Annotated in this window: 217 protein-coding genes, 1 tRNA gene and 2 riboswitches (1 of these 220 only partly in view); of the genes, 126 read left to right on the forward strand and 92 right to left on the reverse strand. The window is 70.2% G+C overall.

Annotated features, from left to right (window positions below; translation table 11 throughout):
• Positions 1-458: 458 nt before the first annotated feature.
• Positions 459-1,121, reverse strand: a complete 663-nt coding sequence (gene nucS / locus ACIBI5_RS35680) for an endonuclease NucS (protein ID WP_184965905.1) — start codon at positions 1,119-1,121, stop codon at positions 459-461.
• Positions 1,122-1,158: 37 nt separating this feature from the next.
• Between nucS and ACIBI5_RS35685 the strand changes: the two genes are divergently transcribed.
• From ACIBI5_RS35685 to ACIBI5_RS35705, 5 genes are read left to right on the forward strand one after another with little or no spacing between them, the layout of a single operon-like run.
• Positions 1,159-2,607, forward strand: coding sequence for a 3-hydroxyacyl-CoA dehydrogenase (locus tag ACIBI5_RS35685; protein ID WP_397253271.1), 1,449 nt, complete (start codon positions 1,159-1,161; stop codon positions 2,605-2,607).
• Positions 2,604-2,894: an ATP/GTP-binding protein gene (locus ACIBI5_RS35690; protein WP_397253273.1), complete on the forward strand. Its 291-nt coding sequence runs from the start codon at positions 2,604-2,606 to the stop codon at positions 2,892-2,894. Before ACIBI5_RS35685 ends, ACIBI5_RS35690 begins: the two co-directional genes overlap by 4 nt.
• Before the next feature lie 10 nt (positions 2,895-2,904).
• Complete coding sequence (locus ACIBI5_RS35695) at positions 2,905-3,618, forward strand: alpha/beta hydrolase (RefSeq protein WP_379609129.1); 714 nt, start codon at positions 2,905-2,907, stop codon at positions 3,616-3,618.
• A 43-nt stretch (positions 3,619-3,661) separates the two neighbouring features.
• Positions 3,662-4,420 (forward strand): SDR family NAD(P)-dependent oxidoreductase, encoded by a 759-nt coding sequence (locus ACIBI5_RS35700; RefSeq protein WP_397253275.1) that lies wholly within the window; start codon positions 3,662-3,664, stop codon positions 4,418-4,420.
• A 23-nt stretch (positions 4,421-4,443) separates the two neighbouring features.
• On the forward strand, positions 4,444-5,238 hold the full coding sequence (locus ACIBI5_RS35705; RefSeq protein WP_397253277.1) for an alpha/beta fold hydrolase: 795 nt from the start codon (positions 4,444-4,446) through the stop codon (positions 5,236-5,238).
• Here the strand turns inward: ACIBI5_RS35705 and ACIBI5_RS35710 are convergent.
• The 3 genes from ACIBI5_RS35710 to mce form a co-directional block, all read right to left on the reverse strand.
• Positions 5,198-6,280 carry an AI-2E family transporter gene (locus tag ACIBI5_RS35710; protein ID WP_397253279.1) on the reverse strand — a complete coding sequence of 361 codons (1,083 nt, stop codon included), beginning with the start codon at positions 6,278-6,280 and terminating at the stop codon, positions 5,198-5,200. The two genes, ACIBI5_RS35705 and ACIBI5_RS35710, sit on opposite strands and share 41 nt — an antisense overlap.
• Positions 6,281-6,387: 107 nt before the next feature.
• Positions 6,388-7,683 carry a DivIVA domain-containing protein gene (locus tag ACIBI5_RS35715; RefSeq protein ID WP_397094994.1) on the reverse strand — a complete coding sequence of 432 codons (1,296 nt, stop codon included), beginning with the start codon at positions 7,681-7,683 and terminating at the stop codon, positions 6,388-6,390.
• Between the two features lie 192 nt (positions 7,684-7,875).
• Positions 7,876-8,298: a methylmalonyl-CoA epimerase gene (gene mce / locus ACIBI5_RS35720; protein ID WP_397253281.1), complete on the reverse strand. Its 423-nt coding sequence runs from the start codon at positions 8,296-8,298 to the stop codon at positions 7,876-7,878.
• A gap of 84 nt (positions 8,299-8,382) precedes the next feature.
• Between mce and ACIBI5_RS35725 the strand changes: the two genes are divergently transcribed.
• On the forward strand, positions 8,383-9,564 hold the full coding sequence (locus ACIBI5_RS35725; protein ID WP_397253283.1) for an acetyl-CoA C-acetyltransferase: 1,182 nt from the start codon (positions 8,383-8,385) through the stop codon (positions 9,562-9,564).
• A gap of 165 nt (positions 9,565-9,729) precedes the next feature.
• Here ACIBI5_RS35725 and ACIBI5_RS35730 read toward each other — a convergent pair whose 3' ends face one another.
• From ACIBI5_RS35730 to ACIBI5_RS35745, 4 genes are all read right to left on the reverse strand, one after another.
• The gene (locus ACIBI5_RS35730; protein ID WP_184965887.1) at positions 9,730-9,867 is read right to left on the reverse strand and encodes a hypothetical protein; all 138 of its coding nucleotides are present in this window, start codon (positions 9,865-9,867) and stop codon (positions 9,730-9,732) included.
• A gap of 32 nt (positions 9,868-9,899) precedes the next feature.
• Positions 9,900-10,043: a hypothetical protein gene (locus ACIBI5_RS35735; RefSeq protein ID WP_397253285.1), complete on the reverse strand. Its 144-nt coding sequence runs from the start codon at positions 10,041-10,043 to the stop codon at positions 9,900-9,902.
• 145 nt (positions 10,044-10,188) lie between these two features.
• Positions 10,189-10,839, reverse strand: coding sequence for a DUF4230 domain-containing protein (locus ACIBI5_RS35740; RefSeq protein ID WP_397253286.1), 651 nt, complete (start codon positions 10,837-10,839; stop codon positions 10,189-10,191).
• Positions 10,840-10,867: 28 nt separating this feature from the next.
• Entirely contained in the window at positions 10,868-12,178 is a 1,311-nt protein-coding gene (locus ACIBI5_RS35745; RefSeq protein WP_397253288.1) for a hypothetical protein, read from the reverse strand.
• Positions 12,179-12,400: 222 nt separating this feature from the next.
• Between ACIBI5_RS35745 and ACIBI5_RS35750 the strand changes: the two genes are divergently transcribed.
• The 3 genes from ACIBI5_RS35750 to ACIBI5_RS35760 are packed head-to-tail and all read left to right on the forward strand — an operon-like array spanning position 12,401 to position 14,526.
• Positions 12,401-12,952: a MarR family winged helix-turn-helix transcriptional regulator gene (locus tag ACIBI5_RS35750; RefSeq protein ID WP_397253289.1), complete on the forward strand. Its 552-nt coding sequence runs from the start codon at positions 12,401-12,403 to the stop codon at positions 12,950-12,952.
• Positions 12,936-13,880: a tetratricopeptide repeat protein gene (locus ACIBI5_RS35755; RefSeq protein ID WP_397253291.1), complete on the forward strand. Its 945-nt coding sequence runs from the start codon at positions 12,936-12,938 to the stop codon at positions 13,878-13,880. The genes ACIBI5_RS35750 and ACIBI5_RS35755 overlap by 17 nt, the downstream gene beginning before the upstream one ends.
• Positions 13,881-13,896: 16 nt before the next feature.
• Entirely contained in the window at positions 13,897-14,526 is a 630-nt protein-coding gene (locus tag ACIBI5_RS35760) for an AAA family ATPase (RefSeq protein WP_397253293.1), read from the forward strand.
• On the opposite strand, the gene ACIBI5_RS35765 is transcribed toward ACIBI5_RS35760, so the two are convergent.
• The gene (locus ACIBI5_RS35765; protein WP_397253294.1) at positions 14,501-15,643 is read right to left on the reverse strand and encodes a phosphatidylinositol-specific phospholipase C1-like protein; all 1,143 of its coding nucleotides are present in this window, start codon (positions 15,641-15,643) and stop codon (positions 14,501-14,503) included. The genes ACIBI5_RS35760 and ACIBI5_RS35765 overlap by 26 nt on opposite strands.
• Positions 15,644-15,818: 175 nt before the next feature.
• Here ACIBI5_RS35765 and ACIBI5_RS35770 point away from each other — a divergent pair, with 175 nt between their 5' ends.
• On the forward strand, positions 15,819-17,228 hold the full coding sequence (locus ACIBI5_RS35770) for an NAD-dependent malic enzyme (RefSeq protein ID WP_397189053.1): 1,410 nt from the start codon (positions 15,819-15,821) through the stop codon (positions 17,226-17,228).
• A gap of 58 nt (positions 17,229-17,286) precedes the next feature.
• On the opposite strand, the gene ACIBI5_RS35775 is transcribed toward ACIBI5_RS35770, so the two are convergent.
• Together ACIBI5_RS35775 and ACIBI5_RS35780 are read right to left on the reverse strand one after the other, a co-directional pair.
• Complete coding sequence (locus tag ACIBI5_RS35775) at positions 17,287-17,703, reverse strand: hypothetical protein (RefSeq protein ID WP_397253296.1); 417 nt, start codon at positions 17,701-17,703, stop codon at positions 17,287-17,289.
• Positions 17,704-17,791: 88 nt separating this feature from the next.
• Positions 17,792-19,165, reverse strand: coding sequence for an MFS transporter (locus ACIBI5_RS35780; protein ID WP_397253298.1), 1,374 nt, complete (start codon positions 19,163-19,165; stop codon positions 17,792-17,794).
• Between the two features lie 67 nt (positions 19,166-19,232).
• Here ACIBI5_RS35780 and ACIBI5_RS35785 point away from each other — a divergent pair, with 67 nt between their 5' ends.
• Entirely contained in the window at positions 19,233-19,841 is a 609-nt protein-coding gene (locus tag ACIBI5_RS35785; RefSeq protein ID WP_397253300.1) for a TetR/AcrR family transcriptional regulator, read from the forward strand.
• A 57-nt stretch (positions 19,842-19,898) separates the two neighbouring features.
• Here ACIBI5_RS35785 and ACIBI5_RS35790 read toward each other — a convergent pair whose 3' ends face one another.
• Positions 19,899-20,606, reverse strand: a complete 708-nt coding sequence (locus tag ACIBI5_RS35790) for a hypothetical protein (RefSeq protein ID WP_397253302.1) — start codon at positions 20,604-20,606, stop codon at positions 19,899-19,901.
• A gap of 112 nt (positions 20,607-20,718) precedes the next feature.
• Here ACIBI5_RS35790 and ACIBI5_RS35795 point away from each other — a divergent pair, with 112 nt between their 5' ends.
• Positions 20,719-21,297: a YqgE/AlgH family protein gene (locus ACIBI5_RS35795; RefSeq protein WP_397253304.1), complete on the forward strand. Its 579-nt coding sequence runs from the start codon at positions 20,719-20,721 to the stop codon at positions 21,295-21,297.
• On the opposite strand, the gene ACIBI5_RS35800 is transcribed toward ACIBI5_RS35795, so the two are convergent.
• A complete protein-coding gene (locus tag ACIBI5_RS35800; RefSeq protein WP_397253305.1) occupies positions 21,294-21,908 on the reverse strand; it encodes a TetR family transcriptional regulator in 615 nt (204 codons plus the stop codon). The genes ACIBI5_RS35795 and ACIBI5_RS35800 overlap by 4 nt on opposite strands.
• A 147-nt stretch (positions 21,909-22,055) precedes the next feature.
• Between ACIBI5_RS35800 and ACIBI5_RS35805 the strand changes: the two genes are divergently transcribed.
• Entirely contained in the window at positions 22,056-23,651 is a 1,596-nt protein-coding gene (locus ACIBI5_RS35805; RefSeq protein WP_397253307.1) for an MFS transporter, read from the forward strand.
• A gap of 52 nt (positions 23,652-23,703) precedes the next feature.
• On the opposite strand, the gene ACIBI5_RS35810 is transcribed toward ACIBI5_RS35805, so the two are convergent.
• Positions 23,704-25,131 (reverse strand): cellulase family glycosylhydrolase, encoded by a 1,428-nt coding sequence (locus ACIBI5_RS35810; RefSeq protein WP_397253309.1) that lies wholly within the window; start codon positions 25,129-25,131, stop codon positions 23,704-23,706.
• 63 nt (positions 25,132-25,194) lie between these two features.
• On the opposite strand from ACIBI5_RS35810, the gene ACIBI5_RS35815 reads away from it, so the two are divergent.
• From ACIBI5_RS35815 to ACIBI5_RS35825, 3 genes are all read left to right on the forward strand, one after another.
• Positions 25,195-25,692, forward strand: coding sequence for a hypothetical protein (locus ACIBI5_RS35815; RefSeq protein ID WP_397253311.1), 498 nt, complete (start codon positions 25,195-25,197; stop codon positions 25,690-25,692).
• On the forward strand, positions 25,689-25,946 hold the full coding sequence (locus tag ACIBI5_RS35820; protein WP_379609153.1) for a DUF3039 domain-containing protein: 258 nt from the start codon (positions 25,689-25,691) through the stop codon (positions 25,944-25,946). Before ACIBI5_RS35815 ends, ACIBI5_RS35820 begins: the two co-directional genes overlap by 4 nt.
• 79 nt (positions 25,947-26,025) lie before the next feature.
• Complete coding sequence (locus ACIBI5_RS35825; RefSeq protein ID WP_397253313.1) at positions 26,026-26,925, forward strand: zinc metalloprotease; 900 nt, start codon at positions 26,026-26,028, stop codon at positions 26,923-26,925.
• A gap of 5 nt (positions 26,926-26,930) precedes the next feature.
• Here ACIBI5_RS35825 and ACIBI5_RS35830 read toward each other — a convergent pair whose 3' ends face one another.
• On the reverse strand, positions 26,931-27,227 hold the full coding sequence (locus ACIBI5_RS35830; RefSeq protein WP_397253314.1) for a hypothetical protein: 297 nt from the start codon (positions 27,225-27,227) through the stop codon (positions 26,931-26,933).
• A 79-nt stretch (positions 27,228-27,306) separates the two neighbouring features.
• On the opposite strand from ACIBI5_RS35830, the gene ACIBI5_RS35835 reads away from it, so the two are divergent.
• The 3 genes from ACIBI5_RS35835 (at position 27,307) to ACIBI5_RS35845 (ending at position 31,476) form a co-directional block, all read left to right on the forward strand.
• The gene (locus tag ACIBI5_RS35835) at positions 27,307-28,692 is read left to right on the forward strand and encodes an MFS transporter (protein WP_397253316.1); all 1,386 of its coding nucleotides are present in this window, start codon (positions 27,307-27,309) and stop codon (positions 28,690-28,692) included.
• A 172-nt stretch (positions 28,693-28,864) separates the two neighbouring features.
• A complete protein-coding gene (locus tag ACIBI5_RS35840) occupies positions 28,865-29,593 on the forward strand; it encodes a hypothetical protein (protein ID WP_397253318.1) in 729 nt (242 codons plus the stop codon).
• Positions 29,594-29,727: 134 nt separating this feature from the next.
• Positions 29,728-31,476, forward strand: a complete 1,749-nt coding sequence (locus ACIBI5_RS35845; protein ID WP_397253320.1) for a DEAD/DEAH box helicase — start codon at positions 29,728-29,730, stop codon at positions 31,474-31,476.
• A gap of 15 nt (positions 31,477-31,491) precedes the next feature.
• Here ACIBI5_RS35845 and ACIBI5_RS35850 read toward each other — a convergent pair whose 3' ends face one another.
• From ACIBI5_RS35850 to ACIBI5_RS35860, 3 genes are all read right to left on the reverse strand, one after another.
• A complete protein-coding gene (locus tag ACIBI5_RS35850; protein ID WP_397253322.1) occupies positions 31,492-31,986 on the reverse strand; it encodes a hypothetical protein in 495 nt (164 codons plus the stop codon).
• Positions 31,987-32,092: 106 nt separating this feature from the next.
• On the reverse strand, positions 32,093-32,665 hold the full coding sequence (locus tag ACIBI5_RS35855; RefSeq protein ID WP_379609160.1) for an isochorismatase family protein: 573 nt from the start codon (positions 32,663-32,665) through the stop codon (positions 32,093-32,095).
• Positions 32,666-32,680: 15 nt separating this feature from the next.
• On the reverse strand, positions 32,681-33,973 hold the full coding sequence (locus tag ACIBI5_RS35860; RefSeq protein ID WP_397253324.1) for a nicotinate phosphoribosyltransferase: 1,293 nt from the start codon (positions 33,971-33,973) through the stop codon (positions 32,681-32,683).
• A gap of 46 nt (positions 33,974-34,019) precedes the next feature.
• Here ACIBI5_RS35860 and clpS point away from each other — a divergent pair, with 46 nt between their 5' ends.
• The 5 genes from clpS to ACIBI5_RS35885 all read left to right on the forward strand — a co-directional run bounded on the left by clpS (position 34,020) and on the right by ACIBI5_RS35885 (position 36,683).
• On the forward strand, positions 34,020-34,313 hold the full coding sequence (clpS, locus tag ACIBI5_RS35865; RefSeq protein ID WP_184965848.1) for an ATP-dependent Clp protease adapter ClpS: 294 nt from the start codon (positions 34,020-34,022) through the stop codon (positions 34,311-34,313).
• A gap of 10 nt (positions 34,314-34,323) precedes the next feature.
• On the forward strand, positions 34,324-34,845 hold the full coding sequence (locus tag ACIBI5_RS35870; protein ID WP_379609162.1) for a DUF2017 domain-containing protein: 522 nt from the start codon (positions 34,324-34,326) through the stop codon (positions 34,843-34,845).
• A 10-nt stretch (positions 34,846-34,855) separates the two neighbouring features.
• Complete coding sequence (locus ACIBI5_RS35875) at positions 34,856-35,257, forward strand: Mov34/MPN/PAD-1 family protein (RefSeq protein WP_184965844.1); 402 nt, start codon at positions 34,856-34,858, stop codon at positions 35,255-35,257.
• Between the two features lie 144 nt (positions 35,258-35,401).
• Entirely contained in the window at positions 35,402-35,680 is a 279-nt protein-coding gene (locus ACIBI5_RS35880; RefSeq protein WP_157249969.1) for a MoaD/ThiS family protein, read from the forward strand.
• Positions 35,681-35,735: 55 nt separating this feature from the next.
• A complete protein-coding gene (locus tag ACIBI5_RS35885) occupies positions 35,736-36,683 on the forward strand; it encodes a PLP-dependent cysteine synthase family protein (RefSeq protein WP_397253327.1) in 948 nt (315 codons plus the stop codon).
• Positions 36,684-37,143: 460 nt separating this feature from the next.
• On the opposite strand, the gene ACIBI5_RS35890 is transcribed toward ACIBI5_RS35885, so the two are convergent.
• Entirely contained in the window at positions 37,144-38,988 is a 1,845-nt protein-coding gene (locus ACIBI5_RS35890) for a DUF3352 domain-containing protein (protein ID WP_397253329.1), read from the reverse strand.
• An 83-nt stretch (positions 38,989-39,071) separates the two neighbouring features.
• Positions 39,072-39,395, reverse strand: a complete 324-nt coding sequence (locus ACIBI5_RS35895) for a hypothetical protein (protein WP_397095041.1) — start codon at positions 39,393-39,395, stop codon at positions 39,072-39,074.
• A gap of 113 nt (positions 39,396-39,508) precedes the next feature.
• Between ACIBI5_RS35895 and ACIBI5_RS35900 the strand changes: the two genes are divergently transcribed.
• Genes ACIBI5_RS35900 through ACIBI5_RS35910 form a run of 3 tightly spaced genes read left to right on the forward strand, consistent with a single transcriptional unit; the run spans position 39,509 to position 41,926 of the window.
• A complete protein-coding gene (locus ACIBI5_RS35900) occupies positions 39,509-40,297 on the forward strand; it encodes a thioesterase family protein (RefSeq protein WP_397253331.1) in 789 nt (262 codons plus the stop codon).
• 55 nt (positions 40,298-40,352) lie between these two features.
• Positions 40,353-41,177, forward strand: a complete 825-nt coding sequence (murI, locus tag ACIBI5_RS35905; RefSeq protein ID WP_397253333.1) for a glutamate racemase — start codon at positions 40,353-40,355, stop codon at positions 41,175-41,177.
• A complete protein-coding gene (locus ACIBI5_RS35910; protein ID WP_397253335.1) occupies positions 41,174-41,926 on the forward strand; it encodes an MBL fold metallo-hydrolase in 753 nt (250 codons plus the stop codon). Before murI ends, ACIBI5_RS35910 begins: the two co-directional genes overlap by 4 nt.
• On the opposite strand, the gene ACIBI5_RS35915 is transcribed toward ACIBI5_RS35910, so the two are convergent.
• Positions 41,911-43,107, reverse strand: a complete 1,197-nt coding sequence (locus ACIBI5_RS35915) for an MFS transporter (protein WP_397253337.1) — start codon at positions 43,105-43,107, stop codon at positions 41,911-41,913. The genes ACIBI5_RS35910 and ACIBI5_RS35915 overlap by 16 nt on opposite strands.
• 110 nt (positions 43,108-43,217) lie before the next feature.
• Between ACIBI5_RS35915 and rph the strand changes: the two genes are divergently transcribed.
• Genes rph through ACIBI5_RS35950 form a run of 7 tightly spaced genes read left to right on the forward strand, consistent with a single transcriptional unit; the run spans position 43,218 to position 49,664 of the window.
• Complete coding sequence (rph, locus tag ACIBI5_RS35920; RefSeq protein WP_379609173.1) at positions 43,218-43,937, forward strand: ribonuclease PH; 720 nt, start codon at positions 43,218-43,220, stop codon at positions 43,935-43,937.
• Positions 43,934-44,530 carry an RdgB/HAM1 family non-canonical purine NTP pyrophosphatase gene (rdgB, locus tag ACIBI5_RS35925; RefSeq protein ID WP_397253339.1) on the forward strand — a complete coding sequence of 199 codons (597 nt, stop codon included), beginning with the start codon at positions 43,934-43,936 and terminating at the stop codon, positions 44,528-44,530. The genes rph and rdgB overlap by 4 nt, the downstream gene beginning before the upstream one ends.
• Before the next feature lie 35 nt (positions 44,531-44,565).
• On the forward strand, positions 44,566-46,164 hold the full coding sequence (locus tag ACIBI5_RS35930) for a molybdopterin-dependent oxidoreductase (protein ID WP_397253341.1): 1,599 nt from the start codon (positions 44,566-44,568) through the stop codon (positions 46,162-46,164).
• 53 nt (positions 46,165-46,217) lie between these two features.
• Positions 46,218-47,195: a LacI family DNA-binding transcriptional regulator gene (locus ACIBI5_RS35935; RefSeq protein WP_397253343.1), complete on the forward strand. Its 978-nt coding sequence runs from the start codon at positions 46,218-46,220 to the stop codon at positions 47,193-47,195.
• Positions 47,182-48,600, forward strand: a complete 1,419-nt coding sequence (locus ACIBI5_RS35940; protein ID WP_397253345.1) for an arylsulfatase — start codon at positions 47,182-47,184, stop codon at positions 48,598-48,600. Before ACIBI5_RS35935 ends, ACIBI5_RS35940 begins: the two co-directional genes overlap by 14 nt.
• A gap of 33 nt (positions 48,601-48,633) precedes the next feature.
• Positions 48,634-49,398, forward strand: a complete 765-nt coding sequence (locus ACIBI5_RS35945; RefSeq protein ID WP_397253347.1) for a toxin glutamine deamidase domain-containing protein — start codon at positions 48,634-48,636, stop codon at positions 49,396-49,398.
• Entirely contained in the window at positions 49,395-49,664 is a 270-nt protein-coding gene (locus tag ACIBI5_RS35950) for a hypothetical protein (protein ID WP_397253349.1), read from the forward strand. Before ACIBI5_RS35945 ends, ACIBI5_RS35950 begins: the two co-directional genes overlap by 4 nt.
• 1 nt (position 49,665) lies before the next feature.
• On the opposite strand, the gene ACIBI5_RS35955 is transcribed toward ACIBI5_RS35950, so the two are convergent.
• From ACIBI5_RS35955 to bcp, 6 genes are all read right to left on the reverse strand, one after another.
• Positions 49,666-52,137, reverse strand: coding sequence for an ABC transporter permease (locus tag ACIBI5_RS35955; protein ID WP_397253351.1), 2,472 nt, complete (start codon positions 52,135-52,137; stop codon positions 49,666-49,668).
• Positions 52,138-52,142: 5 nt separating this feature from the next.
• Positions 52,143-52,895 carry an ABC transporter ATP-binding protein gene (locus ACIBI5_RS35960; RefSeq protein ID WP_379609182.1) on the reverse strand — a complete coding sequence of 251 codons (753 nt, stop codon included), beginning with the start codon at positions 52,893-52,895 and terminating at the stop codon, positions 52,143-52,145.
• Positions 52,896-53,004: 109 nt separating this feature from the next.
• Positions 53,005-53,655 (reverse strand): response regulator, encoded by a 651-nt coding sequence (locus ACIBI5_RS35965; RefSeq protein ID WP_397253354.1) that lies wholly within the window; start codon positions 53,653-53,655, stop codon positions 53,005-53,007.
• Positions 53,656-53,658: 3 nt separating this feature from the next.
• Positions 53,659-54,837 carry a sensor histidine kinase gene (locus ACIBI5_RS35970; RefSeq protein ID WP_397253356.1) on the reverse strand — a complete coding sequence of 393 codons (1,179 nt, stop codon included), beginning with the start codon at positions 54,835-54,837 and terminating at the stop codon, positions 53,659-53,661.
• 244 nt (positions 54,838-55,081) lie between these two features.
• Positions 55,082-55,165 (reverse strand) — tRNA-Leu (locus ACIBI5_RS35975).
• 75 nt (positions 55,166-55,240) lie between these two features.
• On the reverse strand, positions 55,241-55,714 hold the full coding sequence (gene bcp, locus ACIBI5_RS35980) for a thioredoxin-dependent thiol peroxidase (RefSeq protein WP_397095071.1): 474 nt from the start codon (positions 55,712-55,714) through the stop codon (positions 55,241-55,243).
• Between the two features lie 79 nt (positions 55,715-55,793).
• On the opposite strand from bcp, the gene ACIBI5_RS35985 reads away from it, so the two are divergent.
• Together ACIBI5_RS35985 and ACIBI5_RS35990 are read left to right on the forward strand one after the other, a co-directional pair.
• Positions 55,794-56,120 carry a DUF3618 domain-containing protein gene (locus ACIBI5_RS35985; protein ID WP_184965813.1) on the forward strand — a complete coding sequence of 109 codons (327 nt, stop codon included), beginning with the start codon at positions 55,794-55,796 and terminating at the stop codon, positions 56,118-56,120.
• Positions 56,121-56,728: 608 nt separating this feature from the next.
• Entirely contained in the window at positions 56,729-57,505 is a 777-nt protein-coding gene (locus ACIBI5_RS35990; protein WP_397253358.1) for a MerR family transcriptional regulator, read from the forward strand.
• A 381-nt stretch (positions 57,506-57,886) separates the two neighbouring features.
• Here ACIBI5_RS35990 and ACIBI5_RS35995 read toward each other — a convergent pair whose 3' ends face one another.
• Entirely contained in the window at positions 57,887-58,846 is a 960-nt protein-coding gene (locus ACIBI5_RS35995; protein WP_397253360.1) for a GlxA family transcriptional regulator, read from the reverse strand.
• Positions 58,847-59,029: 183 nt separating this feature from the next.
• Between ACIBI5_RS35995 and ACIBI5_RS36000 the strand changes: the two genes are divergently transcribed.
• Positions 59,030-60,265 carry an MFS transporter gene (locus tag ACIBI5_RS36000; protein ID WP_397253362.1) on the forward strand — a complete coding sequence of 412 codons (1,236 nt, stop codon included), beginning with the start codon at positions 59,030-59,032 and terminating at the stop codon, positions 60,263-60,265.
• Here the strand turns inward: ACIBI5_RS36000 and ACIBI5_RS36005 are convergent.
• The gene (locus tag ACIBI5_RS36005; RefSeq protein WP_397253364.1) at positions 60,225-61,397 is read right to left on the reverse strand and encodes an erythromycin esterase family protein; all 1,173 of its coding nucleotides are present in this window, start codon (positions 61,395-61,397) and stop codon (positions 60,225-60,227) included. The genes ACIBI5_RS36000 and ACIBI5_RS36005 overlap by 41 nt on opposite strands.
• Before the next feature lie 95 nt (positions 61,398-61,492).
• Between ACIBI5_RS36005 and ACIBI5_RS36010 the strand changes: the two genes are divergently transcribed.
• Together ACIBI5_RS36010 and ACIBI5_RS36015 are read left to right on the forward strand one after the other, a co-directional pair.
• A complete protein-coding gene (locus ACIBI5_RS36010) occupies positions 61,493-61,720 on the forward strand; it encodes a hypothetical protein (RefSeq protein WP_397253366.1) in 228 nt (75 codons plus the stop codon).
• Positions 61,721-61,770: 50 nt separating this feature from the next.
• The gene (locus tag ACIBI5_RS36015) at positions 61,771-62,991 is read left to right on the forward strand and encodes a GNAT family N-acetyltransferase (RefSeq protein ID WP_397253368.1); all 1,221 of its coding nucleotides are present in this window, start codon (positions 61,771-61,773) and stop codon (positions 62,989-62,991) included.
• Here ACIBI5_RS36015 and ACIBI5_RS36020 read toward each other — a convergent pair.
• Positions 62,988-64,181 (reverse strand): amino acid deaminase/aldolase, encoded by a 1,194-nt coding sequence (locus ACIBI5_RS36020; RefSeq protein WP_397253370.1) that lies wholly within the window; start codon positions 64,179-64,181, stop codon positions 62,988-62,990. The genes ACIBI5_RS36015 and ACIBI5_RS36020 overlap by 4 nt on opposite strands.
• Before the next feature lie 121 nt (positions 64,182-64,302).
• Here ACIBI5_RS36020 and ACIBI5_RS36025 point away from each other — a divergent pair, with 121 nt between their 5' ends.
• Positions 64,303-64,905, forward strand: a complete 603-nt coding sequence (locus ACIBI5_RS36025; protein ID WP_397253372.1) for a DUF6286 domain-containing protein — start codon at positions 64,303-64,305, stop codon at positions 64,903-64,905.
• A complete protein-coding gene (locus tag ACIBI5_RS36030) occupies positions 64,905-65,405 on the forward strand; it encodes a hypothetical protein (RefSeq protein ID WP_397253374.1) in 501 nt (166 codons plus the stop codon). The genes ACIBI5_RS36025 and ACIBI5_RS36030 overlap by 1 nt, the downstream gene beginning before the upstream one ends.
• On the opposite strand, the gene ACIBI5_RS36035 is transcribed toward ACIBI5_RS36030, so the two are convergent.
• Positions 65,402-66,010 (reverse strand): TetR/AcrR family transcriptional regulator, encoded by a 609-nt coding sequence (locus ACIBI5_RS36035; protein ID WP_397253376.1) that lies wholly within the window; start codon positions 66,008-66,010, stop codon positions 65,402-65,404. The genes ACIBI5_RS36030 and ACIBI5_RS36035 overlap by 4 nt on opposite strands.
• A 66-nt stretch (positions 66,011-66,076) precedes the next feature.
• Here ACIBI5_RS36035 and ACIBI5_RS36040 point away from each other — a divergent pair, with 66 nt between their 5' ends.
• Positions 66,077-66,484, forward strand: a complete 408-nt coding sequence (locus ACIBI5_RS36040) for a VOC family protein (protein WP_397253378.1) — start codon at positions 66,077-66,079, stop codon at positions 66,482-66,484.
• A 225-nt stretch (positions 66,485-66,709) separates the two neighbouring features.
• Here ACIBI5_RS36040 and ACIBI5_RS36045 read toward each other — a convergent pair whose 3' ends face one another.
• On the reverse strand, positions 66,710-69,136 hold the full coding sequence (locus ACIBI5_RS36045; protein WP_397253380.1) for a PKD domain-containing protein: 2,427 nt from the start codon (positions 69,134-69,136) through the stop codon (positions 66,710-66,712).
• A gap of 51 nt (positions 69,137-69,187) precedes the next feature.
• Positions 69,188-69,592 carry a winged helix-turn-helix transcriptional regulator gene (locus tag ACIBI5_RS36050; protein WP_397253382.1) on the reverse strand — a complete coding sequence of 135 codons (405 nt, stop codon included), beginning with the start codon at positions 69,590-69,592 and terminating at the stop codon, positions 69,188-69,190.
• Between the two features lie 80 nt (positions 69,593-69,672).
• On the opposite strand from ACIBI5_RS36050, the gene ACIBI5_RS36055 reads away from it, so the two are divergent.
• From ACIBI5_RS36055 to ACIBI5_RS36070, 4 genes are all read left to right on the forward strand, one after another.
• Positions 69,673-70,488 carry an SDR family NAD(P)-dependent oxidoreductase gene (locus ACIBI5_RS36055; RefSeq protein ID WP_397253384.1) on the forward strand — a complete coding sequence of 272 codons (816 nt, stop codon included), beginning with the start codon at positions 69,673-69,675 and terminating at the stop codon, positions 70,486-70,488.
• A 35-nt stretch (positions 70,489-70,523) separates the two neighbouring features.
• A complete protein-coding gene (locus ACIBI5_RS36060; protein ID WP_397253386.1) occupies positions 70,524-71,606 on the forward strand; it encodes a serine hydrolase domain-containing protein in 1,083 nt (360 codons plus the stop codon).
• Positions 71,607-71,608: 2 nt separating this feature from the next.
• Positions 71,609-72,367 carry a MerR family transcriptional regulator gene (locus ACIBI5_RS36065; protein WP_397253388.1) on the forward strand — a complete coding sequence of 253 codons (759 nt, stop codon included), beginning with the start codon at positions 71,609-71,611 and terminating at the stop codon, positions 72,365-72,367.
• Positions 72,368-72,458: 91 nt separating this feature from the next.
• Positions 72,459-72,668 carry a hypothetical protein gene (locus ACIBI5_RS36070; protein ID WP_397253390.1) on the forward strand — a complete coding sequence of 70 codons (210 nt, stop codon included), beginning with the start codon at positions 72,459-72,461 and terminating at the stop codon, positions 72,666-72,668.
• Positions 72,669-73,501: 833 nt separating this feature from the next.
• Here the strand turns inward: ACIBI5_RS36070 and ACIBI5_RS36075 are convergent.
• The 11 genes from ACIBI5_RS36075 to ACIBI5_RS36125 form a co-directional block, all read right to left on the reverse strand.
• Positions 73,502-74,878, reverse strand: coding sequence for an L-serine ammonia-lyase (locus ACIBI5_RS36075; protein WP_397253392.1), 1,377 nt, complete (start codon positions 74,876-74,878; stop codon positions 73,502-73,504).
• A gap of 65 nt (positions 74,879-74,943) precedes the next feature.
• The gene (gcvH, locus tag ACIBI5_RS36080) at positions 74,944-75,333 is read right to left on the reverse strand and encodes a glycine cleavage system protein GcvH (RefSeq protein ID WP_397253394.1); all 390 of its coding nucleotides are present in this window, start codon (positions 75,331-75,333) and stop codon (positions 74,944-74,946) included.
• 32 nt (positions 75,334-75,365) lie between these two features.
• Positions 75,366-76,457, reverse strand: a complete 1,092-nt coding sequence (gene gcvT, locus ACIBI5_RS36085; protein WP_397253396.1) for a glycine cleavage system aminomethyltransferase GcvT — start codon at positions 76,455-76,457, stop codon at positions 75,366-75,368.
• A gap of 132 nt (positions 76,458-76,589) precedes the next feature.
• Positions 76,590-76,688, reverse strand: a riboswitch (glycine riboswitch).
• Positions 76,689-76,715: 27 nt separating this feature from the next.
• Positions 76,716-78,149, reverse strand: a complete 1,434-nt coding sequence (locus ACIBI5_RS36090; protein WP_397253398.1) for a cation:proton antiporter — start codon at positions 78,147-78,149, stop codon at positions 76,716-76,718.
• Between the two features lie 324 nt (positions 78,150-78,473).
• Positions 78,474-80,144, reverse strand: coding sequence for a M28 family peptidase (locus ACIBI5_RS36095; RefSeq protein ID WP_397253400.1), 1,671 nt, complete (start codon positions 80,142-80,144; stop codon positions 78,474-78,476).
• Positions 80,141-82,414, reverse strand: a complete 2,274-nt coding sequence (locus ACIBI5_RS36100; protein WP_397253402.1) for a M4 family metallopeptidase — start codon at positions 82,412-82,414, stop codon at positions 80,141-80,143. The genes ACIBI5_RS36095 and ACIBI5_RS36100 overlap by 4 nt, the downstream gene beginning before the upstream one ends.
• 87 nt (positions 82,415-82,501) lie before the next feature.
• Positions 82,502-83,458 carry a LysR family transcriptional regulator gene (locus ACIBI5_RS36105; protein ID WP_379609224.1) on the reverse strand — a complete coding sequence of 319 codons (957 nt, stop codon included), beginning with the start codon at positions 83,456-83,458 and terminating at the stop codon, positions 82,502-82,504.
• A 566-nt stretch (positions 83,459-84,024) separates the two neighbouring features.
• The gene (locus ACIBI5_RS36110; RefSeq protein ID WP_397253404.1) at positions 84,025-84,732 is read right to left on the reverse strand and encodes a gamma-glutamyl-gamma-aminobutyrate hydrolase family protein; all 708 of its coding nucleotides are present in this window, start codon (positions 84,730-84,732) and stop codon (positions 84,025-84,027) included.
• A gap of 339 nt (positions 84,733-85,071) precedes the next feature.
• Entirely contained in the window at positions 85,072-85,836 is a 765-nt protein-coding gene (locus ACIBI5_RS36115; RefSeq protein ID WP_397253406.1) for a 3-oxoacyl-ACP reductase, read from the reverse strand.
• A gap of 2 nt (positions 85,837-85,838) precedes the next feature.
• On the reverse strand, positions 85,839-87,182 hold the full coding sequence (locus ACIBI5_RS36120) for an aldehyde dehydrogenase family protein (RefSeq protein WP_397253408.1): 1,344 nt from the start codon (positions 87,180-87,182) through the stop codon (positions 85,839-85,841).
• A gap of 9 nt (positions 87,183-87,191) precedes the next feature.
• A complete protein-coding gene (locus tag ACIBI5_RS36125) occupies positions 87,192-88,550 on the reverse strand; it encodes a glutamine synthetase family protein (protein WP_397253410.1) in 1,359 nt (452 codons plus the stop codon).
• A gap of 125 nt (positions 88,551-88,675) precedes the next feature.
• On the opposite strand from ACIBI5_RS36125, the gene ACIBI5_RS36130 reads away from it, so the two are divergent.
• Complete coding sequence (locus tag ACIBI5_RS36130) at positions 88,676-89,380, forward strand: FadR/GntR family transcriptional regulator (protein WP_397253737.1); 705 nt, start codon at positions 88,676-88,678, stop codon at positions 89,378-89,380.
• A 14-nt stretch (positions 89,381-89,394) separates the two neighbouring features.
• Positions 89,395-89,478: riboswitch (ZMP/ZTP riboswitch) on the forward strand.
• A gap of 14 nt (positions 89,479-89,492) precedes the next feature.
• Positions 89,493-90,356 carry a bifunctional 5,10-methylenetetrahydrofolate dehydrogenase/5,10-methenyltetrahydrofolate cyclohydrolase gene (locus ACIBI5_RS36135; protein WP_397253412.1) on the forward strand — a complete coding sequence of 288 codons (864 nt, stop codon included), beginning with the start codon at positions 89,493-89,495 and terminating at the stop codon, positions 90,354-90,356.
• A 69-nt stretch (positions 90,357-90,425) separates the two neighbouring features.
• Here ACIBI5_RS36135 and ACIBI5_RS36140 read toward each other — a convergent pair whose 3' ends face one another.
• A complete protein-coding gene (locus tag ACIBI5_RS36140) occupies positions 90,426-92,513 on the reverse strand; it encodes a DUF2264 domain-containing protein (RefSeq protein ID WP_397253414.1) in 2,088 nt (695 codons plus the stop codon).
• A 95-nt stretch (positions 92,514-92,608) separates the two neighbouring features.
• Here ACIBI5_RS36140 and ACIBI5_RS36145 point away from each other — a divergent pair, with 95 nt between their 5' ends.
• The 8 genes from ACIBI5_RS36145 (at position 92,609) to ACIBI5_RS36180 (ending at position 102,503) form a co-directional block, all read left to right on the forward strand.
• A complete protein-coding gene (locus ACIBI5_RS36145; RefSeq protein ID WP_397253416.1) occupies positions 92,609-93,682 on the forward strand; it encodes a substrate-binding domain-containing protein in 1,074 nt (357 codons plus the stop codon).
• 689 nt (positions 93,683-94,371) lie between these two features.
• Entirely contained in the window at positions 94,372-95,739 is a 1,368-nt protein-coding gene (locus tag ACIBI5_RS36150) for an ABC transporter substrate-binding protein (RefSeq protein WP_397253418.1), read from the forward strand.
• Between the two features lie 362 nt (positions 95,740-96,101).
• Positions 96,102-96,974 (forward strand): carbohydrate ABC transporter permease, encoded by an 873-nt coding sequence (locus tag ACIBI5_RS36155; protein ID WP_397253420.1) that lies wholly within the window; start codon positions 96,102-96,104, stop codon positions 96,972-96,974.
• Positions 96,971-97,804 (forward strand): carbohydrate ABC transporter permease, encoded by an 834-nt coding sequence (locus tag ACIBI5_RS36160; protein WP_397253422.1) that lies wholly within the window; start codon positions 96,971-96,973, stop codon positions 97,802-97,804. The genes ACIBI5_RS36155 and ACIBI5_RS36160 overlap by 4 nt, the downstream gene beginning before the upstream one ends.
• Before the next feature lie 20 nt (positions 97,805-97,824).
• Entirely contained in the window at positions 97,825-98,808 is a 984-nt protein-coding gene (locus ACIBI5_RS36165; RefSeq protein WP_397253424.1) for a hydroxyacid dehydrogenase, read from the forward strand.
• Between the two features lie 61 nt (positions 98,809-98,869).
• On the forward strand, positions 98,870-100,948 hold the full coding sequence (locus tag ACIBI5_RS36170; protein WP_397253426.1) for a right-handed parallel beta-helix repeat-containing protein: 2,079 nt from the start codon (positions 98,870-98,872) through the stop codon (positions 100,946-100,948).
• 226 nt (positions 100,949-101,174) lie between these two features.
• On the forward strand, positions 101,175-101,720 hold the full coding sequence (locus ACIBI5_RS36175; protein WP_397253428.1) for a hypothetical protein: 546 nt from the start codon (positions 101,175-101,177) through the stop codon (positions 101,718-101,720).
• A gap of 27 nt (positions 101,721-101,747) precedes the next feature.
• Positions 101,748-102,503 (forward strand): hypothetical protein, encoded by a 756-nt coding sequence (locus ACIBI5_RS36180; protein WP_397253430.1) that lies wholly within the window; start codon positions 101,748-101,750, stop codon positions 102,501-102,503.
• 6 nt (positions 102,504-102,509) lie between these two features.
• Here the strand turns inward: ACIBI5_RS36180 and ACIBI5_RS36185 are convergent, their stop codons facing one another.
• From ACIBI5_RS36185 to ACIBI5_RS36215, 7 genes are read right to left on the reverse strand one after another with little or no spacing between them, the layout of a single operon-like run.
• Positions 102,510-104,123, reverse strand: a complete 1,614-nt coding sequence (locus tag ACIBI5_RS36185) for an FAD-dependent oxidoreductase (RefSeq protein WP_397253432.1) — start codon at positions 104,121-104,123, stop codon at positions 102,510-102,512.
• A 32-nt stretch (positions 104,124-104,155) separates the two neighbouring features.
• Entirely contained in the window at positions 104,156-105,181 is a 1,026-nt protein-coding gene (locus ACIBI5_RS36190) for a LacI family DNA-binding transcriptional regulator (RefSeq protein ID WP_397253434.1), read from the reverse strand.
• A 25-nt stretch (positions 105,182-105,206) separates the two neighbouring features.
• The gene (locus ACIBI5_RS36195) at positions 105,207-106,463 is read right to left on the reverse strand and encodes an enolase C-terminal domain-like protein (protein ID WP_397253436.1); all 1,257 of its coding nucleotides are present in this window, start codon (positions 106,461-106,463) and stop codon (positions 105,207-105,209) included.
• On the reverse strand, positions 106,460-107,287 hold the full coding sequence (locus tag ACIBI5_RS36200) for an NAD-dependent epimerase/dehydratase family protein (protein ID WP_397253438.1): 828 nt from the start codon (positions 107,285-107,287) through the stop codon (positions 106,460-106,462). The genes ACIBI5_RS36195 and ACIBI5_RS36200 overlap by 4 nt, the downstream gene beginning before the upstream one ends.
• Positions 107,284-108,123 carry a carbohydrate ABC transporter permease gene (locus ACIBI5_RS36205; RefSeq protein WP_397253440.1) on the reverse strand — a complete coding sequence of 280 codons (840 nt, stop codon included), beginning with the start codon at positions 108,121-108,123 and terminating at the stop codon, positions 107,284-107,286. The genes ACIBI5_RS36200 and ACIBI5_RS36205 overlap by 4 nt, the downstream gene beginning before the upstream one ends.
• Positions 108,120-108,986 (reverse strand): carbohydrate ABC transporter permease, encoded by an 867-nt coding sequence (locus ACIBI5_RS36210; protein ID WP_397253442.1) that lies wholly within the window; start codon positions 108,984-108,986, stop codon positions 108,120-108,122. The genes ACIBI5_RS36205 and ACIBI5_RS36210 overlap by 4 nt, the downstream gene beginning before the upstream one ends.
• Entirely contained in the window at positions 108,983-110,350 is a 1,368-nt protein-coding gene (locus ACIBI5_RS36215; RefSeq protein ID WP_397253444.1) for an ABC transporter substrate-binding protein, read from the reverse strand. Before ACIBI5_RS36215 ends, ACIBI5_RS36210 begins: the two co-directional genes overlap by 4 nt.
• A 139-nt stretch (positions 110,351-110,489) precedes the next feature.
• On the opposite strand from ACIBI5_RS36215, the gene ACIBI5_RS36220 reads away from it, so the two are divergent.
• Genes ACIBI5_RS36220 through ACIBI5_RS36230 form a run of 3 tightly spaced genes read left to right on the forward strand, consistent with a single transcriptional unit; the run spans position 110,490 to position 113,953 of the window.
• Positions 110,490-112,775, forward strand: a complete 2,286-nt coding sequence (locus tag ACIBI5_RS36220) for a hypothetical protein (RefSeq protein WP_397253445.1) — start codon at positions 110,490-110,492, stop codon at positions 112,773-112,775.
• A 26-nt stretch (positions 112,776-112,801) separates the two neighbouring features.
• Positions 112,802-113,578 carry a DeoR/GlpR family DNA-binding transcription regulator gene (locus ACIBI5_RS36225; protein WP_397253447.1) on the forward strand — a complete coding sequence of 259 codons (777 nt, stop codon included), beginning with the start codon at positions 112,802-112,804 and terminating at the stop codon, positions 113,576-113,578.
• 15 nt (positions 113,579-113,593) lie between these two features.
• On the forward strand, positions 113,594-113,953 hold the full coding sequence (locus ACIBI5_RS36230) for a hypothetical protein (protein WP_397253448.1): 360 nt from the start codon (positions 113,594-113,596) through the stop codon (positions 113,951-113,953).
• On the opposite strand, the gene ACIBI5_RS36235 is transcribed toward ACIBI5_RS36230, so the two are convergent.
• Together ACIBI5_RS36235 and ACIBI5_RS36240 are read right to left on the reverse strand one after the other, a co-directional pair.
• Positions 113,923-114,777, reverse strand: a complete 855-nt coding sequence (locus tag ACIBI5_RS36235) for a virginiamycin B lyase (protein ID WP_397253450.1) — start codon at positions 114,775-114,777, stop codon at positions 113,923-113,925. The two genes, ACIBI5_RS36230 and ACIBI5_RS36235, sit on opposite strands and share 31 nt — an antisense overlap.
• Entirely contained in the window at positions 114,771-115,484 is a 714-nt protein-coding gene (locus ACIBI5_RS36240) for an ATP-binding cassette domain-containing protein (RefSeq protein WP_397253739.1), read from the reverse strand. Before ACIBI5_RS36240 ends, ACIBI5_RS36235 begins: the two co-directional genes overlap by 7 nt.
• 50 nt (positions 115,485-115,534) lie before the next feature.
• On the opposite strand from ACIBI5_RS36240, the gene ACIBI5_RS36245 reads away from it, so the two are divergent.
• Complete coding sequence (locus ACIBI5_RS36245) at positions 115,535-116,119, forward strand: TetR/AcrR family transcriptional regulator (RefSeq protein WP_397253452.1); 585 nt, start codon at positions 115,535-115,537, stop codon at positions 116,117-116,119.
• Between the two features lie 22 nt (positions 116,120-116,141).
• On the opposite strand, the gene ACIBI5_RS36250 is transcribed toward ACIBI5_RS36245, so the two are convergent.
• The 3 genes from ACIBI5_RS36250 to ACIBI5_RS36260 all read right to left on the reverse strand — a co-directional run bounded on the left by ACIBI5_RS36250 (position 116,142) and on the right by ACIBI5_RS36260 (position 120,338).
• Positions 116,142-117,548, reverse strand: a complete 1,407-nt coding sequence (locus ACIBI5_RS36250; protein WP_397253454.1) for a High-affinity nickel-transporter — start codon at positions 117,546-117,548, stop codon at positions 116,142-116,144.
• Complete coding sequence (locus tag ACIBI5_RS36255) at positions 117,545-118,753, reverse strand: tetratricopeptide repeat protein (protein ID WP_397253456.1); 1,209 nt, start codon at positions 118,751-118,753, stop codon at positions 117,545-117,547. Before ACIBI5_RS36255 ends, ACIBI5_RS36250 begins: the two co-directional genes overlap by 4 nt.
• A 211-nt stretch (positions 118,754-118,964) precedes the next feature.
• The gene (locus ACIBI5_RS36260) at positions 118,965-120,338 is read right to left on the reverse strand and encodes a DUF4331 domain-containing protein (RefSeq protein ID WP_397253457.1); all 1,374 of its coding nucleotides are present in this window, start codon (positions 120,336-120,338) and stop codon (positions 118,965-118,967) included.
• Between the two features lie 189 nt (positions 120,339-120,527).
• Here ACIBI5_RS36260 and ACIBI5_RS36265 point away from each other — a divergent pair, with 189 nt between their 5' ends.
• From ACIBI5_RS36265 to ACIBI5_RS36280, 4 genes are all read left to right on the forward strand, one after another.
• Positions 120,528-122,261, forward strand: coding sequence for an ABC transporter ATP-binding protein (locus ACIBI5_RS36265; RefSeq protein ID WP_397253459.1), 1,734 nt, complete (start codon positions 120,528-120,530; stop codon positions 122,259-122,261).
• 46 nt (positions 122,262-122,307) lie between these two features.
• Positions 122,308-122,574: a hypothetical protein gene (locus ACIBI5_RS36270; protein WP_397253460.1), complete on the forward strand. Its 267-nt coding sequence runs from the start codon at positions 122,308-122,310 to the stop codon at positions 122,572-122,574.
• 62 nt (positions 122,575-122,636) lie between these two features.
• The gene (gene hutU, locus ACIBI5_RS36275; RefSeq protein ID WP_397253462.1) at positions 122,637-124,298 is read left to right on the forward strand and encodes a urocanate hydratase; all 1,662 of its coding nucleotides are present in this window, start codon (positions 122,637-122,639) and stop codon (positions 124,296-124,298) included.
• A gap of 178 nt (positions 124,299-124,476) precedes the next feature.
• Positions 124,477-125,307 carry a MurR/RpiR family transcriptional regulator gene (locus ACIBI5_RS36280; RefSeq protein WP_397253464.1) on the forward strand — a complete coding sequence of 277 codons (831 nt, stop codon included), beginning with the start codon at positions 124,477-124,479 and terminating at the stop codon, positions 125,305-125,307.
• Here the strand turns inward: ACIBI5_RS36280 and ACIBI5_RS36285 are convergent.
• The 3 genes from ACIBI5_RS36285 to ACIBI5_RS36295 are packed head-to-tail and all read right to left on the reverse strand — an operon-like array spanning position 125,284 to position 127,522.
• Positions 125,284-126,033 (reverse strand): ABC transporter permease, encoded by a 750-nt coding sequence (locus tag ACIBI5_RS36285; protein WP_397253466.1) that lies wholly within the window; start codon positions 126,031-126,033, stop codon positions 125,284-125,286. The genes ACIBI5_RS36280 and ACIBI5_RS36285 overlap by 24 nt on opposite strands.
• Entirely contained in the window at positions 126,030-126,983 is a 954-nt protein-coding gene (locus ACIBI5_RS36290) for an ATP-binding cassette domain-containing protein (protein WP_397253468.1), read from the reverse strand. The genes ACIBI5_RS36285 and ACIBI5_RS36290 overlap by 4 nt, the downstream gene beginning before the upstream one ends.
• Positions 126,984-126,991: 8 nt before the next feature.
• Complete coding sequence (locus tag ACIBI5_RS36295; RefSeq protein ID WP_397253470.1) at positions 126,992-127,522, reverse strand: PadR family transcriptional regulator; 531 nt, start codon at positions 127,520-127,522, stop codon at positions 126,992-126,994.
• Positions 127,523-127,576: 54 nt separating this feature from the next.
• Here ACIBI5_RS36295 and ACIBI5_RS36300 point away from each other — a divergent pair, with 54 nt between their 5' ends.
• The 5 genes from ACIBI5_RS36300 to ACIBI5_RS36320 all read left to right on the forward strand — a co-directional run bounded on the left by ACIBI5_RS36300 (position 127,577) and on the right by ACIBI5_RS36320 (position 132,926).
• Entirely contained in the window at positions 127,577-128,263 is a 687-nt protein-coding gene (locus ACIBI5_RS36300) for an SDR family oxidoreductase (protein ID WP_397253471.1), read from the forward strand.
• 26 nt (positions 128,264-128,289) lie between these two features.
• On the forward strand, positions 128,290-129,444 hold the full coding sequence (locus ACIBI5_RS36305; RefSeq protein WP_397253473.1) for an allantoate amidohydrolase: 1,155 nt from the start codon (positions 128,290-128,292) through the stop codon (positions 129,442-129,444).
• Positions 129,435-130,760 carry a formimidoylglutamate deiminase gene (locus ACIBI5_RS36310; RefSeq protein WP_397253475.1) on the forward strand — a complete coding sequence of 442 codons (1,326 nt, stop codon included), beginning with the start codon at positions 129,435-129,437 and terminating at the stop codon, positions 130,758-130,760. The genes ACIBI5_RS36305 and ACIBI5_RS36310 overlap by 10 nt, the downstream gene beginning before the upstream one ends.
• The gene (gene hutI, locus ACIBI5_RS36315) at positions 130,757-131,887 is read left to right on the forward strand and encodes an imidazolonepropionase (protein ID WP_397253477.1); all 1,131 of its coding nucleotides are present in this window, start codon (positions 130,757-130,759) and stop codon (positions 131,885-131,887) included. The genes ACIBI5_RS36310 and hutI overlap by 4 nt, the downstream gene beginning before the upstream one ends.
• A 109-nt stretch (positions 131,888-131,996) precedes the next feature.
• Positions 131,997-132,926, forward strand: coding sequence for an RNA polymerase sigma factor RpoD/SigA (locus ACIBI5_RS36320; protein WP_379609264.1), 930 nt, complete (start codon positions 131,997-131,999; stop codon positions 132,924-132,926).
• A 428-nt stretch (positions 132,927-133,354) separates the two neighbouring features.
• On the opposite strand, the gene ACIBI5_RS36325 is transcribed toward ACIBI5_RS36320, so the two are convergent.
• Positions 133,355-133,747, reverse strand: a complete 393-nt coding sequence (locus ACIBI5_RS36325) for a PASTA domain-containing protein (RefSeq protein WP_397253479.1) — start codon at positions 133,745-133,747, stop codon at positions 133,355-133,357.
• Positions 133,748-133,901: 154 nt separating this feature from the next.
• Between ACIBI5_RS36325 and ACIBI5_RS36330 the strand changes: the two genes are divergently transcribed.
• The 4 genes from ACIBI5_RS36330 (at position 133,902) to ACIBI5_RS36345 (ending at position 136,713) form a co-directional block, all read left to right on the forward strand.
• Complete coding sequence (locus ACIBI5_RS36330) at positions 133,902-134,315, forward strand: hypothetical protein (protein ID WP_397253481.1); 414 nt, start codon at positions 133,902-133,904, stop codon at positions 134,313-134,315.
• Positions 134,316-134,548: 233 nt separating this feature from the next.
• Positions 134,549-135,325, forward strand: coding sequence for a hypothetical protein (locus ACIBI5_RS36335; RefSeq protein WP_397253483.1), 777 nt, complete (start codon positions 134,549-134,551; stop codon positions 135,323-135,325).
• Between the two features lie 114 nt (positions 135,326-135,439).
• The gene (locus ACIBI5_RS36340; RefSeq protein ID WP_397253486.1) at positions 135,440-135,748 is read left to right on the forward strand and encodes a hypothetical protein; all 309 of its coding nucleotides are present in this window, start codon (positions 135,440-135,442) and stop codon (positions 135,746-135,748) included.
• A 338-nt stretch (positions 135,749-136,086) separates the two neighbouring features.
• Positions 136,087-136,713 (forward strand): dihydrofolate reductase family protein, encoded by a 627-nt coding sequence (locus tag ACIBI5_RS36345; protein ID WP_397253488.1) that lies wholly within the window; start codon positions 136,087-136,089, stop codon positions 136,711-136,713.
• A gap of 169 nt (positions 136,714-136,882) precedes the next feature.
• Here the strand turns inward: ACIBI5_RS36345 and ACIBI5_RS36350 are convergent, their stop codons facing one another.
• Together ACIBI5_RS36350 and ACIBI5_RS36355 are read right to left on the reverse strand one after the other, a co-directional pair.
• Entirely contained in the window at positions 136,883-137,230 is a 348-nt protein-coding gene (locus tag ACIBI5_RS36350) for a hypothetical protein (protein WP_397253490.1), read from the reverse strand.
• Positions 137,231-137,878: 648 nt separating this feature from the next.
• Complete coding sequence (locus tag ACIBI5_RS36355; protein ID WP_397253491.1) at positions 137,879-138,445, reverse strand: TetR/AcrR family transcriptional regulator; 567 nt, start codon at positions 138,443-138,445, stop codon at positions 137,879-137,881.
• A 73-nt stretch (positions 138,446-138,518) separates the two neighbouring features.
• Between ACIBI5_RS36355 and ACIBI5_RS36360 the strand changes: the two genes are divergently transcribed.
• Together ACIBI5_RS36360 and ACIBI5_RS36365 are read left to right on the forward strand one after the other, a co-directional pair.
• A complete protein-coding gene (locus tag ACIBI5_RS36360; RefSeq protein ID WP_397253493.1) occupies positions 138,519-139,310 on the forward strand; it encodes an alpha/beta fold hydrolase in 792 nt (263 codons plus the stop codon).
• 5 nt (positions 139,311-139,315) lie between these two features.
• Positions 139,316-139,801, forward strand: a complete 486-nt coding sequence (locus ACIBI5_RS36365; protein ID WP_397253495.1) for a methyltransferase family protein — start codon at positions 139,316-139,318, stop codon at positions 139,799-139,801.
• Here the strand turns inward: ACIBI5_RS36365 and ACIBI5_RS36370 are convergent.
• On the reverse strand, positions 139,782-140,150 hold the full coding sequence (locus tag ACIBI5_RS36370) for a nuclear transport factor 2 family protein (RefSeq protein ID WP_397253497.1): 369 nt from the start codon (positions 140,148-140,150) through the stop codon (positions 139,782-139,784). The two genes, ACIBI5_RS36365 and ACIBI5_RS36370, sit on opposite strands and share 20 nt — an antisense overlap.
• Before the next feature lie 55 nt (positions 140,151-140,205).
• Here ACIBI5_RS36370 and ACIBI5_RS36375 point away from each other — a divergent pair, with 55 nt between their 5' ends.
• Together ACIBI5_RS36375 and ACIBI5_RS36380 are read left to right on the forward strand one after the other, a co-directional pair.
• Entirely contained in the window at positions 140,206-140,829 is a 624-nt protein-coding gene (locus ACIBI5_RS36375; RefSeq protein ID WP_397253498.1) for a CGNR zinc finger domain-containing protein, read from the forward strand.
• Entirely contained in the window at positions 140,826-141,605 is a 780-nt protein-coding gene (locus ACIBI5_RS36380) for an MOSC domain-containing protein (protein ID WP_397253499.1), read from the forward strand. Before ACIBI5_RS36375 ends, ACIBI5_RS36380 begins: the two co-directional genes overlap by 4 nt.
• Here ACIBI5_RS36380 and ACIBI5_RS36385 read toward each other — a convergent pair.
• The 4 genes from ACIBI5_RS36385 to ACIBI5_RS36400 form a co-directional block, all read right to left on the reverse strand.
• Positions 141,589-142,518, reverse strand: coding sequence for an ABC transporter substrate-binding protein (locus ACIBI5_RS36385; protein ID WP_397253501.1), 930 nt, complete (start codon positions 142,516-142,518; stop codon positions 141,589-141,591). The two genes, ACIBI5_RS36380 and ACIBI5_RS36385, sit on opposite strands and share 17 nt — an antisense overlap.
• A gap of 21 nt (positions 142,519-142,539) precedes the next feature.
• A complete protein-coding gene (locus ACIBI5_RS36390; protein WP_397253502.1) occupies positions 142,540-143,331 on the reverse strand; it encodes a family 16 glycosylhydrolase in 792 nt (263 codons plus the stop codon).
• The gene (locus tag ACIBI5_RS36395) at positions 143,328-145,229 is read right to left on the reverse strand and encodes an acyltransferase family protein (RefSeq protein ID WP_397253503.1); all 1,902 of its coding nucleotides are present in this window, start codon (positions 145,227-145,229) and stop codon (positions 143,328-143,330) included. Before ACIBI5_RS36395 ends, ACIBI5_RS36390 begins: the two co-directional genes overlap by 4 nt.
• Before the next feature lie 100 nt (positions 145,230-145,329).
• Positions 145,330-146,712 (reverse strand): glycosyltransferase, encoded by a 1,383-nt coding sequence (locus tag ACIBI5_RS36400; RefSeq protein WP_397253504.1) that lies wholly within the window; start codon positions 146,710-146,712, stop codon positions 145,330-145,332.
• A 531-nt stretch (positions 146,713-147,243) separates the two neighbouring features.
• On the opposite strand from ACIBI5_RS36400, the gene ACIBI5_RS36405 reads away from it, so the two are divergent.
• The 7 genes from ACIBI5_RS36405 (at position 147,244) to ACIBI5_RS36435 (ending at position 155,900) form a co-directional block, all read left to right on the forward strand.
• Positions 147,244-148,596 (forward strand): ammonium transporter, encoded by a 1,353-nt coding sequence (locus ACIBI5_RS36405; RefSeq protein WP_397253506.1) that lies wholly within the window; start codon positions 147,244-147,246, stop codon positions 148,594-148,596.
• The gene (locus tag ACIBI5_RS36410) at positions 148,593-148,931 is read left to right on the forward strand and encodes a P-II family nitrogen regulator (RefSeq protein ID WP_157250041.1); all 339 of its coding nucleotides are present in this window, start codon (positions 148,593-148,595) and stop codon (positions 148,929-148,931) included. The genes ACIBI5_RS36405 and ACIBI5_RS36410 overlap by 4 nt, the downstream gene beginning before the upstream one ends.
• A 26-nt stretch (positions 148,932-148,957) precedes the next feature.
• On the forward strand, positions 148,958-151,183 hold the full coding sequence (locus ACIBI5_RS36415; RefSeq protein WP_397253507.1) for a [protein-PII] uridylyltransferase: 2,226 nt from the start codon (positions 148,958-148,960) through the stop codon (positions 151,181-151,183).
• Between the two features lie 222 nt (positions 151,184-151,405).
• The gene (locus ACIBI5_RS36420) at positions 151,406-154,492 is read left to right on the forward strand and encodes a nitrate- and nitrite sensing domain-containing protein (protein ID WP_397253509.1); all 3,087 of its coding nucleotides are present in this window, start codon (positions 151,406-151,408) and stop codon (positions 154,490-154,492) included.
• Positions 154,493-154,520: 28 nt separating this feature from the next.
• Positions 154,521-154,943 (forward strand): roadblock/LC7 domain-containing protein, encoded by a 423-nt coding sequence (locus ACIBI5_RS36425; RefSeq protein WP_184965631.1) that lies wholly within the window; start codon positions 154,521-154,523, stop codon positions 154,941-154,943.
• Positions 154,944-154,969: 26 nt separating this feature from the next.
• The gene (locus tag ACIBI5_RS36430) at positions 154,970-155,326 is read left to right on the forward strand and encodes a DUF742 domain-containing protein (RefSeq protein ID WP_184965629.1); all 357 of its coding nucleotides are present in this window, start codon (positions 154,970-154,972) and stop codon (positions 155,324-155,326) included.
• A 43-nt stretch (positions 155,327-155,369) separates the two neighbouring features.
• Positions 155,370-155,900, forward strand: a complete 531-nt coding sequence (locus tag ACIBI5_RS36435; protein WP_379620268.1) for an ATP/GTP-binding protein — start codon at positions 155,370-155,372, stop codon at positions 155,898-155,900.
• A gap of 69 nt (positions 155,901-155,969) precedes the next feature.
• Here the strand turns inward: ACIBI5_RS36435 and ACIBI5_RS36440 are convergent, their stop codons facing one another.
• The 5 genes from ACIBI5_RS36440 to ACIBI5_RS36460 all read right to left on the reverse strand — a co-directional run bounded on the left by ACIBI5_RS36440 (position 155,970) and on the right by ACIBI5_RS36460 (position 160,937).
• A complete protein-coding gene (locus tag ACIBI5_RS36440; RefSeq protein ID WP_397253511.1) occupies positions 155,970-156,734 on the reverse strand; it encodes a TetR/AcrR family transcriptional regulator C-terminal domain-containing protein in 765 nt (254 codons plus the stop codon).
• A 33-nt stretch (positions 156,735-156,767) separates the two neighbouring features.
• On the reverse strand, positions 156,768-157,337 hold the full coding sequence (locus tag ACIBI5_RS36445; protein WP_397253513.1) for a GTP-binding protein: 570 nt from the start codon (positions 157,335-157,337) through the stop codon (positions 156,768-156,770).
• Positions 157,318-157,632, reverse strand: a complete 315-nt coding sequence (locus ACIBI5_RS36450; protein ID WP_221340875.1) for a DUF742 domain-containing protein — start codon at positions 157,630-157,632, stop codon at positions 157,318-157,320. Before ACIBI5_RS36450 ends, ACIBI5_RS36445 begins: the two co-directional genes overlap by 20 nt.
• Before the next feature lie 66 nt (positions 157,633-157,698).
• Entirely contained in the window at positions 157,699-158,112 is a 414-nt protein-coding gene (locus ACIBI5_RS36455) for a roadblock/LC7 domain-containing protein (protein WP_397253741.1), read from the reverse strand.
• 5 nt (positions 158,113-158,117) lie between these two features.
• Entirely contained in the window at positions 158,118-160,937 is a 2,820-nt protein-coding gene (locus ACIBI5_RS36460) for a nitrate- and nitrite sensing domain-containing protein (protein WP_397253515.1), read from the reverse strand.
• Positions 160,938-161,281: 344 nt separating this feature from the next.
• On the opposite strand from ACIBI5_RS36460, the gene ACIBI5_RS36465 reads away from it, so the two are divergent.
• The 6 genes from ACIBI5_RS36465 to ACIBI5_RS36490 all read left to right on the forward strand — a co-directional run bounded on the left by ACIBI5_RS36465 (position 161,282) and on the right by ACIBI5_RS36490 (position 168,335).
• Complete coding sequence (locus ACIBI5_RS36465; protein ID WP_397095207.1) at positions 161,282-162,340, forward strand: glycine betaine/L-proline ABC transporter ATP-binding protein; 1,059 nt, start codon at positions 161,282-161,284, stop codon at positions 162,338-162,340.
• The gene (locus ACIBI5_RS36470) at positions 162,337-164,250 is read left to right on the forward strand and encodes an ABC transporter permease (RefSeq protein ID WP_397253517.1); all 1,914 of its coding nucleotides are present in this window, start codon (positions 162,337-162,339) and stop codon (positions 164,248-164,250) included. The genes ACIBI5_RS36465 and ACIBI5_RS36470 overlap by 4 nt, the downstream gene beginning before the upstream one ends.
• A 65-nt stretch (positions 164,251-164,315) precedes the next feature.
• The gene (locus tag ACIBI5_RS36475; RefSeq protein ID WP_397253519.1) at positions 164,316-165,227 is read left to right on the forward strand and encodes an ABC transporter substrate-binding protein; all 912 of its coding nucleotides are present in this window, start codon (positions 164,316-164,318) and stop codon (positions 165,225-165,227) included.
• Between the two features lie 49 nt (positions 165,228-165,276).
• Positions 165,277-166,212 carry an ABC transporter substrate-binding protein gene (locus tag ACIBI5_RS36480; protein ID WP_397253520.1) on the forward strand — a complete coding sequence of 312 codons (936 nt, stop codon included), beginning with the start codon at positions 165,277-165,279 and terminating at the stop codon, positions 166,210-166,212.
• Positions 166,209-167,840, forward strand: a complete 1,632-nt coding sequence (gene betA, locus ACIBI5_RS36485) for a choline dehydrogenase (protein ID WP_397253522.1) — start codon at positions 166,209-166,211, stop codon at positions 167,838-167,840. The genes ACIBI5_RS36480 and betA overlap by 4 nt, the downstream gene beginning before the upstream one ends.
• Before the next feature lie 21 nt (positions 167,841-167,861).
• Entirely contained in the window at positions 167,862-168,335 is a 474-nt protein-coding gene (locus ACIBI5_RS36490) for a nucleoside deaminase (protein ID WP_397253524.1), read from the forward strand.
• Positions 168,336-168,439: 104 nt separating this feature from the next.
• On the opposite strand, the gene ACIBI5_RS36495 is transcribed toward ACIBI5_RS36490, so the two are convergent.
• Positions 168,440-169,393, reverse strand: a complete 954-nt coding sequence (locus tag ACIBI5_RS36495) for an SIS domain-containing protein (protein WP_397253526.1) — start codon at positions 169,391-169,393, stop codon at positions 168,440-168,442.
• Positions 169,390-170,541 (reverse strand): hypothetical protein, encoded by a 1,152-nt coding sequence (locus tag ACIBI5_RS36500; protein ID WP_397253528.1) that lies wholly within the window; start codon positions 170,539-170,541, stop codon positions 169,390-169,392. The genes ACIBI5_RS36495 and ACIBI5_RS36500 overlap by 4 nt, the downstream gene beginning before the upstream one ends.
• A gap of 175 nt (positions 170,542-170,716) precedes the next feature.
• On the opposite strand from ACIBI5_RS36500, the gene ACIBI5_RS36505 reads away from it, so the two are divergent.
• The 4 genes from ACIBI5_RS36505 to ACIBI5_RS36520 all read left to right on the forward strand — a co-directional run bounded on the left by ACIBI5_RS36505 (position 170,717) and on the right by ACIBI5_RS36520 (position 174,504).
• Positions 170,717-171,847 carry a spermidine/putrescine ABC transporter substrate-binding protein gene (locus ACIBI5_RS36505; protein WP_397253530.1) on the forward strand — a complete coding sequence of 377 codons (1,131 nt, stop codon included), beginning with the start codon at positions 170,717-170,719 and terminating at the stop codon, positions 171,845-171,847.
• A 72-nt stretch (positions 171,848-171,919) separates the two neighbouring features.
• Complete coding sequence (locus ACIBI5_RS36510; protein WP_397253532.1) at positions 171,920-172,705, forward strand: ABC transporter permease; 786 nt, start codon at positions 171,920-171,922, stop codon at positions 172,703-172,705.
• On the forward strand, positions 172,698-173,477 hold the full coding sequence (locus ACIBI5_RS36515) for an ABC transporter permease (RefSeq protein WP_397253534.1): 780 nt from the start codon (positions 172,698-172,700) through the stop codon (positions 173,475-173,477). Before ACIBI5_RS36510 ends, ACIBI5_RS36515 begins: the two co-directional genes overlap by 8 nt.
• Positions 173,464-174,504, forward strand: coding sequence for an ABC transporter ATP-binding protein (locus tag ACIBI5_RS36520; RefSeq protein WP_397253535.1), 1,041 nt, complete (start codon positions 173,464-173,466; stop codon positions 174,502-174,504). Before ACIBI5_RS36515 ends, ACIBI5_RS36520 begins: the two co-directional genes overlap by 14 nt.
• On the opposite strand, the gene ACIBI5_RS36525 is transcribed toward ACIBI5_RS36520, so the two are convergent.
• The gene (locus ACIBI5_RS36525; protein ID WP_397095231.1) at positions 174,498-175,133 is read right to left on the reverse strand and encodes a TetR/AcrR family transcriptional regulator; all 636 of its coding nucleotides are present in this window, start codon (positions 175,131-175,133) and stop codon (positions 174,498-174,500) included. The two genes, ACIBI5_RS36520 and ACIBI5_RS36525, sit on opposite strands and share 7 nt — an antisense overlap.
• Positions 175,134-175,224: 91 nt before the next feature.
• Between ACIBI5_RS36525 and ACIBI5_RS36530 the strand changes: the two genes are divergently transcribed.
• The 6 genes from ACIBI5_RS36530 to ACIBI5_RS36555 all read left to right on the forward strand — a co-directional run bounded on the left by ACIBI5_RS36530 (position 175,225) and on the right by ACIBI5_RS36555 (position 183,272).
• Positions 175,225-176,499 carry a glycosyltransferase gene (locus ACIBI5_RS36530; protein WP_397253536.1) on the forward strand — a complete coding sequence of 425 codons (1,275 nt, stop codon included), beginning with the start codon at positions 175,225-175,227 and terminating at the stop codon, positions 176,497-176,499.
• Positions 176,500-176,539: 40 nt separating this feature from the next.
• Complete coding sequence (locus ACIBI5_RS36535) at positions 176,540-177,955, forward strand: aminobutyraldehyde dehydrogenase (protein ID WP_397253743.1); 1,416 nt, start codon at positions 176,540-176,542, stop codon at positions 177,953-177,955.
• A 293-nt stretch (positions 177,956-178,248) separates the two neighbouring features.
• Positions 178,249-181,872 carry a nitrate- and nitrite sensing domain-containing protein gene (locus tag ACIBI5_RS36540; RefSeq protein WP_397253538.1) on the forward strand — a complete coding sequence of 1,208 codons (3,624 nt, stop codon included), beginning with the start codon at positions 178,249-178,251 and terminating at the stop codon, positions 181,870-181,872.
• Positions 181,869-182,291 (forward strand): roadblock/LC7 domain-containing protein, encoded by a 423-nt coding sequence (locus ACIBI5_RS36545; protein ID WP_157250067.1) that lies wholly within the window; start codon positions 181,869-181,871, stop codon positions 182,289-182,291. Before ACIBI5_RS36540 ends, ACIBI5_RS36545 begins: the two co-directional genes overlap by 4 nt.
• 20 nt (positions 182,292-182,311) lie before the next feature.
• On the forward strand, positions 182,312-182,716 hold the full coding sequence (locus ACIBI5_RS36550) for a DUF742 domain-containing protein (protein ID WP_214641576.1): 405 nt from the start codon (positions 182,312-182,314) through the stop codon (positions 182,714-182,716).
• Positions 182,697-183,272: a GTP-binding protein gene (locus tag ACIBI5_RS36555; protein WP_397253539.1), complete on the forward strand. Its 576-nt coding sequence runs from the start codon at positions 182,697-182,699 to the stop codon at positions 183,270-183,272. The genes ACIBI5_RS36550 and ACIBI5_RS36555 overlap by 20 nt, the downstream gene beginning before the upstream one ends.
• Positions 183,273-183,685: 413 nt before the next feature.
• Here the strand turns inward: ACIBI5_RS36555 and ACIBI5_RS36560 are convergent, their stop codons facing one another.
• A complete protein-coding gene (locus ACIBI5_RS36560; protein ID WP_397253541.1) occupies positions 183,686-184,462 on the reverse strand; it encodes an ABC transporter ATP-binding protein in 777 nt (258 codons plus the stop codon).
• Positions 184,463-184,673: 211 nt separating this feature from the next.
• Here ACIBI5_RS36560 and ACIBI5_RS36565 point away from each other — a divergent pair, with 211 nt between their 5' ends.
• Genes ACIBI5_RS36565 through ACIBI5_RS36590 form a run of 6 tightly spaced genes read left to right on the forward strand, consistent with a single transcriptional unit; the run spans position 184,674 to position 189,646 of the window.
• The gene (locus tag ACIBI5_RS36565) at positions 184,674-185,630 is read left to right on the forward strand and encodes an ABC transporter substrate-binding protein (protein ID WP_397253542.1); all 957 of its coding nucleotides are present in this window, start codon (positions 184,674-184,676) and stop codon (positions 185,628-185,630) included.
• Positions 185,627-186,397, forward strand: coding sequence for an ABC transporter permease (locus ACIBI5_RS36570; protein ID WP_397253544.1), 771 nt, complete (start codon positions 185,627-185,629; stop codon positions 186,395-186,397). Before ACIBI5_RS36565 ends, ACIBI5_RS36570 begins: the two co-directional genes overlap by 4 nt.
• Positions 186,394-187,158, forward strand: coding sequence for an ABC transporter permease (locus ACIBI5_RS36575; RefSeq protein ID WP_397253546.1), 765 nt, complete (start codon positions 186,394-186,396; stop codon positions 187,156-187,158). Before ACIBI5_RS36570 ends, ACIBI5_RS36575 begins: the two co-directional genes overlap by 4 nt.
• A 21-nt stretch (positions 187,159-187,179) precedes the next feature.
• Positions 187,180-188,157 carry an ABC transporter substrate-binding protein gene (locus ACIBI5_RS36580; RefSeq protein WP_397253548.1) on the forward strand — a complete coding sequence of 326 codons (978 nt, stop codon included), beginning with the start codon at positions 187,180-187,182 and terminating at the stop codon, positions 188,155-188,157.
• The gene (locus ACIBI5_RS36585; RefSeq protein ID WP_397253550.1) at positions 188,154-188,900 is read left to right on the forward strand and encodes an ABC transporter permease; all 747 of its coding nucleotides are present in this window, start codon (positions 188,154-188,156) and stop codon (positions 188,898-188,900) included. Before ACIBI5_RS36580 ends, ACIBI5_RS36585 begins: the two co-directional genes overlap by 4 nt.
• A complete protein-coding gene (locus tag ACIBI5_RS36590) occupies positions 188,897-189,646 on the forward strand; it encodes an ABC transporter permease (RefSeq protein WP_397253551.1) in 750 nt (249 codons plus the stop codon). Before ACIBI5_RS36585 ends, ACIBI5_RS36590 begins: the two co-directional genes overlap by 4 nt.
• Here ACIBI5_RS36590 and ACIBI5_RS36595 read toward each other — a convergent pair.
• Genes ACIBI5_RS36595 through ACIBI5_RS36615 form a run of 5 tightly spaced genes read right to left on the reverse strand, consistent with a single transcriptional unit; the run spans position 189,643 to position 194,044 of the window.
• Entirely contained in the window at positions 189,643-190,050 is a 408-nt protein-coding gene (locus ACIBI5_RS36595) for a pyridoxamine 5'-phosphate oxidase family protein (protein WP_397253553.1), read from the reverse strand. The genes ACIBI5_RS36590 and ACIBI5_RS36595 overlap by 4 nt on opposite strands.
• Complete coding sequence (locus ACIBI5_RS36600) at positions 190,040-191,494, reverse strand: dihydroorotase family protein (RefSeq protein ID WP_397253555.1); 1,455 nt, start codon at positions 191,492-191,494, stop codon at positions 190,040-190,042. The genes ACIBI5_RS36595 and ACIBI5_RS36600 overlap by 11 nt, the downstream gene beginning before the upstream one ends.
• On the reverse strand, positions 191,491-192,246 hold the full coding sequence (locus tag ACIBI5_RS36605; RefSeq protein WP_397253557.1) for an ABC transporter permease: 756 nt from the start codon (positions 192,244-192,246) through the stop codon (positions 191,491-191,493). Before ACIBI5_RS36605 ends, ACIBI5_RS36600 begins: the two co-directional genes overlap by 4 nt.
• Positions 192,243-193,052, reverse strand: coding sequence for an ABC transporter permease (locus tag ACIBI5_RS36610; protein WP_397253559.1), 810 nt, complete (start codon positions 193,050-193,052; stop codon positions 192,243-192,245). The genes ACIBI5_RS36605 and ACIBI5_RS36610 overlap by 4 nt, the downstream gene beginning before the upstream one ends.
• Positions 193,049-194,044: an ABC transporter substrate-binding protein gene (locus ACIBI5_RS36615; RefSeq protein WP_379620330.1), complete on the reverse strand. Its 996-nt coding sequence runs from the start codon at positions 194,042-194,044 to the stop codon at positions 193,049-193,051. The genes ACIBI5_RS36610 and ACIBI5_RS36615 overlap by 4 nt, the downstream gene beginning before the upstream one ends.
• 241 nt (positions 194,045-194,285) lie before the next feature.
• On the opposite strand from ACIBI5_RS36615, the gene ACIBI5_RS36620 reads away from it, so the two are divergent.
• The 5 genes from ACIBI5_RS36620 (at position 194,286) to ACIBI5_RS36640 (ending at position 199,033) form a co-directional block, all read left to right on the forward strand.
• Positions 194,286-195,083, forward strand: coding sequence for an SAM-dependent methyltransferase (locus ACIBI5_RS36620; protein WP_397253561.1), 798 nt, complete (start codon positions 194,286-194,288; stop codon positions 195,081-195,083).
• 23 nt (positions 195,084-195,106) lie between these two features.
• A complete protein-coding gene (locus ACIBI5_RS36625; protein WP_397253563.1) occupies positions 195,107-195,550 on the forward strand; it encodes a DUF3598 family protein in 444 nt (147 codons plus the stop codon).
• 128 nt (positions 195,551-195,678) lie between these two features.
• Complete coding sequence (locus ACIBI5_RS36630; protein ID WP_397253564.1) at positions 195,679-196,659, forward strand: DUF1838 family protein; 981 nt, start codon at positions 195,679-195,681, stop codon at positions 196,657-196,659.
• Positions 196,660-196,661: 2 nt separating this feature from the next.
• Complete coding sequence (locus tag ACIBI5_RS36635) at positions 196,662-198,035, forward strand: aldehyde dehydrogenase family protein (protein ID WP_397253565.1); 1,374 nt, start codon at positions 196,662-196,664, stop codon at positions 198,033-198,035.
• Positions 198,032-199,033, forward strand: a complete 1,002-nt coding sequence (locus ACIBI5_RS36640; protein WP_397253567.1) for a nitrilase-related carbon-nitrogen hydrolase — start codon at positions 198,032-198,034, stop codon at positions 199,031-199,033. Before ACIBI5_RS36635 ends, ACIBI5_RS36640 begins: the two co-directional genes overlap by 4 nt.
• Before the next feature lie 43 nt (positions 199,034-199,076).
• Here ACIBI5_RS36640 and ACIBI5_RS36645 read toward each other — a convergent pair whose 3' ends face one another.
• Genes ACIBI5_RS36645 through ACIBI5_RS36660 form a run of 4 tightly spaced genes read right to left on the reverse strand, consistent with a single transcriptional unit; the run spans position 199,077 to position 202,714 of the window.
• A complete protein-coding gene (locus tag ACIBI5_RS36645; RefSeq protein WP_397253569.1) occupies positions 199,077-199,859 on the reverse strand; it encodes an ABC transporter permease in 783 nt (260 codons plus the stop codon).
• Positions 199,856-200,629: an ABC transporter permease gene (locus ACIBI5_RS36650; protein ID WP_397253571.1), complete on the reverse strand. Its 774-nt coding sequence runs from the start codon at positions 200,627-200,629 to the stop codon at positions 199,856-199,858. Before ACIBI5_RS36650 ends, ACIBI5_RS36645 begins: the two co-directional genes overlap by 4 nt.
• Positions 200,626-201,609 (reverse strand): ABC transporter substrate-binding protein, encoded by a 984-nt coding sequence (locus ACIBI5_RS36655; protein ID WP_397253573.1) that lies wholly within the window; start codon positions 201,607-201,609, stop codon positions 200,626-200,628. The genes ACIBI5_RS36650 and ACIBI5_RS36655 overlap by 4 nt, the downstream gene beginning before the upstream one ends.
• A 13-nt stretch (positions 201,610-201,622) precedes the next feature.
• Positions 201,623-202,714 carry an ABC transporter substrate-binding protein gene (locus ACIBI5_RS36660; protein WP_397253575.1) on the reverse strand — a complete coding sequence of 364 codons (1,092 nt, stop codon included), beginning with the start codon at positions 202,712-202,714 and terminating at the stop codon, positions 201,623-201,625.
• A 350-nt stretch (positions 202,715-203,064) separates the two neighbouring features.
• Between ACIBI5_RS36660 and ACIBI5_RS36665 the strand changes: the two genes are divergently transcribed.
• The 14 genes from ACIBI5_RS36665 (at position 203,065) to ACIBI5_RS36730 (ending at position 214,637) form a co-directional block, all read left to right on the forward strand.
• Entirely contained in the window at positions 203,065-205,809 is a 2,745-nt protein-coding gene (locus ACIBI5_RS36665; RefSeq protein ID WP_397253577.1) for a nitrate- and nitrite sensing domain-containing protein, read from the forward strand.
• The gene (locus ACIBI5_RS36670; RefSeq protein ID WP_184965570.1) at positions 205,806-206,228 is read left to right on the forward strand and encodes a roadblock/LC7 domain-containing protein; all 423 of its coding nucleotides are present in this window, start codon (positions 205,806-205,808) and stop codon (positions 206,226-206,228) included. The genes ACIBI5_RS36665 and ACIBI5_RS36670 overlap by 4 nt, the downstream gene beginning before the upstream one ends.
• 37 nt (positions 206,229-206,265) lie before the next feature.
• Positions 206,266-206,667 carry a DUF742 domain-containing protein gene (locus ACIBI5_RS36675; protein WP_376773507.1) on the forward strand — a complete coding sequence of 134 codons (402 nt, stop codon included), beginning with the start codon at positions 206,266-206,268 and terminating at the stop codon, positions 206,665-206,667.
• A complete protein-coding gene (locus ACIBI5_RS36680) occupies positions 206,648-207,235 on the forward strand; it encodes a GTP-binding protein (RefSeq protein WP_397253579.1) in 588 nt (195 codons plus the stop codon). The genes ACIBI5_RS36675 and ACIBI5_RS36680 overlap by 20 nt, the downstream gene beginning before the upstream one ends.
• A 58-nt stretch (positions 207,236-207,293) precedes the next feature.
• Positions 207,294-208,859: a signal recognition particle protein gene (gene ffh, locus ACIBI5_RS36685; RefSeq protein ID WP_397253581.1), complete on the forward strand. Its 1,566-nt coding sequence runs from the start codon at positions 207,294-207,296 to the stop codon at positions 208,857-208,859.
• A 213-nt stretch (positions 208,860-209,072) separates the two neighbouring features.
• Positions 209,073-209,540 (forward strand): 30S ribosomal protein S16, encoded by a 468-nt coding sequence (gene rpsP, locus ACIBI5_RS36690; RefSeq protein ID WP_397253582.1) that lies wholly within the window; start codon positions 209,073-209,075, stop codon positions 209,538-209,540.
• 1 nt (position 209,541) lies between these two features.
• Entirely contained in the window at positions 209,542-209,787 is a 246-nt protein-coding gene (locus ACIBI5_RS36695) for an RNA-binding protein (protein ID WP_379620357.1), read from the forward strand.
• Positions 209,788-209,872: 85 nt separating this feature from the next.
• Positions 209,873-210,376, forward strand: a complete 504-nt coding sequence (rimM, locus tag ACIBI5_RS36700; RefSeq protein ID WP_397253584.1) for a ribosome maturation factor RimM — start codon at positions 209,873-209,875, stop codon at positions 210,374-210,376.
• A gap of 4 nt (positions 210,377-210,380) precedes the next feature.
• A complete protein-coding gene (trmD, locus tag ACIBI5_RS36705) occupies positions 210,381-211,145 on the forward strand; it encodes a tRNA (guanosine(37)-N1)-methyltransferase TrmD (protein ID WP_397253745.1) in 765 nt (254 codons plus the stop codon).
• Positions 211,146-211,624: 479 nt separating this feature from the next.
• Positions 211,625-211,987: a 50S ribosomal protein L19 gene (gene rplS, locus ACIBI5_RS36710; protein WP_397253586.1), complete on the forward strand. Its 363-nt coding sequence runs from the start codon at positions 211,625-211,627 to the stop codon at positions 211,985-211,987.
• A 125-nt stretch (positions 211,988-212,112) separates the two neighbouring features.
• Positions 212,113-212,976, forward strand: coding sequence for a signal peptidase I (gene lepB / locus ACIBI5_RS36715; protein WP_397253588.1), 864 nt, complete (start codon positions 212,113-212,115; stop codon positions 212,974-212,976).
• Positions 212,976-213,569 carry a signal peptidase I gene (gene lepB, locus ACIBI5_RS36720; protein ID WP_397253590.1) on the forward strand — a complete coding sequence of 198 codons (594 nt, stop codon included), beginning with the start codon at positions 212,976-212,978 and terminating at the stop codon, positions 213,567-213,569. The genes lepB (ACIBI5_RS36715) and lepB (ACIBI5_RS36720) overlap by 1 nt, the downstream gene beginning before the upstream one ends.
• Positions 213,570-213,620: 51 nt before the next feature.
• Entirely contained in the window at positions 213,621-214,289 is a 669-nt protein-coding gene (locus ACIBI5_RS36725) for a ribonuclease HII (protein ID WP_379633856.1), read from the forward strand.
• Positions 214,290-214,313: 24 nt separating this feature from the next.
• The gene (locus ACIBI5_RS36730) at positions 214,314-214,637 is read left to right on the forward strand and encodes a DUF2469 domain-containing protein (RefSeq protein WP_184965553.1); all 324 of its coding nucleotides are present in this window, start codon (positions 214,314-214,316) and stop codon (positions 214,635-214,637) included.
• Between the two features lie 618 nt (positions 214,638-215,255).
• Here the strand turns inward: ACIBI5_RS36730 and dprA are convergent.
• The 6 genes from dprA to ACIBI5_RS36760 all read right to left on the reverse strand — a co-directional run bounded on the left by dprA (position 215,256) and on the right by ACIBI5_RS36760 (position 222,337).
• On the reverse strand, positions 215,256-216,575 hold the full coding sequence (gene dprA / locus ACIBI5_RS36735) for a DNA-processing protein DprA (RefSeq protein ID WP_397253592.1): 1,320 nt from the start codon (positions 216,573-216,575) through the stop codon (positions 215,256-215,258).
• Between the two features lie 437 nt (positions 216,576-217,012).
• Positions 217,013-218,548 (reverse strand): YifB family Mg chelatase-like AAA ATPase, encoded by a 1,536-nt coding sequence (locus tag ACIBI5_RS36740; RefSeq protein WP_397253594.1) that lies wholly within the window; start codon positions 218,546-218,548, stop codon positions 217,013-217,015.
• Complete coding sequence (locus tag ACIBI5_RS36745) at positions 218,549-218,902, reverse strand: YraN family protein (protein WP_397253596.1); 354 nt, start codon at positions 218,900-218,902, stop codon at positions 218,549-218,551.
• A 320-nt stretch (positions 218,903-219,222) separates the two neighbouring features.
• Positions 219,223-220,152, reverse strand: coding sequence for a tyrosine recombinase XerC (locus ACIBI5_RS36750; RefSeq protein ID WP_397253598.1), 930 nt, complete (start codon positions 220,150-220,152; stop codon positions 219,223-219,225).
• Positions 220,153-220,185: 33 nt separating this feature from the next.
• Entirely contained in the window at positions 220,186-220,650 is a 465-nt protein-coding gene (locus tag ACIBI5_RS36755; RefSeq protein ID WP_397253600.1) for a murein hydrolase activator EnvC family protein, read from the reverse strand.
• A 235-nt stretch (positions 220,651-220,885) separates the two neighbouring features.
• Complete coding sequence (locus tag ACIBI5_RS36760) at positions 220,886-222,337, reverse strand: MFS transporter (protein WP_397253602.1); 1,452 nt, start codon at positions 222,335-222,337, stop codon at positions 220,886-220,888.
• 103 nt (positions 222,338-222,440) lie between these two features.
• Here ACIBI5_RS36760 and ACIBI5_RS36765 point away from each other — a divergent pair, with 103 nt between their 5' ends.
• A protein-coding gene (locus tag ACIBI5_RS36765) for an ArsR/SmtB family transcription factor (protein ID WP_397253604.1) crosses the window boundary here: on the forward strand, positions 222,441-223,008 show its 5' portion. 32 nt of this gene lie beyond the right edge of the window; the window shows 568 of its 600 coding nt (coding positions 1-568); its start codon is at positions 222,441-222,443; its stop codon lies off the right edge, out of view.

Here is a 223,008-nt window from a genome sequence, read left to right on the forward strand (position 1 = left end):
CCCCGGATCATGGAAGCGACAGGGGCGGTCAGTCATGCCGGGCTGGGTGACCTGGCTCCCCGACTCTTATCGGGGACGATCAAAAAGGTAACGGGCCGGGCACGGACTGCACGGCTCGGCGGAGTCGCACAGGCCCGTCCGGCCGCGCCCATCCCGATCGGGTGCTGGCTCTTGGTCAAATGCCAGGGCTTCGGCCGAAGGTCTTTCGCTGAGCGTGCCCGGGCAACGGTCGGGGTCCGGGGGCGGGCCCCCGGCAGGGGGTCGTGGGGGGCTTGGCCCCCCACTGAGGGGAGCCCGAGCGTCTATGGCGCGCAGCGCCCCCTTGCGAGGACCGTGGGGGTCCGGGGGCGGGGTCGTGGGGGGCTTGGCCCCCCCCGCTAAGGGGAGCCCGAGAGCCCTGGCGCGTCGCGCCCTCTCGCGAGGACCGTCAGCGCGCAGCGCCCCGTCCGAGGACCGTGCTAGAAGAGGGTGGGGTTCTCGGGTTCGATGCCGCGCAGCGCGTCGTAGTCCAGGGTGACGCAGTTGATTCCGCGGTCCGTCGCCAGCACCCGGGCCTGGGGTTTGATCTCCTGGGCAGCGAACACCCCGCGCACCGGCGACAGCAGCGGGTCGCGGTTCAGGAGTTCGAGGTAGCGGGTCAGCTGCTCCACCCCGTCGATCTCGCCGCGCCGCTTGATCTCCACCGCGACGGTCGCGCCCGATGAGTCCCGGCACAGGATGTCCACCGGCCCGATCGCCGTCATGTACTCCCGGCGGATCAGCGAGTACCCGTCGCCCAGCGTCGTGATGTGCTCGGCCAGGAGTTCCTGCAGGTGCGCCTCCACCCCGTCCTTGATCAGGCCGGGGTCCACGCCCAGTTCGTGGGAGAAGTCGTGGAGGATCTCCTCCATCGTCAGGACCAGCTTCTCGCCCGTCTTGCCGTGGGTGACGGTCCAGGTGTCGCCGTCCTCCTTGAGCTTGCAGGGCGGGTTCATCCAGTTGAGCGGCTTGAAGGCGCGGTCGTCGGCGTGGATGCTCACGCTGTTGTCCGCCTTGATCATGATCAGCCTCGGCGCCATCGGCAGGTGTGCCGTGAGCCGTCCTATGTAATCCACGCTGCATCGCGCGATGACCAGCCGCATGACGGCCCACCCTACCGGCTCTGGAAAACTGGGGGGCATGGCGTTTGAAAAGGTGGGAGTGGTCGGTCTCGGCACGATGGGTGCGGGGATCGCCGAGGTGTTCGCGCGTGCGGGGATACGGGTGATCGGCGTCGAGGCCGATCCCGAGGCGCTCGCGCGGGGGCGCGGGCACCTGGAGAGGTCCACCGGCCGGGCGCTGGACAAGGGGCGGCTGAGCGCCGAGGAGCGTGCGGCGATCCTGGGGCGGATCACGCTCACCACCGCGCGCGAGGATCTCGCCGACGCGGACCTGGTGGTGGAGGCGATCCCCGAGATCCTCGAGTACAAGATCGCGTTGTTCGCCGACCTCGACCGGATCTGCAAGCCGGACACGGTGCTGGCCACCAACACCTCGTCGCTGTCGGTGACCGCCGTCGCCGCCGCGACGGGGCGGCCCGGCCGGGTGATCGGCATGCACTTCTTCAACCCGGCGCCGATCATGAAACTGGTCGAGGTGATCGGCACGGTCATGACGGACGACGGGCTGCCGGAGGCGATCGCGGACCTGTCCCGGGCTCTCGGCAAGACGCCGGTGGTGGTGGGCGACCGGGCCGGGTTCGTGGTCAACAGGCTGCTCCTGCCGTACCTCAACCAGGCCGCGGTGCTGCTGGAGCGCGGCGTCGCGGCGCGCGACGACATCGACACGGCGATGAGGAAGGGCGCCGGGCTGCCGATGGGCCCGTTCGCGCTGCTCGACCTCATCGGGCTCGACACCTCCTACGAGGTCATGGGGGTGCTCTTCGACGAGACGCGCTCGTCGCGCCACGCGCCCGCGCCCGTCCTGCGCGAACTGGTCACCGCCGGACTGCTCGGCCGCAAAAGTGGTCGCGGCTTCCACGGCGGGGAGCCCGTTCCCGGCGAGCCGGGCAAGGCGTCCGCGACACAGGTCCTGGTCCGCGGTGAGGGCGCGGAGGAGCTCGCCGCGCGGCTGGCCGCCGCGGGCTTCGGCGAGTCCGACACGCCCGACGTCGTGCTGCGGCTCGGTGAGCGTCCCGTGATCGAGCACGCCGCCCGGCATGCCGACCCGTCCCGCGTGGTGGGCATCCACCTCGTGGGCCAGAGCGTCGCCGAAGTCGTCTCGACCGTGCTCACCGCCCCGGCGGCGACCACGGCCGCCGTCGGCCTGATGACGGTGCTCGGCCTGGCCCCGGTGCCCTGCGGGGACCGGGCGGGGTTCGTGGTCGAGGCCCTGCTCTTTCCCTATCTCAACGACGCGGTCAGGATGCACGAGTCCGGTTACGCCTCGATCGCGGACATCGACAACGCCATGCGGCTGGGCTGCGGTTATCCGGCCGGGCCGTTCGAGATGATCGAGAGCATCGGCCCGCGGCAGGTGCGCGACGGCCTGCGCGCCCTCTACGCCGAGTACCGCGAGCCGTCCTACGCGCCCGCGCCCCTGCTCGACCAGTTGGTCACCGCGGGCCTGCAGACGTTCCCGCGCGCATGAGCCCCCGCCGCACCCGCCGCAAGGAGTCGACCCGCCCCAACGCCTTCCCCTCGACCACCGACCGGGTGGAGGAGTGGCCGGACGGGGAGTGGAAGGTACGCATGCTCAGCGGCGCCGGAGCCGCCAAGGACTACCGCTGTCCGGGCTGCGACCAGGAGATCAAGGCGGGCCAGCCGCATCTGGTGAGCTGGCCCAACTGGACCGGCGGCGACGAGGAGCGGCGGCACTGGCACACGGCCTGCTGGCGCAAGAGACTGGACCGCGGTCCCGGCCGTAGCCGTTACTGAAAGGAACGATGTGGAGATCCGCGCGGCGAGCGTGCTGCCCGCCCGGCGTGAGCCGATCGAGTTGCACACCGGTGACGGACTGACCCTGGTCGGCGAGCTGGCCCAGCCCGAGGGCCGCGACCCGGTCGCGACGCTCGTCACCTTGCACCCGCTGCCCACCCACGGCGGCTTCATGGACAGCCACGTCTACAAGAAGGCGGCCAACCGCCTGCCCGCGCTGGCCGATCTGGCGGTGCTGCGCTTCAACACCCGCGGCACCTCCTCCGAGCGCGGCACCTCCGAGGGCGCCTTCGACGGCGGCGAGGGCGAGCGCTACGACGTGGCGGCGGCGCTGGAGTACGCCGAGTACCACGATCTGCCGCGCGTGTGGGTGGTCGGCTGGTCCTTCGGCACCGAGCTGGCGCTGAAGTGGGCGCGCGACCCGCTGGTGGAGGGCGCGATCCTCATGTCGCCGCCGCTGCACAGGGCCGTGGACACCGACCTCGACGCGTGGGCGGAGTTCGGGCGGCCGATGACCGTGCTGGTGCCGGAGTTCGACGACTACCTGCGGCCGGAGGAGGCGCGCAGGCGCTTCGCCCGGGTGCCCCAGGCCGAGGTGGTGGCGGTCGAGGGGGCCAAGCATCTGTGGGTGGGCGAGCCTTACGTGCGCATCGCCCTGAACGAGATCGTCAAGCGGGTGAATCCGGAACGCCACCCGCTGCCCACCGAGGTGCCGGAAGGCTAAGCTCGCCCTGTAGAACGATGTTCTGTAGAGCGAGGAGGCGGGCGTGGACGCGTTCGATCTGACCGGCAAGAAGGCTCTGGTCACCGGAGCATCCCGGGGCATCGGCAGAGCCATCGCGCTCGCCTACGCGCGGGCGGGCGCGGACGTGGCGCTGGTCTCCCGTTCGGCCGAGTCGCTGGGCGAGGTGGCGAAGGAGATCTCCGAACTCGGCAGGAGCGCGTTCGCCGTTCCCGCGGACCTGACCGACAGGGAGGCCGCCGCCGCTGCCGTGCGCACCTCGATCGAGGCGCTCGGGCACGTCGACATCGTGGTCAACAACGCCGGAGGCTCCAACTTCCTGGTGGAGTTCAAGGATCTGCGCCTGTCCGGCTGGGACAAGCTGATGCGGCTCAACCTCGACTCGGCCGTGTCCGTGTGCCACGCCATCGCGCCGCACCTGCTGGAGCGAGGCTCCGGTTCGGTCATCAACGTCGGCTCCGCGGCCGCCAGGGGCGCGCCCTTCCTCGCGCCTTACGCCGCCGCCAAGGCCGGGCTGGTCGCCCTCACCAAGTCCCTGGCCATCGAATGGGCCCGCGCGGGCGTCCGGGTCAACGCGCTGTGCCCCGGCTGGACGGCCACCGACCTCAACCGCAACCTCTGGCAGGACGAGGCGGCGAGCCGTTCGACCATCGCCTCGGTTCCGATGGCCCGCTGGGGCACCGCCGAGGAGATGGCACACCCCGCCGTATTTCTGGCCAGTCCGGCCTCTGCCTATATGACAGGCCAAGTCCTGTTCATCGACGGCGGTCTGACGACAACCTGAACGAAGCGGACTACCGTGAGTCCGTGCAGCTCTACACGAGATCAGCCGGGAGCGGTGTCCCGGTCGTCCTGCTCCACGCCTTTCCCCTCTCCTCGGCGATGTGGCTGGCCCAACGCGAAGGGCTGGCCGCCTCGTGCAGGGTGATCACGCCAGATCTGCGGGGGTTCGGCGGATCGCGGCTCGGTGACGACGAGCCGTCGGTCGACGCCATGGCCGACGACGTCGCCGCGATGCTCGACGCGGAAGGCGTCGAACGCGCCGTCGTCGGCGGCCTGTCCATGGGCGGCTACGTCACCATGGCCTTCTGCCGGCGCCACCCCGACCGGCTGCTCGGCGTCATCCTGGCCGACACCAAGGCCTCGCCCGACCCCGAGCCGGCCCGCGACAACCGTGAGCGCATCGCCCTGCGGGTGCTCGACGAGGGCCCCGGCGTGCTGGTCGAGGAGGTGCTGCCCGCGCTCATCGGGCGGACCACGCGCGAGCGGCGGGCCATGGTGTTCGGGCGCGTACGCGGGCTGGTGCAGGCCGCGCCGCCCGCGGCGGTGGCCTGGGCGCAGCGGGCGATGGCCGCCAGGCCGGACTCCTTCGACACGCTGAGCGGGCTGAAGGTGCCGTTCCTGGCGATCGTGGGCGAGGAGGACGAGCTCGCGCCGGTGGCCGACGCGGAGGCGATGACGCGGGCCGTACCGGATGGGCGGTTGGAGATCATCAAGAAGGCCGGGCACCTGAGCGCGGTCGAGCAGCCCGAGGCGTTCAACGCCGCGGTGGCCGACTTCGTCAGTTCCGGGCCTGGTGGGGGAGGACGATCTCCCGGATGATCAGCGAGATGGCGGCGGCGACCGGGATGGCCAGCAGCGCGCCGACGATCCCGAGCAGCGCGCCGCCGAACAGCGCGGCGATCACCGTGACCGCGGGCGTCACGTCGACCGAGCGCTTCATGACGCGGGGGTAGATGAAGTAGTTCTCGACCTGCTGGTAGATCACGAAGAAGATGGCGCAGGCGATGCCGGCGGGGACCGAGCCCAGCAGGGCCACGCCGGTCACGAGCACCGCGCCGATCGTCGCGCCGACGAGGGGGATGAGGTCGGTGAGCGCGACGATGAGAGCGAGCGCCAGGGCGTACGGCACGTTCGCGATGGTCAGGAAGATCCAGCTCAGCACGCCCGCGATGACCGAGATGAGCACGTTGCCGGCGACGTAGCCGCCGATGCCGCTCAGGATCTCCTCGGTGATCGCTCCGGTACGTTCGCGCCGCGTGGCCGGCACGAGCGTGAGCAGGTAGACCTTGATCGTGTGCAGGGAGCCGAGGAAGTAGAGCATCAGCACCAGCAGCGTCACGGTGGTGAACAGGCCGTCCACCACCACGAGCCCCGCGCCCATGATGCCGCTGGCCAGCGTGGTCGCCATGGAGCCGGTGAAGAATGAGCGCAGCTGCGACAGGATCTGGTAATCCTGTTCCAGCGCGCGCAGCGTGGGGTTGTTGCCGAGCTCGGTGAAGTAGCCGGGCACCGCGCTGACGAAGTCGGCCAGCTGCTGGCTGACCGGCGGCACGATGGCCACGCCGAACAAGGCGAACGCCACGATGACGCCGGCGAAGACGATCCCGATCGCCGTCCGCCTGGACAGGCGGCGCCGCTGAAGGGCCTCGACGGCCGGGTTGAGTCCCACCGCCAGGAACATCGCGACCGTGATGAGGATGATGACGCTCAGCGAGCGCACGACCATCTGGCCGATCGCGATCGCGGTCAGCACGCCGAGCCCGCCGATCAGTCCGAACAGGAACGGCCCGCGGGCCAGCGGCTTGCCCGGCATGCCGTACTGGGGGTTCTCTTCGGCCGGAGTCTCGACCTCAGCTGACAATGGGGGCTCCTGGGACAAAAGGGGCGGAGGCAACAAAAAGAGAGCCTAGCGACCATGTGGTCGCCAGGCCCCTTTCAGCCGTCAGTCAAACCCCCCGAGGGCGGGCCTTACTCCTGCCACCACTCGCTGTCGTCGTCCGCCTTGGCCTCCGTCTTGGCGGGTGCGGCAGCGGCCGGCGCGGGCGCCGGCTTGTCGTTGGCGGACGCTGCGATCGCCGGCTTGGCCGGTGCCGCGGCCACCGCGGGCTCCGGCTCCATGCCGGGCAGCGCCGCGCCGCCGAGCAGCTGGCGCAGCTGGGCGAGGTGGCTGGTGATGCTGTCGCGCTGGCGCGTCAGCTCGTCGACCTGGCGCTGCATCGAGGAGCGGATGCGCTCGGCCTCCGACTTGGCCTCCGAGACGATCGTCTCGGCGCTGGACTTGCTGTCGGAGACGATCTGCTCGGAGCTCTTGCGGGCGTTGGCGACCAGCTGCTTGGCGTGGATGTCAGCCTCGCGGCGGGTCTGCTCGGCCTGCTGCGTCGCCTTGGTCGCGCGCGACTCCGCCGTGGCCGCGCGCTGCTCGGCCTCGGCGACCAGCTTCTGCGTGTTGGCCTGGGCGGTGGAGTGGCGCTCGGCCTCCTGGCGCTCGGCCTCCTCGCGGCGGGAGGCGAGCTGGATCTCGAACTCCGCCTCGTCCTGGGCCCGCTTGGCCTCGGACTCCTCCAGCACCCGCTGAGCCTGGGCGCGCATCTCGTCGGCCTGGCGCTTGGCCGTGGTCAGGACCTCGTCACGCTCGCGCTTGGTCGATGCGCGGAGCTGGGCCACCTCGCGCTCGGTGGTCGTGCGGAGCTTGGCGATCTCGCGCTCGGCGTCGGCGCGCTTCTCCGCCACCTCGTGGTCGGCGGTGGCGCGCAGCTTGGCGGCCTCACGCTCGGTCGTGGCGGTCAGTTCGTCGGACTCGCGGCGTGCGGTGCCGCGGATCTCCTCGGCGTCCCGCTCGGCGCTGGTGCGCATGTCGTCGGTCTCACGCGTGGCCTGGGCGCGCTTCTCGGCGGCTTCGGCCTCGGCGGCGGCGCGAACGTCCGCTGCCTCCACCTTGGCCGCGGCCTTGACCTCGTTGGCCTCGGAACGCGCGGCCTGCACGAGCTCGGTGGCCTGCTCCTCGGCCAGGCGCAGCAACTGCTCGATGCGGGCGCCGAGACCGGAATAGGTGGGGCGCTCCTGCTCCTGCAACTGGCGCTGGGAGTCGGAGAGGTCGCGCTGAATGTTGGCGAGCTGTTCGCGAGACTGACGCAACTCGCCGTCGAGTTGCTTCAGGTGGTCGTGGACCTGGTGGCGGTCATAGCCACGCAGCACCACGTCGAATTCGCGAGCTGGGGCGTCCTCGAAGAAATTGTTGAGCTGGGCGTCGATGTCGGACTGCATGGAGGCTCGATCCTGGGTTGTCGAGACGGCTACATCGGCCGGACGGGGGGTTCGGGGCATCCGAGCCAGGAGCCTGTGCCTCACGGCAGGCTCCATGTCCGGTGGAAAGCCAGCGTACTCCGCTGGTGCCGCCTTGGAGGCCCCGTCCAACTATCTGCGTGACTAGTTACATATGAACGTTTTTTGCATTTCCTAGGGCCTGGCCGCTTGGACAAGCTCCGTCAGCATTCCTCCCACGTCCTTGGGGTGCAGAAACGCGATCGAAGATCCCATCGAGCCGTGACGGGGGTGTTCGTCGAGCAGCCTGACGCCCTTGGCCCCGATCTGCTCCATCGCCCCGGCCACGTCGGGCACGCCGAAAGCGACGTGGTGGACGCCCTCGCCGCGCCTGGCCAGGAATTTGCCTACGGGGGAGTCCGCGTCGAGCGGTTCCAGGAGCTGGATGTAGGAGCCGCCGCCCTCGCCGTCCGCGATGTGCAGCATCGCCTCCTTGACGCCCTGCTCCTCGTTGACCTCCCTGGCGACGACGGTCAGCTCGAACAGGCCGGAGAAGAGCGCGATCTTCTCCTCCAGGTCGTTGCAGGCGATCCCGATGTGGTCGATACGCATGAACATGTGTGGCCTACCTCCATGGCGGTCATCCAGGTACCCGTGGGTATGGTGTCAAACGACCCCTCGTGTGCACAGGAGGCCCCTGACATGTCTGGTTCCGTCATCGTCGCCGGAGCGCGCACGCCGATCGGCAGGCTGCTCGGCTCGTTGTCCGGATTGTCCGCCGTTGAGCTTGGCGGCGTCGTTATCAAGGCTGCCCTGGAGCGTTCCGGGGTGAGCCCCGACCAGGTCCAGTATGTGATCATGGGCCAGGTGCTCCAAGCGGGCGCCGGCCAGATTCCGTCGCGCCAGGCGGCGGTCAAGGGGGGCATCTCCATGACCGTGCCCTCGCTGACCGTCAACAAGGTGTGCCTGTCCGGCCTGGACGCCATCGCGCTGGCCGACCAGCTCATCAGGGCCGGCGAGTTCGACGTCGTGGTGGCCGGCGGCATGGAGTCGATGTCCAACGCGCCGCACCTGCTGCCCGGCCTGCGCAAGGGCGTCAAGTACGGCCCCGCCGGCATCGTCGACTCGATGGCCCACGACGGCCTGTTCTGCGCCTTCGACCAGGTGGCCATGGGCGAGTCGACCGAGCGGTACAACGCCCGCCTCGGCATCGGCCGCGAGGAGCAGGACGCCTTCTCGGCCAGGTCCCACCAGCTCGCCGCGGCCGGCATCAAGAACGGCCTGTTCGACGACGAGATCGTCCCGGTGGAGATCCCCCAGCGGCGCGGCGAGCCGATCGTGGTCAAGGACGACGAGGGCGTACGCGGCGACACGACGCCGGAGGCGCTGGCGAAGCTGAGGCCCGCCTTCGCCGCCGACGGCACGATCACCGCGGGCTCGGCCTCGCAGATCTCCGACGGCGCCTGCGCGGTCGTGGTGATGTCGAAGGCCAAGGCCGAGGAGCTGGGCCTGCCCTGGCTGGCCGAGATCGGCAGGCACGGCAACGTGGCGGGCCCGGACGCCTCGCTGCAGTCGCAGCCGGCCAACGCCATCAAGCACGCGCTGTCGAAGCAGGGGCTGAGCGCCGACGACCTGGACCTGGTGGAGATCAACGAGGCGTTCGCCAGCGTGGTGCTGCAGTCGGTGAAGGAGCTCGGCATCCCGATGGACAAGGTGAACGTCAACGGCGGCGGCATCGCGGTCGGCCACCCGATCGGGGCCTCGGGCGCGCGCATCGTGCTGGCGCTGGCTCACGAGCTCAAGCGGCGTGGCGGCGGGCTGGGCGCGGCCGGGCTGTGCGGCGGCGGCGGCCAGGGCGACGCGCTGATCATCCGCGTCCCCTGACCGCGGGAAAGAAGCCCCTTGGGGGCAGAAAGCCGCACATCACCCTAGGCATGCAAAAGGCCGCGTGGCAGGAAATCTCGCCATGCGGCCGGGCCGGTGTGTGCGGCTAGGGAGGCAGTTTGGCCCGGCCGCGAGGGAGGTGGCGGCCGGGCCATCGTGCGGTGGTCATGAGGACAGGAACTTGGCGAACACCGAGCGACGCCCGGTCTTACGCGCCTCGCGGGCCCGCCGGTGCTCGGCGGCGGCCTTGCGAAGCTCCTCGGCGTGGTTCTTCATCACGGTGTACTCGAGTTCTGCGTTCATCGGAACCTCCTGGAGTCGTGAGGGGGAAGGTCTTAGTTGGAGAGGAACTTCGCGAAGACGGAGCGGCGGCTCTTGCGGCCCTTGCTCGCCTCCACGGCCCGGCGGTGCTCGGCGGCTACGCGGCGCAGCTCCTCGGCGTGGTTCTTCATGAGCGCGTACTCAAGCTCGGCGTTCATTTCGGGTGACTCCCGGTGTCTTGGTGCTGTTGTTTCCTTGCACTCTTAAGACTCCTCCTAAGGCCCACCCCGCCACATCGGGCGGATGCCTTATCTGTGTGCCTTAGGCGGGTCCGGGGGTACCTAGACGGGGTCCCAGGCCTCCCTAGGGCTCGTCCGAGAACTTGACGGTGACCTTGGAGAAGCCCAGTGACTTCAGCAGCCCCTGGAGCATGACCTTGGTGTTGGCGTCGGCGCGGGCGCGCAGGTCACTGGCGGTGGCCGCCTCGGCGATCTTCTTCTCGGCCAGGACGTACAGCTCGCGCTGGTCGGTGGGGCTGGCCGACAGGAAGTCCTCGACCCGGTCGAGCAGGCCGCGCTGCTGGGCGAAGACGTAGGAGCGGTTGTTGTCGATGTTGGGCTTCTCCAGCTGGGCCCGGGGCAGGCGCAGGGTGACCTGGGTGCGGTCCTCGGAGACGGTGACGGCGTCCTTGGCGAGGCCGGTGAAGTCGACGTAGGCGTCGACGCCGCCGGAGCCGACGAACAGGGTGCGGCTGCCCTTGATGGCGTCGGGCAGGAAGTTGGCGTCCTTCTCCAGGTCGACGACCACCTGGAAGGTGCCGGTGGCCGCCTCGAAGCGGCTCAGGTCGTGGATCGACTGCAGGAGCACCGGCTGGCTGCGGTCGATGGTCTGCTCGCCGAGGGGATTCCACCAGGCCCAGGCCAGGCGCCCGCCGACGATGAGCAGCGCGGCGAGCACGAGGAGCCCGGCGATATTTCGCCACCTGCGACGTCGCGTCAGGGGAGATGTCGTCATGCGGGCAGTACTACCCGCATGACGATCATCATTGCCAGCTCTGGGGTGACATTCCTGTCGGATACACCGGATAAATCGGCGTTGGCGAAGCCGGTACGGCACTGGCCATGGGCCCACCGCCGAAGTGGGTCCCCGACAGCCTGCACGACTGGAACTCGTTGTAGAACATGCGCAGCCACTCGCGGCGCTGCGGCTCGCTCAGCCCCGAGAACCACGCCGCGGCGTACTGGTGCTCGGGCAGCGGCCCGCCCGGCAGCGGCTCGCCGCGCAGCCACGCCATGACGATGTCGCGGTAGCCGTCGGAGGGGGAGTCGGTGCACTTGGCCGCCAGCGACTCGATGTAGGCGTAGGCGGCCTCGTCGGCGAACCCGGCCGACAGGTCGGGCACGTGGATGGCGGCCAGCCCCGAGGTGGACTTCAGCGACTCGCCGAGCGGGCGCTGCTCCACCCGGGTGAAGGCGGCCGGCGTGCCGGACAGCCGGGAGGCGATCTTGGTGAAGGTGGCGCCGAGCTCGGTCAGCCCGCCGCGCATGCCCGGGTGGACACAGACGGTGATCGGCCAGTCCTGGCAGCTGTAGGCGATCGCCTGCGCCGCGGCGGGCTTGGGGTCGGTCAGCAGCCGCGCGACCCCGGTCCCCGCGGCCATCACGGCCAGCAGCGCGCAGGCGAGCACGAGTGCCTGCCGCGTCACCACGGCCGCCCAGCCGAGCAGCAGCGCGGCGGTGATCCCGATCAGCCACAACGTCTGGTCGAGGAAGGCCGCCCCGCTGAGCCCCTGGAACAGGTCGTACGGCTCGCCCGTGCCGGGCGCCAGCCGATCGGCCCACGGACGCCCCTCGGCCAGCCAGGTGAACACCCCGTAGCAGGCGATCCCGGCCACCGGCGGCATGAAGGGGTAGGGCAGCAGCCACCCGGCGACCCACCCGACGACGGAGTAGAGCGCCAGCCCCGCCATGCCCATGCCGAGCCCGGACAGGCTCAGCCGCCCCGCCTGCTCGGTGAGCACCGTCTTGATCGCGAGCACGAGCACGGTGGCGGCGAACGAGCCCGTCACGACCACCAGGATGGCCAGCGGCGCCTTCAGCGCGCACCAGGTCGACAGAGAGCGCCCCCGCAGCGCGCGCCGCTTGCGCAGCGCCACCCACGCGGCGAAGGCCGCCGCCACCGGGCCGGTCAGCCGGAGCGATCCGATCACGGCGGCCACGATGTTCTCCCAGGCGTCGACGCCGGGGATGAGCACGCTCCACGCCGCCATCAGGCCCAGAGCGAGCAGGACCGCGACGGTGACCGCCGCGCTGTGCTTCAGCTCCTCGCGAGTGACACCCGCGTGCTCACGCACAGAAAACCCCGTTGACGTACATCAAAAGCACCCCCCGTGCCCTTGGCGCCGCGAAGCTGAGGTGTCCGGGCCGTCCCCACGGCTTCGTCCGAACTTTGCGCTCCACGTCACCTTCCGTGCGAGAACCATAACTGAGCGTGATGATTGAAGGCGGCGTTCTTGGTCAAGCTTGTGCGTCCGGCTGCGCTACGTAATCAGACGAACCAGCGCTAACGTAGCGCTGTGCCACAGCCGAAGCCGCTCAACCTGCCGTTCGATCCCATCGAACGCGCCGCCGAGACCTGGCGTGTTCACTTCGGGCCCTCTTCCGCCATGGCCGCCGTTACTTCGATCATGAGAGCGCATCAGATCCTGCTGTCGCAACTTGACTCGCTCCTTAAGCCTTACGACTTGACCTTCGCGAGGTACGAGGCATTGGTCTTGTTGACCTTCAGCAGAACCGGCGCGCTCCCGCTGTCGAAGATCGGCGAACGCCTCATGGTCCATCCCACGAGCGTCACCAACACGGTCGACAGGCTGGAGCGGTCGGGCCTGGTCACCCGCCTGCCCAACCCGCGCGACGGCCGCGGGGTGCTCGCCGAGATCACCGACGCGGGCCGCGAGGCCGTGCGCCGCGCGACCGCCGACCTCATGGGCGCGGAGTTCGGCATGGAGATGTACGGCGAGGCCGAGCTGAAGCAGATGTTCGACCAGCTGCGCACTCTCAGGGTGGCGGCTGGTGACTTCCGCACGTCCTCCATGCGGCAAGATGAGGAGCATGGCGGACTTCTCTAGGCCCGGGTCGCTCTACGGAGCGGTGGACTTGGGCGCGCGTAAGCAGGCACTGGAGGCGCAGGCCAGGCGGGAGGCCGCGGGTCCCCAGGCCGCGTCGGCGTCGGTGGCCGACGTCACCGAGGCGACGTTCACGAGCGAGGTCATCGACCGTTCGATGACGGTGCCGGTCATCCTCGACCTGTGGTCGCCCCGGGCGCCGGGCAGCGCCCAGCTCAGCCCCGCGCTGGAAAAGGTGGTCGCCGGGATGGGCGGCCGGGCCGTACTGGCGAAGGTGAACGTGGACGCCAGCCCGCAGATCGCGCAGGCGCTGCGCGTGCAGGCGGTGCCGACGGTGCTGGCGATCTTCCAGGGCCAGGCGGTGACCGGCTTCCAGCAGGTGCTGCCCGAGGCGGAGATCCAGCGCTGGCTGGATGAGCTGATGGGCGCGGTCGAGCAGTTCTACGAGGCCAACCCCGACGCCCGCCCGCAGCTTCAGGAGGACGAGGCGCAGGAGCCGCAGGCCCAGGCCGAGCCGCCCGCGGACCCCGACCTGCTGGCCGCCGAGCAGGCGATCGACAAGGGCGACCTCGACGAGGCCGAGGCGGCCTACCAGCGGCTGCTGGCCCGCGTGCCGGGTGACGAGGACGCCAGGATGGGCCTGGCCGGGGTGGGGCTGATCAAGCGCACGATGACGGCCGACCCCGACGAGGTGCGGCGCCGCGCCCAGGACCCTGCCGACGTCGACGCCCAGCTGCTCTCGGCCGACCTGGAGATGCTGGCCGGATCGGTGGACGAGGCGTTCGCGCGGCTGGTGGGCGTGGTCAAGCGCACCTCGGGCGACGAGCGGGAGAAGGCGCGCAGGCACCTGCTCGGCCTGTTCGACGCGCTGCCGGCCGAGGACCCGTCGCTCGCCAAGGCGCGCCGGGCCCTGGCGAATGCCCTCTTCTGACGTCTAACCTGGAGATATGCGGGTCGTCACGATTTCGGCGACGTACGGCACGGCCGGGCACCTGATCGGCCCGGCCGTGGCCGAACGGCTTGGTGTGCCCTTCGTCGACCGCGCGATCCCCAGCGCCGTGGCCCAGGAACTGGGCTGCTCGCTGGAGGAGGCGCTGGCTCACGACGACCGGGCGGAGCACGGCCTCGGCCGGCTGCTGTCCGGCGCGATGCGGCTGCCGACGGTCACGTTCGGCGGCGTGGACATGTACGTGCCCGGCGTCCTGCCCCTGGCTCCGGAGGAGTTCGTACGCAGGACCGAGCGCACGATGAAGGAGACGGCCCTGGAGACGGGCGGCGTCTTCCTAGGCCGGGCCGGAGCCGTGGTGCTCGCCGACCATCCCGGCGCCCTGCACGTACGGCTGGACGCCCCGCTGAAACGCCGGATCGCGCAGACGGCCACCCTCTCGGAGGTCTCCGAGAAGGAGGCGCGTCACACGATCGAGGACAACGACCGGGCCCGCACCGCGTACGTGCGGCACTTCTACCGGGTGGATCCGGCCGAGCCCTGCCAGTACCAGCTGGCCGTGGACAGCACGCTGATCCCGGTGCCGGTCTGCGTGGAAGTGATCGTCACCGCTGCCGAAGCCCTGGACTGACGTCCAGCCGGTGGTCGCGGCAGCCCCTCGGGGCGCTCACCGGGTTGCACCGGGCCGTGGCGCCGCCGGGCAGCTCACCCACGTACTCGGAGCCGTTGCGCGCCGACAGGCCGATGACGGGGAAGTCGGTGCTGACCATCTGGGCGCCGCTCTCCAGGGCCGACCGCAGCCGCGTGGTGTCGCCGGATCGGGCTTCGGTGAAGGGCACGTCCGAGCGGGTACGCACGTAGTAGCCCTTCTTCACGAACTCCTGGATCTGGGCGACGTTGGCGCCGAGCGGGTCGTTCCAGCCGATGAAGGCGGCGTCGGGGCGGCCGGGGCGGGAGTTGGTGAACAGCACCCTGCCCTCCAGGCTCGGCCGTCCTGACAGGTAGTGGGCCTGCAGGGTGGGGTCCTGGTTGTCCATGAAGAACATGACCTTGCCGCGGGAGCGGTCGAGGCGCGGCCAGCCGTACTTCAGGACGGACTCCTCGAGCGTGCGGCCGGCCCTGCGGACGCTGTCGGGCGTGATGAGCCGCTCGCCGGGGAAGACCGAGCGGATCTCCGCGTCCAGGGCGTCCAGCAGGGCCGTGTCCCACGGCGGGCTCTTGGCGCCGCCCATCGCCTCCTTGGCGGGGTCGGTGCGCTTGAGCTCGGCCAGGATGGTGATCGGCACGTGGCCGGGGTTGGCGTCGGACCACTGCTTGACCTGACGCAGGCACTTGACCAGCGACGAGCAGTTGGAGGCGTAGTCGTGGTCGCCCCAGTGCAGGACCTTGAAGCCGGGCTTGGCCAGGTCGGGGTCGGTCAGCGGGGGCAGTCCCGCGTCGCGGCGCACCAGCGGGCCGGCGTAGAGGCCGCCCTTGGGGTCGGGGAAGACGTCCAGCTCGATGCCGCGTACGTGCTGGGCGGCGAACTGGTTGGGGATGGCGGTGTGCGAGTACTGCAGATTCCACCAGTTGCGGTCGGTCCTGCGCTGGACGTCCTTCTCCTCGTCGGTCAGTTCCAGGTGGTAGCTGTTGTGCGTCGCCATGGTCTGGACGTGGTTGATGCGAAGTTCGTTCCCGGCCGCCGTCGCGGGCGCCGCTGTGGTCAGCAGGGCCAGCGCGGTGGCGGCCAGGAGGGCGGGGGTGCGCAATGGTGCTCCTCGTGCAGGGGTTACGGGACGACCCTTGGGGGACTGGATGAACATCCCGTAGCAACATTTCCTGATCTTTAGGGAAATATCCGGAAACAACAGCTGTGGGATCGTCCACTCGCGAGAAGTGGCACCATGGAAGGCACTCTTGGTCAGGCCCTGAAGGAGCGATGACGTGGCGACCGTTCCGAGTGTGTCTTACTCCATCACCGTGCGGCTGGAGGTGCCCGCCGGCGGCAAGGCCGTCAGCGCGCTCACCCACGCCGTGGAGACCGCCGGCGGCGTGGTCACCGCCCTCGACGTCAACACCGCGGGCCACGACAAGCTCCGCATCGACGTGACCTGCGCCGCGCGCGACACCGACCACGCGCAGGCCATCGTCGACCAGCTGGAAGCCATCGAGGACGTGGTCATCCACAAGGTCTCCGACCGGACCTTCCTCATGCACCTCGGCGGCAAGATCGAGATGAAGTCGAAGGTGCCGCTGCGCAACCGCGACGAGCTGTCGATGGCCTACACCCCCGGTGTGGCCCGCGTCTCGATGGCCATCGCGCGCAACAAGGAGGACGCGCGCCGCCTGACCATCAAGCGCAACACCGTCGCGGTGGTCACCGACGGCTCGGCCGTGCTCGGCCTGGGCAACATCGGCCCCGAGGCCGCGCTGCCGGTCATGGAGGGCAAGGCGGCGCTGTTCAAACGCTTCGCCGGCATCGACGCCTGGCCCATCTGCCTGGACACGCAGGACGTCGACGAGATCGTCCGCACCGTGCAGGTGATCGCCCCCGGCTTCGGCGGCATCAACCTGGAGGACATCTCAGCGCCCCGCTGCTTCGAGGTCGAACGCCGCCTGCGCGAACTGCTCGACATCCCCGTCTTCCACGACGACCAGCACGGCACCGCCATCTGCGTGCTCGCCGCGCTCACCAACGCCCTGCGCGTGGTCCGCAAGGAGATCGGCCAGGTCAGGATCACCATGGCGGGGGCCGGTGCGGCGGGCAACGCCGTACTGCGGCTGCTGCTGGCCGCGGGCGCCCGCAACGTCATCGTGTGCGACTACCTCGGCGCGGTCCACAAGGGCCGCGATGACCTCGACGAGTCGCTGCGCTGGATCGCCGAGCACACCAACGCCGAGGGCTACTCCGGCGACCTGCGCGGCGCGGTGAAGGGCGCGGACGTCTTCGTGGGCGTCTCGGCCCCCGGCATCCTCAACGGCGACGACATCGCCACCATGGCCGACGACGCGGTGGTCTTCGCGCTGGCCAACCCGGAGCCCGAGGTTCAGCCCGACGACGCCCGCGAGCACGCGGCGGTCGTGGCCACCGGCCGTTCCGACTACCCCAACCAGATCAACAACGTGCTCGCCTTCCCGGGCGTCTTCCGCGGCCTGCTCGACGCGCAGGCGGGCGGGGTGACGCAGGAGATGCTGCTGGCCGCCGCGGGCGCGCTGGCCGCCGTGGTGACGCCGGAGGAGCTGGGGCCCAACTACATCGTCCCGAGCGTGTTCCACCCTGACGTGGCCACCGCCGTCGCGGCGGCGGTCCGCGAGTCGGCCGGCGGCCGGGCCCGCGGCTTCACCGAGGCCTGATCCATCTGGTGGGCCCGCACGGGAGCTCTCCATCCCGCGCGGGCCCGGCTCTGGCCGGTTAGAAGACGCCCGTCACCGTGTTCGACCGGATCTTCTTCGTGACGCCCGTGGACCGGTCGAAGACCTGGGCGATGGCGAAGATCTCGTCCGGCTCCACCGGGTCCTCGTCGAGATCTGCGCAGGCCACCGTGAACACGGCGGAGTAGTCGCCGTTGAGCGCGGTGGAGAAGGGGCCCTCCCTGACCAGCTCGTCATCGCCGAACAGGTCCTCGCCGAACAGGCGGATGGCCAGGTTGTCCCGCTCCGTCGCGCCCACGTGGGCGTGGCCCTTGACGGTGACCAGGCACTTGACATTGGTGACCTTACTGATGACCAGCAGCGCGCTGTCGGGCGCGGCGTTGGCCGCCCCCGAGAGGGCTGCCAGGGAAAGGGCGCCGGCCGCGAAGAAGGCGGCCAGTCGGCGTCCAGTGCGCATGTTGTGCTCCATAGGCCGGGCGGGCTCCGCTGCCCGCCGTCGCTCCTAGGGCGTTCCGGTACGTGCCACGGCGTTCCGCCGCGTTCCGTCAGACTCTGCGGATGAGGGTGGCTGCCAGGGCCAGGGCGGCGTTGACCAGGACGGCGACTGTCACGCCCTGCAGGACCGTGCCCATCGCGGCGGTGGCGACGGCGCTCATCACCGGGATGCCCATCGTGATGCCGACCTGCTGGGTCATCGTGGCCAGGCCGGTGGCCAGGCCCTGCTCCGAGTCGGGCAGGCCGGAGGTGGCGGTCACCATGAACCCGACGATGGCCACCATGTTGCCGATGCCGCCGATGAAGGTGGCCACGAGCAGCAGCCAGATCCAGCCCTGCGAGGCGCCGAGCAGCCCGAGCGAGGCGGTGGCCACGCCCTGCACCGCGAACCCGGCCAGCAGCGCGCCCCGGTTGCCGACCCTGGACAGCACCCTGGGCGCGACCACACCGCCGATGACGGTGCCGACGCCGAGCACCCCGAACGCCAGCCCGGTCGCCAGCGCCGAGTAGCCGAGCACCTTCTGCAGGTAGAGCGTGAGCAGGAACACCAGCGAGGTCTCGGTGGCGAAGGCGAGCAGCCCGGCCAGGTTGCCCCACGTGACGGTGGGACGGGCGAGGATCGACACCGGCACCAGCGGGTACGCCGCGCGCCGCTCGACGAACCAGAACACCACCAGCAGCACCAGCCCGGCGGCCAGCGCGCCCAGCCCGAGCGGGTCGGCGAAGCCGTGCTCGCCGGCCCTGGTCAGCCCGTACACCAGGGCCAGGAGGCCGCCGGTCACGGTGATCGCGCCGGGCAGGTCCATCTTGGGCCGCTCCTCCTGGCGGCTCTCGGCCAGGACGGCGGGGGCGGCCAGGAGTACGGCCAGCGCCACGGGCACGTTGATGAAGAACGCCCACCGCCAGCTGAGCAGGTCGGTCAGCAGCCCGCCGAGGATGGCGCCCGAGGTGAACCCGGCCGACATCAGCGCGCCGTTCAGCCCGAGCGCCCGCTCGCGCAGCGGTCCCTCGCGGAAGGAGGTGGTCAGCAGCGAGAGCCCGGCGGGCGTGACGATCGCGGTGGCCAGTCCCTGCGCCACGCGTGCCGCCAGCAACATGCCCGGTGAGGTGGCCAGCCCGCCGGCCAGCGAGGACAACCCGAGCAGCGCCATCCCGGCCAGGAAGAGCCGCCGCCGTCCGAACAGGTCGGCGATGCGCCCGAACAACAAGGTGAATCCGGCCGCCGCCAGCGCGAAGGTGGTCGCCACCCACTGCAGATCCGCCAGCGCGAACCCTAGTCCCGAGCCGATCACGGGCAGCGCGACGTTCAGGATGGAGAAGTCGACGGCCAGCATGAACTGGGAGCCGAGCAGCAGCACGAGGATCAGCTTCTGCCGGGCGGTCATCCGGGCGGACGTGTGTGTCCGCTCCGCGAGTACGGTCATCTCAACCCCTTAATGGGTCATTCGTTCCGTTAAGATGGACACGAAGGTAACACACAAAGGAGCCTTAATGGAACAGCAGTCCCGTTTGGCTGGAACGGTACGCCCCGGCGGGCGCACGGCGCGTACCCGCGCAGCCGTTCTGGAGGCGACGCAGGACGAGCTGGTGGAGTGCGGTTTCCACGGCCTGAACATGGACCGTGTCGCGGCCAAGGCGGGCGTGGGCAAGACCACGGTCTACCGCCGCTGGGGCGATCCCGCCGGCCTCGTCACCGACCTGATGGCAGAACTCGCCGAGTCCTCGGCCCCGCACGCCGACACCGGCGGGATCGAGGGCGACCTGCGGGCCAACGCGCTGAACGTCCTGGGCGCGATCACCGACCCCCGCCTGGGCGCGACCTTCCAGGCCGTCATCGCCGCCGCGACCGGCAACGAGGCGGCGGCCGCGGCGCTGAGTGACTTCTACCTGCGCCGCATCCGCGCGTGGGCCCCCGTGGTGGACCGGGCCGTGGCCCGCGGCGAACTGCCCGAGGGCACCGACGGGACGGAGGTGATCAGGGCGGTCTCAGCGCCGCTGTACTACCGCCTGCTGGTCACCAGGGAGCCGGTCGACGAGCAGGTCGCCGAGCGCGCCGCCGCCCGCGCGCTGGCGGGCGCGCGGGCGGGTGCGTTCACGTGAGGGTGCGCGTACGGCTCAGCCAGAGGGTTGCCCCCGGGCCAAGGGGTTGGCCTCGGGCTAGAGAGGCGAGCCTGGGCGCCGGTAGTTCTGCCGGGGCCAGAGCGAGCCGTACCACCAGACGATGCCGCCGGTCAGGACGAGCCCGCCGGCGGTGGCCAGCTTGCCCATCAGGTCGGCGGGCGGCCCGGTGAAGGGGAGCTCGTCGTCGTCGCAGTCGCCCCGGCGGCAGTCGTCCTCGTCGTCGTCCCAGCAGGGCTCACCGCGATCGCAGTCCTCATCGTCCCAGCAGTCCTCGCCCCGATCGCAGTCCTCGTCGTCCCAGCAGTCCTCGCCGCGGTCGCAGTCGTCCCACTCGCGGCCGCGGTCCCAGGCGCGGCGGTGGTTGCCGCCGCACTCGTTGCTCACCTGGTCGCGGGAGACGAGCTTGTCGCGCGAGTCCTGGGTGGTGTAGAAGGTCTCGATCTCGACGCGGCGCTGGTGGCCGAGCTTGATGCGCTTGGTGTAGTTGCGGCGGGCTTCGAGCGTGCCGGTGTCGACGGTCTCGTCGTCGCGGGTGATCTGGAAGTCGGCCTGGTAGTCGCTGGTGCTGCGGAGCCGGACCTCCACGGTCCTGTTGCCGCAGTCCGGCCTGCCGACGTGAACGGTGAACGGCGAGTCGGGCGACGGCCGTTCGGGCGCGGAGGCCGCGAAGGCCGCCGAGGTGAGGAGCAATGCGCCCAGAGGGGCCGCCAGTGCTGCCAGAGTGAGGCGGGTGCCAATGGTCATAGCTTCCCCCAGCATGGTGATCTTTGCTACCTACAGTGCCCGTTTGATAGCACTGCGTAACATCAGTAACCCGGGGCAGCGGGATGGCCTACTCCTCCCTCATGATGGAGGTATGGCGGAGGCGATCTACGTGGGCGGGTTGTTGGTGGCGACTCCGCTGCTCGACGACCCGAACTTCCGGCGTAGCGTCGTGCTGATCTTGGAACACGACCTCGACGGCGGCACGCTCGGCGTGGTGCTGAACCGGCCGAGCGACGTCTCGGTGACGCAGGTGCTACCCGTCTGGGACCCGCTCGTGACCGGGCCTTCGGTGTTGTTCGAGGGCGGTCCGGTGCAGACGGACAGCGCGCTGGCGCTGGCGGCGGTGCCGAGCGGGGAGGAGCCTCTGGGCTGGCGGCGCCTGCACGCGGGCACGCCGGCGGTCTCCCGCCTCGGCACGGTGGATCTGGACGCGCCGCCGGAGATCCTGCAGGGCGAGATCGCGCAGATGCGGATCTTCGCCGGCTATGCGGGATGGAGCGCCGGCCAGCTGGAGACGGAGATCGCCGAGGGCCACTGGTACGTCGTCGACTCCGAGGTCGGCGACACCTTCCATGACGATCCCGGCACGCTGTGGCGGCGGGTGCTCAAGCGGCAGCCGGGCGAGCTGGCGTTCGTGGCCACCTGCCCGGACGACCCTTCGCTGAACTAGGTGTCCCAGCCGGGCTTCAGCGAACGTTCGGCGATCGCCAGCGTCTGCTCCATGCGCTCGACGATGGCCCGCACGTTCGTGGGCTCGTAGGGGCACTCGAAGCCGACCCGCATGGTGGCCATGGCCCAGGCGACGATGAGGTGGGAGAGCTGGTCGGCCGGGTCGACGCCGCGGCGGCGGGCGATGATCTCGGTGAGGCGCAGCTCGGTCGCGGCGCCGCGGGCGACGGACTTGCCGACGAGGGCCGGGTTGTTCTCGAAGAGTTTGCGGAGTTTGAGGAACCGCTCGGCGTCTTCGGGCGTTGAGCCCTGCATGTCGTGAATCACCGCACGCAAGGCGTGTGTCAGCGAGGTGAACGGCGGTTCGTCCGCCGGCCGGCTGTTGAGGGTCTCCGTCATCGTCTCCTCCCCCTGCTCGTGGAACCACAGCGGGATGGATTCCTTGCTGGAGAAGTAGCGGAAGAACGTCCGGGGCGAGACGTCGACGACCCCCGCGATCTGCTCGACGGTGGTGGCGTCGTACCCTTGTTCGAGGAACAGGTCGAGCGCCACGTCGAGAAGAGCGAGGCGCGTCTTCTCCTTCTTGCGTTCGCGCAGTCCCACAGTCGTCACTCCCTCGAAACCTTCCTGTCACAGTATGACATAAGTCATCGTCTGCCGATTAAAACCCGTTTGTCATTTGTCATCGTATGACATAAGTTACCTGAGTCTTAGGTTACTTATGCCCCGATGTGGGGTGGCTAGCGTAGGGGGACTCGAATGGCGGCTCACGCGAAGGCGACGGTGGAGGCACCGTCGCCCCCGGGCGGGGCTCAATCGGCAATCGGGGGGAATCCGTGGCTGACGCTGCTCGCGGTGTGTCTGGGCGTCATCATGGTGATGCTCGACGGCACCGTCATGGGCATCGCGGCTCCGGTCATGGGCGCCGAGCTGGGCGCGACGCTCTCGGACATGCAGTGGGTGACCAACGGCTATCTGCTCGCGCTGGCGGTCTTCCTGATCACCGCGGGCAAGCTGGGTGACATCTACGGTCACAAGCGGGTGTTCCTGCTCGGTGTCGCGGGATTCGCGATCACCTCCGCGGCCATCGCGCTGAGCGGCTCGGTCACCGCGCTGATCATTTTCCGGGTGCTCCAGGGTCTGTTCGGCGCGCTGCTGCAGCCGGCCGCGCTCGCGCTGCTGCGCTCGGCCTTCCCCAAGGAGCGGCTGAACCAGGCCATGGGCGCGTGGGGCGCGATCATCGGCCTGTCCAGCGCCGCCGGCCCGATCCTGGGCGGCCTGCTGGTGGAGAACGTCAGCTGGCAGTCGGTCTTCTACATCAACGTGCCGGTCGGCATCGTCGCGCTGATCATGGGCTTCGTGATCATCAAGGAGAGCCGCGCCGCGAGCCTGTCCAGGATCGACTGGCCGGGTGTGGTGCTGCTGTCCGGCATGATGTTCTCGCTGGTCTGGGCGATCATCAAGGCTCCCGAGTGGGGCTGGACCGACGCGAAGACGCTGATCTTCGCCGCGGTCTTCGTCGTGTTCGCCGCTTCCTTCATCTTCTGGCAGAGCCGGGCCAAGCAGCCGCTGGTCCCGCTGTCGCTGTTCAAGAACCCGTCCATCTCCATCGGCACCGTGCTGATGATGATGGTGGCCTTCGCGATGTTCGGCGCCATGTTCTTCCTGGGCTTCTTCTTCCAGGGCGTGCACGGCCTGTCGCCGCTTGAGGCGGGTCTGCGCATGCTGCCGATGAGCGCCGGCATGATCGTCGCCTCGCCGCTGGCCGCCATGGCGATCGGCAAGCTCGGCCCGAAGATCACCATGGCCGTCGGTCTGCTGATCACCGCTTCGGCGATGTTCCTGATGTCGCAGCTGAGCATGGACGCCTCGTTCGTCGAGAGCGGCCTGCCGTTCCTGCTGCTGGCCTTCGGCCTGTCGCCGGTCTTCGTCGGCGCCACCGAGATCATCGTGGGCAACGCCCCGCTGGAGCTGTCCGGCGCGGCCGGTGGCATCCAGCAGTCGGCCATGCAGGTCGGCGGCGCGCTGGGCACGGCGATCCTCGGCGCGGTCATGGCCGGCACCATCTCCGACAAGCTGCCCGGCTACCTCGGTCCCGCCGCCGCCGCGCTCAAGCCCGCGGAGCTGGAGGGCCTGGAGAAGGCCGCCGCGTTCGGCACCGTCCCGCCGCAGGCGACCCAGGGCATGGAGCAGCCGATCATCGACGCGCTGACCAACGCCGTGCACCTGGCGTTCATGGACGGCATGCACACCGCGTTCACGGTCAGCACGATCGTCGCGGTCATCACCGCCGGTCTGGCGCTGTTCGTGCGCTCGGGCCGCAAGATCGAGGGCGAGCCGGTCCACATCGGCTGACCAACCCCTTCATCGACGGCGTACGGCTCCCGCCCCGGCGGGAGCCGTACCGCTATCTGGGGGTGATGACCAGGTCGAGGCGGCCGGAGGTCTTGGTCCTGACGGTCAGCACGCGCGTGGCGGCATCCCAGGTGGCCTCGCCCGTGGAGGCCTTGCCGCCGTTCGGGAAACCCTTGCCCGGCAGGTAGACCTCGGTGGCGCCGGTCTCGTTGGCGTCGAAGGTGATGGTCAGCTTCACGGCCTTCTCGTCGTAGGCGATCCGCAGCGGGACCCCGCCCACCGCCCTCGGGTACGGCCGCGCGTACGCCTCCACCAGCGGGCCCGCCCTGCCCTTGTCGTAGGGCCCCCAGGGTCCGTCGTCGCGCGACCAGTAGGCGCGGCCCATGGCGTTCTCGTCGGTCACGTCGAGGATGCGCTCGACCAGGTCGGTGGCGCCCGGCCTGGTCATGTCCAGCCCGAACTCGCCCAGCACGATCGGCGCCTTCATCCGCTCGGCCGTGCGCAGGATGTTGTCGCGCCACCAGCCGAGCGTGCGGTCGGTCCACTCCTTGGACCCGGCGGTGTAGTCGTCGCCCAGGTCCAGCGGGAGCGGGTAGAGGTGCGGCGCGAAGGCGATGCGCGCCGGTCCCGTGCGCGGGTCGTCGAAGGCGGGCAGCGCCGAGGGCAGGCCCCAGTTGACCCCGACCGCCTGCGGTTCGAGGAAGATCCAGCTGTCGGGGTCGACGCTGCGGATCTCGGCGATGGACTTGCGGTAGAGCGTGGCGAGCGGGCCGGTCTCGAACGCCGCGGCCTGCACCGATCCGCCCCAGGGTTCGTTCATGAGGTCGTAGCCGATGACGGCGGGGTCGTCCTTGAAGCGGTCCGCGACGGCCTTCCAGGCCTTGGCGTAGCGGTCCATGAGCTCGGGGTGCTCGCCCGTGGTGTTCCAGAAGTGGTCGAAGGCGCGGATGACGCCGGGTTCCAGGTAGTACATCTCCCAGGTGGGCTGGTCGGTGGCGACCGGCAGGCCGTCCATGAACGTGGCCCACTGGGGCGCGCCGTTGCCCGCGACCTTGGAGGGGGTGATGCCGTTGCCCCACAGGTCCTGGTGCATGTCGAGCATGACGTGGTAGCCGCGTTCGCGGTACCAGCCGATGCGCTCAGCCACCTTGTCCAGATATTTCGTGTCATAGGTGCCGGGGGAGGGCTCCACGGCACGCCATTGCAACAGGAAGCGGACGAAGTTCGTCCCCATGTCCCGGTACTCGCGCTCCACGTCCGCCTCGGTCAGCTTCGGCAGGCCGTCCGGCGTGCTCTTGGCGCTGCTTGCGGTGTTGAACCCGTGCAGGATCAACGCCCGTCCCGCGTCGTCGGTCACATACCTCCGCGCGGGCTGCGGCGCGTCCCTCGCCGCTGCGGCGACGCCGCCTCCGGCCACGACCAAGGCCACCACGGCACTTGCGATCCACCGCGCACGCTTCATCTCATCGAACTCCGGCATCCGAGGGGTTCCCCGCGTCTGGGGTCTTCCGCCACAATCTTGGTGGCCGCTAGCCTGCCGAACATGAGCTTTGGTCGCAATAGCCTTCCGGCGATCGTCACCGCGTTGCTCGCGTTGTTCTTCGGCCTGTTCGGGACCTGGCTGGTGACGCGGATCGGGTATCTGGCCGTGCCGTCCGCCGTGGGCCTGCCGTACGGGCTGCCGGGGCTGCGGGTGACGCCGGTCGGCGAGACGCCCTGGCTCTTCCTCCTGACCGATGTCGGCGCGGCGCTTGTCCTGGTCGCCGTCGTGGCCGGCACGCGGCGCGGATTCTGGGCCACCTGGGGAGCGTTCGTGCTGGGCACGGCGCTGGCGGGCCTGCTGCGGGCCGCGGTCTCCGCCCTCTCGGCCGAGGCCGGGCTGGGCGCCTACGCGGGATATCTGGGGGGCGGGCTGGTGGCCGGGCTGCTCTGGGGGATCGCGCTCGGGTGGATCGCCGGGCTGGCCTCGCTGCCGCGGCGGCGTGCCGTACGGGTCCGGGAGGGTGGGCACTTGCCCGCGGGCATAAACTCGATGGGGTGAGCACGAAGATCCTCCCTGAGCAGAAAACCACGCCGCAGACCTCGCACGGCGACGGGGACCACGAGCGGTTCGCGCACTATGCCGACAAGCGCAAGATCACCGAAGCCATGGTGACGGGCACGCCGATCCGTGCCCTGTGCGGCAAGGTGTGGGTGCCCAGCCGTGACCCCAAGAAGTACCCGGTCTGCCCGGAGTGCAAGGAGATCTACGAGGGGCTGCCGATCGGCGGCGGCGACGGCGACGACAAGCAGTGAGTGTTGATCACGGGTGATCGCCCCCGGTAGGGCTACGGTCGGGATGTCCTGACCCGCTCATGCCGTATCGGGGGAGTGCATGGCCCGGCGTGCGACCGCCGTTCTGTTGGTGTGCCTGCTCGCGGCCGTGCCACCGATCGACCACTCTGCCGCTGCCGCCGCGTCCTGCGAACGGCCCGCCGTACCCCGGCTGAAGGGGGAGCGCCCGCCCGACGTGCGCGCGCCGCACGTGCGCGAGCCCGATCCGCGGCAGGTGCGTGAGGTGCTCGCCGAACTCGGCGAGCGGCTCGGCGACACCAAGCCGCCGACCTCGATCATGATCCCGACCTGGGTGCACGTGCTCACCGACGGACGTCGGCGGGCGCCCGACGAGGCCGTGCGCTCACAGATCGCCGCGCTCAACTCCGCGTATGGCGGGCGGTTCGGCGGTGTCGACACCGGCGTGCGCTTCCGCCTGGACGGGATCACGCTCACCCGCAACGCCTCCTGGTTCGGCGACCCCCTGGGCCACGAAGCGGCGATCAAGGGCCATCTGCGCAAAGGCGGCGTGCAGACGCTCAACCTCTACATCGGCCAGCTCAGCGAACTCGTGCTCGGCTTCTCGACCTACCCCTTCTGGTACGCCTCCGGCCCGCGACTGGACGGCGTCGTCGTCGACTGGCGCAGCCTGCCCGGCGGCGCCCTGCGCAACTTCGACCTGGGCTTCACCGGCGTGCACGAGATCGGTCACTGGCTCGGGCTGTTCCACACCTTCGAGAACGGCTGCGAGGAGCCCGGCGACGGCGTGGACGACACGCCCCCCGAGGCGCTGCCGACCGAGGGCTGTCCGGGGGTCAAGGACACCTGCCCGCTGGGCGGGGCCGACCCGATCCGCAACTTCATGGACTACTCCTACGACCGGTGCATGAAGGAGTTCACGCAGGGCCAGGCGGTCAGGATGCACGAGATGTGGGCGGCCTACCGCGGCACGGAGACCTGACGGGGCTACACGAACGACAGCAGGGAGACGGCCAGACCTGCGGCGGCGAGCAGCGCGCTCGCGCGGCTGCCACCGGTACGCCAGGTGGCCAGCCCCGTGAGCAGCCCTCCGAGTCCGAACAACAGGCCGACCAGGCCGGCGATCAGGCTGAACGGGTTGGGCGCGTAACCGGCGGCCATCCAGCCGCCGGGAACGAGGGCCCAGACGGACTCGCCGGCCAGGCCGGCGAGCCCGGCGAGCAGCGAGCCGCCGCCCAGCAGAGTGCCGGGTTCGGCCCGCTCGGGCTTGGTGGAAGATCGCATACGGCCATCCTCCCTGGCTACCGGGTTGTGGCCGCAACGTCGGGGTTACTTTGAAGTGAAAAATGGTGACATCTAGGATATGGGGGTGACAGCACCGAAGACTCTGGACGCTCCAGTCGACCCACCCCGTATCTTCGGGCCCGCCTACCGCACGGCCACCCTCGGCATCCTCCTCGTCGCCACCCTCATCGCCTTCGAAGGCATGTCCGTCGGCGTCGTCATGCCCCAGGTCTCCAAGGACCTGCGCGCCGAGGAGCTGTACGGCATCAGCTTCTCCGCCTTCCTCATCGCCAGCCTGTTCGCCAACGTGGTGTCGGGGCTCTGGTCGGACCGGCGCGGTTACACCGTGCCGTTCCTGGTGGGCGTGGTGCTGTTCGTCGCCGGGATGGGGCTGGCCGGGGCGGCGGTGAGCAAGGAGATGTTCATCGTGGCGCGGGCCGTACAGGGGCTCGGGGCGGGGACCACGATCGTGGCGCTGTTCGTCATGATCGCCCGGGTCTATCCCGCCGAGGTGCGTCCCAGGGTCTTCGCCGGGCTGTCGGCCGCCTGGGTCGTGCCCGCCATGGTCGGACCGGCCATCGCCGGCTTCGTCGGCGACCGCTTCGGCTGGGAGTGGGTCTTCTACGGCATCATCCCGCTCGTCGTGCCCGCGCTGATCATGCTCGTCCCCGCCCTGAACAGGAAGCCCACCGAGGAGGCGGTCCCCTCGACCGGCCCGCGCTCCCGGCCGGGCCTCATGGCGCCGGCCGCCACCTGCGCCGCCGTGGGCGCCGGCGCGCTGCTCTACGGCATCCAGGAGCACACGGTCGGGAGCGGGCTGATCGGCGTGGCAGGACTGGCCGCGCTCGGCTACGGCCTGTACCGCCTGCTGCCGCCGCACGCGCTGCGCTTCGGCCGGGGCCTGCCCACCACGGTCATGATGCGCGGACTGTTCTCGGCCGCCTTCTTCGGCGTCAACGCCTACATCCCGCTCGCGCTGCAGGAGGTCAAGGACTTCGACGCCACCACCGCCGGCATCGCGCTCACCACCGGCGCCCTCGGCTGGTCGACCGGCTCCTACCTGCAGAGCCGCCGCGACGCCCCGCCCCACAAGCGCATCCGGCTGGGCGCCTTCTGCGTGATGATCGGCGTGCTCCTCACCATGCTGTCCGTCCTCCCCGGCGTCACCGGGTGGGTCGCGGTGCCCGCCTGGATCGTCGCCGGCTTCGGCATGGGCATCGGCATGACCACGGTCAGCGTCACCGCGCTCAAGCAGTCGCCGCTCAACGAGCAGGGCGCCAACTCGGCCGCCCTCTCGGTCACCGACATGCTCGGCTCCGCCCTGACCATCGGCGTCGGCGGCGCCCTGGTGAACATGATCGGCCACGCCCCTTCACAGATCGCGACCGGCTTCATCGTCATCTCCTGCCTCATGGCCGCCATCGCCCTGGCCGCGACGCTCCTTTCGGTCCGTACCGCGACCTGATCGCGCGGAATGAGCGGGCGGGTCGCCGGGTAAGCACTGATCGTGCCCCCGCCGGTGACGCGTGCCCCGCCGTACCCCTCAATCGCCTAACTTTCCCCTCCCGTCCCAGCGATCGCGGATCGCCGGAATCGTCGGCGGGAGGAGTGATAGGACAGCGGGACGAGGAGGTGCGATGGAGGACGACGACCGCGTCTGGCCGCCCGGCTCGCCGCGCGGCACCCCTCCGCTGCCCGACGACCCCGACGAGCCGTGGAACCCCCCACTCAGGCGTACGGCGGGCCGCGACGTCGAGCCGCCGCCGTGGGAGTCGCTGCCCCCCTCCGCCCGCTACTACGGCAGGCCCGTGACGCCCAGCCCGGTGCGCCGCCGGGTCTGGCGCAGGCGCGCGGGGGCCGTGCTGGCGCTCCTCGTGGCCGCGGGGCTGGTCGGCGGGCTGGTCGTGGTCGTGTTCAGGATGGCGACCCCGCCGCCGGTGCAGGGGCGGCTCGTGGACGCCGTCGCCCAGGTGACGTTGACGTTGCCGCAGGGGTGGCAGGAGGGGGTCGTGGCGCCGGTCACCGGGTTCACCTCGGTGGCGCGGTCGGAGCGCGGGGTGGTGATGGCGCGGGCCGTACCGCACTCGGCGCAGGGGGCGCGCACGATGGTCGCCGACACCGCGCAGCTCTACTCGCGGCTGCTCCTCAAAGGGGACAAGGTCGACATCGTGGACGACCGGGCCCTGCCCCAGGGATACACGCGCGCGCTCCGGGCCGAATATCGGGATGTGGTCAACCGCCCTGCCTACTTGCGGGTGACTCTTCTCACGCGACCCGGGGGGTCCGTTCTGCTGGTCGGACTGCTCCAACCTGCGGATACCGCCTCAATCGAGGCCCTCGACACGGTGATGGCGAGCGTGCGATAAGCCGCGTGACGCCCAATAGCACGCAAGGATGAGGTTGGCCAGGATCCAGGTTCTACGGCACGTCTTGTCGGTGAGCCCGATTACTCTTGGGTCACTGTGAGAGAGCGAAGCACACGAACCCCAGGAGTGATGCGGTGAGTACGTTCGCCGCATCCCATCTGTCACCCTCCTATCCCGACAGGGCAGCATGGGGCACCGCGCCCAAGCTGAGGGCCTGGCAGCAGGAGGCTTTCGACCTCTACTTCAGGCGCGAGCCCCGTGACTTCCTCACGGTGGCGACGCCGGGCGCGGGCAAGACGACCTATGCCCTGCGCATCGCCAGCGAGCTCCTGGCCAACGGCGTGATCCGGGCGATCACCATCGTCACGCCCACCGAGCACCTCAAGCGCCAGTGGGCCGACGCCGCGGGCAAGGTCGGCATCAACATCGACCCCGAGTTCAAGAACAGCCAGGGCGCCACCTCACGCGACTACATCGGTGTCGCGGTCACCTACGCCCAGGTCGCCATGCACCCGGCGCTCCACCGCGCCCGCACCGAGGCGCGCAAGACGCTGATCATCTTCGACGAGGTGCACCACGCCGGCGACGCCAAGTCGTGGGGCGACGGCATCCGCGAGGCGTTCGAGCCCGCCACCCGCCGCCTCCAGCTGACCGGAACCCCGTTCCGATCCGACGACAGCCCCATCCCCTTCGTGGAGTACGCCGAGGACGCCGAAGGCTTCAAGCGCAGCGTCTCCGACTACTCCTACGGCTACGGCCCCGCCCTCGACGACGGCGTCGTCCGCCCGGTGATCTTCCTCGCCTACTCCGGCGAGATGAAGTGGCGCACCCGCGCCGGCGACGAGATCGCCGCCACGCTCGGCACCCCGCTCACCAAGGACCAGCTCTCCCAGGCCTGGCGGGCCGCGCTCGACCCCAAGGGCGACTGGATCCGCCAGGTGATGCAGGCGGCCGACCGCCGCCTCACCGAGGTACGGCGCGGCGTGCCCGACGCCGGCGGCCTGGTCATCGCCACCGACCACGAGGCCGCCCGCGCCTACGCCCGCCACCTGCGCAACATCAGCGGCGAGGGCGCCACCGTCGTGCTCTCCGACGACCCGGGCGCCTCCAAGAAGATCAAGCAGTTCGCCGTGTCCGAGGACCGCTGGCTCATCGCGGTCCGCATGGTCTCGGAAGGCGTCGACATCCCGCGCCTGTGCGTCGGCGTCTACGCCACCTCCACCTCGACCCCGCTCTTCTTCGCCCAGGCCGTGGGCCGCTTCGTGCGGGCCCGCAAGCGCGGCGAGATGGCCTCGGTCTTCCTGCCCTCGGTGCCGACCCTCATGGGCCTGGCCAACGAGATGGAGGTCGAACGCGACCACATCCTCAACAAGCGCCCCCCGGAGGACGGTCTCGACGACTCCCTCCTGCAGGATGCCAACCGCAAGAAGGACAACCCCGACGTCCTGGGCGACGAGCTGCCGTTCGAGACCATGGAGACGTCGGCCACCTTCGACCGCGTGCTGTTCGACGGCGGCGAGTTCGGCACCGGCGCCGAGGTCGGCTCGGCCGAGGAGGAAGACTTCATCGGCCTGCCCGGCCTGCTCGAACCCGACCAGGTCGCGACCCTGCTGCGCAAGCGCCAGTCCGACCAGCAGGCCGCCAAGACCAAGAAGGCCGAGACGGCCGCGCCCGCGCTGGCGCCGCACGAGCAGATGGCCGAGCTGCGCCGCGAGCTCAACGGCCTCGTCGGCGCCTGGAACCACCGCACCGGCCAGCCGCACGGCGTCATCCACAACGACCTGCGCCGCGCCTGCGGCGGCCCGCCCATCGCCCAGGCGACGGCCGAGCAGATCCAGGAGCGCATCACCAAGATCCGCGCCTGGGCCACCCAGCGTCGCTGACCGGACCCCGCCCCGCTACGGGGCGGGGATGCGGTTGTCGGTACGCCCGTCCACGGCCCGATAGGTTCCCGGCTTGGGCAGGGGGATCCTGAGGGAGGCGGAGCCGTCGGCGACGCGCACCGGGACGGTCGTGACGCCGGGATGACGGCCGGACAGCGGGCCTTCGTGGATCCACACCCGCAGCCTGTGGCCCTTGGGACGCATCAGCACCTTCGCCGTGTCGCACTCGGCCGCCGAAGCCGGCCAGGTCAGCTCCAGGCTGCGGCGTCCGACCACCCGGGCGGTCGCGGGGACCGGGGCGCTCTCGGCACACGCCGCCGGCCGCGGCATGGTGTGGGAGACCACGACCGGCTCCGGGTCCAGAGTGTCGGCCAGGGCGACCGTACCCGACTCCAGCAGCACGAGCGTGACCAGCGCGCCGGCCTTGGCGAGGTTGCGGCCGCGGAAGAGCACCCAGAGGCTGAGCGGCGCGAGCACCAGCCATGCCAGGCCCAGGGAGATGGCGAGCATGAAAGACCCCAAGACGGTCAAGGAGAGTCGTGACTCTCCGTATGAGTTCGCGGACAGAGGGGTGTCGCCGTCTTGGATATCACATGACGTGTACTCTGCGTAGTCTCTAGCTACGGACCGTCGGGGCGCCGCGCAGATCGGCGCCCGCCTCGGTCAGGTCGGCGATCGCCTTGTCCGTGGTGGCGCGGGCCACGCCGGCCGTCAGGTCGAGCAGCACGGTCACCGCGAGCCCGTGCTTGACCGCGTCCAGCGCCGTGGCGCGCACGCAGTGGTCGGTGGCGATGCCGACCACGTCCACCTGGTGTACGCCGTGGGCGTTGAGCCAGTCGGCCAGGGAGACGCCGTCGCCCGACGCGCCCTCGAAGCCGCTGTAGGCCGCCTCGTGCGTCCCCTTGCTGAAGACCTCCTCCACCGCCGCCACGTCGAAGGCGGGATGGAAGTCGGCTCCCGGGGTGCCGGCCACGCAGTGCGCGGGCCAGGAGGTCACGTAGTCGGGCGACAGGGAGAAGTGCTCACCGGGGTCGACGTGGTAGTCGCGGGTGGCCACCACGTGGGCGTAGCCGTGGTCGGCCACGTGGCGGGTGATGGCCGCCGCGACCTCCGAGCCGCCTGCCACGGCAAGGCTGCCGCCCTCGCAGAAGTCGTTCTGCACATCGACGATGATCAGCGCCGTGCTCATACCGAGAACGATACTTCAGGCGAACTCCGTGGGGATGGCCGCATAGCCCCGTCCGAGGTGGAGGGCGTCCTGGGGCAGGCGGGCGATGGCCTCGCGATGGCGGTCGCGGGCCGCCTCCAGGGGCTCGCCGCCCACGACGACGCCGTCCTCGACCAGCGGGTGCAGCAGCGGGATGCCGCCCTCCGGCACCACGCCCTCCTTCGCCGACGTGGTGACCATCTCGGTCTCGAAGTGGCCGGTCTCGTCGAGCAGCCGGTAGGCGTGCTTGCGGCCGCCCCGCGACGGCTTGCCCACCGAGCGCTTGGCCACCGGCTCCAGCTTGCCGCTCGCGGTCTCCCTGGCCACGAGCTTGTACACGAGCGCCGCCGTCGGCACCCCCGACCCGGTCACCAGCGAGGTGCCCACGCCGTAGGCGTCCACCGGGGCCGCGGCCAGGGCGGCGATCGCGTACTCGTCGAGGTCGGAGGTGACCAGGATGCGGGTCTTGAAGGCGCCCAGCGCGTCGAGTTGCTCGCGCACCTCCTGCGCGGCGGCGGCCAGGTCGCCGGAGTCGATCCGGACCGCGCCCAGGTCGCTGCCGGCCAGTTCGACCGCGGTCCTGACGGCCTCGGGCACGTCGTAGGTGTCCACGAGCAGCGTGGTCGAGGCGCCGAAGGAGGCGATCTGGGCTTCGAAGGCGGACTTCTCCGAGTCGTGCAGGAGGATGAACGCGTGCGCGGCCGTACCGGCGGTGGGGACGCCGTAGGCGTGGCCGGCCATGAGGTTGGAGGTCGCGGTGAACCCGGCGAGGTAGGCGGCGCGGGCGGCGGCGACGGCGGCCCGCTCGTGCGTGCGGCGCGAGCCCATCTCGATGAGCGGCCGGCCCCCGGCCGCGTTGGCCATCCGCGAGGCGGCCGAGGCGATGGCGCAGTCGTGGTTGAGGATCGAAAGGATCAGGGTCTCAAGGAGTACGGCTTCCGCGAACGTGCCCTCGACCACGAGGATGGGCGAGGCCGGGAAGTACAGGTCGCCTTCGCGGTAACCGCACACGCTCCCGGAAAATCGGTAATCGGCGAGAAACGCCAGGGTCGACTCGTCCACCACCCGCTTGTCGCGCAGGTAGGCCAGTTCGTCCTCATCGAAACGGAAGCGCTCCAGCTCCTCGAGCACCCGTCCGATGCCCGCGACCACACCGTAGCGGCGCCCGCCCGGCAGGTGGCGGGCGAAGACCTCGAACACGGCCCGTCGATGGGCGGCGCCGCTGCGTAGCGCGGCCTGCAACATTGTCAGCTCATAGTGATCTGTGAGCAACGCAGTGCTCATGGTCATAGTCACGACTCGAAGACTACGGCCCAGATAGGGCAGACTCGGGGATGTGGGTAGCACCGCTCCAATCGCCGTCGAGCGTCCGTCAACGGACGTTCGGCCCGATCTGCCATGGGTGACGATCGTCTGGAATGACCCGGTCAACCTGATGTCGTACGTGACCTATGTCTTCCAGACCGTCTTCGGCTACTCGAAGGAAAAAGCCGAGAAGCTCATGAAGGACGTCCACCACAAGGGCAAGGCCGTCGTCTCCAGCGGCACGCGTGAAGAAATGGAACGCGATGTGCAGATTCTTCACTCCTACGGCCTGTGGGCGACGCTCCAGCCGGACTCGGCGAAGTGAGGCGGAACCGGTGAGCTCTGGCTTCAGCGCGCACAAGGACGGCGTGATCGCCGAGTTCGAGCCCGCGGAGGTCTCGATACTCAAGTCGCTGGTCTCCCAGGTGCTCGGGCTGGTCGAGCCTGGGCTCACCAGCGACGACCCGCTGGAGCGCGCGCTCGGCATCGGCGCCGCGCAGGCGCCGTCGGACCCGGTGCTGAAGCGGCTGTTCCCGAGCGCCTACGAGGACGACGAGGACGCGGCCGACTTCCGCCGCTATACCGAGGCGACGCTGCGCGAGGGCAAGCGCGCCGACGCGCAGACGATGCTGGACACGGCCAAGCCCGGCCGCAGCGAGCTCACGCCCGAGCAGGCGCAGGCGTGGCTGCGCTCGCTCAACGACGTACGGCTGGCGCTGGGCACACGGCTGGAGGTCACCGAAGAGGTGCACGACGAGATCGCGATGATGTCCGAGGACGACCCGCGCTACCCGGCCTACGTCACCTACGACTGGCTGACCTACCTGCAGGACAGCCTGGTGCGCGCACTCTGGTAGTTTCCGCCCCATGCTGACGATCTCGCAGGAACTGGTGGACAGGATCGTGGCCCACGCGCGGGCCGACCACCCCGACGAGGCGTGTGGGGTCATCGCGGGGCGAAATGGGGTACCCGAGCGGTTCATCCCCATGGAGAACGCCGAGCGCTCGCCCACCTTCTACCGTTTCGACTCGCTGGAGCAGCTGCGCGTCTGGCGGGAGATGGACGACAACGACGAGGAACCCGTCGTGATCTACCACTCCCACACCGCCACCGAGGCCTACCCCTCACGCACCGACGTGAGCTACGCCGCCGAGCCGAACGCCCATTACGTGCTCGTCTCAACCCGTGAAGAGGACGAGACCGAATTCCGCTCCTACCGCATCCTCGACGGGGAGATCAGCGAAGAGGAGGTAAGGTTTATCCCATGAGGACCGTCGCCACCGCCGCCGCGCGGGTGCGTCATGTCCAGAGCTTCCTCTTCGCGCACACGCCCTCTGTCGTCGTCTACGACTGTCGCTGAACGGTCCCCCGCTCACCCCGACACATCCCGACATGAGGAGACCTGATCAGCGATGGCCATTGAGGTACGCATCCCCACCATCCTGCGCAACTACACCGACGGCGCCAAGGCCGTCGACGCCGAGGGCGCCACGCTCGACGAGCTGATCGCGAACCTGGAGTCCCGGCACCCCGGCATCAAGGACCGCCTGGTCGACCAGGGCGCCCTGCGCCGGTTCGTGAACGTCTACCTGAACGACGAGGACGTGCGTTTCCTCGGCGGTCTCGGCACGCCCGTGTCCGACGGTGACACGGTGACCGTCCTGCCCGCCGTCGCCGGCGGCGCGAGCTAGATTCCTTTAGCGCCGGCCCTGCCCGGGGCCGCGCCCGAGGCGGAAGCCGTACACGATGCGCTTTGAATCTTTGATCGACTCCGTCGGCCGCACGCCGCTCGTCGGGCTGCCCCGGCTCTCGCCCTCCGATGAGGTGCGCGTGTGGGCCAAGCTCGAGGATCGCAACCCCACCGGCTCCATCAAGGACCGTCCCGCGCTGTGGATGATCGAGCAGGCGGAGAAGGACGGCCTGCTCACCCCCGGCTGCACGATCCTGGAGCCGACCAGCGGCAACACCGGCATCTCGCTGGCGATGTCGGCGAAGCTGAAGGGGTACCGGCTGATCTGCGTCATGCCGGAGAACACCTCGGACGAGCGGCGTCAGCTGCTGCGGATGTGGGGCGCGGAGATCATCTCCTCGCCCGCGGCCGGCGGCTCGAACGAGGCCGTCCGGGTGGCCAAGGGGCTCGCGGCCGAACATCCCGACTGGGTGATGCTGTACCAGTACGGGAACCCGGCCAACTGGCGCTCCCACTACGAGTCGACGGGGCCGGAGATCCTCGCCGACCTGCCCACGGTGACGCACTTCGTCGCCGGGCTGGGGACGACCGGGACGTTGATGGGGGTGGGGCGGTTCCTGCGGGAGCGGGTGCCGGGGGTGCAGATCGTCGCGGCCGAGCCCCGTTATGGGGAGCTGGTGTATGGGCTGCGGAATGTGGACGAGGGGTTCATTCCTGAGCTTTATGACGAGTCTGTGCTGACCACGCGGTTCTCGGTTGGATCGGGGGACGCCTTGCGGCGTACCCGGGAGTTGCTGGCGGGGGAAGGGATCTTCGCCGGGGTGTCCACCGGGGCGGCTTTGCACGCGGCGCTGGGGGTCGCCGCGAAGGCGGTCAAGGCGGGGGAGCGGGCGGACGTGGTGTTCGTGGTGGCGGACGGCGGGTGGAAGTACCTGTCCACGGGCGCGTACGAGGGGACCCTCGACGAGGCCGAGGAGCGCCTCGACGGGCAGTTGTGGGCCTGATCTCTTCTATTCAGCCCACGCTTTTTTAAGGGTTACGGCGGGGCCACGTGGGCGCCTCCCGCCGACGCGGGTCGCCGCCGATCGTCGGGCGCTTCTCACGTCGCACGTGGTCCCCGCCGCCACAAGCCACCCTTGACCGGAACCGTGCTTCCCACCTTGCCGACCGCCCCCATGGCGCCGGGCTCCGCCGTGCGGCGTCTCGCCGTTGCGGCGCTGACAAGCGTGGAGGTGGCGCGCTGTGGCGCGGGTGCCGCGTTGCGGCCGCCTCGTGGGGCACGGGCGTGGGTGACGCTTTGTGCCGTGGGTCCTGTCGCTTGGCCGCCGTGCGCGTTGCGCCGGGCTCCTGCGTACGCCGTCTCGCCGTACCGGCGCTGACAAGCGAGGGGGTGGTGTCGCGTATGTGGGTGGGTGTGGGGAAGGGGCGGCACCCCATGGGGTGCCGCCCCTTCTTGGCGTTCTCTTAGTTGAACAGGAGGCGGAGGGAGAAGGTGGCCTCGGTGGTGGTCTGCTTGCCGCTCAGGCCCACTGCTCGCAGGACCTGCAGGTTGGCCTTGTCGTCCCCCTGCATCGACTCCAGGTAGAGCTTTTCTACCTTGTCCAGGTCCACGAAGATCGCGTAGCTGGTTGAGGAGGCGTCCGGGATGGCGGTTTTGAAGGTTTCGCTGTCGCCCAGGGCGCCTTCCTCGGCGAGTTTCTTGGCGTACTCATCCGTGGTGGCCAGGGTGAAGGTGCCGTCGCCGGGGACCTTGGCGATCTTGGGGGCCGGCTGGCCCTGGGAAGTGATCGCCTTTTCGACCTTGTCGACGATGGCCTGTGCCTTGGCGGGGTCCGTGACGATGCGGACGCCGGCCTTGAACTGCTGGGAGTCGAGGCCCTCGCCGTCCACCGCGAAGGTCAGGTTCTTGCCCAGGATGGTGGCCAGGTCGTCGGGCAGGGCCAGGCCGTACTGGGTCTTGGCCTGCTCCACGAACTGCTTCATCTGGGCACCGCCGGGTGTGGCGGACATGGACTGTTCGATCTCGGCCCACTTCTTGGTGATGAGCTGGTCGAGGCCCGAGATGGAGAACGCGCCCGCGGTGCTGGCGGGCAGCGTGGCGAGGTTGGCCGACTCGGGGTCGCTGCTCACCAGGCCGTCGGCGCCTCTGACGATGCCGGCGAGTTCGGCGTAGGCGGCGTCGAAGCGGACGGCGCCGGCGAAGCGGGCGTTCTTGACCTGCTCGAACGCCTTCGTCTCCTCCGGGGACATGTCAGGCTTGGCCAGCTGGCCGATCTTGCCTACGTGGCCCCAGAACGACAGGACGCCCTGCTCGCCCACGGCGTCGAGGTCGCCGCTGAAGTCGCTGTTGTCGGCGAGGCTGGTCGAGCCGGTGGCGTACTTGTCGGCGTCGGCCTGCTTCTCGGTGAGGATGGCGTAGTCCTCGCGGAAGGCGACGCCGTACTTCTCCTCGCCCATGAGCTTGGCGATGCCCGCCTTGGCCTGCTCCTCGTCCTTGACCTGGACGGCCACGGCGAAGCCGGGGTCCTTCTTGCCGGCGGCGGGCGGCAGGACGCCGACGCCGATCCGGCTGCCGAGCCAGGGGTCGATGTCCTTGGCGAAGTCCAGCTTGGACAGCCGCTCGTCGTCCTTCTTGGCCGCGTCGAACAGCGCCTGGCGCGGGTCCTCGCCCTTGAAGGAGTCCTTGGTGACGGTGAACTTCCTGGCGAGCTGGAACAACGCCACCTTCTGGTTGGCGGCGGGGTCGAGGTCCAGGCGCATGTAGGCGAAGGACTCGGCGGGCAGCACCTCGTGCGGCTGTGTGCCACCGCCGCCCAGGGCGCTCAGCGCGTAGACGGTGCCGCCGCCGAACAGGATGACGGCCAGCGCCGCGATGCCGGCGATGATCCAGCCCTTGCGGTTGCCGCCGCCCTGCTTGACCGGCGGCTCCGAGGGGCCGAAACCTTCGGGGCCCTCCTGCTGCCAGCCGCCCTGCTGGGGCTGGCCGCCGTACTGCTGTTGCTGCTGGTTGTAGGGCTGCTGGCCGCCATAGGGCTGCTGGCCGTACTGCTGCTGCTGGTCATATGAGGGCTGGCCATACGAAGGCTGGTCATATGAGGGCTGGCCGTAGGCAGGCTGACCGTAGTTGGGCTGGCCTTGGGACGGCTGCTGCTGCCCGTAAGCGGCCTGCTGACCGTAGGGCTGCTGCTGGCCGTACTGGGGCTGCTGCTGGTAAGGCTGCTGCGGCGGGTACGGCTGCTGCTCCTCGTTCCAGCGGTATGCCGTCGTCCGATCCGGATCCTGGCCACTCGGGGGATTATTCGCAGACATCACTCAACTCACAAGGTGGATTTTTGACCACATGGAAGTTATCGGATGTCTCTAGCGGATCGCTTGCAATGGACTAAATCGTGTTACACCCGTGAAAGCTCCTTCTTCTGGGCCTTGAGGATCACCTCACCGTCCCCGTAGTCCTCGACGGTCTCCCACGGCACGAACGTGCACCCCGTATAGACGACCTTGGCCACCGCCTCGGACACCCACCCGAACCGGCCCTCGCGATCGCGGGTCAGCCCGAAGAAGACCGGTCCGCGGATGGCCGAGACCACCAATCCGTAGACCGTGTGGCTCTCCTGGAGGCCGCCCTTGTTCCTGACCACGCGTACGTCCACGACGTGTCCGACCCAGATGCCCTGGGAATCCCAGACCGACTGCCCCATGAGCTCGGTGAGTGCCATGCGCGCGACCCTCGCACCAGAATCACGTTTACGCAGGTAGGCGCGCTGATAGGCGGGATGCCCTAGAGTATGGGTTTACTAGAATTTAGTTCCGGACTTGAGGTGGCAACGGGATGACCAAGTTCGACGAGGCGACCCAGGCGATCAGGGTCGACGACCAGACCTACGACGTCTGCCTCGACCCCGGCTACGCGATCGGGGGACCGCTCAACGGCGGCTACCTGATGGCGGTGATCCTGCGGGCCGCGGTGGACGCCTCGCCGTTCGAGCATCCGGTGAGCACCTCGGCGCAGTTCCTCAAGGCTCCGGTGCCGGGGCCGGCGCGGGTGCTGGTGGAGCCGCTCAAGGCCGGCCGTACCGTGGGATTCGCCCGCGCGCGGCTGATCCAGAACGACATGCCGCAGATCGAGGCCCTGATCACCACGGCCACGCTGGCGGGCGCCGCCCCCGGCTTCAGCGAGAAGCCGCCCGCGCTGCCCCCGATCGAGGACTGCCGGAAGCTGCCCGATCCCAAGCCCGAGTCCGGCATGACGCTCAACGCCCAGCTCGACCTGCGCTTCGACCCGCCCACGATCGGCTGGCTGTCCGGCCGGCCGAGCGGCCGCCCCGAGTCGCGCGCCTACTTCCGGATGGCCGAAGAGCAGGACCCCGACCCGTACGTGCTGGCGCTGGCCGTGGACGTGCTGCCGCCCGTGGTGTTCTCGGCAGGGCACCGCGGCTGGGCGCCGACCGTGGACCTGACCTGGCACCTTCGCGCCGTCCCCGCCCCCGGCTGGCTGACGGTGACGGGCAGCGGCCGCCTCATCTCCGACGGCTGGTTCGACGAGGAGGTCGAGGTCTGGGACTCGGCCGGCCGCCTGGTGGCTCAGTCGAGGCAGCTGGCCAGGGTGGGACGCGGGTGACAATGTGAGCATTCTTACGCGGTGAAGTCGTGGCAGGTCGCCTACCCTCGAATGCGTGCCAGACGCGAGCATCGGGATCTTCGACAGCGGGGTGGGCGGCCTGACGGTCGCCAGGGCGATCATCGACCAGCTGCCTCATGAGTCCGTCACCTACGTCGCCGACACGGCCAACCAGCCGTATGGTCCCAAACGCATCGCGGAGCTGCGCAAGTACGCCTTGGAGGTGATGGACCACCTCGTCGAGACCGGCGTCAAGATGCTCGTGATCGCCTGCAACAGCGCCAGTGCCGCCGTGCTGCGCGACGCTCGCGAGCGCTACGACGTCCCGGTCGTCGAGGTGATCCAGCCGGCCACCCGCCGGGCCGTGCGGGCCACCCGCAACGGCCGGGTCGGCGTGATCGCCACCCGAGCGACCATCGAGTCGATGGCCTACAACGACGCCTTCACCGCCGCACCCGACATGCGCCTGACCGGAGTGGCCGCCCCACGCCTGGTCGAGTACGTCGAACGCGGCGAGACGATGAGCGAGGAGCTCATCGAGGTGCTCCGCGGCTACCTGGCGCCCGTCCAGGACGACGGATGCGACACGCTGATCCTGGGCTGCACCCATTATCCGCTCCTGACCGGCGCGATCTCCTACGTCGCCGGCGACGGCGTCACGCTGGTCTCCAGCGCCGACGAGACGGCCAAGGACGTCTACCGGATCCTGCACGACCGCGGCCTGGCGGCCGGGAACGGCGCCACCCCCCGGCACCGATTCCTCGCCACCGGCGACTCGACCCTGTTCGCCCAGCTCGGGCGGCGCTTCCTGGGGCCGGAGATCGACGCGGTCGACCTCGCACCCGTGGGGGGTAGTACCTCTTATGGGAGGCCCACATGAAGGTGACCATCGTCGGCTGCTCGGGCAGTTTCCCGGGCCCGGACAGCCCCGCTTCCTGCTACCTGCTGGAGGCCGAGGGGTTCAGGTTGCTGCTCGACTTCGGCAGTGGAGCGCTGGGAGCGCTCCAACGCCACATCGACCTCTATGACGTCGATGCCATCTGCCTCACCCATCTGCACGCCGACCACTGTCTCGACCTGTGCGGATATCACGTGGCACGCACCTACGGGCCGGACGCGCCGTACCCGAGAGTGCCCGTCTACGCGCCGAAGGACGCTTCGCGGAGGCTGGCCGCCGCCTACGGCATGCCCGAGGAGCCGGGCCTGGAGACCGCCTTCGACTTCGTCGCGCTGGCGCCGGGCACCTTCGAGATCGGGCCGTTCACGGTGACGGCCGGGCGCGTCAACCATCCTGTCGAGACGTACGGCTTCCGCGCCGCCCACGGCGGGCGCAGCGTCGCCTACTCCGGCGACACGGGCGAGTCCGAGGAACTGGTACGGCTGGCCGACGGCGCCGACCTGCTCCTGTGCGAAGCCTCCTTCCTGGATGGCCCCGACCTGCCGCGAGGCCTGCACCTGACCGGCCGCCAGGCCGCCGAACACGCGGCCAAGGCGGGTGTGGGCCGGCTCGTGCTGACCCACCTGGTGCCGTGGCACGACCGCCTGCGGGTGCTCGACGAGGCCTCGACCGGCGCGTTCGCCGGCCCGATCGAGCTGGCCCGCAGCGGGGCGGTCTACGAGCTGGCCTGAACCTTCACGAAGTCCCGCATGCGCGGCAGCCGGGAGAACAGCAGGGGCGCGAACGACACCAGCCGCCCCGCCATGAACACCCACAGCGCCTCGCGCACGCCGATCTCATGGGCCACGATGCCGCCGAGCAGCGCGCCGACCGGCATCGTGCCCCAGACGATGAACCTGACCGTGGCGTTGACGCGGCCGAGCATGTTCTCCGGCATGACCGTCTGCCGGTAGGTGATCACGCCGATGTTGTAGAGGATGCCGCCGAAGGACAGGGCGATCGAGGTCAGCGCGAAGAAGGAGACGCGCCAGTCGGCCTCGGTCATGGGAAGCAGCAGGCCGAAGGGCGAGCTGAGGGCGAGGGCCAGCCAGGTGACCCTGGCCTGGCCGTACCTTCTGAACAGCCAGGCGCCGAGCACGCCGCCGAGCAGACCGCCCATCGCGCCCGACATGAGCAGCACGCCGATGAATCCGGGCGGCAGGTGCACCACCGTGGCCAGGAATAACACCGACAGGCTGAGCACGGCGCTCACGCAGATGTTGGTCGCGGCGGTCGCGGCGAGAAACGCGCGTAACACCTGGTCACCCCATACGGCCCGCATCCCGGCGGCGATGTCCGGCAGGAGCCGGGAACGTTCCGATCGCACGGGTGTCGCATCCGGTTTCTTGATCGTGCCCAGGAAGACGGCCGAGGCGAGCGCGGCCAGAGCGGTGGCCAGCATGGTGCGCGGAGCGCCCAGCAACTGCACCAGCGCGCCCCCCAGGCTCGGACCGGCCAGCGCGCCCCCGTTGCGCACGACCTCCAGCTTGGCGTTGCCGTCGGTGAGCTCTTCCTTGCCGACCAGCGACGGCAGGTACGTCGGGTCGGCGACGTCATTGAAGACCTGGGCCAGACCGGCGAGCAGGGCGACCGTGTAGAGGACCGGCATGCTCAGCACGCCCAGCGCGGCGGCCAGCGGAATGCTGCTCAGCAGCAGGAAGCGGCCCGCGTCGGCGAGCATCATCACCCTGCGCTTGCGCAGGCGGTCCACCCACACCCCCGCGGGCAGCCCGATGATCAGAAACGCGGCGGACTGCAGCGCTGCGAGCGCGCCCACCTCAAGCGGCGACGCGTGCAACGACAGCACGGCGACCAGGGGGAGAGCCACCCGTGCGATGTTGGCTCCGAACTCGTTGGCCAGATGTGAGCCCATGAATCGGAGGAAGTCCGGGTTACGTAACACCCCCGTTGTCATTGGGTAAGGATCTATGTCTAGGCCGGGGGCGGTCAAGGGCATACGCCCGCGGAGATAGGGTGATCTGCATGTCTCGACAGGATGGCCGCACTCCCGACCAGCTCCGCCCGATCACCATCACCCGTGATTGGCTCACCCACGCGGAGGGCTCCGTGCTGGTGGAGTTCGGCGGCACCAGGGTCCTGTGCGCCGCCTCCGTCCAGGACAGCGTGCCGCGCTGGCGGCGCGGCAGCGGGCAGGGCTGGGTCACCGCCGAGTACGCCATGCTGCCCCGCGCGACCAACACCCGCAACGATCGCGAGTCGGTCCGCGGCAAGATCGGCGGGCGCACCCATGAGATCTCCCGCCTGATCGGCCGCTCGCTGCGCGCCTGCGTCGACTACAAGGCCCTGGGCGAGAACTCGGTGCTGATCGACTGCGACGTGCTGCAGGCCGACGGCGGCACCCGCACGGCCGCGATCACCGGCGCGTACGTCGCGCTGGCCGACGCGGTCGCGTGGATGCGCAAGCGCAAGATGTGTCCGGGAGACCCGCTGGTCGGCTCGGTCGCCGCGGTCTCCGTGGGCGTCGTGGGCACGGTGCCGATGCTCGACCTCTGCTACACCGAGGACGTCGCCGCCGAAACCGACATGAACGTCGTCATGACCGGCGAGGGCAGCTTCGTCGAGGTGCAGGGCACCGCCGAGGGCGTGCCCTTCGACCGTGACGCCCTCAACCAGCTCCTCGACCTGGCCGTCACCGGCTGCGAGGAGCTGACGCTCCACCAGCAGGAGGCACTGCGCGCGTGAAGATCATCCTTGCCACCCGCAACAAGGGTAAGATCGCTGAGCTGCGGCGCATCCTCGCCGGCTTCGACATCGTCGGGCTTGAGGAGTTCCCCGAGATCGAGGACGTCGTGGAGACCGGCGTCACCTTCGAGGAGAACGCCCTGCTCAAGGCAGTCGCGGTCGCCCAGGGCTCGGGGCTGCCCGCGGTCGCCGACGACTCCGGGCTCTGCGTCGACGTGCTCAACGGCATGCCCGGCGTCTTCTCGGCCCGCTGGGCGGGCCGTCACGGCGACGACGAGGCCAACATCGACCTGCTGCTCGCCCAGGTGGGCGACGTGCCCGACCCGCTGCTGACCGCGCACTTCGCCTGCTCGGCCGCGCTCGCGCTGCCCACTGGGGAGACGCGGGCGGTCGAGGGCACGCTGCCCGGCCGGCTGATCCGCGAGCGCCGCGGGTCCCACGGCTTCGGCTACGACCCGATCTTCTTGCCGGACGGCGGCAGCCGTACCGCGGCCGAGCTCTCGCCCGAGGAGAAGGACGCCATCAGCCACCGGGGCCGCGCGTTCCGCGCCCTCGACCCGATCGTCCGCGAACTCCTCGTAACCAGGGCGTAAGATCCTCCACCCCTCCGCCGGCGTAGCGTCGGGGTGTGCGTAGACATGTGGTTCCCGCGTGGGCGGGAGCGCTGGCCGGGTTCGTGGCCGGGGCCGTGGCGCTGGGCGTGGCCCAGCTGGTCGCGGCCGTCGTGCGGCCCGAGGCCTTTCCCGTGGTGGCCGTGGGTGACGCGGTCGTGGACCTGTCGCCCGCTCCGGTCAAGGACTGGGCGATCGCGACGTTCGGCGAGAACGACAAGACCGTCCTGGTCGCGGGGGTGCTGGTGCTGCTCGCGGCGGCCGCCGCCGGTCTCGGCGTGCTGGCGGCCCGGCGGATCGGGTACGGCCAGGCGGGGCTGGCCGCGTTCGCCGTCATCGGGGTGTGGGCGGTGCTGACCCGTCCCGATGCCGGTCCGGCCGACGTGCTGCCGACCGTCGCCGGGCTCGGGGTGGGGATCTGGGCGCTCGGCCTTCTGGTACGGCGGGCCTACACGACGGCCGATGGTCCGGCCGGGGATGGACCGGCGGGGGATGGACCGGCAGGTGGCGGGCCGTCTGAGTGGCCTACTGTTCATGGGCCGGAGATGGCTTTCGACCGGCGGCGGCTGCTGGTCGGGGCGGCCGGTGGCGCGGTGGTCGCGGGCGCCTCCACCATCCTGGGCCGGGCTTGGTCCGGGTCCGAGGCGATCGATGCCGCCCGCGGCGGCCTCGTCCTGCCGAAGGCGGCCACGCCCGCAGCGCCGCTCCCGCAGGGCGTGGACTTCCGGCTCAACGGCCTCACCCCCTTCGTCACGAAAAATCGGGACTTCTATAGGGTCGACACCGCGCTGATCCTGCCCAGGATCGACCCCACGGAGTGGCGGCTGCGCATCCACGGCATGGTCGACCGCCCCATCGAGCTGACCTACGCCGACCTGCTCAAACGCCCCCTCACCGAGGCCGATGTCACGCTCACCTGCGTCTCCAACGAGGTCGGCGGCGACCTGGCCGGCAACGCCCGCTGGCTCGGCGTGCCGCTGGCCGCGATCCTGCGCGAGGCGGGCGTCCAGAGCGCCGCCGACATGCTGCTGTCCACCTCCGACGACGGCTGGACCTGCGGAACTCCCGTGGACGTGGTCATGGACGGCAGAAACGCGCTGCTGGCCGTCGGCATGAACGGCGAGCCGCTCCCGCTCACGCACGGCTTCCCGGTCCGGCAGGTCGTGCCCGGACTGTACGGGTACGTCTCGGCCACCAAATGGGTGGTCGACATCAAGGTCACCCGCTTCGACCGGGACGAGGCGTACTGGACGCCGCGCGGCTGGTCGGCCAAGGGGCCCATCAAGACGCAGTCACGCATCGACCTGCCGAGGGACCGGGCCAAGGTGGCGGCGGGCCGTACGACCATCGCGGGGGTGGCGTGGGCGCAGCACACCGGCGTGGACGCCGTCGAGGTGCGGGTGGACGGCGGCGCGTGGCAGCAGGCCCGGCTGGCGCAGGCGCCGACCGCCGACACCTGGCGGCAGTGGGCGCTCGACTGGCAGGCCACGCCGGGTGAGCACACGATCCAGGTGCGGGCCACCGACGCGGCGGGCCGTACGCAGACCGAGCAGAAGGCGCCGGTGGCGCCGGACGGCGCGAGCGGGTGGCACACGATCTCCGTGCGGGTGGGCTGAGTGAGTGAGGGCGGGCCGTTGACGGCTCGGCGTTAAACGTTTAACAATGGGGTGTGCCGCCCAAACCGACCGTCCGTGACGTCGCGCGCCTGGCCGGGGTCTCGGTGGCGACCGTCTCCTACGTGCTCAACAAACGCGACGACGGCCGCGCCAGGCCGGAGACCCGCGAGCGCGTGCTCGCCGCCGCGGCCGAACTCGGCTACTCGCCCAGCTTCGCCGCCCGCGGGCTGCGGCGGGGGCGGACCGAGCAGGTGTACGTCGTGCCGCGGCGGCCGGGCTCGCCCTTCGCCGCCGCCCTGGCCCGCGACCTGTCGGCGGTGGCGGAACGCCACGGGTACGCGACCGCGATGTTCGTCCAGGGCGACTGGGAGGGCTACCTGCGCCGGCACGTCGCCGACGGGGCCGCGATCGACCTGTGGCACCGGCGTGGCTTCGACCAGGCCAGGCTTGAGCCGCTCGTCGGGATGGGCCTGGCGCTGCTGGTGTTCGGCAACGGGATCGAACCCGACGGCTTCGACGTGGTCCGCAGCAACGAGCTGCAGGCCTGTGAGGAGGCCGTGCGCTACCTGGCCGGTGCCGGGCACCGGCGCATCGCCTGCCTGCGCCGCTGGCCGGGCGAAGGGCAGGACGACTATCGGGCGGTGCGCTTCGAGGCCTATCGGAATGTGCTGGGGGAACTGCCCGAGGAGTGGCTCATGCCGTACACGGACAATTCCTGGGAACGCGGGCACGACGCCGCGCTCGCGCTCCTCGACCGGCCCGACCGGCCCACCGCGATCTTCGCGCTGAGCGACTCCGCCGGGGTCGCCGCCTGCTGGGCGGCGCGCAGCCTCGGCCTGCGCGTGCCCGACGACGTGGCGATCGTCGCCGTCGGTGGCGTGCACGAACCGGACACCCGGGTGACGTTCGTCGAGCCTGACCGCATGGACTTCACCCCCGCCGCCGACCTGCTCTTCGACCGCCTGAGCGACCCCGGCCCCGGCCGGGTCCTGTTCCAGAACTGGAGTCTCGTCCACCGTGGCACAGCCTGACATCCTGGTGATCTTCACCGACCAGTGGCGGGGCGACTGCCTGTCGATCGACGGCCACCCCGTCGTCGAGACGCCCTTCATCGACCGCTGGGCCTCCGGCGCCCGCCGCTTCACCAGGGCCTACTCCGCCAACCCCACCTGCGTCCCGGCCCGCGCCTCCCTCATGACCGGTCAGCGCGCCACCACCCACGGCCGCGTCGGGTACGCCGACGGCGTGCCCTGGGACTACGAGACCACCATGGCGGGCGCCTTCACCGAGCACGGCTACCGCACCCACGCCATCGGCAAGATGCACGTCTACCCCGAGCGCCGCACCCTCGGCTTCGAAAGCGTCGAACTCCACGACGGCTACCTGCACCACGCCCGCCGGCACGCCGCCGACCTGGCCGACATCGACGACTACGTGCCCTGGCTGCGCGCGGCCACCGGCCGGGCCGACGCGGACTACGCCGAGCACGGCGTCGACTGCAACAGCACCGTGGCCAGGCCCTGGGACAAGCCCGAGTGGCAGCACCCGACGAACTGGGTCACCCAGCGGACCGTGGACTTCCTGCGGACCCGGGATCGTTCGCGGCCGTTCTTCCTCTTCGCCGGCTTCCACCGGCCGCATCCGCCTTATGACCCGCCCGCCTGGGCCTTCGAGCAGTACCTGGGGCGCGAGATGCCGCCGGTCCCGGTGGGGGAGTGGGCCAGGGACATGTGGGGCGACAGCGGGAATCCGTATGACCCGGCCTCGCCGTACCTGGAGCTGCCGCTCGCGCGGCACCAGCGGGCCAGAGCCGGCTACTACGGGCACATGTCGCACATCGACCAGCAGGTGAACCGCATCCTCGAAGTGCTCGCCGAGGAAGGGGCCGACAACACGATCGTGCTGTTCACCTCCGACCACGGGGAGATGATGGGCGACCACCACCTCTACCGCAAGTCGCTGCCCTACGAGGGGTCGGCGCGTATCCCGTTCATCCTGGGCGGGCCCGGCATCGCGCCCGGAGTGGACACGCGGGTGGTGGAGCTGCGCGACGTCATGCCGACCCTGCTGACCGCCGCCGGGCTGCCCGTCCCCGCCGGGGTGGAGGGGCGCGACGCGGTGTCCGGGCCGCCGCGCCCGGTCCTGCACGGGGAGCATGTGATCTCCGCGCGGGCCGGGAGCGCGCACTGGCTGACCGACGGGCGGTGGAAGTACCTCTGGCGCAGCGGTGACGGGCGCGAGCAGCTGTTCGACCTGGCCGAGGACCCGGACGAGCTGCGCGAGCTGCCGGTCGGCGGGCCGTGGCGGGGCATGCTGGTGGAACGCCTGCGCGGCCGTCCCGAGGGCTTCGTCCGGGACGGTGAACTGGTCGCCGGGCGCCCGGTCGGCGCGGTGCTGCCGGCGAGCTGGGTTCGAGAGAATCGGGCAACTCCCTGACTCAGAGCGACCGGACCTCTACGATCGGGCGTCGTGTTCCGCGACCGAAAGTCCGGCAACCGGTGGAGCCTTCCAGGCGGGCACTACAACCCGCTGGTCGCCGACGGCGTGCGCTGGCGCGACTACGAGCTGGCCGCCGACTCGGCCCTGCCCGGCGGCGTTGACGACTTCACCGGGGAGGACTGGTTCGACCTGCCCGACCGGCCGCCCCGGCTGGCCGAGTGCCGGCCGTACGGGGTGGCGGGCGGGCTGGCGCATCCCGACCCGCAGGTCGAGCAGGACCTGATCCGGGCGGTCCCGTCCGGCAGCCGGTTCCCCGACCCGCGCGGCACCTGGATCCGGCTGATCAACGGCGAGGGGCCGGCCGACGACCCGTTCCGCGCCGGCAACGCGGTGGACTGCGCGCTGGCGGTGCTGTCCACCTGGCACGGCGAGCCCGCGGCGGCCGCGCCCCGGCTTCCCGAGTACGACAGGGTCGGCCGTCCTTTGCTCACCGGAGAGGACGGCGGCATCGCCAGGATGGAGCGCTGGGTCGGCCAGCGGTTCGAGTGCGCGGGACAGGGACGGCACGCCTACCCGGTGATCGCGCGGCGGCTGGTGGAGGCCGGGCACGGGGCGGCGGCGGTGCTGGTGGTGCGCTGGCCGGGCGGCGGCGCCCACGCGTGGAACGCCGTCAACATGTCGGGAGAGGTGATCTGGGTGGACGCGCAGCGCGGGCACATGGCGGTCGAGCCGCCGTACACGACGGTGACGGGCGTGTTCTGCGTGGTCGTCGACCGGCAGGGGCTGCCGCGGTGAACCTCGACCAGGCCCGCGCGGTCGCGGAGGAGTACTTCAACGGCGTCCGCCCGGCCGACGAGGCGGTCTCGGTCGGGCTCCACGCCTTCCGCGAGGGGTACGTGGCCTGGGTCAGGGAGCTCGAACCCGCCGACCCCGTCCAGCTGCCCGAGAGCGTCGGCGGCGGCTGCATCGTCATCGACGGGGCCAGCGGAGAGGTGGCGATCCGGCCGCTGCTCGACCCGGAAACGGTCGCCGAGCAGTGGCCGGGCCGTACCCCCCGATGAGTTAGCCGGCGGCGAGCGAACCGACGATCGAGGCGCGGGCGGCGCGGCGCGCGGGCAGGACCGCGGCGAGCACGCCCGCCACCCCCGACAGCGCCACGAACAGCAGCACCTGCCCGATCGGCAGCTGGTAGACCGCGCCGTCGATCATGGCCTTGACCGCGGCCCAGCCGAAGACGGCGCCGAGCACCACCCCGACCAGCGCCCCGATGAGCCCGAGCACCAGCGCCTCGACCGAAAGCATCCGGCGCAGCTGCGGCCGGGTCAGGCCGAGCGCCCGCAGCAGGGCCGACTCGCGGGTGCGCTCGTGCACCGACAGCGAGAGCGTGTTGGCGATGCCGAGCAGCGAGATGAGGATGGCCAGCCCCAGCAGCGCCGTGATGATCATCAACACCATGTCGAGCGCGTCGTCGAACTGCCCGCGCACGTCGGTGGAGCTCTGCACCTGGACCGTCGGGTACGCGGCGGTGGCCGCATCGACGAGCCTGCGGGCCTGCTCGGGCGCGACGCCGTCCTTGATGTTGACCATCACGCGGGAGTCGAGCGCGCCGGTGAACTGCTTGTCGAAGGACGTCTCCGGCAGCGTGACGCTCGGCAGCGGCGTCTCCTCGCCGTCGAGGAGGGCCACCACCTTGAGCCGCTCACCCTTCACCGTGATCGTACCGCCGGTCTTTACCCCGAGGTCCGTGGCCAGATAGTCGGTCAGGGCCACCTGGCCCGGCCCGAAGCCGTCCAGGGTGCCGCTCTTGACGACCGGCTTGAGCGGGCCCGACCAGGTCCCGACGTCGAACTTCTTGCCGCCGACCTTGGCCGTGCCCTCACGGATCGAGACCACCGCGCTCAGCTCGGGCAGGGCGCGCAGCTTCTCGGCGACCTCCCGGGGGACGGTGGGCTCGCGCGACTGCGTCATGATCATGTAGTCGACGGGGAACTGGTTGTCGAGCTTGGCGTCCATCGTCACCCGCGTGGACGCGGTGATCACCGAGATGAGCGTCATCAGGGTCACCCCGATCGTCAGCGCGACCGTGGTGGTGGCGGCGCGCTTGGGGTTGCGGCCCGAGTTGTCCACGGCGAGCCTACCCGGCACCCCGAACAACTTGCCCGGCACCCAGCCGACCAGCGCGCTGAGCGGCTTGACCAGGACCGGTCCCAGGATCAGCACCGCCAGGAAGGTCAGCGCGCCGCCGCCCATGACGACGAACAGCGAGACCATCTCGCCGGGCCTCATCATCACCCCGGCCGCGGTCGTACCCGCTCCCGCCAGCAGGAACAGCCCGGCGAAGACCATGCGCAGCACACCGGCGCGGAACGTCTGCTCCTCCACCTGCGAGCCCAGCGCCGCGATCGGGGCCACCTTGGTCGCCCCTCGGGCCGGCAGCAGCGCCGCGCCCACCGTGACCACGATGCCGACCGCCAGGCCGATCGCGATCGTCTTCGGCGCCAGCGACACGCCCGCGCCGGTCGGCAGCGGCGCGTCGAAGGCGGCCAGCAGCGTCATCGCCAGCGCCCCCAGTCCGTAGCCGGCCAGCAGGCCGAGCGCCGAGGAGACCACGCCGACGATCGCCGACTCGAACAGCACCGAGCCGAACACCTGCTGCCGGGTGGCGCCGATGCAGCGCAGCAGTGCCATCTCGCGGGTGCGCTGGGCGATGAGGATGTTGAAGGTGTTGTAGATGACCAGCGCCGCCACCAGCATGGCGATCAGGCCGAACAGCAGCAGGCCGACGGTGATCATGTCGGTCGACACGCCCGCCGCCTTCGCCATCTGGTCGGCCAGTTCCTGACCGGTCATGACCACGGCGCCGCCGGCCACCGCGGCGACCGCCTTCTTCAGCGCCGCGGGGTCGGCGCCGGCCACGTCGATCTCCGTGAAGCCCTTCGCGCCGGTCAGCCGCTCCGCCGTGGCCGTGGTGAACCCGACCGCGCCGGTGAAGCCGAGCTCCTGGTCCAGGCCGGGGTCCAGAATGCCGACGACCTTGAAGTCGTGGCGGGCCTGGCGATGGTCGAGCACGGTGACGGTGTCGCCGGGCTTGATGCCCTGCGCCTTGGCGGTGTTCTTGTCCACGACGGCCGCGTGGTCGTCGTTGCCGGGGCCGGTGCCGCTGACGATCGTGGCGCGGGCCAGTTCGCCGGTCGGGATCGAGACGGCGGTGGTCGGCAGGTCGCCGATGGCCTTGCCGTCCTTGCCGAGCAGCGGGGCGGGGCCGCGGATGAGGCCCTGCGCGTCCCGGACACCGGGGGCCTCCCTGATCTTGCCCAGCAGCGCGGTGGGCAGCGGCTTCTCCGGGTCCTTGGACTGCACCGCGACCGCGACCTTGTCGGCCTCCGCGGTGACCTTCTGCGAGAAGCCCGCGTCGACGGTGTCGGTGAGGACGAACGTGCCCGCGATGAAGCCCACGCCGAGCGTGATCGCCAGCGAGGTCAGGAGCAGTCTCAGCTTGTGCGCGCGCAGGCCGGCGAGAGCCGTCTTGATCACCCCGCTCACCCTTCCAGCTTCATGAGGGTGTCCAGCACCGTCTGCGGGGACGGCTGCGCCAGCTCCGAGATCAGGGCGCCGTCGCGCAGGAACACCACGCGGTCGGCATAGGAGGCGGCCACCGGGTCGTGGGTGACCATGACGATCGTCTGGCCCAGCTCGCGCACACTCGTCCGCAGGAACGACAGCACCTCGGCGCCGCTGCGCGAGTCGAGGTTGCCCGTCGGCTCGTCGGCGAAGATCACCTGAGGCTTGCTGATGAGGGCGCGGGCCACCGCCACGCGCTGCTGCTGGCCGCCGGACAGCTCGCTCGGCTTGTGCGACAGCCGGTCCTTCAGCCCGACGGTCGCGATCACGCGGTCGAACAGCTGCTGGTCCGCCAGCCGGCCGGCGATCTCCAGCGGCAGCCGGATGTTCTGCTCGGCGGTCAGCGTCGGGAGCAGGTTGAACGCCTGGAAGATGAAGCCGATGCGCTCGCGGCGCAGCAACGTCAGCTGCTTGTCACTGAGGCCGGTCAGCTCCACGTCGCCGATGTGCACGGTGCCGCTGGTCGCGCTGTCCAGGCCGGCCAGGCAGTGCATCAGCGTGGACTTGCCCGAGCCGGACGGGCCCATGATCGCGGTGAACGCGCCGGTCGCGAACGACACGTCGACGCCGCTCAGGGCGTGCACCTGGGCGTCGCCCTGGCCGTACACCTTGGTCAGGGCTCTGGCCACCACCGCCGGCGGGGCCTGGCGCCGTGTCTCCGTGAGGGTCACGTTCACTCCTGGGTCGTGGTTCTTCGAACTCGACCCACGCTATGGGCGGAAATTTCGAGATCCATGACCCTTGAGGAGGGACTTCGTGTGCCCCCTGAGATGACCGCGGTCAGCCTTTCGGCCGATGGGAGGGCACGATCAGGCCGGCCTCGTAGGCGTACACCACCACCTGCGCGCGGTCGCGCAGCCCCAGTTTCGCCAGGATGCGGCCGAGATGCGTCTTCACCGTGGCCTCGGCCACGTCCAGGCGGGCGGCGATCTCCAGGTTCGACAGGCCGCGCCCCACCATCAGCAGCACCTCGTGCTCACGCGGCGTCAGCTCCTTCACCGCCGCCGCCTCGCCCGACGGCAGATGCGCGGCGAACCTGTCCAGGACGCGCCGCAACGTGCTCGGTGCCATCGCCGCGTCGCCCGCGTGCACCTGCCGGATCGCCGTCACCAGGTCCGCCGGAGGCACGTCCTTCAGCAGGAACCCCGCCGCGCCCGCCTTCAGCGCCGCGAACGCGTACTCGTCCAGGTCGAACGTGGTCAGCATCAGCACCTTGGGGCCGTTGATCCTCGCCGTCGCCTCGACGCCGTCCATGGTCGGCATGCGTACGTCCATGAGCACCACGTCCACCTCGGTGTGCTCCAAGACCTCCAGCGCCTGCGCGCCGTTCGCCGCCTCTGCCACGACCTCGATGTCGGGCTGGGCCGACAGCACCATCTTGAAGCCCGTGCGCAGCAACTGCTGGTCGTCCACCAGCATCACCCTGATCATGCTTCAGGCCGCCCTCTGCGTCTGGATCGGGAGCCGGGCGAGGACCTCGAAGCCGCCACCGGGCTTGGGAGCGGCCGTGACGGCGCCGCCGTACATGGTGACGCGTTCGCGCATGCCGACCAGGCCGTGGCCGCCCGCGCTCGCCGGCGCCGCCGCGCCCCTGCCGTCGTCGGTGACCTTGACCACGAGTTCGGCTCTGCCGTACCTCAGCTCGACCAGCGCCCTGGCGGCCGGGCCGCCGTGCTTGAGCGCGTTCGTGAGCGCCTCCTGGATGATCCGGTAGACGGCGAGTTGCTGCCCCTCGGGCAGCTCGCCGGGCGCGCCGGAAACCTGCAGCTCAGCCGGTACGCCCGCGCCCCTGACCAGTTCCTCAAGCTGGTCGAGACCCGGCTGGGGCAGGTAGTCGGTGCCGGGCGTGTCGTCCTGCCGCAGCACCCCCACCAGCCTGCGCATCTCCGCGAGCGCCTCACGCCCGGTCTTGGAGATGTTCTGTACGGCCAGCCGCGCCTGCTCAGGATCGGCGTCGATCGCGAACCCGGCGCCGTCCGCCTGAACCACCATGACGCTCACGTTGTGCGCCACGACGTCGTGCAGTTCCCGCGCGATCCGCGTACGCTCGGCCGCCGCCGCGATCCTGGCCTGCTGGTCACGCTCCCGTTCGGCCCGCTCGGCCCGTTCCTCCAGGCTGACGAGGTAGCGCCGCCGGGTGTTGGCGTAGATGCCGGTGAGCCAGATCGTCGCCACGAAGATCGTCCCGGTGGTGAACATCCCCAGCGACGGACTGTCCCAGTGCACCAGCGCCAGGAAGATCCCCAGCTCGGCCACCAGCCCGGCCAGAGCCGCCCACAGGAAACGCGCCCGGTAGGCGACCGAGAACAACGCCACCAGCACCGCGATGTTGGCCGGGATCGGATCGAGCTTCAGCAGCCACTGCACGAAGCTGATCGACGCGATCACCGCGAACGCCGGAACCGGCCGCGAGCTGCGCCAGAGCAGCGGCAGCAGCAGAATCGCCGACAGCCCCACATAGCCGCCCATCGAGATGTAGGCGCCCGGGTCCTCAGGTCTGAGATTGCTGTACGGCACCGCCGTCAACAGGCACAGGCCAATGAGAGGCGACACCCACAGGGCGTCGACCAGCTTGTCGTGGTGCTGCGACCACGCGCGGAACCTGCCGAACACATCCTCACGATACGTACCACCCGCAGCACCTCTGTCCGCCTGGAGGTGGAACACGCCGTACGACCCAGGTCTGACATGAACGGCTCTTAACACCCGCCTTACCGGCCTTCCGGCAAGATTCTTCTCGGGAGCGCCTTTCAGAGGCGGGTAAAGGGAGATCGTGATGGTCGATCATGATCACGACGTCGGGCCGGGTGGCGAAGAGGAAGCGCCACCCGGCCCGATCTTTTGTCCGTGGTGGGTGTGCGGGCGGGGGGACTCGAACCCCCACAGTGTCTCCACCAACAGGACCTAAACCTGCCGCGTATGCCGATTTCGCCACGCCCGCGTCCCTGCCGCAGCAGCGGAACTCCCGTATTCTAACTGCCCCGAGGTGGCCGGAAGCACGGGTTTTCCGCGGCCCTCAGTCCAGGCCCAGCTTCTTCTTCAGGCTCGCCACATGGCCGGTGGCCTTCACGTTGTAGAGGGCCTGTTCGATCTTGCCGTCGGCGTCGATCACGAAGGTCGAGCGGATCACGCCCACGACCTCCTTGCCGTACAGCTTCTTGGTGCCGTACGCGCCGTAGGCCTTGTGCACCGCGAGCTCAGGGTCCGACAACAGCGGGAACGTCAGCGCGTCCCGCTCCGTGAACTTGACCAGCTTGTCGGTCTTGTCCTTGGACACGCCGAGGACCACGAAGCCCTCCGCGGTCAGCTGCCCCAGATTGTCGCGGAAATCGCAGGCCTGCTTCGTGCAGCCCGGAGTCATCGCGGCAGGGTAGAAATAGAGGATCACCCGCTTGCCGCGCAGCGAGTCGAGCGAGACGGTGCTGCCGTCGGCGGCGGGAAGGGCGAACTCCGGCGCGGCGTCACCAGCTGCCAGCTTGGTTTCGGTCATGACCCAGAACCTACCGGCCTGCCCGGCGTGCCGTACGGTGACCTGACCTGACAGACTGATCGCCTGCGAGAGGAGAGCCATGGCTGACACCGACCCGGACGAGATGGAGCGGCGGATCGCGCAAACGCGCACGGAGCTCGCGCGTACGGTCGACGCCATCGCCGACCGGGTAAGCCCCAAGCGCGTGGCCGAACGCACGGTGGCCGACGTTCGGAGCAGGGCCGGGCACATCGCCACGTCCGTCGGCGACGCCCTCGGCTTCACGGCCCGGCCGGTCCGCATCGAGGACGACCCCGACCACCTTTGGGACGACGAGCCGCCGAGCTTGGCGCCGGTGTTGATCGGGGTGGGGGCGGTACTGGTGGTGGGGGCGGCCATCATGCTGTGGCGCCGGCGGCGCCGCTGACAGGCTCGGGCCTTCGCGGGGGGCGCTTCGCGCTGTGACAGTGGGGCTCTGCCCCACACCCCGGGCGAGGGAGAACCCTCGCGCTCCCCACATGGCTGACGTCCTGCTGTTGCGCCGGGGTGGGCGATCCCTGAGGAAGTGGCCTCGGCACCCGGTGCGTCCGGAGGCCCGGCGGCAACAGGATCCACGCCAGAACAGCCGGGTGCTGGGCGGCATCGCTTCCTCAACACCGTAGGCCCTGGTGTGTGACAACTGAGCCGGCGTCGTCGGAGTTTGTGTCCGGGGCTGGCGTGAAGGGTCGCAGAGTCGTGATGCGAGCCGGCTGGGGTTGGCTAGAAGAGCCAGAAACGGCGTCGGCGTTGTTCGGTGATCCGGGCAAGGAACTTGGCTTCCCCGTACTGGCCGCGGTATTGACCTTGAACGTGTCCCGCGGCGGGGCGGAGGTCTGGAGCATCTGCCGGTTCAGTTTCAACGGACGGGGCTATTCTCGCCCCTGTGATGGCGCGCGACCCGGCCTCGACGATCACCGGTGTCCATAGTTCGGTCCTGCGAGAGGGTCGCGGTTCGGGGGACTGTGGCCGTTCGTGGTCGGGAGGTGTGCTGAGGCGATGGTGGATGGGCTGACGATCGGTCAGGCGGCGGCGTTCGTCGGGGTCACGATCAAGACCGTGCGGCACTATCACCGGCTTGGCCTGGTTACCGAGCCGGAACGTGACAGCTCTGGGTATCGGCGATATCGGTCGGCGGATCTGTTGCGGCTGGTTCAGGTTCGGACGCTGGCCGAGGCCGGTGTGCCGCTGGCTGAGATCGGTGACCTGCTTGACGCTGACTCCGAGCGTTTCGCCACCGCCCTGGACGACGTGCATCGGCGGCTCACCGAGCGTATCGAGGATCTCATCGCGCGCCGTGACACGCTGCACCGTCTCGCTCATGGTGATCGGGTCCTGCTGCCTGATCGGGCCTGCGCGGTTTTGGAGCGGCTTGTTGAGCTTGGGTTTGATTCTGAGTATGTGGCTACGCAACGGGAGGCTCTGGTGCTGGCTCGCGCGCTGGTGCCGGACGTCTTCGCCGGCTTTCTGCGGCAGCTGGAGCAACGGCTCGACGATCCCGAGTTCGTCGAGCTGACCAAGCGTGGCCTGGATGCCAGGTCTTGGGAGCCCGACGACCCGCGGATCGAGGAACTGGCGTCCGCGCTGGCCGACAAGCTGCTGGCCGACCGTGCGCTGCTGGTGATGCCGGACGGATTTCACAACCAGCGTGACGCCGCCTCCCGGTACGGCCTGGTCAACCACCACCGGGAGGACCAGGAGCCGGCTCTCGCCCGGCTCAACGCGCTGGTCGAAGCGAACCTGCGCGCGGCCGGCATCCAGCTCCCGCGCCAGTAGACGCCACCGGGCCCGGCATCGGGGCCTCTGCCTCTCACCGGTACTCAAGCCGACGAAGAGCACGGGCCGGAAGACCGCTCACCTGGTGGACGCCCCCGCGGACCAGCGGGGCGGCGGGGCGGCGGGGTCTCAGGGCGGAATCAGCCGTCGGGCGATGCGCGGGGCCAGGTGGTTCCGGCGGCGCTGTCGCGCCTGCCGCCGATGAGGTACAGGCTGCGCGTGCCGTTGACGGGGTACGGCCGCGCGTGCCAAGGAGAGGCTGCGTGCGCTGCTGATGGGATACGGCCCGCGTGCTGCTGGTGGATACGGCCGCGCGTGCCAGGTGCAGGCTGCGTGTGCCGCCGGTGAGGTACGGGCCGCGCCAGCCGTACCTGCCCGATGTCAGCGGAACGAGCGGCGGTAGGCGGCCGGGGTGGTGTTGAGGGCGGTGTGGAAGCGGCGGCGCAGGTTGACCGCCGAGGAGAGGCCGACGCGGGTGGCGATGGTCTCGACCGGGAGGTCGGTGTCTTCCAGCAGCGCGCGGGTGGTGGCGAGGCGGCGTTCCAGCAGCCAGCGGGCCGGTGGGACGCCGAGCTGGTCGGCGAACTGGCGGGTCAGGGTGCGGGGGGAGACGCCGGAGAAGGCGGCCATGTCCTCGACGGTGATGGGGTCGGACAGGTTGGCGAGCAGCCATTCCAGCAGGCCTGCCAGGGAGTCGGGCATGGGGCCGGTCGTCGGGAGCGGTGGGTACTGGCGCTGGCAGCCTTCGCGGCGCGGTCCGGCGGCGAGCTGGCGGCCGACGCGCATGGCGTGGGAGGCGCCGTGTTCCTGGAGTACCTGGTGGAGGCAGAGGTCGAGGGTGGCGGCCGAGGCTCCGGCGGTGGCGACGTCGCCGTGGTCCACGTAGATGACGGTGTCGTCGGGGACGATGCGGGGGTGGCGCGCGGCCAGGTCGGCGCTGAGTTCCCAGTGGACCGAGGCGCGGCGGCCGTCGAGTAGGCCGAGGGCGGCGGGGACGTAGATACCGGCGCAGACGGCGACGATCCGGCCGCCTCTGGCGTGGACTCCGGCGACGGCGTCCAGGACGGCGGGCGTCGGCGAGACCGTCCAGCTGGCGATAATGACGGTGTCGGCGGTATCGAGGGCGTCGAGGCCGTGTTCGACGTGGATGGGGCTGCCGAGGGTGGTGGTGAGCGGGCCGGGGCGTTCGGCGCAGAGGCGGAAGCTGTAGTGCTGGGGGATCTCCTGCCCCTGGTAGCCGAAGACCGCCGACGCCGAGGTGACCGGGTAGAGCTCCTGGTTCTCGCCGACCAGCGCGACGACGCGGTGCGGGTTGGGCGGGGGAGGCGGCGGAGGGCACACGGGAAGCGTGATGGGAGGCCGCGTCGTCGGCGCCGTCAGGGGCGGCTCCGGGAGTGAGAGCACACGCGGCTCTGGGAGCGAGGGCGCGGGTGGCGCTGAGAGCATGACGCAAATGTACCTAATGATGTCATCTGCGACACCGGTGGTCTGATCTGGAAATATCCAGACTTGTTGCTTATGTGGATGAAGAGTTTCACCCTCTACTTCGGTGCCCGGACGATCTCACTGCTCGGTGACGCCATGATGCCCGTCGCCGCCGCCCTCGCGATCGGTCAGGTGTACGGCATCGCGGGAGTCGGCTCCGTGCTGGCCGTCTGGACCGCCTCCGCCGTCCTTGTCATGCTCTTCGGCGGCGTCCTGGCCGACCGTTTCGGCGCCAGGACCGTGATGATCGGCGCGGACGTGTTGCGTGTTTTCAGCCAGGGCGCGGTGGCGTTCGCCTTCCTTGACGGCGCTCCGCCGTACGCCCTGTTGCTGGCGATGGCGTTCTTGTCCGGCATCGGGGCCGGGATGTTCGAGCCTTCGGTGAACGGGATGGTGCCGCTCGTCTCCCGGGATCCGCAGCGGGCCAACGCCACCCTGAAGATCGCCGAAGCGATCACCCACCTGGCCGGACCGGCGCTGGCCGGGATCCTGGTGCTGGCGGCCGGTCCGGTCTTCGTCTATGCGCTGGACGCGGGAACGTTCCTGGTCAGCGCGGTTCTCCTGCTGCTGGTGCGCGTGGCCGTACCCAAGCCGGAGCCCTCGGACGTGCTGAGCGATCTGCGCCGAGGGTGGCATGAGTTCAAGGCCAGAAGCTGGATGTGGTCGGTCATCCTGGTCTGGGTGTTCTGGGGGGTTCTGGTGATCGGGCCGTCCGTGCCGCTGTCGTCGCAGGTCATCGGGGCCGACTACGGCTGGGTGATGGCGGCTCTCGGCCTGGGCACGGTGGCCGGTGGGCTGGTCGCGATCCGGCTCCGGCCGGGCCGGCCGCTGGCGGCGGGGGCGGTGGCGTTGTCGGGGTATGTGGCGGTGCCGTTGACGGTCGCCCTCGGGCCGCCGCTGCCGGTGATGATGGCCGGGCATGTGCTCGGGGGGGTCGCACTGGCGTTCTGGTCGGTGATGTGGACGACGAGCGTGCAGACGCAGGTGGCGCCCGACGTTCTCAACCGCGTCTCGGCCTACCAGGTGGCCGGGTCGGTCGCGGGCATGGCGGTCGGCCAGGCGCTGGCGGGACCGGTCGCGTTGCTGGTCGAGCCGCGTACCGTCCTGCTGGGCTCGGCGATGGTGACCGTCGGCGTGGTGGCCGCGCTGCTGCTGATCCGGCCGGTACGGGACCTGGGCCGCCGGCCGGTCGCGGGCGAGCCGATCCCGGCCGGTCAGGGTGCGGCGGGGCCGGTCACGGTTTCTCCGGATCAGCGCGGTGGGCTACCTGGCTGAGGAAGACGATGCCGTCGATCAGCCCGAGATGGGCCGGGTCCAGCGGGAAATAGGCGAAGTCGTGCGAAGTGCGCGAGCTCGGCCGGGTGAGGGATTCGGCCAGAGGGCGGGCGTCGACGAGGGCGCGGTCCCAGGGGAGCGCGGACAGGATGCCCTCCACGGTGTCCGGGGGCGGGACCTCGGTGCCGATGGTGCCGAGGGCCGTGGCCAGGAAGGTGTAGCGGTCGCCCAGGTGCGTCTCGGCGATCGCCCCCGCGCCGAACCACTCCAGCGTCTGGTCGCCGAAGCTCATGGCGGCCTTGTTGCGCTGCAGGTGGAGGTTGTGGCCGAAGACCAGGGCCGGGCCGAGTTCGGTGATCGCGCGCAGGTTGGCGGCCATCATCGCGTCCCGCAGGCTCGACAGCCGGCTCCACCTCGCGGGGGAGGAGTCGGCCATCCAGTAGTGGTAACGCAGCAGGCCGACGGCGGTACGCCCGTACAGTCCCGCCAGCTCCCTCTCGGCCACGCCCAGCCCCGGCGCCTGCGTGTCGAGCAGCGCCACCAGGTCGTCGGCGATCAGCCGCAGTTGCCGCGCCTCGTCGGACCGGCCGATCGACTGGGACGGATCCATGGCCGAGTCCTCGTTCGACCACGGATCGTCCTGGCCGAGCAGCGTGTCGAGCGTTTCCCAGGTGTAGGGGAGCGGGTCGTGGAGGAGGTCGTAGAGTGCGGTGAGCGCCTGCCGCGGGCTCGCCGCCCAATACTCCAGCGGACCGTCGAAGCCGAAGAACCGGATCTTTTCCTCATGCTCCTCGTTGTACGCCCGCATCCATCGCACGAGTTCGCGGTTGCCGGGGAAGGCGCCGAAGCCGTGGCTGAAGCCCCGCTCCATGGCCTCGTCGAGGGTGCCGATTCCCTTCGTTACGTAGTCGTCCACGATCAGGCCCATGAGACAGTCGATTTCGAGCGCGATCGATCGGTAACCCTCATGTTCGACCAGGTGCCGGAAGATCTCGTTGCGCGTTTCCGGCAGCGCGTCCACGCGATGGGTGGCCTCACCCAGGCCGAGGAGCAGAGGCCGGGTGGGCAGAGACTGGAGGAAGGTGGAGATGGCCGCGCCGTCGAGGGGACGGGCTATGTCCTTGATGTCCATGACTTCAACGGTATCGTTGAACATTCGGTTGAAACTTTGCCGCGGAAGCAGCGGCGTTCACCCCATGAGACCTTCAATCGGAGAGGGAGGGCGGGATGAACAGTGAGCCCACGTGTCCCCAGTGCCGGGGGAAGCGGGTGCAGTGGGTCGGCGGCATCCCGCTGGCCTGTCACCGCTGCAACAGCCCGGGGTGGGACGACCCGGAGACCGCGTTGCTCCGCCTGTGCCGGTGCTGCCTGGGAAGTGGTGAAGTGGTCGCGGTGGACGAGGAACGCCGCGCTCTGGTGCAGGCCGCGTGCCCGGTGTGCGCTCGGTCGCAGTAGCGCGGAAACTCGATGGACGCACGGCATCGGGCGGTGTCATAGTCGCGGCCGTGAGCACGAACAACCCCGTCCCGCTGCCCGGTGGCCTGGAACTACGCCAGGCGCGGCCCGCGGACCTCGACCAGATCGGCGCCCTGCTCTCCGAGCGCGGCGAACCGGTCGACGCCGTGGACCACCGGCTGGTCGTGGAGGATCCGGAGGCCGGGTGGGAAGCCTGTGCCGTGGTCGTCGACGGGGACCGGGTCGTCTCGACCGCCACGCTGCTCGATGAGAACGTTCGCATCGGCGGCGTGCGGCTGCCGGCCGGACAGGTCGAGCTGGTCGCCACCGACCGCGCGTACGAGGGGCGCGGGCTGGTGCGGGCCCTCATGAAGTGGGCGCACGAACGTTCCGCCGCGCGCGGGCACGTCGTCCAGACGATGATCGGGATCCCGTACTTCTACCGGCTGTTCGGCTACGAGTACGCCATCGACATTCCGCCGGCGCTGAGCGTGCGCCGCCTGCCGCCGGGGGACGGCGCGCCCGCGCTCCGCCGGGCCGAGCCGTCCGACCTCCCCGCCCTGCGGGCGCTGCAGGATGCGGCGCAGAGCCGGTTCGACGTGACCATGCCGCACTCCGCGGCGTGCGCGCGCTGGCTCCTGGCTCATGACGGCAGCAGCACCTGGGTGCTGGAACGGGACGGCGCGGTCGTCGCCTCGGTCCGGGTCCCGCCGCCGGACGGCGAGACCCTGCTCGCCGAGCCCGCCGCGTCCGACGAGGCGGCCGCGCGTGACCTGCTGCGCGGCGTCGCCGCGCTCAGGCCGGACGGCGAGCTGCGGGTCGTCCATCGAGCCGGTACGGTCACCGCCGCCGCCTGGCAGGAGTTCGTGAAGGACGAGCCACGCGAGGAGCCGGAGCGGTACTACGTCCGGATCCCGGACGCCGCGGCGCTGCTCGACCGGCTGCGGCCGCTGCTCTGGCAGCGCCTCACCGAGTCCGGGGTGGACTACGCGGAGCCCGACCTGGTGATCACGACTTTCGGGGCTCACTACCGGATTCCGGTCACCGCCGACGGCCTCGGCGAGGTCACGGCCGGTGGCCAGAAGCAGGGGCCCGGCCCGATGGGCGCGGCGGTGGCGCCGGACTACCTGCCCGCCCTGGTGTTCGGGGCGCAGGGGATGGAGGGGCTGACCCGCGTCAGGCCCGACGTCTACACGAGGCGGAGAGAGCTGTTCCGGGCCCTGTTCCCGCCGCTCACGGCGGACCTGCTCACGTTCTACGTGCCGTACTAGAGGAAGGTGCGGCCCTCGCCGCGGTAGGTGGGGACCTGGCCGACGAGCTCGTCGCCGTCGATCAGGTGCAGGGCGTCGAAACGTTCGCACAGCTCGCCCGCCTTGGCGTGGCGGAACCAGACGCGGTCGCCGACCCTCAGGTCCTGGGCGGCTTGGCCGAGCAACGGGGTCTGGACCTCGCCCGCGCCCTCGTCGGCCGCGTACCGCAGCCCCGCGGGCAGGTAGGGCTGGGGCAGGCGACTGGGCCCCGCCGCTCCCGAGGCGGGGTAGCCGCCGCCCAGCACGGTCACGATGTCGGGGGCCGGTCGGCGCACCACCGGCAGGGCGAACAGGGCGGCGGGGCGGCCGGTGACGCCGCGGTAGAAGTCGAACAGCCGGGGATGGAAGAACCCGGACCCGGCCGCCACCTCGGTGACGGCCTTCTCGCGGACGGTGCGTTCGACGCTGCCGGTGCCGCCGCCGTTGACGAAGTCGAGGTCGGCGAGCCGGCGGACCGCGTTGACGATACGGCCCCGCCTGATGATCAGCTCGCGGGCCGAACGGCTCTGCATGAGGCGGACCAGACGGGTGTAGGCGGCGCTCCCCGGCGGGTCGTCGCCCACTCCGGCGATCTGGGCCTCGTAGGCCATGAGGCCGCTCAGCCTGAGGCCGGGGCGTTTGGCGATGGCGGCGGCGAGTTCGGCGGCCTGCTCGGGCTCGCGGACCGTGGAGCGCAGCGCTCCGGCCCGGAACTTCCCGTTCAGGGCGACGAACGCGGCGTCGATGTCGATGCACAGCCGGATCTCGTGCCGGGACCGCACCCCGGCCACCGCGTCCTCGACGAGGTCCAGGTGGCCGACGGAGTCCACGGTCAGCACGATCTCGCGGGCGGCCGCCGCGTCTGCCGCCAGGCGGGCCAGCGCCTGCCTGTCGGCGGTCGGATAGGCCACGAGGACGTCCGTGAAACCCTGGCTCACCAGCCACAACGCCTCCGGCAGGGTGAAGGCCATGATGCCCTGGAAGCCGTCCATCGCCAGGATGCGTTCGAGCACCGGTCGCGATCGCACCGACTTGCTGGCCACCCTGATGGGCTTGCCGGCGGCCCGCCGTACCAGATCCGCGGCGTTGGCGCGCAGGGCGGCCAGATCGAGGATCGCGAACGGTGGTTCGAGCGCGGCGGTGGCGCGGTCGTAGCGCTGACGGTCGTCCATGGCTGCAGCGTAACCGGACATGAGCATGATTCGCATTCTTCGGAAGTCCCGTAATGATCCGGCAAACCGGCGGCGGGGAGGGCGACGGGCGGCTATGAGCCGTGTACCCATGGTCGATGTGATGACCACGCTCCAGCAGCGGCTGCCGGGCGCAGCTTCCCTCGCCCAGCCGGAGACTCCGCGCAAAAGGTTCACCCGGGCGCTCAAGCCCGCCCGCGCACCCGTCGGCGTGACGCTCGCGCTGGCGCTCACGGCCGGGCTCGGCCTGACCGCGGCGGAGCTGGTCGCGGCGCTGATGGGGACGCCGCTGGGATGGATTCCGCTGGACCGGGTGCTCGCGGTGGCCGGCCGTACCACGTGGTGGGAGATCTCCTTCGCCGCGCTCGTGCCGGTGATCGGCGGTGCGGGGTTGCTGGCGCTCGCGATCGTTCCCGGACGTTCGCGGCTGGTTCCGGTCGAGACCGCCGACCCGCTGATCGTCGTCGGCATCACCCGTTCCGGGCTGCGCCGCACGCTGCGCGCGGTCGCCCAGGACGTCGACGGCGTGGCCCGCGCCCGCGTCCGGCTGCGCAAACGCGCGATCGAGGTTACCGTGACCACGGGATCGGAGAGCTCGGGCGCGATGCTCAGGCAGGTCGGCACCGCGGTGGGCGATCGGCTGGCCGGCCTCGGCGCGATCTGCGCGGGCGAGGTCGTGGTTCGGCTGCGCACCAGGGGGCTGTGATGCGCCAGTACTCCGGCAACCGGATCGGCCTGGCCGTCGTCGGCACGATCCTGCTCGCCGCCGGCGCCTACGCCTACCTGCGCGGCCAGAACCTGTTGCCGGGCCTGGCCCCGCGCGCGAAGGTCCTGCCCGACGCCGCCGCCGAGTCCGTCGCCGCGCAGCCGTGGATGCTCTGGCTGCTGGCGCTGACCCTGCTCGTGCTCGCCCTGCTCTCGCTGCGCTGGTTCCTGCTCAGCCTGGGCTGGGGCCGCAGGGGCGCGCGCAGCGGGACGGGCACCGCGATGTTGTGCGTGGGCCTGAAGGACGTCGAGGGCCTGACCGGCGCGGCCGTACGCGTCGTGGGCGACGCCGAGCGGCTCAACGTCCACCTGGCCTGCCCCGCGTCGGCCGACGTCGGCACGATCGTCAACAAACTGGACCGCGAGATCGTCGGCCGCATCCGCCGCGAGGTCTGCGAGGACGACCGCGGCGCCGTGGTCCGCCTGCACGTACGGCGCTAAGCGTCCACCGCTTGGGCGCGCAGAGAGTCCAGCAGCCGGGCCAGCGCGGCCTGGGTGTCGGCCAGGTCGCGCGGCCCGCCCGCCGCGGCCAGCCAGAGCGCCGCCTCGTTCATCGCGCCGGACAGCAGGTGGGTCAGCGGCTCGACCGGCTGGCGCGCGATGACGCCCAGCTCGACCAGCCCGGTGAGCGCCTCGCCCAGGTGGCGCGCGGAGTTGTCCGTGTCGAGCTTCCGCCACTGCGCCCATCCGAGTACGGCGGGGCCGTCCACCAGCATGATGCGCTGCAGCAGGGGATCGGTGCTGGCCGTCAGGAACGCCCGGCAGCCCGCCACCAGTTGATCCCACGGCTCCTTCTCGGCGTCGGCCGCCGCGACGACCCGCGCGGCCACCTCCTGCTGCACCTGGTCGAGCACGGCGCGGAACAGCTCGGCCTTGCCGGCGAAGTGGTGGTAGAGGGCGCCCTTGGTCACCCCGGCGGCGGCGACGATCTCGGCCAGCCCGACCGCGGCGTACCCCTGGCCGGCGAACAGCCTCCTGCTCTCGCGCAGCAGCGTGGCGCGCGTTTGCTCACGTTGCTCGGCCCGGGTGCTCACATCGACCTCCATTTGACATACCGACGGTATGCGAGCTAGTTTACGTCGCATACCGATGGTATGCGAAAGGAATTTCTCATGAACGTCAGCAGCTTCTACCCGGTCATCGGCAGCTCCCGGCTGGCCGAGTCGCGTGACTTCTATGTGCGACTGTTCGGGTTCGAGATCACTTTTGAGGCCGATTGGTACGTCAGCCTGCGCCGGGGCGCCCATGAGCTGGCCCTGCTGAACTACGACCACCCCACGGTGCCCGCCGCGTACCGTAAGCCCGCCCAGGGCGTTCTGCTCAACGTCGAGGTGGACGACGTGGACGCCGAGTGGGAGCGCCTCGTGCTCACGGAAGGGCTGAAGCCCGAGCTGGAGATCAGGACCGAGGACTTCGGCCAGCGCCACTTCATCGTCGCCGACCCCAACGGCGTCCTGGTCGACGTGATCACCAACGTCGCGCCGTCGGAGGAGTTCGCCGATGGCTACACCGCCGGGTGACTGGCAAGTCTGGCCGGGGGGTCAGCGTGAGGGCCGGTCGTGAGGGGTACGTCATCCCTTCCCCGACATGGCGAGGAGAACACGATGACCCCTGGTTGCGGCAACTGCAGCTGCTCGGACGCGATGTCCACCGGCACCCCGCCGCGCTGGCAGATCGTGCGCGTCGAGTAGGCCGTCCGCGATGCCCCCGCCCCGCGCTGAAGGGCGGGGGCAACACCCGGCCCGCTACACGTTGATGCCGTTGAGCACGCTCACCTGGAACGCGATCGCCGCGGGCGTGGCGGCGGGATCCAGGCGCACGGCCTCCGCCCTGGCCATGGCCGTGGCGAACGAGGTGTCCGGAATCTGGTCGCCGTCGCCGTCCACGAGTTCGTCCAGCGTGTGGGCGCCGTCGGCGAAGTTCAGCCAGGCCGTCAGCAACTGGGCGTCGAGCTGGCGACGCGGGTCGATGCCTCTCGGCGTCAGGACGGTGAACGCCCGCTCCCTGGTCGAGACGTCCACGACCTCGGAGAACACTCTGCTCATGTGCTCCGCCGTGCGCAGCAGGCAGCCCACGGGCGCTCCGCCGGGACGCATGCGCAGCGCCCAGAAGGCCAGCAGCCTCGGGCCGCCGCCGTCGCCGGTGACGACCAGCGTCGCCTCGTCCGCCGCCTGACCGCCGTCGTCGTCGGCCGCCGTCACGCGCACGCCGTACACGCAAGGCCTGGTCCACGTGTGGCGGGCGACGTCGCGCACGTCGCGCGGCCGCACGTCGGGGCTGGGGTCGGGGTCGGTGCCCGGCGGATCGATCAGGTACGCGGTGCTCGTGCTCTGCCCATCGCCCCAGGTCCAGGTCACGGTCAGGTCGTCGCTGCCCGGATCGGCGCCGCGCACGGCCCACTCCGCCGCGACCCCCGCGCGGGCGACGCGCGTGTCCGGCCCCTCGATGGCCACGGCCGGCGCGAGGTTGGCGACGGTGACCGCGGCCGTGTCCCTGCCCGTGCGGCCGCCCTGGTCGGTGACGGTCAGCGTGACCGTGAACGTGCCGTCGTCGCCGTAGACGTGCGTGGCCTGCGCGCCCGTGCCCGTGGTCCCGTCGCCGAAGTCCCAGGCGTAGGTGAGCGCGCCCGTCCCCGTCGCACTGCCGGTGAAGGCGACCGGCGCGTTCTCCACTCCGGTGTACGGTCCCCCGGCCTCGGCCTTCGGAGCCAGCGCCTGCTCGACACGTTCGCGGATCTCCGCCGCGACCTCACCGGTGATCTCCGGTGGCGTCGGCGAGTGCGTGCCGTCGGCGTAGTCGGGGTCGTCGCGGAAGTTGTAGTCGAGATTGGCCCAGTCGTCGTGCCCGGTCAGCGTCTGGCCGGGGCTGGCGCGGCAGTCGTCGAAGCCGAGGTTGTTGATGTCGACGGAGACCCGCTCGGGGTCCTGGCCGTTCTTCTCGTTCCAGTCGAGCGAGCCGTTGGCCTGCGCGCTGCTCAGGCCGCCGGCGCCGCCGTCCGCGCTCCAGAACGTGAAGTCGGTCCCGCCGGCGCCGACGCCGTCGGACTCCAGCAGCGAGTTCTCCTTCAGCTCGGTCAGCGCCCCGCGGGAGTAGTCCAGCCGGTTCGGCCCCGTCACCTGCGGGATCAGCGTGGTCTGGAAGGAGTAGCCCATGATGCTGATGTAGTTCGGCTTGCAGTTGGTGTCGTCGGCGCCGCCGTGACGCAGGCCCAGGTTGTGGCCGAACTCGTGCATGAGCGTGCCCGCCTGCTCCCGGACGTTGCCGACGTGGTGGCCCGCGGTGTCCACGGCCCAGGGCGTGCCGCCGAGCGTCACCAGCACGTCGTTGCCGTTGATCTCGGCCCGTCCCGACGAGTTGCCGCCGTCGCGCGTGTGCCCGAACAGCACGTAGTGGTAGACCTTGCGTTTGGCCTCGATGACCTCGGGTCTGGCCCGCTGGGCGGCCGTGCCGAACGCGCCCGCCTTGATCGTGTCGTACTCCGTCCACGTGGTCACGTCGTTCTCGTGGGCGAGTTCCTCGTCCAGGTCGATGTGCAGGGTGATCCCGGTGCTGCCGTCCGGGTTGATCACCGGGGCGGCGGCGAACGCGGCCACGACGTTCTGGCCGGCCACGGGCAGCAGGTCGTGCTGCTGCATGTGATCAAGCTCCAGGAAGATGTCCCTGCGGCGGCGGTTGGCGCCGGTCAGCGTGAGGTCGGCGACGCCGTCGTCGTTCCCGTCGATGCCCGAGGTCTCCCATTCGTCGAGAATCCCGTCGAGGTCGGTGTCGCCGCTGACGGTGAGCCTCGTCGTGCACGTGGCCAGGATGGTCGCGCCCGTGTGCGACGAGGTGACCTCGATCGTGATGTCGTCGGTTCCGATGGGCGCCGCGCCCGTCGTGAGGTGCGTGTTCACGTTGACCCCGGTGCCGCCGCCCACGTTCCTGACGAGGTAGGTGTGGCGGGGGCCGTAGAAGTCGTTCTCCAGCATCACCGCGGTGAACGTGGTGTCGGGATCGCTCGCCGTCGGATTGCGGAAGCTGAAGTCGAGTGCGAACGTTTCACCGGCCGCCAGGGTCAGGTGCCGCCCGCTGAACCCGCAGCCCGCGGCGGGCGCGGCGAGCGCCGCCCCACTCCGGCCGGGATCCACCGCGATGAGCGCCGCTGCCAGGAGCAGCACCATGGTCGTTTTCACGCCAGGGAAGATCACCCAGCGAAGATCATCAGAAACCCCGCATCAGGGAATTCAACGCTCATATCTGGATCGCGACTCGTTGATCTCCGCCTCGTGGCGCACCGCCCAGTCGGCGAGGGCGGACACCGGTTCGAGCAGCGTCCTGCCCAGCGGCGTCAGGCTGTACTCGACACTGGGCGGCACCGTGGGGAACACCTCCCGGCGCACCAGCCCGTCCACCTCCAGCCCGCGCAGCGTACGGGTCAGCATGCGCTGGCTGATGCCCTCGATCGAGCGGTGCAGCTCGTTGTAGCGACGCGGGCCCTCGCCGAGCAACGCCACCAGCAGCAGGCTCCATCGGTCGCCCATGCGCCGGAACACCCCACCGACCGGGCACTCGTCGAGTTCCGCCAGGGGGACCGGCCGAGGCAGCTCGTGAGCCTGGATGGAGGGGACACGCGTGTTCGTACCTGACATCAAACTGCCTTCTTCCGGCCTCCGGCGTGCGTACCGCACGATGAGTGTCGCTGACCACGAGCCTATGGAGGAGAAGCGCCGTGCCCAAGACCGTGATCATCAGTGGCGGCACCGACGGCATGGGCCGCGCGACCGCTCTGGAACGGCTCGCGCGCGGCGACCGCGTCACCGTGATCGGCGGCAACCAGGCCAAAGGCAAGGTGCTACTCGCCCACGCCAATAACCCTGACCTGCACTTTCTCCAAGCCGATCTCTCCTCGATCGCCGAGGTGGAGCGGGTCGTCACCCACCTGCGCGACTCCCACGACGCCATCGACGCGCTCGCCCTGTTCGCCAACCGCGTCAGTCCGAGACGGCGGGAGAGCGCGGAGGGGCTGGAGTTCACCTTCGCCCTGTACTACCTGAGCCGCTACCTGCTCAGCCACCGCCTGATCCCGCTGCTCGACGCCGCCCCCGCTCCGGTGATCATCAACGTGGCCGGAGTGGGCAACACGGCGGGCGGGATCGTCTGGGAGGACCCGCAGCTGACCCGCCGCTACGGCCAGATCCGCGCCCAGCTCCAGGCCGGCCGCGCCAACGACCTGCTGGGCGTGGCCTTCGCCGACAGCGCCGGCAGCAAGGCCCGTTACGTGCTCTATCACCCCGGCTTCACCCGCAGTGGCACCGGCCACCAGAATCCGCTGGTCAGAGGCTCGCTCAAACTGCTGGCCCGGCTCTTCGCCCGGCCCGTCCCCGACGCGGTCCGGCCGATCGTGGGCTGGATCGACCAGCCCCCATCGGCGGCGCTTTCCGCCGTCGACCGGGGCCGGGAAGTCGACCTGTCGCTGAAGACGCTCGACCCGGCGGACGCCGCCCGATTGGCCGCCTATACCGAGAAACTGCTCCAGAGGGCTTGACCCTGACCCTGCGTCAGGGGTCGAGCATCGGATCCATGACCAGCACATACGACAGATCAGTCCTTGAGGCCGATCTTCAGGCCATCCATGACAAAGGCATCCCCGGGCTGCTCGCCGCGGTGCACACCGGCAGAGAAGTACTGACCGCTCACTGCGGCACGACCTCCGGCCGGCCCGTCGCCCACGACAGCTTCTTCCGGATGGGCAGCACGGGCAAGACCTTCACCGCCACCGTGGCGCTCCAGCTCGTCGGCGAAGGCCGGCTCTCCCTCGACGACACCGTCGAGGACTGGCTCCCCGGCGTGGTACGCGGCAACGGCAACGACGGCGCCAAGATCACCGTCCGGCGGCTGCTCCAGCAGACCAGCGGCCTGCCCGAGTACATCTTCGACGTACCGATCTGGACCGCGGCGGACTTCCGCGAGCACCGCTACGACTCCTACACCGCCGAGGACCTCGTGGCCCTCGCCATGCGCCACGAACCCGACTGGATCCCGGAACCCGACGACCAGCGCTGGAGCTACTCCAACACCAACTACACGCTGACCGGGATGATCATCGAGAAGGTCACCGGGAACCCGCGACCACAGGAGGTGAAGGACCGGATCCTCCGCCCCCTCGGCCTCGACCGCACCTTCTCACCGGGCGGCGACCCCAAGCTCCCGGACCCGCACCCGACCGGCTACACCGCATTCCCCGACAGCCCCGAGCCGGTCGAAACCACCGAATGGAACCTCACCCCGGCCGGCGCGGCAGGCGACCTCATCACCACGATGCCCGACCTCCTGCGGTTCTGGCAGGCACTGCTCGGCGGCGAACTCCTCAACCCGGCCGAACTCGCCGCCATGAAGCGGACCGTCCCCGCCCCCGAATGGGACCCCGTCTTCCCCGGCGCACGCTATGGCCTGGGAATCGCCCAGCTCCAATCCCCCTGCGGCCCCTATTGGGGTCACGCGGGAAACACCCCCGGCCACACCACCCACAGCGGCTTCACCGAGGACGGCCGCCGCGGAATGGTCCTGCTCACCACCCTGTGGGCCCCCAACGAGAACGCCCTCCCCATCGAGAAGCTCATCAACGCCGCGATGGACCACCTCATGTGCGGCGCGAAGATATAGAGGTGCTCACCATCGGTCAGCTCGCCGTTCACGCCGGCGTGACGGTACGCGCCGTCCGCCACTATCACCATCTCGGCCTGCTGCCCGAGCCGGAGCGGGACGCCTCCGGATATCGCCGGTACGGCGCCGCCGCCGTCGTCGACCTGATCCGGATCAAGACCCTGGCCGACGCCGGCGTCCCGCTCGCCCGCATCGACGAACTCCTCCACGCGAGCCCCGGCCACTTCACCGAGGCCGTCACCGAGATCGACGACTCCCTCGCCGAAAGGATGGACCAGCTCCGCGAACACCGCAGGCGCATCTCCGAACTGGCCGCCGGAGACCGGCTGTTCCTCCCGGAGGACGTCGTGCGCATCCTCGACCGCGAGCGCGCCCTGGGCGTCGGCGAGGCTCTGGTACGCGTGGAACGCGACGTCTGGATCATGCTCACCGCCCAGACCCCCCAAGCCGTGCCCGAATGGGTCGCCGTCAAGAGCGCGGCCCTTGACGATCCGGCATTCGTGGAGCTCTACCGGACGATCTCCCACGCCCTGGACTGGCCTCCCACGGATCCACGACTGCCCGGCCTCGCCGAACAGATCACGACATGGCACCACCGAAACCTCGACCGGCCCGGCCCCGGCTCCACCGTCCCGGCCGACCTGATGTTCTCCCACGTCCTGCAGTCATCACCGGCGCTGAGACGGTTGCTGGCACCCCACCCGGCAGACCCCTCATGGCCTGGTCCAGGCGACGGCCTGGAAGAGAACGCCCCGCGATGACCGGCGAGCGGCCGATCGTTCACGGCTTCCGCGTCACCAAGATCGTGCTATCTTCCTGGGTCCTGTGGCGGCCGAGGGATGTGGGGCGACGATGTTCACGTACGAGTTCGGTGTTGTCGAGTGGCTGTGGGACACGAACGCCATCCGGGTCAACCTGCCGGGCGGCAACGAGCGCGTGTTCTCCGGCAGCTACGACGAGGTGGTCGCGGTACTTTCCGAACTCGGCGGCCAGGGCTGGGACGTTGCCACATGTGCCGCCCAAAGCAACTGGCTGTTCTGGACCATGCGGCGCCAGCGCTGACACCCCGCATCGCCACCACAATGTCTGGTTGAACTCAACATCGCGACATGAGCGCCTCCGGCTGCGAGGCGCTCGGCATTCGAGCCTCTCAACCCTGGCGCGACCACCATGTCAGTCACGTGGGGGCGCGAGGGGTATCCCTCGCCCTTGGGCGTGGGATTGCGCCCCACTGGACGCTGCCTGAGCCCACCGTGAAGACCTTGCTATCAGCCATTCAATGGCGTTGACGGCCAAGGCGCCGCGTGAGGTCTCCTTGTACCTGTCGAGCATGTCCCTCCCCGGGCCGCGCATCGTCTTACGGCTATGTCCGTTCGTACGGTTCGCGTTTCCCGGTGGTGATCAGAGGCTCGGCCGGACCACCCGAATACGCACACCTCGACACCTTCATACACGGTGATCGTGTACCAGGTGGTGACGTCGTCGCTGACGTGGTTCAGCTCACAGGCGTTGGGAACGCCCTCCACAGGGTCACGAGCGTAGGCCGCGCTGGCCAGGTCGCGCAGCCCTCAGGCTGTGCCTCGATCTGTTCCCACGCTCGCTTTGGACAGGCGATACGTCGGTCAGGCGCCAATGCCCCACTCTGCGGCCAACTCATCGCGAGCTGGGAATCCACCCCGGCGCAACAACAGGACGTCGGCCACGTGGGGAGCGCGAGGGTTCTCCCTCGCCCGGGGTGTGGGGCGGAGCCCCACTGTCACAGCCCGATCCCCGATGCGCGAAGCGCTCCCATGGGAAGGACCGCGCGGTTAACCCCGGGGGTGTGGGGGCAACGCCCCCACTGTCACAGCCCGACCTCAATGCGCGAAGCGCTCCCATGGGGGAGGACCTTGCTCTTAGCATTCGATGACGTTGACGGCCAGGCCGCCGCGTGAGGTCTCCTTGTACTTGTCGAGCATGTCCCGGCCCGTGTCGCGCATCGTCTTGATGGCCTTGTCCAGGCTGACGAAGTGGCGGCCGTCGCCGCGCAGGGCGATGCGGGCGGCGGTGATGGCCTTGATGCTGGCCACCGCGTTCCGTTCGATGCACGGGATCTGGACCAGGCCGCCGATCGGGTCACACGTCAGGCCCAGGTTGTGCTCGATGCCGATTTCCGCCGCGTTCTCCACCTGCTCGGGAGTGCCGCCCAGGACCTCGGTCAGGCCTGCCGCGGCCATGGAGCAGGCCGAGCCCACCTCGCCCTGGCAGCCCACCTCGGCGCCCGAGATCGACGCGTTCTCCTTGAACAGGACGCCGATCGCGGCCGCTGTCAGCATGAAGCGGACCACGCCCTCGTCGTTGGCCTGGGGGACGAAGCGCGTGTAGTACGTCAGGACGGCCGGGATGATGCCTGCCGCGCCGTTGGTGGGGGCGGTCACGATGCGGCCCCCGGCGGCGTTCTCCTCGTTGACGGCGAGGGCGAACAACGAGACCCAGTCCATCGTCTGGAGCGGGTCCTTCTCGGGGGACTCGCTGCACAACTGGCGGTGGAGCTGGTGGGCGCGGCGGCGGACCTTCAGGCCGCCGGGCAGCATGCCTTCCTTGCTGATCCCGCGGCTCACACACTCGGCCATGACCCGCCACAGGTTCAGGATGCCGTCGCGGATCTCCTGTTCGGTACGGCCGAAGGCCTTCTCGTTCTCCAGGATGAGGCCGGAGATGGAGAGACCGGTGTTGTGGCAGTGCTTCAGGAGCTCTTCGGCGGTGGTGAACGGGTACGGAACGACGGTGTCGTCGGGCTTGATGCGGTCGGCGCCGGTGGCGTTCTCGTCGACGACGAAGCCGCCGCCCACGGAGAAGTACACCTTCTCGCGGAGCTTCTCCCCGTCGGCGGCGAAGGCGGTGAAGCGCATGCCGTTGGGGTGCTCGGGCAGACTGATCTTGCGTTCGAAGACCAGGTCCTCGCCGACGACGAACGGGATGTCGCGCTCGCCGTACAGGCGGACGGTTCCGGCGGCGCGCATGGCGGCGAGGCGTTCGTCGACGGTGTCGACGTCGACGAGTTCGGGCTTCTCGCCGGACAGGCCGAGGAGCACGGCCTTGTCACTGCCGTGGCCTTTGCCGGTCAGGCCGAGGGAGCCGTAGAGGATGGCCTCGACCCGCGCGGTCCGCTCGACGAGGCCGTCTTCGTGCAGGCCGCGCGCGAACTTGTGCGCGGCTGCCATCGGGCCGCCGGTGTGTGAGCTCGACGGGCCGATTCCGATCTTGAAAAGGTCGAAGACGCTGATCGCCATTGATGCGTCCTTCCGCAACAGGGGGGAGGGCGGTGCCGGGGCCCATGCCGGGCCCCGGCGATTGGTCAGGAGTCGCCGGAGGTGAGTGCTCCGTACTCCTCAGCCGAGAGGAGGTCCTCCGGGTCGCCTTCGAGACGCACCCGGAACATCCAGCCGTCGCCGTAAGGGTCGTTGTTGACCAGCGACGGGTCGTCCACGACGGCCTGGTTCACCTCGGTGACCTCGCCGCCGACCGGAGCGTAGATCTCGCTCACCGACTTGGTCGACTCGACCTCGCCGATGGAGTCGCCGGCCTCGACGTTCGAGCCCGCCTCGGGAAGCTGCACGAAGACGACGTCACCCAGGGCCTCGGCCGCGAAGGCCGTGATGCCGACGGTCACGGTCCGGCCGTCGTCGAGACCGGCCACCCATTCGTGCTCCTTGGTGTAGCTCAGCTCGTCAGGGATGCTGCTCACTTACGTCCTCCTGCTGGTTACTGCGCTTGTATTCACGAACGGGCGCTGCGCTTGTAGAAGGGCAATGCGACGAGGTCCATGCCCTCCTGGCTGCCCCGGATGTCCACGGCCACGCCTTCGGTGACACCAGTGTCCACGTAGGCCATCGCGATGGGCTTACCCAGGGTCTGGGAAGGGGCCCCGCTGGTGACCTCGCCGACCACGGCGCCGTCCTTGGTCACCGGGTACCCGTGGCGGGGGACCCGGCGCCCGTGCGCGACCAGTCCGACGAGGCGCCGCCGCGGCGGGTCGTCCTTGACCGCCTCCAGCGCCGCCCTGCCGACGAAGTCGCCGGGCTTGTCGAATTTCACCACTCGGCCCAGGCCCGCGTCGAACGGGGTGAGCGCGGTGGACAGCTCGTTGCCGTAGAGCGGCATGCCGGCTTCGAGGCGCAGCGTGTCGCGCGAGGACAGTCCCGCCGGAATCAGCCCGTACGGCTCGCCCGCCTTGACCAGCGCCTGCCACAACGGCACCGCGTCCTCGTTGGCGATGAACAGCTCGAAGCCGTCCTCGCCGGTGTAGCCGGTGCGGGCGATGAGCGCCTGGGCGCCGGCGACGACGCCGGGCAGGCCGGCGTAGTACTTGAGTCCCGGCAGGTCGGCGTCGGTGAGCGAGGAGAGGATCTCCTGGGCGCGCGGACCCTGCACGGCGACGAGCGCCCACTGCTCGGACTGGTCGTCCACGACGGCGTCGAACTCGGCGGCGCGCGCGGTCAGCTCGCGGGCCACGAGGAGGTAGTTGGAGGCGTTGGCCACGACCATGAACTGTTCGTCGGCGAGCCGGTAGACGATCAGGTCGTCCAGGACCCCGCCGTCCTCCCCGACGATCATCGTGTAGCGGGCCCGTCCGGGCGCCAGCGCCGAGAGGTGGCCGACGAGCGCGTAGTCGAGTGCCTCGCCCGCCTGGGGACCGGTCAGGAAGATCTCGCCCATGTGCGAGAGGTCGAACAGTCCGGCGGCGGTGCGCACGGCGTTGTGCTCGGCGGACTCGCTGCCGTAGCGCAGCGGCATCAGCCAGCCGGCGAAGTCGGTCAGCGTCGCGCCGAGACTCTCGTGAACGTCTCGCAGCGGTGTCGGTCGGGACATTGGTCTTCGCACCTCAGGGCAGGGTCGGATGCCAGCATCCTCCCCCTCTGTCATCGATGCCTGAGAGCTTCGCCCGGGTTTTGCCGGACTTTCACCTTCGGCGAGGCCCGGAGGCCTGCTTTCCAGAGGCACCTCGCCCGAGCGGTCCTTTGCCTTGAGAGGTTCGCGGGGAGGGCTTGCTCCTTCAGGGGCTCTGACCGGATTGTCAGAACGCTCTCCCGCACGGGTTCACCGGTGTCTCCAACCAGCCTAGTGCCGTCACGGGGGTGTTGTCGCGTGTGGATCGCGCCAATCGATCTCTTCCGTGAGCTTGTGCAGGGTTGTGGCGCCGATGCGGCCTTCGGTGTACATCTGGCCGAGCGTCTCGCGCTGCGCCCTGGCGAGCTCGTCGCGCAGCTCGTGGGGGGCGCCGGCGTTCGCCTCGACCGCGAGCAACTGCCGCTGCGCCCACAGCGTGCCGGTGTCGAGACGGTGGGAGATCTGGTCGAGCCTGCGCATCGCCGCCGCGGCCGCCGCCTGCCGCGCCCGCGCCTCCTCCTCGGGCGCCGCGACACCCCCACTCTCCGGTACGGCGGCGCGGCACGTGAGCAGGGCGAACCCGCTGACCAGCACCACCGAGGCGGCGGCGAAGATCAACGCGTCCTGGGCGGGCAGCGCGGGCATGGCCAGCGCGATGGCCAGCGTCGAGGCCCCGCGGGTGCCGCCCAGCGTGAGGGCCCGGACGCTGCGCCGGTCGACGGCCAGCGCGAACGCCAGCCGTACCAGCGAAGTCGCGCCCAGCAGTGCCGCGGTGACCAGCAGGACCGTCGTGATCGGCAGCCCGGAGTGTGAGCCGCCCAGATCGCGCAGTTGGAGGCCGAGCAGGACCGCGAGCGTCCCGCCGAGCAGGAACGTCAGCACCTGCCAGGTGATCCGCTCGGTGGCCCGCGCGGGGGTGTGGAAGAGGCGGCCGCGCGCCCCGACGTAGAAGCCGGCGGCGGTGACGGCGAGCGGGCCGGACAGCCCGAGCTTGCTCGCGCTGATCTCGGCGACGAACGGCGTGGCCAGCGAGAGCACGATCAGCGTCCCCGAGTCGGCCAGCCGGCGGCGCAACTGCACGACGACCCAGCCGAGCGCGAGGCCCGCGAGCGCGCCGCCGGCGATCGCCGCGGCCAGTTGCAGCGCGGCCACGGAGACGGTCTCGGGGCGTTTGAGCTGCTCAAGCCCGATGGCGAGCAGCACGACCGCGACGCCCTCGTTGATCAGGCTCTCGCCTCGCAGCACGGTGAGCACGCGCTCCGGCGCGCCGAGCCGGTCGAGGACGAGTGCCTGGGTGGGCGCGAAGGCGGCGCCGACGGTCAGCGCGGCGCCCCACGGCAGGCCGGGGAGCAGAAGATGGGCCACGAGGGTGACGGCGCCGGCGGTGGCGAGGGTGAGCCCGACGCCGAGGAGCATGATCGGCCGCCAGGCGTCACGTGACTCGCGGGGCGCGCTGCGCGTGGTGGCGTGGTGGTAGAGCAGGGGCGGGATGAGGACGGTCAGCACGACGTACGGGTCCATCGACACGACCGGCACCCAGGGCAGGATTCCCACGAGCATGCCGAGCAGGACCAGGAACGGCAGGGGTGGCAGCCTCCACCTCGTGCTGAGAAATCGGGCCAGCACGATCGAGACGGCGACGAGCGCGGCGATGATCACCAGGTCGCTGGACAAAAGCTCGGGCTCCCTCCTGAGGGGGATCGGATCCGGACAACGGTGGCGAGCCTATGGGGGATATGTCCGGATCGGGCCGAGCTTGGTGTGCGAGGTGATCAGTGTTTGCCGAGAGGTTCAGGGGCCCTGCGTGTTGCTTGCCCCGTGTTTAACGGGATATTTCGGGACTTTGCGGGGCGTGTGATGCAACGCATAGCGCGGCCGGCCGTCCCCCCGGATGAACGGCCGGCCACGGGGTGTGGCCGGGAACCTGGCACACCCCAGCGGTTCCCGGCCACGTCTGTACGACCGGCGCCTGGCGGGACGCCGGCCGTACATGCTCCTCTAGAGGCGCTGCCAGAGCGCGGGTGTGCCGGGCGGCTCCCAGCCGGGCAGGCTCGTGTGGCTCTGCAGGCACCGGTAGTTGGTGCCCTGGTAGCTCACGGTCGTGCCGGCCGTGTAGGAGGTGTACGGCGCCCATTCGTTGCCGGTGCTGCCCACGGTCAGGGTGAACGTGGCCGAGCGGTCCGTGCTGGTGCCGTCGCCGTTGAGCGTGATCGGATAGGTGCCGGCGGCGACCGAGGACGTCGTCGCGATCGACACCGCGGAGGTCTGGCCAGCCGAGATGGTGGCCGGGCTGAAGCTCACCGTCACGCCCTGGGGCGCTCCGGAGGCCGTCAGCGCGATCTGCTGGGCCTGGCCGGAGGTGACCTGGGTGTTGACGGTGGCGCTCGCGCTGCCGCCGGGCTGGACAGAGGCGGACGCCGGGCTGACCGAGAACGAGTAGTCGTTCTGGACCTGCCCGATCGTCAGGTTGAAGGCGGTCGAACGGTCGCTGTCGGCGCCGTCACCGTTGAGGGCGATCTGGTAGCTACCGTTCGCCGCCGCCGCTGACGCCGCGACCGTGACCGTCGAGGACTGGCCCGCCGAGATCGTCTGCGGGTTGAAGGAGACGGTCACCCCGGCCGGGACGCCGCCGGCGGAGAGGCTGACCAACTGCGTCTGGCCGGAGGTGACCGTCGTGGTGAGCGTCGTCGTCGCCGACTGGCCGGGCTGGAGGGTTGCCGAGGCCGGGCTCACCGCCATGGAGTAGTCGTTTTGCTGTGACTGGCCGACGGCCAGGGTCCACAGCGCGTGTGCGGCCGCGTCGGCGTTACGGTCGAGCGCGGTCGTGTTGATGTTGGACGGATAGGTGTCGCAGGCCGAGTGGTAGCAGCGGTCGAACGACTGGTTGGCCTGACCGCCCCACTTGGCGGCCTGGGCGGCCGTCTTGCGTTCGCTCGCCCCGGTGAAGACGCCGCCGACGCGTACGCCGGCGTTCTTGAACGAGGCGTGGTCGCTGCGTCCGTCGCCGATGCGCTCCGGCTCGGTCTGCACGCCGATCGAGGTGTAGTAGTCGTTGAACAGCCGCTGCAGGGCCACGTCGTCGTCATAGACGAAGTAGCCGGGGTTGGGCGAGCCGGTCATGTCGAAGTTGAGGTACGCCTCGACGCCCGCCGCACCCCCGTTCTGCACGTAGTACCGGGAGCCGATCAGTCCCTGCTCCTCGGCACCCCACCAGCCGAACCGGACGTGCTTGGTCACCGTCGGCCGCTGGCTGGCCAGGGTCAGGGCGATCTCCAGCAGGGCCGAGGAGCCCGAGCCGTTGTCGTTGATCCCCGGACCGGCGGCGACGCTGTCCAGGTGGGCGCCGAGCATGATGGTCTGGTTGGTCGGGCCGCCCGGCCAGTCGGCGATGAGGTTGCTGCCGCCGCTGAAGGTCTGGATCCGGGTGGTGTATCCGGCCGCGTCCAGCTTGCCCTTGATGTAGTTGACCGAGGCGTTGTACCCGGGCCGTCCCGAGGCCCGGTTACCGCCGTTGGCCGAGGCGATCGACTGGAGCTGGCTGAGGTGGGCTGTCACGTTCGCGACCGGGATGTTGGGCGGCGCGACAGCCTGAGCGCTCGTGGCGCCGGCGAGGGGGGCCAGGGCGGCCACCACGACGGTGACCAGCCCTGACACTAGGAGTTTCTTCACAGCGGCTGCCAGAGTGCGAGCACGTTCGGCGGCTCCCAGCCGGGCAGGCTGGTGTGGCTCTGCCGGCAGCGGTAGCTGGCGCCCTGGTAGGTGACGACCTGGCCGATCGTGTAGGAGGTGTACGGCGCCCATTCGGTGCCGGTGCTCCCCACGGTCAGCGTGTAGGTGGCCGTCTTGCTGCCACTGGTGCCGGTGCCGGTGAGCGTGATCGGGTAGGACCCTGCCGCGACACCGGAGGTCGTGGCGACGGTCACCTGCGAGCTCTGGCCGGCGGTGACGGTGGCCGGGCTGAAGGTCACCGTCACGCCCGAGGGCTGACCGGAGGCCGACAGCGCGACCTGCTGAGCGGAGCCGCTGGTCACCGTGGTGTTGATGGTGGTCTGGGCGGAGCCGCCCGGCTGAGTCGAGCCGGACGCCGGGCTGACCGCGAACGAGAAGTCGTCCTGGACCTGCCCGATCGTGAGGTTGTAGGTGGCGTTCTTGTCGACGGCCGTGCCGTCAGCGGTCACCTGTACGGCGTGGCCGCCCACGGGGCTGCCCGCCGAGGTCGACAGGGTCAGCGTCGAGGTCTGGCCGGCGGTGATCGTGGCCGGGTTGAACTGGGCCGTCACACCACTGGGCAGCGTGCCGACGCGCAGCGTGATCTGCTGGGCGTTGCCGCTGGTCACCGTGGTCCTGACCGTGGTGGTCACGCTGTCGCCCGGGTCGGTCTGGCCGGCGGCCGGGTCGAGCGCGAGTGAGAAGTCGTCGGTCGGGGCGGTGCAGGTCGGCTCGCCGGACTGGGCGCCCAGGCGGATGCCGTCGAAGGCGGCCTTGACCACGTTGAACTCGGCGCAGCTACCGGGCCACAGCTCCTTGGCGGACTGCAGCGCGGCCACGCGGACCTTGGTGTGCGTCCACGGGGACGTCTTCCTGTTCAGCGTGTTCATGAAGACCTGGGCGGCCTTGCGGACGCCGATGCCGACGATCGCCGGGCCGTTGTCGCAGCGGGTGCTGGCGGGCTTGCCCTGCGGGTTGGTGCCTTCGGCCATCAGGTAGAACCAGTGGTTCTGCGGGCCCGCACCGGCGTGCACCTCGGGGAAGGACCCCGGGGTGTAGCAGTTCGGGTGGCCGAGAGCCGACGGGTTGTACATGTTGCGGATCGGGCCGCCGCCGAGCGCGGGCTCCTCACCGACCAGGTAGTCCGGCGGGTCGTTCGGGTTGTTGGCGTAGTGCTCGGTGACGGCGCCGAAGATGTCACCGGTGGACTCGTTCAGGCCGCCGGCCTCGTTGCCGGAACCCGCGCCGCCGGGCGTGGTCTGGAAGATGGCGTGGCCGTACTCGTGGCCGACGACGTCCATCGAGACCAGGTTCTTGCGGGCGCTGGCGCCGTTGTGGCCGAAGTTGGTGTACGAGCCGTTCCAGAAGGCGTTGGCCTGGGCCAGGCCGACGCGCGCCGGGAAGCCGCCGCCGGAGCCGTTGATGCCGTTGCGGCCGACCCACTCCCGGAGCATGTCCCATTCCTTCTGGACTCCGTAGAGGACGTCGACGCAGGCGGTCGGCAGGTCGGTGGCGCCGCCGTTGCCCCAGGGGCTGGAACCGGTGAAGGCGGAGCCGTTCTGGCCGCCGCACTGGATGCCGCGGCGGTTGGGGTCGACCATCGAGGTGGCCTGCGTGTCGATGGTGACGGTCCCGACGTAGTGGGACCGGCCTTCGGCGGCCTTGACCAGCTCGACCTCGTCGATGACCGCGCCGGTCAGCGCGTCGACGTAGACGGTCCGGTTGTTGGACGGGCCGGTGACGGTGGTCGCGTACGCCAGCCGCGGGGTCTTGCTCGCGGCGTGGACGACCAGCGACGGCGCGCTGACGCTGTCCACCTTCTTGATCCGTGCCTGCGACGTGGCGGCGGCGGTGGCCGCGCTCACCTTGGCCGTGGTGCCGACGTTGATGACGGCTTGCTGGCCGGTGGTGACGTCGCTGACCGACTGGCCGGAGGCGTCCGTGGTGACGACGACCTCGCCGCCGTAGACGGGCAGGCCCTTGTAGGTGCGCGAGTAGGTCAGGAACTGCAGACCGTTCGCGCCGGGGGTGTTGGCCTGGAGGTGGTATGCGTCGTCCTGCGCGGTACGCAGGGAGGGGGCATAAGCAGCAAGCGCGCCCTGCGCCGAGGTGACGGCGCTCTTGGCCTCACTTGGAGTTGGGGGATCTTGTCCGGCCTGCGCCGCCTGGGGTACCAGGGCCAGCGCCAGCGCGACTAACGCGGCGGCCGACAGTTTGAGCTTGGGGTTCACTCTCGTGGCTCCTTGGGGGGTGTGAATCTGGCTGGAGTCAACCCCAAGCTGACATCGGGGGCTCACGGACCGTAACCCCACAATTTGTCATAACGTCACACTATGGGCGCCATGTCGCCGCAGCCACGCGTTGTATGTGGGGTTGCGCATGGCCTCCGACCAATAGGTCTTGGTGACCGCCTGGACGAGGTCCTTGGCGTGCGGAGCCAGCGCTCCGTGCTCGGTCCAGCCGATCAGGTGACGCATCTTCATCGGTGACCCGACCAGCGGCCGGATCACGATGCCGTCCCGCGCAGGGCTCGTGGCCTGGAACAATCCGACGCAGCGGCCCTCCGCGATCAGGTCCAGCGCGACGCTGAGGTCCACCTTGAACCCGACCATCGGCGAGAACCCGTGATCGGCGCACGCGGTCCAGAAATGCTCGCGCGGCCCCGACTCCAGCAGCGCGTGCTGCGCCCACTGCTCCTTGGCGAGATCCGCCAGATCGATCTCGTCGTGTGCCGCCAGAGGGTGACTGGCCGTCAACCCCACGAAGACCGGCTCGATCGCGATCTCGGCGTAGACGGCGCCCTGGGGCGGTTGCAGTTCGTGGCCGGGATAGTCGTCCAGGGTGGCCAGCTCGATGCGTTCCGACTCCAGCAGTCCGGGCAGGACCTCGGTCGTCTCTTCGGTACGAAGGCTGATCTCGGCCTCGGGTAACAGGCGGCGTAACGCCTTGGCCGCGTAGATGGCCAGCCGGGTGAGGGCACAGCCGACGCGGATGGTGTCGCGCTCGTCCCGCGCGTGGCGCCGGGCGTCACGCGCGAGATCGTCGAAGGCGGGTAAGACCGAACGCGACCTCAACAGCAGCCAGCGGCCTAAGGGAGTGGGCGTCGTCCCTTCGCGGCCCCGCTCGAACAGCGGGCCGCCGAACTGCCGCTCGATGCGGCGCAGCTGCGCTGCGAGCGCGGGCTGGGACATCCCGAGCGACGTCGCCGCCTTGGAGATGCTCCCGGTGTCCGCGATCGCACATACGACTCTGAGATGCCGGACCTCGAGCTCCACACTCTGAGAGTAAAAGTAAAGAAGCTTTCCAGTAAGACCCAATTCAGAATTCGCTGCTGACCTGGCGTTCACGGGCCCGACATGACCCGGCCGTGGGGCGTTCTACCTCGTGGTCTATCGGATTGGGGTCGATCGCGGCTTTTGCGGGGGATCGTGACCGTCACCTTGACAGCCGCCCGCTTCGGACCGGACAGGGGCGGGTGAAGGCGTCTGGGGTACGCGGCCGCGGCGGCCCGAGGCGGGGTCGCGCGCCGGACGCTTGCCGGGGCCGGAGGCGCGCGCGAGGGCGGTGCCGGGGGCGGGTTGTGGTGGTCGGGGCGCTGTCGGAGCCGCCGATCTGGCGGACCGTTCAAACCCCCGGGCTCTCGGACCCCTGGGCCGTTCGAGGGGTCGCCGGGATCCCCGGGCCCTCGCCAACGCGGCTGATCACGCAAACCCTCGGGGCGCTCCACCACGGCCCGGCCTCGGGCGCCGCTCACCACCACCGCATCCGGCACCGCCCCTCACAGCGCTGCCTGGCCCGTCGGAGGCCGGGGGGCCGGGTGGTCTGTGGGTGGGTGTGTGGGTCAGGGGGTGGGGTGGGTAGCGGCGGTGGTCAGGGCGTGGAAGAGGGCGGGGTCGTTGCCGGCCTCGGGGTGCCATTGGACGGCCACGGCGAAGGGGTGGGCGTCGAGTTCGATCGCCTCGACGGTGCCGTCTTCCGCGCGGGCGCTCACGGTCAGGCCGGTGCCCAGGCGGTTGACGGCCTGGTGGTGGTAGTGGGGGACGTTGAGCGGGTCCTGGCCGAGGATCTTGGCCAGGCGGGTGCCGGGTTCGGTGCTGACGGGCAGGTGCCCGAACGTGCCCGGCGCGGGGGAGTGGCCCTCGTGGCCGGTCACGTCGGGCAGGTGCTGGTGGAGGGAACCTCCGAGACTGACGTTGAGAACCTGGAGCCCCCGGCAGATGCCCAGGAAGGGCAGCCCGGCCTCCAGAGCCGCGGACATCAGGGCGAACTCCGCTTCGTCACGAAATTTCCGGATGTAGCCGACGCGGTCGTGGGCGGGCTCGTCGTACCGGGCGGGGTCGATGTCGCCGCCTCCGGCCACGATGAGGCCGTCCAGGCGGGTGACGAGCTCGGCGGGGTCGCCGGCCGGGGGCAGGATGACAGGCTGACCGCCCGCCGCCGCCACCTGCTCCACGTACATGTACGGCAGCAGCGCCGTGTCCATCTCCCACACGGTGAACCGCGCGGGCTCCACGTAACAGGTGATCCCGATGACGGGCCGCATGCTCATACCTCCATCCTCATCCATCCGCCTGCCCACCCGAAGCGCCGGCCAACACACCACGCGAGCACCTGGCTCCAGAAGGGGCCGAGGCGTGGCGCGCGGGTGGCCGGCCGGCCGTGGGAGCGGGTCTGCGTGGGTCGTCGCGGCGGCCCGCCCCGCGCGGCCGCCTGCCGTGGCCCTGGAGTGCCGCCCGCCCTGCGCGGCGGGTGGCGGGGGCGGTGGCTTGCCGTAACGGATCAAAGGCCCTTGAGAGATCGAGGCCCGTAGGACATCAGAGGGCCGTAAGACGTCAGAGGGCCGTAAGACGTCAGAGGGCACGTAAGACATCAGAGGCCTGCGAAGGGATCAGAACGGGGTGACGTACGCGCCGGAGATGCCGCCGTCGACGAGGAACTCGGAGCCCGTGATGAAGCTGGCGTCGTCGCTGGCCAGGAAGGCGACCGCGGCGGCGATCTCGGTGGCCTCGGCGAAGCGGCCGACCGGGATGTGGACCAGGCGGCGCTGGGCGCGCTCGGGGTCCTTCGCGAACAGTTCCTGCAGCAGCGGGGTGTTGACCGGCCCGGGGCACAGGGCGTTGACGCGGATGCCCTCGCGGGCGAACTGCACCCCGAGTTCGCGCGACATCGCCAGCACGCCGCCCTTGGAGGCGGTGTAGGAGATCTGCGAGGTCGCCGAGCCCATCACGGCCACGAACGAGGCGGTGTTGACGATGGAGCCCTTGCCCTGCCGCTGCATGTAGGGGATGACGTGCTTGCAGCAGAGGTACACGCTGGTGAGGTTGACCTCCTGCACGCGCCGCCAGGCGTCGATGCCGGTCTCCAGGATGGAGTCGTCGTCCGGCGGGGAGATGCCGGCGTTGTTGAAGGCGATGTCGACGCCGCCGTAGGTGTCGAAGGCGATCCGGTACATGCGGGCGACGTCGTCGTCGCTGGTCACGTCGGCCTTGACGAAGATCCCGCCGACTTCCTCCGCGGCCTTCTTGCCGGCCTCCTCGTCGATGTCGACGCAGACCACCCGGGCGCCCTCCTCGGCGAACCTGCGCGCCGTGGCCAGCCCGATCCCGCTGCCCGCACCGGTGATGACGGCGACGCGGTCCTGCAAACGCTGCATGTCTATGACTCCCAGGAGATGAAAACGTTTTTGGTCTCGGTGAAGGCGCTGAGGGCGTCGGGGCCGAGTTCGCGGCCCAGACCCGACTGCTTGAAGCCGCCGAACGGGGTCCAGTAGCGCACCGACGAGTGCGAGTTGACCGACAGGTTGCCCGCCTCGACCGCGCGCGCCACCCGCAGCGCGCGGCCGACGTCGCGGGTCCAGATGGACCCGCTCAGGCCGTAGGGGGTGTCATTGGCGATACGTACGGCGTCCGCCTCGTCCCGGAAGGCCACCACCGACACCACGGGCCCGAAGATCTCCTCGGTGAACGCGCGGTCGGTGACCCGCGAGGTGAGCACGGTGGGCGGGAACCAGTAGCCGGGCCCGTCCGGGCAGGCGCCCTGCAGGTGCGGCTCGGCGACGAACCCGCGTACCCGCTCCAGGTGCTCGGCGCTGATCAGCGGGCCCATCTCGGTGCTCTCGTCGAGGGGGTCGCCGACCTTGACCTCCAGTACGGCGGCGCCCAGCCTCTCCAGGAACTCCTCGTACACGGTGTGCTCGACCAGGATGCGCGATCGGGCGCAGCAGTCCTGCCCGGAGTTATCGAAGACGGCATACGGCGCGGTTTTCGCCGCTTTTTCGAGATCAGAGTCCTGGAAGACGATATTTGCGGACTTGCCGCCCAGCTCCAGCGTCAGCCGCTTCACCTGGCCCGCCGCCTTGGCGGCGATCTCCTTGCCCACCTCGGTCGAGCCGGTAAAAACGATTTTGGCGACGTCCGGATGCTCGACCAGCCGGGCGCCGGCGACCTCCCCGGCCCCGGGCAGCACCTGCAGCACACCCTCCGGCAGGCCCGCCTCCAGGGCCAGCTCGGCCAGCCGCAGCGCGGTCATCGGCGTCCACTCGGCCGGCTTCACGACCACGGTGTTCCCGGCCGCGAGCGCGGGCGCGACGCCCCAGGTCATGACGACCATGGGGAAGTTCCACGGCACGATCACGCCCACGACGCCCAGCGGCTCGTGGAAGGTGACGTCCACGCCGCCGGGCACGGGGATCTGCAGGCCGTGGTGGCGTTCCGGGGCGCCGGCGTAGAAGTGCAGCACGTCGCGGACGTTGCCGGCCTCCCAGCGGGCGTTGCCGATCGTGTGGCCGGCGTTGGCGACCTCCAGCTGGGCCAGCTCCTCGCCGTGACGGTCCACCAGGTCGGCGAACCGGCGCAACAGCCTGGCCCGGTCCCCCGGCGCCACCCCGCGCCAGCTCGCGTACGCCCGCTTGGCACGCTCCACCGCCCGGTCGGCCTCGGCCATGTCGGCGAGGTCGACCTCGGCCACCACGGCTTCGGTGGCCGGATTGATGATCTTCATGCTGGTCCCTTACAGACGTTCGAAGCCGCGGAACATTTCCCAGTCGGTGACCGCCGCGTCGAAGGCGGCCAGTTCGACGCGCGCGTTGTTGGCGTAGTGGGCCACGACGTCCTCGCCGAAGGACTCCCTGGCCAGTTTCGAGCCCTCGAACAGGGCGAGCGCGTCGCGCAACGTGTGCGGGACGGTCTCGGCGCCGGAGGTGTAGGCGTTGCCGGTGAAGGCGTCTTCGAGTTCGAGCTCGTGGTCGATGCCGTGCAGACCGGCCGCGATCAGCGCGGAGACGGCCAGGTAGGGGTTGACGTCGCCGCCGGGCACCCGGTTCTCCACGCGCAGCGAGTGGCCGTGGCCGACCAGGCGCAGCGAGCAGGTGCGGTTGTCCACGCCCCACTTGACGGCGGTCGGGGCGAAGCTGCCGGGCACGTACCGTTTGTAGGAGTTGATGTTCGGCGCGTAGAAGAGCGTGAGCTCGCGCATGAAGGCGAGCTGGCCGGCGATGAAGCGGGCGCCGAGCTCGGACATGCCGTGGGGTCCGTCTCCGGCCATCACCGGCTCGTCGGCGGTGCCGCGCAGGCTGATGTGGATGTGGCAGGAGTTGCCCTCGCGCTGGTTCGGCTTGGCCATGAAGGTGATCGAGCGGCCCTCCTGGGCGGCGATCTCCTTGGAGCCGGTCTTGTAGATCGAGTGGTTGTCGCAGGTCTTCAGCGCCTCGTCGTAGCGGAAGGCGATCTCGTGCTGGCCGAGGTTGCACTCGCCCTTGGCCGACTCCACATACAGTCCGGCGCCCTCCATCTCACGCCGGATCCGGCGCAGGAGCGGCTCGATGCGGGCGGTGCCGAGCAGGGAGTAGTCGACGTTGTAGAGGTTCGCGGGGGACATGTCGCGGTATCCGCGCTTCCACGCCTGCTCATAGGAGTCCTCGTAGACGCAGAACTCCAGCTCGGTGCCGACGAACGCCCGCAGGCCGCGCTCGTCCAGGCGGGCCAGCTGCCTGCGCAGGATCTGCCGGGGGGAGGCGGTCACGTCGGTGTCGTCCTCCCAGGTCAGATCGGCCATGAGCAGGGCGGTGCCCTCCTGCCAGGGGATCCGTCTGAGCGTCGAGAGGTCCGGTTTCATGACGAAGTCGCCATACCCGCGTTCCCACGACGACATCGCGTAGCCCTCGACGGTGTTCATGTCCACGTCCACCGCGAGCAGGTAGTTGCAGCCCTCGGAGCCGTGCCGCAGCACCTCCTCCAGGAAGAATCGCGCCGACAGGCGCTTTCCCTGCAATCTGCCCTGCATGTCGGCGACGGCGAGCAATACGGTGTCTATGCGCCCAGCAGCAACTTCGTCCCGCAGGTCGGAAACGGACAACAATCCGGTGCTCACGTGAGGATGCTCCGATCTGGCCACGGCGGTTTCCCGTTGATTGGGCTAGTGTTAGACCATTGAGGTCCATGGCGGGATCGATTGTCAAGGCCCTGTGGCGTTGGGGGGAGCGAAGCGTGAACCCGTTGACGGTGCTGCGCCCCGTGCGCGCGGGCAACGCGTTCGAGGAGACCGTGGAGCGGTTGCTCCAGGCCATCAAGCTGGGCGTCGTCGCGCCCGGCGAGAAGCTCCCGCCCGAACGCGAGCTCGCCGTCCAGCTCGGCATCAGCAGGGTGACGCTGCGCGAGGCCATCCGCGCCCTGCAGGACTCCGGCTTCCTCGATGTACGGCGCGGCCGTTACGGCGGTGCCTTCGTCACCTATGTCCCGCCACAGCCCGGCACCGGAGCCCTGCGCAAGGTCGTCGCCGACATGGGCAACGACGATCTCTCCGACGCCCTCACCTTCCGCATGGCCGTGGAGTGCGGCGCCGCGCAGGTGCTGGCCACGACCTCGCTCGACGAGGACCGCCGCCGGATCCTGCGCGCCCGCCTGGACGATCTCAACGCCGCCCAGCCAGGGGAGTACCGCCGCCTCGACACCGCCTTCCACCTGGCGATCGCCGAGCTGACCGGCTCCCCGCTGCTGGCCGCCACCTGCGCCGACGCCCGGTTGCGCGTCAGCGACCTGCTCAACGCCATCCCGATGCTCCAGGTCAACATCGATCACGCGGCCACCCAGCACGAGGCCATTGTGGCGGCGATCCTGTCCGGAGATCCGGAGGCGGCGCGGCGTGCCGTGTCCGAGCATCTGGAGGGCACCGCGGCGCTCCTGCGCGGCTTCCTGTCCTGAGGCTTCTGGCATCCTAGGAGGAGCGCGACTGGCGGCACAAAGGATGGAATCGACCATCGGGGAGCTCGTCGTGGAAGCCGACCGCCTGGGCGACCACGTTGCGAGGAGAGCCATGACCCGCATGCTTCCCGGCGGTCCGGTGGCGCAGAGTGTCCTGGAGGACGTCGCCGCGCGCGCCGCAGTACTGACTGCCAAGGGTGTGACACCGTCGCTGGCCACGATCCTGGTCGGTGACGACGACGCCAGTGCCGGATACATCAGGATCAAGCAGCGGCAGGCGGCGGAGCTCGGCTTCGACTCACCGCACACCCACCTGCCGTCCGACGCCACCCAGGCCGACCTCCACGCCGCCATCGCCGCCTACAACGACGACCCGGCGGTGCACGGGCTGCTGGTGCAGTACCCGGTGCCCGGTCACCTCGACTACGACGCGGCGCTGCAGTCCATGGACCCCGACAAGGACGTGGACGGCATGCACCCGCTCAACATGGGCAGGCTGTCCCTCGGCATGCCCGGACCGCTGCCCTGCACGCCTGCCGGAATCGAGGCGCTGCTCGCCTTCTACGAGATTCCGGTGGCGGGGCGGGAGGTCGTGATCCTCGGCCGTGGCGCCACCCTCGGCCGGCCGCTGGCCACGCTGCTCAGCCAGAAGCGGCCCACGGCCAACGCCGCGGTGACCGTGGTCCACACCGGCGTATCCGACTGGGCCCGCTACACGCGGCGGGCCGACATCCTCATCGCCGCGGCCGGGGTGCCGGGGATCATCCAGCCCGAGCACGTGAAGCCCGGGGCCGTCGTCGTCGGCGGGGGCGTTCGGTATGAGGGGCGGCGGTTGCTGCCCGACGTGGACGAATCGGTCGAGGCGGTGGCGGGGGCGATCACACCTCGGGTGGGCGGCGTGGGGCCGACGACGGTGGCGATGCTGTTCCGCAACGCGATCATGGCCGCGGAGAGGGCCGTGGGCGTTCCGGCGTGACCGCGTCTCGGGGCGCTGCGGTCTTTCCGGCGCGGACTGCCGTCGTCCTTCCGGAGCGACGCCGGTGGCCTAGCGACCTTCCGGCGTGATCGCAGGAGGCGTGGGCCCTTCCGGGGTGATCACGTGGACGACCCCGTCCGGCCAGGTGAGCGTGACCTCCAGCCCGTTCACCTCGGCCGAGGGGAGTTCGGGCAGTTCGTGGGCCAGGACGGCGGCGCTCACTCGCCAGCCGGCGGCGTCGGTGCCGGTGAGCGCCGGGACCAGGGCGGGCCTGCCGAACGCCGTGCCCTCGGGCGCCTCCAGCACCGAAGGCGTCACCGCCCCCGCCAACGGAACCAGCCAGGACCCCAGCCCGTCCACCGCCCACACAACGGCCCCACCCGCGGCCCCACCCGCGGCCCCACCCGCGGCCCCACCCGCGGCCCCACCCGCGGCCCGTCCGCCGGCCCCACCCGCGGTCCGTCCGCCGGAGCCACCCGCTCCGCCCGCTGTGTCCGTGGCCTGAACGGCGTAGCCGCCCACCCCATCCGCGACCGTTGTGACGGAGCCAGCCGTCTTGTTCGCGCCCGTCATGGCGGTGTCGCCCGCTCCGTTCGTGGCCTTTGCGATGGTTTCGCCTGCTACGTCTGTGACTTTTGCGGCGGCTTCGCCCGCAGCGTCCGCGCCCGCCATGGCGGTTTCGCCTGCTGCGTCCGTGCCTGTTGCCGCGGTTTCGCCCGTCCCCACCGTGCGGTCGCCTGGCGTGGCGTGGGCCAGTGCCCAGCCCGTCTCCCTGCCCACCTCGCCATAGTGCAGCCGCACCTCCACCTCCCCGCGCACCACGCTCACACTGGCCACCCCGCTTCCCTCGCCGAACGAGGCCGCCCAAGCGCCGTCGCCCAGCGCACCGGCGCCCCGAGGGACGATGCGCCCGCGGGGACCTGAGCCCGCGTGGTTGTCCGGGATGTCGGTGGCGGTGGTGGGGCCGGTGCGGGTGGAGTAGGCGTAGCGGTCGTAGAGCGGGTCGCCGGGGTGGTGCTGGCTGCCGTGGTTGACGACTCGGGCGAGGCCGCCGGTGTTCTGGACGATGAGGCCGGGACCGGCCAGCGCCTGGACTCCGCGCGGCCCCGGCTCCTCGGTGGCCGTCCAGACGGGGTGGCCGGCGGGCAGGAGGAGGCCGGCGAACGCCTTCGCCGCCCAGTACGGCGAGGCGAACCCCGAGTACCCCTGCAGCGACGGTTCGTGCGGCCCGTGCCAGCCGAGCGTGAGAATGCCCTCCGGTGACAGGGCGTCGTGCTCCAGGAAACGGCGGAGCGTGGCCGAGGCGATGCCTCTGGTCTGGCCGGGTGTCAGCGGGGTGGACTCGGCCAGCGCACCGGCGAAGAGCGAGGCGGCCGAAGCGAAGCGATAGGTGAGCGATCGGCCGTGATAGAGCATGCCGCCTTCGTTGTCGAACATCCGCGCATAACCGGTCAGGAACTCCTTGAGCCGCCCGCCGTACTTCCCGACGGGGGTTTTGGACAGCAGCGCGAGCAGGACCGGATACAGGTGCATCGCCCAGCCGTTGTAGTGGTCGAAGGAGCGGTTGGCGCCGTCGGAGTACCAGCCGTCGCCGGTGTACCAGGGCTCGATGCGCTCCAGGCCGCGCCGCACGGCCGTCTCTGCCTCCTCGGCGTGGAACCCGGCGGACGCCAGGAAACCGCCCACCATGACGGGAAACAGCCACCAGTTGTTGTCCACCGGCTCATGCCGGAGCGCTCCGGCCAGGTACCCGGCTACGCGATCCTGGACGTCAGCGGGCAGGTGGTCCCAGAGCCGCTCGCGGGTGAGCCACAGCCCGATGGCGATCGACGCCGCCTCGACCATGGGCTGAGTACGGTCCCCGACAGGCTCCCAGACCTCCGGCCCGGCCCGCAGCCCGCGCCCGTAAGGTTCGAGCAGCTCGACCGGCCCCCCACCGGCCACCCGGAAGGCGGCGAGCAGGAACGTCCTCGCGTACCCCTCCAGGCCATCGCATCGCGACGAGCTCTCCCGGCCGGGCAAAGTGATCACAGCACCGTCCACGGAGCGATACGGTTCCACCGCGCCCAGCAGCCCGTCGGCCACCGCCTCCCAGTGGGCACGGGTCCACCCCGTGAGCGGGCTGAGCGAACGGTCCTCCGGCGGAAGGGGAAACATGCACCACTCCAAGGGATCTCCGACTGTGATCGAACGAAAGCATACGTTCATATCCGCACGCTAGGATCAGCAACGACCGAGTCGAAGGGGCCACCGTGTTCGTCGAGCAACGCCATGAACTCATCCTGCGCGAGGTGAGCGAGCGCGGATCCGTGCGGCTCACCGACCTGGTCGAGCGCGTCGGCGTCTCCATGGTCACCCTGCGCAGAGACGTGGAACACCTGGCCGGGCAGGGGTTGCTCAAGCGTGTGCACGGCGGCGTGACCAGGGTCCGCACCGACCTGCCGGGCTCACCCGCCGCCGCCGACACCCCCACGGCGCCCGGCACCGGCGACACCGGCCTGACCATCGGCATGCTCGTGCCATCGGCCACCTACTACTACCCGGCCGTCATCAAAGGTGCCCGCGAACAGGCCGCCAAACTCGGGGCGAGGCTGGTGCTCGGCGTCTCCCGCTACGACGAGGCCGAGGAACGCCTCCAGGTCGCCCAGCTCGTCGCCGGAGGCGGAGTGGAGGGCCTGCTGCTCACCACGACCCGTCAGCCCGACGAGTCCCACGGAGACTGGCTCGCCGGCCTGAAGGTGCCCACGGTCCTGGTGGAGCGCCGGGCGGGACTGGGCGGCCCCGCCTCCCTGCTGGACGCCGTCGCCTCCCACCACGCCCACGGCGCCTTCCTCGGCGTCCGCCACCTCGCCGACCTGGGCCACCGACGCGTCGCCATGGTCACCCGCGAAAGTCCCACGGCCCCGCGCGTACGCCAGGGCTTCGAAGCGGCGCTGCGCGACCTCGACCTGTCCGGCTACGCCGACCTCGGCATAGACCAGGAGGGCCCGTCCCACCACCAGGTGGGTGACGTCGTGCGCGCGGTCCGCGCCGAGGGAGTGACGGCGCTGCTCGTCCACAACGACGAGGACGCGTTGCTCCTGGTCCAGCACCTGCGCTCAGCGGGCGTCACGATCCCGGACGAGGTCTCCATCGTCGCCTACGACGACGAGGTGGCCGCCCTGAGCGACCCGCCGCTGACCGCCGTAGCCCCCCCGAAAAGCGCGGTGGGCGCCCACGCCGTAGACCTCCTGATCCGCCGCCTGACCACCGGCCCCCACACCCCCCGCCAACACATCGCCCTCCTCCCCGAACTCCGCCCCCGCGCCTCCACCCGCCCAATCTGATCGCTTTCTCTTTCGCTTTTCGCTCTTTCTCGCTCCTCTTGCTTCCCACCTGCAGCGCTGTGTCCGCTGCCCTGCCCTCCTCGCGCCGCTCGCCCCACGCCGCTCGTGGTGCCACTCCCGTGCGTGATGCGCTCGCCTTCGTGACGCGCCCGCCTTCGTGCTGCGCTCGCCTTCGTGCTGCGCTCGCCTTTGTGCTGCGCTCGCCATCGTGTTGCGCGCTTTCCGTTACGGCAGGCCACTCTGCCCGCCCCGCCGTCGTGAGCCGCCGCCTGTCGAGCGCTGGTCGTGAGGGCTCACGGGGTCGCTCGCCGTAACAACTCCGCTCTTGCCCAGCCACCGTGCCCCACGTCCGCGCCGTACTACGGCGCCGAACGCCACCGACCACCCTCCCGCCGCCCGGCGCCGAAAAGCGCAGGTGGCCCGCCACCGACCGCGTCCCGGCCTGCGCGTCCCGGCCTGCGCGTCCCGGCCTGCGCGTCCCGGCCTGCGCGTCCCGGCCTGCGCGTCCCGGCCTGCGTGTCCGGGCTTTGCGTGTCCGGGCTTGCGTATCCCCACCCGTTGTCGTGGTGTTGAGCCCCTTTAGCCCGCATGGCTGTCGGGACTGCGCGGTGGGGGCGTAGCCCTGGGGGTGGGGTTTCGAGATGGAGTTGTGATGATCGAATGGTAGACATGTGTTCGGTTGTGAGCGAATGATGCTCCAGAACGATCGTATTTCGATCGATTGCGGAGAAGGAGCATCGATGGAGCGTAAACGCGCCGCCGCCGGTCTTGCTGGGCTGCTGGCCGGGATCACCATGCTCGCGGCCTGCGGCGGTGGGGGGCAGGAGACCGCCGGTACCGGGGCGGGTGGGCAGCCGGTTACCGTCACGTTCTGGGGGTGGGCCAAGGGCACTCAGCAGGTCGTGGACGCCTTCAACAAGTCGCACAAGGACGTTCAGATCAAGTTCGAGGAGATTCCCTCCGGCAACGCCGGTGGCTATGCGAAGTTCGCCAACGCCGTCAAGGCCGGCAACGCGCCTGATGTCATGTCGATCGAGTATCCCCAGCTGCCCGACTTTGTTAATCAGGGCGCGTTGCAGGACATCACCGCCGTTACCGCTGACGTCAAGGGGAAGTATCCGGGCTCGGTCTTCAGCCTGGTCGAGCTGGGCGGGAAGACCTGGGGGGTGCCTATGGACGCGGCTCCGCAGGTGTTCTTCTATCGCAAGGATCTGTTCGAGAAGAACAAGATCGAAGTGCCCGCGACCTGGGATGAGTTCAAGGCTGCCGCGGTCAAGGTGAAGAAGGCGGACGGCAAGGCGCGGATCGCCACGTTCTTCCCCGATGATCCCAGTGTGCTGGCCGCGCTGGCGTGGCAGGCGGGGGGTAAGTGGTTCGGGACCGAGAGTGACGCCTGGAAGGTGTCGATCGCGGACGAGGCCACGAAGAAGGTCGCCGGCTACTGGCAGGACCTGGTCAAGGACGACCTCGTGCACGTGCAGGCCTCGTTCTCGCAGCCGTGGAACGCCGCCTTCGAGGACGACACCCTCTGGGGCTACGTCGGCGCCAACTGGGGCGCGGGCGTCATGAAGAGCGGCCACGCGGGCCAGTCCGGCAAGTGGGCGATCGCGCCGGTGCCGCACTGGGGGACCCCGTCCAGTGGCATGCTCGGTGGCACGACTTTCGGTGTCTCCAAGAACAGTGAGAACAGTAAGCAAGCGATCGAGGTCATTAAGTGGCTGACCGGTTCTGAGCAGGCTTGGACGGCCCGCCTGGCCTCCGGGACCTCCAGTGGCTTCCCTGCCATCGCCGACCTGGTGCCGGTCGCGGCCAAGAGCTTCGACGCCTCGTTCTACGGCGGTCAGGACATCTACGCGCTGTTCTCGGAGTCGTACAAGACGATTCAGCCGGGCTGGACGTGGGGGCCGAGCATGGTGCAGACCCTCACCGCCTTCAAGGACTCGCTCGGCAAGGTGAGCACCGGTGAGACCACGATCCCGTCGGTCCTGGACACCGTGCAGACCGCGACGGTCAACGAGATCAAGGCCCGCGGGCTGAACGTCGCCGCCCAGCAGTGACACCGGTACGGCGCGCCCCGCCGTACCGGAAAGATCCCGCCGTGCCGGAAAGGCGCCGTCGAGAGAGCCGTGACGAAAGTGTCCGCACCGTAGCGGAGAGATCCGCGCCGTGACGGAAAGATCCCGCCGCATCGGAGGGATCCGCGCCGGACCAAAGGATCACGCCGTGCCGGAAGGGTCCGCGACCTACCCCGGAAGGGTCCGCGACCTACCCCGGAAGGGTCCGCGACCTACCCCGGAAGGGCTCGCGGCCAACCCCGGGATCCACCCCGAAAGGGGTCGCGGCTCGCCCCGGAAGGGTTCGCGGGCCACCCCGAAGAGGTTCGCGGCGTATTGGAAATGGTCGATGACAAAGGAGCAGCATGCGCAGTGAGGCGGCGCGGCGGCGGGGAGCGGTTGTGCTCTTCGTGGGGCCGTTCTTCGTGCTCTTCGCCGCGGTGATCGTGGCGCCGCTGGCCTACGCGGTCTACCTGAGCCTGTTCAGTGAGAAGTCCTCGGGGCTCGGGTTCGGTGGGACCGAGACGGTCTTCGTCGGGCTGGGGAACTACCTGGACACGCTCAAGGACAAGGCCTTCACCGACGGGTTCCTGGTGATCGCCGGGTACTGCCTGCTCTACATCCCGCTGATGATCGGCGGGGCGCTCGGGCTGGCGTTGCTGCTCGATTCGGGGCTGGCGCGGCTGCGGAGGTTCTTTCAGCTGGCGTTGTTCATGCCACATGTCGTCCCGGGCGTCATCGCGGGGCTGATCTGGCTCTATCTCTATCTGCCGGGGATCAGCCCGATCGTGGATCTTCTGGGCGGGGTCGACTTTCTCGGTGGCGGGGCTGTGCTCGGGTCCATCGTCAACGTCGCGCTCTGGGAGTGGATCGGCTACAACATGATCATCTGCTTCGCGGCGCTGCAGGCCATTCCGGCCGAAGTGCTGGAGGCGGCGCGGATGGACGGCGCGGGCCGGTTGCGGACCGCCTTCCGCGTGAAGCTGCCGCTCATTCGCGGCGCGGTCGTCACGACGCTGCTGTTCACGATCATCGGCTCGCTGCAGTTGTTCACCGAGCCCATGGTGTTCGACAACTCCAGCGACGGCGTCGTCAGCACCTGGACCCCGAACATGTACGCCTACAACGAGGCGTTCGGCAACAACGACTACGGCCAGGCGGGCGCCGCCTCGATCCTGCTGGCGCTGCTGGCCGCCGTGATGTCGTACGTCGTCACCAAGTGGAGCAACCGCCGATGAAGTGGATGTCCCGGGCGACGGTCAACCTCTTCCTGGTGATCGCCGCTCTCTACACGCTGCTGCCGCTGACGTGGCTGCTGTTCGCCTCGACGAAGACACTCGACGACCTGTACGGCACGCCGGGCTTCGCCTTCGCCGACTTCAGCCTGATCGACAACATCCGGGCCGTGAGCATCGAGAACGGCGGCATCTTCTTCCGCTGGTACCTCAACAGCGTCCTGTACGCGGGGGCCGGAGCGGCGGTGAGCGCGCTGATCTCGGTGATGTGCGGCTTCGCCTTCGACAAGTACGCCTGGTTCGGCAAGGAGAAGATGTTCGGCCTGGTGCTGCTCGGCGTGCTGGTACCGACCACGGCGACGGCGCTGCCGCTGTATCTGCTGGCCTCGAAGGTGGGTGTGGTCAACACGTTCTGGGCGGTGTTCGTCCCGGCGCTGGTGCATCCATTCGGGGTCTACCTGTCCCGCGTGCTGTCGGCCGGTTACGTACCCAATGAAGTGCTTGAAGCGGCGCGTTCGGACGGTGCGGGGGAGGTGCGGGCGTTCGTGAAGGTGGCGCTGCCGATGTTGCTGCCCGCGTTCGTGACGATCTTCCTGTTCCAGTTCACGGCGATCTGGAACAACTTCTTCCTGCCGCTGGTCATGCTCAACGACCAGCATCTCTACCCGCTCAGCCTGGGACTGTTCACGTGGGAGAAGCAGGGCAACGCCTTCCCCGAGTTCCACACGCTGGTGATCACGGGCTCGCTGCTGTCGGTGGTGCCGCTGCTGGTCGTGTTCATGTCGCTGCAGCGGTTCTGGAAGGCCGGGATGACGGCGGGCAGCGTCAAGTGAGCGATTTCTCGGGGGATGTCATGAAGAGGCCCAGGACGCTGGTCGCCATGGGCGCGCAGGTCGCGCGGCGGCTGCTGCGCGAACCGGTCAGAAGCCGCCTGGCGCTGGTCGCCGACGTGGACCCGGATCTGGTGGTGACCGACTTCGCCGACGCCGACCTGGCCGAGGTGGAGGTGCTCTACACCTCGTGGGGCTGTCCGATGGTCACCGCCGAGGTGCTGGCCAGGGCGCCCCGGCTGCGCGCGATCGTGCACGCGGCGGGGTCGGTCAAGCACCACGTGAGCGAGGCCTGCTGGCAGCGCGGCATCAAGGTCTCCACCGCCGCGGCCGCCAACGCGGAGCCGGTGGCGGAGTTCACGCTGGCCGCGATCCTGTTCGCGAACAAGCGGGTGTTCGACATCGCCCGCGACTACCGCGCGAACCGGGCCGACGGCGACTGGGACGCCCGCTATCCCGGCTTCGGCAACTACCGCCGCACGGTCGGCGTCGTGGGCGCCTCCAGGATCGGGCGGCGGGTGATCGAACTGCTGAAACCGTTCGACCTGGACGTTCTGGTCAGCGACCCGTACCTGCGCGAGGACCTGGGCGCCGAGCGGGTGAGCCTCGACGAGCTGGTCACGCGGAGCGACGTCGTCAGCGTCCACGCCCCGGACCTGCCGGAGACCCGCCACATGATCGGCAAGGACCGGCTCGCGGCCATGCGCGACGGCGCCACGCTGATCAACACCGCCCGCGCGGCCCTGGTCGACCAGGACGCGCTCACCGCCGAGCTGACCTCGGGCCGCCTCCATGCCGTGCTCGACCACACCGCCCCGGAGATCCTGCCGTCCGGCTCCGTCCTCTACGACCTGCCGAACGTGCTGGTCACCCCGCACATCGCCGGTTCGCTCGGCGGCGAGCTGGCCCGCATGGCCGATCTCGCCGTGGACGAGCTGGTCCGCTACGCCCGCGGCCTGCCCTTCGCGCACGGAGTGGAGCCCGCGAGCCTGTCCCGCTCCGCCTGATCCCGACCTTCCGCCTGATCCCCACCTTCTTGCTGAATCCGACCTTCTGGAGAGCAAACCTATGCGCTTAACCCCCCGCCTGGCGCTCCTGGCCGCGCTCGTCGCGGCCTGCGCCGGGCTGACCGCCGCCCCGGCCCAGGCCGCCGCCGCGCGTAACTTCTTCGTCGACTGCCAGGCCGCCCCCGGCGGTTCCGGCCGTGACGCCGCCGGACCACTCACCGTGCTGGCGCAGGTCAACGCGATCGCGTTCCGCGCGAAGGACACGGTCAGGTTCCGCGCGGGCACCGTCTGCACCGGCCGCCTCGAACCACTCGGATCCGGTACGGCGGGCCGCCCCGTCACCTTCACCTCCTACGGCACCGGCCCCAAGCCGATCATCCAGGGCGACGGCGGCGAGTGGGCCGTTCACCTGGTCGACAACAGCCACGTCACCATCGAGAAGCTGCATATCACCAACCCGGCGCGGACGACGGGCAAGCGGACCGGCGTGCAGTACAACTCCACGACGGCCGCGCCCAAGGCCGGGCTGGTGCTGCGCGACCTGGAGATCTCCGACGTCGCCGGGTGGGGCGACAAGACCGGCGCGAACGCCTCCTGGTTCGCCTACTCCGCGGGCATCAGCATCCAGGCGCTGCCCGACGGAGTGCCGGGCCCGATCGACGGCATCACGATCACCGGCAACCACATCCACGACACCGGCGGTGGCGGGATCAAGATCAGCCGGAAGGGCAACGACTACCACCGCAACGTGCTCATCGCCCGCAACACGATCAGGGCGGTCGGCGGCGACGGCATCGTGGTGCACGCCTCGGACCGGCCGCTGGTGGAGCACAACTTGTTCGACGAGGGCGGGGCCGGGAAATACCCGTACGTCGACGGAAATTTCGCGGGCATGTGGCCGATCAACTCGGTGGACCCGATATTTCAGTACAACGAGGTGACCCGCCAGCGGCCCACCATCTACGACTCCACCGCCTGGGACTGCGACGGCGGCATCAAGGGCACCTGTCTCTACCAGTACAACTACTCGCACGACAACGCCGGAGGCTTCTTCCTCGGCTGCCAGGGCTGCACCGAGTTCCCCAACTACAAGGCGACCGCCGTCCTGCGCTTCAACATCGCCCAGGACGACTGCCGTATCGCCAACACCGACAACGCGCCCTTCCGCGTCTACAACAACACCTTCTTCTGCTCCAGCCAGAAGGTAGACATGCGGCTCAACCAGGACACGCGCCTCGTCAACAACATCTTCTACGCCGCCCACGGCGCCTTCCCGACCGGCACCGGCATCTCCTACGACGCCAACGTCTACCACGGCGGCATCACCCCGCCCGCCGGTGACGCCCGCGGCATCACCGCCGACCCCGGTCTGGCCGCGCCCGGCACCGCCACCGGCGCCGGTGACGTGGACGGCTACAAGCTGCTCGCCGGATCGCCCGCCCTGGGCACCGGGGCGGCCGTGGACGGGCTGGGCGCCCGTGACTACTTCGGCAACCCGTTGACGACGCTCAGCAGGGGCGCCTACTCGGGGGCGCCTGTGGTGGCGGAGCCGTACCGGAGGATCGAGGACGCCTACAACAACGTCGGCGTCAGCTCCGACCTCAACCCGAACACCGGCGGGTTGTCCACCAGCGGACGCAGCTATTCGGGGCAGGGGCTGGAGAAGGCCGGGCTCGTTCCCGGGCGGCCGGTGAGCGTGCTCGGCGCGTCGTTCGTGTGGCATCCACGCCCGTACGGCTGGGCCGACAACGTGAAGGCGGCCGGTCAGACCATCCGGATGCCCGGGAAGGGGGCGAACCTCGTGGTGCTGGGGACCGGGGTGTTCAAGGTGCGGGAGGGCGAATTCACCGTTACCTACACCGATGGCAGTACCGAGGCGAAGACCGTGCGGTTCGGGGACTTCTGGGATGCCGGGGCGCCTGCCGGTGGCGTCGTGGTCGCTCGTACGGACTATCACAACATCACCCAGACCAGCCACAAGAACCCGGCCACCGGACAGACCCGCGAATCGGGCGTCACGGTCTTCGGGTACTCGGTCCCCTTGGACCCGGGCAAGACGGTCGCCTCGGTCACGCTGCCCGAGGGGAGCCCGCTCGCGGATGCCGGTCTGCACGTTTTTGACATGAAGGTCACCGGCTGACCGCATGACACCCACCACCCCACACCTCACCAGAGCGCCATCTCGTGGCGGAGCGCCGCACCCGGAGCGATCCGAGCGACCAGGGCAGAGCGGGCGATCCGGGCGGCAGCCTGAGCGACAAGGGCCCTCCGGTCTGGGCTGGTGGTGGGTTCTTGCTCTGGCTGTCACCGCGATGCTCGTCACCGCCTGCTCCCTCACCCCGCCACCACCACCTAAGGAGAAGGAGGTGGTGGTGCTGGTCGAGGGGGAGCCGGTGGTGCGGGCGGAGCTGGAGCGGGGCATGAACACCGCTCGGGCCGGCGTCGCCGCGGCCAACGGAGGCGCCGTCCCGCCCGACCGGTTGCGGGCCGAGGGGCTGGCGCTGGCCGTACAGGACAAGGTGCTGCGGTTGTGGGCGCGTGAGGAAGGCCTGCTCGCCGATGTCAGCGAGGCGGGTTTCGCGGCGGCGCTGGCGGCGGAGAACCGCCGCCGCGAACAGGCCCGCGCGTCCGGCCGCCCGCTGCCCGGTGTGCCGTCCTACGACGAGTACACCTTCGCCGGCCTGCGGGCCGCCGAGCTCAGGAAGGCGCTGGCCGACCGCCTGGACCTGCCGCGCGAGCGGGTCCGCGCCCACTACGACGAGCTGGTGAAGGACCTCACGGGCGAGCCGCCCACGTTCGCGGAGTCCGAGCAGCGGGTACGGCTCTCGCTCGCCGACCGCGAAGTCACCAAAGAACTCGCCAAACGCCTACAAACCGCCCAAGTGACCCAGCCGTCGCGCAAGGTGCAATGAACTGCTCGTACCATCGGTTTCAGGGCTATGGGGTATTGGTTCGAGCACAGCATCGTTGCGACGGGGCGGCTACCGCTGTTCTGTTTCTTCGTCGCGCTCATCGGCGCCTTCGTTTTCGTGCGCATCAACGTCCGGCTGATCCGAGCCAAGATCGGATGGTTCCGCAACGTCAGCGTCGGCGAGATGCACATCCACCACGTGGTGTTCGGGGTCGTGCTGATGCTGATCGGCGGCGTCACCGGGCTGGTCGTGGCGACGGCGTCGCAGCTGTGGTTCGCGGTGGCGGCCTCGATCTTCGGGGTGGGTTCGGCGCTGGTGCTGGACGAGTTCGCGCTGATCCTGCACCTGCACGACGTGTACTGGGAGGAAGAGGGACGAACCTCCGTCGACGCCGTCTTCATCGCGATCGCCGTGACCGGACTGCTGCTGATCGGGCTTCGGCCTCTGGTCGTGGACCTCTGGGGCCTCGCCGACACCACGCTGGTGATCGTCTGCAACCTCGTGCTCGCGGTGGTGACCCTGCTCAAGGGCAAGATCTGGACGGGTCTCGTGGGCCTGTTCGTCCCGCTCGTCCTGGTCGTCAGCGCGGTACGGCTGGCGCGTCCCGGCTCCCCGTGGGCGCACTGGTTCTTCGCCGGGCGCAACCCGCGCAAGCTCGCCAGGGCCATCCACCGGGAGGACCGCTGGCGCCGTCCGGTGATCCGCGCGAAGATCGCGTTCCAGGAGTTCGTCTCGGGACGGCACGACCTCCCCTCCACCAGGAAGCGCCGAGGACAGGTGTGACCCCGGCTAGTAGCCGGTGGGCGCGGGCCAGTGGCGTTCGACTCCGGCGGCGTCCAGGCCGGCGGTGAAGTCGGCCAGGTGCGTCTGGTTCTCTCCGACCTCGTGCGGTTCGGTGCCTCGGCGCAGGCAGTACGCGGCGAGATGCCCGGCGGCCTCACCGATGTTCCACTCCACGGGATGCAGCCGGAAGCAGCCGTTGGAGATGTGGGTCGTGCCGAGGTTCTTGGCGGCGGGCAGCAGGTTGCGCATCCTGACCGGCAGCAGCGCGCCCAGGGGGATCTCGAAGGGCACGCTGGCGATGTCGATGTAGTTGTCGCCTCCGGTCGAGGGGTGCAGGTCGATGCGGTACGCGCCGACGCCGACCGAGTCGTGGTGGCGTAGCGCGCCCCGTTCGCCGACGATGGCGCGCGAGACGTGGTGCTCGGTCACGGTGGTGCGGGCGCGGATGCGCCGCGACTCCCGGACATAGGCGGACTTGGCCAGGCCGTCCGCGGTGCCGACGACGTCGTGGCGGAGCCGGAGCCCGGGGAAGCCGGTGCCGCCGTCGAGCCGGGGCGCCTCGGTCTGCAACCAGTAGAGCAGGGACAACGACAGCTGCTTCGCCTCCGCGTGGGCACGCGCGGCCGTGCCGGGGTCGACCTCGATGATCGGCTTGAGCCAGTAGTCGTTGAGCGGCCAGTTGACCAGCGTGATGTCGGAGGCGGCGAAACCGGGATCGAACAGGTCGCGGGCGAGGATCCGGCGGAACATCCACAGGTCCTTGTCCCCCGACTGGGCGCTCTGGTCGGCGAGCACCCCGCGCGGGTCGCCCGCCGGGTTGGGGTCGAACCAGCGGTCCTCCGGCTCCAGGGTGCGCGGGTCGGGCGCGCAGAAGCCCAGCAGCGGGCCGGGCCAGAAGTCCGGCCGGTAGTCGCGCCAGAACGCGTAGTCCGCCGGGCGGTCGATGACATGGTTCTCGCCGTCGTGGTGGGACACGGCGAAGCAGTACGTGATGCCCTGCATGTTCAGCGGCTGGTGCTCGTCCGGCGCGTGCGGCTCGTCGTGCTCGCGCCCGGCCTCGGCGCCCGTGACGTATTCGGTCTTGGCCAGCGGCAGCAGTTCACCGGTCTCGGTCGCGTCGAGGACGTACGCGGCGGTGACGGTGAGCGAGTCGCCCGAGCGGGTGTCCCGTAGCGTGACGGCCGTGACGCGGTCGCCGTCCACGTCCACGTCGAGAGGACGGTGTTCGAGCAGGACGCGCAGCCGCCCGGCGGACTGGTGCGGGGCGAGCATGGCCCGCAGTACGGCCAGCGATACGCCCGGCTCGTGGCACAGTTTGCTGACATATCCGGCGCCCGGGTTGAGGTGCCGCCAGTCGCGCGCGCCGCCGGTCATCGGGTACCACTGCCGGTAGTGGTCGCGGATCGAGGCGCGCAGGTCGCGATAGCTGGCGGTGGCGCCGTAACTCTCGATCCAGGGGTGTTCGTCCGGTGGCACGGCCTGCGCGGTGAGCTGCCCGCCGATCCAGTCGCTCTCCTCGGTGAGAACGACGTTCTGCCCGGCGCGGCAGGCGGCCAGGGCCGCGGCGACGCCGCCGAGCCCACCGCCGACAACAAGGATGTCTGTTCTGATTTCGGGCATGGTGCGGCCTTCCAAAAGGGGTAGAAGGGGTGTCAGCGCGGGGACGTCGCGGTCTGGCCGGGCTCAAGCGCGCAGGCCAGGAGCTGGTGCCGGGAGACGTCCTGGTCTCCCGCGATGAGCTGGGCGAGCAGTCTGACGGCCGCCGCGCCCATCTCACGACGCGGTACGGCGAAGCCGGTGAGCCCGCCGGGACCGGCGGAGGGGTCGCCGAGCGTGGCCAGAGACAGGTCGTCGGGGAACCGGTACCCCGCTTCGCGCGCCGCGGCCAGCAGCGCGAGGTGGGCGGCGTCGGTGTCGGTGGCCTCGGTGACGATCGCGGTGATGCCCTGGTCGTGCCAGGTCCGCAGCCGGTCGGCGGTCAGGTCGGCGCCGTCCGTGCGCACCACCGTGGCCGGCAGCCCGCACGCGTCCATGCCGGCGCGGAAGCCCGTCTCCCTGTCGATCGAGGTGATCGCCTCGTCGGGTTCGCGCACGTACAGGATGCGCTCGTGGCCGAGCCCGGCCAGGTGCCGCACCACGGCCGCGCTCGCCGACACGTAGTCGGCGCCGATGTAGGGCAGGCGGTCGCCGAAGTCGTCGTGCCGCCCTATGTAGACGATCGGCAGGTTGGTGGCCAGCAGGCGGTCCATCTCCGGCACGGGCAGGTGCCGGCCGAGGAACAGGCAGCCGTCGGCCAGGCGTACCCGGTTGAGCACCTGGGCGTGCGGGCGCTCGCCGGTGATGCTGGAGGCTATGAACATCAGCAGGTCGTAGCCCTGGACCGCCGACTCCTCCTCGATGCCCACCAGGAACGGGTAGTAGGCGTGGGACATCTCGGTGGGGAAGGTCGAGGTGAAGGTGTAGAGGCCGAGGAGGTTGTTCTGCCCGGCGGCCAGGCGGGTGGCGATCGGGTCGGGCACGTAGCCGAGCCGCTCGGCGGCCTCCATGACCTTGCGCTGGGTCTCCTCGGCGATGCCGACGGCGGCGGCGCCGCCGTTCAGGATCAGCGACACGGTCGGCTGTGAGACGCCGGCCAGCCGAGCGATGTCCGCCTGACGAGGGCGACCGCTCGATCTCATGACATACCCCCCAAGAAATAGTAGATCACGGAGCCTCGATCCCGCCGTCGGGTCGCCGGACCTGCGCGGCCCATCGCTCGTGCAGATGCGTCTTCGGCGGATGGCGCAGGGCGGCCCGCTCGTCGAGGTCGATGCCCCAGCCGGGCCGGTCCGACGGCGTCAGGTACCCGTTGACCGTCCTGAGCGTTCCCGGGAACACCTCGTGCACCGTCTCCGGGTAGACGTGCGCCTCCTGGATCCCGAACGCCGGGCTGGTCACGTCGAGGGTGACGTTGGCCGCCGCGCCCACGGGCGACACGTCCGGCGGCCCGTGCCAGGCGGTGCGCACCCCGCTCAGCTCGCAGAGCGCCGCGAGCTTGCGCGCCGGGGTCAGCCCGCCGACCGTCGAGACGTGCAGGCGCAGGTAGTCGACGCCGCCGGAGGTGATGAGGCGCGCAGCGCCGGTCACCGAGGAGACGAGCTCTCCCGACGCGATCGGCATCGGCGCGGCCGCGCGCACCTCGGGCAGCCGGTCGAAGTGCTCGGGCGCGAGCGGGTCCTCCAGGAAGAACAGCCGGTACGGCTCCAGCGAGCGTGCCAGCACCACCGCCTCCTTCGGCGTCAGCCGGTTGTGCGCGTCGTGCAGCAGGCCGAGTTCCTCGCCCAGGACCGAACGGGCGCGCTCGAAGAAGCGGGGCGTGTCGCGCAGGTACCGGCCGACGTCCCAGCCGTCCGGATGGGGGCTGCCCGGGTATCCGCCTGGCGTGCCGGTGCCTCCGTAGGTGCCGATCCCGGGGCCGCCGAACTGCAGGCGCACATACCGGTAGCCCTGCTCGGCGAGCGCCGCGGCCCGCTCGATCGACTCCTCCACCTCGCCGCCCCTGGCGCCGGTGTAGACGGCGGCGGCCGTACGGACCCGGCCGCCCAGGAGTTCGTAGACCGGGACGCCGAACCGTTTGCCCGCGATGTCCCAGAGCGCCTGGTCGATGCCGGACAGCGCGTTGTTGTGCACGGGCCCGCCACGCCAGTACGACGAGTAGTGCAGCATGCGCCAGATGTCCTCGATGTCGGCCGGATGCCGCCCGATGACCATGGGCGCGACGTGCTGCTCGATCGCGGCCACCACGGCGTGGAAGCGCTGGGTGAAGGTGGCGCAGCCCAGGCCGTACAAACCGGGCTCGGAGGTGTCGACGCGGACGACGACGAGAGGTACGCCGCCGGGAGCGGTGACGATCGTGCGTACACCGGTGACGCGCAGCCCGTCCCCGGCCGGCCACGGCGCCTGTGTCTCCGGCATGATCATGGAAGAAGCTCCTCGGCGGTGAATCCAAGCACCCGTCTGGCGGGTTCCAGGTCGATGGCCACGGTTCTGCCGGGCAGCTCCGCCCGGCACGGGACGCCGGGGTGGTGGGCCGCGATCAGCTCTCGCGTGGGAGTGGACATGAGCGTCTCCGGGGCGGCGAGGTAGAAGGCGGGCGCGCCCTCCAGCGGGGCGGTCAGCCCGAGCAGGCAGGCGCGGGCGGCGTCGCGCAGGTCCAGATAGCTCCACAGGTCCGCCGCCCCCGCCGCCGGGTTCCCGGCCAGCATCGCGGCGCGCGCGGCCAGCCTGGCCCGGTCGCCGAGGAACGGGAAACGCAGCGCGGCGACGGTCATGCCGTGCCGCCGTCCCATCATCGCCGCGGTGGCCTCGTCCACCTGCTTGGACAGCGCGTAGGGGTCCTCGATCAGCGGCGGCACGTGCACGTCGAGCGGCAGGTACGCCGGGCTCTGGCGCGATCCGGCGAACGGCAGCCCGGTGATCGACAGGCTGCTGGCGATGACCGCCCGCCGTACCCCTTGCTCGCCCGCCTCGTTCAGCACCACGAACGTGGCCTGAGTGTTGGCGGCGAACACCACCTCGGGCGCGGCGACCTCGGGAGAGGCGAGCGCCGCGGTGTGCACGACGGCGTCGGCCCCCTCCAGCGCCGCGCGCACGGCGGCGGGGTCGCGCGCGTCACCCACGACCACCCGCTCGGCCGCGATCGGGCCGGGGTCCCGCTCGACGAGCGCGGTCACGTGATGTTCCGCCAGCTCCGCGAGTACGGCGGAGCCGAGCCGGCCGGCCGCGCCGGTGACCAGAACCCTCATCCCTTCAGCCCGGTGAAGGCGATGCCGCGGATGATCTGCCGCTGGAAGACCAGGAACACCACGACGGGCGGGATGATGGCGATCAGCATTCCGGCGATCAGCAGGGCCTGGTCCGAGGTGTCGGCCAGCCGGGGGAGCGCCACGGCCAGCGGCTGGCTCTCGGTGTCGGTGATGGCGATCATGGGCCAGAGGAAGTCCTTCCACGCGTTCATGACGGCCAGCAGGGAGACCACGGCCAGGATCGGGCGGGACATGGGCAGCACCACGCTGGTGAAGATCCGCCACGGCCCGGCGCCGTCGAGGCGGGCGGCCTCGAACAGCTCGCGGGGGATGCCGTCGAAGAACTGCTTGACCAGCAGGACGTTGAAGGCGTGCGCGCCGGCGGGCAGCCACACCGACAGCGGGGTGTTGGCGATGCCCAGGTCGAGGACGGTCAGGTAGAGGGAGACCATCGAGACCGTGGCGGGCAGGAACAGGGTGGCCAGGACCGCGCCGTAGACGTACTTGCCGTAGGAGGGCCGCAGGATCGACAGCGCGTACGCCCCGGTCGCCGCGACGAACAGCTGCGTGAACCAGGAGCCCGCGACGAGCACGACGGTGTTGGTCAGGTAGTGGCCGACCTCCAGCGTCGTCCACGCCTCCGCCAGGTTCGACCAGCGAGCCTCGGCGGGCCACAGGGCCAGCGGATCGCGCAGCGACTCCTGGGTGGAGGAGATCGCGCCCTTGAAGATCCAGTAGATCGGGCCCGCGCCTTCGAGCAGAAGGGCGACGATCAGCAGCACCTGGATGGTGGACAGCCGCCCACGCAGGCTGCGCCGTTCCGCCTCCGAGATCACTTGGTCCCCCAGGTTCTGGTCAGCCGCAGGTACACGGCGGACAGCAGGGCCAGCACCACGGCCAGGCTCACGCTCAGCGCCGCGGCGGCGCCGTAGTCGCCGTTGACGAACGCGTATCTGTAGATCAGTAGCAGCACCGTGACCGTCGAGTCCTCGGGCCCGCCGTCGGTCAGCACGAACGGCTCGGTGAACACCTGGAAGGTGTTGATCACCTGCAGGAGCAGCATGATCAGCAGGATGGGCCGCAGCTGCGGCAGCGTCACGTGCCATATCCTGCGCGGGATCGAGGCCCCGTCCAGCTGGGCGGCCTCGTACAGCTCGACCGGCACGCTCGACAGCGCGGCCAGATAGATGAGCACGGCGCCACCCGCGCCCGCCCAGGTCGCCTCCAGGACAAGGCTCGGCATCGCCATGCTCGTGGACTGCAGCCACGGGTACGGCCCGAGCCCGACCAGCCCGAGCAACTGGTTGAACAGCCCGGAGTCCGGGTCGTAGAACCACTTCCACATCAGGACGGCCACCACCGGCGGCACCACCACCGGCAGGTAGACCAGCACCCGCATGAGGCCGGAGCCGCGGCGCAGCTCCGACATCAGCACCGCGAGGACGATCGGCACCGGGAAGCCGATCACCAGGGCCAGACCGGTGAACAGCAGCGTGTTGCCCGCCGCCGTGCCCAGCAGCGGGTCGGCCAGCAGGGTGCGGAAGTTGTCCAGACCGGCGAACGCCGCCGCCTCGACCAGGTTGGTCCGCTGGAATCCGAGCACCACGCTGCGGACGATCGGCCACCAGGAGAAGAGGCCGAACACCAGCACCGTCGGGATGAGGAACAGCGCCGCCGCGAGGCCAGGACGCCGGGTCACTGTGCTTTCTCGAGCAGGGGCGCGACCCGCGCCGCCGCCTTGGTCAGCTCGTCGCGGGGGTCGGCGTCCTTGCGGGTCAGCACGGCCTGCACGGCGGTGTCGAGCGCGCCGTACAGGTCCTGGGCGGCGACCGGGGGCTCCACCAGGTACTCCAGTTTGTCGGTGTCCCTCACGTAGGGGGTGAAGTTGGACACCGGGATGTTGGAGTGCTTGGCGATCGCGGCGTTCACCGGACCGGACACCGTGGTTCCGTAGAAGGGCAGTGTGGGCAGGCCGACGGCCAGCTTGTCCGCCGCGTTGGCGACGGCCAGCTGCTCGGCCGCCGCCGGGTCGTAGTTGGGCTTCAGGTAGTAGTAGTCGATCCACTTCACCGCGGCGGCGCGCTGTTCGGGGGTCGCCTTGGCGTTGACCGCCGCCACCAGGCCGCCCAGCAGCGTCGCCTTCGCTCCGGCCTGCTGGGGCAGTGCCGTGATGCCGAAGTCGTCCGGCTTGCCGGAGTACAGGGTGGTGTAGCGGTTGTAGCTGTTGACGGTGCCGATCATCATGCCGATCTTGCCCGCCGCGAAGTCGCGCTCGGCGTCCTGCTGGGTACGCAGCTGGTTGGCGCCCATGGAGTCGTCCTGCCAGCGCATCGCGGCCAGGTGGCGCAGCGCCTGCTCGGCCGGGCCGTCCAGGAGCGACGGGACGTACTTGTCGCCCTCCTTCTTCTCCATCTGGCCGCCGAAGGAGTAGGTCATCGCGGTGAGGATCCAGCCGCCGGTGTTCTTGACCGTCATCTGGGTGTAGCCCGCGACGCCGGAGCCGGCGAGCTTCTTCGCCGCCGTCCTGACCTCGTCCCACGTGGCGGGCGGCTTGTCCGGGTCCAGCCCGGCCTTGGTGAACAGGGCGCGGTTGTAGACCAGGCCCAGCGCGTACTCGGTGACGGGCAGGCCGTAGATCTTTCCGTCGGCGCCGGTCGCGGGGGCCAGCGCGCGGGGGTCGAAGTCGGTCGCGTGCGGCAGGGTCTTGATCTCGGCGCTGAGATCGGCGATCTGCCGGCGGGCGATGAGTCCGGGCGGCTCGGTCAGCGGTACGGTCAGCACCGTCTCGGCGTTGCCTCCGGCCAGCCTGGTCGCGAACGTCCTGGCGTCCCACTGCGTGTCGGTCGGCTTGAGCTTGATGTCGGGGTTGGCCTTCTCGAACGCGGCGACCGCGTCCAGGAACTGCTTGCGGGTCTTCGCCGCGGTCGTGGGGGGCATGCCCGCCACGGTGATCGTGGTCTTGCCCGGGTCGCCTTCCGTGGTGCCGGACGAGCAGCCTGACGTCGCGGCGGCGAGCACGAGCGCTCCGGCCATCCCCAGACGCCACCTCGTGGAGACATCCATGGGCAACTTCCCTTCGCCTAATGCGTATTAGGCGGCATCTAAGCCGGTATCGCGGGCAGATGTCAAACGCTTGACACCCGGGTTACGGCAGGAGTACACCTCTCACCTAATTCGCATTAGGTGACTGGAAGGGATCCTCATGGCCGACATCCCCCGACGCCGATTCCTCGGCGGAGCCGTTGCCGCAGGGCTCGCAGGAGCCCTGCTTCCCGCGACCGCGGCCGAGGCCGGCACCCCGTCGATCGCCGCCGACGGCATCACGCTCGCCGCCGCGGCCGACGGCACGATCACCGTCAAGGACGGCGCCGGCGTCGAACGGATCCGGCTCACCGGATTCATGGCGAAGGACTCCGTCGCCGGCATCCAGCGAACCACCGGCGGTACCGCGTCGCTCGTCACACTCCCGGACGGCGCCCAGGCCATCCAGGTCGACTACACCCTTCCCGCCGCGGCGCAGGGGATCACCGTCCGCGGCGTCTTCCGCGTCGCGCCGAACCGGGCGCGATTGCGCTGGGAGGTCACGGGCCCGGCCACCCTGATCCCGGCCGGCTTCATGTTCGGCCGTACGGTCATCGCGCCCACCGAGCCCGAGTCGTTCACGGCGCTCACCCGATGGAACCGCGACGCCGGAGGCGGCGTGCCCTACGAGACCAACGCCGGGGTCGTCTACCAGGAGACCTGGGCCGGCACCCGCGGCTACTTCCGGCTCGGCGGCACCACCCCGGCCTGGACCAACGCCACCTGGATTCACGCGCCGGGCACGGTAGCGGCCGGCGGGGCGGTGACGGAGGCCGATCTGGCGCTCGGCTCGATCCGGCCGGCGGCGGGCGGCACCATGGGCGCGGGACTGCCGCTGGGCGTGGAGGTCTGGACCGACCAGCCCTTCAGCCTGTGGGACGGTGGCGGCCAGCCCATGGCCCTGCACGCGGAGGTGGCCAACGGCGGCAGCGCCGCGCGTACCGTGAAGCTGTCGTGGTGGGCCCGTGACTTCGACGGCCGGACGCTCGGCTCGGGCAGCGTCACCGGCACCGTCGCCGCCGGATCGGCGTGGAAGCAGACGTTCACCGTCACCTCCCCGTCGCACGGGATCGTGTTCACCGAGGTGAAGGCCACCGCCGGCGCCGACAGCGCGTTCGCCCGCACCAACCTCACCGTGCTGCCGCCGTACACCTACCGGGCGGGCGCCGACAGCATGTTCGGCATCGCCAACTACCCCTGGCTGCTCAAGCCCGACGCGGCCGCGGTCGTCGGCCTGATGCGGCGCATCGGCATCAAGCGGGTGCGCATCTCCTACGACGGCGGGCCCGGCCTGCCGCCCGCCACCCTGGACGCCGCGGGGATCGAGCACAACATCGAGCTCGCGGGCATCCCCCTCGGCGGCACCCCCGCCCAGGTCGCCGCCTGGGCCGACACCAACACCCAGAAGGCGATCGGCTCACGGGCCGACTACTTCGAGGTCGCCAACGAGGTGAACAAGCCGTGGATGAGCGGGGAGACCGCCGCCGCGTACGTGCGGGACGGCTTACGTCCGGTCCGCGAGCGCCTGACCGCCGCCGGCGCGCCGACCAAGGTGCTCAACGCGGGCCTGGCCGGCATGGACTACGTCTGGACCAAGAACTTCCGCGACGCCGGCGGCTGGGACCTCATCGACGGTTTCGCCTTCCACCCCGGCCGGGGCAACTTCACCCCCGACTACGCTCCGCCGCCGGAGGAGTGGACGCAGGGGAACAACGGCTCGTACTGGAACTTCCTCGGAAGCCTGCGCAAGGCCCGCGAGGTGATCGCCGACTACGGCGACAAGGAGCTGTGGCTGACCGAGGCCTACGCCTGCACCAAGCCGAACAGCTGGTGGCACGACACCTACCGGCAGGCCGCCGAGAACGTCCTGCTCACCCTCGCGCTGGCCATGGCCGAGGGGGTGAGCTGCGTGAACTGGTACCAGCTGCACGACAGCGTCCTCGGCAAGCCGCAGATGGCCGACCCGGCCAACCCCGAGTACCACTTCGGGCTCATGAACCGCGACACCAGCGCCAAACCCTCGATGCTCGCCTACGCCACCGCGGCCAAGGTCCTGGACCAGGCGACGTTCACCCGCCGGCTGACCTTCGCCGACCCCGACCTCAAGGGGCTCCTGTTCAGCACCCCGGAGGGGCCGGTCTCGATCCTGTGGAGCCGCAAGGACGGCTATCTGCTCAACACCGACCACGAGCCCGGCTCGGGGTGGTTCGCCGCGCCGGAACCGTGGATCGACGGCTGGCCGACCAAGACCGACGTGCACGTGGCCGCGGCCGGCGGCCCCGTCAGAGTGCTGGACTGCATCGGCAGGGAGCGACGGCTCACCCCGTGCGACGGCAAGGTCAAGATCCGGCTGGACGGCGCGCCACGCGTCTACTACGGCCTGACCGAACACATCGATGTTCGTTAGAACACAAATATGGTAGAAATGAGGGCATGAGCCGCCTGGATCTGACCCTGCGGCTGGTGCAGGGCACCGGCCGCGTCTCCGTCGCGGAGCTGTCCCGGCGCCTGGGCGTCTCGGAGATGACCGTCCGCCGGGATCTGGACGCGCTGGAAAGCCGTGGTCTGATACGCCGGGTGCGCGGCGGAGCCGTCCCCTCCCGCCTTCCGGAGGAGGGGGCCGGCTTCGACACGCGGCAGTCGTGGCAGGCGGCGACGAAGGACCGGCTGGCGGCGGCCACGGCCGCGATGGTCCCGCCGGGTTCACACGTGCTCCTGGACGCGGGGACGACCACCGCCCACCTCGCCGAGCACCTGGCGGCCCGCGCCCCGCTGACCGTGACGGTGCTCAGCCTTCAGGCGGCCGCGCTCCTGGCCGACCGGCCGGGGATCGAGCTGCTGATCGCCGGCGGCCGGTCCCGGCCGGGTGAACGGTCCCTGGTCGGGCCGCTGGCCCTGCGCACCCTGCAGTCCCTGGCCTTCGACCTCTTCGTCATGTCCATCGGCGGGGTGCACGCCGAGCACGGCTGGTCGGAGTTCTCCGTGGACGACGCCGCCGTCAAGCAGTGCGGGCTGGCCCAGGCCACGAGGACGATCGCCGTCGCGGACGCGACCAAGCTCGGCGTGCGCGCCTTCAGCCAGGTCGCCCCGCTCGGCGCCGTGGAGCGCTTCGTCACCGACGCCGCCGCGCAGGACACCGCCACTCATCCTGGAGGCCCGCGGACGCTGTCAGCGTTGCGGGAGGCCGGTGTCGACACCGTCCTGATCTGAGAAGGAGACCACCCTGTGAGCCCGCTGATGATCCTCGTGGCCGGACCCTACCGATCGGGCACGGGGGACGACCCCGCCAAACTTCAGGCGAACGTCGACGCCATGAACGAGGTCGCCCTGAAGCTGTTCCGCGCCGGTCACCTGCCGGTCACCGGCGAGGCCCTGGCCCTGCCGCTGCTGGAGACCGCGGGAAGCACCCGGGTGGGTGACGCGCTGTATGACGAGATCTTCCATCCCGTCGCCGAACGGCTGCTGGCCCGCTGCGACGCGGTGCTCCGCATCGGCGGCCCCTCCGCCGGAGCCGACCACATGGTCAGCGTCGCCAGGGAACTGGGCAAGGACGTCTACACGCGACCCGACGAGCTGACCGGGTGACGTACCAGGGCGCCGGACTCCATCGCGACCCAGATCCGGCCGTCGGGCCCGGCCGTGAGGCCGTGCGGCTCGGCGCCCTCCAGGGGAAACTCCTCGATCAGGCCCTCGGTCGTGATACGGCCCAGCGTGCCGGAGCCCCACTGCGTGAACCAGAGGGCGCCGTCCCGGCCGGTCACGATGGCGTGGGGCCGGGCGGCGCGATCGGGGAGCGGGAACTCGGTGACCGCGCCGGAGGCGTCGATCCGGCCCACCTGGCCCGCGCCGATCTCCACGAACCACAGCGCCTCGTCCGGACCGGCGCAGATGCCCACCGGGGCGGCGTCCGCCGTGGGCAGCGCGTAATGCGTCACCTTGCCGTCCACGGTGATGCGGCCGATCGCGTTGCCCTGGTTGAGGGTGAACCAGAGCGCGCCGTCCGGCCCTGCCACGATCATCGACGGCATCGCGCCTTCCGCCGCGAGCGGGTAGTGGGTGATCTCGCCGTCCGGGGTGATGCGGCCGATCCGGTCGCCCTGCAGCTGCGTGAACCACATGGCCCCGTCGGGGCCTGATGTGATGCCGTACGGCGAGGCCGCCTCGAAGGCGGCGATCGTGCCGTCAACGGTGACGCGGCCGATCCGGCCGCCGGTGAACTCGGTGAACCACAGCGCGCCGTCGACGCCCGTGGTGATCAACGTGGGCCCGCCGTCGGCGGGGTCGAGCTGGAAGATCGCGGGGGCCTCGCCCGGCATGACCCGCCCGATCCGGCCCTCATGGACCAGCGTGAACCACAGGGCGTCATCGGGGCCGGTGGTGACGCCGTAGGGAGAACCGTCGATCAACATGGGTGGCCTTCCTGAAGGGAGATCTCGGTGCCGGTGTAGCGGTGTCGCAGCGCCCGGTCGTGGGTGACCACCACGAGCGCTCCGCCGTAGCCGTCGAGTGCCTGTTCGAGCTCTTCGACGAGCGTGAGCGAGAGGTGGTTGGTGGGCTCGTCGAGCAGCAGGATCTCCGGCGAAGCCGCCAGAGCGCAGGCCAGACCCAGCCGCGCCTGCTCGCCGCCCGACAGGCTCGACAGCACGCGTGAACGCTCGATCCGTGCCAGGCCGAGCCCGTGGATCGCCTTGTCGACGCGGGCGTCGGCCTCGTAGCCGCCTCTGGCCTCGAAGGCGGTGAGCAGGTCGCCGTACCTGTCCATCTCCTGCGCTTCCGCGGCCTCCCGCATGCCGCGTTCCAGGGCGCGCAGCTCGGTCAGGGCGGCGTCGACGGCCTGCTGGACGGTGTGGTGGCCCGGCAGTCCGAGGGTCTGGCCCAGATAGCCGGCGCCACCGGCCGCCGACACCGTCACCTCGCCGTCGTCCGGCGTCTCCACCCCGGCGATCAGCCGGAGCAGCGTGGACTTGCCGGAACCGTTCTCGCCCACGATCCCCATGCGCTCGCCGGGGCGGACGCTGAAGGTGATCTGGTGGAGTACGCGGCGTTCGCCGTATGCCTTCGAGGCTCCCTTGAGGGTGAGCTGTGTGGTCAGAGTGGCACTCCAATCGCAACTTATATAGCGTTAAAGTAGCACGGCTCGGACGGCTAATGCAACTGGAGTAGACTTTGACGACTGCACGCCCCGGAGGTCGCAGTGCTCGCGTACGCGACGCCGTACGGCAGGCCACGCTCACCGAACTGGCCGAACACGGTTACACCGGGCTGACGGTGGAGAACGTGGCGCTCCGGTCGGGCGTTCACAAGACGACCGTGTACCGCCGGTGGGGAAACGCCGAAGGGCTGATCGCCGACGCGCTGGAGCTCGCGCGGGGGGAGCCGTGGCCGGTGCCCGACACCGGCTCACTCCGCGAGGATCTGCGGGAGATCGCCCGGCTGGTGCGCAGTGGGTTCGCCGACCCGGTGGCCGGGCCGATCGCCGCCGCGTTCGTCGCGGCCGCCGTGCAGAGCGGCGGCGCCGCCCGGTCGCTGCACGACTTCTTCGTGGCCCGCCACGAACAGGCGGCCACGGTGGTCGAGCGAGCCGTCGAGCGCGGCGAGCTTCCACCGGGCACCGACGCCGCCGACGTGGTCAGGATGGCCGTCGCCCCCATCTACTACCGGCTGTTCGTCACCCACGAGCCGGTCACCGAACGCGACGCCGAACGCGCGGCCGACGCCGCCGCCACGGCCGCCCGCGAGGGCGTCATCTAGCCGGGCGTCCATGGGGCCGCTGTCAGAGGACGCCTGTCGCCGAGCGGATGGCCAGGCCGGCGCCCAGGAGGATGACCATCGCTGCGGTGCCGACCGGGGCCAGGCCGGACAGGCGGGCGGCGATGCGGTGACCGGCCGCGGCGCGGCGTTCCAGGCGGTCGGCCAGCTTGACCAGGAGCAGGCCGGTGACGGTGAGGGTGGCCGCCATGCCCAGGCCGTAGGCGGCGACGAGCGCGATGCCGAACCAGGTACGGCCCAGCCCGATCGCCCCCAGCAGCACGATCAGCGCCGAAGGGCTCGGCACCAGCCCGCCCGCCACCCCCAGCCCCACCAACCCGCGCCTCCGATACCCCGTCTCGGGCCCATGCCCGTGTCCATGCCCGTGTCCATGCCCGTGTCCATGCCCGTGTCCGTGTCCATGGCCGTGTCCGTGTCCGTGGGTGGGGTTGCGGGAGGTGAGGAGCTTGATGCCGATGGCGGCGATCAGCACCCCGCTGGCCACGCCGAGCCAGGACAGCACCGACTCCCCCGCCAAAGCGGTGAACGCGCTCAGCAGCAGCCCCACCACCAGGACGGCGGCCGTGTGGGTGGCCGTCACCGTGGCGCCCACCACGAGCGCGTCGCGCGGGCGGCCCCTGCGACCGGCCAGGTAGGCGGCCATGATGGTCTTGCCGTGTCCGGGGATCAGCGCGTGCCCGGCGCCGAGCAGCACCGCCAGCAACACCGCGAGCAGCCCCAGCGGCAGGGTGAGGCCGTCGGCGCCGATCAGATCGGTGAAGGTCCGGTCCACGAAGGCGAGCGCCTCCCCGATGGGCCCGCCGATCGCGGGCGCCGCGAGCCCGCCGCTGGTCGGCGGCCCGCCCGGACCGGGCTCACCGGTCGCGGGGGAGGAGCCGGGGGTGGCGGTGAAGGTGGCGGTGCGCTGGTTCAGGGGGTTGGACAGGAGGTCGTCCGGGTAGCGGCGGAGTTCGTCGCTCACGCTGGTCGTGCCGACGTTCGAGCCCGAGAGCCGGACGCCTTCCCCCACGGCGGTGATCTCCCGCCAGCCGATCCTTTCCTGCTGATAAATGTCCTCAAAGGTGACGCCGCCGGAAATGTCGCCAGTGTCGGCCGTCAGCTCGCAGGTCAACCGGCTGGTCCGCAACCCGCCCTGCCCAGGGGTGAACGCGAAGGCCGCGGAGGCGACCCGCCACGGCACCGCCGTACCGTCGACGACCAGGCGCTGAGCCCGCGCCAGCGCGGCACACTCCGCGGCGGCCGACACCCCGTCGCCCGCCTGCAGCGTGGGCAGTTCGGCCAGGTCCACCACGGCGGTGTTCTCGACCCGATCGGGAAGAACCCGCAGCCCGTTGTGGTGGTTGACGGTGAAGTTGCCCAGCGGATGGGCCAGGAGGGCGCCGGACAGCACCAGCGACGCGATCATGCTCACGAGAACCTCGCAAGGGCGGGCAGGGACGGGTCGAAGGCCGGGTTCAGGCGCTTGGCCGGGATGGAGGAGGGGCGGCGGCCGAGCGCGCGTTCGATCTCGGCGCGGTGGTGGTGCAGGATCGCGTTGCGCCACCCGCTCGCCGTCGCCTTCTCCGCGTACGGCAGCGCCTCCCGCGAGCGCCCCGCCCGGTGCAGCGCCCAGGCCAGCGCGTCGGCGGCGACCGCGTTGCGGTTGTCGGCGTACTCGGCGCGGGCGAGGCGGACGGCGGCGTCCGGCGAGCCGTGGTAGGCCTCGAACTCCGCCCAGGTCAGGGCGTCGCGGACGCCGGCATCCTCGTAGAGGCGCCGCTGGGCCCTCAGGAGCGTCCAATCGGCGGGCAGCCCGGCCTTGATGCGGGTCTCGCCCTGTTCGAGCAGGTATTGGGGCAGAGGCAGCCGGTTCACGACCGTCTGGTAGAGGTCCAGCGCCTCGGGGAGGCGGCCGGAGAGGGCGGCGACCCGGGCGCGTCCGGCCATCGCGGGCACGTAGGCGGGCATGGCCTGCTGCGCCCGCGTGTACCAGTGGTCGGCCTCCTGCAGCGCGCCGGAGCGCAGCGACAGCTCGCCCAGGTAGTAGCGGGTGTAGGCGAGGTCGGCCGGCAGGTACGCGTCCTCGTGCGCGAGCCGCATCAGCTCGGTCGCCGAGGCGGTGTCACCACGCAACTCGGCGGCGTACGAGGCGCGGGTGAACGACGGCACCCCGGGGCGCAGGGCGAGCATCTTGTCCACGGCGCGCTGGGCGCCGGGCAGGTCGCCGAGCTGGGTGAGGGCGTCGGCCAGGATGCCGTGGGCGGTCGAGCTGTAGGCGTTGACGGAGATGGCCTGCTCGGCCAGCCGTACCGCCTGCTTGAACTCGTGGCGGCCGGCGGCCAGGGCCGCGCGGCCGGTCAGGACGGCGTCGTCGCGCGGCGCGAGCGCGGCGGCCTTGGCCAGCGCGCCCTCGGCCTTCGGGTAGTAGGCGGGGTCGCCGGTGGTTCTGGCCTGTTCGATCTGCTCCATGCCGAGCTGGGCCCAGGAACGGTAGTCGCCGGGCAGCCGGGCCAGGCGCGCCTGCAGCGTCTCGGTGAACACGGCGGGCTGTTCGGCCGAGGGCGCCGGCGGGGCGAGCACCGCGTAGGCGGTCAGCGCCAGGGCTCCGGCCAGGGCGAGCGCGACGATCCAGCGCATGGCGGGTGGCTCCGTTCAGGGATGGAGATGACAGACCGGCCGCTACGGGCCGGGGAGTGGGGATGACCGGCCGGGCCGCTACGGGCGGGAGTGGAGATGACCGGCCGGCCGCGACGGGGAGCGGCCGGCCGGTCGGACGGCGGGCGTTCGGGAGTGTCGCCCGCCGAGGGGACCGGCCGCTCCCGGAGAGGAGGAGCGGCCGGGTGGTGGCCTATCGCTGGTTCACCGCGACATTGCTGGGCAGCGGGATGTACGGGAACGTGGCGCCGAACGTCTTGTCGTTCTGGTCGACCTTGTCGGTCAGCGCCGGGATGAGCTTGCCGGTCACCGCCGCGCCGGCCACGGCCTGGAGCTCGATGTCGACGACGTCGTCGCTGAGCCGCCGGCCGTTCGGGAAGCCCTGCAGGTCACCGGCGAGCACGCCGAGCCGGTTCGGGTCCTTCGTGGGCGGGATCGACATGTTGAGCCGCATCATCTCGGCGGGACGCAGCTTGCCCGCGTCCTTGTTGAGCGACTGCGAGTTCAGGTCGGCCATGATCGGGCCGTTGCCCTTGGCGATGCCGGTCAGGAAGATCTGGACCAGGTCGTTGCGCGGGGTGGCCGGGGCCTTGATGCCGTAGATGGACTCGAGGAGCCTGGCCAGTTCGGGGTCGGTGACGCGCTTGACCACGGCCGGGACGTCGGCGTCCTTCTCCGGGGGCAGGGCGTTGAACGCGTCCTTCAGCCCGGCGGGCACCACGAGCTCGTTGACCAGCGGCTCGCCCAGGCGCGAGACCTGCTTGTAGCCGTCGGGGCCCCACTTGTCGGTGGTGGACCACACGCCGATGACCGGGTTGCGCTTGGCGTCGGACTTGAGCGCCAGGTCCTTGGCCGCGACCTGCAGGCCGAGCGTGTGGACGTTGTAGCCCTTGAGCGTGTCCTGGCCGACCTCGGACAGGTTGCCGCCGTACAGCAGGTCGAAGACACGCAGGTCGAGGAAGAACGCCTCGTCGGACTGCCCGGCGAAGGTCTTGCCGCCGGGGATGTTGGTGATCGCCTGCGAGCGCAGCGTGCCGTAGTCGGGCATCGAGGCGGGTCCGACGTTGCTGGGGGCGACGACGCCGTTGGCGACGATGGTGCTGGTGCCGCTCTCGGTGATCCGCTTGAGCGTGTAGCGCTGGCGGTAGAGCAGGTTCTGGTCGTTGAGCGAGGTGACGGGCCCGTCGTTGTACAGGAACGTGGTGTTTCCGCGCTTGTCCTCGTCGCGGAAGGTCCACTGGTAGGTGATGTCGGGCTTGGCGTCGCCGTCGTTGTCGATCTTGATGTTGTAGCGGGACTTGGTGTCGAAGAAGTAGAAGTTGGGGCCGCCCTGGGGCTCCTCGAACGGGATCCAGTTGGCGAGCAGGGTGACGGTGTCGGGCTTGTCGGGGCTGACGAACGCGTAGACGTCGGTGTTGTCGTTACGCGGGTCGCCCGAGATCGCCGGTGCCTCGCGGTGCGAGGAAGCCGTGCCGGTGTCGGTACGGAGCAGGGCGAACGAGGAGGCGGTCAGTGCCGCCGCAACGCCCAGTCCGACAAGGGCGCGCCGGTTGATCCGGAGCTCCATGTTCGGTCCTTTCAGTCTTGGTCCTGGCTGAGGTTCCGGCCGGGTTCCTCGAAGCCCTATTCGCGCGACTCCTCCTCGGGGATGAGAAGTCAATCAAAGTTGACATACTTAGGTCGTCAATTTAGGTTGACGGGTACGGATTGAGCCGTTCGTTCGTTGGAGTTATCGGAAATTCCGGAAAGGGGAACTATGGACGAGGACGCAGGGGGAAAGGCGCCGTTCAAGGTGCTGATCGGGTACCTCAGGCCGCATCGGGGGATCCTCGTGCTGGGCGGCGTACTCAGCCTGATCGGCTCGATCGCGGGCCTGGCCATGCCGTTGCTGGCCAAGTACGTGGTCGACGCGTTCGGCGCCAAGCAGTCCATGGCCGCGCCGCTGATCGGGCTCACGGTCGCGGTGCTGGTCGGCGCGGTCGTCTCGGCCGGGGGCAGCTACCTGATGGAGCGCACCGGTGAGGGCATCGTCCTCGGGGCGCGGCGCAAGCTCGTCGACCGCCTGCTCAGGCTGCGGGTGGCCGACGTGGACCGGCTCAAGCCCGGCGACCTGCTGTCGCGGGTGACCGGCGACACGACGCTGCTGCGTTCGGTGCTGACCAACGGCATCGTCGACTCCATCGGCTCCGTCTTCATGCTCGTCGGCGCGATCGTCATGATGGCCGCGATGGACGGCATCCTGCTGCTGGTGACGCTGCTGGTCATCGTCGTCATCGGCGGCCTCGTGGCGCTGGTCATGCCGAAGATCCAGAAGGCCCAGCACCAGGCGCAGGAGGCCGTGGGCGAGATGGGCGCGGTGCTCGACCGGGCGCTGCAGGCGTACCGCACGGTCAAGGCGAGCGGCGCGGAGGAGCGCGAGGTCGAGGTCGTCGGCGAGGCGGCGGTACGCGCCCGCGACCGCGGCCTGCAGGTGGCGGGCTGGACCTCACTGGCCGGAGTGGCCACCTGGATGGCGGTCCAGATCGCGTTCCTGTGCGTGCTGGCGGTCGGCGGCGCCCGGGTGGCCGGGGGCACGCTCGAGGTCTCGGCGCTGATCGCGTTCCTGCTCTACCTCTTCTACCTGGTGGCGCCGATCGGCCAGCTCGTCGAGGGCGCCGTGCAGCTGCAGAACGGCCTGGCCGCGCTGAAGCGCATCCGCGAGATCGAGGACCTGCCGGCCGAGCCCGCCTCGGCCCCGACGGTCCGTGAGGGCGCGCCGGTCGGCGTGACCTTCGAGGACGTCACCTTCCAGTACGGCGAGGACCGCGAACAGGTGCACCACGGCGTCACGTTCGACGTGCCGCCCGGGGGCCTGACGGCGCTCGTGGGCCCGTCCGGAGCGGGCAAGTCGACGGTCTTCGCGCTGCTGGAGCGCTTCTACGACCACCAGGGCGGGACGATCGCCGTCGGCGGCAGGGAGATCCGCGACTGGCCGCTCGGCGACCTGCGCGCCACGCTCGGCTACGTGGAGCAGGACGCGCCCGTGCTGGCCGGGACGCTGCGGGAGAACCTGCTGTTCGCCGCCGAGGACGCCACCGACGACGACCTGTGGCGGGCGGTGCGGCGGACGCGGCTCGACGACCTGGTCTCCCGGCTGCCGGAGGGGCTGGAGACGCCGGTCGGGCACCGGGGCGTCCTGCTGTCGGGCGGCGAGCGGCAGCGGGTGGCCATCGCCCGCGCGCTGCTGCGCAAGCCCCGGCTGCTGCTGCTCGACGAGGCCACCTCGCAGCTGGACGCGGTCAACGAGCTGCGCCTGCGCGAGGTCATCGCCGAGGTGGCCAAGGAGACGACCGTGCTGGTCATCGCCCACCGGTTGTCGACCGTCACCAACGCCGACCGCATCGTGGTCATGGAGGCGGGCAAGGTGCGGGCCATGGGCACCCACGACGAACTGGTGGGCGCCGACGAGCTCTACCGCGAGCTGGCCGCGACCCAGTTCCTGGTGAGCTAGTGAGATATCGGGACGTTTGTCTGTTGTACGAGTGAAGAGAATGGCAATGACGGTCCTGCTCCTGGCCGGTCCGGCCGCCGCCCTCGGGTCCGCCCCGGCCCAGGCGGCGACCGGCCAGTGCGTGGGCAACCGTATCGAGCACCTCGCGGTCAAGACCTCCGGCTCCCTCTCCTGCGGGTCCATCCAGATCGCCAACGCCAAGTACGCCGGCCCGGTGAAGGTGTACGGCAAGGGCCGCTGCATCGCCGCCTCCGCGGTGATCGACGCCGGCCGGAACGAAGCCGTCAAGGTGACTCCCAGCTATCACTGCTGACCTGTACTCTTCGAGTGACATAGGTGAATATGTTCATTCAGTGTCACTCAGAGGAGAGCTTCATGAGCCGGGTCGTGCGCGCGCCCAGAGGTACCACGCTGACCGCCAAAGGATGGCCGCAAGAGGCGGCGCTCCGGATGCTCCAGAACAACCTGGACCCGGAGGTCGCCGAACATCCCGAGCAACTGGTCGTCTACGGCGGCTCAGGGAAGGCCGCACGCGACTGGCCCTCGTTCGACGCGATGGTCCGCACGCTGACCACGCTTGAGGGCGACGAGACGCTGCTGGTGCAGTCGGGCCGCCCGGTCGGCGTGTTCCGCACGCACGAGTGGGCGCCCCGCGTCCTCATCGCCAACTCCAACCTGGTGCCCGACTGGGCCAACTGGGAGGAGTTCCGCAGGCTGGAGGCGGCCGGCCTCACCATGTACGGCCAGATGACCGCCGGATCCTGGATCTACATCGGCACCCAGGGCATCCTGCAGGGCACCTACGAGACGTTCGCCGCCGTGGCCGCCAAGCGCTTCGGCGGCACGCTCGCCGGGACGATCACGCTCACCGCCGGGCTCGGCGGCATGGGCGGCGCCCAGCCCCTCGCGGTCACCATGAACGGCGGCGTCGCCATCTGCGTCGACTGCGACCCGCGCAGCGTCTCCCGGCGCATCGAACACCGCTACCTCGACGTCGAGGCGTCCTCCCTGGAGGAGGCGCTGCGCCTGGCCTACCAGGCCCGCGACGAGCGCCGCCCGCTGTCCATCGGCGTCGTCGCCAACGCCGCCGACGCCCTGCCCGACCTGCTGTCCCGCGGCGCCGAGATCGACATCGTCACCGACCAGACCTCGGCGCACGACCCGCTGATGTACCTGCCGCAGGGGATCGCCTTCGAGGACATGTCCGCCGCGCGCGAGAAGGACCCCGCGGGGTTCACGCGGAAGGCCCGCGAGTCCATGGCCAAGCACGTCGAGGCCATGGTCGGCTTCAAGGACGCCGGCGCCGAGGTCTTCGACTACGGCAACTCCATCCGCGGCGAGGCCCAGCTCGCCGGCTACTCCCGCGCCTTCGACTTCCCCGGCTTCGTGCCCGCCTACATCCGGCCGCTGTTCTGCGAGGGCAAGGGCCCGTTCCGCTGGGCGGCGCTGTCCGGCTCGCCCGAGGACATCCACAAGACCGACCGGGCCATCCTGGAACTCTTCCCCGAGAACGAGCAACTGGCCCGCTGGATCCGCAAGGCCGGGGAGAAGGTCCACTTCCAGGGCCTGCCCGCGCGCATCTGCTGGCTCGGGTACGGCGAGCGGAACCTGGCCGGCGAACGCTTCAACGACATGGTGGCCAGCGGCGAACTCCAGGCGCCCATCGTCATCGGGCGCGACCACCTCGACAGCGGTTCGGTGGCCTCGCCGTACCGGGAGACCGAGGCCATGGCCGACGGATCGGACGCCATCGCCGACTGGCCGCTGCTCAACGCCATGCTCAACACCGCCTCCGGCGCCGCGTGGGTCTCGATCCACCACGGCGGCGGCGTCGGCATCGGCCGCTCCATCCACTCCGGCCAGGTGACCGTGGCCGACGGCACCGCGCTGGCCAGGGAGAAGGTCAGCCGCGTGCTCACCAACGACCCGGGCACCGGCGTGATGCGGCACGTCGACGCGGGCTACGAGGAGGCGGCCGCGGTCGCCGACGAGCGCGGTGTCCGCATCCCGATGAGGGAGTCCTCGAACTCCCGATGATCCGTTACGGCTCCGCCGCCCCACCGCCTCCCGCCGCCGTGGGAAGCGCCCGATCGCCGGGCGCTTCCCACGTCGGACGGCGTGCTCGCCGCCACAAGGCCCGCCTGACCGGCCAAGTGGTGCCCACATTTCGGGATACGCGGGATGGGATCGCATGAGTGACGGCGTTGGAGGTGGCGTGACGCATTCCGGGCTTGAGGCGCTGCTCGACGGGCGGCGCCTGTCGCCTGTGCAGCGCCGGATCGCGCATTACCTGTCCGAGAACCTCGATGACGCGATCTTCCTGTCCAGCGTCGAACTGGCCGAGCGCTCCGGGGTCAGCCAGCCGTCGGTCACCAGGTTCGCGATGGTCCTGGGCTTCGCCGGGTATCCCGAGCTCAAGCAGGCCCTGCGGCCACTCGTGCTGGGCGGGCCGCGCCCCGCCGAGGACTCGCTGATCCGCACCGCGCTCGACGACGAGATCCGCAACCTGTCGGCCGTGCGCGAGCGGCTGAGCGCCCTGCCGATCAAGGAACTGGGCGAGGCGCTGGCCGCCACCGAGCCGCTGCCGGTGCTGGGGCTGCGGGTGTCGTCGGGCCTCGCCACCACGTTCGGCTACTACGCCCGCCGGATCCACCCCGACGTGCGGCTGCTGGTCCACGGCGGTTCCGAGCTGATCGACGGGCTGCACGCGGCGCGCCGCGCGGGCGCGGGGTGGGTGCTGGCGGTCGTGCTGCCCAGGTATCCGGCGGAAGCCGTACAGGCTCTGGAATATGCCGAGAAGGCGGGGCTGCGCACGGCGGTCATCACCGACCGGCCGGACTTTCCCGCCGAGGTCGTGCTCGACGCCCCGGTCGGCGACCGGCTCGTCTTCGACTCCCACGCCGCGCCGCTCGCGCTGGCCATGGCCCTGGTCGAGGCCATGGCCGACGCGGCGCCGCTGCGCACCCAGGCGCGGCTGGAGGAGTACGAGAAGATGACCGAGGAGACCGGAACCTTCTCCGAGCTACCCTGCGATACGCCTCAGTGACCGGACGGACCAGGTCACGGTCAGCAGGGCGAGGCCGAGCATGATGGCGAAGGCCAGCGGGACGTTGACGTCGCCGAGGTTCCCGGCGAACAGCGCGCGGCCCGCCTCGACCGGGTGGTAGAAGGGCGTGAACCAGGCGACCTTCTCCAGCCAGTCCGGGCCGAAGGCCATCGGCAGCAGCGCGCCCGACAGCAGCATCAGCGGCAGCGCGAAGAACTGCATGATCTGCCCCATGGCGTTCTCGTCGCGCAGGCTCAGCGCCAGGCCGTAGGCCACGCCGGAGGAGAACAGCCCGGTGAGCGCCAGCAGGAGCACCATCAGCAGCAGACCGGCGGGGCCGACCCGCATGCCCATGATCACGGCCACCACCATGACGATGAGCGACTGGATCACCAGCACGACCACGTCGCGCAGCATCCGTCCCAGGACGATCGCCGGGCGCCGGGTCGGGCTGACCGCGATGCGCTCCAGGACGCCGCTGCGCATCTCGTAGATCGTGCCGTACGCCACGCCCATCGAGCCGAACAGCGCGGTGATCACCAGCATGCCGGGGGCGAAGCTGGTCAGCGCCTGCCCGAGATCACCGGCGAACCCCATGCCGGCGAACAGCGGGGCGAACAGCAGCAGGTACATGACCGGCTGCATGATGCCGAACAACGGCCAGATCGGGTTGCGCAGCGTGTTCCTGACCTCGTAGGCGAAGAAGAGCGAGGTGTCGCGGATCATACGGCGGCTCCCGTGTCCCTGAGCGAGCGTCCGGTCTTGGCGAGGAAGACGTCGTCGAGCGTCGAGCGGTCCAGCGCGATCGAGCGCAGCTCCAGCCGCTCCTCTTCGAGCCGCCTGAGCAGGGCGGGCAGCATGTGCTCGCCGTCGTCGAGGTAGACGCGCAGCACATCCTCGTCCACGCGGGCGGCGCGGGCCAGCGGGCCCAGTGCCTCGGCCGCGCGGTCGAGCTCGTCCAGGCGCAGGGTGACCACGTCACCGGAGACCTCGCGCTTGAGGTCGGACGGGGTGCCCTCGGCCACGACCACGCCGTGGTCCACGATCGCCAGCCGGTCGCACAGGGCGTCGGCCTCGTCGAGGTAGTGGGTGCTGAGCAGCACGCTCGTGCCCATCTCGCGCAGCTCGCGGATGCGGTCCCAGAGGTTGGCGCGGTTCTGCGGATCCAGGCCCGTGGTGGGCTCGTCGAGGAAGAGCAGCGGGGGCGCGTGCACCAGCCCGAGCGCGATGGCCACCCGCCGCTTCTGGCCTCCCGACAAGGTACGGCCCGGCCGGTCGGCCAGCTCCAGCAGGTCGAACCGGCGCAGCACGTCCTCGGCCGCCCGGCCCGGGTCGGCCACGCCATAGATCTTGGCCGCGAAGACGATCTGCGCGCGCGGGCTGCTGGCCTCCTCCACGCCGCCGGCCTGGGAGACGTAGCCGAGGTTGCGCCGTACCCCCGCGGGGTCCTTGAGCAGGTCGTGCCCGGCGACGACGGCCTGGCCGGCGTCGGGGACGATCAACGTGGCGAGCATTCTGATCGTGGTCGTCTTGCCCGCCCCGTTGGGGCCGAGCACGCCGAAGATCTCGCCCTTCTTCACCGCGAGGTCCACACTCTTGACGGCCTCGACCGTCTGGACGCCCTTTCTGCTCTTCGTGGTGAAGGTCTTCCTTAAGTCCGTTGCTTGAATGATCATTGTTCTCCTCAGGGAAGCTCGTCGGCTTCCACCTTTTTCACGGCTTCCTCGCACCAGGCGAGCTGGGCCTTGAGCATGCCGATGTTGAGCTTGAGGTTCTCGTCGATGTGCCGGGGCGCGCCCGCGCCCCGCTTGGCGCCCAGGGCCCGCTCGGTCATCGCGATCGCGATCGTGAGCTGCTCTTTCCTGCCGCGCAGCGCGCCGAGCAACTCGGGCTTGCCGAGCCGGTCCATGAACGTCATCGCGACCTGGAACGGGTCGACGATGGGCTTGATCTCGTTCCAGAACGTCATGAGCAGATGGAAGAACTGGTAACGGCCGTCGTCGCTGAGCGCGTAGACGGTCTTTCCGCCTTTGCCGCTCTCCACGACGTCCAGCAGTCCTTCGTCGGCCATCTTCGACAGCCCGTGGTAGATCGACCCGTAGGCGACGTTGGCCCAGAAGTCGGCGCCCATCATCTCCAGCTGCCTTCTGACCTGGTAGCCGTTGAGCGGGCCGTCGAGCAGGGTGCCGAGGATGAGTACACGCGTCGAAGACATCCTCAAGTTTGAGTTCAAATTTGAGGATGTGTCAAGGGTGACTAGGGTGACGGCATGAGTGAACGACCGATCGCGCTGGTGACGGGGGCTTCTCGCGGGGTGGGCGCGGCCGTCGCGCGTGCCTTGGCCCCGACCCACCGACTGATCCTCGGCGGACGCGACGAGAAAGCCCTGGCCGAGGTCGCCGCGGACCTTCCCGGCGCCCGGGTGTGGCCGGTGGAGCTGACCGGCCTGCGGGCCGCGGACCTGCCGGACGTCGAACGCCTGGACGTCCTCGTGCACAGCGCGGGCGTGGCCGAGCTGTCCCGCATCGCCGACACCCCGGCGAGCGTCTGGCGCGACACCTACGAGATCAACGTGGTGGCCGTCGCCGAGCTGACCCGCCTGCTGCTGCCGGCCCTGCGCGCCGCCGCAGGCCACGTCGTGTGCGTCAACTCCGGCGCCGGCCAGCGTGCCAACCCGGGCTGGGCCGCCTACGCCGCCAGCAAGTTCGCGCTGCGCGCCTTCGCCGACGCCCTGCGCCAGGAGGAGCCCGCACTCCGCGTCACCAGCCTCTACCCCGGCCGCGTGGCCACCGACATGCAGCGCGCGGTGCGCGAGCAGGAGGGCGGCGCGTTCGAGCCGGACAAGTACCTGGCCGCGGAGACCGTGGCCGGCGCGGTTCTCGGCGCTGTCACCGCGGGCGCCGACGCCCACCTGACCGATCTCATCCTCCGCCCGCGGAGCGGCCCTGTCCTATGAATGGATTCATTCACTAGAGTGACCCCATGCTTGGAGAACTTGCGCACATCGGGCGGGATCCCGCGACCAACGGCTATGTCCGGGATGCCTGGTCGGCCGTGGACCTGGAGCTGCGGGAATGGTTCGCCGGGGAGGCGGGCCGGCGCGGCCTCGAACTGCGCGAGGACCGCAACGGCAACCTCTGGGCGTGGTGGGGCGACCCGTCGGTGACGCCGGGCGTGGTCACGGGCAGCCACCTCGACTCGGTACGGCAGGGCGGCGCCTACGACGGCCCCCTCGGAGTCGTGTCGGCCTTCCAGGCGCTCGACCTGCTCAAGGAGCGAGGCTTCCAGCCGGGCCGGCCCCTCGGCATCGCCTGCTTCACCGACGAGGAGGGCGCCAGGTTCGGGGTGCCGTGCATGGGCTCGCGCCTGCTGACCGGTGTCCTCGATCCCGACCGGGCCAGAGGGCTGGCCGACGACGACGGGCGCACGCTGGCCGAGGTGCTGGCCGCGGCGGGGCGTAAGCCGTACGGGCTGGGGAAGGACGAGGAGACGCTCGGGCACGTCGGCGTCTTCGTCGAGCTGCACGTCGAGCAGGGCAGAGGGCTGGTCGACCGCGGCCGGCCGGTCGGCGTGGCCAGCGCGATCTGGCCGCACGGCCGCTGGCGCTTCGACTTCCGCGGCCAGGCCAACCACGCCGGCACCACGCGCCTGGAGGATCGCGACGACCCGATGCTCGCCTACGCGGGCAAGGTGCTGGCCGCCCGTGAGGCGGCGCGCCGCTACGGCGTGGTCGCGACGTTCGGGAAGGTGCGCGTCTCGCCCAACAACGCCAACGCCATCCCGGGACAGGTCTCGGCGTGGCTGGACGCCAGAGGCGCCTGGGAGCGGGCGGTACGGGCGCTGGTGGCGGAACTGAGCGCGGGCGAGCAGGTCAGCGAGGAGTCCTGGACGCCGGTGGTCGACTTCGACGAGGCCCTGCGTGAGCGCGTCGCCGCCGCGGCCGGAGACGTGCCGGTCCTGGCGACCGGGGCCGGGCACGACGCGGGCATCCTCGCCTCGGCCGGGGTGCCGTCGGCGATGCTGTTCGTGCGCAACCCGACCGGCATCTCCCACTCGCCCGCCGAGCACGCCGAGGAGGCCGACTGCGCGGCCGGGGTCGAGGCGCTCGCCCACGTCCTGGAGGACCTGTGCCGCTGACCTACTGGTGCGAACAGGCGTGGCTGCCCGACGGCGTCGCCGAGAGCGTGATCGTCGAGGTCGGCGGCGAGCGCGTCGCCGCCGTCACCCAGGGCCCGCCGCCGCCCGGCGCGCGGCGGCTGCCGGGGATCACGGTGCCGGGGCTGGCCAACGCCCACTCCCACGCCTTCCACCGGGCGCTGCGCGGCGCCACCCAGACAGGCAGGGGCGACTTCTGGACCTGGCGCGACCAGATGTACGAGATCGCCGCCCGGCTCGACCCCGACTCCTACCTGACCCTCGCGCGCGCCGTCTACGCCGAGATGGCGATGGCCGGGATCACCTGCGTGGGCGAGTTCCACTACCTGCACCACGCCCCCGGCGGGCGCCCGTACGCCGACCCCAACGCCATGGGACACGCGCTCGTGCGGGCCGCCCGCGAGGCCGGGCTGCGCATCGCTCTGCTCGACACCTGCTACCTGACCGGCGGCATCGGCACGCCGCTGGCCGGCGCGCAGGCCCGCTTCGGCGACGGCGACGCCGAGCGGTGGGCTCTGCGGGCCGAGGACCTGGCCGCGCGGTACGCCGGACAGCCCGACGTGGTGGCCGGGGCCGCGATCCACTCGGTACGCGCGGTGCCGCCCGAGCAGATGCCGCTGGTCGCGGAGTTCGCCCACCGGCACGCCGCGCCGCTGCACGCCCACGTCTCCGAGCAGCGGGCCGAGAACGCCGCCTGCGTCGAGAGGTACGCGGCCACGCCGGTGCAGGTCCTGCACGAGCGCGGCGCGCTGGGCCCGCGCTCGACCGCCGTGCACGCCACCCACCTCACCGACGCCGACGTCGAACTGCTCGGCGGCTCGCGCACGCACGTCTGCATGTGCCCGACCACCGAACGCGACCTGGCCGACGGCATCGGCCCGGCCAGGACGCTCTTCGACAAGGGCGCGCCGATCACCCTCGGCTCCGACAGCCACGCGGTGATCGACCTGTTCGAGGAGGCGCGGGCGGTCGAACTCGACGAGCGCCTGGCCAGCGAGAAGCGCGGCCACTGGCGCGCCGCCGAACTGCTGTCGGCCGCGACGGCCGCCGGCCACGCCTCGCTGGGCTTCCCGGACGCGGGGGTGCTGGCCGAGGGCGCGTGGGCCGACCTCGTCACGGTCCGCCTCGATTCCGTCCGTACGGCCGGCGCCACGGGAGCCGAAGCGGTGGTCTTCGCGGCGACGGCGGCGGACGTGTACTCGGTGGTCTCCTCGGGCCGCCAGATCGTGGCCGACGGCCACCACATTTCCGGAAATGTCGGTCAGATGCTGGCCGAGGCGATTGGAGCCCTGCGGTGAGCGCGAAACTGATCGACGGCATCGGCCTCCTCTACACGGGCGACCCCGCCCGCGAGGAGATCGCGGACGCCGCCATGGTCGTCGAGGACGGCCGCGTCGTCTGGACCGGGCCCGCGGCCGAGGCGCCGGAGGCCGACGAACGTGAGGACGCCACCGGGCGCTGCGTCATCCCCGGCTTCGTGGACAGCCACGCCCACCTGGTCTTCGCCGGTGACCGTACCGCCGAGTTCGACGCGCGCATGTCCGGCCAGCCGTACACGGCCGGAGGCATCCGCACCACCGTCGCCGCCACGCGCGCCGCCAGTGACGCCGAACTGGCCACGCACGCCGCCGCGCTCCTCGCCGAGATGCGCCGCCAGGGCACCACGACCGTCGAGATCAAGAGCGGCTACGGGCTCAGCGTCGAGGACGAGCGGCGCTCGCTGGAGATCGCCTCCGGCCTCGTCGACGAGACCACCTATCTGGGCGCGCACGTGGTGCCCGCCGGGGTGGACGCCGACGACTACGTGCGGCTCGTGGCGGGGGAGATGCTGGCGGCCTGCGCGCCGTACGCGAAATGGGTGGACGTCTTCTGCGAGCGCGGCGCGTTCGACGGCGACCAGACGCGGGAGATCCTCACCGCGGGCATCAAGGCCGGGCTGCTGCCCAGGGTCCACGCCAACCAGCTCACCGAGGGGCCCGGCGTGCGGATCGCCGTCGAGCTCGGGGCGGCCTCCGCCGACCACTGCACGCACCTGACGGACGCGGACGTGGACGCGCTGGCCTCCTCCGGCACCGTGGCCACGCTGCTGCCGGGGGCCGAGTTCTCGACACGCTCGCCCTACCCGGACGCGCGACGGCTCATCGACGCCGGGGCCACCGTGGCCATCGCGACCGACTGCAACCCCGGCTCGTCGTTCACCTCGTCGATGCCGTTCTGCATCGCGCTGGCCGTACGGGAGATGAGGATGACGCCGCTGGAAGCCGTCAGGGCCGCCACGTACGGCGGGGCCCGCGCGCTCCGGCGGGAGGACGTCGGCGTGCTGCGGCCGGGGTCGCGCGCGGACTACGTGACCCTCGACGCACCCTCGTATGTGCACCTCGCATACCGCCCGGGCGTACCCTTGGTAGCGGCCGTCTCCTCCTGAAGGAGGACAACCAGAACCATCCCAGCGGCGTACCTGTTTAGGGAATCTTTGCTTCGGACCACACGTTGGCCGGGTATAGAACGCAGCTGCGGGAACGAGGTGCCTGGGGATGGCAAGGCCTACGGGGAGTCGCACGCAGGAGGTCGCCGAACGCGACCTGCTCGGAACCTATCTGGCGGAGATAGGCCGGGTCCCGCTGCTCACCGCCGAGGAGGAGGTCGAGCTCGCCAAGCGGATCGAAGCGGGGCTTTTCGCCGAGCAACTGCTCGACAGCGGAGGCTCGGAGCCCCGCATCGGGGACGTCGCCGACGAGGAGCTCGAACGGCTGGCGATATCGGGACAGCGGGCGAAGGACGAGTTCATCCAGGCCAACCTCCGGCTGGTCGTGGCGGTTGCCCGGAAGTACTCCGGGCGGGGGATGCCGCTGATCGACCTGGTCCAGGAGGGGAACCTGGGACTGGTGCGAGCGGTGGAGAAGTTCGACTACCAGCGGGGGTACAAGTTCTCCACGTATGCCACGTGGTGGATCAGGCAGTCGGTCGGACGGGCCATTCACGAACAGGCTCGCCCGGTACGGCTGCCCACGCATGCCGGTGAGCAGATGACCCGGCTGATGCGGGTACGGCGTGACATGCTGGCCGAGTTCGACACTGAGCCCACTGATGACGACCTCGCTCAGGTCCTGGAACTGCCCATCGAACGGGTTCGCGAACTGCGCCGGTGGGCGTCCGACCCCGTTTCGCTGCAGCTTGGCGTCGGAGACGAGGACGAGACCGAGCTTGGCGACATGATCGCGGACGAGACGTGGGCCGATCCCGAGCAGCAGGCGATCGAGATCCTTGAGCGTGAGCGGCTTGACCAGTGGTTGACCGACCTGGAGGGCGACACCTCCGAGATGCTGAGGTGGCGCTACGGGCTGGTGGACGGGCGCGAGCACACGCTGACCGAGGTCGGAGAGCGGTACGGGATCGGGCGAGACCGGGCCCGGCGGATCGAGCGAGACGCCCTGGCCCGGCTCCGCAAGATGGCCGCCGCCTAAAAGCGAGGTCATCGCGCTTCGCGCTCAGGCGTGTTGCCTGGCGAAAGGCAAGGTCATCGCCTTGGGCGCGCTTCGCGCTTGTGGGGCTCAGGCGTTTCTCCAGTCGAGCCGGGGCTCGACCCCTGTCGAGCCTCCGCTTCGCTCCGGGCGCCTTGCTTTGGGGCCCCACCCCTTGCCCGGCTGGGTGGCCGACCAGCTCCTGCCCACCCGTGCCGGTTGGGTGTCCTTGGCCGGGCAACGGGTCTTCGTTGCTCTGGGGCGGCGCCGGTCTTTCGATGCCCGGAGATTGATCAAAGGTCCAGAGTCAGTGGGTCTAGGCGGTGCTCACCTCAACCTGGTCGTCTCTCCGGCGGACCGGATGCCGCCCATTGAGCTTCCGGATCTCCGATGACGTGGGCCGAACCGGCCCAGAGTTGCCATCGCACAGGCTATTCGCCGTGCTTCTTGGCCCACAGGGTGATGCGGGTCGCCGGGTCCGCCTTGCGGCCCGCGGCCGGTGTCTGCCTGGTGACGACCCAGTTGCGGTCGTAGATCTGCAGCCGGTCCTGTCCGGTGGCGTCCTGGTCGTCGAGGAAGTAGAAGCCGGCCGCCTGCATGGTGTCCTGGGCGGCCTGCAGGTTCATACCGACGACGTCGGGGATCTTCGCTCTCGCGGCTGACGGTTCCGGGGGTTCGGGGGAGGATGTCGGGGACTGGGTGGGGCCGGACGGTGACGTGATGGTCGTGGCGGGCGCCGGTGCCGGCAGGCCTGCCGTACCGGGGGATGAGCAGGCGGCGCACGCGAGGGTGAGCACGGCGACCGAGCTGAGGGACATCCGCATGAACGCACTCCTTGCCTGAGGTAGGCCCGCAGTGTGTTCCTCGACGGATGCGAGCCGGTTGACACCGCCTTTCTGAGCGGACAACCCGGACATGGATCCGGGAGGTCGCATAGCCCTGACCTTTGCGTACCGCCGCCCAGGGAATCGTCTCGCGATGTCTTGCCCGGTAGCGCGAGGCCGCGTCGACCGTGCCCTGGACACGGCCCCGACCGGCGGCCGGATCGACCGCCCCGACCAGACCAGCCCGGCCGGCGGCTCACTGCCGGCCCTCATCAAGCTGACCGGCGACCCCGACCGCGTCCCCACTGTCTCCGACTTCGCCGCCGCGGCCGAACTGGGCACCCGGATCACCCGCATCGACATGCGCTACGACCGGCTGGACGAGTTCGCCCGGCTGGCCGGCGAAGGCGTCCTGGCCGTGTCGGTCGCCCGTACCTACACCCTCGACCAGATCCCCGAGGCCGCCGGGCTCAGCCAGTCGCGGCGGCAAACTCATGCTCGTCCCGAATCATCGACGCGAGCAGCGGCGACAATGATCAATTCCAACGGAGGCCCTCTGCTCGGGTGAGTGCCGCGGCCGGTCGGGAAGCGGGACCGGTCCCGATCGGGCCGGGCTGGGTTGCGGCAGCCCGGCCACCTCCGCCTGGTTCCAAGGCGCACCCTCTCCTTAGGCCGCCCGAAGGAATGCTTGATCGACTGGGGGGTCGAAGGCTCGCTAGGGTGAGGCGTTCGATCACCTTCACCCCCAGGAAGTGCCACGTGTCCCGTCGATACCGATTAAGCCTTCTCGCCCTTCTCGTCGTGGGCGTCTACGTCGTCGCGCTGGCGATCGTCGGAGCGCTCGCACTGATCTCGGGCGATCTGAGCGCGATGTTGCGGCTGACGCTGGTGCCCGAGATGGATGAGAGCCTCGCGGTGACGTGGCGCAGCGTGGTCATCCTGGGGCTGGTCGGCGCGATGTGGGCGTGGGCGCTGTGGCAGGGCCTGCGCGGGCCGCTGGTGGGCCCGCCGTTCGAGATGGATCGGGACACGGCGCGACTGCGGATCGCGCTGTACGTCGCGGCGGCGTCCTGGCTGATCTATCCCCTCGTGACGTCCTGGTCATGGTGGATGAGCCTGCTCGACGCCGCGGTGATGCTGGCGGTGGTGTGGTTGTACCACCCGGTGCTGACGCGTGGCCTGAAACATGGCGACCACATGCGGTCCTTCGGCGTCGTCGCGTACGGAAGCGTCGCGGTCTCCGAGGTGCTCGACTGGCTCGGCATGCCCGTGGGCGACTTCCTGGTCCTGGTCGGCGGGGTGGCGGGACTGCTGTGGACCGTGCTGATCCTGCGGGCGCAGCGCAATGACGGCCGCTGGCAAATCTCCACCGTGGCGTACGGCATCGCCGCCCTGGTCCTGATGCTGACCTCCTCGCTGCTGGACCGGCTGCTGGAAGGCGTCGGCAACGTCCCCGGCACGGTCTCGGCGGTCGCCGGCGCCCTGAGCCTGATCTGGCTGACCCGCTCCGCCCACGACCTCGCCAACCCACGCCACGAGGCGACGGTCCCGCCTGCGCCTCTCACCGCGCAGCCGTGACGACGGTTCGTGCGATGGGTGACGCGTGAACGCGTTGCGCGGCCTTGGCTGGGAGTCGAAGATGCCGGTATGCGCGGACGTACACGGGCTTGGGGTCGGCGGATCTTGCTTCTGTTGTCGGTACCGCTCGGCGTGGGTACGGCGGTGGCCAGCAACCAGGTGCTGACCGATGCCGGATGGAGCTGGGGGTGGACGGGTGTCGCCGTGGCGGTGGCCGCGGCCGGCGCGCTGGTCGCGTTCTGGCTGACCCGGCCGTCCGCCGCTGAACCGGATCCTCCGTCCGATGGCGGGGGACGGTCCGGCGTTTCGGCCACGGGGGAGCGGTCGGTCGTTGTCAGGGGTGAGAACAGCGGGATCATCTCCACGGGCGACGGCGCCACCAACATCCAGACGCGTCAGGACCACACCACCGACGAGGGCTGAGTCGACTCTTCGTGGTGGCGGCCCGGCGTACGTCAGGGCGTCCAGCATCGATTCCTCCGGGGAGACGGGAACCGTCTGGCCCGATCGGGCGCACCCCACCTCGAAGGCGGTGTTGGGCGGAAACGTTCGAGGTGCAGGCGTCCGGCGGGGAAGGCGGCCCCGGCCGCGGCGAGCGCCGGCGCGGGGCCGCAGCAGTACACCAGCGCGTGTTCCCGAACCTGTCAAGCCGTCAGCTCGCCGAGGCAGTGGCGGTGGCCGCGCGGACGCACGAGGGACCGATCGATGAGTTCGGCGCGCTCCCCGGGTCGTAACAGTCCAACGAGAAGAAAGGCGGGACCATGAAACTGACGACCATCATGAACGTCTCTGTCGACGGCGTGATGCAAGGCCTCGGCGGGTCGGATGAGGACCGCAGGGGCGGATTCGAGCGCGGTGGATGGGCGCTGCCGCTCTTCGACGACGAGGCCGAGGCGTTCCTCGGCGCGGTCTACCAGCGCGCCGACGCGTTCCTGTTCGGCCGCCGGACCTACGAGATCTTCGCCGGCTCGTGGGGAACCGGCTCCTGGGGGGCGGAGCAGGGCGACAACCCGATCTCAGCGGCCCTGAACTCCCGGCCCAAGTACGTGGCCTCGACCACGCTCGGCGACCCGCGATGGGCGGACACGACCGTCCTGTCCACAGACGTGGCAGCCGCCATCGGCGACCTGAAGGCCAAACCCGGAGGCGAACTGCAGGTACACGGCAGCGGCGACCTGGTCCGCTGGCTGTTCGCCAACCAGCTGGTCGACGAGATCATCCTGATCACGTATCCCGTGGTCGTCGGCCAGGGCAGGCGGCTGTTCCCCGACGCCGGCCCGGACACGGCGCTGGAGCTGATCGACTCCCGAGCCACCTCACATGGCATAACGATCCAGGTCTACCGGCCCAGCGGCCGCCCGCAGTACGCGACCGACACCACGACCTAGGAGGCGTGGCCGGCGGGTTCTCCCGGGCCGAAGCCGTACGGCGGCGCCCCCGCCGGTATCCGTCCGGCCCAGCACTGTGGATCTTCCCGCCCGGGAGGCCGGCCTGGGAGCCGGTGTCGGCATGGTGAAGACGGGAAGGAGCGCTTCACACGCCCCTTCCCGGGTGCATCTAGCGCACGATGATCCATGAGTCAGTGAAGTGCTTGCCGCCGGGGTGGTAGGCGGTCGACCTCCCGCCGTGGCCGGCCCAGTTGCCCAGGACGGTGTTGCAGTTGAAGCCGGAACTGCACCACTTGCCGGCAACGCGCCACTGTGAGTGGGGGCGGGCCTCGCAGGTCACGGCAACCATGGTGTCAGTTGCCACGAAGTCCCGACACGAGGCCGCATTGGCGCTGCTGCTGGCGCTGGCGCTGGTTCCGAAGCCGGCGGTGGTGAGGGCGGTGGCGAGGGCCGCGACGGCGGCCGCCTTGGGAAGGAACTTGCCGCGAAGGCCGGGCAGAAAGCGGGGGACTTGCATGAGCGTCTCCTTCGACTCAGGTGCCGATGGCTGACAAGGCCCGGCTGGCCTTGCCTTCATCGACCTGTCAGGGACCCGCGACGGGAGCGGTTGCGGCCGTCTCGGGTTCACACGCTCGGTGTGAACAGGTCCATGGCCCTGATCTTGGTGGGCCCCCTTCACCGCGGCCTCACCGCGCGCTCACCGGCTCAACGTGGTCCGGTGAGCACGGCGGGTCCGAGCCTTCGACCAGGAGCGGGCCACGGGGCGAGACACTCGACGCGCTTCGGCCGTTGATGGGGGTCCGATGGGTCAGGGGCGCTTCGGCCAGGTTCGTGTCACTGAGGTTCGCGCCGGCCGGTCACATCGACGTAGCCGGCCAAGGACACTCAACCGGCCCCCACCCCAACCGGCACGGGTGGGCAGGAGCTGGCTGGCCGCCTAGCTGGGCAACGGGTGGGCGGGATCTGGCCATGGGCAGTCAACCGGCCCCCACCCCAACTGGCACGGGTGGGCAGGAGCTGGCCGGCCGCCTAGCTGGGCAACGGGTGGGGCCTCGATATGGCGGCCCGACCGAAGGGAGGCCCTTCAGGGGTCGAGCTTCAGCTCGACTGGAGAAACGCCTGAGCTCCAGAAGCGCGAAGCGCGCCAAGGGCGATGACCTTGCCTTTAGGGGCGGAGGAGGCGGTGAAGGAAGTCTTCCACCGCTTTCTCGGCGCCTTCCAGCTCGTTCCCCCTCGCCACCAGCAACACGCTCTCGTTGATCGCGGCCAGCAGCATGTGCGCGTACACGTCCAGTGCCGCTCTCGGCACCCGTCCGGTCGCCCTCAGCGCTGCCTTCAGCATGCCGAACGCGTGCCGTTCCTCCAGCGCTCGCCATCTCTCCCACCCCAGTACGGCGGGTGCGTCGATCAGCACGATGCGGCGGGTGGCCGGGTCGTGGGCCATTCGTACCCATGCCAGGCACCCCGTCACCAGAGCCTCGGCCGGGTCGGCGATGCCCTTCACCGCCTCCATCAGCCGCACCCCCACGGACGTCTCCACCTGCTCAAGTACCGCCTCGAACAGGGCGTCCTTGCCCGAGTAGTGGTGGTATAGCGCCCCCCGGCTGAGCCCCGTCTCCTGCAGGACGGTTTCGATCGAGGTGCCCTCGTAGCCCTGCTCGGCGAACAGGCGTCGCGCGACCGTGAGGACCCGGTCGCGGGTGGCCGCGCCCCGCTCTGCCTTGAGGTTCATGAACCAACTCTAGACATACCGACTGCCAGTCGGGTATTTTCCAGACCGACAGTCGGTTTGTTTGGAGGCGTTCATGCTCAACCACATCGACGAGGGCCAGGGGCCGGCCACGCTGTTCGTGCACGGCGTGGGCACGAGTTCCTACCTCTGGCGCAACGTCATCGCCGAGCTACGCGGCGAACGGCGATGCGTCGCACCCGATCTGCCCGTCCACGGCGACAGCCCGATCACCGACGACCTCACTCTGCCGGGACTGGCGGAAGCGCTGGCCGAGTTCTGCGACGACCTGGGACTCGACCAGGTCGACATGGTCGCCAACGACACCGGCGGCGCGATCGCCCAGATCTTCGCGGTACGCCATCCGGACAGGCTCCGTTCCCTCACCCTCACCAACTGCGACGTCCACGACAACACCCCGCCCGAGGCCTTCCGCCCCACCGTCGACCTGGCCGCCAAAGGCGAGCTCGTCCCTCTGGTCGAGGCCCTGATCCAGCACCCCAACCTGATCGGCCAGAGCGTGTACGGCGAGGGCTACGAGCGGATCGACGACCCCGAGGCCCTCGTGGAGGCGTACCTGCGGCCGATGTTCGCCAAGCCCGGCGGCGGGCGGGCCTTCGAGCGGCTCCTGGCCGGGATCGACGCCAAGGAGATGGTGGCCATCGAGCCGCAACTGACGGTGCTTGCCGTGCCAACGCTTGTGGTGTGGGGTACGGGTGACGTCTTCTTCGGCGTGGAATGGGCGCGCTGGCTGCGCGACACCATCCCGGGCGTGCGGGAGGTCGTCGAGATCGACGGTGGCCGGCTCTTCTTCCCCGACGAGCGGGCCGCCGAGCTCGTCCCTCATCTTCGGCGCTTCTGGGGGTAATGCGGATGCGGAAGCCGGTGGCGGCGACGGTGACGTCGTTGTTCTTCGTCCTCGGGCCGGGGCTGGTGGCCGGGGTGGCGCCGTGGCTGATCACCGGCTGGCACTCCGGGCCGATGTGGCCGCCGCTGCGGGGGCTCGGCGGTGTCATGGTCGTGGCGGGGGCGGTGGTGATCGTGCCGGCGTTCGTCCGCTTCGTGGTCGAGGGGCTGGGCACGCCGATGCCGGTGGCCGCGCCGAGCCGCCTCGTGGTGGGGGGTTTCTATCGCTACGTCCGCAATCCCATGTACGTGGCCGTCGAGCTGGCCATCGTCGGGCAGGCCCTGCTGCTCGGACGGCTGAGCCTGCTCTGGTACGCGGCGCTCGTCGGGATCGTCACGTGGTCGTTCGTGCGCTTCTACGAGGAGCCGACGCTGCGCCGTACCTTCGGGCAGGAGTACGAGGACTACCGCAGGGCGGTGCCCGCCTGGATCCCTAGGCTCCGGCGGGGGTGACCTGGAAGACGGCGGCCTTCCACTCGCCGTCCTGGCGGACCAGGGTCGTCGTGGCCTGGTAGCGCACGGTCTGCTTCTCGGTGCCGTTCACCAGCACGTCGATCTCGACCAGGCTGATGTGGACGAGGCTGTCCTCGGTCAGCCGGACCACGCGGTGGCCGGACTGCTCGGTGCGGGTGTAGGGGTTGCGGTTCTCGGCGAAGCCCTTGAGGATCGCCTCCCGGTCGGTGATGACGCCCCAGGGGGAGACGCTCACCGGTTCGGCGGTGAGGAAGCGGTCGAAGAAGGCGGCGTCGCCGTTCCTGTTGGCTTCCCACGAACGCTCGGTCAGCTCAATGATCTCGTTCATCGTCGTCTCCTCTACGTACACCGGTTTAACTGGTGTCCAGTGTTACACTGCTCCCGTGGAGAGCGCAAGCGCGATGGTGCTGACCGGAGGCGACGGTCAGCGGTTCAGGTTCGACGCGGGCACGCTGTGCCTGGAATTCCTGCTCAGCGGGGCGGTGAACCCGTGGGAACGGCTGCACGCCCCCGCCGATCTGGCCGAATGGATCGCCGGATCGAGGCTCGGCGTGGACGGCCCCGCGCGGGCGGACGCGGACGAGCTGGCCGACGCCAAACGGCTGCGCGGCGCGATCCTGTCGCTCGCCATGGAGGCGGTGAAGGACGACGCCCCCGGCTTCAAGGTCGCCGGTGTGGCGGAGGTCAGGATCGACGCGGACCCACCGGAGCCGCACGCGATCCTGAACGAGCTGGCCGCCGCGCCGCCGCCGGTTCCGGTCATGGGGGCCGGCCGGGTCAGGGAGTGGGCGTACCCGGTGACCGGGTCGCAGTTCCTGTCGGCGGTGGCCCGGGACGCGATCGAGCTGTTTTCCGGCGATCGGGTCGAACGCGTGCGCATGTGCGGCGGCGAGCGCTGCTACCTGCTGTTTCTCGACACCTCGCGGCCCGGCGCGCGCCGCTGGTGCTCGATGGATCGCTGTGGAAACCGGCAAAAGCTCCGCACACGTCGTAAGATCATGAAATGAGTGATCTTGTCGGTGTTGTGGGGGCATTGCGCCGCTATCCGGTCAAGTCGATGCTCGGGGAAGACCTCGACGCCGGCGAGATCACTGAGCGAGGGCTCTCCGGAGACCGGGTGCGCGCCGTCGTCGACGTTTCCACGGGCAAGGTCGCCAGTGCCAAGAACCCCCGGCTGTGGCGCGACCTGCTCACGCTCGACGGCGTCGCGCCGCCCGGCGACGCCGAGCTGTCCAGGCTGTTCGGCCGCGAGGTACGGCTCGCCGACACGCCGCCCCCCGCGGCCGAACTGGAGCGCTCGATCCCGGAAGAGGTGCTGGAACGGGGCATCGAACAGGAGGTCGGCCACACCATCACCTACCTGGCCGCCGCCGCGCCCGGGACGTTCTTCGACTTCGCCCCGCTCCACCTCATCACCACCTCGACCGTGCGGCGCATCGGCGAGCTGAGCGCGCGCGGGCAGATGGAGGCGGTCCGCTACCGCCCCAACCTCGTGATCGACACGCCCGGCGACGGCTTCCCCGAGAACACGTGGGCAGGCGCCCGGCTGCGCCTCGGGGCGGCGGAGCTGGAGGTCATCGCGGCCAGCCCGCGCTGCGCCGTACCCACGCTCGCGCACGGCGGGCTGCCGCGCGACACCGACGCGCTGCGCACGGTGGCCCGCCACAACCGCGTCGAGGTCTTCGACATGGGCGCGCAGCCGTGCGCCGGGGTCTACGCCCGGGTCCTGCGGCCCGGCGACGTGCGGGTGGGAGACGAGGTACGGCTTACGCCGGCGCGGTGAGGTACTCGTCCAGGTCGTCCAGGATGCCGTTGGCGGCCTTGACCCCGATGCCGAGCATCCAGACCTCGTCGTCCACCGCGTGGGCGTGGCCGGAGGTGACCGCCTTGAGCTTCTTCCACAGCGGCCCGCCGGTGACCTCGGCCTGCGACGCGGCGGCGGCCTCGCCGTAGGCGCTGTAGAAGAGGGCGTCGGCGTCGGCCTGGGCGATGTTCTCCTGGCTCAGCTTGCCGAACCGCCTGTCCTCCTGGGCGGCCAGCATCTGGACCTCGGGACGGCCGACGCCGGCGTCGCCGACGACGATGCCGCTGAAGGACTCGGGGCCGTACATGCGGATCTCGGTGGGCATGAAGCGCACGATGCTCAGCTTGAGCTTGGCGAACTTCTGCCCGACCGTCTTGGCGCGCGTCTCGTAGTCCGACAGGAGCTTGGCCGCCTCGGCGGGCTTGCCGAGCGTCTCGGCGTCGAGCGTGAAGTTCTCCTTCCAGGTCACGCCGACCTTCTCGGTGAAGACCGTCGGGGCGATCTTGCTGAGCTTGTCGTAGAAGGCGGCCTGGCGGAACTTGGTGCCGAGGATGAGGTCCGGCTTCAGCGCGATGATCGCCTCCAGATTGGGCTGCTGGAGGGTGCCGACGGACTTGGTGTCCTTGAGCGCGTCGCCGAGGTAGGCGGGCCACTTCTGGTTCTCGGCCGCCTGGGCCGCGCCGACGGGGGCGAGACCCAGGGAGACCATGGTGTCGAGCTTGTCCGTGTCGAGGACCACGACACGCTTGGGCGTCTTCGGAACCTTGGTCTCGCCCATGGCGTGCTTGACCGTATGGGTGGGGCCGGTGCCCTCGGCCGGGTCCGCGGTGTTTCCGCAGGCGGCGAGGGCGAGGACGGGCAGCAGTGCGGCGATCGCCACGCGCAGGCGCATGAGATTCCTTGGTCAGTTAGGTTAGGCGGCCCTAAGTGTAGTGACGCTGACATAGTCCACCAGCATCGGCCGGCCAGGGACGGTCGCCGCGTTGGGCGGGCCGGGCAGGCCGCCGCCGACCGCCACGTTGAGTATCACGAAGAAGGCCCGCGGCAGGCTCCTGTCCAAGGTGAAGTACGGCCTGCCGTCCAGCAGCCAGGTCGTGGCCCGCTCGGTCACCTCGACCGCGTAGGTGTGGAAGGAGCCGTGGCAGCCGGGGCACGGCTGCTCGGGCGTGACCAGACCCTTCGGCTCCTGGCACGGGCCGCCCGGCATGGTGCCGCAGTGCATGGCGCCGGTGACCGACGGCCGGCCGTTCACCGCCTCCATGATGTCGATCTCGCCCACGGCCGGCCAGCCGGTCTCCCCGCCCAGCATCCAGAACGCCGGCCAGTACCCCGCGCCGTCGGCGGGCGAGACGGCGGGCAGCGCGAGGCGGGCCTCGACCCGCAGCGTGCCGCCGGGCGGGACGGCGAAGTCGGCACGCTGGGTCCTGACGCGGCCGGAGGTCCACCGGCCGCCCTCCAGGCGCGGGGTGATGGCCAGGTGGCCCTTGCCGTCGAGGGCCACGTTGTCGGGAGAGGCGGTCATCGTCTCGATCTCGCCGGTGCCCCAGCGTTCCGGCGGGCCGGTCTCGTACCGCCAGCGCCCGGTGCCGGGCGCGGTGTCGAGCACAGGGCCGTCGAAGTCGTCGCGGAAGACCTCCCGCCGGTCCGTGCCGCCGCCGCACGCGGCGAGGACACAGATCAGCAGGAGGCAGGTGAGGATTCTCATAGCACCGTGGGGATCAGGTCGAGCTCCTCCAACTGCTGCTCCAGGCGGGGAGCGAGTCGCTGGACGAGCGTGTTGGTCAGGTGGGAGTCGTCGCGGTAGAGCACGACGCCGTCGAGCGTCGCCGGGCACGTGGGGCCGTTGCCGGGGCAGAGCAGGTCGCTGGTGTCCAGCGTCCACAGGCCCGGACGCCTGCCCGCCGCGAGGGGGTCCGGCTTCAGCCCGCGCGAGCGGGCGAACGCGCAGGACGCGGCGGGCTTGCCGGACAGGCACGCCGGCACGTCGATGCCGGGCAGCGGCGTGTCACGCAGGTACACCAGCGGCGCCCCCAGCCGCGACAACCGCTCCAGCGTGGGCCGCCAGCCCTTCAGCGTGGTCTTCGCGTCGGCGTAGGCCGACAGCGAGCCCAGCAGGATCAGCCGCGGCGACGCCTCGCCCTCCAGCCTGGTCAGGGTCTTCTCGCGCCACTCGTCGCACTCGCGGTACTCCCTGCCCAGGCGCGGATCCACGACCTTCAGCGCGGGCAGCGGGCAGCCCGGCTTGGTCAGCACCTCCAGCGTCCAGCCGCGCCGGTGCGCCACCCGCCGCGCCATCGTGAACCACTGCCCGGCGTGCGAGTCGCCGAGCAGCACGACGCGGTCGTTGCCGGGCACCGCCCCCGCGCGCCCGGAGCCGCTGGGCGTGAACAGGCACGGCGGGCTGGTGGTCGTCGCCAGCGCCACCTCGCACCCCTCAGAGGGCGGATAGTCGGTACGCGCCGCCGCCGCGTCGACGGTCGGCGCCGTCTCGACCACCGCGGTGGCCACCTCGGCACGCGGCACGCTCGCCCCGCCCAGCAGCAGCGCGGCCGTCACCGGGACCGTCATCGCCGCCGTGCCCACCGCCAGCCCGCGCCGCGGCAGCTCGGCCACGACCTTGGAGAAGCGCACCGGCTGCTCCACCAGCCGCATCGTCAGCCAGGCGGGCAGCGCGGAGCCGATCACCAGCGCGAGCTTGACCGGCCACGGCCGCCCGTCGCCGAACAGCACGACGACCGGCCAGTGCCACAGGTACCAGGCGAACGACAGCCGCCCCGCCGCCCCCATCCAGCCGTGGCTCAGCAGCGCCGAGACCGGCGAGCGGAACAGGATCAGCGCGGCCGTCCCCAGCGTGGGAACCAGTGCCTGTGGCCCTGGATAGCCGCTCTCGTCGAGCGTCAGGGACCAGGCCAGCGCCGCGGCTCCCGCCGTACCCAGGAGTGCGGCCAGGAGACGGGGCGTGCGGGAGAGGTACGGCAGAGCCAGCGCGGCCAGCGCCCCCACCCCGAACTGCCAGGCCCGCGTCGGTGAGGCCAGGTAGGCGCCGGGCCCGTCCCAGGACAGCGACAGCGCGAACGACCCGGCCGTGACCAGCACCGCGGCGGCGGCCACGGCCCGGCGCCCGGCCAGCCAGAACGCGGCCAGCAGCAAGGGAGCCCACACCAGGTAGAACTGTTCCTCGACCGCGAGTGACCAGAAGTGCAGCAGCGGGCTCGGGTCGCGGTCGGCGGCCAGGTAGTCGGTCTCCTGGGCGATGAAGCGCCAGTTGGCCACGTAGAGGGCGGCGGTGAAGACGTCGGCGGCCACGTCGGCGGCGCGCAGCGGCGGCAGCAGCAGCCAGGCCGCCGGCGCGCTCGCCACCAGGACCACTCCGGCGGCCGGAAGGATGCGGCGGGCCCGGCGGGCGTAGAAGTCGGCGAGGGAGAAGGTCCCCGCGGCCAGGTCACGCACGATCAGGCCGGTGATCAGGAAGCCGGAGATGACGAAGAAGACGTCGACGCCGACGAACCCGCCGCCCAGGCCGGGTACGGAGGCGTGGAAGGCCAGGACGAACAGGACGGCGACCGCGCGCAGGCCGTCGATGTCCTTGCGGTGCCCGGTCACGGGATCACGGGAGGCAGGACGGCCCAGCCGGTGGCCAGCACGATGGCCAGGACCAGCAGGGTGGTGATGGCCAGTGTCTCCGGCCAGCGCTGACGGTGGTTCATCGCACGAACCTCCACAGGTCGCGGATCAGCGGCAGGGCGATGTAGGTGCTCGCGGCGGCGAACAGCGTCAGCGCCCAGTAGTGGTGCCAGCCATAGGCGGGGGCGCGCCAGGCGATGCCCGCCCAGACCGCGAGCGTGGTTCCGCTCAGCCAGGCGAGGGCCAGGCGGGTGATGGTGACGACCAGGCGCGAGCGCTTGGCTCCTCCTCCGCCGCTGGGCACCCAGGCCGACACCCGGTTGCGCAGGGCGTGGCCGATGGCGAACAGGTGGCAGTAGGAGTAGAGGGTCTGGGCGCGGATGACCTCGAAGCGGTAGCGGCCGACCGAGGTCGCGGGCAGCAGCACCAGCGCCACCCACAGCGGGCCGACGAACGGGATCATGTGCCAGGCGCGCACGTCCTGCGGGTAGGCGTAGAGCATGATCAGGCCGGGCAGCGGGATGGCCGCGATGTTGAGCGCCGAGACGAAGTAGGACAGGAAGCCGCTCCAGTAGGACAGGCGCACCCGCCAGCCCATCGGCGTGCGGTGGAAGTCGCGGCTGAACAGCAGGCTCAGGCAGCCCATGGCCCAGCGGTACTGCTGCGCCACGTACGAGCCGACGTTGTCCGGCGACAGCCCCTTGGCCAGCAGGACCGGCACGTACTTGGTGCGCAGGCCGTGCCTCATGAGCGCGACGCTGGTGTAGATGTCCTCGCTGTGGTCGATCCTGGGGAAGCCGCCGATGCGGTCGAGGGCGGCGCGGCGGTAGACGACGTTGGTGCCCACGCAGATGGCGCCGCCGTCGGCGTCGCGGCTCGGCTGCAGCCACCGGTAGAACAGTTCCTGGGAGGCGGCGGCGGTCCGCTGGATCCACGGCATGCCCTGGTCGGTGTCGAAGAACTGCGGCGACTGGGCCACGGCGATCTGCGGGTCCTCCAGGTAGGGGACCAGGTGGTGCAGGAAGTCGGGGCGTGGGACGAAGTCGGCGTCGAAGACCGCCACGACCTCGTTGCCGGTCAGGGACAGGCCGTGGTTGAGGTTGCCGGCCTTCTTCAGGTGGCCGCGGTCGGGGCGGACGGTGTGGGCGAAGCCGTACGAGCGGGCCAGGTCGGCCACCTCGGGGCGGTCGGCGTCGTCCAGGACCGTGACGGTGAGTGGAGCGTTCCAGTCAAGGCGGGCCACGTGGGCGAAGGTGTTGTCCAGCACCTCCAGCGGTTCGTCCATGGTCGGCAGCAGCACGTCCACGCCGGGAGGCCGGGCCGGGCGCCAGCCCTTGGTCAGGAGCAGGTGCGACTCCCAGGTGGTGGTGCGCTGGCGCTGGCCGTCGACGTAGGAGAGCAGCCAGCCCGCCAGGTTGACCACGAGTGCCGCCAGGAAGGGCAGCAGGATCGGGTGGCGCAAGGAGAAGAGGAATAATGTTCCGGCGGTAAAGGTCAGACTCAAAGGTACGGCCAGCAGAACCCACCGGCGCTGCGGGCCAAAATAGAGTGAAATTTCGGTGTCCGTTGGTGGGACGGGAAGAAAATCGTGCTGTGGCCGGGCCGTAGGCGCGAGCAAAGTCGCGGACATGCCGAACACCCCCCGTTCATCAGGCATCTTGCCTTCTACTGTAAACAAACCTATCTAAACGGCGGTGAACGCCGCCTTAAGCGTCGGGGGCGGATGGGCCGTCGAAGCAGGGAAAGTCGCGTGGTGTCCGAATTTAATGTGATGGACCTCACGGGAGATTGTCCATAATTAAAGTAGGTTTTGGCCTAGCGCCCGCTTGGGCGCACGCCCCTCCGGCCCCGAACGCGGGCTGTGCGGAGACCGAAACAAGGGCGAAACACCACGGCGTGGAGATTCACGCACGTGAAACACGCCTGGTCGAGCCGCGAAACCCCGCAGAGCGACAGTTCCGGTCAGTCGCCAATGTGTAAGGAGGTCGCGTCGATGATCGATAGCGGCACTACCGCCTGGATGCTGGTGTGCACCGCTCTGGTGCTGCTGATGACTCCGGGCCTCGCGTTCTTCTACGGGGGCATGACCAGGGCCAAGAGCGTCCTCAACATGATGATGATGTCGTTCGTCAGCATCATCGTGGTGACCGTCGCCTGGGTGCTCTACGGCTACTCGCTCGCCTTCGACACCGCCGGAGACGGCACCGGATTCATCAACAAGATCGTCGGCGGCCTCGACTACCTCGGGCTCAGCGGCGTCTACAACGCGGTCTACGAGAACCTCATCGTGGCGGGAGGCAACGTCACGCCCGAGGCCGCGGCGGCCGACAACTTCCCCCTGATGGTCTTCTCCGCCTTCCAGCTCACCTTCGCCGTCATCACCGTCGCGCTGATCAGCGGGGCCGTCGCCGATCGGGCCAAGTTCGGCGCCTGGGTGCTCTTCTCCCTGGTGTGGGCCACGGTCGTGTACTTCCCCGTCGCGCACTGGGTGTGGGGCGGCGGCTGGCTGGGCCAGCTGGGCATCGAGGACTTCGCGGGCGGCACCGTGGTCCACATCAACGCGGGCGCCGCGGCCCTCGCGCTGGCGCTGGTGCTGGGCAAGCGTTCCGGCTGGCGTAAGGAGCCGATGCGGCCGCACAACCTGACGCTGGTCCTGCTCGGCACCGGCCTGCTGTGGTTCGGCTGGTTCGGGTTCAACGCCGGGTCGGAGCTGGCCCCCGACCAGACCGCCGGCCTCGCCTTCATGAACACGCAGGTCGCCGCCGCCGTCGCGGCGGGCGCCTGGCTCATCGTGGAGAAGCTGCGCGACGGCCACGCCACCACGCTCGGCGCCGCCTCCGGCGCGGTCGCCGGTCTGGTCGCCATCACCCCGGCCTGCGGCTTCGTGGACCCCTGGGCGGCCGTGGTCATCGGCCTGCTGGCCGGTGTCGGCTGCTGCTACGCGGTGGGCCTGAAGTACAAGGCGGGCTTCGACGACTCGCTCGACGTGGTCGGCGTGCACCTGGTCGGTGGCGTGATCGGCGCGGTCGCGCTGGGCTTCGTGGCCGCCTACCCGTTCCTGCCCGGCCAGAACAAGGGCATCCTGATCGAGGGCGGCCAGCTCAGTCAGCTCGGGTTGCAGGTGCTCGGCCCGGTCGTGGTGGGTCTCTACTCGTTCGTGCTCTCATGGGTGATCGGAAAGATCATCGACAAGACCATGGGCTTCCGGATCTCCCAGGAGGCCGAGGTCGCCGGCGTCGACGTCACCACGCACGCCGAAACCGGCTACGACCTCGGCAGCGTGCACGCCTCCGGCGTGGTCTCCTCCAACGGCCCGGTCCCTGCCACGAAGAAGGTGGACGCATGAGGCTCATCACCGCCGTCATCAAGCCGTTCAAGCTCGATGACGTGAAGGCCGCGCTGGAGCAGTTCGGCATCAAGGGCATGACGGTCAGCGAGGCCAGCGGGTACGGCAGGCAGCGCGGCCACACCGAGGTCTACCGGGGCGCCGAGTACCAGGTGGACCTGGTCCCGAAGGTCCGCGTGGAGGTGCTGGCCGAGGAGGACGACGCCGAGGACGTGATCGACGTCATCGTCAAGGCCGCCCAGACCGGCAAGATCGGCGACGGCAAGGTCTGGTCCGTCCCGGTGGACACGGTCATCCGGGTGCGCACGGGAGAGCGGGGCCCCGAGGCGCTGTGAACTCGCCCGGAAACCATGGAGGTGTCGTGAGGGGAGAGGCGCGCTCCTTCGCGGCGGCCCGCGGTTCGCGGGCCGCCGACACCGATCGCTGGCTCAAGGATCTCTTCCGTACGGCCGGCGACGGCGCGGGCGCGGCGCTGATGGCCGTCGGCAGCCTGGGGCGGCGCGAACTGGCCCCGGGCAGCGACCTGGACCTGGTCCTGCTGCACGAGGGCCGCGACGACATCGCCTCGATCGCCGACCGCGTCTGGTACCCGGTGTGGGACTCGGGCGTGGGGCTCGACCACTCCGTGCGTACCGTCGACGAGGCCGTGCGCGTGGCCCGCGACGACCTCAAGGCCGTGCTCGGGCTGATCCAGGCCAGGCACGTGGCGGGCGACCCCGAGCTGACCAAGAAGGCCAGGGAGGCGGTGCTGGCCGGGTGGCGCGCCGACTCGCGCCGCCGCCTGGCCGAACTGCGCCAGGCCGCCGACCGGCGGGCCGAGAGCAGCGGCGAGGTCGCCTTCCTGCTCGAACCCGATCTGAAGGACGGCCGCGGCGGGCTGCGCGACCTGCAGGCGATGCAGGCGGTCGCGGCGGCCTGGGTCGCCTCCGCGCCGGGGCCGAGGGCGCGCGAGGCCTACGAGTTCATCCTGGACGTGCGCCACGCGCTGCACGTCGTCACGGGGCGCGGCGCCGACCGCCTGGTTTTGCAGGAGCAGGACGCGGTGGCGGGGCTGCTGGGCCTGCTGGACGCGGAGGCGCTGATGCGCCGGCTCGCTGAGGCGGGCCGCACGATCGCGCACGCCTTCGACGTGACCTGGCGGGCGGTCGACCGGCTGGTGTCGGGGCCGAGCCCGCGAGGACGCCGCCCGCTGGCCGACGGCGTCGTCGAGCACGGCGGTGAGGTCGTGCTGGCGCGCGGCGCCGACCCGCGCAAGGACCCGGTGCTGGTGCTGCGCGCGGCGGCGGCCGCGGCCGGGTCGGGGCTGCCGCTGGCGCCCGCGACGGTCACCGTTCTGGCGGCGCGGTCGGCGCCGATGCCGGTCCCGTGGCCGGAGGAGGCGCGCGACGCGCTGGTCGCGGTGCTCGGCGCCGGGCGGGCCGCGGTGCCGGTGTGGGAGGAGCTCGACCAGGCGGGCGTCCTGGTCAAGCTGCTGCCCGACTGGGAACGCGTGCGGCACCGTCCGCAGCGCAACCCCATCCACCGCTTCACCGTCGACCGCCACCTGGTCGAGACCGCGGCCAACGCCGCCGCGCACACCCGGGAGGTCTCCCGCCCCGACCTCCTGCTGATCTCCGCGCTGCTGCACGACATCGGCAAGGGCTGGCCGGGCGACCACTCGGCCACGGGCGAGGTCGTGGTCCGCGACATCGGCGCCAGGATCGGGCTGCCCGCGCGCGACGTGGAGATCCTCGCCACCGTCGTACGCCACCACCTGCTGCTGCCCGAGACCGCCACCCGCCGCGACCTGGACGACCCGGTCACGATCGAGAAGGTCGCCGCGACCGTGGGCTCGCGCGAGGTGCTGGAACTGCTGGCCGCGCTGGCCAGTGCCGACGGCCACGCCACCGGGCCCGCCGCGTGGAACTCCTGGAAGGCCGGGCTGGTCGCCGACCTCGTGCGCAGGGTGCGTTCGGCGCTGTCCGGCTCACCGCCGCCCCAGCCGCCGAGCCTGTCGGAGGCGCAGGTGGCGCTGGCCCGGCACGGTGGCGGGGCCGTACGCGTGGCCGGGGGAGTGGTCACCGTCGTCGCCCCCGACCGGCCCGGACTGCTGTGGAGCGCCGCCGGGGTGCTCGCCGCGCACCGGCTCGTGGTGCGTTCGGCCTCCTCAGCGGCCGCGGGCGCCACGGCCGTGATCGAGTTCGCGGTCATTCCCGAGTACGGCTCGCCGCCGGATCCCGCCACGCTCGAAGCCGATCTCCGTCTCGTCCTTGCTGGGCGTCTTGACATCGAGCAACGTCTGGCCCGCCGTACCCGGTCGGTGAGACCCGCTCGCGTACCGGTCGCTCCACCCCGCGTGACGTTGGTGGACGACGCCTCGGCGACCGCCACCGTCGTGGAAGTCAGAGCCCATGACAGGCCGGGGCTTCTGTGGCGTATTGGCAGGGCTTTCGGGGAATGTGGGCTTGACGTACGCGCCGCCCGAGTGGAGACTCTCGGCGCGGAGGCGGTGGACGTCTTCTATGTGGTAGACCGTGCCGGGCGCCCCCTCAGCGACGGTGCGCAGAGGACGCAAGTCCGCGATCTCGTGCTTGCAGCACTGCGGTAACCAACAACACACATTCTGCGGTCACATTTGTAACGATTGTGTCCGTTTTGCCTGGTACGTGAGTTGCTGCGGATACTTTGTGGACGGTTTACGACCCGTTGAAGACGGGATGATTGAGGGGTAACGAAAGCAGTGACTACGGGGAGTTCCGAGAGCGGCCTCGCCGCGAGGCGGGACCGCGCGAGGCGGTCGCTGCCTAAGTTCAGCCTGCGCAACTGGCGTGTGAGATGGCGCCTGACGGCGCTCATCCTCGTGCCCACGGTGGCCGGCGTGGTTCTCGCGGGCGCCCGGGTCGTCACCTCCGTCGAAAGCGTCAACGTCTACGACCGCGCGGCGGCCGCCGCCGAGCAGAGCGGGCGCATCCGCGACCTCGTGCAGACGGTCGGTCTGGAGCGTGACACCGGGACGTGGATGTACACGGCGGGGGCCGCGGGCAGAGAGCTCAAGGGCGCCTTCACCGCCCGCCAGAAAGAAGTCAACGACCAGGTCAAGGCCCTGCAGGAGGACCTGACCGCCATGGCCGACTTCGGTCCACGCGTCGAGCACGCCGTCATGATGGTGCGGACCTCGCTCAACCTGGCCAAGATTCGCGCGGACAAGGTTCCGACCGCCTACCGCGGTCTCACCGACTCCCTGCTGAGCCTGCACGACGAGCTGAGCCTGCTGACCCAGGACGCCGCGACGATCGGCTACCACCGCGGCCTCAGCGCGCTCGCGCGGGCCAAGGAGGAGATCTCCCAGCAGCGCTACCAGCTGCTCATCGGCTACTACCGCTACCGCTCGGTCGACGCGCAGGAAGCCCAGCGCTTCATCGCCTCCCACTCCCGCCAGCTTGAGGCCCAGGCCGACTTCGGCGCCGAGGCCGGCGTCGAGTTCGGCATGAAGCTGCGCAACGCGCTTCCGCCCACCGAGTACTACGGCACCGAGCTGACCAAGGCCCGCGCGATCGTGCTCGCGGGCAACAAGGAAGCCGGAGCGGTCTTCAGCAACCACCTCATCGAGGACCCCAACGTCTGGTTCGACGACAACAGCAAGGTCATCGACGCCATCGGCGGCGTGGAGAACGAGGTCGCCCAGCGGCTCTCGGCCCGCGTGCTGGAGCTGAAGAACGCCGAGGTGCGCAGCGCGGTCGTCGCCGGCGTCGCCATCCTGCTGCTGCTCGTGGCCGTGCTGCTGTTCACCGTCGTCATCGCCCGCTCGATGGTCTCGCCGCTACGGCGGCTGCGCACCGAGGCGCTCGACATCGCCGGCTTCCGCCTGCCCGACGTGGTGCGCAAGCTGCGTATCACCGGTGACACCTCCGCGGGCGCGGTGCGGCCCATCGACATCGAGGGCCAGGACGAGATCGGCGAGGTCGCCAAGGCCTTCGACGAGGTCCACCGCCAGGCCGTACGGCTGGCCGGCGAGGAGGCCGAGCTCCGCAGCAACATCAGCGCGATGTTCGTCAACCTCTCGCGCCGCACCCAGACGCTGGTCGAGCGGCAGATCTCGCTGATCGACGGCCTGGAGAAGGGCGAGCAGGACGGCGGCCGCCTGGCCGACCTGTTCAAGCTCGACCACCTCGCCACCCGCATGCGCCGCAACTCCGAGAACCTCCTGGTCCTCGCCGGCCACGAGCCCACCCGCCGGCGCAGCCAGCCCGCCAAGCTCGTCGACGTCGTGCGCGCCGCGCTGTCGGAGGTCGAGGACTACGAGCGGGTCCAGGTCAAGGTGCACCGTTCCACCTCCGTGGTGGGCAGCGCCGCCAACGACCTCGTCCACCTCGTCGCCGAGCTGGTCGAGAACGCGATCCAGTTCTCGCCCAAGAACAGCCAGGTGATCGTCTCCAGCAGTGTCATCGAGGGCGGCGGCGCGCTGCTGTCGGTGAGCGACGCCGGCATCAGCATGACCGAGGACGAGATGGGCGAGGCCAACCGGCGCCTGGCCGAGCCGCCGGTCGTGGACGTGTCGGTCTCGCGGCGGATGGGCCTGTTCGTGGTCGGCCGGCTGGCGCTGCGCCACGGCATCCGCGTGCAGCTGCGCAAGGGCGAGGGCGCCGGCCTGATCGCCATGGTGCTGCTGCCGCCCACGCTGATCCCCGACGGCTCGCAGCCGCAGCCCAACGCCCAGCGGCCCGCCTTCGGGGGCGGCACCGCGGCCGCGCCCGCGCCCGCCTTCGGCGCGCCCGCGCAGAGCTTCAACTCCTTCGGCAGCTACGACTCGCAGGACCTCACGGCCTCGCGCGGACGGCTGACCGGGTTCACCGCCGACACCGACGGCGGCGCCTTCCGGCAGGACAGCGGGACCTTCCCGTCGTTCCCGAGCGGACCGCAGCAACCCCAGCCGCCGCAGCGCCGCCAGGAGCACCCGTCGTTCCCGAGCGTGGAGCAGCCCGCCCATTCCAGCGCGGAGCACGCCTTCCCGAGCGTGGAGCAGCCCGCGTACCCCAGCGTGGAGCACTCCTCCTACCCGAGTGTGGAGCGGCCCTCCTACCCGGGCACCGAGCAGCCCGCGTATCCCGGCGTCGAGCAGCCCGCCTATCCCAGCGTCGAGCAGCCGTCGTACCCCAGCGCGGACTCCGGGCCCCTGCCGACGCGGGGCCCCGCCGCCGACCCGTCCGCCCCGGCCAGGGAGAACACGGGGGCCTTCCCCGTGTCCCAGCCCACCGCCGAGGTACGGCCCGCCTACCCGCCCTCCACCGGCGCCTTCCAGCCGCAGACGCCGGTGCCGCCACCGGCCGGTGGCGGATACCCGACGCCCCCGGCAAGCCGGCCACCGATGCGGCAGCCGTTCGGGACGCCGGAGCCGGTCCGCGAGCACTGGCGCAGGGACGTGCCGTCGGTGGACGTCTCCCCGATGGAGCCTGAGCAGGAGGAGTTCCTGCCGATCTTCGCCTCCGTCGAGTCGGCCTGGTTCCGCCGGCCGCCGGGAGAGCAGGCGCCAAGTACCCAGACGCCGGGGGCTCAGGCGCCGGGGGCTCAGGCGCAGGGCGAGCGGGCGCCTGAGGCACAGGAGTTGCCCAGGAGGGATGAGGCCGCACCCCCGCAGGCCGTACCCTCTGGGGAGGAAACGTGGCGAACCCCCGCCGACGCCGGATGGCGTGCGGCGGCGGCCGCCAGCGACCCCAGTCTCGGCGGACTCACCTCCGCCGGTCTGCCCAAGCGCACGCCCAAGGCCAACCTGGTGCCGGGCACGGCGGGCCAGCAGGCCCAGCCGCTGTCCCCGATGCCGCCGGTGTCCGCGGATCGCATCCGCAGCCGGATGGCCAGCTACCAGCAGGGTGTGCGCCGCGGTCGTGCGGAAGTACGTGAACAGGAGGAACAAGAGTGAGCGAGCGTCCTGCCGCTAGGGAGGTAGCGTGACTACCCTTAGCCACGAGGCGCACCGGTTCGACTGGCTGATCACCGACTTCGTGAGGAACACTCCCGGGGTCGCGCACGCCGTCGTCGTCTCCGCCGATGGGCTGTGCCTGGCCAGCTCAGAAGGCTTCCCGCCGGACCGCGCCGACCAGCTCGCCGCCGTGTCCGCCGGGCTGCTCAGCCTGACGGTGGGCGCCTCTCGGGTCTTCGAGGGCGGCGCCGTCACCCAGACGGTCGTGGAGATGCAGCGCGGGCTGCTGCTGGTCATGGCGATCAGCGACGGTTCCGTGCTCACCGTGCTGGCCGCCCCCGACTGCGACATGGGGTTGGTGGCGTACCAGATGACGCTGCTCGTCGACCGCGCCGGCCAGGCACTCACGCCGTCCCTGCGTGCGGAACTCCAGGCAGCCAGGACGCGGTGATGCGATGAAATCGATGGGACAGGCCCGTGTATGGCAGTGACGGGGACGACGAGCCCCTGTTCCGCCCCTACGCGGTAACCGGCGGTCGCTCCGAACCGCGCTACCACCTGGCCATGGAGACCCTGGTGTCCTCCATGTCGATCCCTGATGACGAGTTGTCCCTGCTCACGCCCGAGCAGGATGCGATCATGCAACTCTGCCGCACCTTCCGGTCGGTCGCCGAGATCTCGGCCCTGCTCCGGGTTCCGCTCGGTGTGGCGCGCGTGCTGGTGGCGGACATGTCCGACGAAGGACTCGTCCGCCTGCACCAGCCACGTCTCGCCCAGGGACAGCCAGACCTCAACATGCTCGAAAGGGTGCTCAGTGGCCTACGACGCCTATGAACACAGTGCAGGCTCTAACGCAGGCCTCACATCCACCAAGATTGTGGTCGCGGGCGGCTTCGGCGTGGGCAAGACGACGTTCGTGGGGGCGGTGTCCGAGATCCTCCCGCTCACCACGGAAGCGGTCATGACGGACGCGTCCGCGGGCATCGACGACCTCGGCATGACACCGAACAAGCAGACCACCACGGTGGCGATGGACTTCGGCCGGCTCTCGCTCGACCGTGACCTCATCCTCTACCTGTTCGGCACGCCCGGTCAGCACCGCTTCTGGTTCATGTGGGACGACCTCGTACGCGGGGCCATCGGCGCCGTCGTCCTGCTCGACACGCGGCGCCTGGCCGACAGCTTCCCCGCGATCGACTACTTCGAAGAGGCCAAGCTGCCCTTCGTCGTGGGCGTCAACGGGTGGGACGGGCAGTTCCCGCACGGCGAGGAGGAGGTGCGGGAGGCGCTGGCGCTGCCCTCGCACGTGCCGATCGTCCGCACGGACGCCCGGCACCGCGACTCGGTCAAGGCGACGCTCATCGCGCTGGTGGAGCACGTGGTCCGCATCCGCGCCGCGCACGTCTGACGTTCATCGGGTACGGCCCGGCGGCCCCTCTCCACGCGGAGCGGGGCCGCTTCGGCTTTTCGGGGTTCTTCAGGCGGTGCGCCGCCCGATCAGCGCCTCCACGCCGTCCAGCACGCGCTCCAGCCCGAACTCGAAGGCGTGCTCCGCGCTGTAGGCGCCGCCCAGGGCCTCCCCTGTCGCCTGTCCCACCCGCGCGGCCGTGGGGAATCGGGCGGTGTCGCCGATGCGGGCCAGGAAGGGCGCGTGGGCGGCCCACCACTGCTCGTCGCTCATTCCGGTCTGAGACTCGGCCTGAGCGGCCTCCACCGCGCCTCTGGCGGTGCCGTGAACGAACCCGCTGACGAGCGTGAGCACCGCGTCCATCTCGACGTCGGTGAGCCCGATGCCGTCCAGCGCGCGTAGCTCGAAGTCGTACTTGGCGGTGACGTTGGGGCCCAGCACCGGCCGGGAGGTGGCGACCTGGAGCAGCCAGGGATGACGCAGGTAGAGCCGCCAGTTCTCCCTGGCGATGCGCGACAGCCGTTCGCGCCAGCCGCCCGGAAGATCCTCGGGCCGCTCGACCTCCCCGTAGACGGTGTCGAGCATGACGTCGAGCAGTTCCGGCTTGCCGGGCACGTAGGTGTAGAGCGACATCGTCCCCACACCCAGCTTCTCGGCGACCCGCCGCATGGACAGCGCCTGCAGCCCGTCGGAGTCGGCCACCTCGATCGCCGCGCGGACGATCCGCTCGACGCTGAGGTCCGGCTTGCCCTTACGGCTGACGCGGTCGCTGGTGCGCCAGAGCAGCGCGAGGCTGCGCGCCGGGTCGCCCTTTCCGGTGTACTCGATGGTCACGATCCGTACGGTACACCGTACGGCCGGGGAAGATCACGCCACGGTGGTGGAGAGCGCGTGCTCGACCAGCGCGATGAGCGTGGACTTGACCGCGTCGCGGTGCCGGGCGTCCGTGCGGACGATCGGGACGTGTGGCGAGAGCGTGAGGGCCTCGCGCACCTCGTTCTCGACGTGGGGGAACTGCCCGTGCCATCCGTTGAGCCCGATCACGAAGGGGATGTCGGCGTTCTCGAAGTAGTCGACGGCGGGGAAGCTGTCGGCCAGGCGGCGGCTGTCCACCAGCACGACGGCGCCGATCGCGCCCTTCACCAGGTCGTCCCACATGAACCAGAAGCGGTGCTGGCCCGGGGTTCCGAACAAGTAGAGGATCAGCTCGCGGTCTAAGGAGAGCCGCCCGAAGTCCATGGCCACCGTGGTGGTCGACTTGCCGGGGATCAGCCCCAGGTCGTCGATGCCCGCGGAGGCATCCGTCATCACCGCTTCCGTCGTCAAAGGCATGATTTCCGACACCGACCCGACGAACGTGGTCTTCCCGACACCGAAACCACCGGCGACCACGATCTTGGTCGAGGTGAGGCCCGAGTTAGAGCCTGCGTAGTCCACTGAGCACCCTTTCCAGCAGGCTCCTGTCCGGCAGGCCTGCGTCCAACTGCGGCTGGTAGATCCGTACCAGCCCTTCCGCCTCCATGTCCGCGATCAGTACGCGGGCCACGCCGAGGGGGATGCTCAGCAATGCAGAGACCTCCGCCACCGACCTGACCTGGCGGCACAGCTCGCTGATGGCACGGTACTCCCGTGTGTAGGCCATGCCCAGCTGCGCCGAGGTCGCCGAGGAGACGAGCGCCTCCATCGCCAGGCCGCTGCGCGGAGCGGTACGCCCGCCGGTGACCGCGTACATGCGTACCAGCGAGCTGCGCTCCGCCTCCGGCGGGCCGTCATGCCACGATGCCACAGTCGACTCCGATCACCAGGGGCGCGCTGCGGAGAGCTCGGCGCGTACGGCGGGCGTCAGCACCTGCCCCGCGCGCTCCACGAGGATGGTCATTTGATAGGCGACGAGGCCCATGTCGCAGTCGGGAGCGGCCAGCACGGCCAGGCTGGACCCGTCGCTGATCGACATCGCGAGCAGGAGCCCGTGCTCCATCTCGACCAGTGTCTGGTTGACGCCGCCGCCTTCGAACACGCGGGCCGCGCCCGCGGTGAGGCTGATCAGGCCCGCCGTGATGGCGGCCAGCTGGTCCGCGCGGTCCTGCGGGAAGCCTCGCGAGAACGCCATCGGCAGACCGTCGGCGGAGACGACCACCGCGTGGGCCACGCCGGGCACCTGTTCGACGAAGCCGGTGACCAGCCAGTTCACGTCCCTGGCCGCCTGGCTCAGATTTCTCATGGGTTCTCCTCAAGCTCTGAGCGCCCTTTGCGGACGCCCTGCTGGTAGCTGGAGAGCCTGCTTCGCAGCCTGTCTGGCTCGACCGGCGGCGGGGGCGGCGGTGGGGCCGCCGGTGTGGCAGAGCCCGGAACAAGGTTCGCTCTTGGCGTGCGTTTCGGCAATCCCGAAGAGGTCGTACCACCGTGTTCCGGCTCGCCGGTCGAGCGGGCGGCCTGCCAGGCGCTGTCGGCGGGCGACTGCCAGTCGGTGCGCTGGTCGGGGGTGGGGGAGGACTTGGTGAACCAGCTCGACTCGTTCTCGACCGCCGCGAAGATCGGCAGATACTCGTCGACCTTGGGGATGGGGCTGGTCATCTCGATCGACGGCGTGGCCGCGGAGAACCAGGAGCGCGGCTCGGACTCGGGCAGCGGCACGTCGAGCGACGGGTGCTGCGGCCTGGCGTCGTAGGAGGGCGGCCCCGAGTCGTAGGAGGGCGTGTGGGAGGGCGTGGCGTCGAAGGAGGGCGGTCCTCCGGCGGGCGGTCCCCCCGGCGGGCCTCCCGCGTGCGGCGTCGAGTGCGGTCCCGTGCCGTGCGACCGGGGCAGCAGTGAGCTGACGGGCGGGCCGCCCATGGGCGGGTTCCCCGCGGGCTGCGCGGATCCGCCCAGCGTTCCTCCGGCGAACGGCGAGGCCGCCGGGTCGAACGGCGAGGGTCCCGTGTCGAAGGGGGATCCGGTCTCGAAGGGCGAGGGCCCCGTGTCGAACGGCGGCGCGGCCGGAGCGTCGAAGGAGTCGAACGGCGCGCCGGCCGCGGCAGGGGCCACGTCGAAGGAGTCGAAGGCCTGCCCGCCCGGCTCCGGCACCTGCTCGGTCACCGCCGACAGCAGCGCCTCCGGTATCAGCACCATCGCGGTCAGCCCGCCGATGTCCTGGCGGCGTAACTGGACCCGGATGTTGTGCCGCAGCGCCAGCCGGCCGACCACGAACAGGCCCATCCGCCGCGACACCGACACGTCCACGACCGGCGGGTTGGCCAGCCGCCAGTTGGCCTGGGCCAGCTCTTCCGGGGTCATGCCGATGCCCTGGTCGGTGACCGACACCATGAGCCCGCCGCCGTCGATCCGGCTGCTGTTGATGATCACCTTGGTGTCGCGCGAGGAGAAGGAGACCGCGTTCTCCACCAGCTCGGCCAGCAGGTGCACCACGTCGCTGACGGCCTGCCCGGCGATCGCCGCGGCCGACTGCACCTGGATGCTGACCCGGTCGTAGCTCTCCACCTCGCCGAGCGCGGCCCGGACGATGTCCAGGAGCTCGACCGCCTCACTCCACTTGCGCGCCGCCTCCTGCCCGGCCAGGACCAGGAGGTTCTCGCTGTTGCGGCGCATGCGGGTGGCGAGGTGGTCGAGCTTGAAGAGGTCGCCGAGCCTGGTGTCGTCGCGTTCGCCGCGCTCCAGCCGTTCGATGAGGGTGAGCTGCCGTTCGACGAGCGTCTGCGACCTGCGGGAGAGGTTGACGAACATGGCGTTGACGTTGGAGCGCAGCCGCGCCTCGTCACCGGCCAGCCGTACGGCTTCGCGGTGCACCTCGTCGAAGGCGCGCGCGACCTCGCCGACCTCGTCCTTGGAGAAGATGCCGATGGGCGGGATCTCGACGTCGGCGCCGCCGTCGCGCGACTCGCGCAGCCGCTGGACGAACTCCGGCAGCCGCCGCCCGGCGATCTCCAGGGCCTCGCCGCGCAGCCTGCGCAGGGGCCGTACCAGAGAGCGGGCCACGCCCGTGGTGATCAGCAGGACGGCGATGAGCAGCGCGAGCACGGCGCCGGCGATGAGGTAGGCGCGCTGGCGTTCGGCGGAGGTGAGCTGCTCGCTGCGAGTCACGATGCCGGCGGACTGGCGGCGCTCCACGGCGCGCATGGAGTCGACCATCACGCTGGCCGCCTCGTACCACTCGCGGGCGTCGTCGCGCTTGGCCAGGTCGAGGCCCTTGAGCGGCTGGTTGTTGGCGGCCCGGCTGAGCACGAGTTCGCGCAGGAACAGCATGCGCTCGGTGCCGGCCGCGTTGACGTTCTCGTCGAAGACGCGCCGCTCGTCAGCGGTGGCCTCGGCGGTGAAGGCCCGGCGCTCGTTGGTCTCGCGGGCCTGCTCGCCGAAGACGGCCTTGAGCTGCTCCTGCTCGAAGCGGCCCGCCTGCAGCGCGATGGTGATCCACGCCTGCTGCCGGGAGACGGCCTCCTTGGCCCTGGCCAGTGCGACGAGCAGCTGCGACTGGCGGAACAGCTCGTCGTCGTCGGTGCCCTTGCTGAGTTCGTCGTGGACGGAGATCAGGTCGCTGATGACGGTCGTGTAGAGCTCGATGGACGGTCCGGGCAGCAGGTCGCCCTTGCTGGTCTGCTCGCGCAGCCCGGTCAGGTCGTCGAGCCTGGCGAGGGTGGCCTCCAGCTCGTCGGCGGTGCGGCCGGCGACCTCCCCCGACAGGTCCTCGGCGCTGGACTTGACGGTGGAGGCGGCGCCGCTGGTCTCGCGGACCTGCTGGGTGAGCGTCTCGACGCCGTTGTCCGGGCGGCCTCTGGCGATGAACCAGGCGGCGACGGCGCGCTCGCGGGCCACCTGGTGGGTGAGCTCACTGATCTGGTCGGACAGGCGGGCGAGCTGGTTGGTGCGTTCGTAGTCGGAGGCGGCGCCGGTGGAGGCGAACATCTGCACGCCGCCGAGCAGGACGGCGGCGGCGGTGGGAATGAGGATCAACGAGACGAGCCGCGCCCGGACACGCCAATTGCGTAGCCGCCAGCCTCCCTCGTCGGCGGCTCTTGCCTGCCTTTCGCCTAACTGTGTGCTCACCGAACGCAACCTCTCGCCGCCCATATCGGCGTATATGGAAGGCCGTGCGGGCCCTTGGGAAATCCAGCAAGTGGGGGTAATTGGAACACATGCCGACTGTTGCGGCCAATCGAACATTACGCGCCAGAATTCGAGAGATGGGTCGCATGAGGCGAGAAGCTGGGGCTCCATCTTTCGGCCGGAAATAACCACGGAAGGTGGCGACTGTCCGCCTATAGGCGATTGTCCCGTTCCAAGGCAGTAACGCATGGGAAGCGCCCCGGTATCTGGACGGTCACGACGTTGTGATTTGCGCTATTCACCACATATGTTGGCCCCCGTCCTAGCTACCTACGGGAGGCAAAATGGGGCTTGCTCCCGAGAGCGCGGCCATCGAGGTCAAGGGTCTCTGGAAGATCTTCGGGTCCGCCGCCGAAAAGGTGCTGAACAGTGAAGACAAGCACCTCGAAGCCGCCCCCCTCCGTGAGAAGACCGGCTGCACGGCCGCCGTGCGGGACGTGAGCTTCACGGTACGGCCCGGCGAGGTCTTCGTCGTTATGGGCCTGTCCGGAAGTGGCAAATCCACACTGGTCCGCTGCCTGACCCGATTGATCGAGCCGAGCGCCGGCGAGATTTCCATCGGCGGCGAGGACATCGGCCGCGCGAGCCCCGCGCGCCTGCGCGAGATCCGCCGCCACCGCGTCAGCATGGTCTTCCAGCACTTCGGGCTGCTGCCCCACCGCCGCGTCATCGACAACGTCGCCTACGGCCTGGAGGTCCAGGGCGCCGCCAAGGCCGCCAGGCACGAGCGGGCCCGCGAGATCCTCTCCCTGGTCGGCCTCGACGGGCACGGCGACGCCTACCCCGACCAGCTCTCCGGCGGCATGCAGCAGCGCGTCGGCCTGGCCCGCGCCCTCGCCGTCGACCCCGAGGTCATGCTCTTCGACGAGCCGTTCAGCGCCCTGGACCCGCTCATCCGCCGCGACATGCAGGCCGAGGTGATCAGGCTCCACCGCGAGGTCGGCAAGACCATGGTCTTCATCACCCACGACCTGTCCGAGGCGCTCAAGCTCGGCGAGCGCATCGCCATCATGCGCTCCGGCTCGATCGTGCAGCTCGGCACCCCCGAGGACCTGGTCGGCGCGCCGGCCGACGACTACGTGGCCGACTTCGTCCGCGACGTGCCGCGCAGCCACGTGCTGACGCTGCGCTGGATCGCCCGGCCGCCCGAGCCGGGCGAGGCCCTGGACGGCCCCGCCCTGCCCGCCGCGACCGTGGTCAAGGACGCCATCGAGGTCTCCTCCGGCTCCGGCCACCCGATCCGGGTCATGGACGGCGACGAGCTCGTGGGCGTCGTGGACCGGGTGGACATGCTCTCCTTCCTGGCCGGGCACGAGACGCCGGCCGTACGGGCCGGGGCATGAGCGCGACCGCGGTCGGGACCCCGCCCCGCGTCAAACTGCCCAGGTGGGCCCTGCCGGCAGCGGCGGCGGTCGCGTTCGCGGTGGGCTATGTCGTCTTCCGCGGGGTGGGAACGCTCCCACACGATGACGAGGCGGGCACGTTCGTCGCGCTCACCGACGCGCGCGAATGGGTCGACGACAACAAGAACGCCAACCCGGTCTTCCTCTACTTCATCAACTACATCCGGCTGTTCATCGACGGCCTGTTCCAGGCCTTCGAGACCGTGCTGCACGCGCTCGGCTGGCCCGGCCTGCTCGGCGTGATGGGCGGCATCGGCTGGCTGGCGGGCGGCTGGCGGGTCGCGCTGCTGGGCGTGGCCGGGTTCGCCTCGTTCGGCGTGCTGGGCGTGTGGGAGCACAGCGTCGACACCCTCGCCCTGGTCGCCACGGCCGTCCTGCTGTCGCTGCTGGCCGGGCTGCCCCTGGGCGTGTGGGTGGGCCGCTCGCCGCGGTTGCGCCGGGCGATCACGCCGGTGCTCGACTACATGCAGATCATGCCGACGTTCGCGTACCTCGCGCCGATGGTGTTGTTCTTCCAGATCGGCGCGCCCGCGGGCGTCGCGGCCACGATCATCTACGCGATCCCGCCCGCGATCCGCATCACCGCGCTCGCGATCGAGCAGGTCTCGCCCACCGCCGTCGAGGCCTCCGCCTCGCTCGGCGCCACCCGCTGGCAGACCCTGTTCAAGGTACGGCTGCCGCTGGCCCGCTCCACCATGACCCTCGCGATCAACCAGACGATCATGATGGCCCTGTCCATGGTGGTCATCGCCAACCTGATCGCCGCCCCCGGCCTCGGCTCCGACATCATCAAGGGCCTGTCCAGGGAGAACGTCGGCATCATGCTCCCGGCCGGCCTCGCGATCGTGGTGATGGCCGTGGTGCTCGACCGCACCACGATGGCGGCCGCCCGGCAGCGGGCCCAGGCGGGACTGTCGCGGCTCAAGCTCGCCGTCGCCGCCGCGATCGCCGCCGTGGGCATCGGACTGGCGTACGCGCTGCCGCCGGAGTTCCCCAGCGCGCTGGAGTTGCAGATGGGCGGACCGGTGAACGAGGCGGTGCGCTGGGCCGAGCGCACCTGGTACCCGGTCACCGACGCGCTCAAGGAGTTCACCACCCGGCTGCTGCTGAACCCGCTCGACGGGGTGCTCACCACCGCCCCCTGGTGGCTGGTCGCCGCCGCCGTGCTCGCCTTCGCCTTCTGGGCCGCCGGGGTGCGCCCGGCGCTGACGGCGCTCGGCTGCCTGCTGGCGATCGCCCTGCTCGGGCTGTGGGAGCACAGCATGCAGACGCTGACCATGGTCTTCGTGGCGGTGACGGTCACGCTGGCGATCGGCCTGCTGCTGGGCATCGCCGCGGCCCGCTCCTCCCGCTTCTCGGCCGTCCAGCGCCCGCTGCTGGACGCCGCCCAGACGATGCCCTCGTTCGTCTACCTGCTTCCGGCGCTGGCGTTGTTCGGCGCGACCCGGTTCACCGCCATCTTCGCCTCGGTGATCTACGCGGTGCCGCCGGTGGTCCGGCTGGTGGAGGAAGGGTTGCGCGGGGTGCCGCCGACCGTGGTGGAGGCGGCGCTGTCGGCCGGGTCGACCCCCGGCCAGCTGCTGCGCAAGGTGCAGTTGCCGATGGCGCGCAAGTCCATCCTGCTCGCGGTCAACCAGGGCATCGTGATGACGCTGGCCATGGTGGTGCTCGGTGCCATGGTCGGGGGTGGCGCGCTCGGCTACGACGTCGTCTCGGGGTTCTCCCAGCGCACGGACTTCGGCATGGGCTTCGCCGCCGGAATCGCCATCGTGCTGCTGGGCATCATGCTCGACCGGATCACGCAGGGCGCCGACAGGCGTCCGTCCCCCCAAAAGAGGAAGCCGATATGAAGATTCGCCTGCTTGCAGGCCTTCTGACGCTTGGACTGGCCGTCGCGGGATGCGGCGGAGCCAAGGTGGAAGACAAGCCCAGCTCGGCCGCCGCGCCGTCGGGCTCGCAGAGCGCGGCGCCGGCCTCGGGCGGCGGCACCGTGAAGATCGCGATCAACCCGTGGGTGGGCTACGAGGCGAGCGCCAACGTGGTGGCCTACCTGCTGAAGAAAGAGCTCGGATACACGGTCGAACTGCCGGAGATCAAGGAGCAGCTCGCCTGGGAGGGCTTCGAGACCGGCGACGTCGACGTCATCATCGAGAACTGGGGCCACCCGGACCTCAAGAAGCAGTACATCGACGAGAAGAAGGTGGCCCAGGTCGCCGGCTCGACCGGCAACAAGGGCGTCATCGGCTGGTACATCCCCAAGTGGATGGTCGACAAGTACCCCGGCATCACCGACTTCAAGAACCTGAACAAGTACGCCGACCTGTTCAAGACCTCCGAGTCGGGTGACAAGGGCCAGCTGCTGTTCGGCGACCCGTCGTACGTGTCCAACGAGGACGCCCTGATCAAGAACCTCAAGCTCAACCTCAAGGTCGTCACCGGCGGCTCGGAGGCGGCCCTGATCAAGGGCGCCCAGCAGGCTCAGGAGCAGAAGAAGCCGCTGCTGTTCTACTTCTGGGACCCGCACTGGCTCTTCAGCAAGACGGAGCTGGCCAGGGTGAACCTGCCGCCGTACGCCGAGGGCTGCGACGCAGACCCCAAGAAGGTGGCCTGCGACTACGCCGAGATGGACCTCGACAAGATCGTCAGCACGAAGTTCGCCACGTCCGGCGGCAAGGCCTATGACCTGGTCAAGAACTTCACGTGGACCAACGAGGACCAGAACGCCGTGGCCGACGACATGACCAACAACGGCATGTCGGGCGAGGACGCGGCCAAGAAGTGGGTCGAGGCCAACACCGCCAAGTGGCAGGCCTGGATTCCCAAGTGACCCCCGGCAGGCCGCGGCCCCTCGCGGGCCGCGGCCACGAGGACCTGTGATGCCAATCAAACCGATCGCGGGGCTGCTGGTCGCGGTCCTGCTGCTGTCCGCCTGCACCGGTGAGGAGCCCAAGGCCGCCCCCGGCACGCAGGGCACCGTGAAGATCGACATGCACGCCTGGGTCGGGTACGAGGCGACCGCGGGCGTGCTGGCCTATCTGCTGGAGCACGAGCTCGGCTACAAGGTGCAGACGCGAAAGATCACAGAGGACAAGTCGTGGCCCGATTTCGCCGCCGGCAAGGTGGACGTGATCGTCGAGAATTGGGGCCACCCCGCGGAGAAGAAGGAGTGGATCGAGGAGAAGAAGGCGGCAGTCCCCGCCGGTTTGACGGGGAACAAAGGGGTGATCGGATGGTATGTCCCTGAGTGGATGGTCAGGAGATATCCAGACATCACCAATTATAGAAATTTGAACAAGTACGCCGCGCTCTTCAAGACCAGCAAGTCTGGAAATGCCGGGCAGTTCTTGGCGGGCGATCCGACCTTCGTCACGAACGACGAGGCGATCATCCGCAACCTCGGCCTCAATTTCAAGGTCGTCTACTCCGGCAGCGAAGACGCGCTCATCAAGGCGGCCCAGCAGGCGACCGCGAAGAAGAAGCCGCTGCTGATGTATTTCTACGAACCCCAGTGGCTGTTCACCAAGATCAAACTCGTCAAGATCAACCTGCCGGCGTACGCGATCGGGTGCGACGCCGACACCGAGACGGTGGCCTGCGACTATCCGCCCTACCTCCTGGACAAGATCGTCAGCGCGGACTTCGCCCGCACCGGCGGCAAGGCCTACGAGCTGGTCCGCAACTTCAGCTGGACCAACGACCACCAGAACAAGGTCGCCAGCGACATGGTCAACGAGAAGATGAGCGCCGAGCAGGCCGCCAAGAAGTGGGTCGACGAGAACAAGATCGTGTGGAAGGACTGGATCCCCAGGTGAGCTACGACTTCGTCATCGTGGGAGGGGGGTCGGCGGGCTGCGCGCTCGCCAACCGGCTCAGCGCCGACCCCTCGGTCAGCGTGCTGGTGCTGGAGGCGGGCCGGCCCGACTACCCGTGGGACGTGTTCATCCACATGCCGGCGGCGCTCATGTTCCCCATCGGCAGCCGCTTCTACGACTGGAAGTACGAGTCCGAGCCCGAGCCGCACATGAACGACCGCCGCGTCTACCACGCCCGCGGCAAGGTGCTCGGCGGCTCCAGCAGCATCAACGGCATGATCTTCCAGCGCGGCAACCCGCTGGACTACGAGCGCTGGGCGGCCGACCCGGGCATGAAGTCCTGGGACTACGCCCACTGCCTGCCGTACTTCAAGAAGATGGAGAACTGCCTGGCCGACCCCGGCGGCGAGTGGCGCGGCGGCGACGGCCCGCTCAAGCTGGAGCGGGGCCGCGCGGAGGGGCCGCTGTTCGAGGCGTTCTTCACCGCGGTCCAGGAGGCCGGCCACCCGCTCACCGACGACGTGAACGGCTTCCGGCAGGAGGGTTTCGCCGCCTTCGACCGCAACCTCCACCGCGGCCGCCGCCTGAGCGCCGCCCGCGCCTACCTCCATCCGGTACGGCGCCGCCCCAACCTGACCGTCCGCACCCGGGCGTTCGTCGAGAAGGTCGTCTTCGAGGGCACCAGGGCGGTCGGCGTCATCTGCGACGGCGAGCGGATCGCGGCCAAGGAGGTCGTCCTCTGCGGCGGCGCGATCAACACCCCGCAACTGCTCCAGGTCTCCGGCGTCGGCCCCGAGGCGGTGCTGGAGCAGGCCGGCGTGCCCGTCGTGCACGACCTGCCGGGCGTCGGCGAGCACCTGCAGGACCATCTGGAGGTCTACGTCCAGCACGCCTGCCTGAAGCCGGTCTCGATGCAGCCGTCGCTGGCCATGTGGCGCCGGCCGTTCATCGGCGCGAACTGGCTGTTCCTGCGCCGCGGGCCGGGTGCCACCAACCACTTCGAGGCCGGCGGCTTCATCCGCTCCAACGACGAGGTCGCCTACCCGAACCTGATGTTCCACTTCCTGCCGATCGCGGTCCGCTACGACGGCTCGGCCCCGGCCGGCGGGCACGGCTACCAGGTGCACATCGGCCCCATGTACTCCGACGCGCGCGGCTCGGTCCGCATCACCTCGCCGGACGTGCGGGTCAAGCCGCAGCTGCGCTTCAACTACCTGTCCACCGACCAGGACCGCAGGGAGTGGGTGGAGGCGATCCGCCACGCCCGCGCCATCCTGGCCCAGCCCGCCTGGGAGGGGCTGAACGGCGGCGAGATCTCCCCGGGGCCCGAGGTCGAGACCGACGAGCAGATCCTCGACTGGGTGCGCAAGGACGGCGAGACCGCCCTGCACCCCTCGTGCACCGCCAGGATGGGCGTGGACGAGATGTCTGTCCTGGACCCGGAGACGATGCGGGTGCACGGGCTGGAGGGGCTGAGGGTGGTCGACGCCTCGGCCATGCCGTACGTGACGAACGGCAACATCTACGCGCCCGTCATGATGCTCGCCGAGAAGTCCGCCGACCTGATCCTCGGCAACACGCCGCTCGACCCGATCCCCACGCCATTCTACCGCCACCAGAGCCGGTGACGCTGCGTAGCATGGGCCGACATGGATGACAGGGATCTGCGGCACCTGCGGCGCTGCGTGGAGCTGGCGGCGCTGGCGCTGGACAAGGGCGACCAGCCGTTCGGCTCCGTGCTGGTGTCCGGCGAGGGCGCGGTGCTGTTCGAGGACCACAACCACGTGGCGGGCGGCGACCACACCCGGCACCCGGAGTTCGAGATCGCCCGCTGGGCGGCGGTCAACCTGACGCCGGGGGAGCGGGCGGCGGCCACCGTGTACACCTCGGGGGAGCACTGCCCCATGTGCGCGGCCGCCCACGGCTGGGTCGGGCTCGGCCGCATCGTGTACGCCGCCTCGTCGGAGCAGCTGGGCGAGTGGCTAGGTGAGCTGGGGGTGCCCGCGCCGCCGGTCGCCATGCTGCCCATCCGCGCCGTGGTGCCGGGAGCCGTGGTCGACGGCCCCGCCCCCGCGCTGACCGCCGAGATCCGCGCGCTGCACCGCCGCTTCCACACGAGCTGATCTCCGGTACGGCACGCGCCGCAGTACCGGAGAACTGCACACCCCCAGAGCGGTCAGAACCGCAGAGCGGTCACGACCGTCGTGCGGTCAGGATCGTCGTGCGGTCAGGATGACCACCAGTGGGCGGCGACCAGTTCGGCGACCAGCGTCTCCGTCAGCAGCGCCACGTCAGGGTCGGAGTCGTGCGCGTAGCGGACGGACGCCGCCGCGCCCGGCAGGCCGGCGCCGACGGCGAGCACCGTGGAGCCGCGCTGCTCCACCCACTCCATCGCCTGCGCGTCGTAGGCGGAGCCGGGGAAGAGGATGGCGCGGTAGTCGAGGGTCTTGGTGAGGTACACGTCCACGTGGGACCAGTCGCCGGTCTCGCACGCGTCGGCCGGGCGGCGCGGCCCCTCGCGGAACATCAGCGCCGACTGCTCCGCCGACGACAGGTGCTCGGCGGGGGCGATCGTGTAGACGCCGTGCGGGCCGTCCAGGAGCTCGATGGCCCGCGGCAGCCACTCCTCGCGGCGGTCCAGCAGGTCCGCGGTGGCCTCGGCCGCCTGCCAGACCAGCCCGGCCACGCCGCGGTGGCCGCCGCTCAGCCGCGCCTCCAGGGCGAGCAGGAGCGCGAGCGTGTGCTGGAACGTACGGCAGGCCACCCCGCCCCGCTCCTCGCCCGCCAGCATGTCCACGACCGCGTCGGCGCCCTCGGCCACCGCCGAGCCGGGGTCGTTGGTGAGCGCGGCGACGAACGCCTGCCCGCCCCGGTAGCGGGCGACGGCGTCCAGGGTCTCCCTGCTGCCTCCGGTCGCCGAGATCGGCACCACGAGCGTGCCGCGCGCCGCCGGGAACGACGTCCGCGCGGAGGCGTACTCGGCCACCGCGTTCACCCCGGCCGCCCGCAGCCGTAGCGCCGCCACGCCCGCGGCGTAGCGGGAGCTGCCCATGCCCAGGAACACCACACGATCGACGTCGCCGGGGATCGCCGCGAACGGGTCCTCCGACAGCGACTCCGCCAGCTTGGCCAGGGACTCGGGCTTGGCTTCCAGGTCGGCCAGGAACAGCTCGGGGTTCACGCGGGGTCCTCTTTCTCGTCGTACCAGGTGTGCAGGACGCCCATCGGGGCGTAGCGCCAGCGGGGCAGGTGGCGGGCGGCGTAGATCAGCTCGCGGCACTCCTGCTCGACCTCGAACGGCCGGATCAGGGCGGGGTCGAGCAGGTCGCGGGCGCCGGTGTAGGCGGCCAGCATCTCGCGCCTGGCCCGCCGTACCCAGCCGGCGGCCTCGCCGGGCGGGATGCCGCGGCGCTTGATCGCCACCTGGGCGACGTGCTCCAGGCTCGTGGTCAGTTGCGCGAGGTCCCTGGCCGGCGGCTGGTACGGCGCCGCGTCGGCCACCGTGGGGTTGCCGTCGAAGTCGATGACCGCGTAGCCGTCGCGCCAGCGCAGGATCTGTCCCACGTGCAGGTCGCCGTGGATCCTGATCCGCGGCCCGGTCGCCGGGGCGGCGAGCGGGGCCAGTTCCGCGCGCATCCTGCCGGCTTGGGCGGCCAGCCACGCGCCGTCCGCCCCGCCGGTCACCGTCAGCGCCTCCTCCAAGGCGCCCAGCGCCCGCGTCAGCAGCCCGCCGTCCTGGCCACCTCCCTGCCCGCTGTCGGGGCGACCGTCAGGGCCGCTGCCGGGGCCGCCCTCGGGGCCGGAGCCGTGGCAGGAGGGCGCGGGGAAGGAGGACAGCGCGGAGTGGAGGTTGGCGGCCAGGTGGCCGAGCGGCGTCGCGAAGGAGGTGTCGGCTGAACAGCAGGCGTCCACGCACCACTCCCAGCCGTCCCTGGCGTCCGGAAGGTAGCCCGTGACCAGGGCGAGCAGGAGCTCCGACTTGTCGTCGGAGCGTGTCAGGGCCGCGTAAGGAGGAGCTGTTTCGTTGAAGCCGGCGTCAACGAGGTGGGCGAAGATCTCGGGCGTCGGGTGGGGGAGCGGAACGGGCGGCGTGAGCCATTTGACGACCACCGATTCGGCCACCACGACCGAGTGGTTGGTCATGTCCACGTGCTCGCCGAAGCCGCGTTCAAGCGCCACCCCGGTGCCCTGATCAGCTTCGCCGTACGACAGAGTGGGCAGAGGCTGGAAGCGGCGCACGGCGAACGGCGCCGGCGGTTCCGACGCCAGCGCGGCGAGGAGCGCGGCTGTGAGGCCGTGATCCCGTTCGGTAAGGGGATTCTCACCCACAGAGAGCAACCGCTCCCATATTGAATCCGAGTTCAACAGGCAGACCAAACTTCCAGGTGGCAATGTCCGGAAAAGTCTTGCTCATGTTGATTTCTACTGCAACACTCCTCTCCTGGTCTGGCGTGCCTGGATGGTTGCGCGACCTCTTCCCCGAATTCCTGAAGGAGTAGCGACCGTGTTCCGTACCCGGTTCACCCGTCGTCTTCCGGCCGCCGTCGCGGTTGCCGGCCTCGCGCTCGCCGCCGCAGCGTGCGGCGGTGGTGAGTCGACCAGCACCGGAGCCCAGGCCGCGCCCAGCGCCAGTGCGGCCCAGCTCAACGCCAACGCCGACCTGTCCAAGCAGTCGCTCCAGGTCACGGTCTGGGACGGTTACACGCCCAAGGAGCTACCCGACAAGGTCAAGCAGGACCTCAAGATCTCCAACGTCAAGATCAATCTGCACGCCACCAACGAAGAGGCGATCACCAAGCTGACGGCCGGCGCCGACAGCGGCGGCATCGACGTGGCGTTCGTGTCCGGCCAGTACGCGCAGGCGCTGTGGGAGCAGGGGCTTCTGGAGCCGATCCACCCCGAGATGATCCCGAACCTGAGCAACCTCTACCCCGAGGCCACCCAGCTGTCCTACGACAAGGGCAACAAGTACTCCGTGCCCTACACCTGGGGCACCACGGGCATCTGCTACCGCTCCGACCTGGTGAAGGCCGAGCCCACGAGCTGGAACGACATCCTCAAGCCGCCGGCCTGGGCGCAGAAGAAGGTCACGATGATGACCACCGAGCGCTGGCTGGCCCTGCCCGCGCTGAAGGCGCTCGGCTACTCGGTCAACACCGACAAGGACGACGAGATCGCCAAGGCCAAGGAGCTCCTGACGGCCGCCAAGCCGCACCTGCTCCAGTACGACGACACCACCTTCGGCGACAAGCTCAAGTCCGGCGAGGCCGTGATGGTCGAGGCCTGGGACGGCTGGTGCCCGACCACCGACGCGAAGAAGAACATCAAGTTCGTGGTCCCGAAGGAGGGCAGCGACCTCTGGGTGGACACCATGGTGATCATGAAGTCCTCCAAGAACAAGGAGGCCGCGCACGCCCTGATCAACTACATCCTGGACCCGAAGATCCACGGCTGGGCCGCCGAGAACATCAACTACAAGGTTCCGAACAAGGCCGCCATGGACGCCGTGAAGGTGCCCGAGGGCTCGCTGCTGGGCATCAAGCCCGCCGAGCTGCTCAACGGCGAGTCCATTCGCGACCTGGGTGAGGCGTCCACCAAGTACACCCGCCTGTCGTCCGAGGTCACGGCGAAGTAGGCAGTGAAGAGCCAGACCAGGGCCCGGCCGGCGTCCTCCGCGAGGGGGCGCCGGCTAGCGGCCTTTTCCTTTTTGTCGCCGGGGCTGGCCTACCTGATCGTCCTGCTGCTGGTGCCGCTGGCGCTGGTGCTCAGCTTCACGGTCTTCAAGCGCGGCCGGTTCGGCGGCATCGTCTACGAGTTCACCACCGAGAACTTCTCCCGGCTGATCGACCCGCTCTACCTCGGCGTCCTGGGCAACTCGCTCAAGATCGCCGCGATCACCACGCTGATCGCGCTGCTGATCGGCTACCCGACGGCGTACTTCATCGCGCGACTGCCCCGTAACTGGAAGACGATCGCGCTGGTGGCGATCGTGCTGCCGTTCTGGACGAACTTCATCATCCGGGTCTACGCCTGGATCATGCTGCTCAGCGGCCCCGGCATCGTGAACTCGGTGCTCGGCACCCAGATGGAACTGCTCTACAAGGACGGCGCGGTCGTCGTCGGCCTGCTCTACTCCTACCTGCCGCTGATGGTGCTGCCGCTGTACGCGACGATCGAGAAGCTCGACCCGCAGTTGCGCGAGGCCTCGGCGAACCTGGGCGCCTCCGCGTTCACGACCTTCCGCAAGGTGACGCTGCCGCTGACGGTGCCCGGCGTGCTGACCGGCTGCCTGTTCGTGTTCGTGCCGAGCTTCGGCAACTTCGTCATCCCGGAGATGCTGGGCGGCGGCAAGTCGATCATGGTGGGCAACCTGATCCGCACCGAGTTCCTCAAGGCGCGCGACTGGCCGTTCGGCTCGACGCTGGCCCTCGCGCTGATCGCGGTGCTCATCGTGCTGCTGATGATCCAGTCCTGGGCGGCCCGCCGTGCGTAGGGCCAGGCTGCTGCACGTCCCGTTCTGGGCGACGATCGTCTTCCTCTACCTGCCGATCGCCGTCCTGGTCGTCATGTCCTTCAACTCCGGCGAGTCCGCCTACACCTTCGAGGGTTTCAGCCTCAAGTGGTACGGCGAGCTGGCCGGCGACGAGCGCGTCATCAAGGGCCTGGTCAACACGCTGATCGTGGCGCTCGGCTCCACCGCGATCGCCACCGTGCTCGGCACCCTGCTGGCCGTCGGCCTGGCCCGCCACACGCGCTCCAAGCTCCTGGACGCGGTGGCCCTGATGCCGGCCGTCCTGCCCGACCTGGTGCTCGCGATCGGCCTGCTGCTGTTCTTCGTCACGATCCAGCAGTCGCTCGGCCTGCACTCGGTGATCCTCTCGCACGCGGTCTTCTCGATGGCGTTCGTGGCCGCGGTCGTGCGTACCCGCCTCAGCGGCGCGGACGTCTCGCTGGAGGAGGCCAGCCGCGACCTGGGCGCGGGCCCGGTGACCACGTTCATGAAGGTGACGTTGCCGCAGCTGGCGCCGGGCATCGTGGCCGGCGCGATGCTCGCGTTCACGCTCTCGCTCGACGAGTTCGTCATCGCCTTCTTCACGATCGGCAACGCCGACCCGACGTTGCCGATCGTCATCTACTCAATGATCCGATTCGGGGTGACCCCGGAGATCAACGCCCTGGCCTCGATCCTCCTGCTGGTGAGCTTCACCGCGGTGATCGCGGGGCAGCGGCTGACGAAGATCGGGGAATCACGTGCTCAAGATTGACGGCATCACGCGCCGGTTCGGCGAGGTCACCGCGCTCGACGGGGTCTCGCTGGAGATCGGCCAGGGCGAGTTCTTCGCGCTGCTCGGCCCCTCGGGCTGCGGCAAGACGACGCTCCTGCGCATCCTGGCCGGCTTCGAGACGCCCGACGGCGGCTCGGTCTCACTCGACGGCGCCGACCTGCTCACGCTGGCGCCCAACAAGCGGCCGATCAACCTCATGTTCCAGTCCTACGCGCTGTTCCCGCACATGAGCGTCGCCAAGAACGTCGCCTACGGCCTGGAACGCGAGAAACTGCCCCGCGGCGAGGTCAAGAAGCGCGTCGGCGAGGTGCTGGAGACCGTCGGCCTGTCCGCCCAGGCGAACAGGAAGCCGCAGCAACTGTCCGGTGGCCAGCGCCAGCGCGTCGCCCTGGCCAGGGCCATCGTCAAGCGCCCCCGGCTGCTCCTGCTCGACGAGCCCCTGTCGGCACTGGACAAGAAGGTCCGCGCGGACATGCAACTGGAGCTCAAGCGGCTGCAGCACGAGGTCGGCATCACCTTCGTGGTCGTCACCCACGACCAGGAGGAGGCCATGTCGCTGGCCGACCGCATCGCGGTCTTCGACACCGGCCGCGTGCGCCAGGTGGACCGCCCCGTCGAGCTCTACGAGCGCCCCCGCTCCCGCTTCGTCGCCGACTTCGTCGGCGCCAACAACCTCTTCGCCGGTACGGCCGGCGCCGACGGCACCCTGCGCACCGAGAACTTCGGCACCCTGCGCGGCACGGTCGTCGAACAGGTGCCGGAAGGGGCGGCGGCGCTGCTGGCCGTACGGCCGGAGAAGCTGGAACTGACCGAGGACGGCCCGCTCAAGGGCAGCGTGCTGGACGTCAGCTTCTACGGCGGCGTCTCGCACATCTCCGTCGAGGTGCCCGGCCAGGCCAAGCCCGTGCTCGTGGCCGTGCAGGGCGCCAGCGCGGTGAAGCCCGGCGCCGAGGTCGGGCTGCAGTGGGGGGAGCGGGACGCGGTCCTGCTCCCGGCGGTTCAATGAGCGAGGTCGTTGCCGGTCGCCGCGCGCGCGTAGGAGAGGATCAGCTCCACCGCCTCCGCCGGGCCGATCACCGGGTGCCTGGCCGTGATGCGGTAGCCGTAGGCGTCCTCCAGGGCCACCAGGTTGCGCGAGATCGTCAGCGCGTCCGCGCTCAGCGTGAACACGCCGAGCGCGGCCCCGGTGTCCAGGATCGACTGGTACATCGACACCTGGCGGTCGTAGAGCGAGGTGAGCAGCACGCCGTACATCCGGTTGCGGCCGGCGGCCCCGCCGAGCTCGTTGAGCAGGCGCACGTCCGGGTCGAGCGGCCCGGTCGGCAGCCCGGAGCGGATCGTCATGACCAGCTTCTCCACCGGGTCCATGACGGCGGCGATCTGCCGCAGGCGCTGCTCGTAGAAGCGCTCCATGCCCGCGTGCTGGGCCTCGACGAGCAGCTCGTTGAGGTCGGGGTAGTGGTAGAGCACGGCGCCGGAGGTCAGACCGGCCTCCTCGGCCACGTGCGAGAGCTGCACTCCGTCGACGCCATGCCGGATGATGGCTCGGCGCGCCGCCTCGATCAGATCGATCCGGCGATCCGTGCGACTCTTGCGCTGGGCCACGCCCACCCCCGATGCACCATGATTCAGCAAAGCCGTCACTATAGTGCCGCGAAGTTGACCTTTACGCTAGATCAGCATTTGAATTCCCGTTCAGATTGACGTTTCCCCCCGGAGTGACCACATGGCTCTCACCATCCTGTTCATGCCCGAGAGCGCGTACGGGCCGACGAACAACAGCATCGGCATCGGCGACATCCTGCGCCGCCGCGGACACCGGGTCGTCTTCGCGGCCGAGGCGTCGTGGAAGGGCAAGCTCGAAGCGCTCGGCTTCGAGGAGGACCTGGTCGACCTGGCTCCCCCGGCGGAGGACGCCGAGGAGCAGGACCCCGGCCAGTTCTGGAAGGACTTCATCCGCGAGACCGCGCCCGAGTACCGCAAGACCACCCTGGAGCAGCTCGCGACCGTCACCAAGCCGATCTGGGACTCCCTCATCGACGGTGTCAAGTACTGTGAGCCGCAGCTCAAGGCCATTATCGAGCGCGTGAACCCCGACGTCGTCGTCGAGGACAACGTGATCACCTTCCCGGCGCTGCTGACCGCGGGCAAGAAGTTCGCGCGCATCGTGTCGTGCAACCCGCTGGAGGTGCGCGGCGAGAACATCGCGCCGGTCTTCTCCGGCCTGCCCGCCGACGACCGCGCCGGCTGGGACGCCTTCCGCGCCGAGTACGAGCGCACGCACCGCGAGATCTGGACCGCCTTCAACGCCTGGTGCGTGGAGCAGGGCACGAGCCCGCTGCCCGACCTCGACTTCATCCACGAGGGCGACCTGAACCTCTACGTGTATCCCGAGGTGCTCGACTACACCAACGCCCGCCCGCTGGGCCCCTCGTGGCACCGGCTCGACTCCTCCGTGCGTGAGACCGAGGAGGCCTTCGAGCTGCCCTTCCAGCGGGGCGAGGGCGCGCTGGTCTACTTCTCGCTGGGCTCGCTCGGCTCCTCCGACGTGGAGCTCATGCAACGGGTGATCGACGTGCTGGCCACCACCCGGCATCAGTTCATTGTCTCCAAGGGCCCGCTGCACGAGGAGATCAAGCTGGCCGACAACATGTACGGGGCGGAGTTCCTGCCCCAGACGAAGATCATCCCGCTCTGCGACCTGGTGATCACCCACGGCGGCAACAACACCACCGTCGAGGCCCTGCACTTCGGCAAGCCGATGATCCTTTTGCCGCTGTTCTGGGACCAGTACGACAACGCCCAGCGCGTGGACGAGCTCGGCTACGGCGTGCGGCTGTCGACCTACACCTTCACCGACGAGGAGCTGAAGGGCGCCCTGGAGCGCCTGCTCGGCGACACCGAGCTGCGCGCCGAACTGGCCGCCACCGGCGAGGAGATCCGCGAGCGCGACGGCCTGCGCAAGGCCGCCGACCTCATCGAGCAGCTCGGCCTGAAGTAGTCCGCCGGTACGGCCCGCACCGCCGGGCCGTTACCGGGTCATCCAAGGAAAGAACCCCATGCGCCAACTGATCAACCCGGCCACCGGGCAGCCCTTCGCCGACCTTCCCGACACTCCGGTGGGGGAGGTGGCGGTAGCCGTACGCAAGGCCCGGCGGGCTTTCGAGGAGTGGTCGCAGACCACGCCGGCCGAACGGGCGCGGCTGCTGCTGCGCCTGGCCGACCTCGTGGAGGCCGACGCCGAGGAGCTGACCAGGCTGGAGGTCGAGGAGACGGGCAAGCCGGCCGCGGTCTTCCGCGACGGTGAGCTGCCGTTCGCCGTCGACAACCTGCGCTTCTTCGCCGGCGCCGCCCGCTCGCTGGACGGCACCGGCGCCGGTGTCCTGAGCTCCGGGTACACCTCGGTGCTGCTGCGCCGCCCCGTCGGGGTGGTCGGATCGATCGCGCCGTGGAACTTTCCGTTCATCATGGCCGTCTGGAAGGTGGGGCCTGCGGTCGCGGCTGGAAACGCGGTCGTCATCAAGCCCGCGCCGCAGACCCCTCGCTCCACGCTGCGGCTGGCGGAGCTGTTCGCGCGCGCCGGAGCGCCCGAGGGGCTCGTGCAGGTGGTGCTGGGCGACGGGGCCGTGGGCGAGGCGCTGGTGACCGACCCGGGCGTGGACATGGTCAGCGTGACCGGCTCCACCGAGACCGGCCGCGCGGTCATGACCGGCGCGGCGCGCACGCTCAAGCGAGTCCACCTGGAGCTCGGCGGCAAGGCCCCGGCTCTGGTGTTCGAGGACGCCGACCTGGAGGAGGCGGCGCGCGGCGTGGCCATGGGCGCCACCTACAACACCGGCCAGGACTGCACCGCCGCCACCCGCGTCTACGTCGCCAGGACGGTCTTCGACGACACGGTCGAGGCTCTGCGGGCGACCCTCGCCAAGATCACCGTAGGCGACCCCTGGGACGCGGCCACGGACATCGGCCCGCTGGTCTCGGCGGCCCATCGCGAGCGGGTGCACGGCTTCGTCGAGCGGGCGGGCGCTCAGGTGGTGCACGGCGGGGCGCCGATCGACGGACCCGGGTTCTACTACCCGCCGACGCTCGTCACCGGCGTGGCGCAGGACAGCGAAATCGTGCAAGGTGAACTTTTCGGTCCGGTTCTTGTGGTGCTTCCGTTCGATCACGAGGACGATGCGGTACGGCTGGCCAACGACACCCGCTACGGCCTGGCCTCATCGGTCTGGTCGCGGGACGTGGCGCGGGCCATGAGGGTGTCGCATCGCCTGGACGTGGGTGTGACCTGGGTAAACGACCATCTTCCGATCGCCAGCGAGGCCCCGCACGGCGGCGTCAAGGGCAGCGGATTCGGCAAGGACATGAGCCAGGAGGCCGTTCAGGAGTACTCGGTGACCCGTCACCTGATGATCAAACACGCTGCCCCGGCCGAGCGGGACTCCTTCCGGCCGGCCTGAAAGCTGAAGGCGAAACCGACCGAAATGACACGTTTGGTCGCGTTTGATGGGAAATGCACGGTTGGCCGATCTGGTACGGGTGTGTTCCAATTACCCACGCCCGCGGAATCCCATGCGCCGCACGCGTGTCAGATTTTTCGAGCACGTAGCGCGAGAGGTAGCGAGAGTCAGTGAGGACGGAAAACCCCAGGCACGCGACGCCAGGGGAGTACACAGGCGGACGGTTCCGGCTGGCTAACTGGCGTGTGCGCTCTAGGTTGGTGGCCCTGATCCTCATCCCCACCATCGTTGGTGTGCTCCTCGCCGGTGTTCAGCTCGCCAACGCGATCGGCACCAGCGCCGAGTACCGGCGGCTCACCCAGGTGGCCGAGCTGGTCCAGCGCATCGGCGCGCTCTCCCACGAGATGGGCAAGGAGCGCGCGCTCACCGCCTGGTACATCGCCGACCAGCGGCGGCCCAGCCGGATGGCGCAACTGCGCACGCAGCGCGCCGTCGTGGACGGCGCCAAGACCAAGGTGCTCGACAGCACGGCCGCCATCGACGACGCGCACTCGCCGCGCGTGCGGCAGGAAGTCGAGAACATGCGCCGCTGGCTCACCGGCCTCGACGGGCTGCGCGAGTCGATCCTGGGCGACAGCGTGCCGCCCCGAGCCGCGATCCGGACCTACTCGACGATGATCGACGTCCTGGAGAACCTCCAGGACGAGCTCGGCCAGGTCGGCGACGACGACATCCTGCTCAAGGACGTGGCCGCACTCGGCGCCCTCCAGAGGGCCAAGGAAGAGGTCTCGCGCCAGCAGGTCATCCTGGTCGTCGCGCTGGTCGAGCGGAAGCTGGACTACGACGACCTGTCGGACTTCCTCGGCTCCTGGAACGCCCAGCAGGCCGAGCTGGCCACCTTCGAGCAGGAAGCCCAGGCCAAGTACGCCTCCTTGTACACCGACACCCTCAAGGGCCCGGCCATCGACCGCGCCGACGCCATGCGTCAGCGCGCCCTGGCCCAGCTGCGTGAGTACAAGGAGATCCGCGACCTCGACATCACCGCCACGCCGCGCCGCGAGCTGCTGTTCTGGTACGACAGCACCACGCTGACCGTCAACGCCATGCGCAAGGTGGAGGACTCCCTCGCCACGGCCGTCGTGACCAAGACCCGCGAGCTGAGCGACACCGAGCAGCGCAACGCCATCATCTCCGGCGCGCTCATCCTCGTGCTGCTGCTCCTCGTCCTGGTGATCACCACCCGCGTGGCCGGCTCGCTGGTCCGCCCGCTGCGCCGGCTGCGCGCCGAGGCGCTCCAGGTGGCCACGACCAGGCTGCCGGAGACCGTCCGCGTGCTGCGCGAGTCCGGCGACGGCGCCGCCACGCCAGAGGTCCCCTCCGTCGGCGTCAACACCCGAGACGAGATCGGGGAAGTGGCACGGGCCTTCGACGAGGTCCACCGCGAGGCGATCCGGCTGGCCGGCGACGAGGCCAAGCTGCGCGCCAACGTCAACTCCATGTTCGTCAACCTCTCGCGCCGCTCGCAGACGCTCGTCGAGCGCCAGCTGCAGCTCATCGAAGGCCTGGAGCAGGGCGAGGAGGACGAGAACCGGCTCGCCAACCTCTTCCGCCTCGACCACCTGGCCACCCGCATGCGCCGCAACAGCGAGAACCTCCTGGTCCTCGCCGGCCAGGAGGCCGCGCGCAAGTGGAGCGAGCCCGTCCCGCTGGTCGACATCGCCCGCGCCTCGCTGTCCGAGGTCGAGAACTACGAGCGGGTCCAGATCCAGATCCCGTCCGACATCCAGATCGTCGGCCCGGCCGTCACCGACGCCGTCCACCTGCTCGCCGAGCTGATCGAGAACGCGATCTCCTTCTCGCCGCGCGAGAGCCGGGTCAGCGTCACCAGCGCGCCCGCCGACGGCGGCTTCGTCGTCACCATCAGCGACCTGGGCATCGGCATGAGCGGCGACGAACTGGCCGAGGCCAACTGGCGCCTGGCCAACCCGCCCGTCGTGGACGTGTCCGTCTCCCGGCGCATGGGCCTGTTCGTGGTCGGCCGCCTGGCCCTGCGCCACGGCATCCGGGTCCAGCTGCGCATGCGGGAGACCGGCGGGCTCAGCGCGCTGGTCATGCTGCCCGACATGCTCGTCGCCGCCGCCAACGGCATGGTGCCGCAGCAGCGCGGGCAGTACGACAGCTTCACCACCTTCGACCCGGCCATGCTGGGCTCGCCGCCGTACGCCAACCCCGACACTCCCGAGGTACGCGCCCACGAGTCGCTGGCCGACACCCAGTGGCCGGGTTCGATGCCGGTGCCGGACACGGGCGGCTGGACACCGTACGGCGAGGAGCCGTCCCCATCCGGTCAGCCGCCTTACGCGGACGCGCCCGGCGACCAGGCGCCCGCCGCCTTCGGTGAGCAGCCGCCCTTCGGTGAGCAACAGCCTTTCGCCGACCAGCAGCCCTTCACCGACCAGCAGCCTTCGGCCGGCCAGCCCTTCGCCGGTCAGGCACCCTTCGCCGGCGAGTCGCCTTTCGCCGAGCAGTCGCCCGAGGCGAGCTGGCCGTCGTTCGCCGAGCAGCCGCCGCCGCTCGCGGCCGACCAGCGCTGGCCCTCCTTCGCGGAGGAGCCGCCGCCGCTTGAGGTCGATCAGCGGTGGCCGTCCTTCGGCGAAGAGTCGAACTGGCCGTCGGTCGCCTCCTCGACCCCCAACGGCAACGGCTCGGGCAACGGGCTGTTCACGCCCTACAACACCGACTACGCCTCGCAGGACCTCACCGGGCCGCTGCCCGTGGTCGACAGCTCGCCCATGGAGTCCGAGGGCGAGGACTTCCTGCCGATCTTCTCGTCGGTGGGCTCCGACTGGTTCCGCCGGCCCGAGCCCGACCCGCTGAAGGCCCAGGAGCCGCCCGCCGATCCCGAGCTGCCCGGTCCTTCGACCGGCGCGTTCGGACCGGTGGGACAGGGCGGGTACACCGGAGCTCCGGGTTCTGCCTCCGACGGCTTCAGCGGTCCGGGGACGGGCGCGTTCGGCGCCGTCGGCAACAGCCCCGCCTACGACTCCTTCGAGGCCGACTCGCCCCCGACCATGCCCCACCCGGTCATCTCGGCCGACGGACCTCCGCCGGTCTCCGGTTACGGCCAGGGCCCGGGTTACGGCCAGGGCGCGGGTCACGCCGGCCCCGGCGGTCACGCGGACTCCCAGGGCGGCTACGCGGGCGCCGGTCAGGGCGGCTCAGGCGGCCAGCCCGGCTACACGGGCACCGGCGGTCCCTCCGGCGCGCATGGCTCGGACTACGCGGGCTCCCCTGGCTCGGACTACGCGGGCGCGGGCGCCCCTGGCACCGGCCACGGTGGCGCAGGCCACGGCGGCCCCGGCGATGCGGGTTCCGGCTATGGCGGACCCGGCAACGCGGGCTCAGGCTACGGAGGCTCCGGTCACGCGGGTTCTGGTCACGCGGGCCCCGGCTATGCGGGTGCGGGCTCCGGCCATGCGGGTCCTGGCGCGGGTGGTCCCGGCGCCGGTGGTCCGGGTGCCGGTGGGCCCGGTGCGGGTTCCGGTGGACCCGGTGCCGGCCCCGGTGCCGGTGGTGCGGGTGCGGACGGGTCCGGACAGGCGGGTGGCGTCGGCAAGTCCGGTCTGCCGCAGCGCCGGCCGGGACAGTCCGGCGCCGGTGCTTCCTGGACCTCCCCCGCCGACAGCGGTTTCCAGGCCGCGCAGGCCGCCGCCGAGCCCGCCAGGGGCGGCACCACCGCCTCCGGACTGCCGCGGCGCGTGCCCAAGGCCAACCTGGTGCCGGGCACGGCGGGCTCCGCCGAGCCCCCAATGACGTCACCGGCACCGCCGATCTCACCCGAGCGCCTGCGCAGCAGGCTCTCCAGCTTCCAGCAGGGTGTACGGCAGGGCCGTGAGGATCTGAAGGAGAAGGAATGAGAGAACTGAGCCAGGGAGCGCGTGGCATCAGCTGGCTGATCACCGATTTCGTCAACAACGTGCCCGGTGTCGCGCACACTGTTGTCGTGTCGTCGGACGGTCTGCCGCTGGCCTTCTCCGAGGGGTTCCCCAAGGACCGGGCCGACCAGCTCGCCGCGGTCGCCTCCGGTGTGATCAGCTTGACCCAGGGCGCGGCCCGCGTCTTCGAGGGCGGCATGGTCACCCAGACGGTGATCGAGATGCAGCGCGGCCTTTTGATGATCATGTCGATCAGTGATGGATCGTGTCTGGCGGTGCTCGCCTCGCCCGACTGCGACATGGGCCTGGTGGCCTACCAGATGACGCTCCTCGTCGAGCGGGCCGGTCAGGTGCTGACGCCCGCCGTACGGGCGGAGCTGCAGGCGGCCCGCCCCCGCTAGCCGGGCGGTGACAGGAGATCATGGTGTCAGGTCAGGGTTGGGCTGGTGATAGCACTCCGCCGCATCCGTCGGCGCCCCGTCCGCAGAAGCCGAGCTCTCTGGTGCGGCCTTATGCCGTGACCGGGGGGCGTACCGCTCCGCGGATGAAGTTCGCCATGGAGGCGCTGGTTTCCTCCGTGACGTCGGAATACCAAGATATTTCCCTCTTGAGTCCGGAGTATCAGGCGATCATCCAGCTGACACGAAATGTTCGGTCGGTTGCGGAGATCTCCGCCCTTTTACGGCAACCTCTCGGGGTGGTCCGGGTGCTGATCGCCGACATGGCGTCGGAAGGCCTGATCCGCGTGCACCAGCCTGCGCTGGACGCGGGGAAGCCGGACCTCAACTTGCTCGAAAGGGTACTCAGTGGACTTCGCAGGCTCTAGCGCCGGCCTCACCTCGACGAAGATCGTCGTGGCTGGAGGCTTCGGCGTGGGCAAGACGACGTTCGTGGGAGCGGTCTCTGAGATCCTGCCGCTCACCACGGAGGCCGTCATGACCGACGCGTCGGCCGGCGTCGACGACGTGTCGCTCACTCCCAACAAGACCACGACCACGGTGGCGATGGACTTCGGCCGGGTCTCACTGGACCGCGACCTGATCCTCTACCTGTTCGGGACTCCGGGTCAGCACCGGTTCTGGTTCATGTGGGACGACCTGGTACGCGGCGCCATCGGCGCGGTGGTCCTCGTGGACACGCGCCGCCTGGCCGACAGCTTCCCGGCCATCGACTACTTCGAAGAGGCCAAGCTGCCGTTCGTGGTCGGTGTGAACGGCTGGGACGGAGCCTTTTTGCACGATGAGCGGGAACTGCGCGAGGCGCTGACGGTCAGCGACGGCACCCCGATCGTCCGCCTCGACGCCCGCAACCGGGAGTCGGTCAAGTCGACCCTGATCACGCTGGTCGAACACGCCCTGACCCGCCAGATCGCCCCGGCCTGACCCCAGGAAAGTTGGCCGAGCGGACCAAGCCCGGCCAACCAACCAACCTGCCCCTGGCCCAGAACCCACCCCTGGCCCACAACCACCTCGGCACTCCTGGCCGAGAATCCACCAAGGGGCACTGGCTTGGACCCGCCCAGGCACGGAGTGAACCCGCGCCTGTCCCTGGCGAACGTCTCGCGGCCTCGCGCGTGGTGCCTGGGGTCCGTGCGGAGAGCCTCTGGGATGCGGGGGTTTCCCGCTCAGGGGGTGCACGCGCGCACGTCGCGGTGGCCGGCCACGGAGGCGGAGGAGCGTTCCCCTGGAAGGTCGCCCGCCACGTGCGGCGGGTGGGGGTGGGGCGGCTTGCCGTAACCCCAAAAGCGCCTTAAGGCGGGGAGATCACGGCGAGCGCTTGAGGGCGGGAAGATAGTTCAGGCGGGGGTCTTGGAGTCGAGGCCGCGGACCAGACGCCCCACCTCGGCGCGAAGGTGGACGAAGTCGGGGTGTTCGCGGGTGGTGATCTGGTCGCGGGGGGACGGCAGGTCCACGGGCAGGTCGCCGACCACGTTGGCGGGGGCCTTGGACAGGACGACCACGCGGTCCCCGACGTACACGCTCTCGTCGATGTCGTGCGTGATGAGCACGATGGTCATCTGGTGGTGGCCGCGCACCTGCAGCACGAGGTCTTCGAGGTCCTCGCGGGTCTGGGCGTCGACGGAGCCGAAGGGCTCGTCCATGAGCATGAGCGTCGGACGGTAGGCGAGGGCGCGGGCGATGGCCACCCGCTGCTGCATGCCGCCGGACAGCTGGAACGGGTATTTCTTGCCCGCGTCCCCCAGCCCGACCGACTCCAGCGCCTCCTGCGCGGCGTCTCTGCGCGCCTTCTTGTCCATGTTCTTGCGGCGCAGCGGCAGGGCGACGTTGTCGGCCACGGACATCCACGGGAACAACGACCGGCTGTAGTCCTGGAAGACGACGGCCAGGTTGTCGGGTGTGTGGGTGACCAGCTGCCCGTCGACCTTGATCTCGCCGCCGGTGGGCGTGAGGAGGCCGGCGATGCTGCGCAGCAGTGTGGACTTGCCGGCGCCGGAGGGGCCGACGATGCACAGCAGTTCGCCGTCGGCGACGCTCAGGGAGAGGCCTTCGATGGCGTGGTGGGCGCTGGGGCCGCTGCCGTAGGTGTGGCTGAGGTTGGATATCTCGAGCAAGGTTGGGTTCCTTGAGGGGCGCGAGTGACCCCCTGACTCTAGCGGAGGCCCGAATTGTGAAGCCATAGCTGGCATTGACCAGAATTCACGTTGCTTTGTGCCTTTGAGTCCGGATTGGGGATTTCACTCGTCGAAAAGGTGTCAGAAAAGCCGCGCGTCATGAAATATCGTCTCTTGCGGCAGGCCCTCCCCACCCCCCGGAGCGCACACCATGAGACGTACGATCCCCGCCCTCCTGCTCGCCACCACCCTGGCGCTGACCGCGTGCGGCGGTGCCGAGCAGGCGTCCACCGGCGGGCTGGAGAAGCCCGTCATCAAGGTGGGCGCGCTGCCTATCCCCGACGCGGCCGCCCTCTACATCGCCCAGTCCAAGGGCTACTTCAAGGACGAGGGCCTCACCGTCGAGCCGATCACGATCCAGGGCGGCGCCGTCGCGCTGCCGCAGATCAAGAGCGGCGCCCTCGACATCTCCCACACCAACTACGTCTCCACGTTCCTCGCCGCGAGCAGGGGCGAGAAGGTGAAGGTGGTCGGCGACCTCTACGGCGCCGCCCCGAACACCTTCGACCTCATGATCGCCAAGGACTCCCCGATCCGGGCGGTCGCCGACCTCAAGGGCAAGACCATCCTGGTCAACACCCTCAACAACATCGGCACGCTGGCCGTCACCTCGACGCTGAAGAGCGCGGGCGTGGCGCCGGGCGAGGTGAAGTTCGTCGAGAAGCCGTTCCCCGACATGGGCAACGCGCTGGCCGCCGGGCAGGCCGACGCCGCATGGCTGACCGAGCCGTTCATCACCGCCACGCAGGTCCAGCCGGGCCTGCGCGTCCTCGCCGACACCATGACGGGGCCGACGGCCGGCCTGCCGATCGCCGCCTGGATGGCCACCGGCGAGTGGGTCGCGAAGAACCCCAAGACGCTCGCCGCCTTCCAGCGCGCGATCGGCAAGGCGCAGAAGCTGGCCGCCGGTGACCGCAAGGCCGTCGAGGAGGTCATTCCCTCGTACTCGAAGATCGACAAGACGGCGGTCACGAAGATCACGCTGGGAAGCTTCCCGACCGACCTCGACGCGGCCAGGTTGCAACGGGTGGCCGACCTGATGCTGGAGTTCGGATATCTCAAGCAGCCCCTGGACGTCAAGACGCTCCTGGTCAGCACCGCCGGATGAGCGTGCGTGCCGTGCGGGGCGCGGCGGGCGTCGCCGCGTTCCTGCTCGTGGCCGAGCTGGTCGTGCGCTTCTGGCTGGCCGAGGGCGTGGTGTTCCCGCCGCCTTCGGCCGTGCTGATCGAGGCCGCGCTGCTCCTGGCCGACCCCGCGTTTCTGGCGGGCGTCGCCGCCACCCTGCTCAACTGGGCGCTCGGCCTGCTGGCCGCCGTCGCCGTCGCGGTGCCGGCGGGCGTGGCGCTCGGCGCGCTGCCCGCCGCCGAGCGGGCGACCCGCCCGCTGCTGGAGTTCATGCGTCCCATCCCGTCGGTGGCGATCATCCCGCTGGCGATCCTGCTCATCCCCGTGGACGTCGCGATGAAGGCCTCGGTGATCGTGTACGCCGCCGTGTGGCCCATCCTCATCAACACGCTGTACGGCATGCGCGAGGTCGACCCCCTGGCCAAGGATTCCCTGCGCAGCTTCGGTTTCGGCCCTATGGCGGTGCTGTGGCGGGTCAGCCTGCCCAGCGCCGCCCCGTTCGTGGCCACCGGCGTCCGCATCGCCGCCGGCGTGGCCCTCATTCTCGCGGTCAGCGCGGAACTGCTGGCCGGAGGCAGCTCCGGCATCGGCGTCTTCGTCATCCAGGCGGGCAGCGGCAACCGTACCGATCTCATGCTGGCCGCCACGCTCTGGGCGGGCGCGGCGGGCCTGATGGCCAACACGCTGCTGGAGGCGGGAGAGCGCCGCCTGTTCCGCTGGCACGAGGCGCGCAGGGGAGTGGCCGGGTGAGCGTGCTGAACAGGCTGTGGTTCGTGCCCGCTGTGCTGGTCGTGTGGGAGGCGCTCACGCGGCTGAAGGCCGACACCGACTTCCCGCCGCCGACCGCGATCGCGGGCCGGATGCGCGAGCTGTGGTTCTCCGGCCCGGCCGCCCGGTTGTTCCTGACCGACGAGGCGGTGGCCAACCTGCTGCCGAGCCTGGCCCGCATGTTCACCGGCTGGCTGCTGGCCGCCGCGGCCGGTGTGCTGGCGGGGGTGCTGATCGGCCGTTCGCGGGCGGCTCAGGACTACGCCGGGCCGCTGATCCAGTTCGGACGCTCGGTGCCGCCGCCGTTGCTGCTGCCCTTCTTCCTCGCTCTGCTGCAGGGCGGCCTGGCCACGCAGCTGGCCGGGATCGTCTTCGGCGTGATCTGGCCGGTGCTCCTGAACTCGATCGACGGCGCCCGCTCGGTCGAGGTCCTGCAGATCGAGACGGCCCGCGTGTTCGGGTTGTCCCGCGCCGAGCAGGTCCGCAGGGTCATCATCCCGGCGGCGGCGCCGAAGATCCTGGCCGGTCTGCGGTTGAGTCTTTCGCTGGCACTGATCATGATGGTGATCTCCGAGTTGTTCGGCGGCACCGACGGGATCGGGTATCAGCTGCTGCAGGCGCAGCGGGGGTTCGACACCCCGGGGGTCTGGGCCGCCATCGCGCTGCTCGGTCTGCTCGGTTACGTGGTGAACTCCCTGTTCGTCGTGATCGAGCGCCGCCTGCTCGGGTGGCAGGGGGCGTAAGCCGGAAGAGGTGGAACTTTCATGAAATTCTCCCGAGTGTCGCTGTTAACGGTCCTGGTGGCCGCGACGGCGCTGGCGGGATGCGGCTCGGGGACGGACGCGGCGGAGCCGGGCAAGACCGCCGCGGGCCAGGAGACGAGCGTGGTCAAGGCGATGGCGCTGCCGTTCCTCGACCAGGCCGGGCTGCACGTGGGTCTCGACAAGGGCGTCTTCAAGAGCGAGGGCCTTGACCTCACCGCGCAGTTCTTCACCGACAGCAAGGCGGGCAGCGTCGCCTTCAACAGCGGCGAGGTCGACCTGGGCTTCGCCAACTACGTGAGCCTGCTGCAGATCATCGACAACGGCGCCAAGCTGAAGATCATCTCTGAGGGGTCGGTCGGCAAGCCCGGTGTCCAGGCGGTCATGGTGCCGGAGTCCTCGCCGATCAAGACGGTCAAGGACCTGGAGGGCAAGAAGGTCGCCGTAGCGGTGCTGAAGAACGTCCAGCCGCTGATGCTCAACGCGGTCCTGCGCGACGCCGGCGCCGATCCGGCCAAGGTCGAGTACGTGCAGGTGCCGGTCCCGAACACGGTCGCCGCCGTCGAGGCGGGACAGGTGGACGCCGCCGCCTTCACCGAGCCGTTCACCAGCCAGGCCGCGGGCAAGGGCTTCCGCCTCGTCACCGACCTGGCCTCCGGCACCACGCAGAACTGGCCCACCGCCGGCTACTTCGTCAAGCAGGAGTGGATCGACGCCCACCCGAAGACCGCCGCCGCCCTGGGCAAGGCGCTCGGCAAGGCGCAGAGCCTGGCCGCCGACCGGGTCAGCGTCGAGAAGGTCCTGCAACTGCCCACCTACACCAAGATGGACGCCACGACCGCCGCGGCGATCAAGCTCGTCGACTTCCCGACCGCGCCCGACGCCGCCCGCCTCCAGCGCGTCATCGACCAGATGAAGGTCGAGGGCCTGCTCAAGAGCGACTTCAAGGCCGCCGACCTCATCTACACCCCGGGCGGTTGACCGGGTACCGCCGGCGCGGCGTCGTGGGCGTCGCGCTTCTGCTGGCCGGCCTGGAGGCGCTGGGCCGGGCGAGCGGGGGCACGCTGCCGCCCGCCGGGGACATCCTGGCCAGGGCGGCGGCGCTCGCCCTGGAACCCGGCTACCTGTCCCATCTGGCGGGCACCCTGTTCACCTGGGCCGGCGGCACGCTTCTGGCCACCGTCCTCGCGATCCCGGCCGGGCTGCTGCTCGGCACCCTGCCGGGCGTGGAGCGGGCGAGCAGGGCGGTGCTGGAGTTCCTCCGCCCGATGCCGGGCGTCGCGCTCTTCCCGCTGGTCGGCATGATGCTCGGCTCCGGCGCCACCACCCGGCTCGTGGTCGTCACCTACGTCGCGTTGTGGCCCGTCCTGTTCAACGCCGTGTACGGGCTGCGCGACGTCGAGCCGGTGGCCGTGGACACGCTGCGCGCCTTCGGCTTCGGCCGTACCGCGGTGCTGGTGCGGGTCTCGCTGCCGAGCGCGGCGCCGTTCATCGCCACCGGTGTACGGCTGGCGGCCGGCATCGCCCTGATCGCCACCATCGCCGGCGAGATCTACATGGGCACCGGACAGGGGATCGGGGTGCACGTGGCCCAGTCGACGTTCGTCCCCGACGCCACGGTCGAGGTGCTGGCCGTCACCGTCTGGGCCGCCCTGCTCGGCCTGCTCGCCAACACCCTGCTGGTACGCGGCGAGCGCCGCCTGTTCTCCTGGGCCCACCGGTGATCCGCTGGGCGGTGTTCGCCGCCTGCGCGCTGGCCTGGGAGGCGCTGTCGCGCTCGGCGGGCAACCGCTTCTTCCCGCCGCCCTCGCAGATCGCGGCCCGCATGTACGAGATGTGGTTCTCCGGCCCCTACATCCTCACCGACCAGGCGATCGAGCACTTCGCACCGAGCCTGGGCAGGCTGGCGGCCGGGCTCGCGGGCGCGGTGGTCGCCGGGGTGGTCCTGGGCTTCGTCCTGGGCCGGTCGGAGAAGGCGCGCGCCTACGCCGACCCGGTGCTGCAGCTTTTCCGCGCCGTCCCGCCCCCGCTGCTGGTGCCGGTCTTCATCGTGCTGCTGAGCGTCGGCACCCAGATGCAGCTGGCCACGATCGCCTTCGCCACGCTCTGGCCGATCCTGCTCAACACCGCCGACGGCGTCAAAGGCGTGGACCGGCAGCATCTGGAGACCGCCCAGGTCTTCCGCCTGACCGCCGTCCAGCGGCTGTGGCGGGTGCTCGTGCCGTCGGCGCTGCCGAAGGTGTTCGCCGGGCTGCGGCTGAGCATGTCCGTGGCGCTGATCCTCATGGTCTTCGCCGAGCTGATGCCCGGCTCGTCCAACGGCATCGGCTACCTGCTGCAGGACGCCTACGCGGTCGGCGACCTGCCCAGGATGTGGTCGGCGGTGGTGCTGATCGGGGTGCTCGGCTACGCGCTCAACGCGGTGTTGCTGGCCGTACAGCGCAGGGTGCTGGCCTGGCAGGGCGGCTAGAACGCGCGGCGGATCGGGGGCGCGTACCCGGCCGAGTCGATCCCCCACGAGGAGATCGAGGCGGGCAGCAGCTCAAGCCACTGCGGGCCGCCGCCGCGCACCACCTGCTCGCCGCCGCTGTCGTGGAGCTTGGCGGTGCCGCGCACGAGCAGGCCGCGCGGCACGCCGTCCTCGGTGTAGTCGTCCACGACGATCGCCAGTTCCGGGTTCTCGGCGGCGTTGTCGCGGTAGGCGCGCCGCTGCCCGCGGACGGGCAGGTCGCGCGCGCCGATCTCCAGCGACCGCCCGCCCTCCGACAGCCGGAACCGCACCGGCACCACGTGCGGCCGCCCGTCGGCGCCGGCGCTGGCCAGCCGGCCGATCGTGTGGTCACGCAGGTAGAGGAGCTCGCCTTCAGTGAACACCGGGCCTCACGAGATAGGAGCCGAGGGGACGGCCGATGATCTTACCCGCGTCCATGACGTGGTGTCCGCGCACGAACGTGTCGGTCACCCGGGCGGTCAGCTCGAAGCCCTCGAACGGCGTGTACTCCTGCGTGGACTCCGAGTCGGCCGCGTGCACCGTCCACGTCTGGTCCGGGTCCACCAGCGCCACGTCCGCGTCGTAGCCGGGCGCGATCGTGCCCTTGGACCGCAGGCCGTACCTGCGCGCGGGGTTCCACGAGGTGAGCGCGGCGATCCTCCCGTACGGCAGGCCGCGCCGCCGGCCCTCGGAGACGAGCCCCGGCAGCAGGTACTCCGCGCCGCCGAAGCCCGCCTTGGCCACGAACACGTCGTCCCGCGGCTCGCCGTACTTCAGTTCCTCGCGGCAGCAGGCGTGGTCGCTGACCACCCAGTCGACGGTGCCGTCGAGCACGTACTCCCACAGCGCCTCGACGTCCTCCTGGGGCCGGATCGGCGGGTTGACCTTGCCGCCCAGCCCTTCGGCGGTCTCGACGGAGGCCAGCAGGTGCCCGATGGTGACCTCGCGGCGGAAGTCGATGTGCGGGAAGGCGGCGGCCATGCGCACCGCGGCGTCCAGCGCCTTGCGCGAGGACAGGTGCAGCAGGTTGATGTTGGCCAGCCCGGTCTCGTGCGCCAGGTAGGAGGCGATGAAGACGGCCAGGCCCTCGGAGTGCGGCGGCCGCGAGGCGCTGTAGGCGGCCAGGCCGCTGAGCTCGCCGGCCTCCTCGACCAGCTTGGTGTAGGCGGTCATGATCTCGGCGGTCTCGCAGTGCAGCGACAGCGAGATCTCGCCGGCCAGGTCGGGGAAACGTTCGCGGGCCGCCTGGACGCCGCGCATGACGAACTCGAAGTGGGCGTAGTCGTAGCGTTCGCCGTCGGGCAGCATGAGGAATCGGCTCTGGTCGTTGGAACGGCCGTGCAGGCCGTGCCCGCCGTAGAACATGAAGATCTTGAAGCTGGGCACGCCGTGCTTCTCGATCAGGTCGGGCAGTTCCGCGATGTGCGTGCTCGACATGGGCGCCAGGTGGAAGCCGTAGTCGATGTAGGCGCGTCCCTCGGCCCGGGAGAGCACCTCGGGGAAGAACTCGGCGTAGGGGCCGCCCCGGTTGAGGTAGTACTGGCCGGTGCGCATGTAGGTGAGCGCGGTGGTGACGCCGCCCTGGGCGGCCGCCCGGCTCTCGGTCGAGGCGTCCTCCTCCAGCGCGTTGTAGATGCCCCAGTGCTGGTGGGCGTCGACCACGCCGGGGAAGGCGAGCTTGCCGTTCCCCTCGATGACGTCGTCGCCGGGCGGCAGGCCGGGGGCGACCGCGGTGATGCGGCCGTCCGATATGGCGATGTCCGCCTCAACGGGTTCGTCACGCTCTTGGGTGACCACCCGCACGTTCCTGATCAGCAGGTCTGTCATGACCGCCTCCGGTTGTGGTGCCAGGCGAGGACGCGGCGCTCGCCCATGAGGAACAGGGAGTTGAGAAGGAAGCCCAGCACGCCGAGCATCACGACGCCGGCCCACAGGGCGGGCATGTCGGCATTGTTGGAGGCGAGGCTGAGCAGGTAGCCGATGCCCTCCGTGCTGCCCTTGAGCTCGGAGACGACCATGAGGATGAGCGCCAGTGAGACGCTCAGCCGCAGCCCCGCGAAGATCTTGGGGGAGGCGGCGGGCAGGATGATGCGCAGGATCCGCAGGTGGGCGGGGATGCCGAAGACGGTGGCCGTCTCGATCTGCATCCGCTCCACGTGGCGGGCGCCGTCGATGGAGTTCAGCAGGATCGGCCAGATGATGCCGAAGATGATCGTGGCCACCTGTACCTCGGTGCCCATGCTGAACAGCACCAGGAAGACCGGGAGCATCGCCGGCGGCGGCACCGCCCGGCCGAACTCCACGAGCGGGTCGATGTAGTCGGCCAGCCATTGCGCACGCCCCAGCGCCACGCCCAGCAGGACACCGACCAGCACCGCCACGCACCAGGCGCCGACCACCCTGGCCAGGCTCGGCCAGACGTGCCCGATCGCCTCTTCGGCGGCGAACATCTCATACAGCCGCACCACGATGCGCGAGGGCGCCGGGAAGTACGGGCTGGCGACCGCGACCGCGGCCAGTTCCCAGCCGACCAGGACGACGGGGATCAGCCAGAGCCGCTTGACGAGAGTCCTGATCATGCGCTCCGCCACCTGAACAGCCGCCGCTCGGCGCGCAGCAGCACCGCGTTGACCACCAGGCCGACCAGTCCGGCCCAGATCAGCGTCGCGATCACGTCGAGCATGGCCGACTCGCCGATGCCGGAGCTGGCCTCGATGAGGAACCTGCCCACGCCGCTGGCGCCGCCGACGAAGTACTCCACGCTGATGGCCAGGATGAGGGTGACCGAGGCGGCCAGCCGTACACCGGTGAAGATGAACGGCGCCGCGCTCGGCAGCGCCACTCGCCACACCACCGCGCCCGCGCCGAAGCCGAACGAGCGCAGGGTCTCGGCGGCGACCGGGTCGACGTCGCGCACGCCGTACAGGGTGTTGATGAGGATGGGCCAGGACGCGGCGTAGACGATCAGCGCGATCTTGGCGTTGATCTCGGGCGTGAAGAAGAACAGTGCCAGCGGGATCAGCGCGACCGACGGGATGGGCCGCAGGAACTCCACGATGGCGCGCGTGGTCTCCTCCACCACCGGCACAGTTCCGAGCAGCAGCCCGACCGGTACGGCCAGCAGCACCGCGAGCCCGAGCCCGAGGATCGCGGCGGTCAGGGTCGCGGCCAAGTCGCCGAGGAAGACGGGGTCGGCGGCCAGCGTGGCGAACCTGATCAGCGAGTCGGAGGCGTTCGGCAGCCAGGTGAACAGCCCGGCCCGGCTCGTGACCTCCCACAGAAGCAGAAAAGCCGCCACGCCGACGACGTGGCGGGTGATCTTCGCTAGGGGGACGCGGGCGAGCGGGTCGCGCTCGCGCCGCGTTCCGTCGATCGCTGCGGTCATCCCTGCGGATTGACGATCATCGTGCTCACGTCCATCTTCGCCTTCAGGAAGCCGTACTCGGCCATCAGGTCGGCGACGCGTTGGATGCGCTGGGCGTTCAGCGAGGTCGGGTAGTTGCCGAGGTTGATCGTCGCGGCCGTTTCCTTGGGGATCTTGGTGAACGTGGGCAGGATCGCGGTCACCGCGTCACGGTCGGTGGCGGCGATGTTCTGCGCCTTGGCCATCGCGCGCTGGAAGGCGGCCATGGTCTTGGGGTTCTCGCTGATCCACTTCTCGGTGGCGGCCCAGCCGGTGATGGGCAGGCTCTCGGTGGGGCCGGACATGGTGTCGATCAGCATGGTGGCGCCGAGCTTGCTCTCCGCCTCGCTGACGTACGGGTCGGTCATCCAGACCGCGTCCGCGTCGCCCTTCTCCAGCGACGACAGCCAGTTGGTGGTCGCGATCTCGACGTAGGTGACGTCCTTCTGCGGGTCGACGCCGTTGATCTTCAAGTGCGGGTTCATGGTGAGAACGCCGAGTCCCTTGAGCGCGTTGACGCCGATCTTCTTTCCCTTGAGGTCGGAGATTTTCTTGATCGGTGAATTCTTGGCGACCATCACGCCGAACGCGCCGCTGGCTCCCTGATAGGAGTCGGCGATGTACTTGAACTTCTCCGAACCGCCCTCCTGAATGGTCAGGATGGTGGCGTAGCTGCCAAGGACGACGTCCATCTGGCCGTTGCTGAGCTTGGGCAAGACGGCCTGCGGAGCCTGGATGGGCTCCTGCCTGACATCAAGTCCCTGCTCCTTGAAGAAGCCGCGTTCCATGGCGATGAACAGGGGCGCAGAGTCGGCTCCGGGGTACTGGCCGATGAGCAACGAGGTCTTCTCCAGACCCGACGCGTTGGCCGTACCCCCCGGTTTGCTTTCCGTCCCGGATCCAGAACACCCCGCAATCACCAGGGTTGTCGCCAGGCCGATCAGGGCGGTGCGCCCCAGGGCACGTAACCGCATGCCGTGTCTCCTTATGAACCAGGGGGTGTGAGCGACGATGACACGCACTGTAACGCACGAGAAGAGATTTAAAGGAGATATAGTGGATATGTCAGTTTTAGCCTTTTGACCGTCGGATTTAAATTATCCCGCGTACTTTGTCCGGTTTTATGGGTATTTATGTTGGTATGTCGTGTAGATGGCAGGGTGGCTTTCCGGATAGGCTCAGAGGGCGATCATAGGTTTGGGTGTAAGGGGTGTCGTGGCAGACGTCGATGGTGAGGCTCCCTACGGACTGAATCTGTCGGAGGCCAGCCCTGCTCGTGTGTACGACTACCTGCTCGGGGGCAAGGACAACTTCGGTGTCGACCGGGCCGAGGGTGAGCGCATCCGCGCGCTCATGCCCGGTGTCGAGATCGGGGTCCGCGCGCAACGCGCGGTGCTGGGCAGGGTCGTCAGATTTCTGGTCGGAGAGGTCGGTCTACGCCAGCTGATCGACATCGGCACCGGGTTACCGACAGCCGAAAACGTGCATCAGGTGGCTCACTCGGTCGATCCCGGGGTGCGTGTCGCCTACGTGGACAACGACCCTCATGTCCTGGTCCATGCCAGGGCCCTGCTGGCCAGGAACGTCAACACGCTGGCCGTACACGCCGACCTGCGCGAGCCCGCCGCCCTGCTGGGCGATCGCGAGCTGCTCGCGCACATCGACCTCAGGCGGCCGGTCGGCCTGATCCTCTGCGGGATCCTCCACCACGTCCAGGACGAGGAGGACCCGTGGCACCTCACGAAGGAGCTCGTCGCCGCCCTTCCCTCGGGCAGCTACGTGTTCATCCACCACCTCCTGAACAGGGGCGACGAGCAGAGCCGTTCGCTGCTGGAGGCCCGGAACACCCGATACCGCACCAAGGACGAGATCGCCCGCTTCTTCGCGGGTCTTGAAATGGTCGATCCCGGGCTGGTAGGGGTGCCTGACTGGCGTCCCGATCCCGATCAACCGTTCCAGGAGAGCCATCCGGTGCTGAAGCTGGCGGTCGCCGGTGTCGGCCGCAAACCATGACCAACCCTGCAAGAGGTGTTCCTATGGGTCTTCGTGATGACATGCCGCTGCTCGCCCGCCACGAGGGCGAGTGGGAGGGCACGTACACCCACCTTGACGCGGACGGCAACCTGATCGACCGCCACCGCTCCCACCTGACCTGCACCATCGTGGACGACAAGACCTACCACCAGGTCAACCGCTACACCTGGGACGACGGCAGGACCGAGGAGCTCCAGTTCCCCGGCACGTATCTGGGCAACGGGCGCTGCGGCTTCGACACCGAGCGCATCAGGGGCGAGTTCTGGGAGCTGGACGCGTCCACGATCTACTTGAGCTGGATATACAAGGCGGCCGACGAGGACCTGCGGCTGTTCGAGCTGATCGTCCTCAGCGACGACGGCAAGAGCAAGAGCCGCGTATGGCAGTGGGTCAAGGGCGGCGTCTGCGTCAAGCGCACGCTGATCGACGAGCGACGGGTGGCCTGACCCCCGCCCCGGCCGTCCGAACCGAGGGCGGCCGGGGGCTCTGCCCGGAGCCGACACCCGCGTTGACAGAGTCTCTCCGTTGATGATCGTATTTCCCCCGCTATCGCCGCCCCACCTCCGGAGACACGATGTTGAAGCGCCGTGGTCTGTCCTTCGCTATCGCCTTATCCGCCGTCATGCTGACCGGTCTCGCACCGGGAGCCGTGGCCGCCGACATCGACGACCCCTGGGCCCCGGGCCCCATCTACCGGACGGTCACCGACGACGCCGGACAGCTCCAGCTGCAGTCCATGGGCCGCCCCGACGGCCAGGACATGGTCTTCCGCATCTCCGGCTCGGTCTACGCCAACGTGGAGGGCAACGCCCTCGACCCCAAGATCCGCCACGGCCAGAAGCTGTTCAACCTCGAGGGCTACAACATCCGCCGGCTCTACCGCGTGCCCGGCACCACGCAGATCCACCAGCTCTCCCGCGAGATCGTCTTCTACACCAGCCCCACCAACCCGACGCAGATCCTCACCGAGTGGACCAACCCCGTCGACGGCAAGATCTACCCGGTCGTGCCGATCAACAACGACAGGGTGGCCTTCGGCCCGTTCAACGTCACCCCCTCCTACGTCGGCCCGCCCCTGCAGCAGCGGCACGAGGAAACGGCCTGGACCAGCGACATCCCGGTCAACACCAACTTCACCACCACGCTCGGCGAGAGTTTCGGCCTCAAGAACGGCCATTACAGCGCGATGGAGATGTTCGACTTCTACGTCGACGACCGGGAGCGCGCCGCACGCACCGTCGACGGCACCGTCCCCACCGGCGCCATGAAGACCAAGATCAGCTGGAGCCGTACCAGCCCGTGGGCGCCCTTCATGTGCCTGCCCGAGGCGAGCGTCCAGGGCCAGCTGACCTACCACGCCCGAAGCTGGGCGCTCAACTCCTACGCTGAGGTCGAGCCGTGGCTGCGTGCCAAGATCGACCTGCAGTACCCGCTCTACCAGGCCGCTCCCACCGATCCCGGCGCCAGCGAGAACTCCTGGTCGTCGTTCTACAACAAGCAACTGGGCCGGGGTGCCACCACCTGGGCCCAGTGGTGCACCACCAACGGAAGGTAACCATGACGCAGGTCAGGAACCCGCTCACCGGGGAAACCGACCGCCTGCTCGCACCACCGTCGCCCGCGCGGCTCACGGCCACGGCCGCCGAGCTGCGCGCGGCGGCGCCCGCCTGGCGCGAGGCGGACCGAGGGGCCGTGCTCAACCGCTTCGGGGCCGCGCTGGCCACCGACGACGAACTGCTCGCCGCGCTCGTGGCCGACACCGGCCGCACCGGCGAGTCGGTGCTGGAACGGCAGATCGTGGCGGGCATGATCGAGCGGTGGGTACGGCAGGCCCCCGCCCTTCTCGCCCCGCCCGAGGACGAGCCCGCCAGCCTGCCCGGCATCGTGGTCGGAGGTGAGGCGGTGCCGTACGAACTGGTCGGGGTGATCAGCCCGTGGAACTTCCCGCTGCTGCTCGGCCTCATCGACGCGATCCCGGCGCTGGCCGCCGGATGCGCGGTGCTGGTCAAGCCCAGCGAGGTGACGCCCAGATTCATCGAGCCGCTCATGAGGCTGGTGCCGGAGGAACTGCCGCTGCGGGTGGTCGAGGGCGCGGGGGAGACCGGCGCCGCGCTGATCGACCTCGTCGACGCGGTCGTGTTCACCGGCAGCGTGCCCACCGGGCGCAAGGTCGGTGAGGCCGCGGCCAAGGCGTTCATCCCCGCCTTCCTGGAGCTCGGCGGCAAGGACCCGGCCATCGTGCTGGCCGGCAGCGACCTCGACCGGGCCGCCGCCGCCGTCCTGTGGGGCGGCACCGCCAACGCCGGGCAGGCCTGCCAGTCGATCGAGCGGGTCTACGTGGAGCGGGCCGTACACGCGGAGTTCCTCGCGCTGCTCACCGACAAGGCGGCCAAAGTGATGCTGACCTGCGAGGGCGGCCCCATCGGCCCGATCATCGCGGCCGACCAGGCCGGCGTCATCGAACGCCACCTCGCCGACGCCGTCGAGTGCGGCGCGGTCGTGCACACCGGCGGCAGGATCGAGCACCACGGCGGCGGGCTGTGGTGCCGCCCGACCGTGGTGTCGGGCGTGGACCACTCGATGGCGCTCATGACCGAGGAGACGTTCGGGCCGATCCTGCCGGTGATGGCCGTGGACGACGCCGACGAGGCGGTGCGGCTGGCCAACGACGGCGCGTACGGGCTGTCCGGGGCGGTCTTCGCCGCGACCGAGCAGGACGCCCGCGCGCTCGCGCGGCGGCTGGAGGTGGGCGCGGTCAGCGTCAACGACGCCTCCCTGACGGCGCTGGTGCACGAAGGGGAGAAGAACTCCTTCAAGCTCTCCGGCCTCGGCGGCTCGCGCATGGGCAAGGTCTCGATCAACCGGTTCGTCCGCCGCCGCGCGCACCTGGTCAACCGCTCGGCCGCGGCCGACCCGTGGTGGCACCGGTGACCGCCTACCGGGCGCTGGCCCTGCAACTGGAGACCCGGGCGGTGACGGGGCTGGCCGACCCGCGTTCCGAGATCAGGGCGGCCATCGCCCGGGTGGACGCGGGCCTCGGCGGCTCCAAGGCCTGGATCGGTCCCGACCTGCGGTTGGTCGTCCTGCCCGAGTACGTGCTGACCGGCTTCCCCATCAGCGAGAGCGTCGCCGCCTGGCGGGACAAGGCGGCCCTGGCCCCCGACGGCGAGGAGTACAAGGAGCTGGCCGAGATCGCCGGCCGCCACGGCGTCTATCTGTGCGTCAACGCCTACGAGAGCGACGAGCACTTCCCCGAGCTGTTCTTCCAGGCCTGCGTGATCCTCTCCCCGCAGGGCGAGACGGTGCTGCGCTACCGCAGGCTCCACTCCATGTACTCGCCCAGCCCCTACGACGTGTGGGAGCGCTACCTCGGCGTCTACGGCATGGACGCGGTGCTGCCGGTGGCCAGGACCGAGATCGGCAACCTGGCAGCGCTGGCCTCGGAGGAGATCCTCTACCCGGAGCTGGCCAGGTCGCTGGCGCTGCGCGGCGCCGAGGTCTTCTGCCATCCGACCTCGGAGGCCTCCGCTCCGGCGCTCACGCCCAAGGCGATCGGCCGCAGGGCGCGCGCCATCGAGAACATGGCCTACGTGGTCTCGGCCAACAGCGGCGGCCTGAGCGGCATCTCCATCCCCGGCGACTCCACCAACGGCGGCTCGGAGGTCCTCGACTTCGAGGGCCGCGTGCTGGCCGTCGCCGGGCCGGGGGAGTCGGTGATCGCCGCGGCCGAGCTCGACCTCGACGGGCTGCGCCGCTTCCGCACCCGCCCCGGCATGACCAACCTGCTCTCCCGCGTGAAACCGGCCCTGTGGGCCGAGGAGTACGCCCGCCACGACGTGGAGCGCCCCGACGGCCTGACCGGCGCCGAGCCCGGCCGCGCCTGGTTCGTCGCCCGCCAGAAAGAGATCATCGAGCGCCTGTACGGCTGACGCGCGGACGCCCCCTCCCCTCGGAAACCGGGAAGGGGGCGTCTCAGCGGGTACGGCTGGCCCGATGCCAGCCCAGCGTCATCCGCTCCACCCCGATGAACACGGCGTTGAGCAGGATCCCGAGGATGCCCAGCAGCACGATGCCCGCCCACATGGCCGGGATGTCGAACTCGCTCTGCGCCTCCAGCATGCGGTGCCCGATGCCCTCGCTGCTGCCGACCAGTTCCGAGACGACCATCATGATGAGCGCCAGCGAGACGCTCAGCCGCAGCCCGGCGAAGATCTTCGGCGCCGCCGCCGGCAGGATGATGCGGAACACCCGCTGCGTCCTGCTCAGCCGGAAGACGTCCCCGGTCTCCGTGTACTGCTTGTCGACGAAGCGCGCCCCGTCCGCGGCGTTGATCAGCACCGGCCAGACGACGCCGTAGACGATCGAGGCCAGCTGCATCGGCGTACCGATCTTGAACAGGATGAGGAAGATCGGTAGAAGCGTCGACGGCGGCACGGAGCGGCCGAAGTGGATCAGCGGGTCGGCCAGCGCCGACAGCCAGCGCGAGCGGCCCAGCAGGACGCCGAGCGCCACCCCCGCCGCCGCGGCCATGGCCCAGCCGGCCATGAGCCTGGCCAGGCTCGGGACCAGGTCGGCGATCGCCTCGTCGGTGAGGAAGACCCGCGACAGCGGCCCGGAGAACCACATCTCGTGCAGCCGGACCACGATGACGCTCGGTGGCGGGAAGTAGGTGGCCTTGGCCTGCCGCGTGCCCAGTTCCCAGGCCAGGACGGCGACGGGCAGCAGCCAGTACCACGCGAGCCTGCGTATGATCATGACGTCGATCCCTGGTGCCAGTGGAACAACCGGCGCTCACCGGCCATGAACAACGCGTTGGCCGTCAGGCCGATCAGGCCCGCCCAGATCGTTCCGGCCAGCATCCTGTCGATGCGGTTGGCGCCGCTGGCGAGGGAGAGGAAGTTACCGATCCCGCCGCCGCCACCGGCGATGAGCTCGACGCTCACCGCCACGATCAGCGTGACCGACAGGGCGATGCGGATTCCGGTCGCGATGAACGGCGCCGCGCTGGGCAGGCTGACCCGCAGCACGATCGACATGCCGCCGAACCCGAAGCTGCGCAGGGTCTGCTTGGCCTGCGGGTCGACGTCGCTCAGGCCGTACATCGTGTTGATGAGCAGCGGCCACGCGCAGGTGTAGACGATCAGCGCGATCTTGGCGTCCTGGCTCTCGGTGAACAGGAACATCGCCAGCGGGATCAGCGAGACCGAGGGGATGGGCCGCAGAAACTCCACCAGCGGGCGAACGGAGCGCTCGACGACGGGCACGGTGCCGAGCAGCAGCCCGGCGGGCACCGCGGTGGCGATCGCGATCACCAGGCCGATGAGACAGGCCAGCAGGGTGTTGCCGACCTGGGACAGGAACTCGCCCTCGAAGGCGATCGCGACCGTGGTGGCCAGCACGGTCGAGACGAGCGGGATGATCTCGGGGTCGATGACCCCGAGACGTCCCAGGGCCTCTACGAGAACGAGGAATCCCAGGACGCCGGCGGCGCCCAGGATTCCTCGTCTGTTGCGGAGAGTGCTCATTCGACCTTGGCGGGGATGAGTGTCGAGACGTCCATCTTCGCCTTGAGGTAGCCGTAGCCGTGGAGCAGGTCGGCCAGCTTCTGGAACGCGGCCATGTCCGGCTCCATGCCGAAGCTGCCGAGCTTCATCGCGGCGACGGCCGGCGCGGGGATCTGGGTGTAGGTCGGGACCACCTCGTTGATGGCGTTGCGGTCCTCACCGGCGATCTTCTGCGCCTTGGCCAGCGCGCGGTGGAAGGCCGCGGCCGTCTTCGGGTTGTCGGCCAGCCACTTCTCCGACACGCCCCAGCCGTCGATCGGGATGCCCGCGGTCGGGCCGCTGGTGGTGTCGATGATCTGGGTCGCGCCCTCCTTGATCGCGGCCGACAGGAACGGCTCCACCAGCCAGGCGGCGTCGACCTTCTTGGAGGCCAGGGCGCCGAGCTGGTCGGCGAACTGGATCGCCACGAACTTCACGTCCTCCGGCTTGAGACCGGCCGCCTGAAGGTGGGCGTTGGTGGTGGTCTGGCCGAGCGCCTTCAGCACGTTGACCGCGACGGTCTTGCCCTTGAGGTCGGCCGTCGCCTTGACCGGCGAGTCCTTGGGCACGACGACGCCCGCGATGCCGGGGGCGCCGGTCTGGACGTGCTGGAAGAGCTTGAGCTTGGCCGCGCCGGAGTCCTGGATGGCCATCAGCGAGACGTAGCTGGTGAGGAAGGCGTCCATGCTGCCGTTGAGGATCTTGGGCATGACCGCCTGCGGAGCCTGGATGATCTCCGTCTTGACGGTCAGGCCCTCCGCCTTGAAGAAGCCGCGCTTCTCGGCGATGTACAGCGGCGAGGAGGAGGGCACGGGCACCACGCCTACGGTGATCGTGCTCTTCTCCAGTCCGCCGGCGGGGGCCGAGCCCTGCGCCTTCGGCGTCTCCTTCTGCCCGCCGCCGCACGCGGCCAGGGCGAGAACGGTCGCGCAGGCGACGGTGACGACCCGCGTTAATCTCATGTTTTCGCTCCTGCTACTGCTCGGGTCCGTTGAAGACCATAGTGGGGACATCAATCTTGCTCTTCAGATAGCCGAACTCGTGCATGAGGTCGGCCACGCGCTGGATGCGCGTCGCGTTGAGCGAGGTCGGGAAGGTCCCCATGGCCATGGTCATGACCGCTTCCTTGGGGATCTGCGTGTACTTCGGGACCACCTCGGCCAGCGCGGAGCGGTCGGTCGCGGCCAGGCGCTGCGCCTTCTGGACGGCGCGCTGGAAGGCGGCGGCGGTCTTCGGGTGCTTGGCGACCCAGGCGTCGGTGCTGCCCCAGCCGTCGATCGGCAGCGACTCGGTGGGGCCGGTGTTGGTGTCGAGCAGCACGCGCGCGCCGCCCTGCTGCGCCGCCGACAGGAACGGCTCCACGAGCCAGGCGGCGTCCACGGTGCCGGTCTTCAGCGCGGCGATCTGCGCCTGGAAGTCGATCACGGTGAACTTGACGTCCTGCGGGCTGAGCTCGTTGATCTGCAGGTGGGCGCTGACCGAGAGCTCGCCGAGGTTCTTGAGCGAGTTGACGGCGATGGTCTTGCCCTTGAGTTCCTTGGCGCTCTGCAGCTTGGAGTCCTTCGGGACGACGACGGCGGCGATGCCGGGTGCGCCCTGGAGGGTATCGGACAGGATCTTGATCTTCTGACCACTGTCCTGAAGGTTTAGGAACGACACGTAACTGCCCTTGAAGATGTCCATGCTGCCGTTGGCGATCTTGGGCATGACCGCCTGTGGCGCCTGGATGACCTCCATCTTGACGTTGAGGCCCTCTTGCTTGAAGAAACCTCGCGCTTCGGCGATGTAAACCGGCGCGGACGACGGCACGGGGGAGACCCCGATGGTGATCGTCGTCTTCTCAAGGCCCCCACCTGCGGAGGAACCAGAGGGAGAGCCTGAGCCGCTGCTGCAGGCGGCAAGGGAAACGGCCACGACGAGCCCGATTACGGACACGCGGAGGGTAGGCCCGAAAGTCATGAGTCTCCTCGACGGGGTGGTGCAAGGGTTCCGCGAGCGTCCCGAGCGACTGGTGGGAGCCGTGCGAACAGGCGGAGATCGTACCGGAGCCCCGGTCGCAATTGCCATGAAATCATCCGATTTGTGTTGTCCGAAATATCGAAGGCTGAGCCGTATGTCCGAAATAATGACCTTTGAGGTGATAATGAAGATGTGATATGGCAGGGAGTGGGTGATTTGCAATGCTTGATGAGTTCGGTGAGACCGGAGTGTTGGCCTGAGTTAGGAGGATGTGCTCAAATAGCTCCTTGTTCCGAGGGTTGTCCCGTCTATCCCTCACCACCCCGTGGAACCCGCGAGGAAGTGCCAGTCACGTGAGGAAACGATCCGGCGCGAACCAGCGTGGCACGCAGAGTCCGGTGCCCACGCAGGCACACTCCAAAGCCGGTGGCGGTAGGTTCCGACTCCGCAACTGGCGCGTGCGATGGCGGCTCATCGCGCTCATCGCCGTCCCGACCGCCGTCGGTGTGTGGATCGGCGGCCTGCAGATCGTGGACTCCATCGGCCGGGCCAACGCCTATCAGCGTGTCCTGGAAAAGGCGGAATTGGGGGATTCCATCACGGAGCTCGTCCACGAGCTCGCCCTGGAACGTGACCGGGCCGTCCAGTACGTGGCCGTCGGCCGCCGCAAGCCCGCCGAAGCCGACTTACGCGGCACGTTCACCCCGGTCGACAAGGCCGTCACCGCCTTCAACCAGAAGGCCGCCGTCATCTCCGACGCGCACGGCGAGAGCGTGAGCCTCATGGTCCAGCAGATGCAGGGCCGTCTGGAGGAGATCGCCTTCGCCCGCGACACCGTCATCAAGTCGCAGCTGCCCGCGCTGCCCACGATGCGCAAGTACTCCCAGATCATCGACGCGCTCCAGAAGTTCCACGACGAGATCGGCCAGGGCGACGTCGACGAGACCCTGAGCAACAGCGTCCGCGCCTTCAGCGCCCTGACGCGCGCCAAGGACGCCGCCTCCCAGCAGCGCGGACTGCTGGCCGCCGCGGCCACGACCGGCGCCTTCCAGACCGGTGAGCAGGAAGCCTTCGGCGGCGCCCGCGCCCAGCAGGAGAGCGAGATCGCCGCCTTCCGGTCGACCGCCTCCATCGACGAACTGCAGTTCTACGAGGACACCGTCACCGGCGCCGACGTCGACCGCGCGGCGCTGTTCCGCCTGCGCGCGCTGTCGCAGGCGGCCGAGGGCAGCGCCATCGACCTCGACTCCCGGACCCGCGCGGACGCCGATCGCTGGTTCGAGTCGATCACCGGTGCCATCGACGCCATGCGCACCGTGGAGAAGCGGCTGTCGCAGTCGATCAACGTGCAGAGCCGCGGGCTGAAGGACTCCGCTCAGACCTCCGCGCTGTTCGCCGCGGTCGGCTCCGGCCTGCTGCTGATCCTGGTCCTGATCGTCACCACCCTGATGGCGCGCTCGCTGGTCAGCCCGCTGCGCCGGCTGCGCAGCGAGGCCCTGCACATCGCCGGCCAGCGCCTGCCGGACACCGTGCGCACCATGCGCGAGACCGTCGACGCCAGCACGCCCGAGGTGCCGCCCATCGGCGTCGTCTCCGAGGACGAGATCGGTGAAGTGGCCCGCGCCTTCGACGAGGTCCACCGCGAGGCGGTACGGCTGGCGGGCGAGGAGTCCAGGCTCCGAAGCAACGTCAACGCCATGTTCGTCAACCTCTCGCGCCGCTCCCAGACCCTCGTCGAGCGCCAGATCACCCTCATCGACGGCCTGGAGCAGGGCGAGCAGGACGAGAGCCGGCTGGCCAACCTGTTCAAGCTCGACCACCTCGCCACCCGCATGCGCCGCAACAGCGAGAACCTCCTGGTCCTCGCCGGGCAGGACCCGCCCCGCCGCTGGAGCCAGCCGGTCAAGCTGGTCGACGTCGCCCGCGCCTCCCTGTCGGAGGTCGAGAACTACGAGCGCGTCGTCCTCCAGGTGCCCGACGGCGTCTCCGTCGCCGGACAGGCCGTCAACGACGTCATCCACCTGCTGGCCGAGCTGGTCGAGAACGCCCTGTCGTTCTCCCCGCGCGAGACCCGCGTCACCGTCTCCGGCAGCCGCATCGACGGCGGCGGCGTCATGCTGTCGATCACCGACTCCGGCATCGGCATGACCGGCGAGGAACTCACCCAGGCCAACGACCGCCTCACCGACGCGCCCACGGTCGACGTCTCCGTCTCCCGGCGCATGGGCCTGTTCGTGGTCGCCCGCCTGGCCCACCGCCACGGCATCCGCGTGCAACTGCGCCCCCACGGCTCCGGCGGCCTGACCGCCATGGTCCTGCTGCCGGAGGCGTTGCTCGGCGCCCAGGCGGCCGCCATGGCCGGAGCCGGCTCCGGACCCGGCCCGGTCAGCGCGCCGCCACCGCACCCGCCCGTGGTCGAGCCGTTCAACGGCCAGCCCATGCAGTGGGGCCAGCAGATGCCCGGCGGCCACCCCTCCTTCCCGTCGAACCCGGCCAGTGGCTCGTGGCCGTCGATGCCCCAGTGGCCCTCCGAAGGCGGCGTCCCCGCCGCCGGCGGCGGCGGGAACGGCGGCTGGCCCTCCGACCCGCGCGGCGGCGGCCCCGACACCTCGGACGTGTGGGTGCCCTCGCGCAACACCGGCGGTGGCGGCTGGGGGAACGAGCCCCCGCTGCCCAAACGCCAGCCGGCGCCTCCCTCGGAGGAGGTGTCCACCTGGTCCTTCAACCGCGAGCAGCAGCAACAACCGCAGCGCCCGCAGAACCGTTACGACTTCCCCGAGACCGAATCGGCCGCCACCGGGCCCATCCCGGCGGTGAACCAGGGCGACGAGTTCCTGCCGATCTTCGCCTCGGTGGAGTCGGCCTGGTTCGAGCACAACGACAACGGCGGTGGCAACTGGGGCTCGACCAAGGCCGACGCGGGCTGGAGCGCGGCGGAAGCCGTACGCGAGCCGGTGCGAGACGCGCCGACGGCGGCGGGACTGCCGAAGCGCGTCCCCAAGGCCAACCTGGTGCCGGGCTCGGCCGACACCGCCAGCGCGCCGAAGGGCGTGGCCCCGGTACGCAACGTCTCGCCCGACCGGGTACGCAGCCGGCTGAGCAGTTTCCAGCAGGGCTTCCGAGCAGCACGTGATGACATCAGCGAAGGCAGGGCGTATCCCCCTGGCTCGAAGCACGTTGATAGCAGGGAGGAGGGCGAATGAACGACCTGAGCCACGCGGCGCGCGGGGTCGACTGGCTGATCACTGATTTCGTCAGCACCGTTCCCGGGGTCGCCCATGCTGTTGTGGTCTCTTCCGACGGGTTACCGCTCGCGGCCTCCGCCGGCTTCCCGACGGACAGGGCCGACCAGCTGGCCGCGATCGCCTCCGGGCTGATCAGCCTCACCCAGGGCGCCGCCCGGGTCTTCGAGGGCGGGGTGGTCAACCAGACCATCGTGGAGATGGAACGCGGTCTCATGCTGATCATGTCGATCAGCGACGGCTCGTGCCTGGCGGTCCTGGCCGCCCCCGACTGCGACATGGGGCTGGTCGCCTACCAGATGACCCTGATGGTGGACCGTGCCGGGCAGGTGCTGACCCCCGCGGTACGCGCCGAACTGCGCGCCAGCCAGACCAGGTGATCAGCGTGAGCGACCATAGCTGCGAGGTGTACGCCTCGTGAACAGCCACCCTAGTTGGAACAGCGGCGGCGGCTGGGAACCCCCGCCGCCGCCCCACAACGACCCCGCCTCGCCGGTACGCCCGTACGCGGTGACGGGCGGGCGCACGGCGCCGCGGGTCAAGCTCGCCATGGAGGCCCTGGTGTCATCGGCCACGGCCGAACACCGGGAGTTCTCGCACATCACCCCCGAGTACCAGGCGATCTCCCAGCTGTGCCGTCAGGTGCGCTCGGTCGCCGAGGTCTCCGCGCTCCTGCGGATACCGCTCGGGGTGGTGCGGGTGCTGATCGCCGACATGGCGGCAGAAGGTCTGGTCCGCGTGCACCAGCCAGCGCTGGAAGCCGGAAGGCCGGACGTGTCTTTGCTCGAAAGGGTGCTCAGTGGACTTCGCAGGCTCTAGCCCCGGCCTCACCTCGACGAAGATCGTGGTGGCCGGAGGCTTCGGTGTCGGTAAGACGACGTTCGTCGGCGCGGTGTCGGAGATCATGCCGCTGACCACGGAGGCGGTCATGACAGACGCCTCAGCGGGGATCGACGACCTCGGGATGACACCACTGAAGTCCACGACGACCGTGGCCATGGACTTCGGCCGCGTGTCGCTGGACCGTGACCTCATCCTCTACCTGTTCGGCACGCCGGGTCAGCACCGGTTCTGGTTCATGTGGGACGACCTGGTGCGCGGTGCCATCGGCGCGGTCGTGCTGGTGGACACCCGGCGCCTGGCCGACAGCTTCCCGGCCATCGACTACTTCGAAGAGGCGCAGCTGCCGTTCGTCGTGGGCGTCAACGGCTGGGACGGCACGTACCCCCACAGCGACGGCGAGGTGCGCGACGCCCTCACGCTGGCGCCGCACATCCCGCTGGTGCGCCTGGACGCCCGGTCCAAGGACTCGGTCAAGAGCGCGCTCATCCACCTGGTCGAGCACGCCCTTACGGTACGCATGGCCGTGCCCGGCTGGAATGGCTGAAGGAGCGACTAGGCTGGGTCCAGACCACGCATAACCGCATCGAGGACTGGCCAACCACGTGTTCGAGACGCTTTCCGACCGGTTGACATCGGTCTTCTCCTCCCTCCGTTCCAAGGGTCGGCTGTCCGACGCCGACATCGACGCGACCACCCGCGAGATCCGCATCGCGCTGCTCGAGGCCGATGTCGCGCTGCCGGTGGTCAAGGCGTTCGTCGCCCAGGTCAAGGAGCGTGCCCGGAGCTCGGAGGTCTCCGGCGCGCTCAACCCGGCGCAGCAGGTCGTCAAGATCGTCAACGAGGAGCTCATCGCCATCCTCGGCGGCGAGACGCGCAGGCTCCGCTTCGCCAAGACGCCGCCGACCGTCATCATGCTGGCGGGTCTGCAGGGCGCGGGCAAGACGACGCTGGCCGGCAAGCTGGCCCGCTGGCTGCGCGAGCAGGGCCACGTGCCGCTGCTGGTCGCCGCGGACCTGCAGCGTCCCAACGCGGTCAACCAGCTCCAGGTCATGGGCGAGCGCGCGGGCGTCGTCACCTACGCGCCCGAGCCCGGCAACGGCGTCGGCGACCCGATCGAGGTCGCCAGGCAGTCGATCGAGGTCGCCCGCCAGAAGCAGCACGACGTGGTCCTCATCGACACCGCCGGCCGCCTGGGCATCGACCAGGAGATGATGAAGCAGGCCGCCGACATCCGCGACGCGGTCTCGCCCGACGAGGTCCTCTTCGTGGTCGACGCCATGATCGGCCAGGACGCGGTGACCACCGCGCAGGCGTTCATGGAGGGCGTCGGCTTCGACGGCGTGGTCCTGACCAAGCTCGACGGCGACGCCCGCGGCGGCGCGGCCCTCTCGGTGCGGCACATCACCGGCAAGCCGATCATGTTCGCCTCCACGGGCGAGAAGCTGGAAGATTTCGACGCCTTCCACCCCGACCGGATGGCCTCGCGCATCCTCGACATGGGTGACGTCCTCACCCTGATCGAGCAGGCGCAGAAGACGTTCGACGAGGAGCAGGCCGCCAAGATGGCGGGCAAGCTCACCTCGGGCGAGAACTTCACGCTCGAGGACTTCCTCGAGCAGATGATGATGGTCCAGAAGATGGGCCCCATCAAGAACCTGCTCGGCATGATGCCCGGCATGGGGCAGATGCGCGACCAGCTCGACTCCATCGACGACCGCGACCTCGACCGCATCGCCGCGATCATCCGCTCGATGACCCCGGGCGAGCGCAGCGACCCGAAGATCATCAACGGCTCCCGCCGGGCCCGCATCGCCGCCGGCTCCGGCGTGACGGTGACCGCGGTCAGCAACCTCATCACCCGCTTCTACGAAGCCCAGAAGATGATGAAGCGGATGGCCGGCGGCATGGGCATCCCCGGCATGCCGGGCGGCCGCAACAAGGCCGCCAAGCAGCAGAAGAAGAACAAGAAGGGCCGCAGGGTCAGCGGCGACCCGCGCAAGGCGGCGCTGGGCAAGCCCGCCGCGTCACCCGAGGACGACGCCGCGCCCCCCAAGAAGGGCGGCCTGCTGGGCAACCTCGGCGGCGGCCCCAAGCTCCCGCCCGGGATGCAGCTTCCGCCCGGTTTCGACCCGTCGAAGTTCCAGCTTCCCGGCGACGACAAGAAATAGCTCCCCGTGGGGTACGGCGCGCGCCGCCGTGCCCCACGTGCCGTGTCGCTGTCAGTACCCACGGTCTGGCACAATGGCATGTTGGAACATCGTGACCAGGCGGGTGCCCTCTCACCTCCCGCCGGCCGCGCCTGTCCCTCGAGCGGCCCGCCATCGTGCCCCACTCGATGGCAAACCGTTCACCCACGCTCGATTGCAGGAGAGACCACACCCGTGGCAGTCAAGATCAAGCTCAAGCGGCTCGGCATGATCCGCAACCCGCAGTACCGCATCGTCGTCGCCGACAGCCGCACCAAGCGTGACGGCCGGGCGATCGAGGAGATCGGCCTGTACCACCCGAAGGAAGACCCTTCGGTCATCCAGATCAACGCTGAGCGTGCCGCCTACTGGCTGGGTGTGGGCGCGCAGCCCACCGAGCCCGTGCTGAAGCTGCTCAAGCTCACCGGTGACTGGCAGAAGTTCAAGGGCGAGCCCGCGCCGGCTCCGCTGAAGGTGGCCGAGGTGCCCGCCGACCGTCACCTCGTCTACGAGGAGGCCGCCAAGGAGGCGCTGTCCGGTGGCGACACCGGCAGCACCGGCACCACGCCGAGGAAGTCCAAGAAGAAGGACGAGGCTCCGGCTCCGGCCGCCGAGGCTCCCGCCGAGACGCCGGCCGAGACCCCCACCGAGGGCGAGGGCTGACGTGCTCGAGGAGGCTCTCGAGCACCTCGTTAAGGGCATCGTCGAACATCCTGACGACGTCCGGGTCCGCGCACGCCGCATTCGCAGCGGGCGCGTTCTCGAGGTCCGGGTGCACCCCGACGACCTCGGTAAGGTCATCGGCCGCGGCGGCCGCACCGCTAAGGCGCTGCGCACCGTCGTGAACGCACTGGCTGACGGAAAGTACGTCCGGGTCGATCTGCTCGACCTGCACGAAACGGTCCGTTAGCCCGCTGGTTTCACGCGCCCTCATCGGTTCTCCGATGGGGGCGCTCGCGTTGGGGCGTGCCGTACATGGAGAGAAGGAAGAGATCGTGCAGCTGGTAGTGGGGCGGATCGGACGTCCGCATGGTGTCCGCGGCGAGGTCACCGTGGAGGTGCGCACCGACGATCCCGAGCTGCGTTTCGCGCCCGGCACCGCGCTGGCCACCGACCCGGCCGCGCGCGGCCCGCTCGTGGTCGAGAGCCGCCGCTGGAACAAGAGCGTGCTGCTGCTGCGCTTCGAGGGCTTCACCGCGCGCGAGACGGCCGAGGAACTGCGCGGCACCATGCTCGTCATCGACTCCGCCGACGTGACGCCCTCCGACGACCCCGACGAGTTCCACGACCACCAGCTCGTCGGGCTCGCGGTCGTGACGGTGGGGGGAACGCCCGTCGGCGAGGTGACCGACGTGCTCCACCACGGCCAGGACCTCCTCGTCGTACGCCGCGGCGGCGGCCAGGACGACGCCCTGATCCCGTTCGTGAAGGCGCTGGTGCCCGAGGTCGACCTGGCCGGGGGCAAGCTGGTCGTCGACCCGCCGGAGGGGCTGCTCTGACATGGTGCGCCTCGACATCGTCTCGATCTTCCCCGAGTACTTCGCCCCCCTCGACGTCTCCCTGATCGGCAAGGCCCGCGAGCGCGGCACCCTCGACGTCCGCCTCCACCAGCTGCGCGACTGGGCGCACGACGTGCACAAGACCGTCGACGACACCCCCTACGGCGGGGGTCCGGGCATGGTGATGAAGCCCGAGGTGTGGGGCGAGGCGATCGACACCGTGATCGGCGACGGCGCGCCCCGCATGATCGTGCCGACGCCGAGCGGGCGGCCGTTCACGCAGGAGCTGGCGCAGGAACTGGCGCGCGAGGAGTGGCTGCTGTTCTGCTGCGGGCGCTACGAGGGCATCGACTCCCGCGTCATGACCGAGTACGGCTCGCGCCTGCGCGTGGACGAGGTGAGCATCGGCGACTATGTGCTGGCCGGTGGCGAGGTCGCGGTGCTGGTGATGGTGGAGGCGATCGGCCGGCTGCTGCCCGGTGTGCTGGGCAACGCGTGCTCGGCGGTGGATGACTCGTTCGCTCCTGGTTCGATGCGGAACCTGCTGGAAGGGCCCGTTTACACCAAGCCGCCGGTTTGGCGGGGGCACGAGGTGCCTGGCGTGTTGCTGAGCGGGCACCACGGGAAGGTCGCCAGGTGGCGTCGGGACCAGGCGCTGCGCCGTACCGTCGCGAACCGGCCGGAACTGGCGGCGGACCTGGACCCGGAAACGCTCGACAAGCACGACCGGGCACTACTCGAAGAACTCCACACCCCGAAATCCCCCTGACGCCGCTCGCCACCCCTTCACAGCCGTGCGGGCCGAGCGCCCGTTTAGCCTGACGCGCTTGCCATCGTGCGGGCACAGCCCCCTGACGCCGTCTTCGCCCGACCGCCCCGCCATAGCCCCGCCACCGTGCGGGCGGCGCCTCCGGCGGCCTTCGGCTCTGAGGGCCTATGCCATCCTGCGGGCGTGAGGCCCTTGACGCTCCTTGCGATGACGCCCTCCGCACCAACGGCGCTCGCCGCTGTGCCGGCGGAGCGGTCCAAAAGGCCGACGCTCCCAAGGTCGTCGCCGTCCCTCCTGGTGGGCTTCGTTTCGCTTCACGCGCGAACATGTGGCAAACTGAATCGCTGCCAACCCGTCACGTGGTTGGTTCGCCGTGCCCGGGGGACGCCCGGGTTCATCATGGAAGCAGGCGTGTCCGCCGCGAGCCGCGGCCGGGTGGACCTCCGCGTGCTCGCGAAGACTTTGAGGTAACAGCTCTCATGCACACGAAGATCCAGGAGCTCGACAAAGCGACCCTGCGCAGCGACGTGCCGGACTTCCGTCCCGGTGACACGCTCGAGGTTCACGTACGAGTCGTCGAAGGCAACCGGTCGCGTATCCAGGTCTTCAAGGGCTTCGTGCTGCGCCGCCAGGGCGCCGGCGCCCGCGAGACCTTCACCGTCCGCAAGGTGAGCTACAGCGTGGGCGTCGAGCGCACCTTCCCGGTGCACAGCCCGGTCATCGAGAAGATCGTGCTGGTCACCCGCGGTGACGTCCGCCGCGCCAAGCTCTACTACATGCGTGACCTGCGCGGCAAGGCCGCCCGCATCCGCGAGAAGCGTGAGAACGCGCCCGCCAAGTAAGGCGCGACCCAAAAGCCCGGTACCGCTTGGCCGTACCGGGCTTTTCTTTATATGGAGCGACTCGCGGGCGGGTGTACCGTCGGTCGAGGCTTGTCGAGCCCATGCATCATCTAGGCTCGTCAGCGATGACTAGCGAGAGCCAGGAGAACGGCGCAGCGCGCCGCCCTGTCAAGGACGAGGTGGACGTGGTCGCCGAAGAGACTCAGAAGGCCAAGGACCCCAAAAAGAAGGACAAGAAAGGGTCGTTCTGGAAGGAACTTCCCGTCCTGGTCGTCGTGGCCCTCGTACTAGCCTTGATCATCAAGACGTTCGTGATCCAGGCGTTCTACATTCCGTCTGAGTCGATGGAGAACACCCTGCTGAAGAACGACAGGGTGCTGGTGAACAAGCTGGTCTACCACACGCGTGACATCGAGCGCGGTGACGTCGTGGTCTTCTCCGGGGTCGACTCCTGGGACGGCGAGTTCGTGATGGAGGAGCCGTCGAACCCGATCGCGGCCTTCTTCCGCTGGGTGGGCACGGCCTTCGGCGTGGTCCCCGGTGAGAAGGACTACATCAAGCGGGTCATCGGCGTCGGCGGCGACAAGGTGAAGTGCTGCGACTCCAAGGGCCGCATCTCGGTCAACGGCGTGGCGATCGACGAGGAAAGCTACCTCTATCCGGGCAATGTGCCGTCGCGGGAGCCGTTCGAGATCACGGTGCCCGAAGGGCGCCTGTGGGTGATGGGCGACCACCGCGTGGTCTCGCTCGACTCGCGGGCCCACCAGGGCGATCCGGGTGGCGGTTCGATCCCGGAGAGCCAGGTCATCGGGCGGGCGTTCGTCATCGTCTGGCCTTTCTCGCGGGCGGCGACGCTGCCGATCCCCGACACGTTCGCGCAGCCCGCGCTGCAGGCCATGGCCGGGGGGCTGCCGCTGGTCGCCGGGTTCGCGTTCGCGGTGCCGCTGGTGCTGGTGCGTCGGCGGTGGGTGCTGAGGAGGAAGCGCTGATGGCCGTCACGAAGAAGGCGGAGCCCGCCGAGAAGAAGAAAAAGGGCGGATTCCGCGAGACGGTGCTCCTGCTGGTGCTGGGCGTCGGCATCGCGCTGCTGCTGCAGGCGTTCGTGGTCGGCTCCTTCTACATTCCGTCGGAGTCGATGGAGAACACGCTTCAGATCAACGACCGGGTGTTCGTCAACAAGCTCGCCGGGAAGCCGGAGCGGGGCGACATCGTGGTCTTCAAGGGCTGGGACGGACAGGACACCATCAAGCGCGTCATCGGCGTCGGCGGCGACAAGGTGGCGTGCTGCGACGCCAAGCGCCGGGTCACGGTCAACGGTGTCGCGCTCGAAGAGAAGTCCTACCTGTTCCCGGACGACGAGCCGTCGGGCGAGGACTTCAAGTACACCGTGCCGGCGGGCAAGCTGTTCCTCATGGGCGACCACCGGTCGATGTCGCAGGACTCGCGTGACCACGTCAAGCAGGAGGGCGCCGCCGGGTGGATCTCCGAGGAGGACGTGGTCGGCAAGGCGTTCGTGCGCTACTGGCCGCTGGGCCGGGGCGAGATCTTCCAGAAACCGGAGTCCTTCGACAAGGTGAAGTAGGCGCCGTTCCGGTCGCGGTTTGCGGCTATTGGGGCGTACGCTGCGTCTGTCATGACAGTTGCGTTCCGCCCCCGACCGAGCGTTGTCCGGCGAGATTCCGGGCTTTACGCGTACGAGAGAGCGCTGGCCCGCCGCGGTCTCACCCCGATCGCCGGGGTGGACGAGGCCGGTCGCGGCGCCTGTGCCGGGCCTCTGGTGGTCGCGGCGGTGATCCTTCGCAAGGAGATTCCGGGTCTGGGGGACTCGAAACTCCTGACAGCGGCCACACGCGAGCGCCTCTACACCTTGGTCACCAAGAGCGCCGACGTCGGGGTTGTCGTCATCCCGCCGCAGGAGATCGACGCGCGCGGGCTGCACCGGTGCAACGTGGCGGGAATGCGGCGGGCGGTGGCGCAGTTGACGACAGACCCGGAATACATCCTGACCGACGGCTTTCCCGTGCCGGGCCTGCCGGCGCCGTCGCTGGCGGTATGGAAGGGGGACCAGGTCGCCGCATGCGTGGCGGCGGCCTCCATCGTGGCGAAAGTGACGCGAGACCGGATGATGGTCTCGCTGGACACGGAGTTTCCCGCCTACGGTTTCGCCGAGCACAAGGGGTACACGACCGCTCGGCACCGGCGGGCACTGGAAGCTCACGGTCCGTGCTCGCATCACCGGTTCTCCTTCGTCACTGTGGCAAGGGAGATGGGTGACAATGAAATGGGGGCCGGGGTTGCCTGACCTCGGAACTACAGGAGGGACGCGATGAGCGCAGAAGATCTCGAAAAGTACGAAACCGAGATGGAGCTGCAGCTTTACCGCGAGTACCGGGATGTCGTGGGCCTGTTCACCTACGTCGTGGAGACGGAGCGGCGCTTCTACCTGACGAACTCGGTGGATCTCGACGTGAAGACGGCGGGGAACGGCGATGTGTTCTTCGACGTGAAGATGCAGGATGCGTGGGTTTGGGACATGTACCGGCCCGCACGGTTTGTTAAGAACGTACGGGTGGTGACGTTCAAGGATGTGAACGTCGAAGAACTGGCCAAGGCCGACCTCGAGATGCCCAAGGAGGGCTTCTCCAAGTAGGGGTGTTGGCTCACCGGGTTGGCCTCTGGAGTCCATCACGACACCGGGGGCCTCTCGTATGCTGCGCAACGTCCCTTTGCCGGTGCCCATGGCCTCGCCTCCCATCGGCCTGCTCCCGCGCCTCATCACCTTGGCCCGCCCGCGCTCGTTCGGGGTTGCCACGTCACCGGTTGCCACGCCTCCGACAGGCTCCGCCTCTGCGCCGGACGGCCTCCCCTGTAGCCCCGATCCCATGCCCTTGGCCCCTTCCGACACGGATGCTGTGCCGCCTTCCCGTCACCGCGCGCCAGAGGCCGGCCTCAGCGGTCCGGCCTCGCCGGGAGGGATCTCGATCCCGGCGGCGGAGGCCGGGCACGTCGCGGCCCGCGGCCGAGCCGAGCGTCACCTCGCGCACGGTCAGCCGGATGGAATCGTGTGGTGCTGTGCTCCTCGGACCTCGCGCGGTGCGGTCTTCCCGGTCACTGTGCCAAGGCTGCCCACAGCGGTCGGGTGCCGGTGGCGCTTCTCGGCGGTCACCGGGCAGGAAGGCGATCGCCGTATCTCCTCTGGCGGCCTGGTGTCATGTGTGCTCCCGGTTGGTGGTTGGCAGGGGTGGGGCCTCTGGGCTCTGGGACGGGGTCAGGGGCGGGAGAAGGCGCCGGGTTTGAGGCGCCAGCCCTTTGGGGTGCGCAGGACGTAGCCGGCGGCGGCCAGGCTGCCGAGGGCGCTGAGGGTCGTGGAGAGGTCTGTGCCCGCGGCTACCGCGATGGTGGCGGTCCCCGCACCACCTCTGCCGGGCACGGCGTCCAGGACGCTCCTGGCCGTCTCTGAGAGCGCGTCGTGGGGCACCACGGGGCCGCGCTGGGTCGGGGCCAGGTCGTCGCCGATCATGCCGACCAGGTCGATGAGTTCCGCCGGAGTGGTCACGCAGACGGCCTTGCGGTCGCGGAGCAGGCGGTGGCAGCCCGCGGACATCTCCGATGTGACCGGACCCGGGACCACGGCCAGGTGGCGCGACAGGGTCAGCGCGTGGGCCGCGGTGTTCGCCGCGCCGCTGCGCAGAGCCGCCTCCACCACGAGGGTTCCCCGGGAGAGGGCGGCTATCAGGCGGTTCCTGATCAGGAAGCGGGCGCGGGTCGGGTGAACGCCGGGCGGGCATTCGCTGATGACCGCGCCGTCTGCCCTGATCTCCGTGAACAGGTCGTGATGACCGCTCGGGTAGGAGATGTCCACGCCGCAGGCCAGGATGGCGATCGTGGTGCCACCGGCGGCCAGCGTCCCCCGGTGCGCGGCGCCGTCGATGCCAAGGGCGCCGCCTGAGACGACTGTCCAGCCGGACTCGGCCATGCCCGCCGCGAACTCCGCCGCCACATGAATTCCGTACGGCGTCGCCGCCCGTGCGCCCACGATGGACACCGAACGCAGGCAGGAGTAGCGGAGGTCGGCCGTGCCGTTCACCCACAGGCCGAGGGGGCGGCTGGTGCCGAGTTGGTCGAGCTGGGTGGGCCATTCGGGGGTGCCGGGGATGATCAGCCGGGCACCCGCCTTCTCACCTGCCGCCAGATCCGCTTCCGGGTCGGCCGCCTCCAGCCGCGCCTGCCACGCCCGCAGCCGCCGTCTGAGCCTGGCTTCCTGCGCGTCCGACGTTGTCGCGTCCCGTGTGGCCGCACGGTCGCCATTGGCTGCTCGGCCGTTGGGGCGTTGGTCTCCCTTGTGGTCCTCACCAGCGTTGGCGCTTTGGCGCTCAAGCTCGGGTGTCGGGGGCAGCGCGAAGTCGCCCTCGGTCGTGAGCTGGACCCACTCCCCGAGGTAGGCGTGGGGCGGGTCTCCGGCCTGGAGGACGCGTCCGGTCAGGACGTCCTGGGGACCCGCAGGGCTGGGAGTGCCCTGGTAGCGGGCCGGCCTCTGCTGTGTGGTGGGGTGTTGCGAGTCGCCGAGACAGGTGGTCTGGGAGAGCAAGGCCAGGGACGCCGCTTGGGAGGGTCCTGCCTGGTGAGGAGCGATTGCGGATGGGGATTGGCAAGGGCAAGCCCGTCCCTCGCAACTGGCCTGGCAGGAGAGGGCTTGGAGAGGAACAACCTGGAGGGGTGCGGTCTGAGTCTTGAAGAGGTGCGGGTCCATCAGGGATGTGGCGTTGGGGGCGATGGCCGAGGATGCGGTCCGGCAAGACGTGGCAGGAGAGCTGACCTGCGGTGGCGTGGTCGACGACTCAGGGTGGGGCGTGGTCGGGGTTGTGGTGAGGAGGGCGGGGGTGCCTGAGGAGTTGGCGTGGGCGTGGATCAGGCGGAGGGTTTCCACGGCGCCGAACTGGGCCACCAGGCGGCCCATGAGCTTGTCTCCGGCGTCCGCGGCTCGCATGAGGGCCACGCGGGCCAGGAGGTCGTCGTCCTGGGGCATCAGCCCACCCCCAGCCACAGGGCCAGCGCTGTCGAGACTTCTTCCACCTCGGGACGGTCCTTTCCCGCCAGGTCCGTGAGGGTCCAGGCGACTCGGATGATGCGGTCCAGGCCTCGTGTGCTCAACGTGCCGGAGTCGAGGCTGACCGACAGGGGCTTCATGGCGTCGTTCGTGGGGCGGAAGTCGGTGTGGAGGGCTGTGGACGGGACTTCGGCGTTGGTGCGCCATGGGGTGCGGGACAGGCGTTCGGCGGCCTGGTCTCTGGCCGCCTTCACCCGGGCGGCGACTACTTCGCTGGACTCGACGAAGTGGCGGTCGGCCATCAGTTCTCTGCGGGAGGAGCGGGCCACGGTGACCTTCATGTCGATGCGGTCCAGCAGCGGGCCGGAGAGTTTGCCCAGGTAGCGGCGTTTGACGACGGGGGTGCAGCGGCAGGTGTGGTCGCCTTCCTGCGGCTGTGAGCATGGGCAGGGGTTGGCGGCGAGGATCAGCATGAAGCGGGCCGGGAAGGTCACCGAACCCGCCGCCCGCGAGACGGTTGCGTAGCCGGATTCCAGGGGCTGGCGTAGTGAGTCCAGGACGTATCGCTGGAACTCCGGCGCCTCGTCCATGAACAGGACGCCCCGGTGGGCAAGGGACGCGGCGCCCGGACGGATGATCGTGCTGCCGCCGCCGACTATGGCCGCCGGCGTCGCCGTGTGATGCGGGCTGACGAACGGCGGCCTGCTCATCATGGGGCTGTCGGGAGGCAGGACTCCGGCTACCGAGTGGATGGCGGTCACCTCCAGGGCGTGGTCCAGTTGCAGATCGGGCAGGAGGGTGGGCAGGCGTTCGGCCAGGAGGGTCTTGCCGGTGCCGGGCGGGCCGAGGAGCCAGAGGTTGTGGCCGCCCGCCGCGCACACTTCCAGGGCTCGCCTGCCCAGTGGCTGGCCTACGACGTCGGCGAGGTCGACGCTGGGCCGTACCTGGGAGATCGTGGGGGTCAGCGGGGTTTCTGGGAGTTCCGGTTCGGGTGGGTCGTCGCCTCTGCGTAGCCATTCGGCCAGCTGGCGGAGGTCGCGGACCGGGACCACCTTCACGTTGGGGACGAGGCTGGCCTCGGCGGCGTTCGCGGTGGGGACCACGACCGTTATGTCGCCCTCCTTCGCGGTGCTCAGGACGGACGGGAGGATGCCGCGGACGGGACGGAGGCGGCCGTCCAGGCCCAGTTCGCCGAGGAAGGAGAACGACGCCAGGCGTTCGGCGGGGACCACTCCGGCCGCGCCCAGAATGGCCACCGCGATCGCCAGGTCGAACTGGCTGCCTCGTTTGGGGAGGCTCGCGGGGAAGAGGCTGACCGTGATGCGGGCGTCCGGCCATGGGTAATTGCTGTTGACCATCGCGGAACGCACCCGCTCGCGGGCCTCGCTCAGGGCGGTGTCGGGCAGGCCGATCAGGGAGATGCCGGCCAGGCCATTGCCCACGTCGGCCTCCACCTCCACCGTTCGGCCGGTGACGCCGATGAGGGCGACGCTTCTGGTGCGGGCCACGGCCATTCAGATCGCCCCCCGGATGTGGCGCATCGAGAAGTCGCCGGCGAAGCGTTCCAGGGCGATGACGTCCACGCGGACGGTTTCGTAGCCGCACGGCTGGGCGGCCAGCCACTTCGCGGCGAGCATGCGGAGGCGGGAGAGCTTCATGGGGCTCACCGACTCCAGGGCGGTGCCGTGGGAGCGGGTGGAGCGGGTCTTGACCTCGACCACTACGAGGGTTGGGCCGTCTCGGGCGATGATGTCGATCTCGCCGTGGCGGCAGCGCCAGTTGCGCTCGATGATCTCCATGCCCTCGGACTGCAGGTATGTGACGGCTAGCTGCTCGCCGTGCCTGCCGAGGTCTTGTTTCGCGGACATGTCGATGACTGTCGCGCAGACGGGATCTCGGGAAATCGCCGAACGGGGTTCTGGGGACGGTCGGGGGCGGCCGTGAGTGGGGTGTGGATAACTCCCGCCGAGTAACGCGCGTGCGGCTGAGAGCGTCGCACTCGGTGCGGGGTGCGGGGTGCGGGGTGCGGGGTGCGGGGTGCGGGGTGCGGGGTGCGGGGTGCGGGGTGCGGGGTGCGGGGTGCGGGGTGCGGGGTGCGGGGCTTTGGCACAGCGCTCGGGAGGGGTGCCTTGTTGGGGGCAGCGCCACCGGGGGCCGGGTGGAGGGGGTCAGGGTGGCTCGGTGGGGGTTATGCGCGGGGGTGGGCTTGGCGGTAGGCGGCTCGGAGGCGGTCTATGGAGACGTGGGTGTAGATCTGGGTGGTGTTCAGGGAGGAGTGGCCCAGGAGTTCTTGGACGCTGCGCAGGTCGGCGCCGCCTTCCAGGAGGTGGGTGGCGGCGCTGTGGCGTAGGCCGTGGGGGCTCAGGTCTGGGGCGCCCTCTACCTGGCGCAGGCGGGTGTGGACGATGCGGCGGACGGTGCCGGGGTCGATGCGTCCGCCTCTTGCGCCCAGGAAGAGGGCGTTGGCGGACTTGGGGGTGCTCCACAGGGGGCGGGCGTTGACGGACCACAGGTCGACGGCTCGCAGGGCGGGGAGGCCGAACGGGACGGTGCGTTCTTTGCGGCCTTTGCCGACCACTCGGATGACGTGGCGGGTGCGGTCCATGTCGTCCACGTCCAGGGAGCACAGTTCGCTCACACGGATGCCGGTGGCGTAGAGGAGTTCGAGGATCGCCTGGTCGCGCAGGGACTTGGGGGTGGTCTCGTCCGTCGGGGTCAGGGCGGCTTGGGCCTGCGGCTGGTCCAGTACGGCGGGCAGCGTTCTCGGCGCCTTGGCGCTGCCCAGCAGGAGGCCCGGGTCGGTGGGGATCCGGCCTTGGCGGTGGCAGAACGCGGTGAAAGTCCTGGCACACGCGGTACGGCGGGCCAGCGTCGCCCGGGACAGCCCTTCGGCGTGCTGGGCGGCCAGCCAGTGCCGGAGCGTGGCTATGTTCAGGCCGGTCAGCCACGTTTCGCCGTTGTCCTGGTCTCTCAGGTGGCGCAGGAGTGAGGTCACGTCCGAGACGTAGGCGCGGATGGTGTGGGGGGACAGGTCGCGCTCCAGCCTGAGGTGGCGTTCGAACGCGGTGATGATCTCCGCCGCCTCGTCGTCGGGCTGGCTGGGTGCTCCGGTCGGCATGGTCTTACTCTGCCCCGATCTGAGCCTCTTCGCTCATGGCCAGTGCGGGAGGAGACGGACCAGGCCGGTGCCGGTCAGGAGGAGGGGGTCCAGGTAGCGGCGTTCGCGCAGGAGGCCCCAGTGGAGGCAGTGCTGCCGGCAGTGGGGCGGGTCGAGGCTCTGGAGGGTGCCAATCGGGGCGCCGGTGGTCACGTGCTGGCCTGTGCGCACCGATGGGAGGACGGGGAGGTACGTGGTGCGCAGGCCGTTGGGGTGGTGGACGGTGACCACGCCGCGACCGGCCAATTGGTCCGCGTAGCCGATGGTGCCTGGGCCCGCGGCGTGTACGGCGGTGCCCGGGTCGGCCGCCAGGTCGACGCCGCGGTGGCCGGACAGCCATGGGGCCGGGGGCGGGGCGAAGCGGCGTACCACCCCGTGGTCGGTCAGGGGCCACTGCCAGGTCACCGCTTCGGGGGAGGGGGCCAGTGCCAGGAGGAGGGCGAGTGAGGCGCGAATCATGGCGGCCAGGATGGGGGAGCGGCCCCGGCCCGCGAGGGGGCGAACGGGGTTCTGTGGACAAACCCCATCCGGTCAGCGGGCCTGTGGACAGCAACCCCACCCCGAACCCGGGCTGCGCCCGAACGGGCGCGGGGAGCCGGGCTGCGCCCGGAGTGGCGCGGGGAGCCGGGCTGCGCCCGGAGTGGCGCGGGGAGGCGGGCCGCGGCCGGGCCAGCGCAAGGAGGCGGGCCGTGGTCTACATCAGTGAGCGCATCTTGACCAGGGTGAGCTCGTAGATGGCCTGTCCCATCGTCTGATCGACGCGCCCAGGCGGCACATGACCGCGCCGGCCGTACCCGGAAGAGCTGTACCCGGAAGAGCTGTACCTGGAAGAGCCGTACCCGGGAGAGCCGTAGCCGGAAGACGGGCGCGGCCACATGGACGCCCGCAGCGGCGCCGCAGTCTCCCCAGACGGAGGACGGGCGGAGTCCGGCTCGGACCCCCGCAACGGCGAAGCCCAGATCCAGATGGCGCTCAGCGCGATCCCCGCCGCGCACACGAGGATGACCGTCCGCAGCCCCACCACCTCGGCCAGTACGCCACCCACGAGCCCGCCCACCGCCAGCACTCCCTGCACGGCGAACGTGAACGTGGCGTTGACCCGTCCCCGCAGCTCGGCCGGGGCTTCACGCAGTTGCACCGCCCCCATGCAGGTGGCGAACGTCACGACCAGCATCCCGGTGGCCACCCCGCTGACGGCCATGGCGAGGACCTTCCACCACATCGGCCCGCCGATCAGCCCGACCGTCAGGAAGTCGACGGGGAACAGGACCACGGACCACTTGAGCAGCCGGTTCGTCCCGGTACGCCGGTTCAGGCGGGCGGTCAGCCAGGCCCCGAGAAGCCCTCCGGCCCCGGACAGCGCCACGAGCACGCCGATCAGGCCCTTGGGGATGGCCAGAACGTTGACCAGGTAGAGCATGGAGACGGCCGTGTAGGCCATGGCGAAGAAGTTGATGGTCACGCCGGCCCCCAGCAGGGCGCGCAGTGAGGGGTTCGAGAGGCAGGCGCGCAGGCCTTCGCCGACGTCGCGCAGCATGCCGCGTGAGGCCGCCGGGGTGTGTGACTCGGGGGTGCGGATGCGGCCCATCAGCAGGGCGGACAGCAGAAACGACACCCCCTCCACCAGTACGGCCAGCGGCGCCGTCAGCACCTGCACCAGCAAGCCGCCGAGCCCCGGCCCGGCCACGGAGGCGACCGAGTACGACGCCTGCAGGCCGGCCATGGCCTCGGTGCGCTGGCCGGCTGGTACGACGGTGGCCAGGTGGGGGAAGTTGGCGGCGCGGAAGACGACCCCGGCGGCGCCGATGACGAACGCGACGGCCACCAGCAGCGGCACGCTCAGCGCCCCGAGCAGCCACGCGGCGGGTACGGCCAGCGCCGCCGCCGCGGCGACCAGCTCGCAGCCGATCATCAGCGGACGGTGCCTGCGCAGGCGGTCGGAGACGGCCCCGGCCTGCAGCCCGAACAGCAGCGCGGGAACGAAGGCGGCGGCCGTGAGCAGGCCCATCTGCGACGGGCTCGCGGCGAGCAGCGTGATGCCGGTGAGCGGCACCGCCAGCTTGGACACCTCGGTCCCGGCGACCGAGATCGTCCGGGAGGCCCAGAGAAGGCGGTAGTCGGGCCTGCGGCGCAAGGGGACGGTCATGAGCTCCTCCAAAGACTGTGAAGGAAACCCTTCACAACTATGAAGATAATCCTTCATAACTGTGAAAGCAATCCTTCAGATCTGATCCGGGTACGGTTTGCACATGACCGACGTGCTCAGTGACCCCAAGGTGATGCGCGCGCTGGCCCACCCCGCCCGCCTGGAGATGCTGAACCGGCTGCAGGTCGAGGGACCCTCGACGGCCACCGAGATCGCGGAGTTCGCCGGAGTCACCCCGAGCGCCGCCAGCTACCACCTGCGCATGCTGGCGAAATACGGCTTCGTGGAGGACGCCCCGCCCCGCGCCGACGGCAGGGAGCGCGTGTGGCGCTCGACCGGCCAGGGGCTGAGCGTGTCCACGGAACCCGACGACGCGCCGGAACTGCGCGCCGCCAAGGAACTGCTGATCCACACCGTCTACGACGAGGCCCACGCCGACCTGAAGCGGTCGATGGGCCAGGTGGACCGCGAGCCGCGGGAGTGGCGGGCGGGATCGACCTGGCGGCGGAAGTTCCTGCACATCGGGCCGGAGGAGATGCGCCGCCTGGGCGAGCAGATGGATGCGCTCCTGGCGCCCTATCAGGCGGGGTCGAGGGAGGACGCGCCGGGCGACGCGCGTACCGTGGTCGTGCAGTACTCCATCTACCTGCGCCCCGAGCGTCCGGTGCCCG

This window comes from Nonomuraea sp. NPDC050540, assembly GCF_044457485.1.
In the GTDB taxonomy this organism is placed as follows: Bacteria; Actinomycetota; Actinomycetes; order Streptosporangiales; family Streptosporangiaceae; genus Nonomuraea.

What these genes read in the sequence shown, in the direction of transcription:
- nucS (WP_184965905.1), bottom strand. Translation starts at nt 1,121, where the DNA reads ATGCGGCTGGTCATCGCGCGATGCAGCGTGGATTACATAGGACGGCTC.
- ACIBI5_RS35685 (WP_397253271.1), top strand. Translation starts at nt 1,159, where the DNA reads ATGGCGTTTGAAAAGGTGGGAGTGGTCGGTCTCGGCACGATGGGTGCG.
- ACIBI5_RS35690 (WP_397253273.1), top strand. Translation starts at nt 2,604, where the DNA reads ATGAGCCCCCGCCGCACCCGCCGCAAGGAGTCGACCCGCCCCAACGCC.
- ACIBI5_RS35715 (WP_397094994.1), bottom strand. Translation starts at nt 7,683, where the DNA reads ATGCAGTCCGACATCGACGCCCAGCTCAACAATTTCTTCGAGGACGCC.
- mce (WP_397253281.1), bottom strand. Translation starts at nt 8,298, where the DNA reads ATGTTCATGCGTATCGACCACATCGGGATCGCCTGCAACGACCTGGAG.
- ACIBI5_RS35725 (WP_397253283.1), top strand. Translation starts at nt 8,383, where the DNA reads ATGTCTGGTTCCGTCATCGTCGCCGGAGCGCGCACGCCGATCGGCAGG.
- ACIBI5_RS35730 (WP_184965887.1), bottom strand. Translation starts at nt 9,867, where the DNA reads ATGAACGCAGAACTCGAGTACACCGTGATGAAGAACCACGCCGAGGAG.
- ACIBI5_RS35735 (WP_397253285.1), bottom strand. Translation starts at nt 10,043, where the DNA reads ATGAACGCCGAGCTTGAGTACGCGCTCATGAAGAACCACGCCGAGGAG.
- ACIBI5_RS35740 (WP_397253286.1), bottom strand. Translation starts at nt 10,839, where the DNA reads ATGACGACATCTCCCCTGACGCGACGTCGCAGGTGGCGAAATATCGCC.
- ACIBI5_RS35755 (WP_397253291.1), top strand. Translation starts at nt 12,936, where the DNA reads ATGGCGGACTTCTCTAGGCCCGGGTCGCTCTACGGAGCGGTGGACTTG.
- ACIBI5_RS35760 (WP_397253293.1), top strand. Translation starts at nt 13,897, where the DNA reads ATGCGGGTCGTCACGATTTCGGCGACGTACGGCACGGCCGGGCACCTG.
- ACIBI5_RS35775 (WP_397253296.1), bottom strand. Translation starts at nt 17,703, where the DNA reads ATGCGCACTGGACGCCGACTGGCCGCCTTCTTCGCGGCCGGCGCCCTT.
- ACIBI5_RS35780 (WP_397253298.1), bottom strand. Translation starts at nt 19,165, where the DNA reads ATGACCGTACTCGCGGAGCGGACACACACGTCCGCCCGGATGACCGCC.
- ACIBI5_RS35785 (WP_397253300.1), top strand. Translation starts at nt 19,233, where the DNA reads ATGGAACAGCAGTCCCGTTTGGCTGGAACGGTACGCCCCGGCGGGCGC.
- ACIBI5_RS35790 (WP_397253302.1), bottom strand. Translation starts at nt 20,606, where the DNA reads ATGACCATTGGCACCCGCCTCACTCTGGCAGCACTGGCGGCCCCTCTG.
- ACIBI5_RS35795 (WP_397253304.1), top strand. Translation starts at nt 20,719, where the DNA reads ATGGCGGAGGCGATCTACGTGGGCGGGTTGTTGGTGGCGACTCCGCTG.
- ACIBI5_RS35805 (WP_397253307.1), top strand. Translation starts at nt 22,056, where the DNA reads ATGGCGGCTCACGCGAAGGCGACGGTGGAGGCACCGTCGCCCCCGGGC.
- ACIBI5_RS35810 (WP_397253309.1), bottom strand. Translation starts at nt 25,131, where the DNA reads ATGCCGGAGTTCGATGAGATGAAGCGTGCGCGGTGGATCGCAAGTGCC.
- ACIBI5_RS35815 (WP_397253311.1), top strand. Translation starts at nt 25,195, where the DNA reads ATGAGCTTTGGTCGCAATAGCCTTCCGGCGATCGTCACCGCGTTGCTC.
- ACIBI5_RS35825 (WP_397253313.1), top strand. Translation starts at nt 26,026, where the DNA reads ATGGCCCGGCGTGCGACCGCCGTTCTGTTGGTGTGCCTGCTCGCGGCC.
- ACIBI5_RS35830 (WP_397253314.1), bottom strand. Translation starts at nt 27,227, where the DNA reads ATGCGATCTTCCACCAAGCCCGAGCGGGCCGAACCCGGCACTCTGCTG.
- ACIBI5_RS35835 (WP_397253316.1), top strand. Translation starts at nt 27,307, where the DNA reads ATGGGGGTGACAGCACCGAAGACTCTGGACGCTCCAGTCGACCCACCC.
- ACIBI5_RS35840 (WP_397253318.1), top strand. Translation starts at nt 28,865, where the DNA reads ATGGAGGACGACGACCGCGTCTGGCCGCCCGGCTCGCCGCGCGGCACC.
- ACIBI5_RS35850 (WP_397253322.1), bottom strand. Translation starts at nt 31,986, where the DNA reads ATGCTCGCCATCTCCCTGGGCCTGGCATGGCTGGTGCTCGCGCCGCTC.
- ACIBI5_RS35855 (WP_379609160.1), bottom strand. Translation starts at nt 32,665, where the DNA reads ATGAGCACGGCGCTGATCATCGTCGATGTGCAGAACGACTTCTGCGAG.
- ACIBI5_RS35860 (WP_397253324.1), bottom strand. Translation starts at nt 33,973, where the DNA reads ATGACCATGAGCACTGCGTTGCTCACAGATCACTATGAGCTGACAATG.
- ACIBI5_RS35875 (WP_184965844.1), top strand. Translation starts at nt 34,856, where the DNA reads ATGCTGACGATCTCGCAGGAACTGGTGGACAGGATCGTGGCCCACGCG.
- ACIBI5_RS35880 (WP_157249969.1), top strand. Translation starts at nt 35,402, where the DNA reads ATGGCCATTGAGGTACGCATCCCCACCATCCTGCGCAACTACACCGAC.
- ACIBI5_RS35885 (WP_397253327.1), top strand. Translation starts at nt 35,736, where the DNA reads ATGCGCTTTGAATCTTTGATCGACTCCGTCGGCCGCACGCCGCTCGTC.
- ACIBI5_RS35890 (WP_397253329.1), bottom strand. Translation starts at nt 38,988, where the DNA reads ATGTCTGCGAATAATCCCCCGAGTGGCCAGGATCCGGATCGGACGACG.
- ACIBI5_RS35895 (WP_397095041.1), bottom strand. Translation starts at nt 39,395, where the DNA reads ATGGCACTCACCGAGCTCATGGGGCAGTCGGTCTGGGATTCCCAGGGC.
- ACIBI5_RS35900 (WP_397253331.1), top strand. Translation starts at nt 39,509, where the DNA reads ATGACCAAGTTCGACGAGGCGACCCAGGCGATCAGGGTCGACGACCAG.
- ACIBI5_RS35910 (WP_397253335.1), top strand. Translation starts at nt 41,174, where the DNA reads ATGAAGGTGACCATCGTCGGCTGCTCGGGCAGTTTCCCGGGCCCGGAC.
- ACIBI5_RS35915 (WP_397253337.1), bottom strand. Translation starts at nt 43,107, where the DNA reads ATGGGCTCACATCTGGCCAACGAGTTCGGAGCCAACATCGCACGGGTG.
- rph (WP_379609173.1), top strand. Translation starts at nt 43,218, where the DNA reads ATGTCTCGACAGGATGGCCGCACTCCCGACCAGCTCCGCCCGATCACC.
- ACIBI5_RS35965 (WP_397253354.1), bottom strand. Translation starts at nt 53,655, where the DNA reads ATGATCAGGGTGATGCTGGTGGACGACCAGCAGTTGCTGCGCACGGGC.
- bcp (WP_397095071.1), bottom strand. Translation starts at nt 55,714, where the DNA reads ATGACCGAAACCAAGCTGGCAGCTGGTGACGCCGCGCCGGAGTTCGCC.
- ACIBI5_RS35985 (WP_184965813.1), top strand. Translation starts at nt 55,794, where the DNA reads ATGGCTGACACCGACCCGGACGAGATGGAGCGGCGGATCGCGCAAACG.
- ACIBI5_RS35990 (WP_397253358.1), top strand. Translation starts at nt 56,729, where the DNA reads ATGGTGGATGGGCTGACGATCGGTCAGGCGGCGGCGTTCGTCGGGGTC.
- ACIBI5_RS36000 (WP_397253362.1), top strand. Translation starts at nt 59,030, where the DNA reads ATGAAGAGTTTCACCCTCTACTTCGGTGCCCGGACGATCTCACTGCTC.
- ACIBI5_RS36005 (WP_397253364.1), bottom strand. Translation starts at nt 61,397, where the DNA reads ATGGACATCAAGGACATAGCCCGTCCCCTCGACGGCGCGGCCATCTCC.
- ACIBI5_RS36010 (WP_397253366.1), top strand. Translation starts at nt 61,493, where the DNA reads ATGAACAGTGAGCCCACGTGTCCCCAGTGCCGGGGGAAGCGGGTGCAG.
- ACIBI5_RS36020 (WP_397253370.1), bottom strand. Translation starts at nt 64,181, where the DNA reads ATGGACGACCGTCAGCGCTACGACCGCGCCACCGCCGCGCTCGAACCA.
- ACIBI5_RS36025 (WP_397253372.1), top strand. Translation starts at nt 64,303, where the DNA reads ATGACCACGCTCCAGCAGCGGCTGCCGGGCGCAGCTTCCCTCGCCCAG.
- ACIBI5_RS36030 (WP_397253374.1), top strand. Translation starts at nt 64,905, where the DNA reads ATGCGCCAGTACTCCGGCAACCGGATCGGCCTGGCCGTCGTCGGCACG.
- ACIBI5_RS36035 (WP_397253376.1), bottom strand. Translation starts at nt 66,010, where the DNA reads ATGGAGGTCGATGTGAGCACCCGGGCCGAGCAACGTGAGCAAACGCGC.
- ACIBI5_RS36040 (WP_397253378.1), top strand. Translation starts at nt 66,077, where the DNA reads ATGAACGTCAGCAGCTTCTACCCGGTCATCGGCAGCTCCCGGCTGGCC.
- ACIBI5_RS36050 (WP_397253382.1), bottom strand. Translation starts at nt 69,592, where the DNA reads ATGTCAGGTACGAACACGCGTGTCCCCTCCATCCAGGCTCACGAGCTG.
- ACIBI5_RS36060 (WP_397253386.1), top strand. Translation starts at nt 70,524, where the DNA reads ATGACCAGCACATACGACAGATCAGTCCTTGAGGCCGATCTTCAGGCC.
- ACIBI5_RS36070 (WP_397253390.1), top strand. Translation starts at nt 72,459, where the DNA reads ATGTTCACGTACGAGTTCGGTGTTGTCGAGTGGCTGTGGGACACGAAC.
- ACIBI5_RS36075 (WP_397253392.1), bottom strand. Translation starts at nt 74,878, where the DNA reads ATGGCGATCAGCGTCTTCGACCTTTTCAAGATCGGAATCGGCCCGTCG.
- gcvT (WP_397253396.1), bottom strand. Translation starts at nt 76,457, where the DNA reads ATGTCCCGACCGACACCGCTGCGAGACGTTCACGAGAGTCTCGGCGCG.
- ACIBI5_RS36110 (WP_397253404.1), bottom strand. Translation starts at nt 84,732, where the DNA reads ATGAGCATGCGGCCCGTCATCGGGATCACCTGTTACGTGGAGCCCGCG.
- ACIBI5_RS36115 (WP_397253406.1), bottom strand. Translation starts at nt 85,836, where the DNA reads ATGCAGCGTTTGCAGGACCGCGTCGCCGTCATCACCGGTGCGGGCAGC.
- ACIBI5_RS36120 (WP_397253408.1), bottom strand. Translation starts at nt 87,182, where the DNA reads ATGAAGATCATCAATCCGGCCACCGAAGCCGTGGTGGCCGAGGTCGAC.
- ACIBI5_RS36135 (WP_397253412.1), top strand. Translation starts at nt 89,493, where the DNA reads ATGACCCGCATGCTTCCCGGCGGTCCGGTGGCGCAGAGTGTCCTGGAG.
- ACIBI5_RS36140 (WP_397253414.1), bottom strand. Translation starts at nt 92,513, where the DNA reads ATGTTTCCCCTTCCGCCGGAGGACCGTTCGCTCAGCCCGCTCACGGGG.
- ACIBI5_RS36150 (WP_397253418.1), top strand. Translation starts at nt 94,372, where the DNA reads ATGATGCTCCAGAACGATCGTATTTCGATCGATTGCGGAGAAGGAGCA.
- ACIBI5_RS36155 (WP_397253420.1), top strand. Translation starts at nt 96,102, where the DNA reads ATGCGCAGTGAGGCGGCGCGGCGGCGGGGAGCGGTTGTGCTCTTCGTG.
- ACIBI5_RS36160 (WP_397253422.1), top strand. Translation starts at nt 96,971, where the DNA reads ATGAAGTGGATGTCCCGGGCGACGGTCAACCTCTTCCTGGTGATCGCC.
- ACIBI5_RS36165 (WP_397253424.1), top strand. Translation starts at nt 97,825, where the DNA reads ATGAAGAGGCCCAGGACGCTGGTCGCCATGGGCGCGCAGGTCGCGCGG.
- ACIBI5_RS36170 (WP_397253426.1), top strand. Translation starts at nt 98,870, where the DNA reads ATGCGCTTAACCCCCCGCCTGGCGCTCCTGGCCGCGCTCGTCGCGGCC.
- ACIBI5_RS36180 (WP_397253430.1), top strand. Translation starts at nt 101,748, where the DNA reads ATGGGGTATTGGTTCGAGCACAGCATCGTTGCGACGGGGCGGCTACCG.
- ACIBI5_RS36185 (WP_397253432.1), bottom strand. Translation starts at nt 104,123, where the DNA reads ATGCCCGAAATCAGAACAGACATCCTTGTTGTCGGCGGTGGGCTCGGC.
- ACIBI5_RS36190 (WP_397253434.1), bottom strand. Translation starts at nt 105,181, where the DNA reads ATGAGATCGAGCGGTCGCCCTCGTCAGGCGGACATCGCTCGGCTGGCC.
- ACIBI5_RS36195 (WP_397253436.1), bottom strand. Translation starts at nt 106,463, where the DNA reads ATGATCATGCCGGAGACACAGGCGCCGTGGCCGGCCGGGGACGGGCTG.
- ACIBI5_RS36200 (WP_397253438.1), bottom strand. Translation starts at nt 107,287, where the DNA reads ATGAGGGTTCTGGTCACCGGCGCGGCCGGCCGGCTCGGCTCCGCCGTA.
- ACIBI5_RS36215 (WP_397253444.1), bottom strand. Translation starts at nt 110,350, where the DNA reads ATGGATGTCTCCACGAGGTGGCGTCTGGGGATGGCCGGAGCGCTCGTG.
- ACIBI5_RS36220 (WP_397253445.1), top strand. Translation starts at nt 110,490, where the DNA reads ATGGCCGACATCCCCCGACGCCGATTCCTCGGCGGAGCCGTTGCCGCA.
- ACIBI5_RS36225 (WP_397253447.1), top strand. Translation starts at nt 112,802, where the DNA reads ATGAGCCGCCTGGATCTGACCCTGCGGCTGGTGCAGGGCACCGGCCGC.
- ACIBI5_RS36235 (WP_397253450.1), bottom strand. Translation starts at nt 114,777, where the DNA reads ATGTTGATCGACGGTTCTCCCTACGGCGTCACCACCGGCCCCGATGAC.
- ACIBI5_RS36255 (WP_397253456.1), bottom strand. Translation starts at nt 118,753, where the DNA reads ATGCGCTGGATCGTCGCGCTCGCCCTGGCCGGAGCCCTGGCGCTGACC.
- ACIBI5_RS36260 (WP_397253457.1), bottom strand. Translation starts at nt 120,338, where the DNA reads ATGGAGCTCCGGATCAACCGGCGCGCCCTTGTCGGACTGGGCGTTGCG.
- ACIBI5_RS36265 (WP_397253459.1), top strand. Translation starts at nt 120,528, where the DNA reads ATGGACGAGGACGCAGGGGGAAAGGCGCCGTTCAAGGTGCTGATCGGG.
- ACIBI5_RS36270 (WP_397253460.1), top strand. Translation starts at nt 122,308, where the DNA reads ATGACGGTCCTGCTCCTGGCCGGTCCGGCCGCCGCCCTCGGGTCCGCC.
- hutU (WP_397253462.1), top strand. Translation starts at nt 122,637, where the DNA reads ATGAGCCGGGTCGTGCGCGCGCCCAGAGGTACCACGCTGACCGCCAAA.
- ACIBI5_RS36285 (WP_397253466.1), bottom strand. Translation starts at nt 126,033, where the DNA reads ATGATCCGCGACACCTCGCTCTTCTTCGCCTACGAGGTCAGGAACACG.
- ACIBI5_RS36290 (WP_397253468.1), bottom strand. Translation starts at nt 126,983, where the DNA reads ATGATCATTCAAGCAACGGACTTAAGGAAGACCTTCACCACGAAGAGC.
- ACIBI5_RS36295 (WP_397253470.1), bottom strand. Translation starts at nt 127,522, where the DNA reads ATGTCTTCGACGCGTGTACTCATCCTCGGCACCCTGCTCGACGGCCCG.
- ACIBI5_RS36300 (WP_397253471.1), top strand. Translation starts at nt 127,577, where the DNA reads ATGAGTGAACGACCGATCGCGCTGGTGACGGGGGCTTCTCGCGGGGTG.
- ACIBI5_RS36305 (WP_397253473.1), top strand. Translation starts at nt 128,290, where the DNA reads ATGCTTGGAGAACTTGCGCACATCGGGCGGGATCCCGCGACCAACGGC.
- ACIBI5_RS36320 (WP_379609264.1), top strand. Translation starts at nt 131,997, where the DNA reads ATGGCAAGGCCTACGGGGAGTCGCACGCAGGAGGTCGCCGAACGCGAC.
- ACIBI5_RS36325 (WP_397253479.1), bottom strand. Translation starts at nt 133,747, where the DNA reads ATGCGGATGTCCCTCAGCTCGGTCGCCGTGCTCACCCTCGCGTGCGCC.
- ACIBI5_RS36330 (WP_397253481.1), top strand. Translation starts at nt 133,902, where the DNA reads ATGTCTTGCCCGGTAGCGCGAGGCCGCGTCGACCGTGCCCTGGACACG.
- ACIBI5_RS36345 (WP_397253488.1), top strand. Translation starts at nt 136,087, where the DNA reads ATGAAACTGACGACCATCATGAACGTCTCTGTCGACGGCGTGATGCAA.
- ACIBI5_RS36350 (WP_397253490.1), bottom strand. Translation starts at nt 137,230, where the DNA reads ATGCAAGTCCCCCGCTTTCTGCCCGGCCTTCGCGGCAAGTTCCTTCCC.
- ACIBI5_RS36355 (WP_397253491.1), bottom strand. Translation starts at nt 138,445, where the DNA reads ATGAACCTCAAGGCAGAGCGGGGCGCGGCCACCCGCGACCGGGTCCTC.
- ACIBI5_RS36360 (WP_397253493.1), top strand. Translation starts at nt 138,519, where the DNA reads ATGCTCAACCACATCGACGAGGGCCAGGGGCCGGCCACGCTGTTCGTG.
- ACIBI5_RS36365 (WP_397253495.1), top strand. Translation starts at nt 139,316, where the DNA reads ATGCGGAAGCCGGTGGCGGCGACGGTGACGTCGTTGTTCTTCGTCCTC.
- ACIBI5_RS36370 (WP_397253497.1), bottom strand. Translation starts at nt 140,150, where the DNA reads ATGAACGAGATCATTGAGCTGACCGAGCGTTCGTGGGAAGCCAACAGG.
- ACIBI5_RS36380 (WP_397253499.1), top strand. Translation starts at nt 140,826, where the DNA reads ATGAGTGATCTTGTCGGTGTTGTGGGGGCATTGCGCCGCTATCCGGTC.
- ACIBI5_RS36385 (WP_397253501.1), bottom strand. Translation starts at nt 142,518, where the DNA reads ATGCGCCTGCGCGTGGCGATCGCCGCACTGCTGCCCGTCCTCGCCCTC.
- ACIBI5_RS36390 (WP_397253502.1), bottom strand. Translation starts at nt 143,331, where the DNA reads ATGAGAATCCTCACCTGCCTCCTGCTGATCTGTGTCCTCGCCGCGTGC.
- ACIBI5_RS36405 (WP_397253506.1), top strand. Translation starts at nt 147,244, where the DNA reads ATGATCGATAGCGGCACTACCGCCTGGATGCTGGTGTGCACCGCTCTG.
- ACIBI5_RS36410 (WP_157250041.1), top strand. Translation starts at nt 148,593, where the DNA reads ATGAGGCTCATCACCGCCGTCATCAAGCCGTTCAAGCTCGATGACGTG.
- ACIBI5_RS36450 (WP_221340875.1), bottom strand. Translation starts at nt 157,632, where the DNA reads ATGTACGCGGTCACCGGCGGGCGTACCGCTCCGCGCAGCGGCCTGGCG.
- ACIBI5_RS36465 (WP_397095207.1), top strand. Translation starts at nt 161,282, where the DNA reads ATGGGGCTTGCTCCCGAGAGCGCGGCCATCGAGGTCAAGGGTCTCTGG.
- ACIBI5_RS36470 (WP_397253517.1), top strand. Translation starts at nt 162,337, where the DNA reads ATGAGCGCGACCGCGGTCGGGACCCCGCCCCGCGTCAAACTGCCCAGG.
- ACIBI5_RS36480 (WP_397253520.1), top strand. Translation starts at nt 165,277, where the DNA reads ATGCCAATCAAACCGATCGCGGGGCTGCTGGTCGCGGTCCTGCTGCTG.
- ACIBI5_RS36490 (WP_397253524.1), top strand. Translation starts at nt 167,862, where the DNA reads ATGGATGACAGGGATCTGCGGCACCTGCGGCGCTGCGTGGAGCTGGCG.
- ACIBI5_RS36530 (WP_397253536.1), top strand. Translation starts at nt 175,225, where the DNA reads ATGGCTCTCACCATCCTGTTCATGCCCGAGAGCGCGTACGGGCCGACG.
- ACIBI5_RS36545 (WP_157250067.1), top strand. Translation starts at nt 181,869, where the DNA reads ATGAGAGAACTGAGCCAGGGAGCGCGTGGCATCAGCTGGCTGATCACC.
- ACIBI5_RS36550 (WP_214641576.1), top strand. Translation starts at nt 182,312, where the DNA reads ATGGTGTCAGGTCAGGGTTGGGCTGGTGATAGCACTCCGCCGCATCCG.
- ACIBI5_RS36565 (WP_397253542.1), top strand. Translation starts at nt 184,674, where the DNA reads ATGAGACGTACGATCCCCGCCCTCCTGCTCGCCACCACCCTGGCGCTG.
- ACIBI5_RS36570 (WP_397253544.1), top strand. Translation starts at nt 185,627, where the DNA reads ATGAGCGTGCGTGCCGTGCGGGGCGCGGCGGGCGTCGCCGCGTTCCTG.
- ACIBI5_RS36580 (WP_397253548.1), top strand. Translation starts at nt 187,180, where the DNA reads ATGAAATTCTCCCGAGTGTCGCTGTTAACGGTCCTGGTGGCCGCGACG.
- ACIBI5_RS36600 (WP_397253555.1), bottom strand. Translation starts at nt 191,494, where the DNA reads ATGACAGACCTGCTGATCAGGAACGTGCGGGTGGTCACCCAAGAGCGT.
- ACIBI5_RS36605 (WP_397253557.1), bottom strand. Translation starts at nt 192,246, where the DNA reads ATGATCAGGACTCTCGTCAAGCGGCTCTGGCTGATCCCCGTCGTCCTG.
- ACIBI5_RS36610 (WP_397253559.1), bottom strand. Translation starts at nt 193,052, where the DNA reads ATGACCGCAGCGATCGACGGAACGCGGCGCGAGCGCGACCCGCTCGCC.
- ACIBI5_RS36615 (WP_379620330.1), bottom strand. Translation starts at nt 194,044, where the DNA reads ATGCGGTTACGTGCCCTGGGGCGCACCGCCCTGATCGGCCTGGCGACA.
- ACIBI5_RS36625 (WP_397253563.1), top strand. Translation starts at nt 195,107, where the DNA reads ATGGGTCTTCGTGATGACATGCCGCTGCTCGCCCGCCACGAGGGCGAG.
- ACIBI5_RS36630 (WP_397253564.1), top strand. Translation starts at nt 195,679, where the DNA reads ATGTTGAAGCGCCGTGGTCTGTCCTTCGCTATCGCCTTATCCGCCGTC.
- ACIBI5_RS36635 (WP_397253565.1), top strand. Translation starts at nt 196,662, where the DNA reads ATGACGCAGGTCAGGAACCCGCTCACCGGGGAAACCGACCGCCTGCTC.
- ACIBI5_RS36645 (WP_397253569.1), bottom strand. Translation starts at nt 199,859, where the DNA reads ATGATCATACGCAGGCTCGCGTGGTACTGGCTGCTGCCCGTCGCCGTC.
- ACIBI5_RS36650 (WP_397253571.1), bottom strand. Translation starts at nt 200,629, where the DNA reads ATGAGCACTCTCCGCAACAGACGAGGAATCCTGGGCGCCGCCGGCGTC.
- ACIBI5_RS36655 (WP_397253573.1), bottom strand. Translation starts at nt 201,609, where the DNA reads ATGAGATTAACGCGGGTCGTCACCGTCGCCTGCGCGACCGTTCTCGCC.
- ACIBI5_RS36660 (WP_397253575.1), bottom strand. Translation starts at nt 202,714, where the DNA reads ATGGCAATTGCGACCGGGGCTCCGGTACGATCTCCGCCTGTTCGCACG.
- ACIBI5_RS36670 (WP_184965570.1), top strand. Translation starts at nt 205,806, where the DNA reads ATGAACGACCTGAGCCACGCGGCGCGCGGGGTCGACTGGCTGATCACT.
- rplS (WP_397253586.1), top strand. Translation starts at nt 211,625, where the DNA reads ATGCACACGAAGATCCAGGAGCTCGACAAAGCGACCCTGCGCAGCGAC.
- lepB (WP_397253588.1), top strand. Translation starts at nt 212,113, where the DNA reads ATGACTAGCGAGAGCCAGGAGAACGGCGCAGCGCGCCGCCCTGTCAAG.
- lepB (WP_397253590.1), top strand. Translation starts at nt 212,976, where the DNA reads ATGGCCGTCACGAAGAAGGCGGAGCCCGCCGAGAAGAAGAAAAAGGGC.
- ACIBI5_RS36725 (WP_379633856.1), top strand. Translation starts at nt 213,621, where the DNA reads ATGACAGTTGCGTTCCGCCCCCGACCGAGCGTTGTCCGGCGAGATTCC.
- ACIBI5_RS36730 (WP_184965553.1), top strand. Translation starts at nt 214,314, where the DNA reads ATGAGCGCAGAAGATCTCGAAAAGTACGAAACCGAGATGGAGCTGCAG.
- ACIBI5_RS36740 (WP_397253594.1), bottom strand. Translation starts at nt 218,548, where the DNA reads ATGGCCGTGGCCCGCACCAGAAGCGTCGCCCTCATCGGCGTCACCGGC.
- ACIBI5_RS36745 (WP_397253596.1), bottom strand. Translation starts at nt 218,902, where the DNA reads ATGTCCGCGAAACAAGACCTCGGCAGGCACGGCGAGCAGCTAGCCGTC.
- ACIBI5_RS36750 (WP_397253598.1), bottom strand. Translation starts at nt 220,152, where the DNA reads ATGCCGACCGGAGCACCCAGCCAGCCCGACGACGAGGCGGCGGAGATC.
- ACIBI5_RS36755 (WP_397253600.1), bottom strand. Translation starts at nt 220,650, where the DNA reads ATGATTCGCGCCTCACTCGCCCTCCTCCTGGCACTGGCCCCCTCCCCC.
- ACIBI5_RS36760 (WP_397253602.1), bottom strand. Translation starts at nt 222,337, where the DNA reads ATGACCGTCCCCTTGCGCCGCAGGCCCGACTACCGCCTTCTCTGGGCC.